The organism is Pseudomonas putida (genome assembly GCF_002906855.1).
GTDB lineage: Bacteria > Pseudomonadota > Gammaproteobacteria > Pseudomonadales > Pseudomonadaceae > Aquipseudomonas > Aquipseudomonas putida_N.
This window is the reverse complement of record NZ_MINI01000038.1, coordinates 1-226,143: the sequence shown is the minus strand read 5'-3', so window position 1 is coordinate 226,143 and position 226,143 is coordinate 1. Positions and strand designations below refer to the sequence as shown.

The window sequence follows — 226,143 nt, the reverse complement described above, 5'->3', positions numbered from 1 at the left end:
GCCGAACAGGAAAAAGTCGAACTGTTCGAGGAAGTTTCCGGACGTAACCCGGAAGACCATACCGGCCTTGGACTTGCCCTCGGGCACCGAGCGTGACGGCAGACTCATGGTGGATCTCCAGCGTTTCTTAATAATTGTAAGTGCTTATTTCTGGAATGATCGTCGAAAAAGGCGCTGGAGATAATCGTTCATTTTTCATTAATTGATGCGCCGATGAGATCAATCGGGCGCGGGCGGCAGGGAAAATTGTGCGCAACGGCGCTGAATCCATCGGCCGCCAGGTCTTCAACGTAGCCAAGATGCAGATCTGTTTTTTCAAGCAGGCTGTTTGCGGCTAACTGCTGCTATGCGGTTTCAAGCATCGGCCCAGAAGTATCAATGCAAAAAAGCCCAGCAGAGGCTGGGCTTCTTAACGCTAAGGGCGACACTCAATCGAATCTGTCAAATCACCGATCGTTCTTTGAAGAAGATACCGTGGCGTTGCTTAGACCTCTGGAATTGTGCTCGCCTGGAGTGGTTCGAGAGATGGCTGTGGATTTGGCCAAGCCGCGAGTATCTTTGGAGTGGGCGACACCCGAGGTGGTGGTTCCGTGACCTTTATCACTGTTGCGCGAGCTCCCGTAATGGTTGCCGCTTGCTCCATGATCGCGTGTTGCCTTGCCTTCGTGATCGCTTCCAGCGCTCATTCCATTTCCGTTGTGCCCTCCCATACCACCTGCATGACCACCCCCATGTCCGCCGCCGTTGCCACCGCCACCGCCGCCACCTTTGGCGTAGGCAGAACCCATCGGGGATAGGTCAGCGGGCACGAATGCCGTCAACCCGAGTACCAATGCACAAGCAAAGGCAGCAAGAAGGGGTTTTCTCATTTTTTATTCGCATCCAGAGGCGTGGGGGAAGCTAATGTGACTCTTTGACCAAGAGAGCGCGGTGAGGTTCTCGCATTCCGACAGAATGCTGCCCCCGTTAAGAGCATTGCCTTCGATAACAGGTTGACTACGCTCTGGTTAGATAAATGACCAAGGACTGTTCACGTGGGTAAGAAATTGAATTTTGCCGTAGTGCTGTCGCTGGTAATGGGTTTGAGCCCGATGTTGTTGGCAGATCCCGGAAAAGGGAAAGGTCACGACAAGGGAAATCAGCACGACAACCAAAGGCATCAAGGCAGTGCTAACGGCTGGCAGAGTGGACCTTCTGTCGATTTGGGCGGGGTGCGGGTCATCCTCAACGACAACCGCGATTACTGGAGTCCAGCCTCCTCTCTACCTCCAGGGATCCAGAAGAATCTGGCACGCGGCAAACCTCTCCCGCCCGGAATTGCCAAAAAACTGGACAGCAGGCTGATCAATCGACTTCCTCATTACGATGGCTATGAGTGGCAACAAGCCGGAGCTGACCTACTGCTTGTAGCTATTGCCTCGGGTGTAATCTATGAGGTACTGCACAACGTGCTGGATTGAAGTTCCCCAGGGTGCAGGAAGGGTGAAGGAGTTTAGAGCCAGCGAAGGGCCGGGAGCATCGCAGGAGGCGATGAGGTGAACCTCACCGGCTCCTGCGACAGTTTTAATTTTCTAAAGCCAACGTTTAGTTTTCCTCAATAAAGACTGTATTTTCAGTGCCTTACGGAACGCAGGCTGTGGACCTTTCTGACATTCTCGCCAACCTGTCTTAGCCTGCGACTCCTAGGTATCGAGTCAAACATACAGACAATAAAGTCCGTAAATGACCATAAATAACTGATTTTTATGTCTTTTCTCGATAGCTCGGCGATCTGCTTTTTATCTAAAGCTTGATGCCCTCAAACGCTCCGCGTTTTTTCGGATGTGCGCGCAGCCGGCACTTCTAGAGGACAATAGAGGTCCTTCCGTTTCGTCCCTCTAGGGCCTTCCACCACTATCCGGTACAACTCCTCGACATCTCTCCTGCTGCTGGAGTATTCCGTAGACCGGTATCCCTTATGAAAAACCCCGGCTACGTGGGCCGGGGTTCCTGGTACCGCCTGGGCTACTTACGAGCACCAGCCGCCGTTGTGGTGCGAACCGGTGCCGCCATGCGGATGGGTACCGCGCGGGCAGGCCGAAGCAGTGAACGAGGCAACGGACAGAAAGGCAACGAGGCCGGCAATAGCGATCTTTTTCATGGTTATCTCATGTATGTGTTAAGCAACTGTGGCGCAACCCTACAGACGCCCAGAATTTGAGTCAACGCTTAGATCATCTATGCGTTAGGCTAAAGGCTTTTCGGGAAAACGTGCAGCAGGTTTTCCTGCATCGCTTCCAGTCCTGGTCGGTGGTAATTGCCGATACTGCCTTCGATGGTCCAGCTCGCGTTCTTGAGGATCTGCTTCGGTGTCACTGGCTCTGTACCCGCTATGCCAAACGACGAGTAGTAGTCTTGAAACTTGAATTCCCAGTGCGGGTTGCGCTCCATGACCATCCACTTGTTCGGCACCCCGTAGGAGTCCGCGACGATCAGACCATGGAGGCTGGTCGACAAAATGAAGTCGCAAGATGCAATCTCAGCCAGCACCTGCTTCACCGGCGAGAAGACGTCAATGACCCGCGATCCTGATAGGCGTCGACGCAGATCCTGGATCACCGGGGACGTCCGGTCGTGGATGTGCGGGATGATCCCGATGCGGGCGCTCTTGCGGCTCGGTTTCTTGACGATTGCCGGCGACAGGAGGCCTGGGTCGCCCAATACGGGCGGGACGCGCGTGTCGTGAATGCGATCAGCGCAGAGCTGGCCACGGACAGCGTGGTAATGGTGCCGACCGGAGAACCGTTCTTCGGCCACACCGGTGCCTGTGCCCCAGATGTGTAGCTTGCGCGGGAAACAGAGGAATTTGGCTTTGCTCTCGCGTCCGAGGACGCTTCCGATAGCGATCATGTCGGCCGATTTTACCGGGGCCCACACAATTTTCTTCCCTGAGGCGAACTCCACCACCTCTGCCGACAGGTAATCGCCGAAATTCTGTTGATTCGGGTTTTTACGCCCGCTTCCGCGACACCAGTACAGCTTGATCTTGCTCACTTCTATACCCTTGTTAAGCAAAAAAACGCGCGGATCATAGACCATTTCGGTCGTGACGACGCAATCTTCACACCTCCGGAGAATTCCCGACATCACCGAGGCCCCATAAATGAAATCCGCCTTTTCTCTCTCCTACGACCGATCTGCGCCGGATTCTGGACGGCCCTGTGGGACCTGCGCTGGGGATCGTGATGCTCCTGGTGCTGCTCGCCATTCTGCAACTGCCGGTGCCGATGGCTGCTGGGCACTAGGCGAAAAAAAGCGCCCAGGAGGGCGCCTTGAAGGGCTGCCATCTTGTCAGTGGAGAACCTAAGGCAAATATGCGTTAGGTAGGAGGTCGACAAGCTGGTATTCCAGAGGGAGGGGTCCACACACCAAACGGGGGAAATCAAATGAGCAATCACAGGAACCGAATCAGTGCTCTCCCCTCCGGAACGGCGCGCACCTTACCCCTTTCGGAGTTTGTTGGCCACATCCGATACCACGGATTGTCGTGAAGAATTCTTCATGTACAGACCTGCTTGGCTGGCCTTCTCGCTTGTGCCGCCCATCCAAAACCTGACGATCTGACGCCGTGACAGCAGCGTGTGATGGCTGACTGGAGTGAGCGGCTTGGGCGCTGCTGTGGTTCGTTCTGGCGATGGGGTGCGATTGAGGCCCTACGCGATGGGTTGCAGCAATGCTCCGGCGTGACGTACCAGGTGGGCTGTCAGGTCGGCCAGCAGCTTGCCGCCCTGCCGCCAGTGGTGCCAATACATGGCCACGTCGACGCAGCCGTCCGGGTTGATGTCGACCAGGGTGCCGGCGGCGAGCTGTCCCTTCACTTGCATCTCGGGTATCAGCCCCCAGCTGATCCCCGCCTCAGCCATCTGGACGAAGCCCTGGGACGACGGGCATAGGTGGTGGAGGTAATCCTCGATCCCCTGCTCCGCCATGTAACGCTGCTGCAGCAGGTCATCTGGCCCGTAAACCAGAGCCGGCGCCCGAGCCAGACGCGCGATGTCGAACCCTTGCGGGAAGTGCCGCGCGACGAACGCTGGACTTGCGATCGGCCGGTAGCGCATATGCCCGAGCAGGACGCTTTTTGTCCCTGCGACGCTGCGCTCGCTGCTGCACAAGCACGCGGCTACGTCTCCCGATCGCATGCGGTTCAGTCCCACCTCCTGGTCAACCACCACCAGGTCCAGGAGCAAACCGCGCTCGACGCAGAATTCGCCGACGGCGGCTGCCCACCAGGTGGATAGGCTGTCCGCGCTCAGGGCGATGCGCAGCCGATCGGGGACGGTTTCCTCATCGAGCTGGGGCAGCTGGCCGTGGAGGTCGCGCTCGAGCAGGCGAACCTGCTGCACATGGTGGAGCAGACGCTGGCCGATCTCGCTCGGCACGGTCGGCGTACCACGGATCAGGACGGGTTGCCCGGTACGCGCCTCGAGCAGCTTGATCCGCTGTGAAACGGCGGACTGCGATAGGCCGAGAACCTGGGCGGCGCGGTCGAAACTTCCCTGTTCGGCCACCGCCGCCAGAGCCGAGAGCAATTTGTAGTCGAACATGGTTTTTCCTGGGTACAGAAACACGAAAACCCGCTCTTGACGGGTTTCGGTGGAATGATCGGGAGTTACCCATATCCTGTCAATGCGCGCGGAGATAGCTGAAAATATGGGTATATACATTGACATATCCACAACTTATGGCGAATACGGCATCTCACTCACGTATATCCCATGAGGTGTTTCGCCACTCCGTGTCCAGCTTTGTGCTGCGGCAGCTCAAGGCCGAGAGCGTGCCCTTGTAGGCGAGTGGAAAGCAATTTCAAAGATGCAGTGCCAGCCTACTGTTAAGACGTGACAAGCTCTGCCGTGGCGGCCTTTACTCGGTCCCGATAAATGTCCCGATGGCGCTCCCTGATTTCCTCCATCTTATCCATCAGCTCTACCACCTCACCGGCGAGACGCGCTTCCAGCTCGGCAAAGTCTTCAGCGGTGAGCGTCGACTTGTTCGCTGCTGTTCGACCTGGTGTCGCGAAGTGAGCAGACGCGGCACGGTCATCCATTCCCCGTCCGATCAGGCGTTCGAATACGTGGCCAGCGACAGTGGGCGTTATGTCCATGCCCGCTTCCTTTTCACGCTCCAAGGCAGCAATCACAAGCCCACGCTTGGCGCGCTTGTGGGCTGCACCGCATTCAGCCCCACAACGACCGCAGATTGCTTTCGGGTTGTCCCCGCCGCGCGACAGATAGCTCATAAACTCCATGAACTGCTTGTCGTAGGACGCTCCGATCTCTTTGTCATACTGCTGCAGCAGCAGATCTCGCATGCTTTTCTGGCTCGATTTGGCCATCCTGGCGGTCCTCCGTCGTATTGCCTATCACATACTTATATTAGGCATTAGCAAAATTGATAAAGCATAGCGTGCGCCCACCTCGACGTCATCACGATACCGACAGCAGAGCCGCCCTTCACATAGCCTTCTCAGTACCGACGTCGCCTTTGCCAAACCTTCAAGGTGCATCCCAGCGGCTACTACGCCTGGCTGGCCGAGCCTCGGTCTGCCCGAGCCTAAGAAGACCAACGGCTACTTGGCTTGATCAAGCAAGCTTGGCTGGAAAGTGGTGGTGTGTACGCCTGTCGCAAAATTCACGATGACCTGCGTGAACTGGGAGAAACCTGCGGGCGAAATCGGGTGGGGCGCTTGCTGCAGGCAGAGGGGCTGCGCTCGCAAACGGGCTATCGGCGGCGCCCAGGATTTTATGGCGGAAAGCCAACCGTAGCCTCGCCAAACCACCTTGCGCGCCAGTTCAAGGTCAGTGAGCCGAGCAAGGTCTGGGTGACAGACATCACATACATTTGCACCTATGAAGGATGGCTGTACCTGGCGGTAGTGCTAGATCTGTTTTCCCGCCAAGTGATTGGCTGGTCAATGAAGCCCAGGATGTGCCGCGACCTGGCGATTGACGCGATGTTGATGGCCGTGTGGCGCCGCAAGCCACAGCAGCAAGTGATGATTCATTCAGACCAAGGCAGTCAATTTAGTAGAGCGGGGCTCTGGGACTGAGCAGACGCTTTTTTTCGCCCGTATTCGTCAACTTGGCGATCACCAGCACTAAATACGAAGTCAGGACAGTCATAAGTCAATTCCGGCTTTGGCCATCTCACCCTGGCCGGAGGATCGGCACATGTACACCATGTTCCTGTTCCCAGGCGTACCTTATTTTGAAATTTACGGATGTCGTCGACAGCATGAGACTCCCAGCAGAGGAACAAAGAACGTTCCAGATACGAGCGAATTGACTCTTCAGGCTGAATTTGCAAACGCGGTATGGAGAGCATGCTGAGACTGCTTGGATAACGTAACTGTGTCGCGCCGACCCACGCGACCGCGGCCCCTATGGGAGGCCGCAGTCGCGCATGACAGCTTTTATTGTCGCGGTACCGCTTTTATTGTCGGAAACCAACGTGTTGCCGATTAATAAACTTTGTCACAAAGTCTCTTGCATTTCGCGGCCTAGCGAGGAGGCTGCTTCTAGGGAAGCAAAAATAAAGGTTGTCACAAAGCATAATTTTTCAAAATTTCTCGGGCTTTTTCGTTTAATAAAGGTTGTCACAACAATAAAGGTTGTCACAGCCAAGGTTCAGCCAGAGAAAAATTACAGGAAGGACCCCGTGCTAAAACCCCAAAAAAATTATGATGGTATCTTTTAGGGGCGTGGTAACCGGTGCGAGCGCACCTGGCTGGGAGGCCCCTACAAATCGTTGGGTTGGGCATGGATTTCTCTGAGCTACATCTGGAGGGGTTGCTGCTTTTCCGAGCGCAGACGCGCCAACCAGACTGACTGTTTTCCGCTACCAGGCAGGTTTAAAACCGTCCAAGGATACGCCTGTATCCTCACTCATGAAGTCGCTCAATCATGACGGGTCAACCCAGGGCTCGCCATCTTCCGGGCGCCGCAGGACTCAGTGAAGTTCGTGGAGGCGAGTTCCCTGAGGTGACACCGAGTTCATGTCGCCAAGCTCCTTCACCATATAAACCGCAGACGTCGGGCAGAGGCTGTTGAATTCCTCCGAACTGGAAATTTCCTTTGGGGCTTGGGATCGGTTTCTCTGCTCATATCCCCGAGCCTCGAAGAAGTCGGGTGCTGTGGTGGTCAGCAGATGAAGGCTTTGGGCTCCGTCAGCTCCCGCTATTCGCTCAAGTGCTCTGAGCAGCAGCGTACCGATCCCTGACTTTCGCTGGGCCGGTACGACAACCAGTGAGCGAATAAGACGAGTCCGACCGCTTCCTTCAATGCCCCCGTATCCCAGCTCCGTTTCTCCCCGGTGAAAGGAATAGAACATTCGACCGGGCTGCAAAAGGTCTTGGGTCGGCAAGCCCGCAGCAGTCAGATGCGCAGCTAGGCCTAGGATTTGATCGGTACCAAGCAATCGGACAGAGATATCAGACTGGTTCATTGGCGACTCTGGGGGTGGTATCGACGCCCAGTATAGGACCCAGAGCGCGGGCTTTTTCCAGTTTTATGACGTCCCGTAACGCGAGGCGATTGTAAATATCTGCTTTACCGCATATTCGAATAGTCATATATTCGTATTTCCAGATATTGGCCGTACACGCATTCCCCAGGAGGTCCCATGCGGGAAACACTAACTCCCCCCATCGTTTTCAAATGCCTGGCTGATGACACCCGGGCCCGTATGACCCTGCTGATCGCCCGTGAAGGCGAACTCTGTGTCTGCGAACTTACCCACGCGCTGGAGTTGAGCCAGCCGAAGATCTCCCGGCATCTGGCCCAGTTGCGCGAGGCTGGAATCCTGATGGATCGCCGCAAGGGTCAGTGGGTGTACTACCGACTGCACCCCGAACTGCCGCAGTGGGTTGACGCGATGCTGAAGGGAGTGGTCGATGCCAACCAGGAATGGTTGAGCCCCGATGCATTGCGCCTTGCCGAAATGGGCGAGCGGCCGCAGAGCCCTGTTGCTTGTGCTTGAGACTTCCCTTCACTGATTGAGTTGTAGTCATGCTGATCGCATTTTTGATTTTCCTGGTGACGATCGTTTTCGTCATCTGGCAGCCCAAAGGCCTGGGCGTGGGCTGGAGCGCCGCACTGGGGGCCGTCGTGGCGCTGCTGGCGGGCGTCGTGAGCCTGTCCGATATCCCCGTGGTCTGGCAGATCGTTTGGAACGCTACCGCCACTTTCATTGCCGTCATCATCATCAGCCTGCTGCTGGATGAGGCGGGGTTCTTCGAGTGGGCGGCATTGCACGTGGCCCGCTGGGGCAATGGCAGCAGCCGCAAGCTGTTCGCCTTCATCATCCTGCTGGGCGCCGCCGTCTCGGCGCTGTTCGCTAACGACGGTGCGGCACTGATCCTGACCCCGATCGTCATCGCCATGCTGCTGGCCCTGCGCTTCTCCCCGGCGGCGACGCTGGCATTCGTCATGGCGGCGGGCTTCATCGCCGATACCGCGAGCTTGCCGCTGGTGGTGTCCAACCTGGTGAACATCGTTTCCGCCGACTACTTTGGCATTGGCTTCAGCGAGTACGCCTCGGTCATGGTGCCGGTGAACCTGGTCAGCATCGCCGCCACTCTTGGAATGCTGCTGTGGTTCTTCCGCAAGGACCTGCCGCGTACCTATGAACTCGACCAACTGAAGGCTCCCGAGGCCGCTATCCGCGACAAGGCGACGTTCGTTGCCGGCTGGTGGGTGCTTGCGCTGTTGCTGGTCGGCTTCTTCGCCATCGAGCCGCTGGGCGTTCCGATCAGCGCCATCGCTGCTGCCTGTGCGCTGATCCTCTACCTGATCGCCGCGCGCGGGCACGTGATTTCTACCCGCAAGGTGCTCAAGGACGCGCCTTGGCAGGTCGTGGTGTTCTCGCTTGGCATGTACCTCGTGGTCTATGGCCTGCGTAACGCCGGCCTCACCGACTACCTGACGCAGATCCTCAATGTTTTCGCCGGCTACGGGATCTGGGGCGCATCCCTCGGGACGGGGCTGCTCGCCGCTGGCCTGTCGTCGGTCATGAACAACATGCCCACTGTGCTGGTAGGCGCCCTGTCGATCCATTCCGCCGAGGCCACCGGCATCGTGCGCGAGGCCATGATCTACGCCAACGTCATCGGCTGTGACCTTGGTCCGAAAATCACCCCAATCGGCAGCCTGGCCACCTTGCTGTGGCTGCACGTGCTGGCCCGCAAGAACATCGTCATCACCTGGGGTTACTACTTCCGCACCGGCATCGTTCTGACGCTGCCGATCCTGCTTGCCACCTTGGCCGCATTGGCCATCCGCCTGAGCTTTTGAACCGGAGATACCTGATGAAAGTCTTGTTCATGTGCACCCACAACAGCTGCCGCAGCATCCTGTCCGAGGCGCTGTTCAATCACCTGGCCCCCGAGGGTATGGAAGCTGTGAGTTCTGGCAGCTTCCCAAGCGGCAAGGTCAATGAGCGGGCACTGAAAACCTTGGAAGCCGCCGGTATCCCCACCGCTGGTCTTTCAAGCAAGGCCTCGGACGCCTTCGAAAGTTCTCCCCCCGACATCGTTGTCACCGTGTGCGACCGCGCTGCCGGCGAAGCTTGCCCGATCTTCTTCGGTCCATCGCTCAAAGCCCACTGGGGCTTGGCCGACCCTTCGGCGGTCACCGGGAGTGAGGCAGAAATCGAAGAAGCCTTCCAAACCACACTTGCGAAGATCGATGAGCGCGTGCGCGCCTTCATTGCGCTGCCTCTCTCGCAACTGAGCCAGGACCAACTGAAAGCCGAACTTGCCCGCATCGGCGCGCTGTAGGCCCTGGATCAATGGAGACCGAAATGAACGACCACCTGCCAAATGTCCAACCAGAACTGATTGATCTGCCGTCGCTGGAGCGGCTGGCGCCGAAGGATCCTTCCACACACAAACCGCGCATCCTGCTGCTGTACGGATCGACCCGCGAACGCTCATTCAGCCGCTTGATGGTTCAGGAAGCTGCGCGCCTGCTGGAAGAGTTCGGCGCCGAAACCCGTATTTTCGACCCTTCCGGCCTGCCACTGCCGGATGACGCTCCGGACACCCACGAGAAGGTGCTGGAACTCCGCGAGCTGATGCAGTGGTCCGAAGGCCAGGTGTGGTGCTCGCCCGAGCGTCACGGCTCAATGAGTGCTGTCTTCAAGGCGCAGATCGATTGGGTACCGCTGGCCATGGGCGCCGTTCGCCCAACCCAGGGCAAGACCCTCGCCGTGATGCAGGTGTGTGGAGGCTCGCAGTCTTTTAACGTGGTGAACCAATTGCGCGTGCTTGGCCGCTGGATGCGTATGTTTACCATCCCGAACCAGTCGTCGGTGCCGAAAGCCTTCCTGGAGTTCGATGAAGCCGGGCGCATGAAGCCGTCTTCTTTCTACGATCGACTGGTCGACGTGATGGAGGAACTGACCAAGTTCACGCTCCTGCTGCGTGATCGCCAGGATTATTTGGTAGACCGCTACTCCGAGCGCAAAGAGTCGGCGGAAGAACTATCCAAGCGAGTCAATATTCGGTCTATCTGAGGTCATGAGCATGTCGCATCCTTACTCATTGAAATCGTTGCCCCATGCTCCGGGTGTGCTGATTTTTACGCCTTGTCCGGGCACCCAGACCAGCGGTCTCGCTGAAAGCCTGGATACGCTCAAGAAGGCCGGTGCCGTGGCGCTGGTTACGCTGATGTCGGACGCAGAGCTTCAGGAAAACGGAGTTGCCCAGCTTGGCGTCGCGGCCAAGCAGCATGGGTTGGAGTGGTACCAACTGCCGATCAAGGATGATCATGCTCCGGATAAAAACTTCGAGGTCGGGCTGGGAGAGATCCGCCACCAGTTGAACGCTTTGCTCGCATCCAACAAGGCCCTGGCCATCCACTGCAAGGGCGGCTCCGGCCGCACCGGGCTGTTCGCTGCCCGTCTGCTGATCGAGTCCGGAATGCCGCGCCGCGTGGCGATTGCATGGGTGCAGGATCTTCGCCCACGGGCGATTCAGAAGCCTGCGCACATCAACTACATCAACCAGTTCGGCGAAGACTGAGCGCTCCAGCCAGAAAGGAGAAACCATGGTCACCGAAGGCGAACTACTCGATGTCATCGTGATTGGCGGCGGGCAGTCCGCGCTGACGGTGGCTTATTTTCTCAAGCGAGCCAAGCTGTCGTTCCTGTTGCTCGATGCCGAAGCGGCTGCGGGCGGGGCTTGGCGCCATGGCTGGGACTCGCTGACGCTGTTCTCGCCCTCCGCTTGGAGCTCCATCGCGGGCTGGCCGATGCCGCCAGTCACCGAAGGTAATCCTGATAGGGATCACGTGGTCAGCTACCTGGAGCAGTACGAGGCGCGCTACGGGTTTCCTATCGTTCGCCCCGTCAGCATCACGGCGGTGGAGCGGACCGCACGTGCTCTTCGTGTGCGCTCGAAGGACCGCGACTGGGAGGCTCGTGCCGTCATCAGCGCAACGGGGACCTGGAGCAACCCCTATGTTCCGGCCTATCCGGGGATAAAGCTGTTCCAGGGGCAGCAGATTCACTCCGCCCAGTACCAGTCACCAGAGGCTTTCCAAGGAAAACGCGTGCTGGTCGTTGGTGGTGGCAACTCGGGGGCGCAAATCTACGCGGAGCTGTCCGAGATCGCCGACGCAACGTGGGTAACCACGGAGGAACCGGCGTTTCTGCCTGATGACGTGGATGGCCGGGTGCTGTTCGAACGGGCTACCGAGCGCCTCAAGGCTCAACAGGAGGGCCGTGTTATCGACGCACAGGTCGGTGGGCTTGGTGATATCGTCATGGTGCCCTCAGTAGTCCGGGCTCGCGAGCGCGGGGCCCTTCGTGCTGTAAGGCCTTTCACCTCATTCACGTCGGATGGGGTCGTCTGGCCCAACGGTGAGAAAACCCAGGTCGATGCGGTGGTCTGGTGTACTGGATTCCGGCCGGCGCTGGATCACCTTAAGGCACTGGACGTGCTGGATGACTACGGAAAGGTCGAGGTTGATGGGGGGCGTTCTATTCGCGAGCCGCGCCTCTGGCTGGTCGGATATGGCGACTGGACCGGCCTGGCCTCGGCGACGTTGATCGGCGTCACCCGTACCGCGCGCAGCACGGTCAACGAAGTAGTTGAACATCTGAACAGCTTGGAGCAGCCGGATGCATAGCGGAATCGATATTCGTGTCGCCAGACCAGAGGATGCAGAAGAGATCCAGATCATCTACGCGCCCATCGTGCTCAACACGGCTATCTCATTCGAAGAGGCAGTGCCTAGCGTGGAGCAAATGCGTGAGCGGATCTCCACGACGCTGCGAACCTACCCGTATCTGGTGGCTGTGCGAGAAGGACGAGTAGTCGGCTATGCCTACGCCAGTCAGCACCGCGCGCGTGCGGCGTACCGGTGGGCGGTGGATGTGACGGTGTATGTCGCTGAAGGGCAACGCCGCAGCGGGATTGCTCGCCAACTCTATGACGTGCTGCTGCCGGTTCTGAAGCGTCTGGGATATCGCTCGGCGTATGCCGGCATCGCCTTGCCGAATGAAGGCAGCGTCGGGCTGCACGAGCGACTCGGCTTCCAGCACATCGGTACGTTTCCACAGGTCGGATTCAAGCTCGGTGCTTGGCATGATGTGGGGTATTGGCGGTTTGACTTCGGTTACGAAGGCCTTCCCCCTAAGGCTCCAGTAAGCTTCATAACCTATCGAAGCATCAAAGGTGCGCCATTCAACGAAAGATAGCGTAGCTGCGCTTGACCCTCTACCCGCTATAGGGTTTGTAATCGTCTATGAGAACCTCAAGTAGGATGCAAACCATGAGCGGTTGTACTTGCAGCTGTGGGCCCGACTCAGTCAACGCTGGAGCAGCAGCAGCGCCTTCGAACGACGAAACCTGGGTTAGCACTTTTTCAGTGCCTGAGATGGATTGCATTTCCGAAGAAGGGATCATTCGAATGGCACTGAGTGACCTACCTGGGCTCAACTCGTTGTCCTTTGATTTGATGAACAGGCGGGTGCACGTTTTCCATCACGGGTCGGTTGATCAGATTGCTGCAAAGCTGGGCTCGCTTGGAATGGCTGCACAACTGATTGATACACACCCGGCCAGCGAAGAGCCCGCTTCTGACATCTGTGCCACTGAGGAGCTAGACGCCAAGAGGGAGGCCAAGACCCTAAAGAGCTTATTGGCTATCAATGCCGCTATGTTTTTGACTGAAATGATCGCTGGCTTGGTAGCTCATTCAGCAGGGCTCATAGCCGACTCGCTAGACATGTTCGCCGATGCAGCCGTCTATGGCCTGGCTCTCTACGCCGTGGGCCACAGCGCTCGGTTGCAGGTGCGTGCTGCACACATGGCTGGTTTTTTTCAAATCGTACTCGCCCTAGGCGTTATTGGAGAGGTTGGTAGGCGGTTCCTTTACGGCAGTGAACCCGAGTCGATGTTGATGGTGGGGTTTGGCTTAGCTGCAATGGCTGCCAACGTCATTTGCCTCATTCTGATCCATCGTCACCGCGGAGGTGGCGCCCACATGAAAGCGAGTTGGATTTTTTCAGCGAATGATGTGCTCGCGAATATTGGCGTAATCGCAGCAGGGGCATTGGTTGCTTGGACAGGTTCTTCCTATCCAGATTTGGTCATTGGCACACTCGTAGGCCTCATCGTGCTAAACGGTGCACGCCGCATCCTGGCCTTGAGAGCTGACTAACCGGATCACGGCAGCTTGAAACTAAAATATTGCTCACTATGGTTTTATTATGAAATTTCGGACGACTCCTTGGCTTGCAGGTTTATTTGTTGCCCTGACCATGAGCTCCAGTTTTGCGGGCCCAAACCCACCCAAAATCTTTGGCTGGGTAGAGGAAGGGCTCATTCAGCCGGAAAATATCGCAGTCAAAATCAAGCTGGATACCGGTGCCTTGACGTCGTCTATGGACGCCAAGGACTTAGAACATTATGAAAAGGACGGAGATAAATGGGTGCGCTTCAATGTCGAGGTAAAAGACAGCAAATCCGGTAAGCTGACGAACTCTCCATTTGAACGCAAGATAATCCGTAGCGTTAAAGTACGTGGTGCAGGTGGTGCTGAAACTAGGCCGGTTGTGACGATGCGGATGTGTATTGGAACTCGAATGTACGAAGAGGAGTTTTCGCTTAAGGATCGCGGAAAAATGAACTATCCAGTTCTGATTGGTCGTCGCACGCTGCAAAATTTAGGTGCGGTAGATGCCTCGCGGACATTCACTATGGAACCGCGTTGTATTAAAAACTGAGGTGAGTGTGCGCACTGCTAAATCGAGTTTTCCAACACTATTATTTAATAAGTTTTCTATCATTTTAGTCTGCGTAGCATCACTTTCGGTGATTATTTTTAAAATATGCGATCCTGATGACCAGATAGATTGGCCTGTCGGCTGGAAGAGCTCTGTACTTTCGAGCCCGATAGATACACAGGGGAAGCCTATCGGCTCACGCCAGAGAGCTATTTTGGAAGACAAAGATGGAAAACAAGTCGCTGCGATGGAAATCACTCGTGTAACGCTTAACGAGCATATCGTGAACATCGAAAACGTCATCGTGATAATGCGTAAAGCGCTCCAACAACACTACTCGGGGCTGGGGCTTCTGGCGACTTGCAGCAGACCGACATCAGTGCAAGTCGGTGACCTGAGTGGGTTGCAGACAACCTGTCTCATGATGGCCAGCGGCAAAAAGGTCCTCAAACACACCTTGGTAACAGCTGTTGGGGGGCAGGCCAGCTATTCACTGGAGTACGCGGCCGTCCCTGAAGTTTTCTCTGATCATTTGGATGAATTTTCGAGTTTGCTTAGGTCACTGAATTCAGACTGATAAACGTGTGCGAGGTCTATGTACGTCGCTGTGTCGACCAGCTTCACAAGCGCTGTATAGCACCGGAGCAAAATGGCATGGATGTGTACACTGCTGATTAAGGTCGTGAGCGACATCATCAGCAGTGTACGCAACCTATTACCCCACATTCTGCGTAACGTCGCGTGCGATTACGTCCGATCCACCTCAGACGCTGGCCTCACAGGTCTCACTAAACTTACTACCACCATCAGCAGCGCACCCCCGACGATGGCGATGTCTGCCAAGTTGAACGCTGGCCAATGCCAGCCTTGGTAATGGAAATCGAGGTAATCCACAACATACCCACGGACAGATCTGTCGAGAAGATTTCCTATTGCCCCCCCCAAGATGAGGCTGTAACTCAACGCTTCCCACAACGGACGTGCTCGACGAAGCATCATGGTCAGTGTCACGGCAACACCCAGGGCAATGGCAATGAAGAAGTAACGTTGCCAACCGCCAGCATCCGCCAAAAAGCTAAATGCCGCCCCCGTATTGCGGGCGTGCACTAAGCTGAAAAATGGCGCTACGGTGATCGAGTTACCTAACACAAACAATTGTTCAATGGCGTACTTGAGCCCTTGATCGAGCATTGCCAAGGCGGCTGCGATTCCCCAAAACAACCAACACCTTGTAGTATTAGTATCCTTGCCAGTGCTCATTGTCTATTTCGTCCTGGAAGTTTCATCTTCTCTAAGATTGGCCGCAACAGAGAACCGCTATCTCGGCCCTGCTCAGCGCCCCACCGGAAATGTTGTAGCTTGATCTTCATCCGCCCTTACTTGCGCAGTAGACGCAGGCCGTTCAGGACAACCAACAGACTTACTCCCATGTCGGCGAACACTGCCATCCACATAGTGGCGTGCCCCAACAGCGTTACCACCAAAAAGATGGCTTTGATCCCAAGGGCAAGGCCGATGTTTTGAGTGAGCACAGCAGCAGTTTGGCGGGAAAGACGAATGAAGGCCGGTATTTTACGCAGATCATCATCCATGATCGCGACATCGGCCGTTTCGATTGCTGTATCAGTACCGGCAGCCCCCATAGCGAAGCCCACATTGGCTCGTGCGAGCGCCGGCGCATCATTGATGCCATCGCCGACCATCCCTACGGTCGCTTTTTTATTGATCAGGGCTTCGATTGCGTTCAGTTTATCAGACGGGAGCAGACTACCCTTGGCCTCATCAATACCAACCTGGGACGCAATGGCCTCGGCTGTATGCGGATTATCACCCGTCAACATCAAGGTTTTCACGCCCAACTCATGAAGTTCTTTGATCGCGGCTCGACTGGTGTCTTTCACTGTATCGGCTACCGCGAACAACGCCAGTGCCTGTGTCTCATCTGACAGAATGACGACGGTTTTGCCTTGGCGTTCTAGGTGGTCAAGCGTGGCTTCGATTGTCGGGGAGCAAAAACCCAGTTCTTCTAAAAGCCGATGATTGCCGAGGTGATAGCGGTGTCCATCAATAGCACCTCGCACGCCACGGCCCAGTAAGGCTTCAAAATCGTCAACGTTCAATATGGAAACGGATTGCTCAATCGCCTGTGTGGCTATGGCCTGCGATACCGGATGGTCAGAACGATCTGCAAGACTTGCAGCGAAAGTGCGAAAATCCTTAGATAGTCCATCGGTCAGAGGCATGTAGTCAGTTTGCACTGGCTTACCATGGGTGATTGTCCCAGTCTTGTCTAAGGCTAGGTGGGTGATCATGCGACCGCTTTCCAGATACACCCCTCCCTTAATCAGAATACCTTTGCGAGCAGCTGAGGCAAGGCCGCTAACGATGGAGACAGGAGTCGAGATGACCAGCGCACAGGGACAGGCCACTACCAGCAAAACCAGGGCACGATAGATCCACTCGAACCACTCACCTCCCATCAACAATGGGGGCAGAATCGCTACCGCTAATGAGAATGCGAACACGGCTGGCGTATAGATACGGGCGAATTGATCTACAAAACGCTGAGTCGGTGCACGTGCACCTTGTGCTTCTTCTACCGCATGGATGATTCTGGCCAGAGTGGAATGGCTGGCTTCTGCTGTGACCCGATACTCAAGTTCCCCGGCCTGATTGATAGTACCGGCGAACACGGGATCACCGATGGTTTTTTCCACAGGTAGACTTTCGCCAGTAATGGGTGCTTGGTTGATGGTCGAGTTCCCTCGGACAACCTCTCCATCAAGACTGATGCGTTCGCCTGGGCGCGCCCTGACCGTGCTGTCGATCGGCACATTAGCGACATCCGTCTCTATCCAACTGCCATCGGCTTGCTGGACAGTTGCCTTTTCAGGCGCCAAGTCCATTAAGCCGCGAATGGCATTGCGGGCTCGATCGAGAGACTTTGCTTCTATTAGCTCGGCGACTGCAAACAGGAACATAACCATGGCCGCTTCGGGCCACTGTCCGATCAAAATTGCGCCCGTAACCGCAATACTCATTAGGGCGTTGATATTGAGGTTACGGTTCTTGAGGGCGATCCAGCCTTTTTTGTAGATGGCCAGACCGCAAAGGAGCACCGCGGCAACGGAGATCAGGGCTACTACCCATTCTGGTACTGCTTGGCTGAAATGCAAAATCTCCGCCGACACCGCTGCTATACCAGACAGCCCAAGACGCCACCAATGACTCTTGACTGGTGGTTGGGCTTCAATCGAAGCTTTGGCTTCTACCTGGGATTGAGGAGTGAAGCCGAGTTCTCTGATTGCACTCAAAGCCGCCTCAAGCGCGTTAGGCTCATGACTAATAGTGAGAGTGCGCTGCAACAGATTGAAGTGTAGCGCTGCGATGCCTGGCATTCCCGATAGCTTGTCGGTTATCAACCGCTCCTCGGTGGGGCAGTCCATCTGAGCAATATTTACTCGCGTACTTACTGTGGCCTCGAAGCGAACCGCCCGCATGCCCACAGACGCGATAGCATCAACGATGGTCTGCGCCGATAGTGGTGCGTGCCACACACCGAGAGTGCGGCTCATCAGATTGAATTGCAGTTTCAGCACCTCCGGGATCTGCTCCAGCTTATTCCGGATGAGAGCTTCCTCAGTGGGACAGTCCATCTGCTCGATGCGGAAGGTGCTCAGTTGACCGGACGGTTCGGCAGGAGCTGAGCACGCGGCCTTGCAACAGCTCGTGGTAGACGTGCTGCTTGCGGGGCTCGCTTTGGGAGTATCGTCGCAACAATTTACCATTTGGATTCTCCTATGCAGGTGTATAGTCAACAACCTATAGCCACTATAGAGTCAAGCGTTTTTGGAGATTGCGATGAAAATTGGCCAGCTGGCTAAAATTTCGAACTGTCAGGTCGTTACGATTAGGTACTACGAACGCGAGGGGCTTCTGCCTGATCCTGCACGAAGCGGGGGAAATTATCGGCTTTACTCTCAGCAGCACGTAGATCGATTGGCTTTCATCAGAAACTGCAGAACGCTCGACATGACCCTGGAAGAAATACGTCGCTTGTTAAGCTACAGAGACCGCCCGTCCAGCAGTTGCGCCGGTGTCAACGAGCTCGTTGATAAGCATATCCAGCACGTCAGGGATCGCATTGCCTGCTTGCAGGTGTTGCAGTTGCAATTGGTGGAGCTGAGGCAAAGCTGTAACGACGGTCGCGAGGCTGCGGCTTGTCAGATCCTTCAGCAGCTCACAGTTAGCCAGTAATCAGGATGGTTACTCGGCATGCAGTCGTTGCCGAGCGTGACTGTTCCTACGGAAATGGCCCGTGAGCACTTAGACGACCCGTTACATTGTGTAGGCGGAGGATGATCGCCACCAGGGCCCTGCCCACTTGTGACAAGCTTTATTGTGCCCCCAGCAGCCTTTCCACCAGCTCGAATACCAGGACGCCGATGAGGGGTACTTGGCCTGAGACGCATCAGGCTGGGTAGGCGGCGACATTAATCGACTCTAGGTTCGTTCGGATAAAGGCGCACCAATGGGGCAACCGAAGACGCTGAGCTGCAATTGCTGTACGGGCGCTCAGTCAGTCCATGGTGGAATCTGGTCGCCGGGGTCCGTCAGGGTTTCAAAACGGAATCCTCACAGACCTAGGCAGCCTTTAGTATTCAGGGCGTTACTGAATCGTCCCAGTTTTGTAGATACCTCCAAACCTAATAACGATGCCCAAAGATTGGTGAAATGGTGCTTGCACTACAGGGGGTAGTTGAAAAGCGCCAAGAAACGGCTGAAATTGACAGCGGCAATGGCAAGGCCGCTCAGTACGATAACTGTCGTGTAGATCGGGTGGTCTTTGACGATTTCAATTAACACAACAGGATGCACCCCGTTCCGCTCGTACCATCTGGATTTAGTCTTCAAGGACTTTTCATGTGTACGCTCGAAGAAGTTCGCAAACATATCGAGCTTCCTGAGGGTCGATTGATGCATTTTTATGTACTCAGCGTTCACAAAGGCGGCAGCCTCATCAGCGCCGGGCAGTGCGTCTTGGTCGCTGGCATTATTGAGTTCAGCCAACGCCATGATCCTGCCTTTCCTTCCCCTGCTATCGGCATGCGGGGCATAGTTTCTTCCATATAACGCAACCAGCTCACGCGCAAGGTCAACCTTCTTGTCATCCGGCAGCTCTACGGGTTTGCCCCCGAGCACCCGAAAGCGATGCTCAAGCGCAAAGAACCCGAAATTTTCGTCTCGCATGTTCCAATGCAGGAACCGACAATCCTTGTGCTTATCAAGCCATTGGAAAAAGCCTTTCAGCATCGACTTTTCGAATTTATTGAGCTCTGCTTGCATGCTGGAGAGCTGTTTGCTGAGCTCTGCTTCTTTATGGATGGACCACGATTTGGTTTGGCCGGTTTTTAGGTTCCGTGTGGCGATGGATGTCACACGTTTCGACTCCCCCGTATCATTTTCATAAAACGATTCGCAGGAGTAGTGAATTACGTAAACTCGGTTCGCGTCGAGGTAGAGGTCTTCGATTAACGCTCTGCTCCTTTTGCGATCCTTTACCCGATCTAGCTCTGCTCCCACACCTTCCCCCTCAACCCAATGCACTGTAGGCGAAGCTGGAGATTTTGCCCTCAAATGTGGGTACCCGCTAGATTCACCCCTAGCTTTGCCTTTGACTCTTCCTGATCGTATACCGCTTGGGGATAATCAGCCGGCTTTGTCTTGGCGGATCGCCCTGCAAATCGACGTGGCCTTCACCAAGCCGCTTCCAATGCCGGCCGTCAGAACGTAGGACCACTCGCTTCCGCCGAAGCTGGCTGGTGGGCGTGAGCCAACAGGCGTATCCTACAAGTGCTTGCTCCGAGACTTGTTGGCCTACAGCCTCCCCTTGGAGACATCTGATAGCCCGCCGCTGAGGCGGGCTTCTTTGCTATCAGATCGCTGCGCCTCTGGTTTGCTAGCTGCCCAAGCTAGGCTCTGCCAGAGCGCATGTCCATCAGCGGTCTACCCGCCTCCCTAAGCACGACGATTATCGACGTACCCAAATCCTTAATCAGGCGCATGGAAAGCAGGCGGAGGCTTGGCGAAATTCGCTTACGCAGCCATTGCTTCGCAGGATTCTGCGCAGGTCATGCAGGCCTGGGCGCATTGCTGACAGTGGTCTGCCTTATGCTTACCGCACTCCTCCCCGCAGGCCCGGCAAATTTTGGCGCATAGGGCACAAAGCTCTTTGGCCAGCATGCTTTCTCGTGCCATCAAGGTAGCCGCAAGGTTGCACATATCTGCGCAATCTCTGTCCAGCTTGATGCAGTCAGCCATCATTTTTACATCTTGTTCTTGTAGGCAGGCTGACGCACAGCCTTCACAGGCCAGCGCACAGCGCAGGCATTCCGAGATGCATTCTTCAAAGCGACTGTTCATGGTCATATCTCCGGTATCGGGTCGATTTGATGCCAGTGCACCGTCTCATGACGGTACGTAGCGTTCGACCTGACGGGGTCCTGAAGATTGATTACATTTCTGTAAGCTTGTCCGAATCCTCTCGGTGTGAAGGCGTGCCCGATCATTTAAGGCTTGAACATCACTGCTTATGAATGCTCACGATCTTCGCGACGCTTCCTTCCATACGGAACCCAAATTTCACCTTGTCTCCTACGTTCAAGCCCTTCAGCTGTGCAGGCTCAGCATGGAAACCCATGGTCATCGCCGGCCATTTGAGCTCTGCTACCGGGCCGTGGGCCAATGTGATTTTTCCGCTTTGAGGATCCAGCGCCTTTATTGCCCCTTCAGCATGCGCGGTGGGTGCCGCCTGGGTGCCTTGGCCTCCTTCGGCGGAAGCTGGCATGTTCTTCATGTCCATACCATCCATGTCCTGGGCATGCACACTGGCGGCGAAAGCTGTGACCAGGGCTGCGATGACGATTAGCTTTTTCATTGGTTTTCTCCTGAGGGGTTGGGGGTAGTGACAGTAAGTTCGCGGCGACGGATCAGCCAGTACGCCGCAGGTATTACAAACAGGGAGAGCAACGGAGCGGTTAGCATGCCGCCGACCATGGGCACCGCGATGCGACTCATGACCTCGCTGCCGGTACCGCTGCTCCAGAGGATGGGCAGCAGGCCTGCAACGATGACTGCCACGGTCATTGCCTTGGGTCTGATGCGCTGCACCGCACCCTCACGGATTGCGCCGAGCAGCGCTGCTCGTGTGGTTTCGCCACTGGCCTGACGCTCAGCCCAAGCGTTATTCAGGTAAATGAGCATGATCACCCCAAACTCCGCAGCTACGCCGGCCAAGGCAATGAAACCAACGCCTGTGGCCACCGACAGGTTGTAGCCCAGCAGGTACAGCAGCCAAACGCCTCCGGTTAGCGCGAACGGTAGCGTGCCCATGATGAGTAGCGCCTCACCGAGGCGCCCAAAAGTCAGGTAGAGCAGCACGAAGATGATGGCCAGCGTCGCCGGCACCACCCAGGCCAGGCGTGCGTTAGCGCGCTCCAAGTATTCGAACTGCCCGGAGTAACTCAAGCTCATGCCCGGATCGAGCTTTACCTCGGTGTCGATCACCTGCCGCAGGTCTGCCACAACAGACGATAGGTCTCTGCCGCGCACATCGATGTACACCCAGCCCGAGGGGCGAGCATTCTCGCTCTTGAGCATGGGCGGGCCATCGGCAATATGTATGCGAGCCACGGTGCCAAGCGTCAGCTGGCCCCCCTGAGACGTGTAGATCGGCAGCTGACGCAACCCCTCCACGGAATCACGCCATTCTCGTGGATAGCGCACGCTAATGGGATAGCGAGCTAACCCTTCAACCGTTTCCCCAATGGTTTCGCCACCTATGGCACCGGCGACAATAGCCTGTACGTCGGTAATGTTCAGGCCATAACGCGCAGCGGCATGGCGGTCGATGTCCAAATCAATGTAGCGACCGCCAGTCAAACGCTCTGCCAGGGCCGAAGTCACTCCAGGCACCTTTTTCGCTGCCCGCTCCACAGCAAGGGTAGCCCGGTCTATCTGGTTCAGATCGCTGCCGGCAACCTTGACGCCGATCGGACTCTTGATGCCGGTTGCCAGCATGTCAATCCGATTGCGGATAGGCGGAATCCAGATATTGGTGAGCCCAGGCACACGCACGATACGGTCAAGCTCTTCGATTAGCTTCTCAGTGGTCATACCTGGACGCCATTCACTCTTGGGCTTGAGCCGCACGGTGGTCTCGAACATCTCCAGCGGTGCAGGGTCAGTGGCCGATTCGGCGCGGCCGGCCTTACCAAAGACGCTGGCTACCTCGGGGACTGTACGAATCAAGCGATCCGTTCGCTGCAACAGCTCTGAAGCTTTCTGCGCGGAGAGTCCAGGCAAGGCTGAAGGCATGTAGAGCAGATCACCTTCATCAAGTGGGGGAAGAAACTCGCCACCCAGATGGTTCAAGGGCCACAGACTGCTGAGCAGGATGAGCAATGCTCCAGCGAGGGTAAGCAAGGGCCGGCGCAGGACGACCTCCAATGCCGGACGGTACAGCCGGATGAGGCCCCGGTTGAGCGGGTTGCTCTGTTCCGCAGGCAGTGGCCCTCTGATCCAATACCCCATCAGCACCGGTATCAGGGTCACCGATAGCGCAGCCGCCGCTGCCATCGCGTAGGTCTTGGTAAAGGCCAGGGGGGCAAAGAGGCGGCCCTCCTGGGCTTGCAGCGTGAACACCGGGATGAACGAGAGCGTGATGATCATGAGGCTGAAGAACAGCGCTGGTCCAACCTCGACGGCCGCCTCCGTCATTACGTTCCAATGCGCTTCGCCCCGCAAAGGTTGACCAGGATGCTGGGCATGCCAGGCCTCTACACGTTTGTGGGCGTTCTCGATCATGACCACGGCAGCGTCCACCATTGCACCGATGGCAATAGCGATTCCGCCAAGGGACATGATGTTGGCGTTGATACCCTGATGACGCATGACGATCAGCGCAATCAGGATTCCCACGGGCAGCGACACGATGGCCACCAGCGACGAGCGCAGGTGCCAGAGAAACGCTGCGCATACCAACGCCACTACCACAAACTCCTCGACCAGTTTGTGACTGAGGTTCTCCACAGCACGGTCGATCAGCTGGCTGCGGTCGTAGACGGTGACAAGCTCCACCCCGGCAGGCAGGCCTTTCTTCAGGGTTTCGAGCTTGGCCTTGACGTGCGCGATGGCCTCACGAGCATTCTTGCCGCTGCGCAGGATAACCACTCCACCTACGGCTTCACCGAGGCCGTCCAGTTCACCTATGCCTCTGCGGGCTTCCGGACCTATCTGCACCGTAGCGACATCGCCTAAGTTCACCGGCACGCCCTTGGTAGCCAGTCGCAGAGGGATCGCTCTGAAATCGTCCAGCGATCCTAGGTAGCCGGCCGCACGAACCATGAATTCTGCTTCGCCTTGCTCCAGCACACCACCGCCGGTCTCTTGGTTGGCCTTACCTATAGCCTCTATCACCTCAGCTTGGGTGATACCGAGGCTGGCCATGCGAAGCGGATCGAGGAGGACTTGGTATTGCTTGACCATACCGCCGATGGTGGCCACCTCAGCGACATCCGGCAGGGTCTTGAGCTCATAGCGCAGGAACCAGTCCTGCAGGCTGCGCAGTTGCGACAGGTCATGGCCACCGTTGCGATCGACCAGCGCATACTGATAAATCCACCCGACTCCGGTGGCGTCCGGTCCGAGTACCGGCTTGGCTGCCGCAGGTAATCGCGATTGTGCCTGGCTCAGGTACTCAAGAACCCGAGAGCGCGCCCAATACAGATCGGTGCCGTCCTCGAACAGCACGTAGACGAAGCTGTCACCGAAGGCGGAGAAGCCGCGTACCGTTTTGGCCTCCGGAACCGAGAGCATTGTGGTGGTCAGCGGATAGGTCACCTGATTCTCAACGATCTGAGGAGCCTGACCTGGGTAGGACGTGCGGATGATCACCTGTACATCCGACAGGTCGGGCAAGGCGTCGATTGGCAGACTGCGCACCGAGACGAAGCCCCATGCCACCAGAAACAGCGTAGCAAGCAGCACCAGTACCCGGTTGCCTACCGACCAGCGGATCAGTTTGGCAATCATGGTTGGCCCTCCAACACTTTGATCTGCTCAACCACCATGCCCTCGTCGCGTTCGCGTATGCCAAAGCGAATCTGTGCACCGACCTTGAGGCCATCAAGGAGCGACTGATCAGCCACCGGGAAGGTCATGGTCATCCCAGGCATACCCAGGGTGAGGAAGGGACCATGGTCAACGGTGAGCTGGGCTCCATCTATCTGCACGATACGGCCGTTCGCTTCATGTAAGGCGGGCCCCGCTTTTGGCTGAACGTCTGGCGCCGTCGCCGCTTCGATGCCTTTCAAATTAGCTTCGGAGTCCAGTAGGAATTGCCCCGACGCGACGATGCGCTGACCTGCCTGAAGGCCCTGCAACACCGCAACTTGCCCCTTGCTCTCCTGACCCAACACAACTTCCACCGGTCGGAAGCGACCACCTTCTTCAGCCAGCATCACCAGATCCCGCTTGCCGGTGCGTATGACCGCCTCGGCAGGCACCAAGAGGCTCTGCTCGGAAGACACGCCGGGATTGAGAGCCACTTGAGCGGTCATCCCAGGACGAAGCCGTCCATCCGGGTTGGGCAACTCGATACGCAGGCGCAACGTGCGGCTTTGCAAATCGGCATCAGCCAACAGCGCGGTCAACTTGCCCGGTACCGGATCGCCTGGGAAAGCTGGCAATTGCGCTTGCACAGGCTGGCCTTCGCGCAGGCCTTGAGCCTGGGCTTCTGGCACAGCGGCTTCCAGCCAGACGTTGGCCACTCCGTTGATCCTTGCCAAGGTAGTCCCCGGCGTCAGCGTCATGCCGGGTCGCAGATCGAGAACCTGGATGACACCGGCAGTGGGCGCGGAAAGTGTGACCGAGAGCTGTACCTTTCCAGTGCTCGCGACCCGGTTGATCAGGTAGACCGGCATGCCGGAGAGCAGGAGCCGCTGTCGTGCCGCCGCCGTCAGCTGAGCGTCGCCGGAATGCCGCAACGCCAGATATTCCTCCTGCAAACCAGCCCACTCCGGGGTCAGCACATCGGCTAGGGGAGCCCCTTTAGCAACTATATCCCCCGCCGCCCGGCCATATACGCGTTCGACGTAACCGCCAGTACGGGCCTGCAACACGCTGAAGTCGCGTTCGTCGAACGCCAGAACGCCGCTCACGCTCAGGGATCGTTCAAGCCTGCCAGCCATCACCGTTGCCAATCGCATCCCGAGATTTTGCTGGAGCCCAGCCGAGACCTGAACCGCAGGCTGCCCCTTGTCATCCGTCTCGTCTGAATACTTGGGCACGAGCGGCATGTCCATGAACGGCGACTTTCCGGGTGCCGGGAAATGCTGCTGGGGATACATCGGGTCGTACCAGTACAGCGCTTTTTGCTCACCTACTGGCTGCGATGGGGTAACCGTGCCCCGTCCTCCTAGCCAGAAGCCCGCGCCTGCTCCAATAGCAAGGGCAGCAGCCACAACCAAACCAATCGACCTATTCCTCATGCCCGCACCTCTCCATATACGAAATGCAGACGCGCTGCTGTTGCAGCCAACTGTCCTTGCAGATCCACATCCTGTAACAGCGCTTCCACGCGTTGCCGACGTGCCGACAGCACTTCACTCAACGGCGACTTACCGGCGCGGTAGTCCGCCAGAGCGAGGCGTACCCGGTCCTCGGCCAGAGGTAGAAGCGTCTCGCGACTGCGCCGCACCGCCCGCTGCAAACGTTGGTACTCGGCAAGGTCTGTTTCAAGCTGGGCTTGATGCTCGCGCAGGGCTGCATCCTGCTCATCCTCCAACTGGCGAACTTGTGCGCGTCGCGCCGCAATCATCGGGTCTTGCCGGGAGCCGGTGAACAACGGCAACTGGAAGCTGACTTGCAGGCTGACCATGTTGCTGAAGTCCGGGCCACGACGCTGATAATCCACCCCCCAAGACCAATCCGACTTCTTTTCTGCCTGGGCCTGGTGTACCTGGGCTTGCGCCTCGCGTGTCATGGCGTTGTAGGTATTGAGCTCCGGATGGGCATGTACGGAGTGCAGGTATTCAGCTGCGTCTACAGGCCAGAGTGGGAACGTCGGCGCCCCTACTTCGGCGTCCTGCCCAATCCAGCGCTTCAGCGCGGATCGCGCTTGAGCTGCCTGACTCAATAAAACATCCTTCTGCTCGTCCAACTGCGCCAATTCCTGTTTCGGAGCCAGCGTATCGGCCGTCGAGCCTGCGCCTCCGGCCAGGCGCGCCCGCACCGTAGAAGCCAGCAGCTGGTTTTCTTTGTAGAAAGCGTCGAACTGTTCAAGTTTTCGCTGCACGGTGTACGCATTAACCCAAGCCTGCGCGGTTGCCGCTCGAATCTTCAGGCGCTCGAAGACCGCCTCAGCATCGGCTCGCTCGACCGTGGCCTGAGCTGTCTCTACGCGAGCTTTACGCTTGTCCCGGTTCGGTACGTCCTGGGACAGGCCAACCACCTGCATGGTCATGAAGTCTCTGTTCATGCTCCAGCGATCAGCGCCTTCAATCGGCAGGTTTTGTACCCCAAGATTCAAGCGCGGGTCGGGTAGTTCGCCCGCTGGAATGACTAAGTTGCGCGCAGCTGATGCCTGCTCCTGGCGGGCTTGTAGAGAGGGAGCGTTGCGTTCAGCCAGTTGCAGCGCTTCATCCAGCGACAGCGTTGCAGCCTGTGCTGAGACAGCCGGCAGCAGTATGAAAAGGACGGCAGTGGAAGTTCGTCCCTGAAAACGTTGGGGAGTCATGAGAATGATTCCTCGAAAGATCAGCGCCCAGGCGCGTGCCATCGGCCCGCTGCTAGGCAGAACGATGGTGTGAAATTAAGAGGGAGTCAGACGCGGGGAGGACGCCATGGATCGGGGGGAGAACCTGTTGCTATGCCTACAGCGTAGGTATCGGCAGGTCGTGGCTTGGCATAGGTCAGTCCAGGCGTCAGGAAGCTGAGCTGCACTGTGCTGGCAGTTCTGCACTCCTGGCCTACCTTGCAGGATTTGGCATGGTCACCAGTCTTGCCCGGCTCTTGGTCCTGGCAGCAGTCATGGTCCATGCCCGCCATCATTTCCATGCCCATGGTCTGCATTGGACAAGGTTCAGTCGCCGAATCGATGCCCGCCATCCCGTTAAGCGGAAGCGCCACGATAAGCATCAGGATGGTGAGCAGTCGAATGAAGCGTTTCATGATGGGCGAGTATAGGTTACCGGGATGAATTCAGCATTAAGAGGCTTCACCAATCAACCGCTTGGAGGCTGGAAGGCTGATGTAAAAGGTTGTGAATCCCTCCGCTGAAGTACACCAAATTCGTCCGCTGTGAGCCTCGATGATGGAGCGTGTTATCGACAGGCCCAGACCTGCATTGCTTGGTCCACCTTCGCGTCTGGCTGGATCAGCCCGATAGAACCGGTCGAAGATCTTGCCAATGTGCTGAGGATCGATGGTTACTCCGCTGTTACGTATGGACAACGTCACGTTTTCACGTGTTTGCTCGATCTGCACTGATATCTCGTTGCCTTCCGGGGTGTAGCGCAACGCGTTCGATAAAAGGTTGGAAAGCGCTCGGTCAATCATCAGGCGATCGCCACGAACCTTGCCACGACCTTGTAGGGTCATCTGAATGCTCCGGTCCTCGGCCAGGAACTGGTAGTACTCGAACAGCTTGGATACCAGTTCGGAGAGGTCCACATCGACCTGCTCGGGCACGATGAGACCGTTATCCGCCTTGGCAAGGAAAAGCATGTCATCGATCATGCGCGACATGCGCTTAAGGTCCTCCAGATTCGAATAGAGGTTTTCCTCATAGGCATCCAGGTCACGCTTCTTGGTGAGCACCACTTCGGTATGGGTCAGTAGGTTGCTGACCGGCGTTCTCAACTCGTGAGCGATATCGGCAGAAAAGTTGGACAACCGAACGAATGCATCCTCCAACCGTCCCAGCATCCCGTTGAAAGACAGGATGAGCTCCTGAAGCTCTAGCGGTACGGGCTCCAGCGGAATGCGCTCGCGGAGCGATCTTGCCGACATCCCGGTGGCCACTTTGGTGATTTGTCCAACAGGCCGAAGCCCACTCTTGGCAACGACCCAGCCCAAGCCTGCGCTCACAATCGCGCTGATCACCAAGCCGATGCCGAACCACCATTGCAGGGTGATAAAGAAATGCGCGTGAGTGGTGACATCGAGCATCAGCACGGCCGTCACCGGTTCCGGCTCACCCGCGATGATTAACTGGGCGGTGATACCCCGGAAGTTCTGCGCTTCATCCTGCCATTCCCAAACTGCGCCCCGGTGCGCCTGCTCGAACTGCTCAGGAATTTGTGAAGCCTTGGGTTCTGAAAAAAGGACCGTTCCGTCAGTTTTGGTGATTTTCGCCGAAAGATCCTGATGTGCGCCGAGCAACGCCCGCAGCTGCTGCTCCTGATCGTCGAGCCCGCCTCGCGCTGCTGAGATGGACAGGATATGACGCGTTGACTCCAGCTTTTCGGAGAGTGCCTGCTCATCCAGCATCCGGAAATGGTGTTGGCTGAGTCCGTAGAAAGCCACGCCGGCAACGACCAAGACAGCAGTCACCGCGAACATGAACATCAGGGTCAGTCGCTTGACGAGCGATGATTGTGGGCGCATTACTCGGGCACATCCATCATGTAGCCCATGCCTCGGGCGGTATGGATGAGCTTTGGCGCGAAGTCGTCATCAATCTTGGCCCGCAGTCGGCGAATCGCGACCTCGATCACGTTGGTGTCACTGTCGAAGTTCATGTCCCAGACCTGAGAAGCGATCAGCGACTTGGGGAGCACCTCGCCGCGTCGGCGCATGAGCAGCTCCAATAGGGAAAATTCCTTGGCGGTAAGGTCGATCCGCTTGCCGTTTCGCGTAGCCCGACGCTTGAGCAGGTCCACCTCAAGGTCTGCCATCTTCATGGTGGTTTGAGCAGAAGCACCGTTGCCTCTGCGCAGCAACGTGCGAACCCGAGCCAGCAGCTCCGAGAATGCGAAGGGCTTCACCAGGTAATCATCAGCGCCCAGCTCCAAACCTTTCACACGATCGTCTACGCCATCACGGGCCGTCAAGAAAAGGACCGGTACATCCTTAGCCGCTGCACGGATCTTGCGCAGGACCTCCCAGCCATCAAGCCCCGGCATCATCACGTCGAGAATTAGCAAGTCATACACTTCGCTCTGCGCCTGTTGCAGGGCGTCAGTGCCTGTCATCACCCGGTCAACGGTGAAGCCAGCTTCTGTCAAGCCTTGCTGGAGGTAGACACCGGTTTTCGGCTCATCTTCGGCTACGAGTAATTTCATCTGCTCTCATCCACGCGGGGTGCATCTCCAGTTTGCAGGAAAAAAGACGCCCAACCAGAAGCTGACGGAAAAGTAATGTCGAGCTCAGTTTTCTGACAGCACCGCGAGGCTAACTTGACCCTGTACCTGACGCCATGAGGCGCAGAAGCCACTGAGGATCTTCAGATGAACATGGTCAAAGCAATTGTGATGATCGTTACCTTCGGCATGGCAGGCATCGCCCTGGCAGAGGGCGGCGCGGACCGGACCTTTGCGCGGATGGAAGCGGCTCGCCAAAGCTCCATGCAAGCCTACCAGGTTGCGCAGGAGAAGAAAGAGCAGGCGCCAGTCGCCGCCCAGTCCGGCAAGCACGCGGGCCACGAGAGCTGCTGATCCGAGCTTACAGAAATGTAATCACCCCGGAATCTGAACTATGGCAGTTTCAGACTACGGCCTCTCATCAGCCTCGCGCAGTGGCAAAAGTCTACGAGACTGGTGAGAGCTCCAATGAACCCAAGGGCTGCGCCATCGAGCAGCCTGGATATCAGCGATCTACCTGACTGGACGCAACGGCATGCAAAGCAAAACCACGAGACGATCTTTCGTCAAAGGCCTGGCCGCTACCGGACTTCTGGGTGGGCTCGGCATGTGGCGCGCGCCGGTCTGGGCCGTGACCAGCCCTGGCCAACCGAACGTGCTCAGCGGCACGGACTTCGATCTGTATATCGGTGACCTGCCCGTCAACATCACGGGCTCAGCTCGTACGGCCATGGCCATCAACGGCTCCGTGCCAGGGCCAATCCTGCGATGGCGCGAAGGCGACACCGTGACGCTGCGCGTACGCAACCGGTTGAAACAGGACACCTCCATTCACTGGCACGGCATCATCCTGCCCGCCAACATGGACGGTGTGCCGGGCTTGAGCTTCCACGGCATCGCTCCCGATGGCATGTACGAATACAAGTTCAAGGTCCACCAAAACGGTACTTACTGGTATCACAGCCACTCTGGCTTCCAGGAACAGTCCGGCGTTTATGGTGCTCTGGTGATCGATGCCAAAGATCCCGAGCCGTTTGTGTATGACCGCGATTACGTCGTCATGCTCAGCGATTGGACGGATGAAGACCCGGCGCGGGTGCTCTCCAAACTCAAGCAGCAATCTGACTACTACAACTTCCACAAGCGCACAGTTGGCGACTTCGTTGACGATGTGAGCGAGAAAGGCTGGTCGGCCGCTGTAGCGGATCGGAAGATGTGGGCTGAAATGAAGATGAGCCCCACCGACCTCGCTGACGTGAGCGGGTATACCTACACCTACCTCATGAACGGCCAGGCTCCGAACGGCAACTGGACGGGAATCTTCAAGCCCGGCGAGAAAATCCGCCTGCGCTTTATCAACGGCTCGGCCATGACCTATTTCGATGTCCGGATTCCTGGGCTGAAGATGACGGTTGTGGCTGCCGACGGCCAGTACGTCAAACCCGTATCGGTCGATGAGTTCCGGATCGCCGTTGCGGAAACCTACGATGTCATCGTCGAACCTGAAACCGAGCAGGCCTATACGATCTTCGCGCAGTCCATGGACCGTACCGGGTACTCCCGAGGCACCCTGGCAGTTCGTGAAGGCTTGCAAGCGCCCGTGCCGGAGGTAGATCCGCGCCCGATCATCGCCATGAGCGACATGGGCATGGACCACGGCAGCATGGGCGGAATGGATCACGGCAGCATGGCCGGCATGGACCACAGCAAGATGGCTGGCATGGACCATGGCAGCATGGCCGGCATGGACCACAGCAAGATGGCTGGCATGGGTCATGAGGGCATGGCCGGCATGAGCGGTGCAATGCAGAGCCATCCAGCTTCCGAGACCAACAACCCGTTGGTCGATATGCAGACCATGTCGCCGACCCCGAAGCTGAACGATCCGGGAATTGGCCTGCGCAACAACGGACGCCGAGTGCTGACCTACGCCGATTTGCGGAGCACCTTCATCGATCCCGATGGTCGAGAGCCTGGACGGACAATCGAACTGCACCTTACCGGCCACATGGAGAAGTTCGCGTGGTCGTTCGACGGTATCAAATTCTCCGACGCTGAACCGCTGCGGTTGAAATATGGCGAGCGTCTTCGCATCACCTTGGTCAACGACACCATGATGACTCACCCCATCCATCTCCACGGTATGTGGAGTGATCTGGAGGACGAGAACGGCAACTTCATGGTTCGCAAGCACACCATCGACATGCCACCTGGCTCAAAACGAAGCTATCGCGTCACCGCAGATGCCTTGGGACGTTGGGCCTATCACTGTCACCTACTGTTCCACATGGAAATGGGCATGTTCCGAGAAGTCCGTGTGGACGAATGAACTGGAGATCTGAGATGAGCAAACCAATGAAACGAAGCGCCTTTTTCCTTTCTGCTGCGATGGTAGGCATGCTGGCTATTTATGCCCCGTCGTCGTGGTCCAGCGACAACCATGATCAGCACTCACAGAAATCCACCGAGGCAAGCAAAGCCAAAGGCTCGCAGAACAAGCAGGGCCAAGGGATGAACCATGAAGGCATGGACCATGGTTCCATGGAAGGTATGGATCACGGCTCGATGAAGGGGATGGACCATGGTTCGATGGAGGGCATGGACCACGACAAAATGATGGAATCGCATGGCAGCGACAAAGCTAAGGCAGGAAAAGATGGCCAATAGCTTTGGGCGGCCTTCGCTGCTGGCCTTGACAGTTTCAATCGGCATGCTGGGCGTAACGCCCAGCTTCGCCGCTGAAGTAATGGATCATTCGGGCATGGATCATTCGAATATGGGGCACGGTTCCATGCAAATGGATGCTGCTCCGTCCGAATCGATGCCGGCGATGGATCACAGCAAGATGGGGGTTAGCAAACAGCAGAAACAGACTGCCCCTGTTGATCACAGCCAGATGGGGCATGCTCAAAGCCAGAGCAAATCCAGCCCGGTGGACCATAGCAAGATGGACCATGGAAACATGAAGGGCATGGATCACGGTTCGATGAAGGGTATGGACCATTCACAGATGAACCATGATTCAGCGACTTCTCCAACCACAACAAGCCGCACGCCGATTCCAGTGCTCACCGAAGCCGACCGTGAGGCAGCCTTTCCGCCTTTGGGTGGACATCAGGTGCACGACAGCGGAATCAACAGTTTCTTCCTGTTGGACCAACTCGAATACCAGGACGCCGATGAGGGCAGCACCCTGGCCTGGGACGCTTCAGGCTGGGTAGGCGGTGACATTAATCGACTCTGGGTTCGTTCGGAAGGCGAGCGCACCAATGGGGTAACCGAAGACGCCGAGATGCAATTGCTTTACGGCCGCTCGGTCAGTCCATGGTGGGATGTGGTCGCCGGGGTCCGTCAGGATTTCAAACCGGAATCCCCACAGACCTGGGCAGCCTTTGGTATTCAGGGCATGGCCTTGTATGACTTCGAGGCCGAAGCCACGGCGTTCATAGGCGAGAACGGCCAGACTGCTGCGCGTCTTGAGGGCGAATACGACATCCTGCTGACCAATCGCTTGATTTTGCAGCCCACGGCCGAGGCGAACTTCTATGGCAAGAACGATCCTGAGCGCGGTGTTGGCTCGGGTCTGGCCAATACCGAAGTCGGGCTGCGTCTACGGTATGAAATTGTCCGCCAGTTTGCTCCATACATAGGCGTTACCTGGAGCCGCTCCTACGGCAACACCGCTGACTTCATCCGAGACGAGGGCGGAGATGTTAATGAGGCACGCTTCGTTGCCGGTATCAGGATGTGGTTCTGAGAATTCCAACATGAAAAGAACAATTACAACGCTGCTCGTGGCCGGTGCTGTCGGAAGTGCTGCTGTATTGGGCACGGCGTATTTCGGCTTGGTGAATGTCGGCGCCGATGATCCTCACTTTCCGGCTGTCCATTCGTTTCTCGCCATGGCTCGCGACCGGTCGATTGAGGTTCGAGCGCGAGACATTGAAGTGCCTGACCTAAAGAATGCCGCGTTGATCAAGGCAGGAGCAGGCAACTACAACGCCATGTGCATTGGGTGCCACCTCGCCCCAGGCGTTGGGAAGACTGAACTAAGCCAAGCGCTATATCCGTCGCCACCTGACCTCACCAAGGTCGGTGTCGGAGGCGATCCGGCCGCCGCATTCTGGACGATCAAACACGGTATCAAAGCCACCGGCATGCCCGCTTGGGGCAAGAGCATGGGTGACGAGTACATCTGGGGAATCGTCGCGTTCCTGGACCAACTGCCTCAAATGAATCCTGAGCAGTACAAGGCTCTAGTGGCCACGAGCGGTGGCCACCAGCACGGCGGCGGTGAAAGCGATATGCACAACCATGAGGGCCAGCACGGCGTAGGCGGTCGTGCCGAGCATGGTGATCACGACGAAGCGGCAGACGACGATCATGCCCAGGCAGCTCACGACCACGGAACTGCACCCGCAGGCTCCGCCCAAGCGGCAGATCATCACGGTGACCACAATGCGGTCGAGGCCCATTCGGATGGCCACCCGGCATCGTCGCCTAAGACGCATGTTCACAAAGACGGTAAGGAGCACACTCATGCCAACTAACCAGGTATTCGTTCGGCTAGCCGCTATCGCTGGGCTTCTGGTGACCTCTGCGGCCTACGCTGCCGAGCCATTGTCCATCGACGTTCACCGAGACGCGAACTGCGGTTGCTGCAAGAAGTGGATTGCGCACCTGGAAGCTAATGGTTTCAAAGTGATCGACCATGTTGAGACGGACATGAGCGCAGTGAAACAGAAGCTGGGCGTAGCGCCACGGTTAGCGTCCTGCCACACAGCTGTGATCGACGGAAAGTTTGTCGAAGGTCACGTGCCAGCTGAGCAGATTCGAGAACTCAGGGGGCGGTACGATCTGGCCGGGATCGCCGTACCAGGAATGCCAGCTGGATCCCCAGGCATGGAGGTTGATGGCGTAAGCCATGCCTACCAAGTCATTGGTTTAACCAAAAGCGGCGAGGACCAAGTAGTCGCCAACTATCCGGCCAAATAACTCATCGACCCGAAGGACGGCAGTAGGCTGACTGCCGTCCCATGTGCTCCGCTAGAAAGCTTCATCTGCTCAACACGACGATACAGTGGGCCTGCAAAAGGTAGCTAATCAGATTCACGGCACTCGCGTACTGGCTTGAGTACGATACCGCCGTTGATGAGCTCGATGGAGAGTATGTCGCCCGTCGTGAGCCCCAGCTCGCGCAGAAAATTGTCGGGTAATTCCACAATGACATCGCCGGAGCCGTCGCCAGGATCAAGGCACTTTACCGTGGTGCGCACTGATTCAGTCATTAGGCTCTCCTGTCTGAGCTACCAATCCTCATCGTACTCCCCGAGTCATGTAAGCCGGTCACCAGGCGATCAATCGCCGGAATTGACGCTTCAACCCGGCTTTTTATCAGCGTAAGCCCTGTCCGCTCGCTGAATGCTCAGTTCTGGCCCCGGCAACCGACTCCAGCGGTCCGGTATTCAAGGATTTTCACGTCTCCGTTGGAATCCTCGTAGTTCATCTGTGCCGGCATCACGTCGCAACTCGCCTTGGTCGATGTCATGCTGATTACCCTCGCCACGTCGAGCCGCATCCCGTAGTGATAATGGATCACCTCAGGTGGCTTCTTACCATTGGCGGCTGCATAAGCTCGCATAGCTTGCTCATTGGCCTGAATCATCTTCCCGTATAGACGGTCGGATCCTCCTTCGGCAAGCGCGGCTGAGGAGGCCACTATGGCCAGGATCGCGGTGATGCTTTTGATGACTTTCATTTCAATCACTCCACTAGACGTGACTGAAGATTAAGGTTTTGTCGCTGTCAATTGAGTGATACGGGGATTACAAGGTTGTAAGTCCCGCTTGTTGAAGACGGTAACGTTGCGTCTTCACCGCATACCAATTTCCACTCAGGCTAACTACTGGTAGACACCCACGCGTAGACGTTCAAGATAGTCCGCTACCACGCTGAACCCGAGCGCCGTGTCGAGCATTTCGAAGGGTACAAAACCCATCAAATGACCGCACGGTCTGCAAAGCCACTGCTCCGCGAGCATCTGAGAGCCAAATGCCTTCGATGCAAGCTCCAGTCCTTTTGCATATTGGAACGCCACCGCGCTCTGCTGGGTGTCCAGGCGATGGGCCTGATCGGGATGGCTCAGACGGTGAATGCTTCTGGTCGATCTTCCTGTGATTCTCCCAACGAGGTTCCGAGCCTTGAACAGGCTCGATGACTCGACCATGCACTTTACGTCGCTGAAAAAAAAACCTGCTTGGACTAGACGCAGGAGCTCCAGCTGGCTCAACTCGTCAGGGTGGGTATGAACCAGGTGGAATGTCGGTGGAAAGGCCTGCGATTCAACAGGTGGGCGCGTGCTTGTAGGATTCACTACATCGACCTCCTCTTGTGCGTGGCTGCCGGACTGGAGCCATTTTGATTCCTAAGCACGTCCGACGCCCTTTCACCTTCACACCTTAGCCCAACACGATCAATAATGTGGATGCAATACCGGTATCCTCTAACTAAAATAGCTTACCGCTCGTCTAGCAACGGGTATCAGAACCTTATTTCATGAAAATTTTTGCACCATTACCTGGAGAATATATCGCATCAGCGCTTAAGCGCGGCAATGAGCTTCTAGGTATTAAATCCTTAAAAACTGAAGATTTCTATATAAAACCGATACCTCGTGCTGGCTTCGGGATAAATAAAACCTTTGGCCCCCTGCAAACAGAGTGGCGGCCGCATCAAGAATTTCATTACCCAAAGCTACTGAACGAACACAAAATTTCGGAATTAGCTCTGAATAATCACACTTTGTATCCTATGATAGCCGCCCTCGGGCGTCATCGAGCGACCGCAATCGTTACACCGAAGACTTGGGCAAAAGTTTGTCCAGATTGTGTTCGCGAGGACCTGCATAATTGTGGAACCCCCTACATTCATTGCAGGCACGTGTTGGGCTCTGTACAGGTTTGCAGCACTCATGCCTGTACTCTAATCGAGACATGTCCGTCCTGCTCAATGCCACTAAAAAAGCACGATATTGGTCACCTAGCCAAGTGTAGCAAACACAACAAATGGCCAAGACGTCAAAAACGAAAATTCGGATCAACCCGCTATATGTACGCAAAATTTGTCGCAGATCTTTTGGACTATCGCGGCCCGATGATCAATGATGGAGTGGCAGGCTTTGTCGCATATGCAAGTCTCATGATAAGTCGCACTTATGCATTCGATAAAACCGAGCTAAATATTTCCAAACTTATCAAAAAGGAAATGGGAATAGATTCAAAACTTACTAACACAAATATTGCCACCAGCGACAAATATCCTATCTATGTGTTTTTAGGATGCAACACCGCTGAAAACTATTTCAATTTGCTAAATAACAAGAGCGAGCAAGAAGCTCTGCGAGAGAAGAAGAGATCTATATTCAATAAACTTTTGTACGAGGCCAATAGAACTAATCCCTATCGTCACGTATCTGCCTAAGAACTTCATGATCGGAGACGCGAGATATCCGTATTCCTGCATAACGGTAGAGAACACTCATCGCACAGTTTTCAGTCAGAGAATATTCTCGAATTGCCCACCGAATTTTACGTAGCTGGTGGTCATGAGTAGATTCAAGCAAATCCGCCATCAACCCTATGCTCATCGGAAAGTTTTGTGGCATTTTGAGGAGAGCTGAACCGTTTATGACACCCCTGCATAGAGCAGCACGGGTGACCTGCTGAGGCTTTCCGTCTACAGAAAGAATGATCGTCTTCGCTTTAGCGAGCTGCAACGCAAGGGCCGAGTCCCTGGATTGCCAATCGACCAAAATTCTTTGGTCTCTGTGGTAGGGGTTCGCAGCAACATAACGAGCCAACCATTCCCTGTCGTTGCGGTACAACCACTGATAACCCGGCTTGTCATGACATTTGAGGTTCGCACTTTTTGCAAAGGCTATTCGCCGGGCGTGAAGGTCATCGTCCTGCATGAGGTGCTGCGATTTATCACGCCGGACCCCAACACCGGCGCAAATATCGGCGTCCAGACGGTAGGGCTTCAGGTGTTCCAGCCCTAGATCAAGGAGCCAGCAGAGAAAATAGAACTTTAAGGGCTGCACGATTCGACCGTGTCGCCGCAACATCTGAAAGACCCAGTCAGCGGATCTGACTATTTCTTCAAACTCGGCGGCGCTAGGACTGCACCGAAGTCGTCTGGTTAAGAAATCTCTCAGCATCTGCTCTCTAATTCGTCCAGACCTGATAAAGCCCATCTCGTCCAAACGTTTCCTGAGCAAATTTCCAGCCTGAATCGTTTTCATCTCATCGGGATGGTCGAGCCCCCACAACTGCATGCGGGCAATGGCAACGGCCCCAGTGTGGTCACCGCAGTCCATAACCGGCGTTCCAGCAGATTCCCCCGGAAGCAACATACAACGCCAGTCCGACCCTCCGGGAAATGTCATTGCTTGTAGTACATCGCTGTGGCGTGGACAGACGCAAACGCCCGAAGCCTGGTGAATGCGGTGCCAATAGGCTAGGCCGCACTCCAGAATGTCCTCTCTCACACAGCTCTCGCAATACCTAAACGAGGCGTGTTGGAGGAAGCGCGATGCTGTAATGCCCAAGGCCATCTTGAGGCCTGTCCCTCGATTACCTCCCATCAGAATGGCGGCGTCGCGGCCTTTCTCGTCATTTAAAAAAGGCAAATAAAGCGGTAAAAGCGTGAAGCGCTCGATCAGCTGTCTTACAGAAATGGCACCTCCCAGACGCTCTGACAGAGCCCCTAAGCAGCACGGCAGGATAGAACCGCATGTACGCGAGTAGCTGCCGAAGAGCTCTTGGCTCGTCACGCGGTATCCCGGATTCGCCGCTAGCTTGTGATAGCGAACGGCCAGGCTATAGAGCGACTCATCCGGAAACGGCTTTGGAAAGCACAACAGAAGATCAGCCATTACCCTGAACTCCCTGCCTCATGTCACCAGGAAGAATCTCTATCCACCCAGCCGCGCTGTTCGAGCTGATCCTGGAGGTCTTCGTGCTTCGAAAAATGCACGTTATCTAACGCGCCATCAGCAACCGGTACGACCGTACGATTTGGAGCCTTCGGAACCGATTTATCTTCGGCTAGAGGTGGAGGAGTAATCGCGGCTTGTGTAAGTAGCGAAAGATGAGCCCTGTCCGCCCGGCGAGCCAAGTCGTAGCTCATCATTTGGGCGATTTGGTCTTTTGTAGGCATCATGTCCTCGAAATCAGCAATCTGAAGTGGATCACCGCTTCGTAGGGCCTCGATGGGCTTGTGCAAAAGCCTCATTTGACTGTCATACACCTGCTGAAGCACCAGTGGCGTAATGGTGTCGATGCCCTCCCAAATTACATGGCGCTGCGCAAGCATAAGCAGTTTTGCTAAGAAATCTGTATTGCCCTGAGTGAGATCATAGATCTTGGACAGGAGCTCATTCGTCAGGGGAGCGCAGGATGCCGTCCAGTCATAGGCCCAGAGCTGGGACACCAAGTGCTCCCAAAACGGATCGTCTTCGCTGAATCGGTCAAAAGCGATTGGCCCCATTCCCGCCGCTCTTCGGGCATTGCGCAGCACACCTGAAAATAGCGGAAGCATTGCGTTGGTCCCTACATAGACAAGCGGAACGCCCGCATCGTTGGATAAAGTTACGAAGAAATTCAGCAACTTTTCTCGATCCTGCCCACCCCGCGACGAGCAAAGATGCTGCATTTCATCAATTATTAAAGCACCGATGAAAAAGGTTTTGCACAGCTGACTGATGTGCTGGAGCATTACGCTAATGCTGTTGGCGGCGCCACCTCTTCGCGAGTATTTTTCGACTCCTAACGCAGCATCCAGGGCGGAGAAGAATGCTGCACAAAAACCGCGCAACGAGCCGTCATGCGGGCACTCAATCTTAAGCCATACAACCTGGGTTTCGATGAGAATCGCGTCTTTATATCGGCTGTGACTGATAACCTGCGGATAAAGCCTTGCTATGGAATTAAGCGCTGTGGTCTTGCCCATACCACTCAGGCCGATGAGGGTCATCGTCTCAGCGGTAGACATGAATCCATGGCCTTTGGCTTCCGCTGAGGAAGGCAACCGATGCCTAACGGAGGAGGCCAACAGAGGATTGCGGCCCGTATATCCGTAGCGAATCAACTGGCTGAAGAGGTCTTCAAGACGCAGGTGGATTTCAAATGGAACCACAACATCTTTCAGCCGGTTGATCCCATGGCCGCGAAGCTTCGGGGGCAACGCTCGTTCGGCCTCGTCGGGCTTTGGAGGAAGGTTCCCAACGCGCCTAACCACGTCAACATCCGAAAGAATTCTAGGCAAGCATTCGATCAGCGGGTTCCCATCGTACAGAGGCATGCCTGTAGGAATGTATTCTGCGGGGGAGAAGGTCAAATCGTTCATGTCTCAGCCTCGCTTCCCTCGCTGACCACTAGTTTCAGAAACGCCGCACTTCTCGCGGAACTGGGCCTGCCGGTGACTAGCTTAGAATTCTCTGCCACAGGAGACGTGTTATCCACAACGCGTAGCTGATTCAGATCAGCGGTATGGGAGTCGCGCTCGGTCTGAGCTTCGATAGCACGCTTGGCACGTTTGTCCCGCTTGAAATCTGCATTCGATTTCGGGTCACCCTGTGCGGCACGTTTGGATTTGGCCCGGTCAAGGATTTCCTCTTGTCGTCCCCTTACCAGCGCCGCAGTATTATCACTGTCGTAACGGGCATCAGGCGAAACCTGGTTCAAGACATGGATCATATCAAGAACCTCCTCCATACGGAGTCCACCATATTTCTGTCTTTGGTGCGGTACAATAGTTAAAGCCTCAAAACCTGCTTCGGACTTGATCCAACAGTTTTCAATAGAGTTAGGATCATAGAATACTCGAACATATTTCGTCCGCAGGTTATGCGAGCGCTCCAACCACTCCTCACGCAATGCTGTTTGACATGTATACTGTACTCCTTGGAAAACAATACCGCCTCGACTGATACGACACTCCTGAGATGGCAATAAGGCAATTTTTAACTCAGCCGGAGATACTACTTTTGAATTGATTGGGCTATTAGCCTTCGACCATTTCCAAACTGCAATAGGCGTGGCTTCTACACCGTCAGCAATCATCTCGCGATTTAAAAGGTGTGGTATTCGTAGGCTTTTATTGTGCGCCAAGACTCCTACAATAACCATTTCGGTGAACTCGTCGATATCCAAAACCGCATCGAGTTGGTAGTCCCTATCGCCACGCTCCATCTTGCGAGCATCCACACCGCCTGGAATAAATTTCAAGTCGAGGTGTTCATTGATGAGACGGAAGCGGCTCTCAATGATCCCTTTCCAATCAGGCCTGAAGGGAGGCAAAATTTCCACCGCTAGCCCCAAGCTTTGCGATAGCGTTGCCCCTGCCTCGCTTAGAAGCTCAGCCCGGTCAGCAACAATTTCGACTGGCAGGTGCGAGCATGGCCAGTCCGCCTCATCGATATCAACATTGTATCGCTTGCAAAATTCAACCTTTGGGGTGCAAGCGTTGTATATCGCGTGTCGAGCCCCGTTCCAGCTGGGTCCCTCAAGGCCCACGTGAATCCCTACAATCATTCTAGTATAGGTATCGACAACCACATAAAGTATGGGGCGCCCAATGAGCCATAGCCTGTTAACGCGATGCACTAAATAGACATCAGCGATGGTTGAATCTATCTCGTATCGGTGGGCTGCCCCCATCAGGCCTTGGGACGCTGAACCAACGATAGCACGATGATCCTTGTTGTATCGGACAGAACCGCCACGCACCTTAAGCTTATAAAGATCATCGAAAAACAGTTTACCGTGATATCTAAGCTGGGTAGTAGTCGGGTAACTGCCGCGTACAATATTTCCTTTCGAGCCATCTGGGAGAGTCTCTCTATAAAATTTGTTTAACATCCACTTATGGGCATCTTTAAGGGTGCCACATTTGCCGCTGGCGACCCGCCCGTAAGCCAAACGGATATGAGAGAGATGGCGCTGCTCAAGCGTGATGGCCCCATCATCATTGACAACAACACCAAGATACTTACGCGGCCTACCGGGGATAATGCCTGAGGATCGATCCTTTTTCTTCCCTCGACCACCGCAAGCGCTAGTGTTCCAAAGAAACGCGTTAGGCGTTTGACCCATGCTCCAGTAGCGGTATAGGAGCCGGTATATCTGCTTACGCTCTACTCCTGTCTCTAAGGCATGCCTAGCAACAAGCCCTCCGAATCCCGGCCCAAGAATTTCCAAGGCGGAGCGATCTTCTACTAAACCCCTTAGAAGGTTCCAATTTCGATTACGGCTAGCTTTTTCATTTTCACTAATTTCATCATCGCTTCTGAGCAGATGTAAAGGGACCATTTCTTGACTTAAGACTGCGCGCCCTGAATCAATATCGTCAATCAAAACGGACTTATCAATCGGCCACGGCTTGCTGGGATTCGTACTCAGCTCAATCACAACAACAGAATCATTATTTATACCCAATACCCTAACCGCTTTTTTTAGTAGGCTAGGTTCTACGCCAGGCGTAACAATGCTGTTTACCTTAAGATCAAGCATGATGGGAAATCTCGGTTGGCGGAGACAAAGCCGCTGACCTGTGGCTCGGCCATACGTGCAACGGCTGCGACAAGCTTATTACTTTCGAGGTAAGATCAGACTCTAAACGACCGATCCATAGCAGGTGATGGAAGAGACGCTTTATGCCCATATACTCAATGTATAGGTCACGAGACGCCTTCTCCAAAAGAACTTTTAGCGGTATTTGATCAGTCTTTGTTCCCTCGATGTATTCAAGCAAGTTGTCGATATTCTTCTCTGTCGGCAACGAGGGATGGATACTGGCGTACGTCCTGAGAATTCTGAGGTTTGCTATTTTTGTCTTCGGGAGGTTTTCGTGCAAAACCAGCTTCCAGTCAACGCCCCTTATTGACCAGTATTTTTTTTCAATGGCTAGCTTTTCAGCTATTCGATTCCGAGCATGAAGATCAGCCTGCTCTAATTCCTTTCGATATTTCACTGAGCGAGCGGCTAGCCGGGCTTCGCCAGAGGTATCCACAAAGGTAATGAGGAAGTCCGTCGTCATAACGACAGGTGTTTGCGTGCCAGGATATACAGGGTGTCGACAGTTAATGCTTGAGGCAATTGCTTGGGTCTCAGCCTGTGTCAACAGGGGATACTGCTCTCGGATATCGATGATCGAGGCATCATGCTCAAGAATGGTGAGGTAATCTCGCTCTGCATTGGACAGCAGGTGGTGAGTGCGATGAATTTTTACTCCCGCGATCATATGAGAGACACCCTTTGATTTGATATCCCACACCTGGATCCACGGTTTATAGGAATCTCTCACTCCATTTCCACGACCCGATTGAATTTTTTTATCTATTTTTGACTGGGTCATCAGCAAGCGATGCGCAGCCTTGACCGGAGCTATGGGCACAGATGCCATGTTCGAGACGCTCATGATTGGGCGATCCGCTCGACTAGGACGAGGACGAGGACGGCTGGCGTGCAATGAGGACACGCCAGAGAGCGGGCTCAGCCAGGACAACAGTCACAGCGATGCGTAGGGGATTGTCACCCGAATCTCCAGGGCTTGGCTCCGGTCCGATGTGCGGTCGAAGCCAGCCTTGTGACAACCTTTATTACGTTGTGACAACCTTTATTGTTTTGTGACAAACTTTATTATTCAAAAACACAACGTTCTTGCAGATAGAAAAACGCTTACTCCACCGTCACCGACTTCGCCAGGTTGCGCGGCTGGTCGACATCAGTACCCTTGAGCACGGCCACGTAGTACGACAGCAGCTGCAGCGGGATGGTGTAGAGGATCGGCGCCAGCTCGTCAGCAATATGCGGCACCTTGATCACGTGGGTGCCTTCGCCGTTGCTCATGCCGGCGTTCTCGTCGGCGAACACCACCAGCTCGCCACCACGGGCACGCACTTCCTGCAGGTTGGACTTGAGCTTCTCCAGCAGTTCGTTGTTCGGCGCCACGGTCACCACTGGCATGTCGCTGTCCACCAACGCCAGCGGGCCGTGCTTGAGCTCACCGGCCGGGTAGGCTTCGGCGTGGATATAGGAAATTTCCTTGAGCTTCAGCGCACCTTCCATGGCCACCGGGTACTGCGCACCACGGCCGAGGAACAGGGTGTGATGCTTGTCGGCGAACAGCTCGGCGGTTTTCTCCACGGTGCTGTCCATGGCCAGGGCCTCGCCCAGGCGCGCTGGCAGGCGGCGCAGCTCTTCCACCAACCCGGCTTCGACACCCGCTTCGAGGGTGCCACGCACCTGGCCCAGGGCCAGGGTCAGCAGCATCAGCGAAACCAGCTGAGTGGTGAAGGCCTTGGTCGAAGCCACGCCGATTTCCGGGCCAGCCAGGGTCAGCAGGGTCAGATCGGACTCACGTACCAACGAGCTGATGCCGACGTTGCAAATGGCCAGGCTACCGAGGAAACCCAGTTCCTTCGCATTGCGCAGGGCGGCAAGGGTGTCGGCGGTTTCGCCGGACTGGGAGATCGAGACGAACAGGGTGTCTGGCTGCACCACCACCTTGCGATAACGGAACTCGCTGGCCACTTCGACCTGGCAAGGAATGCCAGCCAGGCTTTCCAGCCAGTAACGGGCGACCATGCCGGCGTGGTAGCTGGTACCGCAGGCGACGATCTGCACGTTGCGCACTTTGGCGAACAGCTCGGCAGCCTGCGGGCCGAAAGCCTGGACCATCACGTGGTCCTTGCCCAAGCGGCCTTCCAGGGTGCGCTGGACCACGGTCGGCTGCTCATGGATCTCTTTGAGCATGAAGTGGCGATAGGCGCCTTTGTCGGCGGCTTCGGTGCCTTCGTGGTATCTCACGGTTTCACGCTGTACCGGCTTGCCAGCCTGGTCCCAGATCTTCACCTGGTCGCGGCGGATCTCGGCAATGTCGCCTTCTTCCAGGTACATGAAGCGGTCGGTGACCTGGCGCAGGGCCAATTGGTCGGAAGCCAGGAAGTTCTCGCCATGGCCCAGGCCGATCACCAGTGGGCTACCGCTGCGCGCGGCGACCAGGCGGTCAGGCTGTTTCACGCTGATCAGTGCCAGGCCATAGGCTCCGTGCAGGCGCTTAACTGCGGATTTCAGCGCATCGGCCAGGTCCGGAATGGTCTTCAGGGTGTGGTGGATCAGATGCACGATAACTTCGGTATCGGTCTGCGAGGTGAAGACATAACCCAAGCCTTTGAGTTCTTCACGCAGCTCTTCGTGGTTCTCGATGATGCCGTTGTGAACAACGGCCACTTCGCTACCGGAGAAATGCGGGTGAGCATTGCCTTCGGTCGGTGCACCATGGGTGGCCCAACGGGTATGGGCGATGCCCAGCTGACCGTTCAGCGGCTCGGCAGCAACAGCCGCCTCCAGTTCGGCGACCTTGCCGATGCGACGGCGGCGCTGCAGTTCGCCCTGCTGGGTGTAGACGGCCAGGCCGGCACTGTCGTACCCACGGTACTCAAGACGCTTGAGGCCTTCGATGAGAATGGCAGTGATGTTGCGCTCGGCTACGGCACCAACGATTCCACACATGGTTATTGCTCCTGGCTGATCGCGGCGCAGATCAGGTTGATGCCGCGGGCTTGAATCTGTTCGCGTGCCGCTGCGGGCAGGCGTTCGTCTGTAATAAGGGTGTGCACGCTGCCCCAGGGCAGCTCGAGATTGGGGATCTTGCGCCCGACCTTGTCGGACTCGACCATCACGATCACTTCCCGGGCCACCTCGGCCATCACTCGGCTCAAGCCAAGGAGCTCATTGAAGGTGGTGGTGCCGCGCTGCAGGTCGATGCCATCGGCACCAATGAACAGCTGGTCGAAATCGTAAGAGCGTAGTACCTGCTCGGCGACCTGGCCCTGGAACGACTCCGAATGCGGGTCCCATGTACCGCCGGTCATCAGCAGCACCGGTTCGTGCTCGATCTCGCTGATGGCGCGGGCCACATTCAACGAGTTGGTCATCACCACCAAGCCGGGCTGGCGGCCCAGTTCCGGGATCATGGCGGCGGTGGTGCTGCCGCTGTCGATGATGATCCGCGCATGCTCGCGGATACGGCCAACCGCTGCACGGGCGATAGCCTTCTTGTAGGCAGAGACCGGTTGCGCAGGTTCGCTGAGCATCTCCTGCGGGACTGGCACCGCACCGCCGTAGCGGCGCAGCAGCAGGCCGTTGGCCTCCAGCGCGGCAAGGTCCTTGCGAATAGTCACTTCCGACGTTTCGAAACGCTTGGCCAAGGCATCCACGCTCACTTCGCCTTGCTCGCTGAGCAGGGCCAGGATGTTGTGACGCCGCTGGGGGGTGTTACGTTTCGACATGGGCGGTTAAGTTTCGATTCGAAAGATAATGGTTGCAATCAAAACCTAAGATGACCGGTTCGTCAAGGTGTGGATAAATTTTCCTGACCACTCGCCGCCTGGGCCAATAAAAAAGCCGACTTATTCACATAGGTCGGCTTTCGATAGAAATGGCTGTGTATAACTCAGCTTTTCTTGATCTTCTCCGGCCGCTTCCAGCCCGAGATGTTGCGCTGACGCGCACGCGCCACGGCAAGGTCACCGGCTTCGACGGCCTGAGTGATGGTCGAACCGGCTGCCGTAGTTGCACCGGCCTTGATTTCCACAGGTGCCACGAGGGAGTTGTTTGAGCCGATGAACACGTCCTCCCCCATCACGGTCTTGAACTTGTTGGCACCATCGTAGTTACAGGTGATGGTACCGGCACCGATGTTGGTGCGTGCACCGATCTCGGCATCGCCCAGGTAGGTCAGGTGACCGGCCTTGGCCCCTTCACCCAGGTGGGCATTTTTCAGTTCGACGAAGTTACCCACATGGGCCTTGGCTTCCAGCACGCTGCCCGGACGCAGGCGGGCGAACGGGCCAGCATCGCTGCCCTCGCCCATCACCGCGCCGTCGAGGTGAGTGTTGGCCTTGATGATCGCGCCCTTGCGCAAAGTGCTGTCTTTAATCACGCAGTTAGGGCCGATCTGCACGTCGTCCTCGATGACCACCTTGCCTTCGAGGATCACGTTGATATCGATCAGCACGTCGCGACCAACGGTCACTTCGCCACGTACATCGAAGCGTGCAGGGTCGCGCAAGGTGACACCCTGGGCCATCAGCCGGCGGCCTTCGCGCAGCTGGTAATGGCGCTCGAGTTCCGACAGCTGGCGACGGTCATTGGCGCCCTGCACTTCCATCGGGTCGTGCGGCTGTTCGGTGGCAACCACCAGACCGTCGGCCACCGCCATGGCGATGATGTCAGTGAGGTAGTACTCGCCCTGAGCATTGTTGTTCGATAGGCGACCCATCCAGTCAGCCAGGCGCGCGGCCGGCATGGCCAGGATGCCAGTGTTGCCTTCCTTGATCGCCTTCTGTGCTTCGCTGGCGTCCTTGTGCTCGACGATAGCGGTCACCTGTCCTTCACCATTACGCACGATGCGGCCATAGCCGGTCGGGTCCTGCAGGGTCACGGTGAGCAGGCCAAGCTGCTTGTCGCTGACCTTGGCCAACAGGCGCTGCAGGGTTTCCAGTTCGATCAGCGGTACATCGCCATAAAGCACCAGCACCGTGTCGGCGGTGATCGCCGGCAATGCCTGCGCAACGGCATGGCCAGTGCCTAGCTGCTTGTCCTGCATGACGAAATTCAGGTCATCGGCTGCCAAGCGCTCACGTACCAGCTCAGCACCGTGGCCGATGACCACGTGGATGCCTTGGGGCTGAAGCTGGCGCGCGCTGTGGATAACGTGGCCGAGCATGGAATTGCCGGCTACCGGGTGCAGTACCTTGGGCAGCGCCGAACGCATGCGGGTGCCTTGGCCGGCGGCGAGAATAACGATATCAAGGGACATTGACTGGCTACCAATCCAGGCGGTCAGGGATGACCGAAGAGGGGAATTCAGAAAAAGAAAAAGGGTAGCCGAGGCTACCCTTTAACTCAATCGCAACGGAAGTATACGGCCTGAACCGGATTACTTGCCCTTGCGCATTTGCTGGACGGTACGCAGCTGAGCTGCAGCCTCGGCCAGGCGTGCGGCAGCAGCACCATAGTCGAAGTCCGCACTTTTCGCATTCAGGGCGTTCTCAGCAGCCTTGAGGGCTTCCTGAGCCTGAGCTTCGTCCAGGTCGGCAGCGCGCTGTACGGTGTCGGCAAGAACCTTGACCATGTTCGGCTGCACTTCGAGGAAGCCACCGGAGATGTAGAACACCTCACGATCGCCACCTTGCTTGGTCAGCGTGATCGGACCCGGCTTGAGATTGGTGATCAGCGGGGCGTGGCCTGGAGCGATACCAAGATCGCCCAGGTTGCCGTGCGCTACTACCATCTCGACCAGGCCGGAGAAGATTTCCCCTTCCGCGCTGACGATATCGCAATGGACTGTCATAGCCATCTGCTTGCCTCAACCTGATTAGCGCCCCTTGCGGGGCGCCGGGATTACAGTTTCTTGGCTTTCTCGATCGCTTCGTCGATGCTGCCGACCATGTAGAACGCTTGTTCTGGCAGGTGGTCGTAGTCACCTTTGAGGATGCCGCTGAAGCCAGCGATGGTGTCTTTCAGGGAAACGTACTTGCCTGGCGAACCGGTGAAGACTTCGGCCACGAAGAACGGCTGCGACAGGAAGCGCTGGATCTTACGAGCGCGGGCTACCAGTTGCTTGTCGCTTTCGGACAGTTCGTCCATACCCAGGATCGCGATGATGTCCTTCAGCTCTTTGTAGCGCTGCAGAACATACTGAACGCCACGAGCGGTGTCGTAGTGTTCGTTGCCGATCACGTTCGGGTCCAGCTGGCGCGAAGTCGAGTCCAGTGGGTCGACCGCTGGGTAGATACCCAGGGAGGCGATGTCACGGGACAGAACGACGGTGGCGTCCAAGTGGGCGAAGGTGGTCGCTGGCGACGGGTCGGTCAGGTCGTCCGCAGGTACGTATACGGCCTGTACGGAGGTGATCGAGCCTTCTTTGGTCGAAGTGATACGCTCTTGCAGAACGCCCATCTCTTCGGCCAGGGTCGGCTGGTAACCTACTGCCGAAGGCATACGGCCCAGCAGTGCGGATACTTCGGTACCGGCCAGGGTGTAACGATAGATGTTGTCGACGAACAGCAGTACGTCGTTACCTTCGTCACGGAACTTCTCAGCCATGGTCAGGCCGGTCAGCGCTACGCGCAGACGGTTTCCTGGTGGCTCGTTCATCTGACCGTAGACCAGCGCTACCTTGTCGAGAACGTTGGAGTCCTTCATCTCGTGGTAGAAGTCGTTACCCTCACGAGTACGCTCACCCACACCAGCGAACACGGAGTAACCGCTGTGTTCCATGGCGATGTTACGGATCAGTTCCATCATGTTTACGGTCTTGCCGACACCGGCACCACCGAACAGACCAACTTTACCACCCTTGGCGAACGGGCAAACCAGGTCGATAACCTTGATGCCGGTTTCCAGCAGGTCGTTGCCGCCTGCCTGGTCAGCGAACGAAGGCGCTGGCTGGTGGATACCGCGACGCTCTTCTTCGCCGATCGGGCCGGCTTCGTCGATCGGGTTGCCCAGTACGTCCATGATACGGCCCAGAGTGGCCTTACCAACTGGAACGGAAATGGCAGCACCGGTGTCAACGACATCCAGACCGCGCTTCAGGCCTTCGGTCGAGCCCATCGCAATGGTACGAACCACGCCGTCGCCCAGCTGCTGCTGAACTTCGAGGGTGGTTTCCGCGCCTTGTACTTTCAGCGCGTTGTAAACACTCGGTACGACGTCACGTGGGAATTCCACGTCGATGACGGCGCCGATGATTTGAACGATACGTCCGCTACTCATAGCTGGATCCTCTGAATTTTTGAACCGTTAAACCGCGGCAGCGCCGCCGACGATTTCCGAGATCTCCTGGGTGATCGCAGCCTGACGCGCCTTGTTGTAGATCAACTGAAGCTCTTTGATCAAATCACCGGCGTTGTCTGTGGCGTTCTTCATGGCGATCATCCGGGCTGCCTGTTCAGCAGCGTTGTTCTCGACCACCGCCTGGTATACCTGCGACTCCACGTAACGCACCATCAAGCCGTCCAGCAGCTCTTTTGCGTCGGGTTCGTACAGGTAATCCCAGTGATGCTTGAGATCCTGATCCGGGGTTGCCACCAACGGTACCAATTGCTCGACCGTCGGTTTTTGGGTCATGGTGTTGATGAACTTGTTCGAAACCACCGAGAGGCGATCGATACGGCCGTCCAGGTAGGCGTCCAGCATCACTTTGACGGAGCCGATCAGATCGTTGATCGATGGCTCTTCGCCCAGGTGGCTGATCGCAGCTACGACGTTGCCGCCAAAGATGCGGAAGAAAGTCGCACCCTTGCTGCCGATCACGCACAGGTCGATTTCAACGCCCTGTTCGCGGTTTTCGTTCATGTCCTTGACCAGGGCCTTGAACAGGTTGGTGTTCAAGCCACCGCACAGACCACGGTCACTGCTCACCACGATATAACCGGCGCGCTTTACAGGGCGCTCGATCATGAACGGGTGGCGGTATTCCGGGTTGGCGTTGGCCAGATGACCGATCACCTGGCGGATACGCTCCGCGTAAGGACGGCTAGCAGCCATGCGCATTTGTGCCTTGCGCATCTTGCTGACCGCCACTTTCTCCATGGCGCTGGTAATTTTTTGCGTGCTTTTGATGCTCGCAATCTTACTGCGAATCTCTTTTGCGCCTGCCATGTATCACCTATCAGGTTAGCAAGCGGGGGCCTGGGCCCCCGCTGCGGCTTACCAGGTCTGGGTGGCCTTGAACTTCTCGAGACCGGCTTTCATGCCAGCGTCGATTTCGTCGTTGAAGTCACCCTTCACGTTGATCTTCGCCATCAGTTCGGCGTGATCACGGTTGAAGTAGGCGATCAGTGCTTGCTCGAAGCTACCGACCTTGGAGACTTCTACGTCAGTCAGGAAACCACGCTCAGCGGCGTACAGCGACAGAGCCATGTCCGCGATGGACATTGGCGCGTACTGCTTCTGCTTCATCAGCTCGGTAACGCGCTGACCATGCTCCAGCTGCTTGCGGGTCGCTTCGTCCAGATCGGAAGCGAACTGGGCGAATGCAGCCAGTTCACGGTACTGAGCCAGAGCGGTACGAATACCACCGGACAGCTTCTTGATGATCTTGGTCTGAGCGGCACCACCTACGCGGGATACCGAAACACCGGCGTTCACTGCAGGGCGGATGCCCGAGTTGAACATGGCCGATTCCAGGAAGATCTGACCGTCGGTGATGGAAATCACGTTGGTCGGAACGAACGCAGAAACGTCGCCAGCCTGGGTTTCGATGATCGGCAGGGCGGTCAGGGAACCGGTCTTGCCAGTGACTGCGCCGTTGGTGAACTTCTCGACGTACTCTTCCGAAACGCGCGATGCACGCTCCAGCAGACGGGAGTGGAGATAGAACACGTCGCCTGGGTACGCTTCACGTCCTGGTGGACGGCGCAGCAGCAGGGAGATCTGACGGTAAGCAACGGCCTGCTTGGACAGGTCATCGTAAACGATCAGGGCGTCTTCACCGCGGTCACGGAAGAACTCGCCCATGGTGCAGCCGGCGTATGGCGCCAGGAACTGCAGTGCGGCGGATTCCGAAGCACTGGCAACGACCACGATGGTGTTGGCCAGGGCGCCGGCTTCTTCCAGCTTGCGAACGATGTTGGCAACGGTAGAACGCTTCTGGCCGACAGCTACATAAACACAGAAAATACCGGAGTCTTTCTGGTTGATGATGGCGTCGATGGCCATGGCGGTCTTGCCGATCTGACGGTCACCGATGATCAGCTCGCGCTGGCCACGGCCGACAGGGATCATGGCGTCGACGGACTTGTAACCAGTCTGTACAGGCTGGTCTACCGACTTACGCCAGATCACGCCTGGAGCGACTTTCTCGACCGCGTCGGTCTGAGTGTTGCCCAGAGGACCTTTGCCGTCGATCGGGTTGCCCAGTGCGTCAACGACGCGACCCAGCAGTTCCTTACCAACCGGAACTTCCAGGATGCGGCCGGTGCACTTGGCGCTCATGCCTTCGGCGAGGGTGTCATAGGCACCCAGGATCACTGCACCTACGGAGTCTTGCTCCAGGTTCAGGGCCATGCCGAATACGCTGCCAGGGAACTCGATCATTTCGCCGTACATGACGTCGGCCAGACCGTGGATCCGCACGATACCGTCGGATACCGAAACAACGGTACCTTCGTTACGGGCTTGGGAGCTCACATCGAGGTTGTCGATGCGGCCCTTGATGATTTCACTAATTTCGGAAGGATTGAGTTGCTGCATTGCTCTGCTGCCCCTTCAAACTCAAGATTTCAATGCTTCGGCCAGTTTCGCGATCTTGCCGCGAACAGAGCCATCGATTACCAGGTCACCAGCGCGGATGACGACGCCGCCAATCAGGCTGGCATCCTCCGACGCGTGCAGGCGAACTTCCTGGCCTAGCCGTGCACTGAGAACCTTGGCGAGTTTGTCTTGCTGTTCTTGGTTCAACGCGAAGGCACTGGTGACTTCCACGTCCACGGATTTCTCTTGCTCGGCCTTGTACAGGTCGAACAGGGCGGCAATCTCCGGCAGAAGCAGGAGACGGTCGTTTTCCGCGGCAACATGAATGAAATTCTGTGCCTGTGCATTGAACTTGTCACCGCACACGTCAATGAACGTGGCGGCCTTTTCTGCGCTCGTCAGTCGCGGGGCCTTGAGCAGGCGCTGCATGGTGTCGTCTTGCGACACCGCAGCAGCCAGGCCGAGCATGGCTGACCAATTGGCCAGTTGCTGATGGGCCTGGGCATGCTCAAAGGCAGCCTTAGCGTAAGGTCGGGCCAACGTGGTCAGTTCTGCCATGATCGCCCTCGCTTAAATTTCAGCGGCCAGTTTGTTAACCAGCTCCGCATGCGCGTTTTGATCGATTGTGGCGCCAAGGATCTTTTCAGCACCGCCAACAGCCAGGGCACCCACTTGGGCACGCAGGGCGTCTTTAGCGCTGTTCAGTTCCTGTTCGATCTCGGCCAGAGCCTGAGCCTTCACACGGTCAGCTTCGACGCGGGCCTGGTCACGGGCTTCCTCGACAAGCTGAGCAGCGCGTTTCTTGCTTTGCTCAATGATTTCGGCTGCCTGTGCTTTAGCTTCACGCAGTTGCTGACCCACTTTCTCTTGGGCCAGCTCCAGGTCGCGAGCTGCGCGGTTGGCAGCGTCCAAGCCGTCGGCAATCTTCTTTTGACGCTCTTGCAGAGCAGTGATGACCGGAGGCCATACGTACTTCATGCAGAAGAGTACAAAAATCAGGAAGGCAACGGATTGGCCAATCAGGGTTGCATTAATGTTCACGCCAACACCTCGCTCGGTCTTAATTCATCACAGCCATCAACTCGTGGTTACGAGTGATTAGCCGGCGATCTGACCAACGAACGGATTCGCGAAGGTGAAGAACAGAGCGATACCAACACCGATCATGGTTACGGCGTCGAGCAGACCGGCAACGATGAACATTTTCACCTGCAGCATCGGAACCATTTCTGGTTGACGAGCAGCGCCTTCCAGGAATTTGCCGCCCAGCAGGCCGAAACCAATGGCGGTACCCAGAGCACCCAGGCCGATCAGCAGAGCAACAGCGATAGCGGTCAGACCAACTACAGTTTCCATCTTTCCTCCCGACTTTTACGTCGTATTGGTTAGGTTTTTAAGTTGAAGCGGTAAAACAAATCGTTTGGTACAGCTGCCCTTGCGGACTTTTAAAGCCCTCCCCCCAAACGAGCGGGGAAGGCTACAAGACACGCCAGGCGGTCTTAATGGTTATCTTCATGAGCCATCGACAGGTAGACGATGGTCAGCATCATGAAGATGAAAGCTTGCAGCGTGATGATCAGGATGTGGAACACAGCCCACGCCCACTGCAGCACGATACCCAGGCCACTCAGCCAGAGGATGCCGGCGCCGAACATCACGGCGATCAGGATGAACACCAGCTCGCCGGCGTACATGTTGCCGAAAAGACGCAGTGCCAGGGAGATCGGCTTGGCGATCAGGGTGACGAATTCCAGCAGGAAGTTCACCGGGATCAGCAGGATCTGAACGAAGATGTTCTTGCTGCCGAACGGATGCAGGGTGAGCTCACCGATGAAGCCGCCCAGGCCCTTGACCTTGATGCTGTAGAAGATGATCAGGGCGAACACGCTGAAGGCCATGGCCAGGGTCGCGTTCGGGTCGGTGGTCGACACGGCGCGGAACGGAATGTGCGGATCACCGGAGATCAGCATGGCCAGCTGAGGAATCCAGTCGACCGGTACCAGGTCGATGGCGTTCATCAGGAACACCCAGACGAAGATGGTCAGTGCCAGCGGAGCGATGACCGGGCTACGGCCGTGGAAGGAGTCCTTCACGCTGCCGTGGACGAAGTCCACCATCACTTCAACGAAGTTCTGCAGGCCGCCAGGTTGGCCGGAAGTCGCCTTCTTGGCCGCCATGCGGAAGATGAACAGGAAGATCAGACCCAGCGCGACGGACCAACCCAGGGTGTCCAGGTGGAACGCCCAGAAGCCCATTGCCTTGGCTTCTGCAGCCGAATGGGCAAAGCCCCAGCTGCCGTCTGGTAGTTGACCGTAGGTCAGGTTCTGCAAGTGGTGCTGGATATAGCCCGAAGCGGTTTCTGCTGCCATGGTTGCCTCAAACGCCCTAAGGTCTCGAAAGTCTTTTATTCATCAGCAGGGGCGCGAACCAGCTGACCAAAAGGGTCAACACGAAGACGCCGAATACTGCTAACGGCGCCAGTGGCTTCACTCCTGCGAAGGTCAGTGCAAAAAGCACTGCCGTCAAAATCATCTTGCCTGCTTCGCCCGCGTAAAACGACTTGACGATAGCTTGTGCCGCCCGAGCTCCGCTGAAGCGAAAAGCCTTCCAGGCGAAATACACATTGGGCAGCCAGGCAATCAAACCTCCGCAAAGGCCTGAATATCCACTGACCGCCCCTTTCCACTGCCACAACACCAAAGTTGCCAGCAGTAGTACGACGAATTGAGCCAGCAGTACCGGAAAAACCGCCCAGCGATGGAAAGGCAGGCGGTTTGGCGTGCGGATTTCCATCACAACTGCTCCTCGGAAGTCGACCAACAAGTCAGCTATGACTTGGCATAATTTGTGCCGACAAAATGCGCGCAGAGTATAGGGGTGGATTAACCCCTATTCAACTCTTCGGTAGTGATTTCCGACTGCGCGCTACAACGGGAATTGTTTCAACGGATGTGAGCAAGCACGCCTTGCAACTCGTCAAGCGAGTTGTAGCGAATAACCAATTGGCCTTTGCCCTTGTTGCCGTGGCGTATCTGCACGGCAGAGCCCAAGCGCTCTGCGAGCCGCTGTTCAAGGCGCGCGATGTCCGGATCAGGCTTGCTCGGTTCGATCGGATCAGGCTTGCCATTGAGCCACTGACGGACCAGCGCCTCGGTTTGGCGCACGGTGAGGCCACGTGCGACAACATGACGCGCCCCCTCTTCCTGACGATCTTCCTCGAGGCCGAGCAAGGCACGGGCGTGGCCCATCTCCAGGTCGCCGTGGGCGAGCATGGTCTTGATCGCCTCGGGCAGCGAGATAAGGCGCAGCAGGTTGGCCACGGTTACCCGCGACTTGCCCACGGCATCGGCCACCTGTTGCTGGGTCAGCTCGAACTCCTGCTGCAGGCGCTGCAGGGCCAGGGCTTCTTCCAGCGGGTTGAGGTCTTCGCGCTGAATGTTCTCGATCAGCGCCATGGCGATGGCGGCTTCATCCGGCACTTCGCGCACCATCGCCGGGATGGTGTCGAGACCGGCCTGCTGGGTGGCGCGCCAGCGGCGCTCACCAGCAATGATCTCGTAGCGGCTACCGTCGATCGGACGAACCACGATCGGCTGCATCACACCGTGGTTGCGGATCGAGTGCGCGAGTTCTTCCAGTGCCTCGGGGTCCATGTCGCGGCGCGGCTGGTACTTGCCGCGCTGGATCAGTTCAACGGGCAGATGTTGCAGTTCTTTCTGGTCGATCTTCACAGCCTGCTCTTCGAGCGCGCTGACGGAAGGACCACTGAGCAGTGCATCCAACCCACGTCCGAGACCCCGTTTCTTAACGGCCATGCGGATTCCTTAAGTTGTTTGTGCAGTGCGAGATTGACGGCGTTGACGGCGTACCAGTTCCCCGGCCAGGGCCAGATAGGCCAGTGCGCCACGCGATTGCTTGTCGTACGCCAGCGCCGGCATGCCGAAGCTCGGGGCCTCGGCCAGGCGGATGTTGCGCGGAATGACCGTGTCGTACAGTTGCTCGCCGAAGTGTTCCTTGAGCTGCGCCGACACATCGTTGTTCAGGCTCAGGCGCGGATCGTACATGGTCCGCAGCAGGCCTTCGATCTTCAGCTGCGGGTTCAACCGCGCTGCGATGCGCTTGATGTTATCCACAAGGTCGCTGAGACCTTCCAGTGCGTAGTACTCGCACTGCATCGGGATAATTACGCCATCGGAAGCGACCAAGGCGTTGAGCGTCAGCATCGACAGCGACGGCGGGCAGTCGATGAGGATGAAATCGTAGTTTTCGCGGATCGGCGCCAGCGCGTTGCGCAGGCGGCTTTCCTTGACCTGCATTTCCAGCAGCACCACTTCCGCGGCGGTCAGGTCGCGGTTGGCCGGCAGCAGCTGGTAGGCGCCATGCTCGGAATAGTGCATGGCCTGGGCAAGGTCGCATTCCCCGATCAGCAGGTCATAGACCGAATGCTCGAGTTCGTGTTTGTCCACACCGCTGCCCATGGTCGCGTTGCCCTGCGGATCGAGGTCGATCAGCAGCACACGACGCTTGGTCGCGGCCAGCGATGCTGCGAGGTTGATACAGGTGGTGGTCTTGCCGACACCACCTTTCTGGTTCGCGATTGCGAATACCTTAGCCATTGTTGCGTGTGTTCCCAATCAAGCCTTGCGGCGCAGTATCAGCAGATGGCGCTGGCCCTGGCAACCTGGAACGGTCAGGGCCTGCTCGCTTTCTACTGTGAAGTCTGCGGGCAATGCTACCAGTTCATCGGCAGGATGCAGCCCCTTCATTGCAAGCCATTGCGTCCCGGTGTCGCCCAGATGGCGGGTCCAGTTGGTGAAGTTCTCCATGCTGCTGAAGGCGCGGGAGATGATGCCGCTGAACGGTAGCGACGGCTGGAAGGCTTCGACCCGGCTGTGGATAACCGTGAGGTTGTCCAGTTTCAGCTCCATCTTCACCTGGGTCAGGAAGCGCGTCTTCTTGCCGTTGGCGTCCAGCACCGTCACCTGCTTGTGCGGATGCAGGATAGCCAAAGGAATCCCAGGCATACCACCGCCGCTGCCAACATCCAGCCAGTTGTCACGCTCGCTGTGGATAAACGACATGACACTGAGGCTGTCGAGCAGATGGCGGGAAACCATCTCATCCGGGTCGCGCACGGCAGTGAGGTTGTAGGCTTTGTTCCATTTGATCAACAGGGCCAGGTAGCCCAGCAGCTTTTCGTGCTGCTCGGCGCTCAGCTCGACATCAAGCTGGCGCGCACCTGTGGACAACTCGTCGGCGTGTTGCGGGGTGACCAGGGAACTCAAGCGCTTTGCTCCAATTCGCGGCCAGCGCCGCGTTTTTTCAGATGAATCAGCAACAGGGAAATCGCCGCCGGAGTAACGCCGGGGATGCGCGAAGCCTGGCCCAGGGTCTCTGGACGGGTCTGGCCGAGCTTGCCCTGGATTTCCTTCGACAGCCCGGAAATCGTGGTGTAGTCGATATCCACAGGCAGGCGGGTGTCTTCACTGGCGCGCAGGCGGGCAATCTCGTCCTGCTGGCGGTCGATGTAACCGGCGTACTTGGTCTTGATCTCGACCTGTTCGGCAACCTGTGGATCGATTTCTGCACCGCCGGTCGCTTCGATCAGCCCGGCATAGTCGATCTCTGGACGGGCCAGCAGGTTGAGCAGGCTGTACTCGTGGGCCAGCGGGGTACCGAACTTATCCACAATGGCTTGGCCTTGCTCGGTGTTCGGGCGCACCCAGGTCGACTTCAGGCGCTGCTCTTCCCGCTCGATGCCGTCGCGCTTGGCACAGAACGCCGCCCAGCGATCGTCATCGATCAGGCCGAGCTCGCGACCTTTCTCGGTCAGGCGCAGGTCGGCGTTGTCTTCACGCAGGATCAGCCGGTATTCGGCGCGCGAAGTGAACATGCGATACGGCTCCTGGGTACCCAGGGTAATCAGGTCGTCGACCAGTACACCGATGTACGCCTCGTCGCGGCGCGGGCACCAACTTTCGCGGCCTTGCGCACGCAGCGCGGCGTTGGTCCCGGCCAGCAGGCCCTGGGCGCCGGCTTCTTCGTAGCCGGTGGTGCCGTTGATCTGGCCGGCGAAGAACAGGCCACCGATGACTTTGGTCTCGAGGCTGTACTTCAGGTCACGCGGGTCGAAATAGTCGTACTCGATGGCGTAGCCCGGGCGGACGATATGGGCGTTTTCCATGCCGCGGATCGAGCGCACCAGCTCCAGCTGCACATCGAATGGCAGCGAAGTGGAAATACCGTTGGGATACAGCTCGTGGGTGGTCAGGCCTTCCGGCTCGATGAACACCTGGTGGCTTTCCTTGTCGGCGAAGCGGTGGATCTTGTCTTCGATCGACGGGCAATAGCGCGGGCCGACACCTTCGATCACACCCGAGTACATCGGCGAACGGTCAAGATTCGAGGCAATGATCTCGTGGGTGCGGGCGTTGGTGTGAGTAATCCAGCAGCTCACCTGGCGCGGGTGCATCTCAGCATTGCCCATGAACGACATCACCGGGATCGGAGTGTCGCCTGGCTGCTCGGTCATGACCGAAAAGTCTACGGAACGCCCATCGATACGCGGTGGAGTACCGGTCTTCAGGCGGCCGACGCGCAGCGGCAGTTCACGCATGCGGTGAGCCAAAGCGATCGAAGGCGGATCACCGGCGCGACCACCGGAATGGTTCTCCAGACCGATGTGGATAAGGCCACCAAGGAACGTACCGGTGGTCAGCACCACGGATTCGGCGAAGAAGCGCAGACCCATCTGGGTCACCACACCTTTGACCTGGTCCTGTTCGACGATCAGGTCGTCGCAGGACTGCTGGAATATCCACAGGTTCGGCTGGTTTTCCAGGATCTCGCGTACCACCGCCTTGTAGATGGCGCGGTCGGCTTGCGCACGGGTGGCGCGTACGGCCGGGCCCTTGCGGTTGTTCAGGATGCGGAACTGGATGCCGCTCTTGTCGGTGGCCAGCGCCATGGCGCCGCCGAGTGCATCGATCTCTTTGACCAGATGGCTTTTGCCGATGCCACCAATGGCGGGGTTGCAGCTCATGTGACCGAGGGTTTCCACGTTATGGGTCAACAGCAGGGTTTTCACACCCATGCGTGCTGACGCAAGCGCAGCCTCGGTACCGGCATGGCCGCCGCCGATGACGATCACTTCAAAACGGGAAGGGAAATCCACCACGCACCTCGTGCCTGTTTTTGCGAATAGAGAAGGTAAGCCGACAAGTATAGGGACTTCACCCCCTCTAAAGGAACCGTCTGAGCAAATTTTGACCAGTCTGTGGATGAGTGGCAGACAACAGAATCAAAGAAGAGAAATTTAAAAAAGCTTTGTTTTTATGTTTATTCTTATGCACAGCCTTCTCTGTGGATAAGATTCTGTAGGCCAATATATACATGGTGTACAGAGAAATTGAACCCTGTGGCTTACCCACCATGAGGGTTATGGATAACGTCCTTTAGCCTGTGGATTAAATGCCTGTTTACCCACAGGAGGATTTGTCCTCAGAAAAAAAGCCTGCTTATCAACGGAGCTGAAGGCGGGTTTTCCACAGGGCTCCTGAGCAGGGTATTTGTATTTGTGGATAGATTTCCCTATGCCTGAACGGGCCTCTTCGCGGATAAGCCGCTCCGACAGAGGTGGGGTGGTATTTGAAAGATCCGACGAGTGGATAAATTGCAGGCAAAAAAAAGCCGCTCCCGGAGGAGCGGCCTAGGTTTTAGCTAGCTGTGGATTACTTGCCGATGCAGAAACTGGAGAAGATCCGCCCCAGCAGATCATCGGAACTGAACGCACCGGTGATCTCACCGAGCGCCTGCTGCGCCTGACGCAAGTCCTCGGCCAGCAGTTCACCCGCGCCAGCCAGGGTCAACTGTGCGCGACCATGCTCCAGGTGCGAACTGGCCTGGCGCAAGGCATCGAGGTGGCGCCGGCGGGCGCTGAAACCGCTCTCGGCGGTCTGTTCATAACCCATGCAGGCCTTGAGATGATCACGCAGCAGTTGCAGCCCCTGGTCGTCACCCTTGGCGCTCAGGGTGATGGTGACGTGACCGTCGTCGCATTGTTTCAGGTCTACCCGCTCACCGCTGAGATCGGCCTTGTTGCGAATCAGTGTGACCTTGCCCGGGTCTGGCCGCTGGTCGAGAAACTCAGGCCACAAGGCGAACGGATCACTGGCCTCGGGGGCGGTGGAGTCGACCACCAGCAGCACTCTATCGGCCTCGCCAATGGCCTTTAGCGCGCGTTCCACGCCGATCTTTTCCACATGGTCGTCGGTATCCCGCAGGCCGGCTGTATCAACCACATGCAGTGGCATGCCGTCGATGTGAATATGTTCGCGCAGGATGTCCCGGGTGGTGCCGGCGATATCAGTAACGATAGCTGCCTCACGCCCCGCCAGCTGGTTCAGCAGGCTCGATTTGCCGGCATTTGGCCGGCCGGCGATGACCACTGTCATGCCGTCACGCAGCAAGGCGCCCTGCCCGGCCTCGCGCTGCACGGTGGATAACTCGCTGCGCACCGCATCGAGCATCGACAACACATGGCCATCGGCAAGGAAGTCGATTTCCTCTTCAGGAAAGTCGATCGCAGCCTCGACGTAGATGCGCAGGGCAATCAACGCCTCTGTCAGGCTATGCACACGCTTGGAGAACTCACCCTGCAGTGAGCGCAAGGCATTGCGCGCAGCCTGGCTGGAGCTTGCTTCAATCAGGTCAGCAATGGCTTCGGCCTGGGCCAGGTCGAGCTTGTCGTTGAGGAAAGCACGCTCGCTGAACTCGCCCGGACGCGCCAGACGGCAGCCCAGTTGTACACACCGCTGCAGCAGCATATCCAGGACCACAGGGCCGCCATGCCCCTGCAGCTCGAGTACATCTTCACCCGTGAACGAGTTGGGACCTGGGAAGTACAGCGCGATGCCTTCATCCAGCACCAGGCCTTCCTCGTCGCGGAATGGCCCGTAGTGGGCGTGGCGTGGCGCCAGCGTTCGGCCGGTAATCAGCTGCCCCGCCTTGCTCGCCAATGGGCCGGACAACCTCACGATACCGACGCCTCCGCGGCCCTGGGCAGTGGCGATGGCGGCGATGGTTTCACGCACAGTGTTCATGCTCGAAAGCCTCTACGACAAAAACGACAGATAGCAAAAACGCCCCCGAGGGGGCGTTTTTATTCACAGGCTAGCGCAGTAGCCCGTCAAGCAGCAGCTTTTTTGGTGGCTGCTTCGATACGGCGGGTGATGTACCACTGCTGAGTGATCGACAGGCAGTTGTTCACAACCCAGTACAGCACGAGACCAGCCGGGAACCACAGGAAGAAGAAGGTGAAGATGATCGGCATCATTTTCATCACCTTGGCCTGCATCGGATCCGGAGGTGTCGGGTTCAGACGCTGCTGGATGAACATGGTGGCGCCCATGATGATCGGCAGGATGAAGAACGGATCCTTGATCGACAGGTCGGTGATCCACAGCATCCATGGGGCCTGGCGCATCTCGACGCTTTCCAGCAGTACCCAGTAGAGGGACAGGAACACTGGCATCTGCACCAGGATCGGCAAGCAGCCGCCCAGCGGGTTGATCTTCTCTTTCTTGTACAGCTCCATCATCGCCTGGGACATCTTCTGGCGATCGTCACCGAAGCGTTCCTTCAGTGCGGCGAGCTTCGGTGCCACGGCACGCATGCGCGCCATCGAGCGGTAGCTGGCAGCCGACAGTGGGAAGAACAGGCCCTTGATGAGCATGGTCAGCACGATGATCGACCAGCCCCAGTTACCCAGCAGACTGTGGATATGTTGCAGCAGCCAGAAGATAGGCTGGGCGATAAACCACAGGAAGCCGTAATCGACGGTCAGTTCCAGGCCTGGGGACAACTCTTTCAGCTTGGACTGGATCTTTGGACCGGCATACAGCATGGCGCTGGTTTCGACCTTGCCGCCAGCAGGAACACTGAGGGCCGGGCCGGTGTAGCCAATGATGTAGTTGCCCTGGCTGTCCTTGCGCGTCTGGACAACATTGTTGTCCGACTTCGCCGGAATCCAGGCTGTCACGAAGTAGTGCTGCAGCCAGGCAACCCAGCCGCCCGACACATTTTCTTTCAAACTACCTTTGTCGATATCCTTCATCGAGACCTTTTTGTAAGGCTCGGAAGCCGTCCACATAGCGGCGCCCAGGTAGGTCGCGGTGCCGGTGGCGGTGCTCGACGATGGATCGGAACTGGCGTCACGCTTGAGCTGGGCAAACATGTTGCCGTTCCAGGCCTGGCCGCTCTGGTTGTCGATCAGGTAGCTGACGGTCAGGTCGTATTCACCGCGCTTGAAGCTGAAGCGCTTGATGTAGTTGACGCCGTTGTCGCTGAACTTCAGGTCGACGACCAGTTGGTCCTGGCCATCAGCCAGCTGGTAGCTCTTCTGCTCGGCAGCGTACAGCGGACGACCCGACGAACGGGCATCCGGGCCGTTGGCGCCGGTCAGGCCGCTCTGTGCCAGGTAGATACGCTCGCCACCGTTGTCGAACAACTGGAACGGAATGTCCGGATGGTCCTGACGGCGTGGGTATTTCGGCAGGTTCAGCTGGACGATGTCACCACCGACCGGATCGATAGCCAGTTCCAGGACATCGGTCTTGATCCGGATCAGATCCTTGCTGACCGCGGCCGGAGCCAGTTCGGCAGGGCTGGATTCGGCATTGGCGCTCGGCACATCGGCGCTGGCGGTACCGGCCGGCACACCATCCGGCAAGGCCGGAGCGACAGTGCTGGCAGCAGTATTCTGAGTCGGCAGGGCAGCCTGGCCGTAGTCCTCGTTCCACTTGAGGACCATGACGTAGGACACGATTGCCAGGGCGACGATCAGGATCGTGCGTTTAATATCCATGATTACTCGGCTATCGAAGAAGTTCGGGAGGAAGGAGCGGGGGGAACGGGATCGAAACCGCCGTCGTTCCACGGATGACAACGCCCCAGGCGACGAACGGCTAGCCACCCGCCACGCAAGAGGCCATGGTTCTCAATGGCTTCAAGAGCGTAACAGGAGCAACTGGGGTAGAAACGACAGTGGTTGGCCATCAGGGGACTGATGGCGTAACGGTAAAACTGGATCGGAACGAGGGCCAGTTTACGCATTTTGACTGTCTACCCCTGCGGAATCGGCGTTTGCCGCTGGAGTTGGCCGGCTGCGCGCCAGGCGTTTCCAGAGCTTGCCAAAGTGTTGGTGCAATTCCGGGTTTTCTATCTCACCCAATCCCTTGCGCGCGACGATCACTATATCCAGGCCACCCAGCAATTGCTGGTTGAGCCGGAAGGAATCGCGCATCAAGCGCTTGAGGCGGTTGCGTTGAACGGCGAGCTTGACGCTCTTCTTGCCGATCACCAGGCCGAGGCGCGGGTGATCCAGGCCGTTCTCGCGAGCAAGGATCAGCAGGTTTTTCCCTGGAACCTTGCCGGTTGGGGAGTCGAAGACCGCTTTGAAGTGCCGGGGTGTAAGCAGTCGCTTTTCCCGACTGAAGTCCTGACTCACCACCTGTGCCGAAAAATCAAATGGCCAGACGCTTACGGCCTTTGGCACGACGACGCGACAGAACAGCGCGGCCGTTCTTGGTAGCCATACGGGCACGGAAGCCGTGGGTGCGAGCGCGCTTGATGGTGCTTGGTTGGAAAGTACGTTTCATGGCGTTGTTACCTGGTTTGTCGACTACGGGCCGGAATGGCCCCCTTTTTAAGAGATCGGCGATTCTAGAGAAAGCAAGCCCATAGGTCAATTTCCAACCAGCCTTTCCTTATAGAACGCGCCCTGACCGCTGGATGCCAGGGTGGGTTGATCAGGCAGGCAGGCGGACGACAAAATGATAAAAAAGAAGAGACATATAAAAAGCTTTTCTGAAGAACTTATAACTCTTAGGTGGATAACTTTCTGTGGATAACATCATGCAGCCTATGAATTTCGCGATGTACAGAGATTTAAAACCTTGTCGGTAACAGGTGCTGCGCTTGTGTCGGACGTGCGGAAAGCCTGTGGATAGAAAGGCTCTTTATCCACCGGTGAGTTATCAACAGGGTTGGGTCCAGGGTTGTGCATAGCCCTCATGGTCGGTTATCCACAGACCTTATTCACAGAGGTTGGAAGACGTTTTTGCCGCTAAATGGCTGTTTTGTCATGGCTCAGAATGTTTCCACATGTGGATAACTGATCGCTCGACCGGTACAATGGCGGTTTGTTTTTGCCTCATCCGGCTTTCAACTCAGGGGATATCCGTGTCAGTGGAACTTTGGCAGCAGTGCGTGGAGCTTCTGCGCGATGAACTGCCTGCCCAGCAATTCAACACCTGGATCCGTCCGCTACAGGTCGAAGCCGAAGGCGACGAGTTGCGCGTCTATGCGCCTAACCGTTTCGTGCTCGATTGGGTGAATGAAAAGTACCTTGGCCGTCTGCTCGAACTGTTGGGTGAAAACGGCAGCGGCATGGCGCCAGCCCTTTCCTTGTTAATAGGCAGCCGTCGCAGCTCTGCGCCACGTGCTGCACCCAATGCCCCAGTCAGTGCTGCAGTCGCGGCTTCGCTTGCACACAGCCAGACCCAACAGGCCACTGCGCCTGCGGCCGTTGCCGTTGCCGAGCCGGTTCAGGCGCCAGTAGCTGAACCGGCGCAGGTGAATGAAGCTGCTGAGCCGGCTTCGCGTGACAGCTTCGATGGCATGGGCGACAGCAGTTCGGCTCCGGTTGCTGGCAGCCGCACCGAGCAGCGCACGGTCCAGGTGGAAGGCGCGCTCAAGCACACCAGCTATCTGAACCGCACCTTTACCTTCGAGACCTTTGTCGAAGGTAAGTCGAACCAACTGGCCCGCGCTGCGGCCTGGCAGGTCGCCGACAACCCGAAGCATGGTTACAACCCGCTGTTCCTTTATGGTGGCGTGGGCCTGGGTAAGACCCACCTGATGCATGCTGTGGGTAACCACCTGCTGAAGAAGAACCCGAATGCCAAGGTCGTGTACCTGCATTCCGAGCGCTTCGTCGCGGACATGGTCAAGGCGCTGCAGCTCAACGCAATCAATGAATTCAAGCGCTTCTACCGCTCGGTCGATGCGCTGCTGATCGACGACATCCAGTTCTTCGCCCGTAAAGAGCGTTCACAGGAAGAGTTCTTCCACACCTTCAACGCCTTGCTCGAGGGCGGCCAGCAGGTGATTCTCACCAGCGACCGTTACCCGAAGGAGATCGAAGGCCTGGAAGAACGCCTGAAGTCGCGCTTCGGCTGGGGCCTGACGGTAGCTGTCGAGCCACCGGAACTGGAAACCCGCGTGGCGATCCTGATGAAGAAGGCCGACCAGGCCAAGGTCGAGCTGCCGCATGATGCTGCGTTTTTCATCGCCCAGCGCATTCGCTCCAACGTACGTGAACTCGAAGGCGCCCTGAAGCGGGTGATTGCTCACTCGCACTTCATGGGCCGTGACATCACCATCGAGCTGATTCGCGAGTCGTTGAAGGACCTGCTGGCGCTTCAGGACAAGCTGGTGAGTGTGGATAACATTCAGCGCACCGTGGCCGAGTACTACAAGATCAAGATCGCCGATCTGTTGTCCAAACGCCGTTCGCGCTCCGTTGCGCGCCCGCGTCAGGTAGCCATGGCACTGTCGAAGGAGCTGACCAACCACAGTCTGCCGGAAATCGGCGACATGTTTGGTGGTCGCGACCACACCACCGTGCTGCACGCCTGCCGCAAGATCAACGAATTGAAGGAATCCGACGCGGACATCCGCGAGGACTACAAGAACCTGCTGCGGACGTTGACGACTTGATGGTCGTCAGCGCAGCTAATTGAAGGCAAGGGACTAGACCATGCATTTCACCATTCAACGCGAAGCCCTGTTGAAACCCCTGCAACTGGTCGCCGGTGTCGTCGAGCGCCGCCAGACCTTGCCGGTGCTGTCCAACGTCCTGCTGGTCGTGCAAGGCCAGCAGCTGTCGTTGACCGGTACCGACCTGGAAGTCGAACTGGTTGGCCGCGTGCAACTGGAAGAGCCGGCCGAGCCAGGCGAGATCACTGTCCCTGCGCGCAAGCTGATGGACATCTGCAAGAGCCTGCCGAACGACGTTCTGATCGATATCAAGGTCGATGAGCAGAAGCTCCTGGTCAAAGCCGGCCGTAGTCGCTTCACCTTGTCGACCCTGCCAGCCAACGATTTCCCGACCGTTGAAGAAGGCCCGGGTTCGCTGACCTGCAACCTGGAGCAGAGCAAACTGCGCCGCCTGATCGAGCGCACCAGCTTCGCCATGGCTCAGCAGGACGTGCGTTACTACCTCAACGGTATGCTGCTGGAAGTGTCGCGCAACACCCTGCGTGCGGTTTCCACCGACGGTCACCGCCTTGCACTGTGCTCGATGAGCGCACCGATCGAGCAGGATGATCGCCATCAGGTCATCGTTCCACGTAAAGGTATTCTCGAGCTGGCGCGCCTGCTCACTGATCCGGAAGGCATGGTCAGCATCGTGCTCGGTCAGCACCACATCCGAGCGACCACTGGTGAGTTCACCTTCACCTCCAAACTGGTCGACGGCAAGTTCCCGGACTACGAACGCGTACTGCCGAAAGGGGGTGACAAGCTGGTCGTCGGTGACCGCCAGGCGCTGCGTGAAGCGTTCAGCCGTACCGCTATTCTTTCCAACGAGAAATACCGCGGTATTCGCCTGCAGTTGGCCGCCGGCCAGCTGAAAATCCAGGCCAACAACCCTGAGCAGGAAGAAGCTGAAGAAGAGATCAGCGTGGACTACGAAGGTAGCTCGCTGGAGATCGGCTTCAACGTCAGCTATCTGCTGGACGTGTTGGGCGTTATGACTACCGAGCAAGTTCGTCTGATTCTGTCTGACTCCAACAGCAGTGCGCTGCTGCAGGAAGCTGGCAATGACGATTCTTCCTACGTTGTCATGCCGATGCGCCTCTAATCCGTAGCAGGCGAAATGTCCCTTCGACGTATCATGGTCACCGCGGTGCGCAATCTGCACCCGGTGACTCTCTCACCTTCCCCCCGCATCAATATCCTCTACGGCGCCAACGGCAGCGGCAAGACCAGTGTGCTCGAAGCCGTGCACCTTCTCGGCCTCGCTCGGTCATTCCGCAGCACGCGGCTGAACCCGGTCATACAGTATGAGCAGCCTGCCTGCACCGTATTTGGCGAAGTTCAGTTGGCTGAAGGTGGTACGAGTAATCTGGGCGTCTCCAGGGAGCGGGCGGGCGAATTCACTATCCGCATCGACGGACAGAATGCCAAGAGCGCCGCTCAACTGGCTGAACTGTTGCCGCTGCAACTGATCAACCCGGACAGTTTTAGGTTGCTGGAAGGCGCACCGAAAATCCGCCGGCAGTTTCTCGATTGGGGTGTGTTTCACGTGGAACCTCGGTTCCTGCCAGCCTGGCAACGTCTGCAGAAGGCGCTGCGGCAGCGGAACTCATGGTTGCGGCATGGTACACTTGACCCAGCTTCGCAAGCCGCCTGGGACCGGGAGTTATGCCTGGCCAGCGCGGAAATAGATGAATACCGTCGCAACTACATCAAGGCCTTGAAGCCCGTCTTCGAGCAAACCCTGAGCGAGCTGGTCGAGCTGGACGGGTTGACCCTGAGCTACTACCGAGGCTGGGACAAGGACCGGGAACTGCAAGAAGTACTCGCCTCCTCTCTCCTTCGCGATCAGCAGATGGGCCATACCCAGGCCGGCCCGCAGCGTGCTGATCTACGTCTTCGTCTGGCTGCCAATAACGCTGCCGACATCTTGTCGCGTGGTCAGCAAAAGCTGGTGGTGTGCGCACTGCGCATTGCCCAGGGTCATCTCGTCAGCCAGGCTCGTCGCGGCCACTGTATTTATCTCGTTGACGACCTGCCGTCCGAGCTGGATGACCAGCATCGCCGCGCGCTGTGCCGCTTGCTTGAAGAATTACGCTGCCAGGTGTTCATCACCTGTGTAGATCACGAATTACTGAGGGAAGGCTGGCAAACGGAAACGCCAGTTGCCTTGTTCCACGTGGAACAAGGCCGTATCACCCAGACCCACGACCATCGGGAGTGAAGGCATGAGCGAAAATCAAACGTACGACTCCTCCAGCATCAAAGTGCTGAAAGGTTTGGATGCCGTACGCAAGCGTCCCGGCATGTACATTGGCGACACCGATGATGGTAGCGGCCTGCACCACATGGTCTTCGAGGTGGTCGACAACTCGATCGACGAAGCCCTCGCCGGTCACTGCGATGACATCACCGTCATCATCCACACGGACGAATCCATCAGCGTGCGCGACAACGGTCGCGGCATTCCGGTCGACGTGCATAAAGAAGAAGGCGTTTCCGCAGCCGAGGTCATCATGACCGTGCTGCACGCCGGCGGTAAATTCGACGACAACTCCTACAAGGTATCCGGCGGTCTGCACGGTGTAGGTGTTTCGGTAGTTAACGCCCTGTCCGAGAAGCTGGTGCTGACTGTTCGCCGCAGCGGCAAGATCTGGGAACAGACCTACGTTCACGGTGTTCCTCAGGCGCCGATGGCCGTCGTCGGTGACAGCGAAACCACCGGTACCCACATCCATTTCAAGCCTTCGGCTGAAACCTTCAAGAACATCCACTTTAGCTGGGACATCCTGGCAAAGCGGATTCGCGAGCTGTCGTTCCTCAACTCGGGTGTCGGCATCCTGCTGAAGGACGAGCGCTCGGGCAAGGAAGAGTTCTTCAAGTACGAAGGTGGTTTGAAGGCATTCGTTGAATACCTCAACACCAACAAGACCCCGGTCAACTCGCAGGTCTTCCACTTCAACATCCAGCGTGACGATGGCGTGGGTGTCGAGATTGCCCTTCAGTGGAACGACAGCTTCAACGAAAACCTGCTGTGCTTCACCAACAACATTCCACAGCGTGACGGCGGTACTCACCTGGTCGGTTTCCGCTCCTCGCTGACCCGTAGCCTGAACAGCTACATCGAGCAGGAAGGCCTGGCCAAGAAGAACAAGGTCGCCACCACCGGTGACGATGCCCGTGAAGGCCTGACCGCGATCATTTCGGTGAAGGTGCCGGATCCTAAGTTCAGCTCGCAGACCAAGGACAAGCTGGTCTCCTCGGAGGTGAAAACCGCCGTGGAACAAGAGATGAACAAGTACTTCGCGGACTTCCTGCTGGAAAACCCGAACGAAGCCAAGGCCGTGGTCGGCAAGATGATCGACGCTGCCCGTGCTCGTGAAGCGGCGCGTAAAGCCCGTGAAATGACTCGCCGCAAAGGCGCGCTGGATATCGCCGGCCTGCCGGGAAAACTGGCCGACTGCCAGGAGAAGGACCCTGCCCTCTCCGAACTGTACCTTGTGGAGGGTGACTCCGCAGGCGGCTCGGCCAAGCAAGGCCGTAACCGTCGTACCCAGGCGATCCTGCCACTGAAGGGTAAGATCCTCAACGTCGAGAAAGCGCGCTTCGACAAGATGATCTCCTCCCAGGAAGTGGGCACGCTCATCACTGCACTGGGCTGCGGTATCGGCCGCGAAGAGTACAACATCGACAAGCTGCGTTATCACAACATCATCATCATGACCGATGCTGACGTCGACGGTTCGCACATCCGTACCCTGCTGCTGACTTTCTTCTTCCGTCAGCTGCCGGAGCTGGTCGAGCGCGGCTACATCTACATCGCCCAGCCGCCGCTGTACAAGGTCAAGAAGGGCAAGCAGGAGCAGTACATCAAGGACGACGAGGCCATGGAAGAATACATGACCCAATCGGCCCTGGAAGATGCCAGCCTGCACCTGGACGAATCGGCGCCAGCCGTTTCCGGCGTACAGCTGGAAACCCTGGTGAATGAATTCCGCGCGGTGATGAAGACCCTCAAGCGCCTGTCGCGCTTGTACCCGGAAGACCTCACCGAACACTTCATCTACCTGCCGGAAGTCACTTTGGAGCAACTGGGCGACCACGCCGTGATGCAAGGCTGGCTGGTGAAGTTCCAGGAGCGTCTGAGCAACTGCCAGAAGTCGGGCCTGGTCTATCAGGCCAGCCTGCGCGAAGACAAGGAGCGCAATGTCTGGCTGCCGGAAGTGGAAGTTACCTCCCACGGTCTGGCCAGCTACGTCACCTTCAACCGTGACTTCTTTGGCAGCAACGACTACCGCTCGGTGGTGACCCTGGGTGCCAAGCTGTCTACCCTACTCGGCGAAGGTGCCTACGTGCAGCGCGGTGAACGTCGCAAGGCAATTACTGAGTTCAAGGAAGCCCTCGACTGGCTGATGAACGAAAGCACCAAGCGCCACACCATCCAGCGATACAAAGGTCTGGGTGAGATGAACCCGGAGCAGCTGTGGGAAACCACGATGGACCCAACCGTCCGCCGCATGCTCAAGGTCACCATCGAAGACGCGATTGCCGCCGACCAGATCTTCAATACCCTGATGGGCGACGCGGTGGAGCCACGCCGTGACTTCATCGAAAGCAATGCGCTGTCGGTATCGAACCTGGACTTCTGATTGGTGTAGGTTCACAGAAAAGCTGCACGCTTTCACAAATAGATGACCGGCCGGGCTTCAACCATGGCCCCTGTCGGTCACCATCAAGCCCGCCTTCGCGGGCTTTTTTTTGCCTGGAATTCCTGCCGGGGCGCCCTACTCCGCTCATTGGAAAATGATGCAGATGGGGGGATTTGAGGAAGTGATTTGATGGGGCGCTGGAAGTGCTGAGAGGGTCGGCGGGCGGATCTGAGCAGCAGAGAGATTGAGAGGACTTTAAAACTAATATTTGAACACCTTAATAGTTAATTAAGCGTACGTGTTAAGTATTAATTTGAACAATTTAGTATGGAAATGGAATTTGGTGGAAGTTGCCATTTTGGATTTTTTGTAGATTTCGAAGGGATGTTGGAATAAGATCTATGACCAACTTTTCCGCTTTGCACTGAAGATTTTCAGCCAAATCAGCTGTTTGAAGCGAGAGCTTCAGACCTGATCCAAATTGCTCCAGCGATCACGAAGTGGCCGTTTAGAAATAAAGAGAGCAAGCCGATTGCTTTAGATTCTGATCAGTCATGAGAGTCATGACCAATGAGAGAAAAGGAGACCTGAAAATGTAGAAAAACGCGATCAATCCCGAGAGGACTGACCGCGCTTAGCGAAGCAGACTTGCGTCCTCAGAACCCGCAATGTCTGCTTTTTCGAAGCGACTGTCAATCCTCTCCCATTTTTTCGACCTTAGCGAGGTTACTCGACGGCACAGTGTTGCCTGTCGAAAGGCCTCACTTCGCCCGCCCTGCGCCTTGATTTTTTGGCGCAGCGTCGGCGCTCGTTTCGAGATTTTCGGAGGTGTTTCATGACAGTACGAAAGGTGGTCACGCGGCGGTCCAACCATTACCGCGGCTACTTCCCATCGCTCAAAAATAAAAAGCCTGTGCCCTGGGAGTCCCAGCTCGAAGGCGCTCTTTTTCGGCTTCTTGAGCTGTCTCCTGCGGTCATCGGCTACGTCCCGCAGCCCAGTGAGGAACGTGTTCCATCGCTCCAGGGCTACTTCAAATATTACCCAGACGTACAGGTTTTCCTCGCGGATGGGCGCGAGTGGTGGTTTGAAGTGAAGCCTCACGACCGACTGAAGATTGCCAGCGTCAGGCAGCGACTGGATGCCGCTGAGCGCTACTTCAACGCCACTGCCCGTAACTTTTCGGTGATCACTGAAAAGTTAATTGAAGCTGAGCCCCTGGCTACCAATCTTAGAAGGCTGATGTATCACCGGCGCGGTCCAGAGCTTTCGCATCAGGCGTTGGAGGAGGTAATGGCGACCTTCAACGAATGGCCGCCTATGACCGTTGCAGATCTGCTCTACGTGGTTGGTGAGGGGAAAGCCTGGCGCTTGTTAGGCCTTGGGGTGGTGGGCATTGACCTTGATAGGTCAATTGACACTGACTCCCCGGTCTTCCTGCAAGGGGGGCACCGTCATGCAAACCTTTTCCCTTAGGGTGAAATTGGTCGTCATCGTTCGTGGCGTACTGATGGTGCTTGAGAAGAGGCTTATTGACCGGAAGCTGCTCTTTTTCGATGAGCTTGGTGAGCCCACGAAGCTATCCGAGAAGGAGTTCTATGAGGCCTACGAGAAGCGCGAGATCGAGATCTCCGCTGATCAGCCATACCTTGGGAAGGTTCCGTATGTGCGGAACGTCCCTCCAGATATTTCATGCTTCCCCAAAAAACATGGAGATGAGGCATTGCGTCGACGCAAGTATCTGGACGACCTAACTAAGCGCGGTAAATACAAGCTACCGGGTGACGAAGACATGATCAAGAAACTTAGAGATATCGCCAAAAAGATTGGGGATGCGTGCGCACCCTCGGTTTCCACTATTCGACGTTGGGCAGCCAAATACATTGGCCAGAACGTAGTAAAGCTTATCCCTCAGCATGCCAAAAAGGGTCGGGCTGCCGCGATACAGGGAGAGCTCGAAGTTATTCTTGAAGGGGTGATTAATAAAACCTACCTGCAGGATACGATTCCAGCGGTCAGCGTGGTCGTTTCAGAATTCGAAGATCAGATAAAAGAGAGGAACAAAAGTCGTTTGCCTTCGGATCAGCTCAAGATCCCAAGCGGAATGACTGTCCGAAGGTACATCGCCAAGCTGGATCCGTACCTTGTGGATAAGGAGAGGCTCGGAAAACACGCAGCAGACAAGAAGCACCGTGTTGCGGCGGGTGTCCTACGTGTCCATGAGATTTTGGAACGTTGGGAAATTGATCACACCTTGTTGGACGTCCAGCTTGTGGATGAAACCTCGGGGCTGTGCATTGGGCGCCCCTATCTGACGATCGTCCTCGACCGCTTCTCTCGAATGGTGATGGGATATTTGCTCCACCTGTCGGCGCCAAATACGGAAACCGTGCTTCGTGTGATCGAACGCTCAATCCGTCCAAAAGCCGAATTGCTGAAGCGCTTTCCGAAAGTGAGAAATGAATGGTGGGCACGTGGGCTGCCGGCTCGAATAGTCCCAGACAACGCAGCGGAATTTCACGCGGGCGATCTCATCATGGGATTCAACGAGTTGGGTATCGAGATCATGTATCCCGCTTCAAGGGCCCCTCAAAGGAAAGGTGCCGTCGAACGCTTTTTCAGCACACAGAACCTGGGGCTTATCCACAACCTCCCGGGTACCACCTTCTCGAATATCCAGCAGCGTGGCGATTACGACTCGGAGAAGAATGCATGTTTCACGCTCCCTCAATTGGAGGCGGTGGTAGTGAAATGGATCGTCGATGGTTACCACCAGACTCCTCATCGGGGGCTGGACAACAGAACACCGGCTCAAGTCTGGGGGACTAGCGAGGCGAACCATGTCATCAGCCTTCCCGTCGACCTGGACTCGTTGGAGTGCATTCTGGCCAAGCGGGCCTCGGTGAAGGTTCACCATTACGGCATCGAGGTTGCCAAAGTGGGCTACCACTCTACGGAACTTGCTGAGCTCCGTATGCGTTTGGCAGACGGAGAAAAGGTAAACGTCCGCTATCGAGACGAAGCCGGGCACGTTTGGGTTCACGACCGCTTCAGAAACTTGTTCTTCAAAGTGCCCGCCAAAGATGAGCGAATGGCCGGTAAGAGCAGGGAGGTGTGGAAGGCTGCCGAGAAAGCGCTGCGAGAAAAATATAATGAGCAGCCTAGCTTCGAGGCTACGCACAGGTGCTACCAGGAAATTATGGAAGATGCAGACGAGGCCCGCCGTTCGCAGACGCTCAGAAAACGACGCGCAGCTGCCATAGCGAAAATCGACAAGGAGGGTCGAGTGACCGAAAGCACGCCTCCACCCAAGGTACTCGCTGAAGTGGAATGGACCGGTGACTCTATTCCTAACATTCCGCCAGCAGCCTTCAAGGTCTCGGTTCGTCGCCCTGCTGGGAGTTCTAAGCCATGAACGCCATCAATCTGTACGAATGCTACGAGCATGGTGAATACAGCTTTACGCTCCGCGATCGTTTTATTCACAGCCCTCAAGTCGAGCGAGCGTTGACGCGACTAGGCGATATCCACGGCGATAGTCGGCGTACCAGAGCAAGTAAAGGGTTGCTGATCCAAGGTCCAAGCGGAGTGGGCAAGAGCACATTGGTCAAGGAGTACATTCGGTCATTGGAGGAATTGGAGAGCCATGACCCACAGAAGCGGACAGTTCTGTTCGTCGAGATGCCTTCGTCTCCAACCAAAAAGAACCTGGCAGCAGCCATTTTGGCAGAGCTGAAGGATCCCTTCGCAGAGGCACGAGGACATTCGGCAGAGGTTAAATTTGCGCGAGTAGTCCTGCTGCTGAAGAACCTTGGCGTGGAGATGTTGGTCCTCGATGAGGCGCAGCACCTGGTCGATTATCGTCGTAATGGTGCGTATGAGGCAGCAGACTGGATCAAGAGTCTGATGAATGAAACCAGTATCGCGTTTGTTCTGATTGGGCTGAAGCGCACCGAAAATCTCCTGCTAGCAAACGAGCAACTGCGACGCAGGTTTTCGGCCACGGTGGCATACGATCGCTTCACCTTCTCCGCTAATACGTCTCTTCATTTCGTGATGTTGTTGCAGGCAATCGAGGGCGAACTGCCTGTTCAAACCATCAGTTTTGTAGAGCCAGCGATGATTAAACGCTTCTACCTGGCTTCCTATGGATTGATCGACTACCTCATCAAGATTGTGGACAGGGCTGTTTGGCTGGTTCAAGTCCAGGACCTTGTCGGGATTGAACTTCCTGTGCTGGCCCAGGCTTTTGAAGACGAGGTTTGGAGCTACGCCACCGAGGATCGAAACCCCTTCAGTGCGAGCTTCAATTTCCAGCCTCTGTTCGGGAAGCGGGAGCCGTTTGAGACGTTCGAAGAGAGCAGTACCTGACGGCCAAGGGCCGGGCTTATCGGCCCGGCTCTACTCCCCTGATTTTTATGTCTTCGATTTCATGGATGTGTAGGAATGTTTGGTCTTTTAATCAACCCACGACCACACCAAGACGAAAGTCTTTTGGGGTACCTGCAGCGCCTGGCGAAAGCCAACGGATTACCCAGAAAGGAACTGCTCACCGCCTTTGCACGAGCCGACGAGACCGATGTTGCGGACTGGCTGCAGATGATGGAAGGACCACTGAGCTGGCCTGCGGTATCTGCTGAGTTTCGTGATCCAAGGCCCAAGGGGGTCAAGTTATGGACGACTCATCACGCTCGTTACTGTCCGATCTGTTTGGGCGAAGCCGGTTATTGGAGAGAAAGCTGGGGCTTGACCCTGGTTACGACGTGTTCTGTCCACGGCACTGAACTCCACGGGCGGTGCCCCAACTGTCTGAAGGAAACCGATCCAAGCGCAATGAGTGCGAATAGTTGCCAAGCGTGTGGCACCTCATTGAGTGGGACCAATTTTGAGATCGCGCCGGCGAGTGATACGGCCGCCTGGCTCACCTCTGGCTTTGAAGATAGGTTTTACGCCGACTCGTTGCCAGCTGACGCGGGATTGGCGGCCCTCACCTACGAACAGTTTCACGAGTTGTCATCGCGTCTCGCTGTCAGAAGTTTGCCTACGGAAAGAACCCAGCCGCTGAAGGTTGCTGATTCGGGTTCGCTAGAGATATCGCGGCTTATGGCAAACGCGGCGGGCGTGGTTCTCATGAACTGGCCTCTCGCATTCAGAGAACTGCTGAGTGGCCTCAAGGCAGTCCATTCCGATAACGAACATTGGACGCTCAGCAGATCGTTCGGCCCGATATACCACGACATCCACCGTGATCTGGATGACTCTTGTTTTGACTTTCTTCGTCGAGAGTTCGAATCATTTCTGCAGCATGCGTGGGAAGCACCGTTAGCGAAGCGAAATCGCAATTTGAGTGAGGAGACGATTGAGAGACATCGTTGGGTGTCGTTCGATTCTGCTGCTGAAGCTTGTGGTCTCGGGGTATCAGTCATAAAACGCCTTCATCAGGAGGGACAAATCGCCTATCGGGAGAAGGTCCATGAAGATCGAGTCTTTACGGTCGTGGACCTGGATCATTTGAAGGCAATCTCGCAGCATCTCCAGGGCGTGGCTGATATGAAAGAAACCTCGACTTTGCTAAGCCTCTGTCGCAATCGGGTTAGGCAGCTGCTAGCTGGTGGTACCCTCCAGTTCTTTGGTGGAGAACCGCGCCCAGGCGAAAGGTGGCTGATTGACTGCCGCTCGATCAACGAATTGATTGATGAGAAGCTGCCTACCAGCTCTGACCAGAGCCTGGTGTCGATCAACTACTTGGCCAAGCATTCTCTGCCCAAGGGGGGTGGGTTGGTCGAGTTGGTTCAGGCAATACGTGCAGGTGAACTTCGCGCTTACGGCCCAGCTGAGAATGGCTCGGTTGCGGTAGGGGCGTGGTTACTCAAGCCGCAAGATTTTGCAGCGTGGCAACAAGCCCGAGCTGAGAACAAGAGTCCGGTCTTTCCCGGCCTGTCGGTAGTCAAGGCTGCTGCGCTGTTAGGCGTCAAAGAACAATGCGCATACGCGTTCGTTCGACTGGGTCTGCTATGGAGCACTGCTGTCGAACGAGGCCGGCGTACGCAATTGATGGTTAAGCCTCAAGCCATCGACAGATTCAGGCGTGGCTATATCTTGGGACCGGAGATTGCGGTGTATTTGGGGAAGTCGACCAGGGAGGCGTTCAAGCACCTTTGGGAGGCCAGGTTTCGCCCCGTTGCGGGGCCATCCATTCCAAACGCGGCTTGCCGGCAGTACGTTTGGGTAAGAAGCAAAAAGCTGATCGATTACCTCGCAAGTGAAGCCGCCCAGATCGACGATCCTGAAGCCATCACGTTTTTATCCACACCGATCGCTCAGCCTCGTGATTGCCGATTCAGGCATGTGGGATCAAGATAGTTAGCACGCTTTCTTTCTTGATTGCTAAAATCATCGAACCCATTTTGGAGAATCTTATGTCCCGTCTCGCTGAATTCCGCCTGCTCGAACAACAGCTCGCAGCCCAACTGGCGGAGCTGGAAGCGCTGAAAAATGACTCTGCCCTGAAGCAGGAAATGGAATTTGAAACGAAGCTGCGCAGTTTGCTCAACGAGTATGGCTACGGCCTGCGCCAAGTGGTGCTGATCCTCGATCCGCAAGCGGTGGCTTCCACTGATATGGCCCCAAAAACCTCTCGGAAACCACGCGAAGTAAAGGTCTACAAGAATCCACACAGCGGAGAGGTTGTTGAGACCAAGGGTGGTAATCAGCGTACGCTTAAGGCCTGGAAAAACGAGTATGGCGCTGAGGTAGTCGAGTCTTGGCTCGCCAATTGATTGCACTGCAGGCGGCTTCTGGCACGAGATGAATCGTGGTGCGCCCCGAATGCAAATTCCCATTCTGGGGCGTGACGAAATTTTCTGCGGGTGGTGGTGACACACAGTTTATGCGCATTAAATAGAGGTCCACTTCAAAAAATGGACTCTCCAAAATGCGGAATGAATCGCCCCTGCTTTCCTAGACACTCTCCAAGCTCAGGAAATAGCGTTTCTCATACTCTACTGGAGACAGCTGCATAGCACTGCTGTGTCGACGCTTAGGGCTTCGATCTTGAATTCTTCGGGGTAACGCTGACGACTCATGGCACCTCCTATTTGGGCCTCATTATGAGGCTTGGAGGTGTCTACGAAACCAGGGGCGATTCACTGATTAAAAATTCGTGCTTCCTCAGAGGCTTAGCGATGGTGTCTGTAGAGGCTTTTCTGGAATGACGAGTAAGCTCCTGATGGAGGCGTTTTCTGCACTCCATCCCTCACGGGGACCGCTTGTCAAATCGAAAGGCCCTGCTATACAGTTCTTGTCAAAGGATTTGTCAAATGATGTAGAATCCGGTCCCTCGTTGGGCGCGGTGGAGGAGTTAACATGTCAGAACGCGAAGGGGTCTTAGCAAGGGCGCCGCTTATCTATGCGTTGAGCGTAATCAGATTTGCCCCGATTCTTAAGCTGCCAAAGCTGATCCCAGACATTCAGCACACGATCCGTCAGAGCCTCCCGGGCTTCTTCCAGATGGTCAAGGGCGTGCCGCCTGGAGTGATGCACAGCGGAGAACCGAATTCTTGGGCGTTCCTTAATCGGGATGCTGACTACGCGTGCGTGCTGGCCATGGATCACATGATCCTGCAAAGCACAAATTATCTTCATTTTGATAACCACTTAGCGCTTTTCCGTGAGTGCATTGAGGCGCTGGTAGGGCAAGCAGGTGCATTGGATATCACCGCTATCGGGATGCGGTACGTCGATAAAATTGAACCAGCTGAAGGTGAGACCCTAGCCGACTACCTTCCGGAAGCCATGCTCCCACTTAAATGCGATGAGCTAGCGGCGCATGGGAAAGTCCCCAAGGAGCAGCTTGGAATCTCTACTACCACCTACCATCTAGATCCGGAGTATCTGCACATCAGATGCTGGCGGCAGACTGGTATGTGGATACCGGAAGATTTGGTCGAGCCGGCCATGGTTTTCGAAATTGCTAAGCAATCGAGGAATTCATCCAAGCATGGTGCTCCTCTGCAAGGTGCATTTGTGCCTGTTAGCGAAAATGGTGCTCTTCTCGATACGGATGCGCATTGGCCGCTGCAGTTAGCCGAACGACTGGGAACCGAGGAGATCTGCACGAGACTCGACGGTTTGCATAAGACTGCTAACTTTGCTTTTAGGACAGTCGCGAAAGATCATGCCTTTGAGGTTTGGGGGAAGGCGAAATGACTACAGCAATGAATGGGCAATGGATTGATCCTACCGGGGCTGCTGTAAGCAGATCTTCTACTTGGGAAAACCCTGAAATTGCTCCGCGTGTAGGTAGCACGACAGCAAACCCTGTATTGGCGATTGCTTTCACAGCGATGCTGGCCGTTTCGGTAGTAGTCGCTCCTGGGACTGCCTCCCTGCCCTATCCACAACTTATCGGCTCAGCAGGCATGAGCTTTCATGGCGTGCATGCTGGTGCCTGGACCGAGGTGGACACCAGCCAGGATGCCAATGTTACCGAAGACGTAGCGCCGGCCTTAATCGAGGAGCTTAGGAGCGACTTCAAGTTGTCAGATAGCTCCATCGCGCAGATCTTCAACGTGTCTCGTCAGACCGTGTACAATTGGCGGACTGGAAAAACCGCCACTGGTTTTCCCGAGAGGCTTGCGGCTTTAACTGAGGCGTTGCGCCAAGTTAACGCCGAAGAAGCGCAGTATCTGCATCGGGTGCTTTTCTATCCAACCGCCGATGGCCGCCTGATTCAGGATGCGCTTTCGGATGAAGCGTGGAATCGAAATGGCGCTAAAGGTGTGTACGGAATGGTTGCGGAGTTGGCTGGCAAGGCGCAGCAGCTACGTGATAGGGACCTCAAAACCATCGCCAGGTTAGAAAAATCGGGCGGTTCGAATTTGGTTTGATTATGGCTGATACACCTGAGCAAGAGATCGTAAGTGCCATTAGCGCTGCTGGTTGGCTGCAAGGAGATACCGTCTCAGGTGACGCCTTGATTGAACACATATCCGAGGAGGTCCTGAAAGGCCAATTCGAGGGGGTGGCTCCAGCTTATTGGATGTTGGCCTCCCATTCCTGCACGGTGCATGCACGCAACCTTTGTGATGCGCCGTGGATAGAGTGGATTGCCGTTAAGGTAAAGAAAAAGGCCTTTGATAAGCAGCTGCACGCCCTCAATCCACGTACGCTGCACCTGCAGCACGCGGAAAAGCAGGTTTTGGAGCTCAAGATTCACAAGCGTGTGTGGACCAAGAGAGCCGTGCTTCCGACGCTCCACCGAAATCCGGTAATCACGCTGAGCGAAGAAAACGGTCAGTATTTCTCATACTGGATGTCCCACCATTACAACCGTATTGCGATGCCGGACGAGTTGGTCAACCGCCTGAAGGCAGACCAAGGTGACGACGGCATGAAGGGCATCGCCGTGCTTGTCGACGATTTCCTCCATCAGAACAACCAATTTTTCGCTAGTGCTTGGGTTTCCTTCAACCCCAAGGGCGAGATTCGCGACCCGGCTGAGCCCTACGAGGTGGTGTTCCGGTTTTTGACCAAACGAGAGCACGCCAGGCGCGCAAATGAGCTGCACGACCAGCTGAATGAATTGCTCGGGGTGGCCAGAAATCTCAACGATGGGCTGTACTTCGGTGGAGCAGACGTCACGGTGCTCCAAGACTTTACCATGCTCGATGCGGAAGACTTCGTGCGGTACAACCTTCACGACTGGCTCAGTGTTGGGGATACCGATGAAGATGAAGAAGGTGCCGATGATGCTGACTGAGCTGCTATCGGCCTCCCCTTTAGGATCTGGGTTTGACCTTAGCTGACCGGCTGCTCTACAAACCAATTGATTTTCTCCGGAGCCGGTGTCACTGTCGCTCCAAGAATAGCCCCCACGCCTCGGGCAGGTCCCAGACCTGTACTGCGCACCAGGGGGTTAGTTGTTTCTAGGGCCCGCCCAGGTCGATCAGGCATGCTTTGGGCGGGCCTCAAACCAGTGGGTGACCACCAAAAGGGTCAGTTAGGCCTACTGCTGCCTATCCTCGCTCGTTACCATCCAGAGACCCTCTATTGATACGGTTTCAGCAAAGATGGATGTCTATAAGGTCCGCATCGAAGACACAGAAAGCAAGATCATCGACAAGGAAGGTTTCGAGGCCGAGACCTTCCGCAGAGATCCATGGTACCAGCCTGGAAGTGCCGGCAAGCTAGCTCAGTTTGCTGTATGCCCGGCATGCGACAACCCTGTCCAGCTGGTTGGGCTGTATGAGCTACCGCCTAACGTGAAGAACCCATTCGGGAAACATGCTACTAAGAGCATTCGCGGCATCGCTCCATTTGATAGTGAGGCCCGTAACGATTGCCCGTACTTCCAGCCTCGCCAGCACAAGAAAACAGAACGAAAAACCAGGTTTGACGGCGTCCCACGGAAGATTCTCAAGCTATTGATCGAACAGTTCGATCGCGTGGTTTACATCCTGGAGAAAGAGACCCAACTGGTCCTTTCCGAGAACGCGTTGAGAGGCATGCTGCAGCGTTACAAGGGAGAGCGTGGCTACCTCTATACCGGCGCGACGCTTCGCAATGTGCCATGGATCTTTGCTTACATGTCGGACGCCACCCGCCTGTTTGGCCAGAAGGTCATTGGAAATGCTGAGCTGGTGAAAGCTATTGCCGCTGAGGTGCCAGGGGCGGAAATCAGCAGCACTGGTCGGCTGGAATCGAAGAAGGTGCCTGGTTCGAAGGCGGCATATTTTGATCTCAAAATGAGTTTCATCCGCCATCGAATCGTCAAAGACAGTGAAGCGTCCGGCTTGGTTGAAAGCATGGAGTTTGTAGTGTCACAGCCTCGCGGAGGTGAGCTTGAGCACATTCACAAGGAAGTCATCAAATTCGATTCGGCTTGGTTCGAATCCCTTATCCGGATGCCGGTTGATCATCCTTATCGCAGAATGGATAGAGTGAAGATGGCCCGGGAGGAACTGGGCGATCTGCTGGAGCTGACTCAGGCCTGAGGAGGCCTGTTGTAAACCACTTTTTTTCACTGTAACCACAGTGGTTTACAGTGAAAAAAAGTGGTTTACAACGTAGCTACGACACGCGCCCTGGCCACTCCCCAGGCCAGCGCGCTCCTCATTGATTCGTTCAGTCGGGCGTCGAACACCTATGCTGCTCGGGGCCTTGCCACGCCGCGGTGTCCTATAATTCATCTTCAGCTGAATGGAGCAAAATGTTGTGAAGCGCACATTCATTGGAATGGTCGAGGCTGGTGAGCCACTGATGAGGCAAGCGCTTGAAGCTATCCGACAGGCCCACGAAGCGGAGGCTGCTGGATTGCCAGACCTTGAGGTACAGCGTCTTCACCCATTGGCAGATTCGCTCTATCAGGCGGTCATTGATTTTCAGCTCCTCAAAGCAGGTAAACCACCGTCGACTATCCAGTGAGGACCTGCCGCTACATGACGAAAAAGATGCCAGCTCTTCTCCCCGACCACCCCATGTATACCGACGCAGTGGATGCGATGAAGCAATACCACGAGGCGCAGGCTTCTGGCTCATCTGCCGAAGAGGTTGAGCGCCTGCGTCAAATCGCAGAATCACAATTTCGGGCTGTCAGCGAGTATCAGCTCAACGCTCTGGGATATCAGTCTCGTCGTCCGCACTGAAGGGATAACCGATCCGGAGGTAGCTTCAGAATCCATCAAGCCAAGCGGAAGACTCACGACGCGGTCCGATTGATCAGCGAGACGGTCGGGAGGGTTTGCACACAGCCCCAAAAAAAAAGCAGCTCCCGAGAGCTGCTTTTTTCTTACTCCCCCTTTTTGTGCTTGTGGGGTTTCAGGTCCGGATGGTCCTTCTGCTTGTAAGCGAACGGGCATTACAGGTTGCGTAACGGCAGCCAGTTATGCGGCAACAACTCGGCGATCTCACTGGCGCGCTGCGTCGGCAGCCGCATCAGCACATCTGAAAGACCCTCTTAAAAGGCTAGAAGTGGTGTCCACTTAAATAGGTGGACACCATCGCCTTTGGCGGTGGGGTCAGAAAGGTGTGTTTGCTGGCCGGTTACTTCTGCTTTTCAGGGGTGACTCGCTGCCTTTTGTCCGGAGTGCCATCTTCATTGGTGCGCTTTGGGCCTGGCTTGATGCTCATGCAAAACTTCCTTTTCCGCTTGGGTTGTTGAATGCAGCTATGTAATTAGTCCAGCTTCTCTCAGCTGTCAAAGCAGGCTGGTGCAGAACCGCCTGGCCGATGATCCGGTCCACATCGAACATTCAGAGGCCAGAATAAGAGCCTCCGACAAAGGGCTTACAAGGGGCAGTGAAATCCAGCGCTGAGCGATACGAAGACGTCTGGACGTTCATCATGCCGAGCACGGTGTGGAACAGGTTGTCGTGGCTCAGCGGTGACGTGGTTTGAGCTTTCAAACAACCCACGTTGACCTTTTCGCTCTTCGCGAGCGAGTCAGACATCCAAAGTACCAACGGCACCTTTGTTTGCTCGTCAGGAGCCATCGCGTAAGGCAGCCCGTGTAGATAGAGCCCACCCTCCCCCAGCGATTCGCCGTGGTCCGAAACGTACATCAGCGCAGTGTCGAACTTGGTGTTGGCCGCCAGGATATCGATGAGATTTGCAGTCACATAATCGGTGTAGAGGATTGAGTTGTCGTAGGCATTGACCACCTCCTCCTGCTTACATTTGTCGAGCTCGTTGGTCTCGCACACCGGTGCGAATTTCTTGAATTGCGAGGGGTAGCGCTTGTAGTAGGCCGGGCCGTGACTGCCTTTGTAGTGGAGCACCAGGACAGCATCGCCTTCCTGGCGCTTGATGAAGTCTTGCATCTCCGTGAGCAGCACCCCGTCCTTACACTCCTCGCTGGTGCACAGTTGGGAATCCGCGTGAGAGGCAGCCTTGTGGTTGGGAACCCTGTCGCAGACCCCTTTGCACCCCGAGTTGTTGTCAGTCCACATGACACTGATGCCAGCGCGTTGAAGCACGTCGAGCAGCCCTTCTCGGCTCTTGGCCAAGCCATCTTTGTACTGGGCCTTACCCACGTCCAGGAACATGCATGGCAGCGAGACCGCGGTAGCGGTACCGCAGGAGCTCACGTTCGTGAAGCTAATGACATTTCGCTTTTCTAGTTCCGGATTCGTTTCACGGGAGTAGCCGTTGAGGGAGAAGTTGGCGGAGCGAGCGGTCTCTCCTACTGCCAGTACCAGCAGCCTGGGTTTACGAGCCGCACCCTGTCGATTAACTACCGCATCAGTACCAATGGCCGTCAGCGTTTTAGGTGAGGCCAGCTGACGCTTCAGGTACCCATGGCCAGCCGCAAACAAGTTGGTAGGTACCAGAATCAGCCGGATCTCCCGATTGTTGCGCAGCAAGGAGGCATACGACTGGTACTGACTCAACGCGATGCCAGATAAGGTCAACAGAGCGAGCGACAGAGCAATGAACCTGCTGACCAAAGCTTTGGCCCAAGGCTTGCGCCGGAGGGGAACCCGGGCAATCAGGTAGACGGGCAACACCCCAACCATTGCGACCCAAAGACCGAGCTTCCAATTCAGCAGCTCGGTTGCCTCAGCGACGTCGGTCTCCACAACGTTGGTGAACATTGTGTAATCGATCACGATGCCGTAGGCATTCATGAAGTAACTCGCAAAAGACGCGCTGATCAGTACCAGGCACAGTATGGGTTTGGCCAGCCGCCCCCATGACAGCAAGCTCAGAACGGTAAACACCCATGCGAATACTATGACTGGGAGGCTAGCCGCTAGCTGCCAGTTCACTTCATCGGTTTTGAATACCAGCTTCCAGAGCACGTTCCAGAGCTCAGCGTTCGCGAATAGCAGTAACCAAAAAGTCACCAGGCCGATTAGCAAATTAGTACTGATGCCTTTCTGCCGCGCATTGCGAATAGCAAAGATCCATTTGCTTAACAGGGTGTGAACAATGGATTTGGAAGGTGTCATTATCAAACTCTGGAAGCTGCTTATCCATGGCGGTAGCTATGGAGTTAGCGGGAGCTACAAGGCAAACCGTCGACAGATGCTGAGCGATTGCGCAATGTGCGGAGCGTCAGAGGCCTTAGGCCCCTAGGCGTTGGGGACGCTTAGTATGTGTGAGGCATAGGGATAAAAAGAGAAATGAATCTCGCTGAGCGCATTATTTCCGGGACCTGATAACGACACGATGACCTCGGGATTACAATGCTGACAGAAATCCAATTACTGCTGTTTTGATTGTCATTGATCACGCTATGATCAAAATTAGGGGAATACTACCCACCAAAAGCAATGCTCCGCTCAGCTAGATAAATTTAATTTCACAAACAAAACGGTTTCGTTTTGTCGTAGGCTAATTTTGAACTTTCAATTCAACTTACAAGTCTTTCTCGCGAGCAGAACATAATTTTCAACTTTTGCTCGTTAATATGTCACCCATCAATGAGGGGCGAATACCATGAGCTTTTTCAAAAACATCCTGGGCGGGCACCATGGCCGTGGAAACCACGGTGGAGGCAAGCACCACAGCGGGGGACATGGGGCCGAGCAATATGATCGCCATGGCCGGCAGCAGGGCTGCGACGGCGGTAATCAGGTGTATGACGGCGGGCGCCCTCCCACTCCTGCCCCCATCAAAGATCTGCAGGGCTGCAGGCAGTGCCGGACGGCCAACGATCCGTCAGCACGCTTTTGTCTAAACTGCGGAACACCGCTATCGAGTGGTTGCACCGCCTGCGGCTCGCTGCTGAGTGCAGGAGCAAGATTTTGCAGTCAGTGTGGCCAAGCGACGCTCTAAGGCTAGGTAGACAGGAAGGCCAACGAGACCACAACCCTGCGCAAGGAGAAATACGTGGGTTCAAATCATGACCATGGCAGCGCTGCAGTACGCGAGGGGCATCAGAAGAAGCTAATCATGGCGCTCGGCTTGACTGGCAGCTTCATGATTGCAGAAGTGATCGGTGCGTGGATTACCGGCAGCCTGGCGCTGCTGTCGGACGCATCTCACATGTTCACAGATACTGCCGCCTTGGCGATCTCACTGATTGCACTTCAGATAGCCAAGCGGCCGGCGGATCAGAAAAGAACCTTCGGCTATGCGCGCCTGGAAATTCTGGCTTCGACGTTCAACGCCGTGCTGCTCTTCCTGGTGGCGATGTACATCTTGTATGAGGCCTACCAGCGCTTCTTCATGCCGGCGGAGATCGCTACCGGAGCGATGATGTGGATCGCAATCGCCGGCCTGATCATCAACCTAATTTCGATGCGCCTTCTGGCATCTGCGAGCAACGAAAGCCTCAACGTCAAAGGAGCCTACCTCGAAGTTTGGAGCGACATGCTCGGCTCGCTTGGCGTAATCATCGCGGCACTTATCATCCGCTTCACCGGCTGGACCTGGGTCGACACGATTGTCGCTGTGGCGATCGGCCTTTGGGTTCTGCCGCGGACGTGGCAGTTGCTTCGCGAAAGCCTGGGGATCCTCATGGAGGGTGTCCCGAGGGGGCTCGACGTTACGGCAATCGAGGCCACCATCCTCGGAGTAGATGGCGTGACGGACGTTCATGACTTGCACGTGTGGGCTGTCAGCAGTGGCAGTAACGTGATGACGTCGCACGTAGTGGTTCGGGATTCTGCAGATGGGGATGCTGTGTTGGCGGCCGTCGTGGATGCTGTCAGCGATGCATTCGAAATCCATCACTGCACCATCCAGATCGAGCGGGCAGCTTTCCACGAGAGCGTTCCCTCACCCTCGCACTGACCGATCGGTAAACACCATGCAAACACATCACCCTCCTGGCTGAGGGTGATGTTGCAAAAAAAATGCGGTGAGGGATGCCGTAAACGGCAGGAGCGCTTCAAGGGGGTTGGTGAATGGCTTCGCCTGCCCTCGTCAACAACCTCCAGAAGGCTCAGCGATGGCCTGGATCATCACGAAGTACCTACTCACTGCCGGTATAGTGATTCTCGTGTCAGAGCTGGCGAAACGCAGCGACAAGCTGGGCGGCTTGGTCGCCGCCCTACCCTTGGTCACGGTCGTGACGTTGGTCTGGCTCTATTTAGAGAACCAGAGCATGGAGAAGATCTCCAACCATGCTTGGTACACGTTCTGGTACGTGCTTCCGACCCTGCCGATGTTTATTGCTTTTCCATTGCTGCTACCTAAGCTCGGCTTTTGGCCGACACTGATCAGCAGCATCCTCATCACAATGGCCAGCTTCGGAGGCTTCGCCATACTGCTGCGCCGGTTCGGCATTGAGCTTCTATGATCCGGTGGCCGCAGGGATCATCTTGATGAGTCTTAACGGCTATTAACACACTCGCCCTTCACCAGGTAGCGAACCATGTGCAGTTCGCCTTTCGAGTCTTCGTAGGTCATCATGCTTCTTACATTACCGCAGTACCGCACATTGGGTGATACATACACCAACTTACCAACGTCCAGGTCCATGCCATAGGCGTAGTCTTCTAGTTGAGGCATGGGCTTTTTTACGCGTTGAGCATAATCCGCTGTAGCCTCTCTAGCAGTACGCTCGATGTGTTTATTGATCTCCATACCGCTTTGGGCATTGGCTGTTAGTGATGTAAAGAGCATAAACACGGCGATCGCTGATACAGTAGTGTTCATAAGAAGTCCCTTAATAAAAAAGCGCCCGTAGGGGGGCGCTAAAATTCACCTACCAAAGGAGCGTATGGTTTACAGGTGAATGCACTGGCGCGAACAACTGCTCGGTGCTCTTGCCAAGCTGCTTTGAAATGAGACAATTTCCAAAGCAGCGATGCCTCTTCCGCTGCCCTTAAACTAGCAAAGGAGGCTAACACCAAGATGATCGTGCAATTACAATTTGGACATGTAATAGATTGTAAGATAATTATTCGAGAGAATATCGAGCCGCCACGTGAACTAATTTGCAGAAAGGCGCTGCGGTTTGCGGCCGTGCATGGGGTCTGCCTGCGTGGCGCCCTCGATCCAAGGCCAGTACCAGTCCTTGCAAGCTAACGACCGAAATGCTGCCTGTCCTGGCCGATTCCACCTGCCAGGCGAATCTGTCATACACCGCCGCAGGCCCCAGAATCCGCTATGCTTAGGGGTGGAGCCTGCATGACTGTCAGAAATCTTGCGGCTACATTACAAATTTGTAGGATTTCGCCGCGGCCAGCTTCTTCGCGTTAAGATTCAAGCGTCCTCAGGTGACCCGGCGTATGGACAGAGGTAGCGACTACCACATGCCATACCCTCAGCCAAACTTTCGAACAGCCTGCAACCATAATCTTGGCGGATTAGGCCAACTCCTTCCTCACACCTTGAGATAAGTTATGCGCGTTCTAGTTGTGGAAGACGAAATTAAAACTGCCGAATATCTTCAGCAGGGCCTATCCGAAAGCGGGTATGTCGTAGATATCGTGCACAACGGTGTAGATGCTCTGCACTTGTTCAACACTAATGTCTATTCGTTGGTCCTCCTGGACGTGAACCTCCCGGGTATCGACGGCTGGGACCTGCTGGAAACCATCCGTAAGACCAGCCGGGTCCGCATCATCATGCTGACCGCCCGCGGACGCATCAATGACAAGCTCAAGGGCTTGGACGGCGGCGCGGATGACTACCTTGTGAAGCCATTCGAATTCCCTGAGCTGCTTGCTCGCATCCGTTCGCTGCAACGCCGTGGTGATGAGTTAGTCGAGAAGAGCTCGCTGAAAATTGCCGATCTGGAACTCGACTCCGTCCGCCATCGCGTCTTCCGCGGTGGCACACGCATCGATCTCACCACCAAGGAATTTGCGCTTCTGCACCTGCTCATGAGCCGAACGGGCGAAGCGCTGACTCGCTCTCAGATCATCTCGTTGGTCTGGGATATGAATTTCGATTGCGACACCAATGTCATCGATGTAGCCATCCGGCGCTTGCGCTCGAAGATCGATGACCCGTTTGAAACCAAGCTCATTCACACGCTTCGTGGCGTTGGGTACGTTTTTGAGGAACGCGCATGAGGCCATTCAGCCTGGCTGCAAAGCTGGGGTTAAAAGTTGGGTTGATGAGCGCAGCGTTGCTGCTTCTGTTCGCCACCTTTGGCTATCTGATGGTAGGCAAGGCTCTGGAAAGAAATGCCAGAGCAGACCTGGAAGTAAAGATGGCGGGGATGGCTCACAACCTGTCCACCATCCCGGACATCTCCGGCGTCAACGCGGATGCGCATCAGCTTGTCGATTTGGTCATGGGCCACAACAACCTGTATGTGAGCATATTCGATACCTCACAGAATCAGACTCCCCTGCTCTCGATTGGCTCGAAACAGGTCAATCTGGAGGTGCACAAGTTTCAGCCGGCGGCCCAGCCCAAAGAGCACGAATGGCGTGATACGCAGGACCGTCCTCTGCTGAGTGCTTCTCGAATCATGCGTTTGGGCGATGGAACAGAGGTCAGCGTCTATATGACCATGGACCAGTCATCCAGTGAGGCGCTGCTCGATGCGTTGCTGACCTGGGCCTTGATGATGTCCCCCGTCATCCTCGCACTGATCTTGGCCATTGGCTGGTGGACTGTGCGCAGAGGCCTGCTACCACTGACCAAGTTCCTCAAGATCGCCTCGAAAATCTCAACCGAGAGCCTCGACCATCGCCTTCCAACTGATGGGATGCCGGCAGAACTCAAAATGCTCGCCGACGGCATCAACATCATGCTGGCTCGCCTGGATGATGGGGTTCAGCAGCTCTCGCAGTTTTCTGACGACCTTGCTCACGAACTTCGAGCACCGCTTTCCAACCTGATGGGCAAGGCCCAGGTTGCCTTGACCAGAGAACGATCGCTTTCCGAGTACCGGGAGGTTCTGGAGTCGTGCACAGAAGAGCTGGACCGCATGAGCCGCATGGTTTCCGACATGCTGTTCTTGGCCCAGGTCAGTCATCCAGCATCAATGGTGGAGTTCGAATCCGTCTCCTTGGTCGACGAGGTTCAGCGAGTGTGCGATCTCTTCAGCATTTCAGCAGAAGAAGGCGAGATTCAGCTGCAGATCTCCGGCAGTGATGACGTGGTGCGCGGGAATCGCCTGATGGTTCAACGTGCCGTCTCGAATCTGGTCTCGAACGCGATCCGTTACTGCCCTCGCGGCCGCACGGTCTACGTTAAGGTGCAGCATAGTGCGAGCGGTACGACGTTGAGTGTCGGCAACCCCGGCCGTGGTATTGCCAAGGAACACCACGCGCACTTGTTTGAGCGGTTCTACCGTGTGGACAAGAGCCGAGCACGGAGCGAAGGCGGTACCGGTCTTGGCTTGGCCATTGTGCAGTCGATCATGAGTCTGCACCAGGGATCGGCGAGCGTGGAGGTGACCGAAGAAAACTTCACCTGGTTCCACCTTCACTTTCCGGAAGCCCAGCAAATGCAGCCGGCAATGACCGCCGCTTAAATTGCGCAGACACGATTAGGCCCGTCAATCGACGGGCCTTTTGTTTGCCTCAATGCATCAGTGCCGAAGGACCACAGGGTCCATGGGCGACCGCAGAATCACCGACTTAATAATCTTCTGTTCGTCAGGATTGGCGTTTTTCCACAGGTGTGAGAAGTACTGAGCATTCACTTTCTCTTGAGCACTTACGCTGCCGGCGGCATCGATCAGGCGCATGGTCGAGTAGACACAGATCAGCGCCAGAATGAAGAACGCCGTGGCGACCACCATCACATAACGCTTGGCCAGCACCGGTGCCCGCTTGAGCTCCTGGATAGAGGCGTCCGCCGCCTTTGTCGCTGCTGTAAGCTCCGAGATCAGTGGCTGGATGGCGGTGTCGACTCCGCGGCATGCAGCTGAATACGCTGATGCAGCGGCGCGCAAGGCAACCTCCTCCGCGTTCGACCAAGCCTTCTCCGCCTTTCGCACCTCCTCCTGAATCTGCCGGCCGACAGCGTCCACCTGCTCCACCAGTTCGTTCGACCTCTCCAGAACAGCGCTGGAGGTGCGCGTCTGCGAGGTCAGCTCATCGAGCTGGACAGTGAGTTTTTCAGTGCAGCGGCGAAAGTCACCGATAGCAACTGCCCAGGGCTCTATGTCATTCATGGCTATCTCCTAGGGCGGCCAACAACGCCGCGCTGAATTAACGCGCTAGATATCAAAATTGTAATTTAAGAGAAAATTCGAAGTCGCCCTCGACAGTGCCGAGATAGACATGATCCTTCCAGATTTGAAGATTTAACGCATCCTATCTGCAGCCAAAATTACGGAATTGTAATTATTGACTCACCTTGTCGTTAGCTTCGCGTTCCTAAACTACAAACCAACAAAGGCCGCTAATCAGGTTGGCCTAGTATGAACCGAGGTTCACAATGAAATTTGTCAAATCTATCGCTATTGGCAGCCTGCTGCTGGGTCTCATGGGTACCGCTTACGCTGAAGGCGGCTTCGAGCGAACGAAACAGTTCAACGAGAACTTCCGAACCGAACAGGCTCGCCTATGGAGCGATGACTCTTCGGACCAGAACAAACAACAAGTCGCTCAAGAGCAAAAGAAAGAAAGCAAGGATGGTAAGGAACAAGCCGACAATTAATCGGCGGTTAAATAGGACTTCAAATGACGAAAGAAATCGACAAAAAAGCCAGGGTAAAACCTGGCTTTTTTGTGCTTGGAATTTAGCCTTCGTTCTTGCGAGGCGTTTCCGCATTGCTTTCTCCGGCCAGACCCTCGGCACCTTGTGCGGGGCGTTTCCAATGGCACAGCAGGAGCTGGCTGGCGTTCGCTTCGGTGATCGATGTGCAAGCTAGATCAGCGGGCAGACCATCCTTGCTGTCTCGCAAGCGCCTGGACAGATAGAACGAGCCATCCCGCGGCCACTTGGCAGGATCCTTGATGTTCTCGGACTTCCCGCTGCTGTAAAACTCCGACGAGTATGAGCGGCGGCCAGGATAGATCAGGGGAGCGGAATGAGCAGACTGCACATTGAGCCAGGCTTGAACCACATCCCGCTGATTCTGAGGGCGCTCCTCTAGTACCCCGGCGTAGATGATGCCCGCACCGATGATTGGCAACACCAATGCGCTCGCAGCGGCAGCCCAGGTGGTCTTCGGGCCAACTTCGCTGACCCGTGCAGACAGCAGCAATGCCCACGCTGGCAGCGCGGGTAGCAGGTAGGTCCACAGAATGTTGCCTGCAAATGTGAAGAAGACCGGTGTCGCCAAGGCCCACAGCCAGAGGTAGGCTTTGAAGCGCTGCATCGATCCACGCTTGCGGATCAACAGTGGTAGAAACAAGGCCCATGGCAGTAGCGACAATCCGAGCTGGATCCAGATGCTGCCGTACGGCTTGGCATGAGCACTACCATAGAGGTCCCCTGCCCAGTTACTGACGACGTAGCGGCTCCAGTGCTCACCAACGAAGAAGTACTCCATGAAGCCGGGCGTTTTCATCTCGGCCGCGACATACCATGGCACGGATATACCGAACATGAGTACAAGGCCGCTAATCCAGGGAAGCCTCAGTACCCGTCCCCATTCCTTGTAGATAACGAACCAGGCGAATGCCGGCGCCCCCATAAGCACCAGGGTCAGCGGCCCTTTGGCAAGCAAGCCCAGCCCGAGACCTGCGAACATCAGGTAGGCATCCGCCTTGCTGGCGCACTTCATCCAACGCCAGAAACCGTAGCTGGCCAGCAGAATCGAGAACGACAAAACAGGGTCAGTCAGCACAACACCGCTGGAGACCAGGCCAAGTGTGGTGCTGGAAAAAATAATGGCAGCCCAGATGCCGGCGTTACGAGAAATCTGCTGCGTGCCGAGTTTGATGATGATGAAACAGCTTGCCAGGTGGAGTAGCCACGCTGGGAAGCGCGCAGCGAACTCGTTAACGCCGAAGACCGTCATGCTCGCGGCCTGGGTCCAGAAGGACAACGGAGGCTTGCCCCAGAACGGTACCCCGTAGTCGAACATGGGCGTGATCCAGTCATTCAACTCGACCATCTTGCGAGCCATTTCAGCGTAACGGGCCTCAGATGTGTCCATCAGCGGGTAGATGCCCAGCCCCACCAAACGCAATAGCAAAATCGAACCCAGGACCCACCACAGCGTCCTCTCGTTCTTCAGGTTCAGCATTTCTTACCCTCGATCGAAGCCATCGAAGGGTGGAGTGACACGGGATCTGCCTTGTTGCTGTGCTTCAGGAAATAGAGAGGCCGGCGCTTCACTTCCGCGAGTGTCACGCCCAGGTACTCCCCCACCATGGCGACACCGACGCACATGAATGAAGCCATTCCGACGATCAGGTGATGGATGTCGAAACTGCCTGCCACAAGCGACGCAAGCATGTAGCAGATGCTGGAGACGAAAAGACCGAAACTGATGAGGCTGAAAATGCGCAGTGGTTTGCGAGAGAAGCTGACGATGCTCTCGATGGCCAGATTGAACAGGCCAGCTGCATTCCATTTGGTGCTCCCGGCATGGCGAACAGTGCGATTGTAGGGCAGTTCGATGGTACGAAAGCCTACCCAGCCGATCATGCCTTTGAGAATCCTGGAGCGTTCATCCAGGGCCCGCAGGGCTGCCAGCGGCGCAGGCCCAATCAATCGGAAATCGCTGACATCGGCCGGCATGTCCACCTTCTCCACCAGGCGCTGCATGACCCAGTAGTAAGCCCGGGCACTCATGCGCTTGAACCACGAATCACCGATTCTCAGGTTGCGCTGCATGTTCACCACGTCGTAGCCGCGTTGCCAGTAGTCCACCATGGCCGCGATGAGCTCTGGTGGATCCTGCAGGTCGACATCAATGAAGATCAGCGCACTGCCACGGGCATGGTCTATCCCGGCGCTCAGTGCAGCCTCTTTGCCGAAGTTGCGACTCAGGGACAGGCAACGTACAGATGACCCATCCTGATAGTGGCGAAGAATGTCGGCCGTCCGGTCATTACTGCCGTCGTCGACATAGAGGATTTCGCAGGAGACGGGTAAGCGCTTCACCACGCGGGTGATTCGCTGGTGGAACTCGGGGATGGTTTCCTCTTCCTGGAAGCAAGGGACCACGATGGTTAACAAGGGATCAGGGCGCTCGGGAAAGCGATGTAATGTCTGCATGATTGAATGTCCAAAAACGATGTGCAATGAATCCAAGTGCAGTGAGGCTTAAGGTCACTACGACTTGGGAGATGAGCGGTGACAGATTCGACTTGATGAGGAACCACATACCCACGCCATTGCCGAAGTTTGTGGTTAACGCGACCAGTGCAAACCTGACAGGCTGAAACTTACGAGAGCCATCTGCCACAAAACAGAGCGCCCTATTTCCAATGAAGCTCGCGATTGCGCCAACCATGCCGCCACAGATACTGGCCAGTAACGGAGTAACGAATTCTGTCGTAACCAGCAATAGGAACACCGCATAATGGACTCCCGTTGCTATGAAGCCGATCCCCAGATAACGAATCAGTAAGGTAGTAAGAGGTGGGGTTTGATTTTCCATGCCCAAAGCCTATGGAGGCAAAGGTGAAAAAATAGTGAACTAAATGTAAATGCGTAATTAGCCGAATCTATATATGGTAAGTAACAAGTCGGCGCACTAGGCTAGCACGCTACAATATCAGAGGGATTGCCTGAAAATTACGCTTTCGAAATAAAAGCCTTCCGATAACGCATGCATGACCCGTGGATTACAATGTTGACAAGATAAGGAAACACCGGGTGGCATTGAGATAGATTCCCCGAATTAAGGGGGACCTAATGGTTACACAAAATGAAACATATACAAGCACCGTTGTTCCTTACAGCCCTGACATATTGGATGATTTGCCAATTGATGATCAGCTGGCCGTAGAGTTTTTCGCAACAGCACGTTGTGCCAGTTTCAAACAGGCTGCCCGAGGGCTCAATGTGCCAGTGGTAGGCCTGCGGAAACGCTTGGAGAAACTGGAAGAGCACATTGGTGCTCCCGTGTTTGTCTACAAACACAACAAGCTTGCCCTGACCCGCACAGGCGAGAGGGTCAGCCATTACCTGTGCCAGCTCTTCGGCCCAGACGGCCTTGGCAAGTCCGGTGAAAAGGAAGTCCCCAGGCTTACCATCGCGATCACAGAGCCAGTGCTGAACGACATCGTAAACCGCGATCTAGTCGCCTACGTGCGTGATCATGCCGAAATGCAGCTGGAAATCCATTCAGAATGCACAACGCAGATGCTTTCTGAGTGTGAAGTCGATGTGGGTATCGCTTTGGTGAGCCCAGATGATAAAGGCGCGCTTGATCGCCATCCTACGTATAGGTTTGAACGGCTTGGCCGGATTGGGCACGCCCTGTTCATTTCCAGCCGCTATTCAAGAAGCGTCACCCTTCCAGTGGAGAGCTTGGATTTGCACAACTTCATGCTCGTTGTCCCTTGGGATGAAGAGATCTTGGCGGGCTCACGAAAGTGGGCATCGATAATGGCTGAGCATCAGGGCGGTACCACTCGGGTCAAGAGCTACAACCTATCACGAGGCCTTGTCGTTGGCGGTGCGTGTATTGGAGTGCTGCCCGACTACAGCCGAAAACTGGAGAGAAATATCCTACCCGTGCCGGGTTTCCTGGACGACCTGGAGGAGAAAGATGTCTATCTTGTTATCAAAACGAAGCTTGTCCGCAATCCGCAGGTTTTGGAAATTCGAAGATTGATCAAGAAGAGCTTCTTTGATAAGAAGGACTGGCTTGTTCGGTAACAGTTTTGTTAGGTTTGAAACTCCTCCGTTAACACTACAGAAACACAACTGTCATATTCGCTTGCAACCTAGTCAGAGTGCTTAGAACAAAGGCATCTTGTTACAGCAGGTGACAACCGTGGCCTGCTCCCATCTGCAAGATAAATTTAGGCCGGCGCAGGGCGAAATATAACGTCGGTAGCTAAGCACTTAACATACGAGAGGCAAGCAATGATCCGTTCTTCGAACATGCGGGAAAAGCTGTTGGCTGCCGCAATAATAGGCACATTTTCCTCGCAAGCATTCTCCGGAACAGTAACCACTGACGGAGCTGACATCGTTCTGAAGACCAAGGGCGGTCTTGAAGTATCGACTTCTGACAAGGAATTCAGTTTCAAACTGGGCGGCCGAGTTCAGGCCGACTACGGCCGTTTCGATGGTGTCTTCACCAAGAATGGCGATACCGCTGACGCAGGCTACTTCCGTCGCGCCTACCTTGAGCTCGGTGGCGTGCTGTACCGCGACTGGAAGTATCAGCTCAACTACGACCTTTCCCGCAACACGGGCAACGACTCCGACGGCTACTTCGACGAAGCCAGCCTGACCTACACGGGTTTCAAGCCGGTGCAACTGCGCTTTGGCCGTTTCTACACCGACTTCGGTCTTGAGAAAGCCACCAGTTCGAAGTGGACCACCGCCATGGAGCGGAACCTCTCGTACGACCTGGCGGACTGGATCAACGACAACGCCGGCATGGGTGTTCAAGCCACCAGCACCATCGCTGACATGGCTTATGTTTCCGGTAGCGTTTTCAGCGAAACCAATAACAACTCGGATGGCGACAGCACCAAGCGCTACAACGTACGTGGCGTGTTCGCACCGCTGCACAGTGATGGCAACGTCCTGCACGTCGGTGCTCAGTACGCTTACCGCGACCTCAAAAACAGTGCGGTCGATACCCGGATTCGTTCGCGTCTGGGCGTCCGCGGTGTAGATACCAATGGCGGCGGCGATGCCGGCACCAACGGCAACCGCATGCTGTTTGGCGGTGCTGCTGCACAAGATGGCCTGTGGAAGGACGACTCGGTCTGGGGTCTCGAAGGTGCCTGGGCCACCGGCCCGTTCTCGGTTCAAGCGGAATACCTTCGCCGCAAGCTGAAAGCTGACCAGGCCAACAACGACATGAAGGCCTCCGGTTACTACGCCCAGATGGCTTACACCCTGACCGGCGAGCCGCGTATCTACAAGCTCGATGGTGCCAAGTTCGACACTATCAAACCAGAGAACAAGGAACTGGGGGCCTGGGAAGTCTTCTACCGCTTTGACGATATCAAGGTCGAAGACGGCAACCTGGTCACCGCGGCGGACCAATCGAACGAGCGCAAGGCCAAGAGCCACACGGTGGGTGTGAACTGGTACGTCAACGAGGCGGTGAAAGTCAGTGCCAACTACATCAACGTGCGCACCGACAACAACGAGAACACCGTGGGCGACGACAGCGGCAATGCCATCGTGACCCGCCTGCAATACGTCTTCTGATCCCTCTCATCAGTCTGACGTGAGAAAGCCGGAAGCGCTCAACGTGCTTCCGGCTTTCCTGTTTCTGGAGGTGATCAAGCATGGAGCGCCCTCCTCCTACCTGCTTTCGCTTACCGATGACCGCTCTTGCCAAAGCTCGGCGAATCTGATGTGATTGCCGCGTCGGGCTTTGCATGGTGGCCGTGCAAGCAAATCAAACCTGACTCCTATTCATGATTGAACCTGATTCGACGTCCAGCTTCGCGTCTAACGGCCCTACAAGCGCAGCTACCCCAACGTCGCTCATTAGGGGATAGTCATGTCTGCAAAAAAGCTGCTTCAACCTCTCGCTGCTCAGCTGCACGCCTCGTTCTCGGCTTCTGGCCGCCCGTACTCTCATCTGCACCTCCACCAGCTGTTCCACGCGGCCATCGGCTCCGTTGCACCGCAAGTTGCCATCCAAGACAAGCTGCCAATTCAGGTCTGTCGTGACAACGAGACACGGCAGTACAACCTCTACGCGGCGGTCGAGCGGGCGAAAACGTGCTTAGGATTGACCGATCTTCAAGCAGTCGGTGTGGCTGAAGAAGTCATTGAGGTGCTACGAACTGCGGGAATCGGCGTGAACCAGGTTCGCCTGCTCCTTGACCCCTCCTTCAGCTCGAAGACTCGCAAAAAGGCCTTCAAGGCTCTCTGCAAGAACCTGGATCTGAACGAGCTAGGCGATCGCTTCGTCCCCAAGACTGCCACGTTGGCCATCGCTGCTGGTATTGCGCCGCCTCCCAAAATGTCGTGGAAGGATCGCTTCGCCCTGGCTGCAAATTCCCCCATGCGGGGGCCAAGCGAGCTCATCAGCATGGTCAACCGGGATGAGTGTTATCTGTGGGTATTCCCACCGACTGACCATCATGCGACGGCTCCAGCGACGCATGACCGTTTCTTTGGTGAAAAGACCCACCCGAGCGCAGAAATGGGCATGGGGTTCAGCATCATCGATTCCGGCTGGACCCGCCCCAAGTACCCGCTATCCAGGCAGTCACAAGAGACCTTCATCCAGTATTCGCTTTCTGCGCCGATGTGGTCCTGGCGCGCACAAAGTGACACCTGGCGCCTGGGAAACATCCTGCGTTCAAGAATCCTTGACGGGGCTCCTTGGCATAACGAGCCTCTGAGTGACGTGCTTCCGAGCGGCCTTAAATCCCTGCCCCGGATCTATGGGTGCGAAACCTGCCGAACGCTGTTCATTGAGAATCACAGCGACTACCCGGATGTACCCACTCAGTGCCAATGCGGTGAGGCGAGCAGCACGGGTGACCAAAACGAGTCATCTGCTCTCAATAGCTGATTTTCCTTACGGTGGCGGGCTGAGCCCCCCGTTAGGGATTGGCTATGGGAGCGGGATTCGCTCACCCCAAACCTGAAGGCGCCGCCACCTAACCGAGCGATATGAGCTGAATGCTCGCGGAGTAGATATGCAAAAGAGTAAAAACAAACAGGACACCCTGGCGGCGATCAATGCGCTTGTCGAGATTGCGTATGATCAGGGATTTGCGGACGGACACGGAGTCGGCAATCAAGTCGGTTTCGTAGCCGGTGTCATGAGCCTCAAAGCTGCATTGGCCTGCGGCTTACGGCATGGCTCACCTGAGTGCGGAAAGGCCCTTGAAAGCCTCAAGCGCATCGGGATCGACGAGTGAGAGAAAAGTACGGGTCGTGCGCTGATCGCGCACGACCCGTACTTCTACTTCAGGTCATTTCCCTGCTTAGCTTCATGATTGAAGCTCAGGGATCAGGTGCTTCTGCGGTAGGCCAACAGGCGCAAGGCGTTGAAGACGACCAACAGTGTGGAGCCCTCATGGATCGCAACAGCGGCACCAATGCTCAAGCCCATGATGGTGGACGGAACCAGGATGGCCACAATCCCCAAGCTGACGAACAGATTCTGGTGGATGATCGATCGCGTGTGACGGCTCAGCCCCACCGCAAATGGGAGTTGCCTGATGTCGTCAGCCATAAGCGCGATATCAGCCGTTTCCAGGGCAACATCAGATCCAGCAGCCCCCATTGCGATACCAACGCTCGAACTGGCCATGGCAGGGGCATCATTGACGCCGTCACCCACCATGGCCACCTTGGCGCTAAGGCGCAGGTTTTTGATGGCCTTGACCTTGTCTTCCGGCATCAGGTCTCCCCACGCTTCATCTAAGCCAACTTGTTTGGCTACAGCCTCTGCAACGCGGTTGTGGTCTCCAGAAATCATGACCATGCGTTCGATGCCCATCTCTCTAAGCTTCTGGAGTGCCTCTTTGGCCCCCTCCCGGGGTGTGTCCAATAGCCCGATAGCGCCCAGATCCTTGTCAGCACGCCGTACCACCATGGTGGTACGGCCTGACTGACGTAGACGCTCCGCAGCCTCCAGGGCTGCCTTGCTGAGTGCGGGAATACCATTGGTACCGAACATCTCGACCTTGCCAATCCAGACGAACTGCCCATCAAGCTCAGCACGCACGCCGCGGCCAATCATGTTGCTCATGTTCTTGGCTTGGAATCGGCGCCGTGTGCCAATCATCTCTTCACCGTCACGCACAATTGCCGCAGCCAGCGGATGGTCGCTCATCGACTCCACAGCGATGGCGACGTTTAGCAGATCCTCGATCTGCGTGCCGCCTATGGGTATTACATCGGTGATACGTGGGCGCCCTTCGGTCAGGGTACCGGTCTTGTCGAATGCCATGGCATTCAATGATCCAAGCTCTTCAAGTGGCGCACCGCCCTTGATCAGCACGCCACCTCGGGCTGCCCTGGCGATGCCAGAGAGAATGGCGCTTGGTGTAGCGATCGCGAGCGCGCAGGGGCTGGCTGCAACCAGTACGGCCATCGCCCGGTAGAACGAGTCACGGAACGGCTCGTCAAGGAAAATGCCGGCAAATAGCAGCCCGACTACCAGCAGTAAAACCAACGGGACGAATATGCGTTGGAAGCGGTCCGTGAATCGCTGGGTCGGTGACTTCCTGACTTCGGCTTCACTGACCATCTTGATGACCCGCGCCAAGGTACTCTCCGTAGAGCGCCGGGTTACCTCAACCTCGATGAGCGTTTCGCCATTGATGGTACCGGCGAAGACTTTCGAGGCTGCATCCACTGCATCTGGCTTGCTGCGTGCGAGTTCGGCATCAGGAACAGGTTGCTTGTCCACGGGGACGCTCTCACCGGTTACTGGCGCCTGGTTGATACTTGAGGAGCCTACGACTACAAAACCATCGGCCGGCAGGCGGTCATTGGGGCGCACGATGACAACGTCACCGGGAACCAGCAGCTCCACGGGCATCTCCACCGTGCCATTTGCTCTGCGTACGATCGCGGTGGCTGGTGCGAGCTTGGACAGTGCCTCAATCGCTTTCTTGGCCCGCCCCATCGCGTAGCTTTCAAGGGAATGCCCCAGACTGAACAGGAACAGCAGCAGAGCCCCCTCCGCCCAGGCGCTGATGCTCGCGGCACCGACTGCGGCGAGAAGCATCAGCGAGTCGATCTCGAAGCGTTTCTGACGGATGTTGGTAACCGCTTCCTTAGTGGTGAACCATCCACCGAACACGTAGGCCGACACGTACAGAATCAGAGGCAGACGATCAATCAGGCCAAGTTTTCCTGCGAGAGCTCCGGCACCCAGGAGAGCACCACAGATCAGCGCGAAAATCAGCTCTGTGTTCATTCCAAAAATGCCGCCATGCTCATGGCTATGACCTTCATGCCCGGCTTGGTCATCAGGGCGTTCAAGCAAACTCTTCATAACTCGTCCCTTCTGGGGTCAAGGCTTCCAATTGCCCTCTGCAGTTGGGGAGCCGTCTCTGTTGGTTGGCTAAGATCTATTGCACGGTTTGCCCGAGCCCAGGCGTTAACATTTCGAAGCTATGGGGTATCGGGCGTAATAAAAAATGCCAGGCACTGCCTGGCATTTATGAATTCTCTAATTGTTCTGTTCAAATCGTTTACTACTTGTTGTTGATGCATTGCGAATACATCGAGTAACGAACAGTCTTGAGCGTGCCCTGGGAGTCCTCGAAGGTCATCAACCGTGGATAGACCTGGCAGGTACGGGGGTCCTGCGACTGACGTACGAATTTCGCAACGTCTATCTTCATGCCATATTTGTAATCCTGAATCTCTGGCATTGGCTTGCCATTTTTCTCCGCGTACTTGGCCACTGCGGTCTGGTGTTCCTTGGTGTATTGAAGCTGCTTGCTCTCGGAGAAAGTGTTGGCCTGCGAAGCCACCGAGAAAACAACAAGTGCAGCAGCGATAATTAGCTTTTTCATAAAACCCTCTCAATTTCAAAACTTCTCGGGCGTAACCTTAGCAATGCATAGGCATCACCGGCATGACGAGAAACTTACAATTTTGAAAGGTAAGTGCATCTACTTCACTTTAAACAAAAAAGCCCACAACACGTGTTGTGGGCTTCTCTTTAGCGGAGGCTGTTAGCTAACCACTTCGGCCTCGTCGCCGTCTTCATCCTTGCGGTGTGCCCAGTGATACAGGGCAGGCAGTACCAGCAAGGTCAGTGCGGTGGAGGACAGGATCCCGCCAATCACCACCGTCGCCAATGGCCGCTGAACTTCGGCACCGGTGCCGGTGGCCAAAGCCATCGGGATGAAGCCCAGGGACGCTACCAAGGCTGTCATCAGAACAGGTCGCAGACGGGTCAATGCACCTTCATCGACTGCCTGTCTGAGCGTTCGTCCCTCCTCCCTTAGCCCGCGGATGAAGGCAATCATCACCAGGCCGTTCAGTACTGCAACGCCGGACAGTGCAATGAAGCCGACACCTGCCGAGATCGACAGTGGGATGTCCCGCAGCCACAACGCCACAACACCACCGGTGAGTGCGAATGGAATACCGGTGAAGACCAGCATGCCGTCCTTCAGGTTGTTGAACATCAGGAACAACAAGGTCATGACCAGCAGCAAGGCGACTGGAACAACGATCTGCAGGCGTTTGGCAGCCGACTGCAGCTGCTCGAACTGGCCCCCCCAAGTCGTCCAGTAGCCCGCAGGGATTTGCACCTTCTTGTCCAGCGATGCGGTCGCCTCCTCAACGAAGGACCCCAGATCGCGGCCTCGAACGTTGGCGCTGACGATAACCAGACGTTTGCCGTTCTCGCGGCTGATTTGGTTCGGGCCCAGTTGCAGGTCCAGATTGGCGACCTGGGACAGCGGGATGAAGCCGATCTGATTGGCACCCTGTGCCGCATTGGCAGGTACCGGGATCAGCAAGCTGGACATACCCGCTACGTCGGTGCGAACGGTCTCTGGTAGGCGTACTACCATGTCGAACCGACGGTCGCCCTCATACAGCGTGCCGGCCTGACGGCCACCCACGGCGATAGCGATCGAGTTCTGAACATCCGCGATGTTCAGGCCGTAGCGTGCTGCTTTTTCGCGGTCAATGTTGATGGTCAGCACCGGCAGGCCGGATGTCTGCTCAACTTTCACTTCCGATGAGCCCGGGACCGCTTTGAGCGCTGCCGCGATCTTGTTGGCGGTGTTGTTGAGCACGTCCATGTCATCGCCGAAGACTTTCACAGCGACGTCACTACGCACGCCCGAAATCAGCTCGTTGAAACGCAGTTGGATTGGCTGCGACAACTCGTAGTTGCTTCCTGGAACACCCGCTGCGGCCTTCTGCACTTCAGCAATCAGCTCATCACGAGGCTTCTTCGGGTTAGGCCACTGATCCTGAGGCTTGAGCATGATGTAGGCGTCAGAGGCGTTCGGCGGCATCGGGTCAGATGCAATTTCTGCGGTACCCGAGCGTGCGAACATCCGCTCAACTTCAGGCACCTGCGCAATCACCGCTTTCTCCAGACGCTGCTGCATCTCGACAGATTGAGTGAGGCTCGTTCCAGGCACACGCATGGCCTGCATCGCAAAGTCACCCTCACTGAGGCTTGGGATGAACTCGCTACCCATACGACTTGCCAGCAAACCACTGAGCACGACCAAGGCTACTGCGGCCGAGAAAGCGATGTTCCGATGTCCCAGCACCCATTGCAGAACCGGTTCATAGCGCAGTCGAGCTGTGCGCATGACCACGCCTTCCTCTTCCTTCACCTTGCCAGTGACGAACATGGCAATAGCTGCAGGAACAAAGGTAACGGACAGGACCATTGCACCCAGCAGCGCCATCACAACGGTGAAGGCCATCGGGTGGAACATTTTGCCTTCGACGCCGGTGAGGGCGAAGATCGGCAGGTACACCACCATGATGATCAGCTGACCGAAGATCAGCGGCCGGCGAGCTTCTCGCGCCGCGGCAAAGACCTCGTGGAAGCGTTCGGTTTTGGTGAGCATGCGGCCATGCTTATGTTGCGCATGAGCCAGTCGACGGATCGCGTTTTCTACAATAACCACGGCACCGTCGACGATGATGCCGAAGTCGAGTGCCCCCAAACTCATTAAGTTGGCACTGACCTTGTTGTTGAACATGCCTGTGAAGGTGAACAGCATGGACAGCGGAATCACCATCGCGGTGATCAGAGCCGCACGGATGTTGCCGAGGAACAGGAACAGAATGGCGATAACCAGGATCGCGCCTTCCACCAGGTTCTTCTTCACCGTCGCGATGGCTTTTTCAACCAGGTTGGTACGGTCGTAAACAGTCACAGCCACCACGCCCTTTGGCAGGGTGCGGTTGATGTCCGCCAATTTGGCGGCGACAGCTTGAGATACGGTGCGGCTGTTTTCACCAATCAGCATGAACACGGTACCGAGCACGACTTCGCGGCCGTTCTCAGTAGCAGCACCTGTACGGAGCTCTTTACCGATGCTGACGTCAGCAACGCTGCTGATGCGAATCGGTGCACCATCCACACTGGTGATCACGATGTTGGCGATGTCTTCGATATTGCCTACCTGACCCGGTGCACGGATGAGCAACTGTTCACCATTACGCTCGATGTAGCCGGCACCGACGTTGGCGTTGTTACTTTCCAACGCTGCGACCAGGTCATTGAGTGTCAGCTTGTAGGTAGCCAGGCGCTTTGGATCCGGCGCAACCAGGAACTGCTTGGCATAACCGCCGATGGTATTGATCTCGGCCACACCCGGGACGTTACGCAGCTGAGGCTTGATGATCCAGTCCTGGATCACGCGCAGGTCGGTCGGGGTGTACGGCGTACCGTCCTCTTTGACCGCGCCATCTTCGGCTTCAACAGTCCACAGGAAGATCTCGCCGAGGCCGGTAGATACCGGACCCATGACGGCCTCTACACCTTCTGGCAGCTGTTCCTTCGCAACCTGCAGCCGCTCGTTGATCAACTGGCGGGCAAAGAAGATGTCAGTGCCATCCTTGAAGATCACGGTGACCTGAGACAGGCCAGAGCGAGACAGGGAACGGGTCTGCTGAAGGCCCGGGAGACCGGCCATGGCCGTTTCAACTGGAAACGTGATCCGTTGTTCGGTTTCCAAGGGCGAGTAACCAGGCGCTGCAGTGTTGATCTGCACCTGGACGTTGGTGATATCGGGTACCGCATCGATGGGCAGCTTTTGATAGCTGTAGATACCGATACCCGCCATGATCAGAACGGCGATCATTACTACGATGCGCTGCTCGATGGCGAATCTGATGATACGTTCAAACATGAGAAATCATCCTGTCAGTTCGCATCAGTGACCGTGTTCGGCAGAAGCTTTGCCGAGCTCGGACTTGAGTGTGAAGCTGCCACTGGTTGCTACCTGGGCGCCGGCTTCAATACCGTCGATGATTTCCACGTACCCATTGTCGCGGCGACCCAGTTTTACCGGGCGGGTGTCAAAGCCATCTGGGGTGCGTACGAATACCGAAGGTTTGTCTTCAACGGTCTGCACAGCGTGCTCAGGGACCGCTACGGCAACTCGATCGGTCTGGGAGGTGACCGCAATGTTTACGAACAGGCCTGGACGCCAGGCGCCGTTGGGGTTGGTCAAGGTGACGCGGACAGTAGCTGCACGGTTTTGCTCGCCCAGCAGGCTGCCGACATAACCCACCTTCCCTTCGACCTCGACGTTCATGTCAGGCGAAGAGACTTTCACTGCACGGCCAGTCGTGACCTTGCCCAGATCTGTCGGCGGAACTGCGAAGGTCGCCCAGACCTGATTCAGGTCGGAAAGGATGAAGGCGTTGGTCGCCTCGCTGACGACTTCGCCGACGGTCAGGTGTTTCTCCACTACCACGGCGTCGAAGGGAGCGCGGAGCTCGTAACGATTACCGCCAACGGAGTTAACCGAGGCACCGATTGCGCCGACCTTCTGCTTGGCGTTGGCCAAGGAGATCTCCGCTTCTTGCAGCGCTTGGCGTGCTTGGAGGTAGTCTTGCTCTGCAGAGATCTTGTCCTGCCACAGTTGCTTCTCACGTTCGAAGGTCACACGCGCCAGTTCGACGCGACGCTGTGCGGCCTGTTGTTCGCTGCGCAGGTCAGAGATCTGCTGGCTGGCGATTACCGCGAGGACTTGCCCTTTCTTGACCGTCTCGCCCAGGTTGGCCTGGACAGCCTCAACAACGCCAGGAACACGAGGAACCACGTGGGCAGTACGATCTTCGTCGAAGCGAATTTCGCCAGGGAAGCTCACGACGGTACCGAGGTCACGAGGCGCTGCAGCTTCCAGGGCAACACCAGCGGCCTTGATCTGTTCAGCGCTGAGCGTCAGCTTGCCCTCTTCTTCACCGCCCTCTTCGCTGTGGCCTTCTTCACCATGGCCCTCATCACCTTCCTCTTTGGCGGCAGATGCGGCTTTCTTTTCGTCGCCATGGCCATCGTTAGCGCCATGCTCGGCAGTACTGGCGGCCTGCTGTCCGGAACTGTTGTTCCAGGCAAGGCTGCCAAATCCGAGGGCTGCCACAGCGGCTACCGCGAGGGCGATCTTGCGTTTGTTATCCATTGCTACTCCTGCTGATCGTAGGCACCGGCTTGTTCAAGGCTGTGTGCCGAAGAAAATGTTTGGCCCGTTCAGCGAGTGCCGGCGGTTGAGCCGACTTCGCCATAAACCCTTTCCACCTGCGCACGCGCATTGGTCGCCGCTGCCAACGATTCGAGGTATTGGCCACGAGCGACGATCAAGGTGCGCTGGGCATCCAGCACTTCGATGAAACCGAATTTGCCCATCTCGAAGCCGCGGGTTGCGGTCTCTACGGCTTGTTGGGCTGAAGGCAGAATGGTCTTGTCGTAGGACTCGACCTCCTGCATGGCGGTGGACCATTGGTTCAACGCGGTTTGGGTTTCGGTGCGCAGGCGCAGCTCAACAGCATTGCGCTGGTCCCGGGCCTGATCTGCACGACGAGAAGCGGAAAGAATGTTGCCCTGGTTACGATCGAACAGCGGCAAAGGCATAGACAGGCCCACAGTGTTGACCCGCTCGCGCACAGAGCGGTCGTACTGGCTACCTACACTGACAGTAAGGTTCGGGATACGCTGAGCTTTCTCTGAGCCGAGCGAGGCATCGCTCTTGTCTATCTGCACCACGGCCTGACGCATTTCTGCTGTTTGGTCGAGCTTAGCCAGCAGATCTTCAGTGCGAGGTGGCAAGCCCGGGGAGAGGGTTGGCGATTCGAGTCGATCAAACACGGTGACTGAGCTCCCGGTAATTTGAGCGAGCTGTTGGTAAGCGGTCGCTTTTTCCGTTTCTGCACGTCGAACTTGCAGCTGGGCTTCGGCCAGTTGCACTTGAGCGCGGGTCGCCTCCACTGGGGACGACTTACCTGCGCGAACACGGCCATCGACGATGCGAAGACCGCGCTCAGTCAGTTCGAGAGATTGCTTGGCCAGGTCGAGACCTGTCTGGGCCCGCAACGCGGCGTAAAAGGCTTGGACGACATCTGCACGCAGGCCGTTAACGCGACGGTCTAACTCAAGCTGTGCGGCGGTCTGCCCGTATGTGGCGACGTCAACACGAGCCCCCCGCTTACCGCCCAGCTCAAGGGTCTGGCTGAGAGAGACAGTCGTCTGGCTGGTGTTACGACGGGTGTCTTCCACGTCATACGAGATTGTGGGGTTGGGGATAAGCCCGGCCTGCTTGCGAGCACCATCAGCGATCCCAATTTCTTGCCTGGCCGCGGCCAGGTCTGGGTTGGCATCCATGGCCGTCGAAAGCGCCTGGGGCAAGCTGATGCTTTGGGCAAGGGCTGCAGGCGCCATCAACCCAGAGATGACTGCACAGAGTGCAGCGATCTTCCAGGGCGAGACGGGGGTCTTGGGTAAGACATTGCGGTTATACCGGGGCACTTTGATGGTCCTCGTGCACAAACTTCGATAAAGCTTGGCGAGAACGCCGAAACAGCTGCCAAGCCCCACTTGATTAGGTGATGGCACTCTAATGAGCGGTAGCTATCAGAGGGGTGGCTAGAAAATTACAATTTCGTAAGAAAGCTTTGTAATGCCCGTAAATACTGGGAAACCCAACCCGACACGATGATTTCGATACAAGCAACAGAGATGGCAAACACGCGGTGCGAAGGTGCCGAATAACAGGTAGATGACGAAATTGTAATTGTCCTATCACCCTCCCGTTATCTTCGGCCTGCAAATATGAGCTCGCGCTACGCTAGGCGCGCCGCCGGGTCAGAACAACTAACGACACCCGCGCCGGTAAACATAATAAAAACTGCCGTGAATCAAAGGAGCATCGGATGAAAATCAAAGTACCACTGTATTTGGCGGCAGTTTCTGCGCTGTCTGGAAGCTATGCTATTTCGGCACAAGCTGAAGACAAGCCAGAAGGCTTCATTGAAGGCAGCAGCCTTACAGTGTTGAACCGTAACTTCTACTTCAACCGTGATAACCGCGACAGCACCGCCCCCACTTACAACAGTGGCAAGGGCAATACGAACGGCTACTCCGAAGCCTGGGCGCACGCGATCATCAGCAAATTCAACTCCGGGTTTACCCAAGGTACCGTTGGCTTTGGCGTTGATGCCTTTGCCATGATCGGCCTCAAGCTCGACACCGGTGATGGGCGCAACGGCGGCCGTAGCTCCTTCGACGTGCTGCCCGTTGATAACAAGGGTGAAGCTCGCGACGAATACACCAAGGTCGGCGGCGCAGCCAAAGTCCGCTTGTTCGATACCATCGTGAAAGTGGGTGATGTCTTCCCATCGACCCCGGTCGTCGCATCGGGTGACTCTCGCCTGCTGCCAGAGAGTTTCCGCGGTGTGACCGTTGAGAACACCAGCATCCAGGGCCTTACCCTCCAGGGTGGTCGTCTGCATGCGATGAGCCAGCCGGTCTCAAGCAACCTGAACGACAACTTCGTGACGTTCTACGGCGGCCCGGTCAACTCGCCATGGATCGGTTACGGTGGCGGTGACTACTCGATCAACGACAACTGGACTGTGAGCGTCTACGCCAGCCAGCTGAAAGACGTCTGGAATCAGTACTACGCCGGCACAAGCGTGGTTTACCCGCTGAGCGACGATCTGGCGCTGATCGGTGGCTTCAACTACTACAAAGCCGTAGATGAAGGTAAGAAGCGCCTGGGTGAATTCGACAACAACATCTGGAGTGCCAAGGTCGGTGTGCGTTACGGTGCCCACACCCTGGCCCTGTCGCATCAGCGCAACAACGGCGACGACGATTTCGACTACCTGCGTCAGTCGGACTCGATTTTCGTCGACAACTCCATCCAGTACAGCGACTTCAACTCGCCGAAAGAGCGTTCCTGGATGCTGCGCTATGACCTGAACTTCACCAGCTACGGCATTCCAGGCCTGACGTTCATGACGCGCTACGCCAGAGGCTCGGGTGCGGATTACTCGAACGCTAACCAGTTCTACATGCGCACCGACGACAACGGCAACCCGCTCGACAATCAGAAGCGTTGGGAGCGTGACGTCGAAGTCAAATACGTTGTCCAAACCGGTCCGGCAAAAGATCTGTCCTTCCGGTTGCGCCAGGCAACCACGCGTGCCACTGCTTTCGAATCGGATCTGGATGAAACTCGTGTAATCATCGAGTACCCGCTTTCGATTCTGTAATTCGCTAACTGGGCCAGTTATCCATTGGCGGGTCCTGTTAGTAAAACGAGCATTACGCATTCACCTTGAGTGGCTTAAGTGCTCCTTTGGTAAAAGGTGGATATTTGGCGCCCATTGGGCGCCTTTTTTTTGCCTAAAATTCAAGTAGGCGTTCGATTGTACGCATCGCATGCCGGTGAAGTTCATGACTACACCAATGACCAGTCTCTTCAATGTGAGCGACCTCGCCGTCATCTGAGCGGAACGAAGCCAGCACAAAGAAGAAAATAACCCAATACTTCATAAGGTCAAATCACCTGCTGGAGAGAGGGCCCGCAACTGTCAAACCCAAACCGCGACAAGATATACCGCCAGACTATCAACTGTATTACCTAGAAATTACAAATCCGTCATTTGAGCCCCGGCACGCTCATTTTGATTTACCATCCCTTTCAATAATGCCGGCGCGCGTGCGCGGTTAATTGCTCAGTGATATCGAGACAAAATCCCATGCGAATTCTGGTAATTGAGGATGAAGTAAAAACTGCGGAGTATGTGCGTCAAGGTCTGACGGAATGTGGCTATGTCGTAGATTGCGTCCACACCGGGTCAGATGGATTATTCTTGGCTAAGCAGCACGAATATGAGCTGATTATCCTGGATATAAATCTGCCAGAGATGGACGGTTGGCAGGTCCTTGAGTTGTTGCGTCGTAAAAACTGCCCTTCCCGTATCATGATGCTGACGGCGAGAAGCCGGCTGGCGGATAAGGTCCGGGGGCTGGAGAACGGAGCAGATGACTACCTGATCAAGCCATTTGAGTTCCCTGAGCTGCTGGCCCGGGTTCGCGCCTTGATGCGCAGGTCAGATCACCCTGCATCCGTAGAGGTCATTCGCGTCGCTGACCTGGAGCTTGATCAGAGCCGGCACAGGGCATTCAGGGACGGTCAGCGCATTGACCTGACCACGAAAGAATTCGCGTTACTGCATTACCTGATGCGTAATACCGGTGTGGTGCTGAGCCGCACCCAAATTATTTCGCAGGTTTGGGATATGAATTTTGACTGCGACACAAACGTTGTAGAGGTGTCGATTCGAAGACTCAGAGCCAAGATAGATGACCCTTTCGAGACCAAACTGATACATACGCTTCGGGGCGTAGGGTATGTGCTTGAAAAACGATAGTTGCCAAGCTCTCTAGTACCGAAAATCCGCTACATGCTCCCGTCGCTTGCGAACTTGAGGTTTCTGTTTACGATCCGCGGCGCTGATTCCTCACTCAACAAATGAGGTAGGCTGTACATGAGGTATAGCATTGATTATCAGCAGGTTTCGCAAGGACAATCCGATGCCAGCATTGATGCCTGTCCAGCTGACATTGTCTTCAACAGCGACCATGGCCTAGCTCTTATCCCGTGCGTTGGCGATGTTATCAACCTCCCCTCTACGGCGGTCAAAGAAGGGGTTTGCGGCATCGTTAGATCAAGGATTTTCAATTATCTCAGAGGTCCTGAAGAGCTGTACTGTCACGTCAATATTCTCGTTGAGGAGGCGGACATCAATTTCGAAAGTCTCATCTCGGAATACATGCGCAATCAGTCACGTGCTCGCTCGCCTTCTTCATAAAGTCGAAGGCGGGCCAGTCCATTAATGGTTGTGTATGGGTGAGGGTTCAGCAGAGCGAGCGCCTACTGAGCACCAGAGATGAATAGTCACAGCCTAGTGGTTTAACGCGGTACTGCTGGTGTACGCAGGGCCGGACTCATTGTTTTTTGAATGGCGCATTGCAGCACATAGAAATATAAAACCCCGGAAGCAAATACGATTGCGGACAGATAAGCAAACTCAGAGTCTAAAACCCCGGAAACCATATACAATTTAATCGTGATAGAACCCATAATAATTCCGGTACAGTACATGACGCCTGTGAACTGATTGCCCAAAAAACTCAGTATGCCGCTGAAGGCATTGTTCGCACTCAACAGCATTGCTTTCAGTATCGTCCAGCCGAGAACTGGCAGAAAAGCCTTGATCATGAAGGCGAATAACATCGACGATGCAAACAGTTTTATCGGGGTTTCTGCCCACGGCTTGATGGTGCCGTCTACTTCAACGCCGGTATACAAGATGATATTCAGAATAATCGCCATAAGGGTGCATATGCCGAGGCGTATCATTTCCCGCTTAAGCGGGGCCATCATTATCACTGCGTGAATCTTGTTTCCAAAGTATCGTTTTAGTCCTTGGATCGACATTTTTCTTCCTATGCTCTCGGGTATGACGCTGTTGTAGCGTTGTATGACGGTCATGCTTTTACCCGAAGAGAGGTGACGCTTCAACGGTCCTGAATTGCGCAGGGGATCTCATGTCCTTCCCCTGGCTGGGTAGCTTGCTGAGAAATTCTCATCTACCTGCGTGGCAACGATGCGGCCACCCCGCCGCCGTCAGAGCTCTGGAGGACTGGCTGCTGTCAGCAACTCATCGAGTGACGGAACCTTAGCGTTTGCACTGAGGACGAGTGTTCTGGATCGGAGTATGGATACATCAAAGAAAGATTCGCACTCGACTCTTCCGTTTACTTCTCTCCAGTGGGTGACTTCTGGTATCAACTCATTAGGCACCGGGTATAGTGCCATAGGGTTATGGAATACCTCCACTTCAGCAGACCACGGCTCGTAGCCATATTGCGGCCAGAGCTGACCGTAGTCGCTGGACGCTACATCCAACAGAAATGGGATACCTCGTGATGCTCCCGGAGAACGGTCGAAAAACTCACCAAACCGCAAGTATCGGTACCCGTCTAGATGAGCTCCACCTGAGATCGGCACTCGGCTGAGCTTTGGCACTGTGCAGGCATTGGTGAAAATGACCGCTGAAAGATGGGCATTTTCCATTAGCGTAAATAGGCCGTTGGGGCGCCCTGATAGCAGAGATGTCTCTTCCTCCACAGTTATCAGGTGCGTACCACGATGCGCAGATGAGTGAACTGCAAAGCCATAGAGATAGCTGATGAGCGACTCCCTGCTCCACAGCATTGAACTGGGCGCATGGAAATCGGCTAAGGCCAGAATGAGCGGCTTACCCTCCACGTGCGGTAGGGATTCGTAACGCTTGTCCAATTTGTTTTGGATGGTCCTCGCAAACCTTTCTGCAGCCGCTCCTAAGAAACGCTCATGTCGGTCAGCGGGTGGGGGGACCGGCGAGGCGCCAAAATGCTCATACCGCTCTTCCGGGTTGGCTGTCACTGCTTCAACCCAGGCCTCATCTCCCAGCCTATTCTCGATGTGAAAATCGGGTGATTCTTTAGGCTGGGTGACCAAGAGTCCCTGTTCACGAAAAATCGCTAATAGGTGGGCTTCCCAGAGGCGGGTGTGAAAATTCTCAGTCTGGCAATCGGGAACCCAATTTCTGTCTGGGGATGGCAGTGCGAGATACAGTTGATTCAGCGCCCACGCCCCAATACGGCGGCTTGGATCAAATAGTGATTTGAACACCACGCTTGGTGTGCGCTTACCCATTCTGCTTAGAGGAGCACGTCGTCGTTCACCTGAAGGGAGTGGAAGCGGATGGGCTTGGGTATAGAGAAAATGGCTGATTGAGGCGCGGGCTTCGGACTCGCCAGTGGTGCACTCACCATGGCTGAGGAGCACCCACACGCTATCGACACGACGCCGCAAGGTGACAATTCCGAAGCTGCCGGAATTGATATTTCGGGTTAGAGCGGCACAAGAAATTCCGTCCTCACTAAGCCATGCCCCTACTGGCGGGCTGTCCCCAAACCCCAACCCTCGTGGAAGCGACAAAGCGATTAGATCGAACATCGGCGCAGCAATTTCTTTCATTCGCTGATCTCGGCAGTCGTCAAAATGCATTCCATCAATGCCTCGGAGCGTGCCCGCCGGCGATGGCATCGGTGGAGGTACCTATTGAAGAAGGGGGCTTTGCTCCACCAGGACGTCTCGGTTGGTGAAGATGGTCTCAATGGTTGCAGCCTCGGCAGCCACATGAGTCTTTCGCGTGATCTCTTCAAGGGCCAGTTCGAGCCGGTAGTCTTGGAAATACTCGTACAGCTTTTCAGAGCTCTCGGATATCTCCTCCCCACCATTTTTTGCGAACAAGATGTGGATGATCGCTGCGAGTGGGAGGGAGATGTCGAGATCCTTCTCTTCTGCATCTGACTCCGAGTTCAAACCGTCGAAATACCTCTCCAGATGATTCTGGAGCTCCTCAAGCCAGAACTGAGATAGGTTGCTAGGTAGGGAGCTTTCAGGCCCGGTCAGAAGGACTTCATCTCTGAATAGAGCCAGCAGATTGGGGTTTGCCATGGAGGACCTCACGATTAGATTTGAGAGCAACTGGTCAGCATAGTCCACCTCAAGATGACCACCTCCTTGACGCCCATCCTGGTGCTCCTGAGCATCAGACGAGTGAATCGCCCCGAAACCTGTAGATACAAAATGACCGCTTCTCGCCGTTAGCTGCCTTTCTTGAAGGACAGCTTTGGGTCGATAGCGGCCTTCGTGGAGGTTGGTGTCTACGGGGTCGGTTTAGTCATTCTGAATCTCCGGTTTCACCTCCGTGAGGCCGGCCATCGTCATGCATCAGATCTTGATTGACACGCGTGCCGCTTTGGATAGCCTTGCAATTGAGGGCTGCAACTGCGCATTTGTCGGGCCTGGGTACCAGCATGAGCCCCCGCAATTTTGGCAGCAGAGGAAGCTGGTTCCTCTGAAGTAGTGACGGCGGGCATTGCCAGTCGGATTCTGAACCCAAGGTCGCCAGACTAGGAGCTAAAGGATCGCTGCGACTACTCCTCATCCCTTACCGAAAAGTCACGCGTCGGTCGTAAACGGCCCTTTCCAGGCCAATCAACTTTTGTGATTGGTGAGTAGGGATTTCTCGGCTTTTCTGTGAAAAGCACCCCTTCATTTCACAAAAAAAATGGCGAAGATTCCAATTTCACGGGGTCTGGCCTATCACCTATTTTGTGAACCTACAATTGGGTTGCAGCAGCCGTTCAAGAACTAAGGCCCGCTCAAGCGGGCCTTTTTTTTAATTCGGGGCGCCATGTTCCACGTGAAACAAGAAAGCCCGCTGACGCGGGCTTTCTTGTGGCTGTCGGAATCAGTAACCGGAGAGCACGTTGACGACCACGCCAGTGGCAATTGCCACCAGCACATAGTCACCGTTCACGTACAACCAGCGATGATCATGTGGTGGTGCGTACAGATGGCGCGCGCGCCAGTCGGTTACCCAGTAGCGGTCGGCGCGGTAACGCGGTTCCACCACATAGCCTCGATGCCACTGCTGATGTGGCATCGGCATGCCCGCTTCAGGGCGGAAGTTCGGGTTGTGGTAGGCCGGGTAGCGCTCGCCGTCATGGCGGTCATGTCGCTCGGGTTTACCGTGTGACGGGTAGCCCTGATGAGATGGGCCGTCGTCGTAGCGGTCCGGGCCCGGTTGAGCGAAGCTGGCCAAGGGTGTGCTGAGCACAAGCGCGGCGCAGAGTACGGTTAGGGCTTTCTTCATTTGCGGATCCTCTGCCTGTTAACGCCCGGCAGGTAATACGTCTGCCTGGTGCGGTTAACTGATCAGACCACAAACTTTTCCACACAATGTAAGGGCAGAGGTAAAGGTCAGGTAAAGGTCAGCGGACTACAAACCCAGCGCTTTCAAGCGGCGATACAAGGTGCGCTCACTCAGGCCAAGATGGCGGGCCAGCTCGCTGCGTGATCCTTGGAATTGCTCCAGCGCCTGCGCCAGATCACCTAGGTCGTTTCGACCTCTGCTCATGCCGAGTGCCTGTTGTGGCCCAACCTCTTCCGGCAGATGCTCAGGCCGGATCAGCCCGTCATCGGCAAACAGCCGAGCCCTCTCCAGGATGTTGCGCAACTCGCGAATGTTCCCGGGGAACGCATGCAGCGTCAGTTGCTTCAGCGCTTCCTCGGTCAGACTGGGCGTCGGCTTGCCAGCCATGCGCTGAAGCAGGCTCTCGGCCAGCAATGGCAGATCCGCCACGCGCTCGCGCAAAGCCGGCAGACGGATCGGGAAGCCACTGATGCGGTAATACAGATCTTCTCGGAACGTCCCTTCTGCCACCATTTTCTTCAGTGGTTTATGGGTCGCCGAAACCAGGCGGAAATCCGAATGCACGGTGCGCAGGCTGCCAACCGGGCGGAAGCTCCCGGACTCGATCAGGCGCAGCAGCTTGACTTGCATCGCCAACGGCACTTCGCCGATTTCGTCGAGGAACAGCGTGCCGCCATGGGCAGCCTCGGCCAAGCCGATCTTGCGTTGGTTGGCGCCGGTGAAAGCACCTTTCTCGTAGCCGAACAGCTCGCTCTCGAACAGCGACTCGGTCAGGCCGGTGCAGTCGACGACGACCAGCGGGCCATTGGCCCGTGGGCTACCCATGTGAATAGCGCGGGCGAACAGTTCTTTGCCAGTACCCGATTCGCCCTGGAGTAGTACAGGAATTTGCGCGGGTGCCGCACGCTGCAGGCTGGCCAACGCGGTCTTGAAAGCAGGCGCTCGCCCGACCAGCCCTTGTTCTTGAGGTTGCGCGGAAGCCAGAGTAATGCTGGTAAGCCGCTCTACGAAGGCCACCACCCTGCCCTGCTCATCGAGGATCGGCCGCAGTTCGACATCCACATGCTCAGGGCCACGCGGCGTGTGATGAATATGCAGCACACGCTCCGGCACTTTGCTGTCCCACGCCTTGCGCATCGGGCAGTGCTCACCTGCCTGATCGCAGGGGACGGCGTAGTGATGTGACACTCGATGGCATTTCTCACCCAGAGGGGCCTGTTCGTCTCGACCGAACTGCCGGCGATATGCCGCATTGGCCGCGAGGATGTTGTAGTCGGTGTCCAGCACGATGGTAGGCAGGGCATCGTGCTCAAGGTAGGAAACCAGAGCTAGGATGAGTGAATGAGATTCAGGCATGACGACACCGTTTGGATAACCTGGCGCAGGGTAACAAGGACTGCCAAACACTGCCATTGGCTGACAGTCGACTGCCAAATCTACTGCCAATGTCGGAAATTGTTGGTATCAGGTGCTGCTTTTACTGCTCATGGCGTCTGAAAATGCCTGGCATGCATCTTGATAAATCTCCATCCACTGCCTACGCCTGTACAAGGCGAGGCAGACAATTTGGAGAACGTGATGATCATCGGCAACAACCTTCACGTGGACGCCTTCTACGACAAGGCGACCTCGACCATCAGCTACCTGGTCATGGACCGTGAAACTCTTCAGTGCGCATTGATCGACAGCGTGCTGGACTACGACCCCAAGTCCGGTCGCACCTGCACCGCGTCCGCGGATCGTCTGATCGAGCGCGTGACTGAGCTGCACGCCAAGGTGCAGTGGGTGCTGGAAACCCATGTGCACGCTGACCACCTCTCGGCAGCGGCCTACCTCAAGGCCAAGCTCGGTGGCCACACGGCCATCGGCGCGCACATTACGCAGGTCCAGAAAGTCTTCGGCAAGTTGTTCAATGCCGAGCCAGGCTTCGCCCGGGATGGCAGTCAGTTCGATGTGCTCTTCGAAGATGAAGAGGGTTTCAGCATCGGCAACCTGCATGCCCGTGCGTTGCATACACCGGGGCATACGCCCGCGTGTATCAGTTACATGGTCGTGGACGCTGGCGAGACGGCGGTGTTCGTCGGCGATACCCTGTTCATGCCTGATTACGGCACCGCTCGCTGCGACTTCCCCGGCGCCGATGCCCGAACGCTGTACCGCTCGATCCGCCGGCTGCTGGCATTCCCCGACCAGACCCAGTTGTTCATGTGCCACGACTACCTGCCAGGCGGGCGCGAGATGCAGTACGTCACCACGGTGGCCGAGCAGCGCGCCAGCAATATCCACATCCATCAAGGTATCGACGAGGACAGCTTCGTGGCCATGCGCGAAGCCCGCGACAAGACCCTCGACATGCCCGTGCTGATCCTGCCATCGGTGCAGGTGAACATGCGCAGCGGCCAGCTCCCCGAGCCTGAAGAAAACGGCGTGAGCTACCTGAAGATCCCGCTGAATAAACTTTGACTGCCCTGCCCCATTACCAGAAATTCCAGGATTGACTGCCATGCCTGCCAATAACGACCACCACAAGGTGGTCATCATCGGTGCCGGTGCCGCCGGTATCGCCACTGCTTCCAGCCTGATTGCCCGCGACCCTTCACTGGATATCGCCCTGATCGACCCTGCCGACGTGCACTACTACCAGCCAGGCTGGACCATGGTCGGCGCCGGCGTTTTCAAAGCGCCGAGCACCGCCCGCACTATGGCCTCCGCCATCCCGCGCGGCGTGCGTTGGATCAAGGCACGTGTCCACGGCTTCGACCCCGCTCCCCAGCTGGTCACCCTGGAGGGAGGTCGCGTCATCAGTTATGAACAGCTGGTGGTCTGCCCCGGCCTCAAGCTCGACTGGGACGCGATCGACGGGCTCAGCGAAACCCTTGGCCGCAACGGTGTCACCTCCAACTACCGCTACGACCTGGCACCTTACACCTGGGAGCTGGTGCAAACGCTCAAGCAAGGGCGTGCCCTGTTCACCCAGCCGCCGATGCCGATCAAGTGCGCTGGCGCGCCGCAAAAGGCACTGTACCTGTCCTGCGACCATTGGCTGCGCAGTGGTCGGCTGGGCGACGTGAAAGCCAGTTTCTTCAATGCCGGTGCCGTGCTGTTCGGCGTTCCCGACTACGTGCCAGCCTTGATGGCCTACATCGACAAGTACGGCGTGAACCTCAATTACAGCCATCGACTGGTGGCCGTGGATGGGCCCAACCAGCGTGCCACTTTCGTTCGTACGCTACCCGACGGCAGCAGTGAAACCCGTACCGAAGCCTTCGACATGCTGCACGTGGTGCCGCCACAGGTTGCCCCGGACTTCATCCGTCAGAGCCCTTTGGCCGATGCAGCCGGTTGGGTCGACGTCGATCCGCATACCTTGCGCCACCGTCAGTTCGGCAACGTCCACGCACTGGGCGATGTGGCCAACACCAGCAATGCCAAGACTGCTGCGGCTGCGCGCAAGCAGGCGCCAGTGGTCGCCAACAACGTGCTGGTAGCACTGGGCCGCCTCCCGACCCTGGCCCAATACGACGGCTATGGCTCCTGCCCACTGACCGTCGAGCGCGGCAAGATCGTCCTGGCCGAGTTCACCTATGGCGGTAAGGTCGCACCGAGCTTCCCTCGCTGGTTGCTCGATGGACGCCAGCCGACACGCCTGGCCTGGCTGCTCAAGGCACGGGTGTTGCCGCCGTTGTACTGGCAGGGGATGCTCAAAGGCCGTGAGTGGCTGGCGCGCCCGCAACCGTTGGACACCGAGGCCGCACAGTGATCGAACATCAACTGCTGGGCGCTGGCTTGGGCGCGATCATCGGTGCAGTGCTGGCGCTGACCGGCGCCGGTGGTGGCATCCTGGCGGTGCCGCTGCTGGTGTTCGGGTTGGGCCTGTCGATGGCCGAAGCGGCCCCCATCGGGCTTCTCGCCGTGGGGCTTGCTGCGGCGGTGGGTGCGGTACTCGGCTTGCGCGAGGGGCTGGTGCGTTATCGCGCCGCCCTCTTCATCGCCTTGATCGGTATCGCGGCGGCACCGTTCGGCCTGATGCTGGCTCACCGCTTGCCCAATACACCCTTGGCGCTGGTGTTCGCTGCGGTGCTGATCTATGCCTGCCTGCGCATCTGGCGCAAGGCGGTCAAAGAGCTGCGCGGCGAAGGCAGCGAAGCCCATCGCTACATCGAGCCCTGCGTGTTGAACCCATTGCAGGGGCGCTTGCGCTGGACGTTACCCTGCGCACGCGCCCTGGCATTTACCGGGGCCATGTCTGGCTTGCTCTCCGGCCTGCTGGGGGTTGGCGGCGGCTTTGTGATTATCCCCGCCTTGAACCGCTACACCAACCTGCGCATGAAGAGCATCGTCTCGACCTCACTGGCCGTGATCGCGCTGGTTTCCACGGGGAGCGTGGTCAGCGCCAGCCTTGCTGGTGTGATGCACTGGCGGATCGGCGCACCTTTTGCCATCGGTGCGGTGATCGGCCTGTTGCTGGCCCGACCACTGGCGGCAAAAATCGCCGGGCCTCGCCTGCAGCAGATGTTCGCTGTCGCCGGTTGGCTGGCGGCCGTGCTGCTGGTCGGCAAGGCGCTATTCGGCTAGCAGCTCGTCCTGTTCCGCCGCGCACAGCGCCAGCAGGTAGTCCCACACCACCCGCAGGCGCACCGACTTGTGCAACTCGCGACGGGTACAGATCCAGTAGCTGCGCTGGATGGTCTCGCTGGGCAGCACGCGCACCAGCGTTGGGTCATGGCGAGCCATGTAGTTCGGCAGCACGGCGATGCCCAGCCCTGCGCGTGCGGCGGTTTGCTGTGCAATCACACTGGTACTGCGGAAGGCCACGTTCGGCGCGCGGCAGAAGCTGTTGAGAAACAGCAGTTCCTGGCTGAACAGCAGGTCATCGACGTAGCCGATCCAGCTGTGCCGGGCCAGGTCCTCGCGGTTGCGCAGTGGGGGCGCCCGGTCCAGGTAGTCCTGGCTGGCGTACAGTGCCAGGCGGTAGTCGGTGAGCTTGCGGGTGATCAGCAGGTCGGCGTTTGGCCGCTCCAGATGAATGCTGATCTCCGCTTCGCGGTTGAGGATGCTGACGAAGCGCGGTACCGCCACCAGCTCCACCTCAAGCCCCGGATAGCGGGTGAACAGCTCGCTCATCCGCGGGGTGAAGAACATGATGCCGATGCCTTCGGTGACGCCCAGGCGAATCTTGCCCAGCGGGGTAATGGCCTGGGTGATTTCTTCCTGCGCCAGCAGGGCAACGTTCTCCATGGCTTCGGCGTGTTTGAGCAGCGCCTGGCCCGAGGGGGTCAGTTCATAGCCCTGGGCGTGCTGCACGAATAGTGGCGTGCCCAGGCTCTTCTCGATGCTCTCGATATGCCGGGCGACCGTGCTGTGGGTGGTATTGAGGCGCTTGGCTGCCGTGAGCAGACGGCCGCTGCGCTGCAACTCGAGGAAAAACCGCAGATCGTTCCAGTCGAACATGTTGATCCTTAGGGCTGTGCTAAAACGCACAACGGCTGCGTGAAATCTCGTGTTTCCTTGGCGAAATTACTCACTAAGATGGATCGGGACAAGAATAATAATCAGGCGCGAGGTTGCACATGCCATCAGCCGATTCTGTCTTCGACTACGTGGTCGTAGGCGCTGGTCCCGCCGGCTGCCTGCTGGCCAATCGTTTGTCCGCCGACCCTTCCTGCCGCGTCCTGCTGCTCGAAGCTGGCGGCCGCGACAACTATCCCTGGATTCACATTCCCGTCGGTTACCTGTACTGCATCGGTAACCCCCGCACCGACTGGTGCTTCAAGACCGAAGCACAGCCCGGCCTCCTCGGTCGCGCCTTGGGATATCCACGGGGCAAGGTGCTGGGTGGTTGTTCGTCCATCAACGGCATGATCTACATGCGTGGCCAGGCCGCCGACTACGACCATTGGGCCGAGCAAGGCAACGAGGGCTGGGCTTGGAAGGATGTACTGCCGCTGTTCAAGGCCAGCGAGAACCATTTTGCCGGCGCCAGCGAACACCATGGCGGTGAGGGTGAATGGCGGGTGGAGCGCCAGCGTTACAGCTGGCCGATCCTCGATGCCTTCCGTGACGCCGCCGAGCAGAGTGGCATCGGCAAGGTCGACGACTTCAATACCGGCGACAACCAGGGCTGTGGATACTTTCAGGTCAATCAGCGCAGCGGCGTGCGCTGGAACGCCTCCAAGGCTTTCCTGCGGCCAATCAAGGACCGTCCCAACCTCACCGTGCTGACCGGCGTGGAGGTTGACCAGGTGCTGTTGAACAACACCCGTGCCCGTGCGGTCAAGGCGCAGTGGCAAGGTGCCTGGCACGAGTTTGCTGCGCGTCGCGAGATCATCCTCTGTGCTGGCGCCGTGGGTTCGCCCGGCATCCTCCAGCGCTCGGGCATCGGCCCGCGCAAGCTGCTCGAAAGCCTGGGTATCGGTGTGCGCCACGACATGCCTGGCGTTGGCGGCAACCTGCAGGATCACCTGCAACTGCGGCTGATCTATCAGATTCGCAACACCCGCACCCTCAACCAGATGGCCAACAGCCTGTGGGGCAAGCTGGGCATGGGCCTGCGCTATCTTTACAACCGCAGTGGCCCGCTGGCAATGGCTCCGAGCCAGTTGGGCGCCTTCGTGCGGTCGAGCCCGGAGCAGGCCACAGCCAACCTGCAGTATCACGTGCAGCCATTGTCACTGGAGCGCTTCGGCGAGCCGCTGCACCCGTTCCCGGCCTTCACCGCCTCGGTGTGCAACCTGCGCCCGGCCAGCCGTGGGCGCATCGATATCCGCAGCGCGAACATGAACAGCACACCGCTGATCGATCCCAACTATTTGAGCGACCCCGAGGACCTGCGCGTTGCCGCCGATGCCATCCGTCTGACCCGGCGCATCGTCCAGGCCCCTGCCCTCGCCGCTTTCAATCCCCAAGAGTATCTGCCAGGCCCGTCCCTGCAAACCGAGGAAGAACTGTTCGACGCGGCCGGCAAGATCGGCACCACCATCTTCCACCCGGTCGGTACCTGCCGCATGGGCAACGGCGAGCTGGACGTTGTGGATAACCAGCTGCGCGTGCACGGCATCCCTGGCCTGCGTGTGGCCGATGCCTCGATCATGCCGCGGATCACCTCCGGCAATACCTGTTCCCCCACCCTGATGATCGCCGAGAAGGCGGCGCAACTGATCCTCAAAGGAGCCGCGACCCAGACCTACCTGAACGAAGACGCAGTACCGACCCCCTGACCCGGGAGCGTGCAACACCGGCAGCTCGCGGTCACAAGCTGCCGACAGTGGAACAACAAGAATAATCACTGTGGCCTGCGGGCCGAGGACAGCAACGATGTCGGATTACATCCAAGAGCAGGGTGCGACGGCGAGTACCTCCAGCCGTCGTGAAGAACGCAAGATCATTTTCGCGTCATCCCTCGGGACTGTGTTCGAGTGGTATGACTTTTTTCTCTATGGGGCGCTGGCTGCTGTCATCAGCAAGCAGTTCTTCGCCGGGGTGAATGACACCACGGCCTTCATCTTCGCCCTCATGGCCTTTGCCGCCGGCTTCCTGGTGCGGCCGTTCGGTGCGCTGGTGTTTGGCCGCCTGGGCGACATGATCGGGCGCAAGTACACCTTCCTGGTGACCATCGTGCTGATGGGCCTGTCGACATTCGCCGTCGGCCTGCTACCCACCTACGCCAGCATCGGCATCGCGGCACCGATCATTCTGGTGATTCTGCGCATGCTCCAGGGGCTGGCACTGGGTGGTGAATACGGCGGTGCTGCCACCTACGTGGCTGAGCACGCGCCACCCGGCAAGCGTGGCTTCCACACCGGTTTCATCCAGTCCACTGCGACCCTGGGCCTGCTGCTGTCATTGCTGGTGGTACTGGGCAGTCGCTACATCAGTGGTGATCAGTTCGAAACCTGGGGCTGGCGCCTGCCGTTCCTGCTGTCGATTTTCCTGTTGGCGATCTCCACTTGGATCCGCATGAGCATGCACGAGTCGCCGGCCTTTGTGAAAATGAAAGCCCAGGGCAAGGTCAGCAAGTCGCCAATCCGCGAATCGTTTACCTCCTGGCCCAACCTGAAGGTCGTGCTCACCGCGCTGTTCAGTATCAATGCCGGGCAAGCCGTGACCTTCTACACGGCGCAGTTCTACGTGCTGTTCTTCCTGACCCAGATGCTCAAGATGGACCCAGCGCAGGCCAACACCTTGCTGATCATCAGCGTGGTCATCGGTGCGCCGTTCTTCGTGTTCTTCGGGTGGCTGTCCGATCGCATTGGGCGCAAGCCGATCCTGATGCTCGGCCTGCTGCTGGCCACCGTGCTGTACTTCCCGATGTTCAAGGCCCTGAGCCACTACGCCAACCCGCAGATCGATGCGGCCAGCCGCCAGGCGCCAATCGTGGTCACCGCAGACCCGCAAGGCTGCACCTTCCAGTTCGACCCGGTTGGCAAGGCGCGTTTCGACAGCCCGTGCGACAAGGTCAAGACCTTCCTGGTCAAGCAGGGCTTGCCGTACAGCTCGGTGAACGTGGCCGGCAGTGATGTGGTGGTGAACATTGGCGACAAGACCATCAACGGCTTCGATGAAGCGGCCATGCGCACGGCGATCGATCAGGCGGGTTACCCGGCCAAGGCAGACCCGGGGCAGGTCAACCAGGTGATGGTGGTGGTGCTGATCGTGGCAATGATCCTGATCGCGACCATGACCTACGGGCCGCTGGCAGCGGTGATGGTCGAGCTGTTCCCGACCCGCATCCGCTACACCTCGATGTCGCTGCCCTACCACATTGGCAACGGCTGGTTCGGCGGTTTCCTGCCAACGGTGTCGTTCGCGCTGGTGGTGTATACCGGGGATATCTTCTACGGCCTGTGGTACCCGGTGCTGGTGACCGGCATCAGCCTGGTGGTGGGAATCTTCTGCCTGAAAGAAACCAAGGACGTGGATATCGACAAAGTCTGACGCCATCACCACGCCATAAAAAAACCGGCTGTAAAAGCCGGTTTTCTTATGCCTCCAAAAAACTTATGCACGTTTTTCAGAAAAATATCACACCGAGAAATAAACAGCTAATTCATACACTTAGCTTCGTATCCAGGCGCTTCATGAACAAACTGTTCACAAGTTATCCACAGATGATCAGGCCATCTGCTCCTGCGGTTTTTCGTCCACTGGCGGCAGCGAGCCCATGGCCCGCTGGGTCGCTTCGTTCCACGTCGCAGCACGGTCGTTGAGCTCGGCAATGGCCCGTGGCCCGCTGCCCTCAGCGTACATCGGCTTGCCGATCACAACCTCGATGGTGCCCGAGCGCTTGCCCCAACCCGTCTTGGGCCAGAACTTGCCAGCGTTGTGGGCAATTGGCAGCACTGGCAACCCGGCATTCACGGCCAGTGCGGTACCGCCCCGGGAGAATTTACCCATAGTACCGAACGGCACACGGGTGCCTTCCGGGAAGATCAGCACCCAGGTTTTCTGCTTGAGCAACTCGTCACCCTTGCTGGCCACCTGGCGCAGAGCTTCCTTGGGGTTGTCGCGGTTGATAGCGATCGGCCTCAGCATGGCCATGGCCCAACCAAAGAACGGCACATACAGCAGCTCACGCTTGAGCACCTGGCTCAGCGGCGAGAAGTACTGGGAAAGGAAGAAGGTTTCCCAGGTGCTCTGGTGGTTGGACAGGATCACGCAGGGCTCATCTGGCACGTTCTCGGCACCGGTGACCTTGTAGTTGATACCGAGGATGGTGCGCACCAGGAACAGTGCGCAACGGCACCAGTACACGTTGATGAACTTGTAGCGCTTGGGGAACGACAAGAACGGCGCGACGAAGAAGCTCAGCGAGCACCACAGCAGCGAGCTGGTGCCCAGCAGCAGGTAAAAAAGAAAGATTCTGATCGCCTGCAGGATCGACATAGTGGCAAGTACCGTTGCGGGGCGTGCCCGCCTGGGAGAAATGCGCCCGAGGGCGCATTGTTGTTTAAATAATTTCTCTGGCGATGGCTGCCAGATCGTCGAAAATCAGTGTAGTTTCCGGGACGCCTTTTTCCAGGGTCCGCTCACCCTTGCCGGTTTTCACCAACACGGGTTGTGCACCGACGGCCAGGGCGGCCTCCAGGTCACCTTTGCTGTCGCCGACAAACCAGACGCCTTCCAGGCCCACCTGGTAATGCTCGGCGATCGCCCGCAGCATGCCAGGCTTGGGCTTGCGGCATTCGCAGCCTTCGTCCGGCCCGTGCGGGCAATACACGATATGGCCCACCTCGCCGCCCTGCTCGGCCACCAGAGCGCGCAGGCGCGCGTGCATGGCCTCGAGGGTTGCCAGCGAGTAATAGCCACGGGCGATGCCGGACTGGTTGGTGGCAACTGCCACCGTCCAGCCCGCCTTGCTCAACTGCGCGATGGCCTCGACCGAGCCAGGGATCGGGATCCACTCTTCCAGCGTCTTGATGTAGGCGTCGGAGTCTTGGTTGATCACCCCGTCACGATCGAGAATCAGCAGTTTCAAGGCTTACCCCAGCAGCGAAATGTCGGCCACGCCCAGGAACAGGCCGCGCAGGCGGCTGAGCAGGGCATAACGGTTGGCACGGACCTTGGCGTCTTCGGCGTTGACCATCACCGCCTCGAAGAAGGCGTCGACCGGGTCACGCAGGGCCGCCAGGCGGGCCAGCGATTCGCTGTACTGACGAGCGGCTGCCATCGGTTGCACGGCCTGGTCGGCCTGCTGGATGGCCGAGTACAGAGAGAACTCGTTGGCGTTGTCGAAGTACTTCGGCTCGACCTGGTCGGCGATGGCGCCTTCGGCCTTGCTCAGCAGGTTCGACACACGCTTGTTCACCGCGGCCAGGGCTTCGGCTTCCGGCAGTTTGCGGAAGGCCTGCACTGCCTGCACGCGCTGGTCGAAGTCCAGGGCAGAAGCCGGCTTCAGGGCACGTACCGACAGGTAGGTGGCAACGTCGATGCCTTCGTCTTCGTAGCGTGCACGCAGGCGGTCGAAGATGAACTCCAGCACCTGCTCGGCCAGGCCTGCGGCCTTGACCTTGGCACCGAACTGCTTGACCGCGAACTCGACCGCAGCGCTCAAGTCCAGGTCCAGTTGCTTCTCGATCAGGATGCGCAGCACGCCCAGGGCGGCACGACGCAGGGCATACGGGTCCTTGCTGCCGGTGGGCAGCATGCCGATGCCAAAGATGCCGACCAAGGTGTCGAGCTTGTCTGCGATGGCCACGGCAGCACCGGTGAGGGTCTGCGGCAGCTCGGCGCCAGCACCGCGCGGCATGTACTGCTCGTTCAGGGCCAGGGCGACGTCTTCCGGCTCACCGTCGTTGAGCGCGTAGTAGTAGCCGGCAACACCCTGCATTTCAGGGAATTCGCCGACCATCTCGGTAGCCAGGTCGCACTTCGACAGCAGGCCGGCACGGCCAGCGCGTTGGGCGTTACCGCCGATCAGCGGGGCAATGAAGGCAGCCAGTTTGGAAACGCGCTCGGCCTTGTCGTAGACAGTGCCCAGCTGGGCCTGGAATACCACGTTCTTCAGGCGCTCGTTGAAGGTTTCCAGCGGCTGCTTCTTGTCCTGCTTGAAGAAGAACTCGGCGTCGGTCAGGCGCGGGCGCACGACCTTCTCGTTACCCTGCACGATTTGCTTGGGGTCACGGCTCTCGACGTTGGCCACTGTGATGAAGCGCGGCAGCAGCTTGCCTTCGCTGTCCAGCAGGCAGAAGTACTTCTGGTTGTCCTGCATGGTGGTGATCAGGGCTTCCTGAGGCACTTCGAGGAAACGCTCCTCGAACGAGCACACCAGCGGCACCGGCCATTCGACCAGCGCAGTCACTTCGTCCAGCAGTGCCGGCGGCACGATGGCGCTGCCTTCCTGCTGCATGGCCAGCTCGGCGGTACGCTTGCTGATCAGCTCGCGACGCTCGGCGAAGTCGGCCAGCACGTAGGCCTTGCGCAGGTCTTCCACATAGTTGGCCGGGGTGGTGATGACCACGTTCTCCGGGTGGTGGAAGCGGTGGCCACGGGATTCACGGCCGGCCTTCTGCGACAGGATGGTGCAGTCGACCACCTGGTCGCCAAGCAGCATCACCAGCCACTGGGTTGGGCGCACGAACTCTTCACGGCTGGCGGCCCAGCGCATGCGCTTGGGGATCGGCAGGTCGTTGAGCGAATCCTCGACGATGGTCGGCAACAGGCTGGCGGTGGCCTTGCCCGGGATGTGCTGGGAGAAGCGCAGCTTGGCGCCGCTCTGGTCGATTTCGGCCAGCTCTACGCCGCACTTCTTGGCAAAGCCCAGGGCAGCCTGGGTCGGCTCGCCGTCTTTGAAGGCCGCCTGCATGGGCGGGCCGTCGACGTTGATGCTGCGATCGGGCTGCTGCACGTCGAGCTGGCGGATCAGTACGGCCAAACGGCGTGGCGCTGCGTACACCTGTTTGCTGGTGTAGTTCAGGCCAGCGGCCTGCAGGCCCTTCTCGATGCCGGCCAGGAAGGCGTCGCCGAGGCTGGCCAGGGCTTTGGGTGGCAGCTCTTCGGTGCCCAGTTCTACCAGGAAATCTTGAGCACTCATTGTGCAGCCTCCAGCTTCGCCAACACTTCGTCACGCAGTTCAGGGGTGGCCATCGGGAAGCCCAGGCGTGCACGGGCTTGCAGATAGCTTTGCGCCACGTCCCGGGCCAGGGTACGTACGCGCAGGATGTAACGCTGGCGCTCGGTTACCGAGATGGCGCGGCGGGCGTCCAGCAGGTTGAAGGTGTGCGAGGCCTTCAGGACCATTTCATAGGTCGGCAGCGGCAGCTCCAGCTTGATCAGGCGGTTGGCTTCGCTTTCATAGAAGTCGAACAGTTCGAACAGCTTCTCGACGTTGGCGTGCTCGAAGTTGTAGGTCGACTGTTCCACCTCGTTCTGGTGGAACACGTCGCCGTAGGTGACCTTGCCGAACGGGCCGTCGGCCCACACCAGGTCGTAGACCGAGTCCACGCCCTGGATGTACATGGCCAGGCGCTCGAGGCCGTAGGTGATTTCACCGGTGACCGGGTAGCACTCGATGCCACCGACCTGCTGGAAGTAGGTGAACTGGGTGACTTCCATTCCGTTCAGCCAGATTTCCCAGCCCAGGCCCCAGGCGCCCAGGGTCGGCGACTCCCAGTTGTCTTCGACGAAGCGGATGTCGTGGACCAGCGGGTCCAGGCCGATGGCCTTCAGCGAGCCGAGGTACAGCTCCTGGAAGTTGGCCGGGTTCGGCTTCAGGACCACCTGGAACTGGTAGTAGTGCTGCAGGCGGTTGGGGTTTTCGCCATACCGCCCGTCGGCAGGGCGACGGCTAGGCTGCACATAGGCGGCGTTCCAGGTTTCTGGACCCACGGCGCGCAGGAATGTAGCGGTGTGGAAAGTGCCGGCGCCTACTTCCATATCGTAGGGCTGAAGTACCACACAACCTTGAGCTGCCCAGTAGTTTTGCAGGGCGAGGATCAGGTCTTGGAAGGTACGCACGGCTGGCGTAGGCTGGCTCACGAAATTCACCTGTATCTGGGGATGCGGATGTAAAGAGCGGGAGTATAACCTGATTCGCCTCGCCCTCTACTCATTGGAGCCTTATGCCACGCTGCTTTTGGTGTACCGACGATCCGTTGTACCAGGCCTACCACGACCAGGAATGGGGAACGCCACAGCGTGACCCGGCGTTGCTGTTCGAGATGCTTTTGCTCGAAGGGTTCCAGGCGGGGCTTTCGTGGATCACCGTTTTGCGCAAACGCGAGCGTTATCGCGAGGTGATGCATGGCTTCGACCCCGTGAAACTGGCGGCCATGAGCGACGAACGAATCGAGGAGCTTATGCTGGATGCGGGCATCATCCGCAACCGCCTCAAGCTCAAGGCTGCCCGGCGCAACGCGCAGGCCTGGCTGGCTGTGGATAACCCCGCCGATTGGCTCTGGTCGTTCGTGGGCGGCGAGCCGAAGATCAACCACTTCCAGGGCCGTGGCGACGTGCCGGCGGTCACCGACGAAGCCAAGGCCATGAGCAAGGCCCTGCAGAAAGCTGGCTTCACCTTCGTCGGCCCGACCATCTGCTACGCCTTCATGCAGGCGACCGGCATGGTCATGGACCACACCACCGATTGCGATCGCTACGCCGCCTTGTTGCGCTGAGGGGTTACAATGCGCGCCTTGCTGAAATAAGGAATTGCCTGTGGAAAAGTTCAAGGGCGCCCTGATGGTCGGGGTGCTGCGTCTGTTTGCCAAGCTGCCCTGGGGCGCTGTGCAGCGCGTCGGCGCCGGTATCGGCTGGCTGATGTGGAAAGTCCCCAACGGCTCGCGCAATGTCGTGCGCATCAACCTGGCCAAGTGCTTCCCGGAGATGGATCCGGTCGAACGCGAGCAACTGGTCGGCCGTGCACTGAAGGATATCGGTAAATCCTTCGTCGAAAGCGCCTGTGCCTGGATCTGGCCGCCGCAGCGTTCGCTGGAGCTGGTCAAGGAAGTGCACGGCCTGGAAGTGCTGGAGCAGGCCCTGGCTTCGGGCAAGGGCGTGGTTGGTATCACCAGCCACCTGGGCAACTGGGAAGTGCTCAACCACTTCTACTGCAACCAGTGCAAACCGATCATCTTCTACCGCCCGCCGAAGCTCAAGGCAGTGGACGACCTGCTGCGCGAGCAGCGAGTGCAAATGGGCAACCGCGTGGCGCCTTCGACCAAGGAAGGCATCCTTAGCGTGATCAAGGAAGTGCGCCGCGGCGGGCAGGTGGGTATTCCTGCCGACCCGGAGCCGGCGGAATCGGCGGGGGTGTTCGTGCCCTTTCTGGGCACGCAGGCGCTGACCAGCAAGTTCGTGCCGAACATGCTGGCCGGTGGCAAGGCGGTGGGGGTGTTCCTGCACGCGCTGCGGCTGCAGGACGGGTCGGGCTTCAAGGTGTTCCTGGAGGCGGCGCCGGAAGAGATGTACAGCACCGACGTGAACGTATCGGCAGCGGCCATGAGCAAGGTGGTCGAGCGCTATGTGCGCGAGTACCCGAGCCAATACATGTGGAGCATGAAGCGCTTCAAGAAGCGCCCGGCAGGCGAGCCGCGCTGGTATTGAGACCCTGGGGGCACTTTGTGCCCCATTCGCGGGACAAGCCCGCTCCTACAAGGAATCGCGGTCTCCTGTAGGAGCGGGCTTGCCCCGCGAATGGGCTGCAAAGCAGCCCCGGCGATCTCAGACCTTGTTCAATTTCTTCAGGAACACGGTCATCTCTTTCTCAGCCTGCTTGTCCCCATGGGCTTGAGCCGCAACAATCCCGTCTTCCCACGCCTTGCGCGCCGCCGCCAGGTCACCGACCAGCTGATACGCCTTCCCCAACAGCTTCCAGGCCGCCGAGTACTTCGGATCCTGCTCCACACACACCGCCAGGTGCACCGCCGCTTCTGCGCCATTGCCCTCGTCCAGCCAGGCCTTGCCCAGGCCAAACCTCAGCAGCGGGTTATCCACACCCTTGGCCAGCATTTTCTCCAGCGATTCACGCATGCCGTCTTCTCCTAGAAGAAACTCAAGCCGACGTGGAACAGCTTCTCCACATCGCGAATGTGCTTTTTATCCACAACGAACAGGATCACATGGTCGCCCGACTCGATCACCGTGTCGTCGTGGGCGATCAGAACTTCCTCGTCGCGGATGATCGCGCCGATGGTGGTGCCCGGTGGCAAGGCGATGTTTTCCACAGCCTTGCCGACCACCTTGCTCGACTTCGAATCGCCGTGCGCCACCGCCTCGATGGCCTCGGCCGCACCGCGGCGCAGCGAGTGCACGCTGACGATATCGCCGCGACGCACGTGCGCCAGCAAGGTGCCGATGGTGGCCAGCTGCGGGCTGATGGCGATGTCGATTTCGCCGCCCTGCACCAGGTCGACATAGGCCGGGTTGTTGATGATGGTCATGACCTTGCCCGCGCCAAGGCGCTTGGCCAGCAGCGACGACATGATGTTGGCTTCGTCGTCGTTGGTCAGGGCCAGGAAGATGTCGGCGTCGGCGATGTTCTCTTCGAGCATCAGGTCCTTGTCCGAGGCGCTGCCCTGCAGCACTACGGTGCTTTCCAGGGTATCGGAGAGGTGCCGGCAGCGTGCCGCGCTCATCTCGATGATCTTCACCTGGTAGCGGCTCTCGATGGCTTCGGCCAAGCGCTCGCCAATCTGCCCGCCCCCGGCGATGACAATGCGTTTGTTGGTCTCGTCGATGCGGCGCAGCTCGCCCATCACGGCGCGGATGTCCTTCTTCGCCGCGATGAAGAACACTTCGTCATCGGCTTCGATCACTGTGTCGCCGCGTGGGGTGATCGGCCGGTCGCGGCGGAAGATCGCTGCGACGCGGGTATCGACGTTGGGCATGTGCGCGCGGATCTGGCGCAGCTGCTGGCCCACCAGCGGGCCGCCGTAGTAGGCCTTCACCGCCACCAGCTGGGCCTTGCCCTCGGCAAAATCGATCACCTGCAGCGAGCCTGGGTGTTCGATCAGGCGCTTGATGTAGTTGGTCACCACCTGCTCGGGGCTGATCAGCACATCGACCGGGATGTGGTCGTTGTCGAACAGCTCTTCGCGGGTCAGGTAGGCCGATTCGCGCACCCGGGCGATCTTGGTCGGGGTGTGGAAAAGCGTATAGGCCACCTGGCAGGCGACCATGTTGGTTTCGTCGCTGTTGGTCACCGCCACCAGCATGTCGGCGTCGTCGGCACCGGCCTGGCGCAGCACCGTCGGCAGCGAGCCGCGGCCCTGCACGGTACGGATGTCCAGACGGTCGCCGAGGTCGCGCAGGCGGTCGCCATCGGTATCGACCACGGTGATGTCGTTGGCTTCACTGGCCAGGTGTTCCGCCAGCGTACCGCCTACCTGCCCTGCGCCGAGGATGATGATCTTCATCCGCTACTCCCTAACCGTTGTACTTACCCGCGCGAGGCGGCGATCTTGATCAGCTTGGCATAGTAGAACCCGTCGTGGCCGCCATCCTGGGCCAGCAGCTGGCGGCCGTGGGGCTGGCGCAGGCCGGCTTCGGTGGCCAGGTCCAGCTCACGGGCGCCTGGGGTGCGGGCGAGGAAGGCATCGATCACTTCGGTGTTCTCGGTGGGCAGGCTGGAGCAGGTGGCGTACAGCAGCATGCCTCCCACTTCCAGGGTCGGCCACAGGGCATCGAGCAGCTCGCCTTGCAGCGCGGCCAGGGCCGGAATGTCCTCGGCCTGGCGGGTCAGCTTGATGTCCGGGTGGCGACGGATCACACCAGTGGCCGAGCATGGCGCATCGAGCAGGATGCGCTGGAACGGCTTGCCGTCCCACCAGCTGGCGGTGTCACGAGCATCGCAGGCGATCAGCTCGGCATCGAGCTGCAGGCGGTCGAGGTTCTCGCGAACCCGGGTCAGGCGCTTGGCTTCAAGGTCGATGGCCGTCATGTGGGCCAGGTCCGGTTCGGCTTCGAGCAGGTGGCAGGTCTTGCCGCCGGGGGCGCAGCAGGCGTCCAGCACGCGCTGGCCGGGGGCCAGTTCGAGCAGGTCGGCGGACAGCTGCGCGGCTTCGTCCTGCACGCTGACCCAGCCTTCGGCGAAGCCTGGCAGGCCGCGCACGTCGCAGGCTTCGGCCAGCACGATGCCGTCACGGCTGTACTGGCAGGCGCTGGCGCCTACGCCGGCTTCAGCCAGCAACGCCAGGTAGGCGTCACGGCTGTGATGGCGGCGGTTGACCCGCAGGATCATCGGCGGGTGGGCGTTGTTGGCGGCGCAGATGGCCTCCCACTGCTCGGGCCAGAAGGCTTTCAGCGACTTCTGCAGCCAGCGCGGGTGGGCGGTGCGCACCACCGGGTCACGCTCCATGCCGGCGAGCAGTTCCTCGCCTTCGCGCTGGGCGCGTCGTAGCACGGCATTGAGCAGACCCTTGGCCCACGGCTTCTTCAGCTTGTCTGCGCAGCCGACAGTCTCACCGATGGCGGCGTGGGCCGGAATACGGGTGTAGAACAGCTGGTACAGGCCCACCAGCAGCAGTGCCTGCACATCGGCATCGGCAGCTTTGAACGGCTTCTGCAGCAGTTGCGCGGCCAGCAGATCAAGGCGTGGCTGCCAGCGGGCGGTACCGAACGCCAGATCCTGGGTCAGGCCCCGGTCGCGTTCTTCGACCTTGTCCAGCTGTGCTGGCAGCGAGCTGTTCAGCGAGGCCTTGCCGCTGAGCACAGCGGCAAGGGCACGGGCGGCGGCGAGGCGCGGGTTCATTGGCCCAGCACCTTGCCGGCAGCGAACTTCTCACGGCGGCTGTTGAACAGGTCGCTGAAGTTCAGCGCCTTGCCACCAGGCAACTGCAGGCGGGTCAGGCTCAGGGCCTGGTCACCGCAGGCGACGACGAGGCCGTCCTTGCTGGCAGAGAGGATCTCGCCTGGGGCACCTTTGCCTGTGGACAAGTTGGCAGCCAGCACCTTCACGCTTTCCCCGTCCAGGGTGCTGTGGCACACCGGCCAAGGGTTGAAGGCACGGATCAGGCGTTCCAGCTCGACGGCCGGGCGGCTCCAGTCGATGCGGGCTTCATCCTTGTTCAGCTTGTGTGCATAAGTAGCCAGGGCATCGTCCTGGACCTCACCCTGCAGTGAACCGTCTGCCAGGCCGGCGATGGCCTGGACCACAGCCGGCGGGCCCATTTCGGCGAGGCGGTCGTGCAGGCTGCCGCCAGTATCGTCGTCGCTGATCGGGGTAACCACCTTGAGCAGCATCGGCCCGGTATCCAGGCCGGCTTCCATGCGCATAACCGTCACGCCGCTCTCGGCATCGCCGGCTTCCACGGCGCGCTGGATCGGCGCCGCACCGCGCCAGCGTGGCAGCAAGGAGGCGTGGCTGTTGATGCAACCCAGGCGTGGGATGTCGAGGACCACTTGCGGCAGGATCAGGCCGTAGGCGACCACCACCATCAGGTCTGGCTTGAGCGCGGCCAGTTCGGCCTGTGCTTCGGCATTGCGCAGGGTTGGCGGCTGGAACACAGGGATGTCATGGGCCACGGCCAACTGCTTGACCGGGCTCGGCATGAGCTTCTGGCCACGGCCGGCAGGGCGGTCTGGCTGGGTGTAGACGGCCACGATCTCGTACGGGCTGTCGAGCAGGGCTTTGAGGTGTTCGGCGGCAAACTCTGGAGTGCCTGCAAAGACGATGCGCATGGAGTTCTCGCTTCCAAAAAGAAAAAGGCTTGCCGGAGCAAGCCTTCTGGGAGGTGGGGATCAGGCTTGCTGGCGGTGCTGCTTTTCCAGCTTCTTCTTGATCCGGTCGCGCTTGAGCTGCGACAGGTAGTCGACGAAAAGCTTGCCGTTGAGGTGGTCGAACTCGTGCTGCACGCACACTGCCAGCAGGCCTTCGCATTCCAGCTCGTACGGTTTGCCGTCGCGGTCCTGGGCCTTGACCCGCACACGCAGCGGGCGGTCGACGTTCTCGTAGAAGCCCGGGACCGACAGGCAGCCTTCCTGGTACTGGCCCATGTCGTGGGTCAGCTCTTCGACCGTCGGGTTGATGAAGACGCGCGGCTCGCTGCGGTCTTCGCTGAGGTCCATGACCACGACCTGCTGGTGCACATTGACCTGGGTGGCAGCCAGGCCGATGCCGGGGGCTTCGTACATGGTTTCAAACATGTCGTCGATCAGCTGACGCAGGGCGTCGTCGAACACCGTTACCGGTTTGGCAATGGTGCGCAGGCGCGGGTCCGGGAATTCGAGAATGTTCAAGATGGCCATAAGGTCAGGCAGTCACTGTGCGGTCGGTTGAAAACTGAGCACACATAATAAAGGGAAACGGGGATTTCAGCACCTGTGAAAGCTCGTCTAGGGTCTTTATAGGCCTGATAGTCGCCAAACGATGGACAGCTTTTCAAAGTGTTACCCACAAACTTATCCACAGGTTGTGCCACGTAGATGGCCCTGCTTTGATCAAGGATGATCCCCATGCCGAGTTACCATTCGTCGCCTTGTGCGCCTGCCGAACTGGAGGCGCGATTACGCTTGCATCGCCTGCCCGAGACGGGATTGCGACGCTTTCGCACTTTGCTGGAGGCCTTTGGCAGTGCTTCTTCCGCGCTCAGCGCACCCGGCCCCGCCTGGCGCGCGCTGGGTATTCCACAAGCCACCATCGATGCGCGGCGCAGTGCCGAAGTACGTGATGGTGCACTTGCTGCAATGGCCTGGCTAGAGCGCCCGGGCCAGCATTTACTGATGTGGGACGGCCCTGACTACCCTGCACTGCTTGGAGAAATCGACGATGCCCCACCGCTGCTTTTCGTGGCTGGCAATACAACACTGCTCGACCGGCCTCAGCTGGCCATTGTGGGCAGCAGGCGTGCCACACCCCCGGCACTCGACACGGCCAGGGCATTTTCCCGCTACCTGGCGCAGGCCGGTTTTACCATCACCAGCGGGCTGCCCTGGGCATCGATGGTGCCGCTCATCGGGCGGCGCTAGAGGTGGGCGGGAGCACCATTGGTGTACTGGGAACAGGCTTGCAAAAACTTTATCCACAACGCCACCGCGACCTTGCGCGGATGATGATCGACATGGGCGGGGCACTGGTATCCGAGTACCCGCTCGATGCCGGGCCGTTGCCGGGCAACTTCCCGCGGCGCAACCGCATCATCAGTGGCCTGTCGCTCGGCGTGCTGGTGGTCGAAGCCAGCCTTGCCAGCGGCTCGCTGATCACTGCCCGCCTGGCGGCTGAGCAAGGCCGCGAGGTGTACGCGATTCCAGGTTCCATCCACCATCCGGCGGCCAAGGGCTGCCACCAGCTGATCCGCGATGGCGCACTGCTGGTGGAAAGCGTGGAGCAGATTGTGGAAAGCCTGCGTGGCTGGCAGAACCTGCCGCCAGCGGTTGTGGATAAGCCGGCCCATCCGCTGCTTGCCCTGCTGCATGCCGCGCCACAGACTAGCGAGAACCTGGCCCATTTCAGTGGCCGGCCGCTGGCCGAGGTGCTGGCGCAGCTGACGGAACTGGAGCTTGAAGGCCGGGTCAGCAATGTCGCCGGGCGTTGGTTTGCCCGCGCCGGCTAAGTACACTGCGCGCAAGCAAGGTTAAAAGGCGGAGAGACGCAAATGGTGAGCAGTTTTCGTGTGCAACAAGCCGCACGTGAGATCCGGGCGGGCGCAGTGATCGCCTACCCGACGGAAGCGGTCTGGGGCCTGGGCTGCGACCCATGGAACGAGGACGCGGTGTATCGCCTGCTGGCGCTGAAGTCGCGGCCTGTGGATAAAGGGCTGATTCTGATCGCCGACAACATCCGCCAGTTCGACTTCCTGTTCGAGGACTTCCCTGAGGACTGGATTGACCGCATGGGCAGCACCTGGCCGGGGCCGAACACCTGGCTGGTACCGCACCAGGACCTGTTGCCCGAGTGGGTGACCGGGCAGCATGACACTGTGGCGCTGCGGGTCAGTGATCACCCGGTGGTGCGCGAGCTGTGTGCCTTGGTCGGGCCGTTGATTTCCACCTCCTGCAACCCGGGCGGGCGCCCGGCGGCCAAGACCCGCTTGCGGGTGGAGCAGTATTTCCATGGCCAGCTGGACCTGGTGCTTGGGGGAGCGCTGGGCGGACGGAAGAATCCGAGTGTGATTCGGAATCTGGCTACTGGTGAGGTCGTGCGGCCGGGCTGATACCGCTGGCGGTTGTACCTCAAGCGGCTCTGTAAGCTGAAAAAGAAAGTGTAAGGGCTGACAGGTGCCTGCCTTTGAATTTTCAGCGCCTGTGAGATCGAGCGCCGCCCGCGCGGCGCATCGCGAGCTGTTGCTCGCTCCTACGTTTGTTTCGTGCCAGTCAATTCTATGCGCTTTGCGCGCGAACGCCTTTGGTGCCTGGCTCGATATTGCGTCGTACCAACAAGGCGGTCGCGCACGACTGGCACAGGCGTAACTGGCCAGAAACAAACGTAGGAGCGAGCGACAGCTCGCGATGCGCCGCGTGGGCGGCGCTCGGTCTGATAGGCGAAGACGCTCCATCGGCGAGTGTCTACAGGCTCAAGTGCAGTGTTCGGCTCAAGGTAGCAGAACGGTAGAGCCGACAGTCCTGCGCGCCGACAACTCCTCTTGCGCCTTCGCCGCCTCACTCAACGGATACCGCTGCTGGATATCCACAACCAGCTTCCCACTGGCAATCATCGCAAACAGGTCATCAGCCATGGCCTGGGTGTTCTCGGCATTGTTGGCATAGGTCGCCAAGGTCGGCCGGGTCACATACAGCGAGCCCTTCTGCGACAGGATCCCCAGGTTCACCCCGCTCACCGCCCCCGAGGCATTGCCAAAGCTCACCATCAACCCGCGCGGCTGCAGGCAGTCCAGCGAGGTCAGCCAGGTGTCGGCACCGACGCCGTCATACACCACCGGGCACTTCTTGCCATCGGTCAGCTCCAGCACCCGCTTGGCCACGTCCTCGCGGCTGTAGTCGATGGTCGCCCACGCCCCCAGCGCCTTGGCCCGCTCGGCCTTTTCGGCGGAGCTGACGGTGCCGATCAGCTTGGCGCCCAGGGCCTTGGCCCACTGGCAGGCCAGCGAACCGACGCCACCCGCTGCGGCGTGGAACAGGATCACGTCGCCCGGCTTCACCTCATAGGTCTGCTTCAACAGGTACTGCACGGTCAGCCCCTTGAGCATCACCGCTGCCGCCTGCTCGAAGCTGATGTTGTCCGGCAGCTTGACCAGGTTGGCCTCCGGCAGCGTATGCACTTCGCTGTAGGCGCCCAGCGGGCCGCCGGCATGGGCCACACGGTCACCGACCTTCAACCGGGTCACGCCCTCGCCCACTGCCTCGACCACGCCTGCCGCCTCGGTACCCAGGCCAGAGGGCAAGGATGGCGGCGCGTACAGCCCGCTGCGGAAGTACGTGTCGATGAAGTTCAGGCCGATCGCATGGTTGCGCACACGCACCTGCTGCGGCCCGGGTGGGGCGGGTTCGAATTCCACAAGTTGCAGCACTTCCGGGCCGCCGTGCTGGCTGAACTGGATACGCTTGGCCATCTCGCACTCCTGTTGTCGGGATCGGGAAAAGGCCTTCTATCGGACGCCTTTGCTTGATCGCCGTCAACTGCGGCGCGCGCGCCGGCGGTGGTATGCTACGCGGCGAATTCTTCCCTGCCCGTTCCTGGTGACCCGATGACTAGCCGCACCGAGGCCGTGAAAGCCTACCTGCTCGACCTGCAAGACCGCATCTGCTCTGCCCTCGAAACCGAAGACGGCGGCGCCCGCTTCGTCGAGGACGCCTGGGTGCGCGAAGCCGGTGGCGGGGGCCGCACGCGGGTGATCGGGGATGGCAAGCTGATCGAGAAAGGCGGGGTCAACTTCTCCCACGTGTTCGGCGCCGGCCTGCCACCATCGGCCAGCGCCCACCGCCCCGAGCTGGCAGGCCGTGGCTTCGAAGCCCTGGGCGTGTCGCTGGTGATCCACCCGCACAACCCGCATGTGCCGACGTCCCATGCCAACGTGCGTTTCTTCATTGCCGAAAAGGAAGGTGAAGAAGCGGTGTGGTGGTTCGGCGGCGGCTTCGACCTGACCCCGTACTACGGCAACGAGGAAGACTGCATTCACTGGCACCGCGTCGCCGAGCAGGCCTGCGCACCGTTCGGTGCTGAGGTGTACCCGCGCTACAAGGCTTGGTGCGACCGCTACTTCCACCTCAAGCACCGCGGCGAGCCGCGTGGCATCGGCGGCCTGTTCTTCGATGACCTGAACGAGTGGGACTTCGACACCTGCTTTGCGTTCCTGCGTGCCATCGGTGATGCCTACGTCGAGGCCTACCTGCCGATCGTCCAGCGCCGCAAGAACACCCCCTTCACCCCGCAGCAGCGCGAATTCCAGGAATACCGCCGCGGCCGCTACGTAGAGTTCAACCTGGTCTACGACCGTGGCACCCTGTTCGGCCTGCAGTCTGGTGGCCGCACCGAGTCGATCCTCATGTCGCTGCCGCCACAAGTGCGCTGGGGTTACGATTGGAAGGCCGCGCCCGGCAGCGAGGAGGCACGCCTGACCGAATACTTCCTGCAGGACCGCGACTGGCTCGGCCAGTAAGCCTGTGGATAAACAAGGAATCGCCATGGACCAGTATGTTGTTTTCGGTAACCCCATCGGCCACAGCAAGTCGCCGCTGATCCACCGCCTGTTCGCCGAGCAGACCGGCCAGGACCTGGAATATGCCACCTTGCTGGCGCCGCTGGACGAGTTCAGCGATTGCGCGCGCGGCTTCTTCAAGCAAGGCAGCGGCGGCAACGTCACCGTACCGTTCAAGGAAGAGGCCTACCGTCTGTGCGACAGCCTCACTCCACGTGCCCAGCGCGCGGGAGCGGTGAACACGCTGAGCAAGCTGGCTGACGGCACATTGCAGGGCGACAACACCGACGGTGCCGGCCTGGTGCGCGACCTGACGGTGAACGCCGGAGTCGAACTGGCCGGCAAGCGCATCCTCATCCTCGGGGCCGGTGGCGCCGTGCGCGGCGTGCTGGAGCCGATCCTGGCACACCAGCCGCAGTCGCTGGTGATTGCCAACCGCACCGTGGAGAAGGCCGAGCAGCTGGCGCGGGAGTTCGATGAACTGGGGCCGGTGGTGGCCAGTGGGTTTGCCTGGTTGCAGGAGCCGGTGGACGTGATCATCAACGCCACCTCGGCGAGCCTGGCCGGTGAATTGCCGCCGATTGCCGACAGCCTGGTCGAGGCGGGGCGCACGGTGTGCTACGACATGATGTATGGCAAGGAACCGACGCCGTTCTGCCAGTGGGCTACCCAGCTGGGGGCGGCCAAGGTTCTGGATGGGTTGGGGATGTTGGCTGAGCAGGCGGCGGAAGCCTTCTTTATCTGGCGTGGGGTACGACCGGATACGGCGCCGGTGCTTGCTGAACTGCGCCGCCAGTTGGCTCGGGGCTGATATTTGCGAGCCTGCACATTACCCATGTAGGAGCGGGCTTGCCCCGCGAACACCGGCGAAGCCGGTGCCATGTACCGTGTTGCCTTCTTCGCGGGACAAGCCCGCTCCTACAGGGATCTATGCCGGAGCGAGTATTAGAGCTTGGTTTTGACGGCCTCCAAGGCATCGCCATCAGCCTTGGTGGTCACCCCCGCCAACCACCCTTCCAATAGCTCGGGGTGCTGTTTCACCCAAGCCTTGGCCGCCTCATCAAAGCTGATCTTCTTATCCACAACCTCCGCCATGATTGTGTTTTCCATGTCCAGGGTGAAACTCAGATTGCCCAGCAGCTTCGCCGCATTCGGGCAGGCTTGTGGATAACCCTTGCGGGTCAGTGTGAACACCTCGCCCTGGCTGCCGAACCACTTCTCCCCGCCCGTCAGGTAGTGCATCTTCAGCTTCACGTTCATCGGGTGCGGCGTCCAGCCGAGGAAGGTGATGAACTGCTGTTTCTTCACCGCCCTGTCCACCTGCGCCAGCATCGCCTGCTCGCTGGACTCCACCAGCTTCCACTGGCCCAGGTTGAATTCGTTCTTGTCAATGATTTCCTTCAGCGACAGGTTCGCTGGCGCACCGGAGCCGATGCCATACAGCTTCTTGTCGAACTGGTCAGCGTGCTTTTGCAGGTCGGCAAAATCCTTCACCCCGGCATTCCATACGTAATCCGGTACCGCCAGGGTGAACTGGGTGCCTTCCAGGTTGCGCGACAGCTGCTGCACATCGCCATTGGCGATGAACTTGTCATGGAAGCCCTGATGCGCCGGCATCCAGTTGCCGAGGAAGGCGTCGACCCGGCCGTCCTTGAGGCCGCCGTATATGATCGGTACCGCCAGGCTGTCGATCTTCACCTGGTAGCCGAGGCTTTCCAGCAGCAGCCGGGCGACGGCGTTGGTCGAGGCGATGTCGCTCCAGCCGGGGTCGGCCATCTTCACGGTGTTGCATTGTGCGTTGCTGTCGGCGGCGTGGGCCGTGGCGGTGGCGGTGGCTAGAGCCAGAGGCAGAGCCAGGGCGAATACGGCGGTGGAGAACTTGTGCATGGCGGCCTCTCTTCTCAATCCATGGGGGCGGGCTGTGGATAACGTGCCTTGCGCTCGAGGTCGTCGAGATCGATATGGTTGCGCATGTACTGTTGGCTGGCCTCCACCAGCGGTTGGTGGTCCCAGCTTTTCAGCTTGCCGATTGCCAGCGCCTCGGCCACCAGGCGGCGGCGGCGTTGGCTGGCCAGGACTTGCTGGCGCAGGCCGGGGATATCCCAGCGGTGCTGTGCTTCCTCGACAAATGCCTGCAGCAGCGCCTGGTGGTCCGGGCTGCCGGTGAGGTTCTCCCGCTCGTGCGGGTCGCGGTTCAGGTCATAGAGTAGGCAAGGGTCGTCTTCGCTGTACACGAATTTGTATGGCCCACGGCGAATCATCATCAGCGGGCCGACGGTACCTTCGGCCATGTATTCGCCGATCACTTCGTCGTGGCCGCCCTGCCCTTGCAGGTGGCCGAGCAGTGAGCGGCCGTCCAGGTGCAGATGGTTATCCACAGCGCCGCCGGCCAGTTCGACCAGGGTCGGCAGCACGTCGCAGGTCGACACCGAGGCGCTGATGCGGCTTGCGCAGAAGCGTTTGGGCGCGTGTACCAGCAGGGGGACGCGTGCCGACATCTCGAACCAGTGCATCTTGTACCAGAGGCCGCGCTCGCCCAGCATGTCGCCGTGGTCGCCGGAGAACACGATCAGGGTATCGTCGGCCAGGTTGCATTCCTCCAGGGTCTCCAGCAGTTGGCCGATGTTGTCATCGATGTAGCTGCAGGCGCCGAAGTAGGCGCGGCGGGCGTCGCGGATCTTGTCCACAGGCAGCGGCTTGTTCCACAGGTCGTAGACCTTGAGCAGGCGTTGTGAATGAGGGTCGAGCTCTGCCTGGCTGAATTCAGCGCGGGGCATGGGGATATCCACAGCCTCGTAGCGATCCCAGTAGCGTTTGGGGATAGTGTACGGGTCGTGCGGGTGCGTCATGGACACGGTCAGGCAGAACGGCCGGCCATCGTTTTCGCGCACGTGGTCGTAGAGGTACTGGCGCGCCTTGAACACGACCTCCTCGTCGAAGTCCAGCTGGTTGGTGCGCACGCAAGGACCGGCCTGCAGCACCGAGGACATGTTGTGGTACCAGCTCGGGCGCACGTCCGGCTCATCCCAGTTCACCGCCCAACCGTAATCAGCGGGGTAGATGTCGCTGGTCAGGCGCTCTTCATAGCCGTGCAGCTGGTCCGGCCCGCAGAAGTGCATCTTGCCCGACAGCGCGGTGCGGTAGCCCAGGCGGCGCAAGTAGTGTGCATAAGTCGGTACGTCGGCGGGGAAATCGGCTGCGTTGTCGTAGGCGCCGATACGGCTTGGCAGTTGTCCGCTGACCAGGGTGAAGCGTGACGGTGCACACAGTGGGCTGTTGCAGTAGGCCGAATCGAACACCACCGCTTGCTCGGCGAGGCGGCTCAGGTGGGGCATCTGGATAGGCGAAGGGCCATGGATTGGCAGCAAAGGCGCGGCCATCTGGTCGGCCATGATGAACAGGATATTCGGGCGCGTCATGGTGGCTTCCATCGTTGAGGGTTATGCGAACCGCTTGCCTACCAAGATGCGACTGTGAATAACATGGGTAAAGCCCATGGCGGGCAATGTCTGGGATTAGCTGAGCTTATGTTTGATCACCTTGCCGAGTTATCGCTGGATGCTTTGCGCGTATTCGAGTCTGCGGCCCGCTTGCGTGGCTTTACCGCAGCGGCGCTGGAGTTGGGCACTACGCAACCAGCGGTGAGCCAGCAGGTGAAGCGCCTGGAGGCGCAGCTAGGCACCCGCCTGTTCGACCGTATATACCGTGGCATCGAGCTGACCGAGGCGGGCCAGCTGCTGTTCGAGCAGGTGCACCAAGGCCTGCAGGCGATGGATGACGGCATTGCCCAGGCCAGTGGGCGCGGCCAGCGTGAAGTGCTGCAGGTGGCCACCGACTTTGCCTTCGCGGCGTTCTGGCTGATGCCACGGCTGCAGCGCTTTCACGAGACTTATCCACAGGTCGATGTGAGCCTGGTGACCGGTGAGCGCAGCCAGGGGATGCTGCGCCCGGATATCGATGTGGCAGTGCTGTTTGGTGATGGGCGCTTCCATCAGGGCGAGAGCCGTTGGCTGTTCGACGAGGAGGTTTTCCCGGTTTGCAGCCCGCGGCTGATTCATGGCAAACCCTTGTCAGCCGAGGCTTTGCAACGGTTGCCATTGCTCCATTTGCGCGGTGAGCAGGCCAGCCGCTGGTTTGATTGGGCGGGGGTGTTTCGTGGGTTTGGCGTGGCCAGCCCGCCGCCGCCCGGGCAGTTGCGGTTTGATAACTACACCTTGCTGATCCAGGCGGCGATTGCCGGTCAGGGGGTGGCGATCGGCTGGGGGCACCTGGTGGATGGGCTGGTGGAGCAAGGATTGCTGTGCCGGCCGCTGGAAGGGAGTTTGCGCTCGGCGCGGGGGTATTACGTGGTGCTGCCGCCGCGCAAACGGCGCGGGGCCTTGATTGAGCGGTTCGTCGATTGGCTGGAGCAAGAGCGCAGTCTGTGAGATCCCTGGGGCTGCGCAGCAGCCCCGGCAATCTAGAGCACGAAGTTCAAATGCTCGCCCCGGTGCAAGTCCAGCTCCAGCATGTCCACCATCCCCGCCGCTATACGTGCCAAGCCCTCTTCCGAAAGTGCTGCTGGCATGTTGATCAGCGTCCAGCGCAACGAACTGCGCTGTAGCCCATCGACCACCTGATCAACGCATACGCGCTCCGCCTCGCTGTACTTGACGGGCTCATCGAGCACTTCAAAATCGCCCACCAGCAGCAGCCGGCGTATAGTCGTGCGGGCCAGTCCGGCCAGCAGCGCTCCGCTCGCCCGTGCTTGCGTCGCCAGATCACCCGGCGCCAGCAGCGCAATCACCGCCGAGCCCCCTGCCGCGCCCTGCTCCACCTGGTCGGCATCGCCCAGCGCACCTATCTTGAAATGCAGTCCAGGGCGTGGCGTATGACGGTTGAGGTCGTCGACTACCGCAATGACCTCGTGCTGGCGCGCCAGCAGCTCGATCATCAGGGCATTGCCCAGGCTGCTTTCAGCCCCGAACAACACCAGTTTGAACACTGGGGTTTCGGCATTTTTCACCGCATCACTCCCTTTGCAGGTGGGGTGATCGTTGGACCGCAATCAGGAGTTATCGTGCAGAGGATCAAGGGTTACCACGCCCATGTGTACTACGACGCATCCACTATCGAGCAGGCCCGTGAGCTTTGCGAGGAAGCGGCGCGGCTGTTCCCCGTGACCATGGGGCGCATGCACCAGAAACCGGTCGGACCGCACCCGGACTGGAGCTGTCAGCTGGCTTTCGAGCCGGAGTTCGTGGGGGTGGTGTTGCCTTGGTTGGCGCTGTATCGGAAGGGCTTGGTGGTGTTTCTGCATCCTCTCACCGGGGATGAGCTGGCGGATCACCGGGATCATGCAATCTGGATGGGGGCCGTGAGGCCTCTGAATCTGTCGATCTTTGGTGGGTAGACCGTACTAGCCTGTGCTGGGCTCTTCGCGGGGCAAGCCCGCTCCTACAGGGGTAGCACAGGGCCCGAATGCAGCGCTGTACCTGTAGAAGCGGGCGACGCGGTTTAGCGACGAGCGCCGCGCACGCCTTCAGCCAGTGCCGAGCACAGGCTCAATACATCGCTCACCGCCTGACCGGCATCCTTGGCCTGGGCAATCTTGTCGACCAGCGCCGAACCCACTACCACACCATCGGCCAAGCGGGCGATCGCGGCGGCCTGCTCCGGTGTACGAATACCAAAACCAACACTGATCGGCAGGTCGGTATGCCGACGCAGGCGGGCAATTGCCTCGGTCACGTGTTCGGTAGTCGCGGAACCAGCACCGGTCACGCCCGCAACCGAGACGTAGTAGACGAACCCGGAACTGCGTTCCAGCACGCGTGGCAGGCGCGCATCGTCGGTGGTCGGGGTGGTCAGGCGGATGAAGTCGATGCCCGCGGCCTGGGCCGGGGTGGCCAGCTCGGCGTCGTGCTCTGGCGGCAGGTCGACGATGATCAGGCCATCGACGCCTGCTTGCTTGGCTTCGGCAACGAACTTATCCACACCGAAGCGGTGGATCGGGTTGTAGTAACCCATCAGCACGATTGGCGTGGTGTGGTTATCCACACGGAATTCGCGAACCATCTGCAGGGTCTTGGCCAGGGTCTGGCCGGCTTCCAGGGCGCGCAGGGTGGCGAGCTGGATGGCCACGCCATCGGCCATCGGGTCGGTGAACGGCATGCCCAGTTCGATCACATCGGCGCCAGCTGCCGGCAGGCCCTTGAGGATCTGCAGCGAAGCGTCATAGCCCGGGTCGCCAGCAGTGACGAAGGTGACCAGCGCGGAGCGGCCTTGGGCCTTCAGTTCGGCGAAGCGTTGTTCAAGACGGCTCATGCCTGTTTCTCCTGGGCTGCCATGTGGTTCATCACGGTTTGCATGTCTTTGTCGCCGCGGCCGGACAGGCAGATCACCATCAGGTGGTCCTTGGGCAGGTTCGGTGCGCGCTTGATCGCTTCGGCCAGGGCGTGGGAGCTTTCCAGGGCCGGAATGATGCCTTCCAGACGGCAGGTAGCATGGAACGCATCCAGTGCTTCGTCGTCGGTGATGCTGACGTACTCGACGCGCTTCACTTCATGCAGGTAGGCGTGTTCCGGGCCGATGCCCGGGTAGTCGAGGCCGGCAGAAATCGAGTGGGCGTCGGTAATCTGGCCGTCTTCGTCCTGCAGCAAGTAGGTGCGGTTGCCGTGCAGCACGCCCGGTACGCCGCCGTTCAGGCTGGCGGCGTGCTTGTCGGTGTGCACGCCGTGGCCGCCGGCTTCGACGCCGATGATCTGCACGCTCGGTTCTTCGAGGAACTCATGGAACAGGCCCATGGCATTGGAGCCACCGCCGACGCAGGCGATCAGGCTGTCCGGCAGGCGGCCTTCCTTCTCTTGCAACTGGGCGCGGGTTTCCTTGCCGATGATCGACTGGAAGTCGCGGACCATCGCCGGGTACGGGTGCGGGCCGGCCACGGTGCCGATCAGGTAGAAGGTGTCGTCGACATTGGTGACCCAGTCGCGCAGGGCTTCGTTCATGGCGTCTTTAAGGGTGCCGGTGCCAGCGGTGACCGGGACGATCTCGGCGCCCAGCAGCTTCATGCGGAACACGTTGGCCTGCTGGCGTTCGATGTCGGTGGCGCCCATATAGATCACGCAAGGCAGGCCGAAGCGCGCAGCGACAGTGGCGGTGGCCACGCCGTGCATGCCGGCGCCGGTTTCGGCAATCAGGCGCTTTTTGCCCATGCGCTTGGCCAGCAGCACCTGGCCGATGCAGTTATTCACCTTGTGCGCGCCGGTGTGGTTCAGCTCTTCACGCTTGAAGAAAATCTTCGCGCCGCCGCAGTGTTCGGTCAGGCGCTCGGCGAAGTACAGCGGGTTCGGGCGGCCGATGTAGTCGCGCTGGAAGTAGGCCAGTTCTTCGAGGAACTTGGGGTCGGCCTTGGCCGCTTCGTATTCGCGGGCCAGGTCCAGCACCAGCGGCATCAGGGTTTCGGCCACGTAGCGGCCGCCGAACGAGCCGAACAGGCCGTTGGCGTCGGGGCCGGGACGGTATTGGGACTGGGTCATGGGGCGCTCCAGGGCGTAATCGATGAGTGATGGGCTTTACTCTAACCACGGCAAGGCCGGCTGAAAACCGATAAGATTGCGCAAACTTGTCAGAAAAACTCACAGGTAAAATGGCTCACGACCTCCCTCCCCTCAATGCCCTGCGGGCCTTCGAGGCCACTGCCAGGCTCAACAGCGTCAGCCAGGCCGCCGAAGCGCTGCACGTCACCCATGGCGCCGTCAGCAGGCAGATCAAGGTGCTTGAAGAGCACTTGGGCGTGGCCCTGTTCGTCAAGGACGGGCGTGGCATCAAACTCACAGATGCCGGCATGCGCCTGCGTGACGCCAGCGGCGAGGCGTTCGACCGCCTGCGCAGCGTGTGCGCCGAGTTGAGCCGGGATGTGAGCGAGGCGCCGTTCGTGCTGGGTTGTTCGGGCAGCTTGCTGGCGCGTTGGTTCATCCCCCGGTTAGGGCGCTTGAAGGCTGACCTGCCGGAATTGCGCCTGCACCTGTCGGCGGGTGAAGGCGACCTCGACCCACGCCGGCCCGGGCTGGATGCGTTGCTGGTGTATGCCGAACCGCCATGGCCTGCGGACATGCAGGTCCACGTGCTGGCGCAAGAGCGTATCGGCCCGGTGCTGAGCCCGCATTTCGCCGGCTTCGACCGCTTGCAGGCGGCACCCGCCAAGGCTCTCCTGGAAGAAGCGCTGTTGCACACCACCTCACGCCCGCAGGCTTGGCCAACCTGGGCGACAGAACAAGGGTTGGAGGCAGGCTCATTGCAGTACGGCCAGGCGTTCGAGCATCTGTATTACTTGTTGGAGGCCGCAGTTGCCGGCCTGGGTGTCGCAATCGCGCCACAACCCCTGGTTGCCGACGACTTGCGAGCGGGGCGCCTGAGTGCGCCGTGGGGCTTTTCGCCGACCCCTGCAGCACTGGCGTTATGGGTGCCTCGGCGCGCCGCGGATGGGCGCGCCGAGCAGTTGGCGCAGTGGCTACGCGCCGAATTGGCCAGGCAAACTGCTTAGTTGCGCTTGCACAGCAGGTACGCCGCCAGAAGGCCCAGCGCGCCAATGGCAACGCCTGCGGTGGTATACGGGTGCTCCTGGGCGTAGTCGCGGGTGGCGATGCCGGTCTGGCGGGTGCGCTCTTTGACTTCCTCGTAGGCGTCGCTGATCAGGCTGCGCGAATGGCGCAGCGCGCTTTCGGCGTTGCTGCGCATCGCCTTCACTGACTTCTGGGTTTCCTCGGAGGCATCGTGCTTCAGGTTCTCCAGGCTTTTCAGGAGGCTTTCGATCTCCGCTTCCATGCTTTCCAGGGACGTTTTACGCAGCGAGTTGCGGGGCATGTTGACTCTCCTTTGCAGTATGGACTGTAAGGATTGCGACCCCCGGGCTGCGGGAAAGTGCGATCGAACTTTACCGAAGGGCGGCGGCTCGCAGGTAAACCGGGCTTGCGCTGCTAGGCTCAATCTCACTGTCATCCAAGGAGAGCGCTCATGACCGATCATCACACGTACAAGAAGATCGAGCTGGTGGGTTCGTCCCACACCAGTATCGAAGAGGCGATCAACAATGCCTTGGCCGAAGCCGGCAAGAGCATCAAGCACCTGGAGTGGTTCGAAGTGGTCGATACCCGTGGCCATATTCGCGACAACAAGGCGGCACATTTCCAGGTCACGCTGAAGGTTGGCTTCCGCATCGCCAACAGCTGAAACATTCCCAGGCTGGAATAGCCTGGCGTGATGGCGTTATAACACCGGAGGGCGCCTTGGCGGCGCCCTTCTGGTCTTTTCTCATCTGTACAAGGAATGCGATCGATGAAGAAACTGTTGCTGGCGGTGGGTTTGATGGTGGTGGCCGGTGGGGCGATGGCTGCCGGCAAACCCTGTGAAGAGCTCAAGGCCGAGATTGCCTCGAAGCTCGATGCCAAGGGCGTGAAGGGCTACAAGCTGGAAATCGTCAAGAAAGGCGAGCCAGCTGGCAAGGTGGTTGGCAGCTGTGAGGCGGGTCGCAAGGAGATTGTCTACCGCCGCGGCTAAGGTGCTGGATTCTTCGCGGGCAAGCCCGCGAAGAAGCTCACTCGGCCTTGAGGGCCTGCGCCATCAGCTCATAGGACCGAATCCGGTCCGCATGCTCATACAGGTCACAGGTAAAGATCAGCTCATCCGCCCCGGTCTGCTCCAGCAGCACTTCCACCTTGGCCCGTACCTTCTGCGGGCTGCCGATCATCGCCAAGCCCAGGAAACTCCCCACGGCATCGCGCTCATGGGGCAGCCATAGCCCGTCCATGCTTGGTACAGGCGGTTTCTGCATCAGGCTCTGGCCACGGATCAGCGCCAGAATGCGCTGGTATACCGAGGTCGCCAGGTATTCGGCCTTTTCGTCGGTTTCCGCTACCACCATCGGAATCCCCAGCATCACATAGGGCTTGTCCAGCGTGGTCGACGGCTTGAAATGGTCGCGATAGATGCGGATCGCCTCATGCATGTAGCGCGGGGCGAAGTGCGAGGCAAAGGCGTACGGCATGCCGCGCATGCCGGCCAGCTGAGCGCTGAACAAGCTGGAACCGAGCAGCCACAGGGGCACGTCGGTATCGTGACCGGGCACGGCGATCACTTTTTGATCATCAGTGCGTGGGCCAAGGTAACGCGACAACTCCTCGACATCATCCGGGAAGTCATCGGCGCTGCCAGCACGGTCACGGCGCAGGGCGTAGGCGGTCATCTGGTCGGAGCCTGGCGCACGGCCCAGGCCCAGGTCGATCCGCCCTGGGTAGAGACTGGCCAATGTGCCGAACTGCTCGGCGATCACCAGTGGCGCATGGTTGGGCAGCATGATGCCGCCGGAGCCGACGCGAATGGTCGAAGTGCCGCCGGCCAGGTAGCCGATCAGTACCGAAGTCGCCGAGCTGGCGATGCCGTCCATGTTGTGGTGTTCGGCCACCCAGAAGCGGTTGTAGCCAAACCGCTCGACATGCCGGGCCAGGTCCAGCGAGTTGTGCAGCGATTGCGCCGGGCCTTTGTCGGCGCGCACTGGCACCAGGTCGAGGGTGGATATCTTCAGGTCACGCAGCTGCGTCATCGGAGCCTCCGCAAGGGTGGTTGGCCCGGAGGCCTTTTGAACTTTGTATGGGCAGATTCGAAGGATTCAATGCTCACTGTGCGATTGCTCTGAACTTGCCGCAGAACGCTGACCTCGAAAATGTGAGTAAGTAACCCTACGACCAGGAGGCATCATGAAAAAGACAGCATCGGCGATCTGGCAAGGTGGCCTGAAGGACGGCAAAGGCCTGCTTTCCACCGAAAGCGGCGCACTCAAGCAGAACCCCTACGGTTTCAACACCCGTTTCGAGGGATCGCCCGGGACCAACCCGGAAGAGTTGATCGGGGCGGCCCATGCCGGCTGCTTCTCGATGGCGCTGTCGATGATGCTCGGTGAAGCTGGGTTCACCGCAGACCGTATCGATACCATTGCCGAAGTCACGCTGGACAAACAACCCGACGGCTTTGCCATCACCGCCGTGCACCTGATCCTCAAGGCCAAGGTGCCGGGGGCCAGCGAGGCGCAGTTCCTCGAAATCGCCAACAAGGCCAAGGCCGGTTGCCCGGTGTCGAAGGTGCTCAACGCGAAGATCAGTCTGGACGCCGCATTGGTGGGCTAGGCGGCGCAACGGTGCCGGTTTGCTGTAGTCTAAACAGCGTCGGCAGCACAGCTGCCTTGCCAGGAGCCGCTCCATGATTCGCGTAGCAATCGCCGTGCTGGCTTCGCTTGTGGCCACTTCTGCATTGGCGGCGGTGAAACCGTGCGAAGAACTCAAGGCTGAGATCGAAGCCAAGATCCAAGCCCAGGGTGTGACGTCCTACACCCTGGAAATCGTGCCTAACAGTGAGGTCAAGGATCAGAACATGATCGTCGGCACCTGTGATGGCGGGACTAAGAAGATCATTTACCAGAAGAACGACCGATAAGTGAATGGGGCCGCACTGCGGCCCCATTGCTTTACGGAATGCAGAACACGTCGCTCGGCTCGTTCACCAGCACCTTGCGGCTGGCGTCGTACAGCAGCACCTGCGGGTCCATCACCGGTGCCCGCGCCTCCAGGCGATAGCGCTCGCCGGCCTTGAAGTCGTCGAAGCGCACGGTCAGGTAGCAGGTCCGATCCTTGGGGCTGGTAAGCATGCCGCCGGCATAGATTTCATAGTCGAATCGCACCACCAGTTCATGCTTGCCAGGGGTCAGCTGGAAGTAACGGCCATCGTCCAGACGCTGGCCGTCAAGGCGATCGGCCATGAGCAGGCGGCCAGGGGTAACGGTGTAGAGATCGACCCAGGCCTTGGCGGGGTCGACGGGCGGCAAGGGGCTGGCGCAAGCCCCCAGTGCACTGAGGGCGATCAGCATCATGGGCTGGCGCATGGCAAAACTCCCACTCGCGATACACGAGTTACAAGCATAGCGCCGTTTGTGCGCTTCAGGTGCGCTGGCAACCTGCTGGCAGGCCCTGCCCGACCAGTTTCTGCTGGTGGTCGTACAGCTTGATCCATGGTCGGAAGCCGATACTGCCGGCCTGCAGCTGGTAGCGCTGCCCGGCGTTGAAGTCCTTGAAGGTCAGCTTGACCTGGCAATCGCGCCACAATGGCTCGTCGACCGGGCCGATATTGCTCGGCGTGACCGGGAATTGATAGCGCACGGTCAGCTCATGGCTGCCGGGAGGCACTTCGAAATAGCGCGTGTCAGCCCAGTCGCGCTCATCCACCTGCTTCGCGTCCAGCGACGCTTCGTCATAGGGAGTGAGGTCTACCCAGGCCAGATTCGGGTCCGGGTCGGGCAGGGTTGAACAGGCAGAAACCAGCACCAGTGTGCCGGTGACCAACAGTGCACGCATGGCGAAACTCCCCCTTGGCGAGATAGTCTTGGAGCGCATTGGCCATGAGCGAGTTGGATAGCCCCAGATGGATCTCATTGTTCTTTTCAAGCGCTCAGGCCCTGGGCCACTCGACTGCGTTTTCAGGCGTTTGGTTCCCCTGCTGGCTGTCTTTCTGCTGAACGGTTGCAGCACCGTGGGCTATTACGGCCAGTTGGCCGAGGGGCAATGGCAGCTGTTGCGGGCGCGCCAGCCGGTGGACAAGGTGATCGCCGACCCGGCCAGCAGCCCGCGCTTGCGCGCTCGCCTTGAACATGCCGAAGCGGCGCGGGTGTTTGCCAGCGAACAGCTCAAGCTGCCGGACAACCGAAGCTATCGGCTCTACGCCGATCTGCAGCGCCCCTACGTGGTGTGGAACGTGTTCGCCACACCTGAGCTGTCGTTGCAACCGGTCACGCACTGCTTCCCCATTGCCGGCTGCGTCGCCTACCGTGGGTATTACCGCCAGGGTGCCGCGCGTGGTGAGGCGGCGTTGATGCGTCAGCAAGGCCTGGATGTGTACGTGAGCGGCGTCGAAGCGTACTCGACGCTGGGCTGGTTCGATGATCCGATCCTGTCTTCCATGGTCGCTTGGGGGGATGAGCGGCTGGCCACGCTGATCTTCCATGAGCTGGCTCATCAGCGCTTTTATGTGCAGGACGACACCGAGTTCAACGAGTCGTTTGCCACCTTCGTCGAGCAGGAAGGCACGCGGCAATGGCGCGCCGCCCGTGGGCTTGCGGCGATAGGGGAGGATCAGTCGCAGCAGCGCGACCAGTTCACCCGGTTGGTCCTGGCCAGCCGTGAGCGGTTGCAGGCGATTTATGCGGGGCCCTTGGACGATGCGCACAAGCGGGCGGCGAAGCAGGCAGAGTTCGAGCGCTTGCGCAGTGAATACAAGCAGGTGCGAGACAGCCAGTGGAACGGGGACAAGCGCTATGACGCCTGGATCTATGCGCCGCTGAGCAATGCCAAGTTGTTGCCGTTCGGGCTTTATGACCAGTGGGTTCCGGCGTTTGCGGCTGTATTCCGAGAGGTGGGTGGGGATTGGGCGCGGTTTTATGAACGGGTCGAGCAGCTTGGGCGGTTGCCGGCTGTCGAGAGGAAAGCGGAGTTGCAGCGGTTGATGTGAGCCTGTGAGATTTTGGGGCTGCAAAGCAGCCCCATGGCCCTCAGCCCTGGATAAAGGCCTGATGCAAATCTGCCACACTCGCGAAATGGTAGGCCGGTGCCTCGGCCACCAGCTCTTCATGGCTACCAAACCCATACCCTACCGCCACCGCCTGCAAGCCATTGCTGCGAGCCCCGATCAGGTCATGCTTGCGGTCGCCAATCATCAGCGTCTGCGCTGGATCCAGCCCTTCCTCATCCAGCAGATGACGGATCAGCTCGACCTTGTTGGTCCGCGTTCCATCCAGCTCGCTCCCGTAGATCACCTTGAAGTGGTGATCGAACGCAAAATGCCGGGCAATTTCCCGGGCGAACTCCCACGGCTTGGACGTGGCGATATACAGCGTCCGGCCTTGGCCATTCAGGGCTTCGAGCAGCTCCGGCACGCCTTCGAACACCAGGTTCTCGTACAAGCCTGTGACACGGAAGCGTTCGCGGTAGAAGTTCACCGCTTCCCACGCCTTGGCTTCATCGAAGCTGTAGAACTGCATGAAGGCCTGCAGCAGCGGTGGGCCGATGAAGTGTTCGAGGCGGGTCAGGTCGGGCTCGTCGATGCCCAGCTTGGCCAGGGCATACTGGATCGAGCGGGTGATGCCCAGGCGCGGGTCGGTCAAGGTACCGTCGAGGTCGAAGAGGATGTTCTGCTGGTGCATGTTCGTCTCGGTAGTCGGGTTCATTCCGGTTGGTCGTAGCCTTCGGCCAGGTGCTGGTCCTTGAGCTTGACGTAGTTGCCGGCGCTGTAAGGGAAGAAGGCATGTTCCTGGTCGTTGAGCGGCCTGACCTGTTTCACTGGGCTGCCCATGTACAGGTAGCCACTGACCAGGCGCTTGCCGGGCGGCACCAGGCTGCCGGCACCGATGATCACTTCGTCTTCGACGATGGCGCCGTCCATGATGGTGCTGCCCATGCCGACCAGGATGCGGTTGCCCAGGGTGCAGCCATGCAGCATGACCTTGTGGCCGATGGTCACCTCGTCACCGATGATCAACGGATAACCGTCGGGGTTGAAGGGACCGGCGTGGGTGATGTGCAGCACGCTGGCGTCCTGCACGCTGGTGCGTGCGCCGATGCGGATGCGGTGCATGTCACCGCGGATCACCGTCAGCGGCCAGACAGAGCTGTCCTCGCCGATTTCCACATCGCCCAGGACCACCGCCGAACGGTCGACAAATGCCCTGAGTCCCACTTTCGGAGTGTGTTGCTGGAAGCTGCGGATGGCCATGATAGCGTCTCTCATCTTTGCCGATAGGCAGGCTGCCTGCTGCGGTCGGCGTCGATTGTAATTAAGATGGGGCAGTGTTTCTCCTGCCAAGGTATCCGAACCGTGAGTGCGAACAACCCACTTCTGCAGTCCTACGATCTGCCGCCCTTCTCGCAAATCCGTGCCGAACACGTGTTGCCGGCGATCGAAGCGATCCTGGCCGACAACCGTAAAGCCATTGCCGAGATCCTCGAACAGCAGGGCAAGACCCCAACCTGGGCCGGCCTGGTGCTGGCCATGGACGAACTGAACGACCGCCTGGGTGCTGCCTGGAGCCCGGTCAGCCACCTTAACGCGGTGTGCAACAGCCAGGAACTGCGCGAGGCTTATGAGTCCTGCCTGCCAGCGCTGAGTGCCTACTCTACCGAACTGGGCCAGAACCGCGCGCTGTTCGAAGCCTATGAGGCACTGGCCAACAGCCCGGAAGCCGCGGGCTTCGACGTGGCGCAGAAGACTATCCTCGACCACGCCCTGCGTGACTTCCGCCTGTCGGGCATCGACCTGCCGGCCGACCAGCAGCAGCGTTATGCCGAAGTGCAGAGCAAGCTGAGCGAGCTGGGCAGCCGCTTCTCCAACCAGCTGCTCGACGCCACTCAAGCCTGGACCAAGCACGTTACCGACGAAGCCGCACTGGCCGGCCTGACCGATTCGGCCAAGGCGCAGATGGCCGCTGCTGCACAGGCCAAGGGCCTGGACGGCTGGCTGATCACCCTGGAATTCCCCAGCTACTACGCGGTGATGACTTACGCCAGCGACCGCGCCCTGCGTGAAGAGCTGTATGCCGCCTACTGCACCCGTGCCTCGGACCAGGGCCCGAATGCCGGCCAGTTCGACAACGGCCCGGTGATGCAGCAGATCCTCGACCTGCGCCAGGAACTGGCCGGGCTGCTGGGCTACAAGAATTACGCCGAGCTGAGCCTGGCGACCAAGATGGCCGAGTCCAGCGATCAGGTGCTGAGCTTCCTGCGCGACCTGGCCAAGCGTTCCAAGCCGTTTGCCGCCCAGGACCTGGAGCAGCTCAAGGCCTACGCCGCCGAGCAGGGCTGCCCTGAGCTGGCCAGCTGGGATGCCGGTTACTTCGGCGAGAAGCTGCGCGAGCAGCGTTACAGCGTGTCGCAGGAAACCCTGCGCGCCTACTTCCCGATCGACAAGGTGCTCACCGGCCTGTTCAGCATCGTCCAGCGCCTGTACGGCATCGAGATCGCCGAACTCAAAGGCTTCGACAGCTGGCACCCGGACGTGCGCCTGTTCGAGATCAAGGAAAACGGCCAGCACGTCGGCCGCTTCTTCTTCGACCTCTACGCCCGTGCCAACAAGCGTGGCGGTGCCTGGATGGACGGCGCCCGCGACCGTCGTCGCACGGCTGGCGGCGAACTGCAGAGCCCGGTGGCCAACCTGGTGTGCAACTTCACCCCGGCCGCGCCTGGCAAGCCTGCGCTGCTGACCCACGATGAAGTCACTACCTTGTTCCACGAATTCGGCCACGGCCTGCACCACATGCTGACCCGCATCGAGCATGCCGGTGTGTCCGGCATCAATGGCGTGGCATGGGACGCGGTCGAGCTGCCGAGCCAGTTCATGGAAAACTGGTGCTGGGAGCCGGAAGGCCTGGCCTTGATCTCCAGCCACTACGAAACCGGCGCGGCCCTGCCCCAGGACCTGCTGGACAAGATGCTTGCAGCGAAAAACTTCCAGTCGGGCATGATGATGGTGCGCCAGCTGGAGTTCTCGTTGTTCGACTTCGAGCTGCACGCCAGCCACGGTGATGGCCGCAGCGTGCTGCAGGTACTCGAAGGCGTACGCGATGAGGTTTCGGTGATGCGCCCACCGGCGTACAACCGTTTCCCCAACAGCTTCGCGCACATTTTTGCTGGCGGATATGCGGCGGGCTACTACAGCTACAAGTGGGCTGAAGTGCTGTCGGCCGACGCCTTCTCGCGCTTCGAGGAAGAAGGCGTGCTGAATGCCGAGACCGGTCGCGCGTTCCGTGAAGCGATCCTGGCCCGCGGCGGCTCGCGCGAACCGATGGAGCTGTTCGTGGACTTCCGGGGGCGTGAGCCTTCCATCGATGCATTGCTGCGCCACAGTGGTCTCACCGAGGACGCTGCGGCATGAGCGAGGTTGCAGTGAACAAAACCAAGAAACGCTTTATCGCCGGGGCGGTCTGCCCGGCGTGCAGCGAGCCCGACAAGCTGATGATGTGGAGTGAAGACGACGTCCCGCACCGCGAGTGCGTGGCCTGCGGCTTCACGGACACCCTTAATGAACAGGGCCTGTCGGTGCCCAAGGAGCTCGGTACCCGGGTCAACCAGCTGGCGCCGAAAGCGGCACCGGCCAAGGTGCAGACCGTGCAGTTCTTCCCGAATCCGAAGCTGAAAAAGCCGAGCGAGTAATCCGGGTCGACGGGTGTTAGATAATGCCAGCCGCGGCAGCGGAGGGAGGGCGGATAGTTCTGCTCTTCTTCCGCATCCCGTCAGGTACTGTCATGGCACTGTTGCACGCTGCAAATTTACTGGATTACCGGCAGGTCACTCCCGATCAGGCCCTGCAGGCTATTGAAATCAGCATTGCCAACTATCGTCTGGGCATTGAAGCGGTTGTCGAGCATCAGGCCGCATTACCCACCTGGGACGATCTCGTCCTTGCCGTCGATGCGCTCGACGCCGATCTGCAAGGCACTTTCTATGACTTTGCGCCCATGGCCAACCATAGTGATGAGTGGCGGCAGGTGTTCCAGAAGACCTATCTCGAGGCCGATGGGTGCTTCAAAGAGAAGCTGCGAAATGTCGAGCTGTATCAACTGTATGTTCGTATGGCCAACAGCGCAGTGGGCCAGCATCTGGATTCGCGCAAGCAAGCGACGCTGGCGCTGATCCTTCAGGAATACAAGAACGGCGGCGTACACCTGGGCACGGAAGACAAAGCCCGCCTGCAACAACTGGAAAAGCGAATAGGCGAGCTTACGACACGATTCCTGACCAACGTCGACTCCACCGTTGCATCCCTTGCCGTGCACGTTACGGATGAAAACCGACTTGAAGGGATTGCCGGCCAACAACAGGGGCAGATGCGCTCGGTTGCGCAGGCCGCAAAGCTTTCCGGTTGGGTGATCGCCTGCGACGAAGCAAATTTCACCCACGTCCTCAAATTTGCAAAAGATCGGTCGCTGCGTGAACAGGTTTATCGTGCCTACCATTTACAGGGCGTCAGCGACGACCCTGCGCTCGACAACGGTGAAGTGATTCGGGAACTCGTTGAACTGAGAAATGAAAAGGCACGTTTGCTGGGGTTCGAGGACCATGTGCAGCTGAGTGTGCAGACCAAGAGCATCGGCACTGTTGCCCGGCTGGAGGCGTTTCTGCAAAGTCTGGAAGATCGGATGAAACCGGCCATGTCGGCTGCTAGAGGCACAATAGAGCCGCAAGCGGCAGCACATGGTATTGATACCCTCGAACCTTGGGATATCGAGTATCTGTACGCCAATGCCCTTAGCTCCGAGAGCCTGCTTTCGGAGGCAACCATGCAGGAATACTTCACGTTCGAAGTTGTGGTGGCGGCGCTGCGCGAGATGGCCAGGCGGCTCTTTGGCGTTGAGTTGCAGAAGTTGAATGACTCAAACGCCTGGCATCCCAGCGTAATCGTCTTTGAGGTGGTCAAGGATCATGCAACGATCGGTCATCTTTATCTGGATGCCCTGCAGCACGATGGCAAAGCACCTGACACGGTCAAGACCGTGACCCATTGGCATCGACGGGTAGATGCCGAGGGGCGTTATCACCGTGTCGTGGTTGCCGTGTACAGCGACATACCTCAGGGTATTGATGGTCGCCCTCCGTTGTTGGACCACCTGGCGCTCAGAAAGCTCTACCATGAGTTTGGTCACGCCCTGCACAGTCTGCTGGTCAGCACGAACAATCACCTGCTCTCCGACACGCGTCGGCTGGGTAGCGATGGGGTGGAAGTTCCATCGAAGCTCTTCGAGTGCTGGGTCTGGGATGCCGACTACCTGGCAAGTATCTCTGCTCACTACCAGGACGGTCGAAAGTTGAGCAGCGCTGAACTGAAGCCCGTGCTGGACAAACTGCAAGGCGACAATGCCCGGTCAAGCGCGACGCTCCTGGGCCGGGCGCTTCTCGATCTGGGCTTGCACCGATCGGCCACCAACGGAGTGGACCTTTCCCGTCTCGTGACTGACAGCCATCTGCGCACCGGGCTATGGCCGTTGAAAGGTTTCGAGAAACCGCTGCACGGTTTCACTCATCTGGTGACGGGTTACGATGCCGGCTTTTTCGGTTACCTCTGGGCGGATGTCCATGCGTGGGACCTGTTCAGTCGGTTCGAAGCGGCAGGCTTGCTGGATCAGCCAACCGGTCGAGCATTGCTGGATGAGGTTCTTGCACCGTCCGTATCTCGGCCGTTCTTGCAGGGTATCGAATCGTTCCTGGGCCGACCGGCGGATACGACACGATTCCTGAAGTGGACGGGGCTGGCCTGATGCCGTTGCGGTGACCGGCGGCGCTGGTGTGCGCCGCGCGAAAACTATACTGTATATAAATACAGTTTAGGTGGCGTCCATGATGATTCCCATGTCGCAGAAAGGGCGTGGCACTGTCCTGCAACCACACAACCGTTTCGCTTCGTCCCGCTCTGTGGTCGAGGACGATGGTTGGTATCAGGAAGTGCCACTCACCCAGGGCACCGAGGTGCGCGTCGAGATAGCCAAGTCCGTCATCAGTCGCAATACCTCCCCCGATCTGCCCTTCGACCGCTCGATCAATCCTTATCGTGGCTGCGAGCATGGCTGCATCTACTGTTATGCCCGTCCCTCACATGCATACTGGGACCTTTCCCCAGGGCTGGATTTCGAGACCAAGCTGATCGCCAAGGCTAATGCTGCCGAAGTGCTTGCGCAGCAGTTGAGCAAACCGGGCTATGTCTGCGCGCCGATCAACCTGGGCTCCAACACCGACCCTTACCAGCCAATCGAGCGCGAGCAGCAGCTGACGCGACGGTTGCTGGAAGTCCTTTTGCGCTTTCGCCATCCGGTGACCATCGTCACCAAGGGCGCGCTGGTACTGCGCGACCTGGACCTGCTGGCCGAGATGGCCAGCCAGCGTCTGGCGCGGGTGATGATCAGCCTCACAACCTTGGACAACGACCTCAAGCGGGTGCTCGAGCCTCGCGCGGCTTCACCCAATGCCAGGTTGCGGGCCATTCGTGTGTTGCGCGAAGCCGGGGTACCGGTGGGCGTGTTGTGTTCGCCGATGATTCCGATGATCAACGACAGTGAACTGGAACACCTGCTGGAGGCTGCAAAGGAAGCGGGTGCTCAGAGCGCTGCCTACATGATGCTGCGCCTGCCGTTGGAAGTGGCACCATTGTTCGAGCAGTGGCTTCAGGAACATTACCCGCAGCGGGCGGCCCATGTGCTCAGCCTGATTCGCCAGTGCCGTGGCGGCGAACTTTACGACAGCCGCTTCGGTGCGCGGATGCGTGGTGAGGGGGTGTTTGCCGAGCTTCTGGCGCAGCGCTTTGCCAGGGCGATGAAGCGGCTGAACTTCGAGGGGCGGGAAGCGCAGGCATTGGATTGCTCGGCCTTTTGCCCGCCCGGTGGTCAGATGGCGTTGTTCTGACTGCAAGTGGCGCCTGCCGGCATCCCCAGTGTCACTCATTCAAGCAAATAATCTGAGTAATGGCTCTTGGCAGCTGATGCTTTTTTGCTATTATTCAGCTCCCGCCTTTTCGATCTGGAACGCCTGTTCTAGAGCCTTCGAATTAAGTTTCAGTTAAGTTTTACCCGCTAGCGTAGGAATCCAGTCAGCGACGACTGTGATCTATCGCCTGTGCGCGTCATCTAAATCTGCGCATAGCCAGAATCTTTCACCGGTAAAATGGATTTACCTTCACACCGTCAAGAGGATGAATCATGCCCGTAAAGGACCCATCCAAGGTCGTTCCGCCAGCTCCAGCGGAGAGCGCCGATGCCGCTCTGAAGCACATCGTCGACGGCTTCCTGCGCTTTCACCATGACGTCTTCCCCGAGCAGCAGGAGCTGTTCAAGAAGCTCGCCACTGCGCAAACTCCGCGCGCCATGTTCATCACCTGTGCCGACTCACGCATCGTCCCCGAGCTGATTACCCAGAGCTCGCCGGGCGACCTGTTCGTGACCCGTAACGTCGGTAACGTAGTTCCGCCATATGGCCAGATGAACGGCGGCGTTTCCAGCGCGATCGAGTACGCGGTGCTGGCGCTGAAGGTGCACCACATCATTGTGTGCGGCCACTCCGACTGCGGTGCCATGCGTGCCGTGCTGAACCCGCAATCGCTGACCAAGATGCCGACCGTTTCCGCCTGGTTGCGTCACGCCGAAGTGGCCCGCACCGTGGTCGAGAACAATTGCTCGTGCGGCAGCGAGCACGAAACCATGCAGGTGTTGACCAAGGAAAACGTCATCGCCCAGCTGCATCACCTGCGCACCCACCCGTCGGTGGCTTCGCGCCTGGCAGCGGGTGAGCTGTTCATCCACGGTTGGATCTACGACATCGAGACCAGCAAGATCGAAGCCTACGACGCAGCCAGTGACAGCTTCATGCCACTGACCGCAGGCGAGCCCGTGCCCTGCGCCACTCCGAGAGGCCGCTACTAAGCGACCCGTCCACAGCTGAATCTTGAATAGCCGGCTGCACCCAACGCGGGTGCGGCGCGGCCTTCGGCTGCCTTGAAAATGCCCTGACTACCCTGCCGGCGATTCCCGCTGGCGGCCCGCGCCTGCGCGTTCGTCAGGGACCAAACGTGCCCACGGCCAGGGGAATGGCCGTGCGTCAGAGAAAGGAGAAACACGGTGAACATTACACAGTTGAAAGCGGCCCTGCCGCGTGAGTTGCTGGCGTCGGTGGTGGTCTTCCTGGTCGCCCTGCCGTTGTGCATGGGCATTGCGATCGCCTCGGGCATGCCGCCGGCCAAGGGCCTGATCACCGGTATCATCGGCGGTATCGTGGTCGGCTTCCTGGCGGGCTCGCCGTTGCAGGTGAGCGGCCCGGCGGCGGGCCTGGCGGTGCTGGTATTCGAATTGGTGCGTCAGCACGGCATGGCCATGCTTGGGCCCATCCTGCTGCTGGCGGGGATTCTGCAATTGCTGGCCGGGCGCTTGCGCCTGGGATGCTGGTTCCGTGTCACGGCGCCAGCAGTGGTGTACGGCATGCTCGCTGGCATCGGGGTGCTGATCGTATTGTCGCAGGTGCATGTAATGTTCGACACGGCGCCACAGCCGTCGGGTCTGCAGAACCTGCTGGAGTTTCCCGCTACCGTGAGTGCTGCCCTGCCGTTGGAAAATGCAGGTTCCGGCTGGATGGCCGGTGCGCTAGGGCTGGGTACCATTGCCATCATGTGGGCCTGGGAGCGGTTGCGGCCACAGCGGCTAAGGTTCGTTCCGGGCGCCTTGCTGGGCGTGGCGGCGATGACCGCTATCGCCATGTGGCTGGCGCTGCCGGTGAACCGTGTGCAGGTGCCAGCGGACTTGACCGAAGCCATCGACTGGATTCGCCCCGATGACCTCATGAAACTGGCTGACCCGACATTGCTGGTTGCCGCCTTTGCGCTAGCGTTCATCGCCAGTGCCGAAACCTTGTTGTCGGCCGCTGCGGTCGATCGCATGCACAGTGGCCAGCGCTCGGATTTTGATCGTGAGCTTTCGGCCCAGGGGATCGGCAATATGCTCTGCGGGCTCCTGGGAGCCTTGCCGATGACCGGCGTGATCGTTCGCAGCTCGGCCAATGTCCAGGCCGGGGCACAAACCCGGGCCTCGGCGATCCTGCATGGGTTGTGGTTACTGGCGTTCGTGGTGGTGCTGAGTACGGTACTGCAGCAGATTCCGGTGGCGAGCCTGGCAGGCGTGCTGGTCTACACCGGTATCAAACTGGTCGATTTCAAGGCGCTGCGAAATTTGGGCCGCTACGGTCGGATGCCGATGTTCACCTATGTGGCGACAGCCATGGCGATCATCTTCACTAACCTTTTGACCGGTGTACTGTTGGGTTTCGCGCTGACATTGCTGAAGTTGGCATTCAAGGCAGCGCGCCTGAAGATCTGCCTTGTCCAGCTGGAACCCCGTGGTCATATGGAGCTGCGCCTGAGCGGGGCGGCAACGTTCCTCAAGGTGCCAGCGTTGACTCAGGTGCTCGAAAGCGTACCTGCCGGTACCACCTTGCATGTGCCGCTGGCCAACTTGACCTACATCGACCATTCATGCCTGGAACTGCTGGAGGATTGGAGCAAGACCAGCGGCTCCAGCCTGCGTATCGAACAGCGAGGGCTCAAGCGCAGGGTGGAAGGCCGTTTGCGTAGCGTTGCTGGCGCCTGAGGTCAGTGCTTGAGCTCGGTCATCTCCGGTGCACCCGGCCATGTACCTGTCAGGTTCACGGTGCGGGTGCCGCCCAGCCACTCGCTGGCGGGCGTGTTCCACCGCATCGACTTGCGGGTGTTGGAGCCGATATTGATGAACTCTGCAGTCAACACCATCTCGGTGGCAGTGAGGGGAATTTCGCCGAAGCTGGTTGAGCTTCCACAGATTACGGTCCTGGAATCTTCGACCGGGCCGGCGGGTGTCTGGTAGGTCAGTGTGACCTTGGTGGTGTAGGTGGTGAAGGACGAAGCCTTGCTATCAATCAGCAGGTTCAAAACGCCGATCTTGCCGACCCAACTCGGAATCAGCACCCGGCTGCCTGCAAACGAGGCAAAGGTATAAGCGATTGGCAGGGGGTCAGTTGCCACTTCACCGCTTTTTGCCGGTAGGGTATGCGTCTCCACTTCACTGGAGTTGCTGGTGAATACGTAGCTCGCCTTGCCTTTGCCATTGATGCCTTCTTCACCGAGCAGGCGGTTGAGGCCGCTTGCGCTGCCTGAAACGGTGAAGCTGGCGTTGTTCTTCTTCGATACTGCATTCAGCCCGCTGCTGGCGTAGATGACCGAGGTCACCACGCCAAAACCTTCGGAGATGCCGGCTGCGGTCGCCATGTTCAACTTGTGCGCCTGGGAGAGCAGCCAATCGTACTGGTCGTCCAGCACGGAAAGGTTGCTGATGGCGTGCTCACCGGCGATCGCGAACTCCGAAGTAATGGAGTTCTCCTTGTCGAAAGTCCATTCCAGTGCGGCATCAGGTTTGACTTCGGCACCGGTGTTCGGGTCAAAGATCACCCCTCCGACATTAGCGCTGACGCTCCTGCACGCCACGCCAGTGGATTTGAAATCCCACTTCCGGCTTTGCTGGTTCTTGCTGATCTGGACGCCGGGCAGGCAATCGGCCACAAGCTTGAAGTCGCCGGAGTCGGAATCGATTATGCCGACTGCGCCGGGCTTGATGGAGGGATTGAGGCCCCAGTTGCCCCATATTGTGCGATAGGTACCCCGCAACAGGTCCGTGTAGATCCGGTTTCTTCTGATCGTCATTGTCATCACCTTTAAATGGAAAAGGCCGCCCAGAGGCGGCCGGATGACAGTAATGATCTGAGGTGGGGGGCAGCAGCGGGAGCGCTTTCCCTAGCCGGTTCGTAGAGTCAGGCGTTGGTCTTGCCAAACTCCACGTTCAACTGGCGCGACAGGCACGGCCAGCGCTTCCAGGCTTCACCCGTCTGCGGGCTGCGGAGGGTTTCGCGATAGGCTTCCACCGATTCTGCGGCAAAGCTGTCGTCATCGAGCATTTCTTCCAGCGAGTGGTGCACTACCTCATCCAGCTGATTGGCAAAGGTTTCGCCGATCAGCTGGTGGGCGATCAGGTTGGCCACCGTGGTGTCGACCGGAATCAGTGGTTGCTGAAAGTGGCGGATGTACAGGTCGTTGACCTCCTCCACCAGGCGGTGCGCCAGGTAGGCCTCATCCAGCAGGCAATCGAGCCCCACATGCCCCTGCATCACGCTCGGCGGCCGCAGGAAATAGGCTTCGGCAATCTTCAGTACGGGTTTTATCTGGGATTCGATCCCCGCTTCGCGGGCTACGTGGTAGGCGGCATCCAGCAGCTCCGGGACCTGATCGATGTAAGCGCTGACGAAGCGCGCCAAAGTACCCTGGGCGTCCTGCTCAGGCAGTTTGATCGAGGGGTGCAGGTGAGGCAGTTGCAGCTCGAGACGCTCTTTCAGTTGGCCGGTGCGGCCTTCGTGGTCGTGGGCTTGGCTAATCTGCTCGCGTACAGCAGCGATGTTCATGACAACTCCAGGGACAAGACGTTTCAAACGGAAGACACTAAATTAGCTCGGTATACAGAATACCTAAGACGCATTTGTTATAAACCTCGCAAACGTGTGCGCAGTTCGGCATATCGCATTGCCATTATTTTGCCATAGCCCCTCAAGCTCGGGCTTTTGCACGGCCTTTCGCATTTCTTGAAGTTCATTTCACCAGCGTCGTTGCGTGCCGTTGGTCGCTGTCTATACTCCCGTTGAACGTGATTCGTTGATGAGGCCCGACTGCTTTTGCAGGGGCTCGGTCGTCGAAGCCAGGCAGTCTTGACCGCCGTTCCCTCTTGCCGCAGGCCACGCCTCCGGGACTACAAGAACGAGAAGGGGAACCCGCAATGATGCGACATCCACATGTCTGGATGGGCCTCCTGTTGTGGTCGGTTTTTGGTCAGGCCAACGCTGCCTGGACCGTGAACATGCACCCGGGGGCGACGGAAGTCTCCAACGCTGTGTTCGACCTGCACATGACGATCTTCTGGATCTGCGTGATCATCGGCATCGTGGTTTTCGGTGCGATGTTCTGGTCCATGGTCATTCACCGCCGTTCCACCGGCCAGCAGCCAGCGCATTTTCACGAGCACACCTGGGTGGAAATCCTCTGGACCATCGTGCCCTTCCTGATTCTGGTGGCCATGGCCATTCCGGCCACCAAGACCCTGATCGACATCTACGACGCCAGCGAATCGGACATCGACATCCAGGTCACCGGCTACCAGTGGAAATGGCACTACAAATATCTGGGCCAGGACGTGGAGTTCTTCAGCAACCTGGCCACCCCCGCCGATCAGATCCACAACAAGGCGCCCAAGGACGAGCACTACCTGCTTGAAGTCGACCAGCCGCTGGTGCTGCCGGTCGGTGCCAAGGTGCGCTTCCTGGTGACCGCCGCCGACGTCATCCACTCCTGGTGGGTGCCGGCCTTCGCGGTCAAGCGCGACGCCATCCCAGGCTTCGTCAACGAAGCCTGGACCCGTATCGAGAAGCCCGGCATCTACCGCGGCCAGTGCACCGAGCTGTGCGGCAAGGACCACGGCTTCATGCCGGTGGTGGTCGAGGTCAAGTCCAAGGCCGATTACGACACCTGGCTCGGCGAACGCAAGGCCGAGGCGGCCAAGCTCAAGGAACTGACCAGCAAGGACTGGACGCTCGAAGAACTGGTCGAGCGTGGCGACAAGGTCTACCACACCACCTGTGTGGCCTGTCACCAGGCCGAGGGCCAGGGCCTGCCACCGATGTTCCCTGCGCTCAAGGGTTCGAAAGTGGCCACCGGGCCGAAGGACGAGCACCTGAGCACGGTGTACCACGGCCGCCCGGGCACGGCGATGGCCGCGTTCGGCAAGCAGCTCTCGGAAGTCGACATCGCCGCCGTGGTCACCTACGAGCGCAACGCCTGGGGCAACAACAAGGGCGACATGGTCACGCCGAAGGACGTGCTGGCGCTCAAGCAGGCAGAAGCCAAGTGAACCGGGTTTTGCGCGGCAATCAGCGGATTGCAGGAGACAGGACATGAGTGCAGTGATCGACGACCACGCCCAAGGCCATGACCACGCACACGGCCCGGCCAAGGGCCTGATGCGCTGGGTGCTGACCACCAACCACAAGGACATCGGCACGATGTACCTGTGGTTCGCCTTCATGATGTTCCTGCTTGGCGGCTCGTTCGCCATGGTGATACGCGCCGAGCTGTTCCAGCCCGGTCTGCAGATCGTCGAGCCGGCGTTCTTCAACCAGATGACCACAATGCACGGCCTGATCATGGTGTTCGGTGCGGTGATGCCGGCCTTCGTCGGCCTGGCCAACTGGATGATCCCGCTGATGATTGGCGCACCCGACATGGCCCTGCCGCGGATGAACAACTTCAGCTTCTGGCTGCTGCCAGCGGCGTTCCTGCTGCTGGTCTCGACCCTGTTCAGCCCCGGCGGCGGGCCGAACTTCGGCTGGACCTTCTATGCCCCACTGTCGACCACCTACGCCCCGGCCAGCGTCACCTTCTTCATCTTCGCCATCCACCTGATGGGTATCAGCTCGATCATGGGCGCGATCAACGTGATCGCCACCATCCTCAACCTGCGCGCCCCAGGCATGACCCTGATGAAGATGCCGCTGTTCGTCTGGACCTGGCTGATCACCGCGTTCCTGCTGATCGCGGTGATGCCGGTGCTGGCCGGCGTGGTGACCATGATGCTGATGGACATCCACTTCGGCACCAGCTTCTTCAGCGCCGCCGGTGGCGGTGACCCGGTGCTGTTCCAGCATGTGTTCTGGTTCTTCGGCCACCCCGAGGTGTACATCATGATCCTGCCGGCCTTCGGCGCGGTCAGCTCGATCATCCCGGCGTTCTCGCGCAAGCCGCTGTTCGGCTACACCTCGATGGTCTACGCCACCGGCGCGATTGCCTTCCTGTCGTTCATCGTCTGGGCCCACCACATGTTCGTGGTCGGTATCCCGGTGGTCGGCGAGCTGTTCTTCATGTACGCCACCATGCTCATCGCCGTACCCACCGGGGTGAAGGTGTTCAACTGGGTCAGCACCATGTGGGAAGGCTCGCTCAGCTTCGAGACGCCGATGCTGTTCGCCATCGCCTTCGTCATCCTGTTCACCATCGGTGGTTTCTCCGGGTTGATGCTGGCCATCGCCCCGGCGGACTTCCAGTACCACGACACCTACTTCGTGGTGGCGCACTTCCACTATGTGCTGGTGCCCGGGGCGATCTTTGGCATCTTTGCCTCGGCCTACTACTGGCTGCCGAAATGGACCGGCCACATGTATGACGAAACGCTCGGCAAGCTGCACTTCTGGCTGTCGTTCGTCGGCATGAACATGGCCTTCTTCCCCATGCACTTCGTGGGCCTGGCCGGGATGCCACGGCGTATTCCCGACTACAACCTGCAGTTCGCCGACTTCAACATGGTTTCGTCGATTGGCGCCTTCCTGTTCGGCACCACGCAGCTGTTCTTCCTGTTCATCGTCATCAAGTGCATTCGTGGCGGCGCGCCGGCACCGGCCAAGCCCTGGGATGGCGCCGAGGGCCTGGAATGGTCGATCCCCTCGCCGGCGCCGTATCACACCTTCCAGACTCCGCCGGAAGTGAAATAGGAGCCTCGCCATGAAAGGCTCGTCGCTCAAGCGCCTGGTCACCCGCCTGCTGCTGCTGACGGTGGTGATGTTCGGCTTCGGGTTTGCCCTGGTGCCGATGTATGACGTGATGTGCAAGGCCTTCGGCATCAACGGCAAGACCGGTGGGCAGTACGAGGGCAGCCAGGTCAGTGACCCGACGCGTTCGGTGCGGGTGCAGTTCATGTCGACCAACGCCGCCGACATGGTCTGGGACTTCTATTCCAAGGGCGACGAACTCGAGGTCAACCCGGGGTCTGTGAACCAGATGATCTTCGTCGCGCACAACCCGACCAACCGGCCGATGAGTGCGCAAGCGATACCCAGCATCACCCCGGCCGAGGCCGCGGCGTATTTCCACAAGACCGAGTGCTTTTGCTTTACCCAGCAGGTGCTGCAGCCCGGCGAACGCATCGAGATGCCGGTGCGCTTCATCGTCGACCGCGACCTGCCGGAAAGCGTGAAGCACCTGACACTGGCCTACACCTTGTTCGACATCACTGCACGTCATCCGCCGGTCGCCCATGCCGCGGTACAGGACGTCCAGGGCGCCCGCTGAGGGAAGGAGAACAGCAATGGCAAGTCATGAGCACTACTACGTTCCGGCGCAGAGCAAGTGGCCGATCATCGCCACCATTGGCATGTTCATCACGGTGTTCGGCCTGGGTACCTGGTTCAACGACATGAAGGCCGGCCACCCGTCATCACACGGGCCGCTGATCTTCTTCGTCGGCGCGTTGTTCCTGGCCTACATGCTGTTCGGCTGGTTCGGCTCGGTGGTCCGCGAGAGCCGTGCCGGGCTGTACAGCCCGCAGCTGGACCGATCGTTCCGCTGGGGCATGAGCTGGTTCATCTTCTCGGAAGTGATGTTCTTCATGGCCTTCTTCGGCGCGCTGTTCTACGTGCGTGTGCTGGCCGGGCCGTGGCTGGGCGGTGAAGGGGCCAAAGGTGTTGCGCACATGCTCTGGCCGACGTTCGAATTCACCTGGCCGCTGTTGCACACGCCCGACCCGAAACTGTTCCCGCCGCCCAAGGAAGTGATCGACCCGTGGCACCTGCCGCTGATCAACACCATCTTGCTGGTCAGCTCCAGCGTGACCATCACCATCGCTCACCACGCCCTGCGCCGTGACCATCGAGGCCCGCTGAAATTCTGGATGGCGCTGACCATCCTGCTGGGCATCAGCTTCATCACGCTGCAGGCCTACGAGTACCACGAGGCCTACACCAAGCTGGGGCTGACCCTGGGCTCGGGCATCTATGGCGCGACGTTCTTCATGCTCACGGGTTTCCACGGGGCCCACGTGACCTTGGGCACGATCATCCTGATCGTGATGTTCGTGCGCATCCTGCGCGGGCACTTCAACCCCGAAAAACACTTCGGGTTCGAGGCGGCAAGCTGGTATTGGCACTTCGTCGATGTGGTGTGGGTGGGGCTGTTCATCTTTGTGTATGTGCTGTGATCAGAACGGTGCGTGAGACACCAGCTGGCCACTGATGAAACCCCAGGCGACCAGGCCGATGGTCAGGGTGGCAAGGGCCACCCGCACGGTCAGGGCTTTAAGCAGGCGGGTCGAGTTTTCATCATCCTTGACCAGAAACACCAGGCCACTGAACAGGCTGGCAACCGTGGCCAACAGCATCAGGACAATCGCGGCCTTGAGCATGGCGATACTCCGGGGGGATGCGGTGATGTGGATAAGTATAGCGATTGGCCCGGCGAGGCTGCGATGAGGCGGTTTCGCCCAGGCTGGATACCGACCCTGGTAGTGCTTGCGCTGCTGCCGGGGCTGATTGCACTTGGCTGCTGGCAACTCGGCCGGGCCGAAGAGAAGCGCGTATTGCTGGAGACCTATGCCCAGCGTGAGGTCGAGGCCCCGCTGGCCACCACCCAGTTGCTGCAGACCCAGGACACTGCCTTCCGCCGTGTGCATCTCTATGGCCGCTTCGACGCCGAGCACAGCGTGTTGCTGGACAACCGCATGCGTGACGGCCAGGCCGGTGTCGAGCTGCTGCAAGCCTTCCATGACCAGGCCAGTGGCCTGTGGCTGCTGGTCAACCGCGGCTGGTTACCTTGGCCAGACCGCCGCGTGCCGGTGCATTTCGATACCCCCGACCAGGTACTGACGCTGAACGCGTCGGTGTATGTGGCACCGGGCAGCACCTTCCAGCTGCACCCCGACCCGGTCGGGGGGCAATGGCCGCACCTGCTCACCGCGGTCGACGCTGCGCAAGTGTGGCAGCAGCTCGGTCGTGAAGGCTTCGCCCATGAGTTACGCCTGGAGCCCGGCCCGGCTGTTTATCGGCTGGACTGGCCGGTAGTCGCCATGGGTCCGGAAAAACACCTGGGTTACGCCGTGCAGTGGTTCGCCCTGGCCACTGCGCTGGTGCTGCTCTACCTCTACTTCGGCTGGCACAACAACAAGGAGAAACAGCATGGCCACCGCCACTCGACTGGACGTGCCTGAACGTGGCAAGCCCACAGCCCGCGGGCGTTTGCAGTTGATTCTGATTTTGCTGGTAGTGCTTGGGCCGATGATCCTGGCGACCTGCATGTACAAGCTCCAGTTCTGGGTACCGGACGGCCGCAGCTACCACGGCGTGATGATCGGCAACGGCGAGAGCCGCGTCGATATCGGCATTGCCGGCGAGGACGAACGCTGGCAACTGCTGGTCAGCGCGCCCGAGGCCTGCACCGAGGAGTGCCAGCGCCTGGTGTACCTGGTGCGGCAGATTCAGGTCGGTCTGGGCCGCGACGCCAGCCGTGCCAGCCACGCCTTGGCTGCCGCCCAGCCGTTGGACAGCGACTATCAGGCGCTGCTGGGGCGTGAGTATCCACAGCTGCAACGCTATCCACTGGATGCACAGCGCTACCTGCAGAAGGTTGGCGAGACCGGTCCGCAATTGTGGATAGTCGACCCGCACGGCAACCTGGTGTTGCGCTACGACGGCAAGGTCAACGGCAAGCACGTGCTCGATGACCTGCGTCACCTGCTCAAGCTGTCCAACATCGGCTAGGAGCCTGCCATGGCCAGACCCGGATTCCGCATCGCTGTGTTCGCTACCTTGCTGGCACTGCTGGTCGTCCTGCTCGGTGCCTACACCCGCCTGACCCACGCCGGGCTCGGCTGCCCCGACTGGCCGGGTTGCTATGGTTTCATCAGCGTGCCCAGTAGCGAAGCGCAGCTGGCCCATGCCGGACTGCACTTCCCGGACCATCCGGTGGAAGAGGCCAAGGGCTGGGCCGAGATGGTCCACCGCTACTTTGCCGGTACCCTCGCCGTGGTGATCGCCCTGCTCGCCTTGCAGGCGCTGCGCCGACATGCCAGCGATGGCCAGCCCTATCGCCTGCCCCTGTTGTTGCTGGGCGTGGTGCTGGCGCAGGCAGCGTTCGGCATGTGGACCGTCACGCTCAAGCTGTGGCCGCAAGTGGTCACAGCGCACCTGCTGGGTGGCTTCACCACCTTGAGCCTGCTGTTCCTGCTGTCCCTGCGTCTATCCCGGGCCTTTGCGCCGTTGCCAAAGCTACCGCTCAGTCTACGGCGGATAGCCGCGTTGGCCTTGCTGGTGGTGATCGGCCAGATCGCCCTGGGCGGCTGGGTGAGTGCCAACTATGCGGCGGTCGCCTGCATCGATCTGCCCACCTGCCATGGCCAGTGGTGGCCGGCGGCCGATTTCAGCAACGGCTTCCACCTCAGCCAGCACGTCGGCCCCAACTACTTGGGTGGGCAGCTGGACAGCGATGCACGCACGGCCATCCACATCAGCCACCGTCTGGGCGCGCTTTTGGTGACCTGTGTGCTGCTGATGCTCAGCTGGAAGCTTTACCGCTGTGGCCTCACTGGGCTGTCGCGGCTGGTGCTGCTGGCGCTGGCCGTGCAGGTCGGCCTGGGGATCAGCAACGTGCTGTTCCACCTGCCGCTGGCCGTGGCCGTCGCGCATAACGCGGGCGGAGCGTTGCTGCTGCTGAGCATGGTACTGGTGAACTACCGCATCCGCGTGGTCGACAAGGTCCGCGTCGGCGTCGGGCAGGGCTGGCGCCTGCGGCCTGTGGCCGGAGTGAGCATCAACCATCACATGAGGAACGATTCGTGGCGACGCTTCTGAGCGCACGGCGTGCCGGCTGGCGCGATTACCTGGAGCTGACCAAGCCCAAGGTGGTGGTTTTGATGTTGATCACCTCGCTGGCGGGCATGTTCCTGGCGACCCGCGCTGGGGTCAGCTGGAGTGTGCTGCTGTTCGGCAACCTGGGTATCGCCCTGTGTGCGGGCAGCGCGGCAGTGGTCAACCATGTGGTGGACCGGCGCATCGACGCATTGATGGCGCGTACCCACAAGCGGCCATTGGCTCAAGGCCGGGTCGAACCTGTGCCGGCGTTGCTGTTCGCCCTGGCTCTGGCGCTGCTTGGCATGGCCCTGCTGCTGGTCTTTACCAACGCCCTCACCGCCTGGCTGACCCTGGCTTCCCTGCTCGGCTATGCGGTGCTCTACACCGGCTTTCTCAAGCGTGCCACGCCTCAGAACATCGTCATTGGCGGCCTGGCAGGCGCCGCGCCGCCGCTGCTGGGCTGGGTCGCAGTGAGCGGCCATGTCAGCGCCGAGCCCCTGTTGCTGGTGCTGATCATCTTCGCCTGGACGCCACCGCACTTCTGGGCGCTGGCCATCCACCGCAAGGAGGAATATGCCAAGGCCGATATCCCGATGCTGCCGGTTACCCACGGTGAGCGTTACACCAAACTGCATATCCTGCTGTACAGCCTGATATTGCTGGCAGTCAGCCTGCTGCCGTTTGCCATCCACATGAGCGGCCTGTTGTACCTGGCCTGCGCCCTGGTACTGGGCCTGCGCTTCCTGCAATGGGCATGGGTGTTGTACCGTGGCAGCCGGCCGCACGCGGCGATCGGCACCTTCAAGTACTCTATCGGCTACCTGTTCGCGCTGTTTATCGCGTTGCTCGTTGACCACTACCTGTTGCTGAATCTATGACCCGAACCCAGAAAACCGTCTTCATCCTCGTCGCCCTGGTCGCGCTGATCCTGGGCCTTACCGTCAACAAGGTGCTCAGTGAACGGGGCCAGCTCAACCCGACCGAGCTGATCGATGCCGGCATCATTCTGTTGCCGCAGAGCCGCGCGGTGGCCGACGTGACCATGACCAACCAGGATGGCCAGCCGGTGCAGCTGGACGACCTGAAGGGCAAATGGTCGCTGCTGTTCTTCGGCTACACCTACTGCCCGGACATCTGCCCGACCACCCTGGCCCAGCTGCGTCAGGTGAAGAGCGAGCTGCCCAAGGAGGCCGTGGACCGGCTGCAGGTGGTTTTGGTGAGCGTGGACCCGAACCGCGATACGCCGAACCAACTGAAGCAGTACCTGGGCTATTTCGACAAGGATTTCGTCGGGGTGGCGGGGTCGATCGAAGATACTCAGAAGCTGGCCAATGCCTTGAGCATTCCGTTCATCCCGGCCGATACCAGCAAGCCGGGGTATACCGTGGATCACAGCGGCAACCTGGCAGTCGTTGGGCCCGATGGGCGTCAGCGCGGGTTCATTCGTGCGCCGTTCAACAACCAGAAGCTGGTGGCGCAACTGCCAGGGCTTGTGAAGCGGGATTGACGGGGCTTTAAAAGCTTCGCGGGGCAAGCCCGCTCCTACAGGTACAGCGCTGGCTTATGGCCTTGTGCAGTCTTGTAGGAGCGGGCTTGCCCCGCAAAGAGTCCAGCGCGATTGTTTGGCTTAGAACGCCGGCACCACAGCGCCTTTGTACTTCTCGTTGATGAACTGCTTCACCTCAGGCGAATGCAGTGCAGCAGCCAGCTTCTTCATCGCGTCCGAGTCCTTGTTGTCCGGGCGGGCAACCAGGATGTTCACGTAAGGCGAGTCTTTGCCTTCGATGGCCAGAGCGTCTTTCTCCGGGTTCAGCTTGGCTTCCAGCGCGTAGTTGGTGTTGATCAGGGCGATATCGACCTGGGTCAGCACGCGCGGGATGGTGGCCGCTTCCAGCTCACGGAATTTCACGCTTTTCGGGTTTTCGGCAACGTCCTTCACAGTGGACAGGATGTTGGTGTTGTCCTTCAGCTTGATCACGCCGGCCTTGTCCAGCAGCAGCAGGGCGCGGCCGCCGTTGGTGGCGTCGTTGGGGATGACCACGGTGGCGCCGGAGGACAGTTCGTCGAGCTTCTTGATCTTGGTCGAGTACACGCCCAGCGGCTCGATGTGCACGCCGGCAACGCTGACCAGGTTGGTGCCCTTGGCCTTGTTGAACTCATCCAGGTATGGCTGGTGCTGGAAGAAGTTGGCGTCCAGGCGCTTCTCGGCCACCTGCACGTTCGGCTGGATGTAGTCGGTGAATTCCTTGACCTTCAGGTCTACGCCTTCTTTCGCCAGCTGAGGCTTGACGAAGTTGAGGATCTCGGCGTGCGGCACCGGGGTGGCGGCTACGGTGAGGCTTTGGGATTTGGCTTCGTCGGCGTTGGCCGAGAGGGCCGCCACAGCGGCGACAACAGCAAGCAGCTTCTTCATGAATCACTCCTTGTGAGGGCCGCGACGGCCCCCGAACGGGTCGGCCGGGCCGACCCCATTGGGGTTACTTACGGGAAAAATGCACGACCAGTTTGTCGCCCACGCTCTGCAGGACTTGAACCAGCACCAGCAACAGCACCACGGTCACCACCATCACGTCGGTCTGGAAGCGCTGGTAACCGAAGCGGATGGCCAGGTCGCCCAGGCCGCCAGCGCCGACCACACCGGCCATGGCGGTGTAAGACACCAGGGTGATGGCGGTGACGGTAATCGCCGCGAAGATGCCCGGGCGGGCCTCCGGCAGCAGCGCGCTGGTGATGATCTGGCGGGTGGTGGCGCCCATCGACTGGGTGGCCTCGATGATGCCGCGGTCCACTTCACGCAGGGCGGTTTCCACCAGGCGCGCGAAGAACGGCGTGGCACCCACCACCAGCGGCGGGATGGCACCAGCGACACCCAGCGAGGTGCCGGTGATCAGCACGGTGAACGGAATCATCACGATCAGCAGGATGATGAACGGCAGCGAGCGCAGAATGTTGACGATCAGCGACAGCAGCGCGTACACGCCCTTCTGCTCGAACATCTGCTTCGGCCCGCAGAGGAACAGCAGCACGCCCAGTGGCAGGCCCAGCAGCACGGTGAAGAACAGCGAGCCGAACAGCATGATCATGGTATCGACGGTGGCCAGCCAGATTTCGGCCCAGTCGACGTTGGCGAAGAAATTCAGGGCGTCCATCAACGCAGTACCTCCATATGTACGTCAGCTGCCTTGAAGCGGGCAAACGCCGCTTCCATGTCCCCGCCGATCAGGGCAAGGGTGAGCTGGCCATAGGGGACATCCTTGATGCGGTCGATGCGCCCGGCGAGGATGCTGTAGTCCACGCCGGTTTCGCGGGCCACGGTGCCCAGCAGCGGGGCGTAGGTGGAATCGCCCTGGAAGGTCAGGCGCACGATACGGCCTGGCACGTGGGCGAAGTCATCGCGCTGCTCGCCTTCGTCGACCTGTTCATCCTCCTGGACGAAACGCTTGGTGGTCGGATGTTGCGGGTGCAGGAACACATCGGCCACCGGGCCTTGCTCGACGATCTGACCGGCATCCATCACCGCCACGCGGTCGCAGACCCGGCGGATCACGTCCATTTCATGGGTGATCAGCACGATGGTCAGCTTCAGCTCACGGTTGATCTCGGCCAGCAGCTGCAGCACCGAAGCGGTGGTCTGCGGGTCGAGGGCGCTGGTGGCTTCGTCGCACAGCAGGATCTTCGGGTTGGTCGACAGAGCGCGGGCGATGCCGACGCGCTGCTTTTGGCCGCCGGAAAGCTGCGCCGGGTACTTCCTGGCGTGGTCCTGCAGGCCGACACGGGCCAGCAGCTCGGTGACACGCTTGTCGATCTCATTGCGCGACAGCTCGCCGGCCAGGGTCAGCGGCAGGGCGACGTTGTCGGCGACAGTCTTGGACGCCAGCAGGTTGAAGTGCTGGAAGATCATCCCGACCTGCTGGCGGAAGCCGCGCAGCTGGCTGGCGTTGAACGCGGTAACGTCTTCGCCGTCGACGATGATCGTGCCGCCGGAAGGCTCTTCGAGGCGGTTGATCAGGCGCAGCATGGTGCTCTTGCCGGCGCCGGAATGGCCGATCAGGCCGAACACCTGGCCATTTTCAATGGTCAGGCTGGTCGGATTCAGTGCGGGGATTTCCCTACCGGCAACGCGGTAGGTCTTGTGTACCTGTTGGAACTCGATCACGTAGCGAACCTTGTGGGGCGCATGGAATTTGGGGCAGCGGTTAGCTGGGGTCGCGCATTTTAGCCTTTTCCCATAGCTGTTCTTAGCATTTATTTCGTAATGCACCAATCCTTCGGGCATATCGCGACAACCGGTAATCCTGATTGAACGCTCGACAAAGTCCTCCAGTCACTACTTGCACAAGCCCGAGACGGGCACGCCTGAAGACTGATAAGGAGAGCCGTGATGCCCAGCAAGAAACCGGATTCGCCGAAACAGAGCCAGCTCGCCGGTACCGACACCCCCGACCGGGCCAATACCAACAGCAAACTGCAGGCCCTGGAGGCGGCGCGCAGCGATGCCACCGGCCAGGCCCTGCGGACCAACCAGGGCGTACGCATCGCCGACAACCAGAATACGCTCAAGGCCGGCCCGCGCGGACCGTCGCTGCTCGAAGACTTCATCATGCGCGAGAAGATCACCCATTTTGACCACGAGCGCATCCCTGAACGTATCGTGCATGCCCGTGGCACCGGCGCGCATGGCTTCTTCCAGAGCTACGGCAATCACGCCGAGCTGACCAAGGCGGGCTTCCTGCAAAACCCGGAAAAGATCACCCCGGTGTTCGTGCGTTTTTCCACCGTGCAAGGTCCGCGCGGGTCGGGCGACACGGTGCGCGACGTGCGCGGGTTCGCCGTGAAGTTCTATACCGATGAAGGCAATTTCGACCTGGTGGGTAACAACATGCCGGTCTTCTTCATCCAGGATGCCATCAAGTTCCCAGACTTCGTGCACGCGGTAAAACCGGAACCACACAATGAAATCCCCACCGGTGGATCGGCCCACGACACCTTCTGGGACTTCGTCTCGCTGGTGCCCGAATCCGCCCACATGGTTATCTGGGCCATGTCTGACCGCGCCATTCCGCGCAGCCTGCGGATGATGGAAGGCTTTGGCGTGCATACCTTCCGCCTTATCAATGCCCAAGGCGTGGCGAGTTTCGTCAAGTTCCACTGGAAGCCGCGCCAGGGCGTGCACTCGCTTTTGTGGGACGAGGCCCAAAAACTTGCAGGCAAAGACACCGACTTCCAGCGCCGGGACCTGTGGGAAGCCATCGAAACCGGCGATTATCCGGAATGGGAACTGGGCGTGCAGATCGTGCCGGAGGCGGATGAACACAAGTTCGACTTCGACCTGCTCGACCCGACCAAGATCATTCCCGAAGAGCTGGTGCCGGTTACGCCACTGGGTAAAATGGTGCTCAACCGCAATCCGGACAATTTCTTCGCCGAGGTTGAGCAGGTTGCTTTCTGCCCTGGCCATATCGTGCCGGGGATCGATTTCACCAATGATCCGTTGCTGCAGGGCCGGCTGTTCTCCTACACCGACACGCAGATCAGCCGCCTTGGCGGGCCGAATTTCCACCAGATCCCCATCAACCGGCCCGTTGCGCCAAACCACAACAATCAGCGCGATGCGCTGCACCAGCATGTGGTGCACAAGGGGCGAGCTTCCTATGAACCCAATTCGATCGACAGCGGCTGGCCGAAAGAAACGCCACCGGCTGCTCAGGATGGGGGCTTCGAGAGCTACCAGGAGCGCATCGACGCGCACAAGATCCGCCAGCGCAGCGAGTCGTTCGGTGATCACTTCTCGCAGGCGCGGCTGTTCTTCCAGAGCATGAGCCCGACCGAGCAACAGCACATCATCAAGGCCTACAGCTTTGAGCTGGGGAAGGTGGAGCGGGAGCACATTCGCGCGCGCCAGGTGAATGAGATTCTTGCCAACATCGACCTGAAGCTGGCCGCTGCTGTCGCTGCCAACCTTGGCTTGCCGGCGCCCAAGGCCGGTACGGTGCAGGTCAAGGGTAGCCAGCTGGCAAAATCGCCGGCCTTGAGCCAGATGAACCACCCTGGCGTGGTCGGCATCAAGGGACGCAAGATCGCGGTGCTGTTAGCCGATGGCGTAGACGGCGCAAGCGTCGACAAACTGGTCAAGGCGCTGGAAGCCGAAAGCGCCAGGCCGATGCTGCTGGGGCCGACTTCGGCGCCGGTGAAGGCGGCGGATGGCAAGGCATTGGCGGTGGATGCGTCGATGGAGGGGATGCCGTCGATCATGTTCGACGGGATTGTAGTGCCCAAGGGTGTGGACAAGGCCTTGGCTTCAAGTGGGTTGGCCAAGCACTTCCTGCTGGAGGGCTACAAGCATCTCAAGGCGATGGTGTTGACCAAGGACCTGTTGAATAGCCTTGGGCTCAAGGAAGACAAGGGATTGCTGCTCGGGGATGAGAAAAAGGCTGTGGATGCCTTTGTCAAAGCGGTCGAGGGGCATCGGGTTTGGGAGCGGGAAGCAGCTGCCGAGGCTGTCCCAGCCTAGGGGCTACTTTGTATAGGGGGCTGCAAAGCAGCCCCCGGCTTCTCAGCGCTGATGCGGGACGAGGACCACCTGCACCGGCATCGACCGCTGAATCTCATGCTTCTGATTCAGCTGGAATCCACTGTCGAGCTTGTGCACGCGCTTCTCCAGCAGGGTCTTCAGCCAAGGTGCATCCTGAGTACGCGGCACCTGGAACACCACGTCACACTGGTAATTGACCACGTCCTTGGCAATCTCATCGAGCTGGCGGCGCATCGCCCGGATGTCGGTGGTCTTCAGCGCAATCACCGTGCTCGGCGCCGTCGGATCGATTACCCGCGCCTGCGGCTTGGCCTCAGCCGCCTTCAAGGCCGCTTCGGCCTTCTCCAGCTCGGCCTTGCGCGCCTGGGTCACGGCGTCACCGCCGGTTACGGCCGGTGCTTGCGGCATCAGCGCCCGGGCCCTGGCCAGCGCGGTGGCGGCGGCATTGACGTCGCCCTTCTGCAATACGATCTGGCTGCGTTTCAGGTAGGCCTCGGCCAGCTGGCGCTGGTTTTGCTCCAGGCGTGCGTCATCCGGTGACTGCGCCTGCAGGGCAGCCAGCTGGTCTTCGGCGGTGGCCAGCTCGTTGCTGGCGATACTCTGTTGCAGCTGCTGCCAGGCATCGGCTTGGGCAGGTGCATTGGCCTGCTCGACCGGCGTGCTGGAACACGCAGCCAGAAACAGGGAAAACGCGGCAACAAGCAGATAACGGGATGCGAACGGCTTCATTCCTGCGACTCTCTATTTGCGCAAAAAGCGAGCAAGTCTACACCCAGGTGCGCACGCTCGAAAATAAGTCTTACAGACCCTTTACCGGTGAAAAGGTTGCAGGGTGCAACTCTGTGCACCCCGGTTTTCAGCGTTTTGGCAGGGCCAGGCTCAGCAAGAATAGCACTGCCGCGCAGACCACGATCGATGGCCCGGCCGGGGTGTCCTTGAACCAGGACATGGCCAGGCCGCCGCATACGGCGGTAATGCCCAGCAGGCTGGCGCCCAGTGCCATCTGCTCTGGCGAGCGGGCGTGGCGCTGTGCCGCGGCAGCGGGAATGATCAACAATGAGGTGATCAGCAGCACGCCGACGATCTTCATGGCCACGGCAATGACCACGGCAATCAGCAGCATCAGCGCCATGCGCAGGCCTGCTACCGGCAGGCCTTCGACCATGGCCAGTTCTTCGTGCACGGTGATGGCCAGCAACGGTCGCCACAGGGCGGCGAGCAGCAGTAGGACCAGCGCACTGCCGCCCAGAATCCACGCCAGGTCGGTGGTGCTGATGGCCAGCAGGTCGCCGAACAGGTAGGCCATCAGGTCGATGCGCACGTCATGCATGAAGCTCAGTACCACCAGGCCCAGCGAGAGGGTGCTGGGGGCCAGGATGCCGAGCAGGGTATCGGAGGCCAGCGGCTGGCGTTGCTGCAAGGTTACCAGCAGGATAGCCAGCAGCAGGCAGCCCACGGTTACCGCCAAGGCCGGGCTGACATCCAGCACGAAGCCCAGGGCAACGCCCAGCAGCGCGGCGTGGGACAGGGTGTCGCCGAAGTACGCCATGCGCCGCCACACCACGAACGAGCCGAGCGGGCCCGCTACCACTGCCAGGGAAAGTCCCGCAAGCAAGGCGTAAAGAAGAAAATCAGCCATGCTTGCAGTGCTCTCCGTGAACATGGGCGCCAGGGGCGACGACCGAGCCGTGCAGGTCGTGGCTGTGGTCGTGGTGGTGGTGGTAGACGGCCAGGCTCGGAGCGTTTTGGCCAAACAGCTCGACAAAGGCCGGGTCGTTGCTGACTTGCTCAGGGTGGCCCGAGCAGCACACGTGGCGGTTCAGGCAGACCACCTGGTCGGTGGCGCTCATCACCAGGTGCAGGTCGTGGGAGACCATCAGCACGCCGCAGCCGTGGCGGTCGCGCAGGCGAGTGATCAGGTTGTACAGCTCGGTCTGGCCGACCACGTCGACACCTTGAACCGGCTCGTCGAGCACCAGCAGCTGAGGCTCGCGCAGCAGTGCCCGGGCCAGCAGTACGCGCTGCATCTCACCGCCGGAAATGGTCTGGATCGGGCTGTCGATGACCTGTTCGGCGCCCACTTCCTGCAGTGCCGACAAGGCAGCCGCGCGGTCTACCCCGGGCACCAGGCGCAAGAAACGCAGCACCGACAGCGGCAGCGTGGCGTCCACTTGGATTTTTTGCGGCATGTAGCCGATGCGCAGCTTCGGTTTGCGCCAGACCTTGCCGCGGTGCGGCTTGAGCAGCCCGAGCACGGCGCGCACCAGGGTGGTCTTGCCGGCACCGTTGGGGCCGATCAGGGTAACGATCTGGCCGGGCGCCACCGACAGGTCGATGCTGTCGAGCACCGCTTCGCCACCAAAGCTGACGCCGACCTGCTCGAGGCGGATCAGGGCGTCGCTCATGCTGCGCTCCGGCAGTTGGCGCACAGGCCGACGATTTCCACTGTCTGGGTTTCGACGCTGAAGCCCACGCCCTTGGCGCTGTTGATGATGGCGTCGCTGATGCTGTCCTGCTCCAGCTCGATGGCAACGTGGCACTCGCGGCAGATCAGGAACTGGCCTTGGTGCGCGTGCTTCGGGTGGCTGCAGCCGATGAAGGCGTTGAGCGAGGCGATGCGGTGTACCAGGCCGTTTTCCAGCAGGAAGTCCAGGGCGCGGTACACCGTGGGGGGCGCGGCACGGCGGCCGTCCTGCTCGCTGAGCACGGCGAGAATGTCGTAGGCGCCCAGCGGCTTGTGGCTCTGCCACACCAACTCCAGCACACGTCGGCGCAGTGCAGTCAGGCGCAGGCCCTGGCGCGCGCACAAGGCATCTGCTTCGGACAAGGCGCTGTGCACGCAATGGGAATGATCGTGGGGACGGTGAGCCAGCGGCGTGATGGACATGGGCAGCGACGGTTCTGGATGGAGACGTTATTATGTTACCTGTTTCTGACGAGTCGAGTATTCATCGTGTCCCGATTCCTTGTGCTTTTTGTCGCTTTCATCGCCTGTTCGGCGCAGGCCGACGTGCGCGTGCTGACCAGCATCAAACCCCTGCAGCAGATTGCCGCCGCCGTGCAGGATGGCGTGGGCAAGCCGGACGTGCTGCTGCCGCCGGGCGCTTCGCCGCACCACTACGCCCTGCGCCCGTCCGACGTGCGCAAGGTCGGCGACGCCGACCTGCTGTACTGGATCGGCCCGGACATGGAGAACTTCCTGCCGCGGGTGCTGGGCAGCCGCAGCAAGCCGACAGTGGCCGTGCAGTCGCTTTCAGGCATGAAGCTGCGCCACTTTGGTGAGGACAGCCATTCCCATGAGGAGGCGGACCAGGACGACCATGACCATGATCACCGCCCAGGCAGCCTGGATGCGCACCTGTGGCTGTCGTCGGTCAACGCCCGGGTGATCGCGGCGAAGATGGCGGCTGACCTGGCGGCGGCGGACCCCGCCAATGCGGCGCGCTACCAGAGCAACCTGAAAGCCTTTACCGAGCGCCTGGATGGCATGGATGCGCGGATCAAGGCGCGGGTGGCCGGGATCGCCGGCAAGCCCTACTTCGTGTTCCATGAGGCGTTCGACTACTTCGAGTCGGCCTATGGCCTGGAGCACACAGGCGTGTTCAGTGTGGCGTCCGAGGTGCAGCCGGGCGCGCAGCATGTGGCTGCGATGCGCAAGCGCTTGCAGGAAGTGGGCAAGACCTGTGTGTTCAGCGAGCCACCGCTGCGCCCGCGCCTGGCCGAGACACTGACGGCCGGGCTGCCGGTGCGGTTGGCGGAGCTGGATGCCCTGGGTGGTACCGACCCAGTGGATGCCAAGGGCTATGAGCGCCTGCTTGAAAAGCTTGGTGGTGACCTTGCCGGCTGCCTGGAGCAGTTGTAAGCCTGTACCGGCTTCTTCGCGGGCAAGCCCGCGAAGAAGCAGATGCGGTCTAGAGGGCGAACGGCAGGTGCAAGGCCACCTGCTGGCGCTGCGCCAGACGCACCTCGAACTCGCTCGGGTCATGGATCATCACATCCATCCCGGCAAATGATTCTGCGGCAATCAGGCGCGACAGCCAGAAGCGCACGCAGCCTACCCGCAACATCTCCGGCCACAGCTCGGCTTCGGCAGCGGTGAACGGCCGCAGCGCCGCATAGGCCCCCAGCAGTGCCTGAGCACGCGGAACATCGATCGCGCCGTGGTCATCCAGGCACCAGTCGTTCACGGTGATGGCGATGTCATACAGCATTGGTCCGGAACAGGCATTGTAGAAGTCGATGACGCCGGTCAGGTGTGTGCCTTCGAACATCACGTTGTCGCGGAACAGGTCGGCATGCAGGTTGGCACGCGGCAAGGCCAGGATCTGCGCCTTGTGCGCGGTGATTTCGTCCAGCGCCGGTTGCAGCAGCGCAGCCTGCTCGGGGCTCAGGCGCGGCAGCAGTTCGGCACCCGATGCCAGCATCCAGTCCAGGCCACGGTCGGTACGGCGCTCGATGATGCGTTCGCGGGTGGCCAGGTGAATGTGCGCCAGCAACTCACCCACCTGGGCGCAGTGCTGGGGGTTTGGCGCCTTGATGTGCTTGCCCGACAGCCGCGGCTGCAGCAAGGCCGGCTTGCCGCACAGTTCGCGCAGGGCATTGCCGTCACGGTCGCGCAGGGCGTAGGGCACCGGCATGTCGGCATCGTGCAGCACGTCGAGCAGGTCGATGAAGAACGGCATGTCCTCGACCGGGCCGCGTTCGACCAGCGTCAGGACGAACTCACCCTGTTCGAGGCTGACGAAGAAATTGCTGTTTTCGGTACCGGCGGCAATGCCCTGAAAGTCGAGCAGACGGCCCAGCTCGTACGGCGCCAGAAAGGTTTCCAGCTCAGGCCGGGTCACGGGGGTGAAGACTGACATGATGAAAAAATGCCCATACGGGCACTTCCGCCGGGAAGTGCCGGGTTGATGTGAACGGTGCGCGCGTCAGATTACCACTCGAAGATCTTCCAGGACGGGATCAGCATGTCCGGTTGGTCGGAACGAATGAAATTGGCATCGGTGCCATCGGCGCGGACCAGGAAATACGGCTTGCCGTTTTTCGGCGTGATCTTGATCGCATACAGGAAGCCGTTCTGCCGGTATTCCTGGATGGTTTTATCGCCTTCCGTGCGAATGGTCACCTCGGGATCGGCCGAGGGGGCGTCTTCCGCCGCCAGGGTGACGACCGGCATGGTTGCCAACAGGCCGAGCAGTAACAGGCGATTGAGTGTACGCATGATAACCTAGTCCCTTTGTCGTCATTGATCCGGCTATTCTAGCTCCGGACCCGCCGAAAAGGTTGATTCTGCTCATGAGCCAAGCGCCCCTCGTCCTGGTGGACGGTTCCTCCTACCTCTACCGCGCCTTCCATGCGCTGCCGCCGCTGACCACGTCCAAGGGCATGCCGACCGGCGCGGTCAAGGGGGTGCTGAACATGCTCAAGAGCCTGCGCAAGCAATACCCTGACAGCCTGTTCGCCGTGGTCTTCGACGCCAAGGGCGGGACCTTCCGCGATGCCATGTTCGCCGAGTACAAGGCCAACCGCCCGAGCATGCCTGATGACCTGCGCGTGCAGGTCGAGCCGTTGCACGCCAGTGTCCGGGCCTTGGGCTACCCATTGCTGTGCGTCGAAGGCGTGGAAGCCGATGACGTGATCGGCACCCTCGCCCGTAGCAGTGCCACCCAGGGCCGCCCGGTGATCATCTCGACTGGCGACAAGGACATGGCGCAGCTGGTGGACGGCCACGTGACCCTGGTCAACACCATGACCGGCAGTGTGCTGGACGTGGCTGGCGTGCACGAGAAGTTCGGTGTCGGCCCGGAGCACATCATCGACTTCCTCGCCCTGATGGGTGACAAGGTCGACAACATCCCGGGCGTGCCCGGCGTCGGCGAGAAAACCGCTGTTGGCCTGCTGACCGGAATCGGCGGTGGCCTCAGCGACCTGTACGCCAACCTGGACAAGGTCCCGACCCTGGCCATCCGCGGGGCCAAGACCCTGCCGGCCAAGCTCGAAGAGCACCGCGACTCGGCGTTCCTGTCATACGAACTGGCCACCATCAAGTGCGACGTGCCGCTGGATGTCGAGGTCGAGGCGCTGGTTTGCGGCGAGCCTGACCGCGAGGCGCTGCTGGCGCTGTACACCGAAATGGAATTCAAGAGCTGGGTCGCCGATGTGCAGCGCGATGCGGCCAGGGCCGGCGATGTCGCCCCTGTGGTCGAAGCGCCGGTCGCCAACGTCGAGCCCAAGTACGAAACCATCCTCGACCAGGCCCGCTTCGACGCCTGGTTGGAGAAGCTGCGCCAGGCGCCGCTGTTTGCCTTCGACACCGAGACCACCAGCCTGGATGCCCAACAGGCTCAGCTGGTGGGCCTGTCGTTCGCCGTCGAGCCCCATGAAGCGGCCTATGTACCCCTGGCACATGACTACGAAGGCGCCCCGGCCCAGCTGGACCGCGAGGCCGTGCTGCTGGCGCTGAAGCCGCTGCTGGAAGACTCGGCCAAGGCCAAGGTCGGGCAGAACGCCAAGTACGACATCAACATCCTCGCCAACAACTCGCCAGCCATCGAGATGCGCGGCGTGGCCTACGACACCATGCTCGAGTCGTACGTGCTCAATTCCACCGCCACCCGTCATGATATGGACAGCCTGGCGCTGAAGTATCTCGACCACACCACCATCGCCTTCGAGGACATCGCTGGCAAGGGTGCCAAGCAGCTGACTTTCAACCAGATCAACCTGGACAAGGCAGGCCCTTACGCCGCCGAGGACGCCGACATCACTCTGCGCCTGCACCACGCGCTGCAGGCGCGCCTGGCACAGACGCCGAGCGTGCAGCCAGTACTGATGGACATCGAGATGCCGCTGGTGCCGGTGCTGGCCAAGATCGAACGTCAGGGTGCGCTGGTCGATGCCGCGTTGCTGCAGGTGCAAAGCGGCGAGCTGGGCGTGAAGATGGCCGAACTGGAGCAGCGTGCCTACGCGCTGGCCGGCGAGGAGTTCAACCTCGGTTCGCCCAAGCAGCTGGGGGCGATTCTCTATGACAAACTGGGCATGCCGGTACTCAGCAAGACCGCCAAGGGCCAGCCCTCCACCGCCGAAGCGGTGCTCGACGAACTGGCCGAGCAGGGCTACCCGCTGCCCGAGGTGCTGATGCAGTACCGCAGCCTGAGCAAGCTCAAGAGCACCTACACCGACAAGCTACCCGGGCAGATCAACCCGCGCACCGGGCGTATCCACACGTCCTACCAGCAGGCCGTGGCCGCCACCGGGCGCCTGTCGTCCAGCGACCCGAACCTGCAGAACATCCCGATCCGCACCGCCGAAGGTCGGCGCATTCGCCAGGCCTTCGTCGCCAGCCCCGGCTACAAGCTGCTGGCGGCGGACTATTCGCAGATCGAACTGCGCATCATGGCCCACCTGGCCAAGGACGAAGGCCTGCTGCATGCCTTCCGCAACGACCTGGACGTGCACCGCGCGACGGCGGCGGAGGTGTTCAGCGTGGCGCTGGAAGACGTCACCACCGACCAGCGCCGCAGCGCCAAGGCCATCAACTTCGGCCTGATCTACGGCATGAGTGCGTTCGGCCTGGCCAAGCAGATTGGCGTCGACCGCAAGCAGTCGCAGGATTACATCGACCGCTACTTCGCGCGCTACCCAGGCGTGCTGGCCTACATGGAGCGCACCCGCGCCCAGGCAGCTGAGCAAGGCTTCGTTGAAACCCTGTTCGGCCGCCGCCTGTACCTGCCGGATATCAACGCCAAGAACCCGGCCCTGCGCAAAGGCGCCGAGCGCACGGCGATCAACGCGCCGATGCAAGGCACCGCCGCCGACATCATCAAGCGCGCCATGGTCAACGTTGACAACTGGCTGAGCGAGAGCGGCCTGGATGCACGGGTGATCCTGCAGGTGCACGACGAACTGGTGCTGGAAGTACGTGAAGACCTGGTCGACCAGGTGAAAGATGAAATCCGCACGCACATGAGCAACGCCGCGCAACTGGATGTTCCGCTGGTGGTCGAAGCAGGTGTTGGTTCGAATTGGGACGAAGCTCACTGATTGAGCTGGGAAAGATGTGTAGGATCTGCGGCGTAGTGACGCGGATCCTGGCATGGCTCGATGCCATTGGTTCGGGAGTTTCATGAAACTATCGCAAATAGTTTTGAGGGCTCCGGAACTAAACCGGTGAAGTGGAACTCAGAGTAACTGAATGGCTGGTGAAGCCTTTCGATGCTCCTATGTTGTGTTAAGTGTTGGCAGATACCTGGACCCCGCCCTAGCGGTCCAGACTTGAACCCCGAACTTCCCCCTCCCCATACGAAGTCCGGGGTTTTTTTTGCCCGGAATTTGAGTCCCGGTCCCTGTGGGCACCCACAAGGACCGATACAGGTCAGGCTACTGGCTTGTCTTCCAGCTCCATCCAGTCCGCCAGCACCCGGTAGGCCTCTTCCAGGCCCAGGCGCTTGGGTGCCGAGAACAGCTGGATGGTCGCCGCGTCACCCCACCCCTTGCGAATCTCCGACTGCACCTTGAGCAAGGTGTTCTTGCCCGCGCCGTGGGTCAGCTTGTCGGCCTTGGTCAGCAGGATGTGCATCGGCATGCCGCTGGCCTTGGCCCAGTCGAGCATCATCTTGTCGAAGTCGGTCATCGGGTGACGCACATCCATCATCAAAATGATGCCTTTCAGGCAATCACGGCTTCCCAGATAGGCCTCCAGGTGCTTCTGCCAGTGTTGCTTGAGCGGAATCGGGACTTTTGCATATCCGTAGCCCGGCAGGTCGACCAAACGCCGTTCATCGTCCAGACTGAAGAAATTCAACAGCTGGGTGCGCCCTGGGGTTTTCGAGGTACGCGCCAGGCTGGCATGAGTCAGGGTATTGAGGGCGCTGGATTTGCCGGCGTTGGAACGGCCGGCAAAAGCCACCTCGTAACCCTGGTCGTCCGGGCATTGTTCGACCTTGGCAGCGCTGAGGGCGAATTTGGCTCTCTGGCAGAGGCCGAGGATGGGGTTATTGACTTGCATGGGATATCCGATGTGGGTGTTGCCAAAGCCTAGGCCGGCAAGCGGTGTCGTTTCCGTTTGGATGGCGGAAGTATATAATGCCCCAGTTTTTGTGTGCTCATTCTCCCAGCGAAGGGGAATGTGCATGGGGTGTCGAACAATAGCTCGCGCATCAGAACGCAGCGCGTCCCCCAACCCTGTCAGGTCGTTTCGCATGGCGAAATGGCTGCTAGCTGTCGGTATGTTCCTGCCGTTTTTCAGCGCACAGGCTACACAGGATCCCGAGGCGTTGTACAACCGCACGTGTGCGGCCTGTCACGCCGGGCAGTTGCCACAGGCTCCCAAGAAGGGTGACCCGGCAGCTTGGGAGCCAAGGCTGGCGCAAGGCATGGAGCAACTGGTGGTGCATGTTACCCAGGGTTTCAAGGCTATGCCGCCGCGTGGATTGTGCATGGACTGCAGTGCCGAGGACTACCGTTTGGTCATCCTTTGGATGAGCGGCAGTCCCGATACATAACATTTCACCCTTAGCCGTGTTGGATTAGCTGATGAACAAACTAGTCGTGAGTCTGCTGTTGACCCTGGGTGTCGCAAGTGCGGCCACTGCTGCGCAACCCATCAAAGGCGATGCCGCCGCTGGCCAGGCCAAGACTGCCGTGTGTGGTGCCTGCCACAACCCGGACGGCAACAGCCTGGCGCCGAACTTCCCGAAACTGGCCGGCCAGGGCCAGCGCTATCTGGAAAAGCAACTGCACGACATCAAGTCGGGCAAGCGCACCGTGCTGGAGATGACCGGCATGCTGGCCAACTTCAGTGACCAGGACCTGGCCGATATCGCCGCCTGGTTCTCCAGCCAGAAAGGCAGCGTTGGTGCCGCCGATCCCAAGCTGGTCGAGCGCGGCCGCGCGCTGTTCAATGGCGGCAATCTTGAGAAAGGCATGCCTGCCTGTACCGGTTGCCACTCGCCCAATGGCGCGGGTATCGCCCTCGCCGGCTTCCCGCACCTGGGCGGCCAGCATTCACAGTACGTGACCAAGCAGCTCACCGACTTCCGCGAAGGCAACCGCACCAACGACGGCGATGCGATGACCATGCGCACGATTGCCGGCAAGCTGAGCAACCATGAGATCGAAGCGCTGGCCAGCTACATCCAGGGCCTGCATTAACATTCGGTTAATGCTGTAACGCTAAAGATGAAAGGGCGGCGCAGACCGCCCTTTTTTCTGTCCGCAGCCGTTACACTACAGAACTCGGGCCCTTCGCCACCGGTCACAGCACAGGTCGCGTCGAGGCGACCAATGAATGCTCAGGAGTAAAGCATGCGTAAACTGATTCTCAGCGCCGCGCTGGTCGCTGCCAGCGTCTTCGGTATGACTGCCGTCCAGGCCGCAGAGCCTGCCACTGCCGGCAAGGAATACATCGAGCTGAGCAACCCTGTTCCGGTATCCCAGCCAGGCAAGATCGAAGTGGTCGAGCTGTTCTGGTATGGCTGCCCTCACTGCTACCACTTCGAGCCGACCATCAACCCATGGGTAGACAAGCTGCCCAAGGACGTCAACTTCAAGCGCGTACCGGCCATGTTCGGCGGCCCATGGGACGCCCACGGCCAGATGTTCCTGACCCTTGAAGCCATGGGCGTGGAGCAAAAAGTTCATGCCGCGGTCTTCGACGCCATCCAGAACCAGCGCAAGCGCCTGACCGACCCGAAGGACATGGCCGACTTCCTCGCCACCCAAGGCGTCGACAAGGACAAGTTCCTCGCCACCTTCAACTCGTTCGCCATCAAGGGCCAGGTCAACCAGGCCAAGGAACTGGCGAAGAAGTACGAGATTACCGGCGTACCGAGCATGGTGGTCAACGGCAAGTACCGCTTCGACCTGGGCACCGCTGGCGGGCCGGAAGGCGTGCTGAACGTTGCCGACCAATTGATCGCCAAGGAGCGCGCCGCTAAGTAAGCGGCGTACCCCATGCGCCGCTCCAGACCCGCGCGTGGCATTGGCCTGCACCAGCCGCAGGTCAACGAGCATCACCTGCAGGCCCCTGGCCTGCCAGAGGATGGTCGTCTGCGGCTGCTCAGCTTCAACATCCAGGTCGGTATCAGCACTGAGCGCTACCGGCACTACCTGACCCGCAGCTGGCAGCACCTGCTGCCGCACACCGGGCGGGCCGGCAACCTGCAGAAAATCGGTCAGTTGCTCAACGACTTCGACCTGGTGGCCCTGCAGGAAGCCGATGGCGGCAGTCTGCGCTCAGGCTACATCAACCAGGTGGAGCACCTGGCGCAGCTGGGCTCCTTCCCATACTGGTACCAGCAACTCAACCGCAACCTCGGGCGTTTTGCCCAGCACAGCAATGGCGTGCTCAGCCGTCTGAAGCCGCAACTCCTCGAAGATCACCCGCTGCCCGGCCCGGCCGGCCGTGGTGCGATTCTGGTGCGTTTTGGTGAGGGTGAGGATGCGCTGATCGTGGTCATGATGCACCTGGCCCTGGGCGCCAAGACTCGCGCCCTGCAACTGGGCTACATCCGTGAGCTGATTGGCGGCTACCGCCATCAGGTTCTCATGGGCGACATGAATACCCATGCCACCGACCTGCTCGAGCATTCTCCCCTGCGCGATCTGGGCCTGATCGCACCTCAGGTCGAAGCCACCTTCCCCAGCTGGCGCCCGCAGCGTTGCCTGGACCACATCCTGCTCAGCCCAAGCCTGACCCTGGAGCGGGTCGAGGTGCTGGCGCAGCCGATCTCCGACCATCTTCCCGTTGCGGTGGAGATCCGATTGCCTGATGCACTGACTGTGGATACGCTGCCGGTCTTGAGCTAGATCAGCTAAACCGCGGCAAGCCCTCAAGTGTTCGAGGTGCGCGCCGACAGCGTGTAATTACACAGCCCACAGATGCATTACCCGTCGCGGATCCAGGCATGACCGAAGAAGCCGAGCGCTGGAAAGAAAAATACCTTAAAAGCATCGAACAGCAGGAAAAGCTCGAACGCCGCTGGAACGCGCGCCTTGACCTGCTGCGCCGTGGCCTGGTGCGTAGCACCTTGGCGGCCGAAGGCAGCGACAAGGTCGTCGACCAGTACATGAAGGAAATGCGCGAGGTCATCCGCAGCGACAACATGGACGCCGGCCTGGCCGGGTTGATCCCGCGCCTGGAAAAGGCGGTGCTGGACTCCGAGCAGCGCCGGGAAACCCGCATGAACCAGGTCAGTGATGCCCTGAATGCACTGGTTACCCAGCTGCAAGGCTTGCCGCTGCCCGGTGAAGTTGCCCGGCCACTGAAAAAGCTGGCTAAGAAGCTCGATGGTGGAGTCGCCCAGTCACGTGAGTTGCCGCCGCTGCTGGGTGAACTCAGTGGCCTGCAAGGTCGAGCCCTTTCATCCCTGAACAAGCCGGATGACGAGGCCCGGCCAGGCTTTCTGCAGCGCCTGTTCGGTAACCGCGACAACGAGCCCCAGCCAGAAGCCGCTGAGCCTGCGCAACCTGCGCCTGAAATAGCGCCGGCCGAAGCCCAGCCGCAGCCGGATGGGCCTGTACTGGTGGACTTGCCGCCGCGAGATGCGGACGAGCTGCAACCTCTGGCTGCCGCCGCACCGGCCCCGGAGCCTGAGGAAGCTGCGCAACCGGAGTTGATTTCAGAGCCACATACCGTTGAACAACCGGTAGTGGTCCAGTCTGAAGCTGAGCCGCAGGCAGACGAAGCTCCCGACCTGCAGGAACAGCCTGAGCAGCCGGCAGTCCCGATGCCGGCGACACTCGAAGAAGTGTTCGGTGAGGATGGCCCCTACTCGCTTCCCGATGCGGTGGAGCCGCCGTACAGCCAGGTCGCAGCGCACATCGAACAGACCCTGATCGGCCTGCTGGACGACCTCAGTCTGCCGGAACGCCACAAGGCCCAGGCCCTGGCAATGCGTGAGCGGGTGGCACGCGGGCTGAATTGGTACGAACTGATCCCGGTCCTCGACGACCTGGCCGTGCTCATGCTGGCGATCACCGACAGCGGGCAACACGAATTCGAAACTTACCTGCAGCAGCTCAACGAACGCCTCGACAGCTTCCAGAGCCACCTGCACGAAGCCAGCGCCGGCCATGCCGACAACAGTTCCGCCGCGCGCGAGCTGGACAGCCAGTTGCGTGAACAGGTCGATGGCCTGCAAAGCAGCGTGCAGGGTGCCGTGGATGTGGACAGTCTCAAGCACATCCTGGAAAACCGCCTGGAAACACTGCTTGGCACCATGGACGAGCACCAGCATGAGCGTGACCGCCGCGAGCAGGAGCTTGCCGGGCGTCTGCAGGGCCTGGCCGAACGGGTCGCCAGCATGGAGCAGGAAGCGCTTGGCTATCGTGAACACTTGGAGGAACAGCGGCAGAAGGCGTTGATCGACCCGCTGACGGGCTTGCCCAATCGCGCGGCCTGGACCGAGCAGGTGGAGCGCGAAATGCTCGACTGGCAAGAAAGCGGCGGTCACCTGGCCATGGCCATCCTCGACCTGGACCATTTCAAGCGCATCAATGACAGCTATGGTCACCTGGCCGGCGACAAGGTGCTGAAGATCGTTGCCGACCAGCTGCGCAAGCGCCTGCGCGCACGTGATTTCATCGCCCGGTTCGGCGGCGAAGAGTTCGTGCTGCTGCTGCCGCAGACGTCTCCTGCAACCGCTGCCCAAGTCGCCGAAGCGCTACGCGCGGCGATCGAGGCCTGCCCGTTCCATTTCAAGGGTGAACGCGTGGTCATCACCACATCCATCGGCTTGAGCGCCTTCCGCTCCGGCGAACGTGGCGATCAGGTGCTCAAGCGCGCCGATGCTGCGTTGTACCGCGCGAAGGACCAAGGCCGCAATCGCGTACTGTCGGCGTAAATAGATACCCCATCCAATCCCTGCCTGATTCTGACAATGAGACCCCGCCTACCTGATTTTCAGGCCGGCAAAGTCGATCAGACCGGAGTAGAAAGATGAAGATGAGAAATGGTCTCGTGATGCTCGCCTTGGGCGCGGCTTTCCAGGGTGCCGCCTTCGCCAATGATGACCTGTTGACGGCCCATGTGTCGGCAGATGGCAAGGTGCTCAGGCAGTGGCCGCAGTGGATAACCGAAGTCGATCACCTGCCACAGGATAATTACTTCAGCCTGTACAAGCTGAAGCTGAACACGCGAATCGTGCAAAAGGACCCCGGCTTTTGCAGTGTTTCGCCAATCGATGCCAGCACTTATGAGCGGCAATTGCATGGGCAAGCGAAGGTGATTGGCAAGCCTCTGGCCGAGAAGGTCGATGTGATGACCCAGCTGGTCGACAAGCAGGGGGCGAGCGCTGACAACTCGCTGGAGTTCCTGGTGATGTGCAGCCTCTGACATTTCGCCGGCGGAAGCACGCAAACCGGAGGAGCACGTTATACTGTAGCACTGTCGTCAATGACCCTAACGATGTGCTCCTCTGCCATGAAAACGCTTTTTGCCGGGCTTCTGCTCCTAATTCTTGCCGGATGCTCTACCGGCCTGCGCATCGACCGCAGCCACCCTTCCGCCAATCAGGACAACCGTATCCAATTCGTCGTCCTGCATTACACCAATGCTTCGCTGGAGCGTTCGCTGGCATTGCTGACCCATGGCGAGGTCAGCGCCCACTATCTGATTGGCGACGGCCCGGGCACGGTCTACCAGCTGGTCGACGAGAACCGTCGCGCCTGGCATGCCGGTGACAGCCAGTGGCAGGGGCGGACCTGGCTGAACTCCAGCTCCATCGGCATCGAGATCGTCAACCCAGGGTTCGACGATACCGCCAATGGCCGCGTCTGGTACCCCTACAGCGAGGCGCAGATCCAGTCGTTGATCGCCTTGCTCAAGGACATCGTCAAGCGCAACAACATCGAGCCGCGGCACATCATCGGGCACAGCGACATCGCCCCCGCACGCAAGCTCGACCCTGGCCCGTTGTTCCCCTGGAAGCGTCTGGCGGATGCAGGCCTCGGCGTCTGGCCCGAAGCCAATGCCGTAGCGCGCCAGCAGGCCTATTTCAACCTCAACCCACCGACCATCGGCTGGTACCAGCAGGAACTGGCGCGCTTTGGCTATGCCATCGAGCAGACCGGGCAGCTCGATGTCGCCACGCGCAACGTCATCGCCGCCTTCCAGATGCACTTCCGTCCGCAGCGTTTCGACGGCATGCCGGACGCGCAGACCGCAGCCATGTTATCGGTGCTCAACCGCATGCGTTAAAGAGAGTTGCATTCGGGCGCCAAACGGCAAAGCCGATTCTCATTCCAGTTGCTATACCTTGTTAATCAACTGGATGCTGCCCATGTCTGCCCTGATTTCTGCATTGCGCCAATTTTTTTACCGCCCCTGGATGCTGGCCTCCCTGACAGCGTTGGCCAGCGCCGCAGTATTGCTGACCGCCAGCATCGGTATTGCGCTGCAGCAGATGAAGGAAAGCGAGAGCGCGCAGATGAACGCCCAGGGCGAGCGCTTTCTCGACCGCCTGGAGCAGGTGTTCGGCCAGTTGCGCGAGGGCGTCGACGAACTGCAGGCGCAGTCGCTGCGCGGCTGCAGCCCGGCGATGATCTCGGTGTTGCAGCAGGTCGGCCTGGGTTCGCGCTTCATTTATGAAGCAGCTTATGTGGATGCCAATGTCGCCTGCTCCAACCGGGGTGGGGCCAGGGCTTTCGTGCCAACGCGCGCGCCGGATATCCAGGGCCCGACCTATAGCTACTGGCTCAATACCACCACTGAACCCAACGAAAACCTTGCTGCCTTGATGCTGGCGCGGGGCAACTTCCTGGTTTCCACCTCACGTGGGCACCTGACTGATGTGGTCGATCTGCCACCGGGTGGCAGCTTGTTGGTGGTGCTGGATAATGGCACCCGTGCAATCCCTGTGCTGGGCCCGCCCCAGGCCTGGCCGCCGACCAGTGGCTGGCCACCGCCCAGCCAGAAGGCTTTGTTCGAACTGCGCGATCGGCTGGTTTATCGGATGCCGACCAAGTCGCCGGACTACCAACTGGTGCTGATTGCACCGCGGGCCAGCCTGCCTTTACGCATGAACGGCATGCTCTGGCTGCTGTTCCCGGGCAGTGTGCTGGCGGCCTGCTGCATCGGCTGGCTGGTGCTGCAGCTGATCCTGCAGCGGCGTTCGATGAGTTCGGAACTGCAGAATGCCTTGCGCCGGGGCGAGCTGCAGGTGCTGTATCAACCGATCATCGAGCTTGACAGCCGTCGCTGCGTTGGTGCCGAGGCCCTGGTGCGCTGGCGCCGCCCGGACGGTTCGCTGACCAGCCCGGATCTGTTCATTCCACTGGCGGAAAACACCGGGCAGATCCGCCAGATCACCGATTTCGTGCTGCAACGCGTGCTTGAGCAACTGGGTCAGCTGCTGCGCTCACATCGCAATCTTTACATCTCGGTGAACCTGGCGGCCTGCGATGTGATGGTGCCGCGCATTGGCCGGGTGGCAGCGCGACTGCTGGCATTGCACCGCGTCGCTGCCAGCCAGATTGCCTTTGAAGTCACCGAGCGCGGGCTGATCGACGTGGTGGTGGCGCGGGATAATCTGCAAGCCCTGCGTGCGGTCGGGCATCAAGTGCTGATCGACGACTTCGGCACGGGCTATTGCAGCCTGGCCTACCTGCAGACCTTGCCGGTGGACTGCCTGAAGATCGACAAAGCGTTCATCGATGCCCTGGGCCACGACGCCGCCAGCAGCGGTGTGGCGCCGCATATCATTCGCATGGCCCATGACCTGCACCTGCGGGTGATTGCCGAGGGCATCGAATGCGAGGCGCAGGCGGTGCTGCTCAACAGCGAGGGGGTGAATTACGGGCAGGGCTGGTTGTTTGCCCATCCGCTCAATGCCCGGCAGTTCGCCGAGCTGGTGACCCGCGGCCGGCAACCACGGCGGGCGCGGATCGATGATGAGCCTTGAGCACGGATAAAGTCAGACTGGCAGGGCCATGTAGAACTGCGTGCCCTGTCCTGGCCGGGAAAACACGCCCATGCGCCCGCCATGCAACTGCACGATCTCCTTGCACAGTGCCAGCCCCAACCCGGCGCCGCCTTTCTTGCGCCCCACCTGTACGAACGGTTCGAAGATCCGCCCCTGCTGCCCGTAGGCAATGCCTTCACCATTGTCCTCGACACTGATGATCACCCGCTCCGCGTGCCGCCGCGCATGCAGGCGGATCCGCCCGCCACTGGCGGTATGGCGGATGGCGTTGTGCAGCAGGTTGTCCAGCACCCGGTCGAGTTGCGCCACGTCGGCCTGGATACGCGGCAGTGGTGGTTCCAGGGCCTTGATCAGCTCGATCTGCTTGTTGGCGGCCAGTTCGCTGAAGCGCGTCTGCGCCCTGTCGAGCAGTTCGTCGATGGCGCATGGGGCAAGCTCGAGCTTCTGCAGGCCGCTCTGGTAGCGCGAGAAGTTGAGCAGGTCGTTGATCAGTTGGGTCAGGCGCTGCATTTCTTCGCCGATGGTCTCCAGCAGATCGCTTTCGCGAGCCTCGGGCGGGAATTTCAAGCGCTCGCGTAGCAGGCCGAATGCCATGTGCATGCCTGTGACCGGTGTGCGTAATTCATGGGAAGCACGCAGCACGAACTCACTGCGCACACGTTCGAAGGCGCGTTGCTCGGTGACATCGTGCAAGACCATTACCGCGCCCAGAATCGGCCCTTGCGGGTGACTGACGGGGGTCAGGCTGTAGGTCAGCAGGCGAGATTCTTCATCAACCTCGATGCTCAGGTCTGCCGGTGGCCGATCCAGGCTGCCACCGCGCAGTACCTGGCGCAGCTGTTGCTCCAGCTCCGGGCGCTGCAGGGCCTCGGCCAGGCCACTGCCGACCCGGCTGTCGCTCCAGCCCAGCTGCCGCTGGGCGACCGGGTTGAGGTGCTCCAGCTGCCCTTGGCGGTTGATGATCAGCAAACCATCGTCAATGCTGTCGAGCACAGCCTGCAGACGCTGCTGGCCAGCCAGCAGTTCATCGACATTGGTTGCCTGGTGCTTGCGCAGGGCGTCGGCCATCAGCCCGAAGCGGCGTGTCAGCTGGTTCAGCTCGATGGCCTGGGTGACCGGCAAGGTGATGTCGAAATCACCCTTGCCGAGCTGGTCGGCGGCCTTGGCCAAGGCTTCGATCGGCTGGCCGAAGCGGCGGGCGATGTTGTGCGCAGTGACGAAACCAAGCACCAGCACCACCAGCCCCACCAGGCTGAGTATCCCGCTGACCAGCAGGGCGCGGTCACGGGTGTGCTCTTCGCTGCGGGTCATGAAGTCGAGGGCTTGTTTGTGCGAGTCGATCAGGTCGGTACGCACCTGGTTGAATGCTGCGCCCAGTGGTTGTTCAACGCCCATGCTGCGGGCTGGCGCCGGGCTGTCGCGGTAAGCCTGGATGAAGGCCTGGTAGTTGCTGCTGGCCTTGCTGAAGCCGGTGCGCTCACCGCCTTGCGCCAGCCCCTGGTTGAGCAGCTCCTGGAAATTGTCCTGCAGGGGGCGCAGGTTGTCCCGAGCGGTGTTTTCGTCCAGTAGCAGGGTCAGTTGTTCGCCGAGGTTCTGCCGCAGCTTCAGGCCCACTTCCAGCGCGCTGGTGGTTTCGCGCACTGACTGCTGCTGCACCGTGGCCATCTGCAGCACGCTCACCAACCCCAGCAACAAGCCCAGCAGGGCCACGGTCACCAGGGCCGAGATACTGAGGAACAGCCGCGTGCGCAGCTTCATCGGCAGCCTCACAGGTTGTACTGCTTGCGCTTGCGGTAGAGCGTGGAGGCGTCGATACCGAGGGTCTTGGCAGCCTGATCGAGAGTGTCGCTGGTAGCCAGCACGGCGCCGATGTGCGCGCGTTCCAGCTCATCCAGGCTCAAGGCTGCGCCTACCCGAGGCGCATTGCCTGCCGGTTGTTCGCCCATTCCCAGGTGGCTGATTTCCACGCGCTCCTGGGGGCAGATGATGCTGGCGCGTTCAATCACGTTGCGCAGCTCGCGGATGTTGCCCGGCCAGCGGTAGTTGAGCAGCGCGCTGCGCGCCTCTTCGCTGAAGCCACGGGCCGGGCGTGAGTATTCCTTGACGAAGCGGGCCAGGAAGCGGTCTGCCAGGGTCAGGATGTCCTCGCTGCGCTCGCGCAGCGGCGGCAGGTGCAGGGTGATGACATTCAGGCGGTACAGCAGGTCTTCGCGAAAGCGGTTCTCGCGCACCATGTCGTCAAGGTTGAGGTTGGTCGCGGCGAGAATGCGCACGTCGGCTCGTCGGGTGACCGGGTCGCCTACCCGCTCGTATTCCTTGTCCTGGATGAAGCGCAGCAGCTTGGGCTGCAAGGTCAGGGGGAAATCGCCGATTTCATCGAGGAACAGCGTGCCGCCGTCCGCCTGGTTGACGCGACCCAAGGTGCTTTCGCTGGCGCCGGTGAATGCCCCGCGGGTATGGCCGAACAATTCACTCTCCATCAGTTCGGCGTTCAGCGACGGGCAGTTGATGGTCACGCAGGCCTTGCGGGCCCGCTTGCTCCAGCCGTGGATGGCGCGGGCCAGCTCGCCCTTGCCGGTACCCGACTCGCCGAGAATGAGGATGTTGGCATCGGTGGTGGCCACCTGGCGGGCGGTTTCCAGCACGGCCATCATCGCCGGGCTGTGCGAGTCGAGGCCGTCCTTGGGTTTGCGCACTTCGCCTTCAAGGGCCTCAAGACGCGCAGAGAGCTGACGGACTTCCAACTGCTTGGCGGTGGCCAGGCGAAGCTGGTCGGGGCTGCAGGGTTTGACCAGGTAATCGGCGGCACCGGCCTGGATGGCATCGACGGCAGTGTCGATCGCCGAATGGGCGGTGACGATCACCACGCGCATCCAGGGTGCCTGAATACGCATCTGCGCCAGCACATCGAGACCGTTGTCCTCGCCCAGGCGCAGGTCGAGGAAGCACAGGTCGAACACTTGGCGCTGCAGCAAGGCCTCGGCCTGCGCAGCACTGTTGGCCGTAGCCACGCTGTAGCCTTCGTCTTCAAGGCAGTAGCGGAAGGTGCGCAGGATCGCGGACTCGTCATCCACCAGCAGAATGCGGCCTTGGTTGTCCTGGGCTGATTCCATTTCCTGCGCTCCTTCGGATAGTTCTTCAATTAGTGTGGGAAAAATCGGGCAAGTTGCACGGTCAATTGTGAAGGAATCTGTCCTTTGCATGCTAGCTAATGGCCAAGCCGTACCGTAATGCCGGATATCTCGATGATTTTCTTAGAGCTGCGCGCTGGCACATTGGTTGCGACGATTTTCTGCTTTTGCCATTTAAAGGAGGTACTCCTGTGTCCCCTACCATCCGAATGGTCGTGTTGGCGGTCACCCTACTGTCCGTTTGCACGCCTGCGTCAGCCGACCCTGTTCAGGACGCTCGCCTGGAGGGCTCGCTGCAAACCGCGTTGGCCCTCAACCAGATGCTCAACCCGTTCCGCATCAAGGTCCAGGTCGATGGCCAGCGGGCTCGCCTTTCCGGTGAAGTCGAGAACGGCGTCGAGCGTGAGCTGGCCGAGCAGGTGGCCCTGGCCACACGGGGTATCGAGCAGGTCGATAACCAGTTGCGGGTCAACGCCGAACTGGTCGAGCACCCGCTGGAGCTGCGTGCCTACGCCCAGCGGTTGGAGGATGCGACCTTGGCGGCGGTGATCCGCGCCCGATTGCTGTGGAGCAAGGCCACGCAGAAATCACCTATCGAGGTGCAAAGCGAAAACGGCGTAGTGACATTGCGTGGAAAAGTCGACAGTGCCGAGGCCAAGGAGCTGGCGGGCGTGGTGGCGCGCACCACCGACGGCGTGCACCTGGTCAACAACCTCGTCAGCATGGACTCCGCAGCCATGGCGAAGGCAAGGGAAACCCCCGTTGACGCTTCGAGCGGGCCGCAGCCGAGCGACGGCTGGGTGGTCGACAAGATTCAGACCAGCTTGCGCTTCAGCCGCAATCTGGACGGCCTGAACATCAAGGTGGCCAGCGAACAAGGCATGGTCCGGCTGACCGGTGAGGTGGTCAGCAGCGAGCAGAAGACCATCGCAGTGGATATCGCCAGCCAGATCACCGGGGTGCGGGGCGTCGACGCCGATCTGCTGAAAGTGGCGATCAAGGTCGAGGGTTGAATCGTGCAATTCGCACGACCCCAGCAGGGGCATCGTGCAGGATACGTCCTCAACGGCATTGTGCAATACGGTTAAGTGATTGATTTATAAGCATTTTATTTGAATTGCCGGGCTGGCATGCAGGCTGCAAATACTTGTTCAGGTTTGAACAGAAAAATTACAGCAGGAGAAGCCGGCATGAACCGCCAATCCGTCAACCGCTCGCTGAATGCCGCACTGCCTGTGCGCCAGTTCTTGATCCTTGGCATGGCGTTGCTGCTGACCTTGGCCGCTGGCCTCTTCTATTACAGCTGGCAGACCGCGCGCCTGGCCGATCAGGTGGCAGCGCAAACCGCGCTGCTGACGCAGATTCAGGCAAGCCGCGCCAACACCTTGGTAAAAGCCGCCGAGCCTGTAGGGCAGCGGCCTGCCGCCAATAACTCTCCGGCCACTGTGGATAACGTCGCGCCCCAGCAGCGCTGGGTGTTCTGAGACGCTGGCCTGACCGATTTCAAAAAAGAAAGGAGAAGCATCATGCTTAGCTGGGCTGTCACTTTCCTCATCATCGCCATTGTTGCCGCTGTGCTCGGCTTCGGTGGTATCGCTGGCGCCGCTACGGGTATCGCGAAGATCCTGTTCATTGTCTTCCTGGTCCTGTTCGTAGCTTCCTTCTTCTTTGGACGTGGTCGAGGTTGAAAATGAGCAGGAAGCTATATGCAGCCCTGGCTGCCGCTGCCTTGATGTCGGGCGGTAGTGCAGCGGTGCTGGCGGCCAATGATGGCCAGGTCCGTGTCGAGCAGTTGCTCGGCTCGGACCCCGAATACCGGGAAACTTGGCAAGACACGATCAAGGGCGAGGAACGCTTGCCTGACTGGGTGATCAACCTGAGCGGCAGCGGCCAGGAGCAGATGTCCGCAGTGACCGAAGACGGCGACAAGTATCTGGTCGGCCCGTTGTGCGAGTCACCGCAGAACTGCACTTACAAGCGCCTGATCGTCGCGTTCAGTTGGGACAAGGACGACGCCTACGGGATGCTGGTGGAAGTGCCCGAAGGCTTGCCGAGTGACAAATCGCCAACCCGCCATGCGCAGTACCGCTGGCTGGGTGAGCCGGACGACGGCATGAAGGCGATGTTGCAGGAGCAACTCAAGCGTGACCCGAATTGGTACTGACCAGCGGTCGCGCGCTGTCATGTAATGGAAGCGGAACCTTTTTATCTTTCTCGCTTCTATGATGCGCCGCCCCGAGGAGGGGCAGCGCATGACCAGGGGGCCGGGCTGTTCTGATTGTTGCAGGATCGGAGTGGCCTAGGGGTACAGGGAGTACCTCCAGCATTGGGCCGGGTCAGGAAAAGGCAGAATCGGAAGCTTCAGGTCGGGTGTGTCTGACAAACACCGCAACCGGGCCTGGCTTCCGAGGCGCCATCTCCCCTTTTGCTGATTCCTTTCAGGTGCTCACCTCCAAGACACATTTTGTCTTGACCGTACATCATTTTTTTTTCGCCCGGTATGGCGGTCGCCCAAGTGGCATTTCGGCCATTCGGATTGTCGAACAGGCCGTCTTCATCCTCCCCTGCATACCGCCAAAACTGCCGAAATATGGCGGTTTGGTCTTGTTCGGATTTCCGAACGTTATAAATCAATGACTTACGTGCGGCGTATTTTGACTTGAATGCCTATGCCGAATCGGCATGGGGTATGCGTTTCCGGCATTAGATTTCAGCCTTCCCCATCGCAATAGTTGCCGCCTTTTTCGCTGGCCCGAGCGCCCTGTCGCTCGCTCGCGGTGTCCTTACACGAGGTCCCCGGACGGAAGCCAAAAGCTCCCCGTGACGTTGCCAACGGCTCTGTTACGCGCTTTTCCGGTCGGTACCCGTGACCACTAGAACAAAGGGTAAAGACATGAAGAAGGCAAAATTGAGCCTCGCCTGGCAGATCGTCATCGGTCTGCTCCTGGGCGTTGCAGTCGGCGCGCTGCTGAACCACTTCAGCGCGGAAAAGGCCTGGTGGATCAGCAACGTCCTCCAGCCCGCCGGTGACATCTTCATTCGCCTGATCAAGATGATCGTCGTCCCGATCGTGATTTCGTCGCTGATCGTGGGTATCGCCGGGGTTGGCGATGCGAAGAAACTGGGCAGCATCGGCCTGAAGACCATCCTCTACTTCGAGGTGGTGACCACCATCGCCATCGTCGTCGGCCTGGTGTTGGCCAACCTGTTCCACCCGGGCGCCGGCATCGACATGAGTACCCTGGGTACCGTCGACATCTCCAAGTACCAGGCCACCGCAGCCGAAGTGCAGCATGAGCACGCGTTCATCGAGACCCTGCTGAACCTGATCCCGTCGAATATCTTCGCAGCGCTGATGCGTGGCGAAATGCTGCCGATCATCTTCTTCTCGGTGATGTTCGGCCTCGGCCTGTCGAGCCTGCAGGCCGACCTGCGCGAGCCGCTGGTGCGGACCTTCCAGGCCGTGTCGGAAACCATGTTCAAGGTCACCCACATGATCATGAACTACGCCCCGATCGGCGTGTTCGCCCTGATCGCCGTGACCGTTGCCAACTTCGGCTTCAGCTCGCTGCTGCCGCTGGCCAAGCTGGTGCTGCTGGTGTACTTCGCCATCGCCTTCTTCGCCTTCATGGTGCTGGGCCTGGTAGCACGCCTGTTCGGCTTCTCGGTGATCAAGATCATGCGCATCATGAAAGATGAGCTGATCCTCGCCTACTCCACTTCCAGCTCCGAGACCGTGCTGCCGCGCGTAATCGAGAAGATGGAAAAGTACGGTGCGCCGAAGTCGATTTGCTCGTTCGTGGTGCCGACCGGTTACTCGTTCAACCTCGACGGTTCGACCCTGTACCAGAGCATCGCGGCCATCTTCATCGCCCAGCTCTACGGCATCGACCTGTCCTGGAGCCAGCAGCTGCTGCTGGTGCTGACCCTGATGGTCACCTCCAAAGGCATCGCCGGCGTGCCGGGCGTGTCCTTCGTGGTGCTGCTGGCGACCCTGGGCAGTGTGGGCATCCCGCTGGAAGGCCTGGCCTTCATCGCCGGTGTCGACCGCATCATGGACATGGCGCGTACTGCCCTGAACGTGATCGGCAACGCCCTGGCGGCCCTGGTGATCGCGCGTTGGGAAGGCATGTACGACGCCGCCAAGGGCGAGCAGTACTACGCCTCGCTGATGGCGGACAAGCAGGAAGCTGCCTTGGTTGGCGAAGCCGCCAAACGCTGAGCCTGAACGGCTGAACCAGAAAGCCCCGACTTGTCGGGGCTTTTTGTTGTTTGTGGGATGGCCCAGGCTTTTAGCGGCTTCTACAGGGATGTCGGTCGCCAGTGACGGGCCCCGATACGCTATCATTCGGGCATTTCTCAGGGGGAACACGCGGATGCTCAACGGCCTTTGGCTCGGCTTTTTCCTGGTGGCGGCCGTCTCCGCCCTGGCCCAATGGCTGATCGGTGGCAATGCCGGCATCTTCGCCGCGATGGTCGAGAGCATCTTCGCAATGGCCAAGCTGTCGGTGGAGGTCATGGTCCTGCTGTTCGGCACCCTGACCCTGTGGCTGGGGTTCCTCAAGATCGCCGAAAAAGCCGGCATCGTCGAATGGCTGGCCAAGGTGCTCGGGCCGCTGTTCGCCCGCCTGATGCCGGAAGTACCGCCCGGCCACCCGGCGCTGGGCCTGATCACCATGAACTTCGCCGCCAATGGCCTGGGCCTGGACAACGCCGCCACGCCGATCGGCCTCAAGGCCATGCGCGCGCTGCAGGAGCTCAACCCCAGCAGCACCACGGCCAGCAACGCGCAGATCCTGTTCCTGGTGCTCAACGCCTCGTCGCTGACGCTGTTGCCGGTGACCATCTTCATGTACCGCGCCCAGCAGGGCGCCACCGACCCCACCCTGGTGTTCCTGCCGATCCTGCTGGCGACCAGTGCCTCGACCCTGGTCGGCCTGCTGTCGGTGGCAGTGATGCAGCGCCTGCGCCTGTGGGACCCGGTGGTGCTCGCCTATCTGATCCCCGGTGCACTGCTGCTGGGCGGCTTCATGGCTTTCCTGGGCACCTTGTCGGCCGCAGCGTTGGCCAGCCTGTCGTCGATCCTTGGCAACCTGACGTTGTTCGGGGTGATCATCCTGTTTCTGGTGATTGGCGCTTTGAAGCGGGTGCAGGTGTACGAAACCTTCGTCGAAGGTGCCAAGGAAGGTTTCGATGTGGCCAAGAGCCTGCTGCCCTACCTGGTGGCAATGCTGGTCGCGGTGGGCGTGCTGCGCGCTTCTGGCGCACTCGAACTGGCTTTGGACGGAATCCGCCACATGGTCAACTGGATGGGCCTGGACACCCGCTTCGTCGAGGGCCTGCCCACCGCGTTGGTCAAGCCATTCTCTGGCAGCGCGGCGCGGGCCATGTTGATCGAAACCATGCAGACCCACGGCGTCGACAGCTTCCCTGCCTTGGTGGCCGCGACCATTCAGGGCAGCACCGAAACCACCTTCTACGTGGTGGCGGTGTATTTCGGCGCAGTCGGCATCCAGCGGGTGCGCCATGCTGTCGGCTGTGCCTTGCTGGCCGAGCTGTCCGGTGTAATCGCCGCCATCTGCGTCTGCTACTGGTTCTTCGCCTGAGCCTGGCCGCTTTGCGCCACGGTCCAGTTCACCACCTGCCCGACCAGCTGATCGCTGGCCGCGCCAAAGCCGGCGACCACGGCTGACACCTGGGTATCAGCCAGTGGCTGGCGCACTTCGAAGCGCTTGCTGCTGAGGATGCGCTGGCTGCGGCCTTGCACCAGGCGTGCGTCGTAGCGGATCACCACTTCCACCTTGCCCCCCGGCAGATACTCGCTCTGGAACGCCTGCAGCTCGCCGCTCAGTTCGTAGTCGGCCTGCAGGTTGCTGTCGTCAGCGCTCAGCCGCTGCACTCGGCCGTCCCGCTGGAAACCATCGAGCAGACGGTTACGCACCAGCAACGGCACAGGGTCGCTCCAACGGGCGCCCTTGTAGCTGCTGATCACATTGCCTTGGGGAATCACGGCGATACGTGGCCCGCTCAGCACTTCGCTGGCCAGCGGCTTGTTCAGGCGCAACGACCAGTCGATCGGGCTGGCGATATGGCTAGTTTGGTTGACTGGCAGGCGGTAGGTATCCACCGGCTCGCTCTTCGGCAGGATCGAGCAGGCGCTGGCCAGGCTCAGGGTGGCTGCCAGGGCCAGCAGGCGCAGCGATGGGGTCATGGCTGGAACTCCTTGTTGTTGTCACGGCCCAGCAGGTAGCCGCTCGGGTCGGCCTCCAGGCGCCGGGAAATGCCCTTGAGCGAGTTCAGGGTTTCGCGCAGCTCGCGGATGGCCGGGGTCAGCTGGTTGAGCCCCTGGGCGCCATCGTCGATGGACTGGCGGTTGTCCTGCAGCAGGCTGTTGAGGGTCGCGGCGCTTTCGGCCAGCGACTGCATGGCCTGCTCGGCGCTGCCGATGGCCTGTTTGCCCTGGGTGCCGAGCAGGCCGTTGGCGTTGCGTATCAGCGCTTGGGTTTCAGCCAGGGTGGCGTTGGCCTGCTTGCCGACCTGGGCCAGCTGGGCGATCGCCTGGCTGACACCGCCGTTCTGGTTGGCGAATGCGCCAGTGGTCTGGTCTAGGTTGGCCAGGGTATTGCTCAGGTGCTCGATGTTGCTGTCCGAGAACATCTGCGTGGCGTTGTGCAGCAGCAGGTTGATGTTGGTCACCAGATCGCTGCTGTCGTTGAGCAGGCGGGAGATCGGCGACGGCGAGGCGACTATCACTGGCAGCTTGCCGTCCTTGCCCTTGAGCTCCGGGCTCTGCGGCGTGCCGCCGGTGAGCTGGATGAACGAGTTGCCGGTGACCCCGGCCAGGGTCAGCTTGGCCTGGGTGTCTTCCTTGACTGGGGTGTCACCGCTCAGGCGCACACGGGCCAGTACCCGGCGCGGGTCCTTCGGGTCCAGGCGCAGGCTGGTGACATCGCCGACCTTGATGCCGTTGTATTGCACCGGGCTGCCACGGGACAGGCCCGAGACCGCTTCGTTGAAGATCACTTCGTAATCCTTGAACGCGTCGTCGACGCTGGACTTGGTCAGCCACAGGCCGAACAGCATGGCGCCGGTCACAACCAGGACGGTGACCAGGCCAATCAGGACGTGATGAGCTCGGGTTTCCATTGTTCAGCGCTCCTGCCCGGCGCTGGCGGCGGCGTGTTCGGCTGCGCGCCCGCGTGGGCCGTGAAAGTATTCGTGGATCCAGGGGTCGTTGGTCTGCTCGACCTCAGCCAGGGGGCCGGCGACCAGGACCTTCTTCTGTGACAACACGGCGACGCGATCGGTGATGGTGTAGAGGGTGTCGAGATCGTGAGTGATCAGGAACACGCTCAGGCCGAGGGCATCGCGCAGGGTCAGGATCAACTGGTCGAATGCGGCGGCACCGATCGGGTCGAGACCCGCAGTGGGTTCGTCGAGGAACAGGATGTCCGGGTCCAGCGCCAGGGCACGGGCCAGGGCTGCGCGCTTGATCATGCCGCCGGAGAGCGAGGCTGGGTACTTGTCGGCGGCGGAGATGGGCAGGCCGGCCAAGGCCAGCTTGACCCCGGCCAGGTGCTCGGCATCGGCGCGCGACAGGCCGGCATGCTCGATCAGCGGCAGGGCGACGTTTTCAGTGACGGTCAACGACGAGAACAGCGCGCCTTTCTGGAACAGTACGCCAAAGCGGCGCTCGACCAGCGAACGTTGTTCCTCACGCATCCCGGCCAGGTCTTCGCCGAATACCTTGACCTGCCCTTCGTTGGGGCGTCGCAGGCCGATGATGCTACGCAGCAGCACCGACTTGCCGCTCCCCGAGCCACCGACCACCGCGAGGATTTCGCCGCGGTACAAGGCCAGGTCGAGGCCTTGGTGTACCACCTGGCTGCCGAAGCGATTGCAGATACCCCGCGCCTCGATCACTGCTTCCCGGTCACTCACCAGCCCATCTCCATGCAGAACAGTGCCGCCACCGCATCCAGCACGATGACCACGAAAATCGATTGCACCACGCTGGAGGTGGTGTGGGCACCGACCGATTCGGCGCTGCCGCTGACCTTGAAGCCTTCGAGGCAGCCGATGGCTGCGATCAGGAAGGCGAAGACCGGTGCCTTGGCCAGGCCGACCAGGAAGTGCTGCACGCCGATGTCGCTTTGCAGCAGCGACAGGAACATGGCCGGCGAGATACCCAGTGACAGGGCGCAGACCACCGCACCCCCGACGATGCCGCAGATCATCGCGACGAAGGTCAGCAACGGCAGCGAGATCAGCAGCGCCAGTACTCGCGGCACCACCAGCAGTTCGATCGGGTTGAGGCCCAGGGTGCGGATGGCGTCGATCTCTTCATTGGCCTTCATCGAGCCGATCTGTGCGGTGAAGGCACTGGCTGTGCGCCCGGCCATGAGAATGGCGGTCAGCAGCACCGCGAATTCGCGCAGGAACGAGAAGGCTACCAGGTCGACGGTGAACACCGTTGCACCAAAATTGGCCAGCACCGTGGCACCGAGGAAGGCCACCACGGCGCCCACCAGGAAGGTCAGCAAGGCGATGATGGGGGCGGCATCCAGCCCGGTCTGCTCGATGTGCGCGATCACCGGGGTGACGCGCCAGCGGTGTGGCTGCAGCAAGCGGCGCAGCAGGGTCTCGATGATCAGGCCGAGGAAGCCGAGCAGCTGCATGGTGTCCTGCCACAGCGTGCCGACCGCACAACCGATGCGCTCCAGCAGCACCAGCAACACGTTGCGCTCGGGCCCCTTGATCGGGATGCAGTAGTCCTGCACCGAGCAGTAGACATTCTTGAGCAGCGCGCGGCTAGCTTCAGGCAGGCCGTTGGTGCAGTGCGAGAGGCGCTCGGAGCCGAGCAGCTCGGCCAACAGCGAGGCTCCGGCGGTGTCCAGGCGGCCCAGCTGGCTGAGGTCGACGGCGGTATCGGCGCCGTACTGCGTGCGCAGGCGTTCGCTGTCGCGCCTGAGGCTGGCGTAGTGGGCCAGGGTCCAGTCACCGGCAATCCGCAGGCAGGCCGGCTGGCAGCTGGTGTCCAGTGTGGCGCTGGGGGTGGTCATAGGCTCCATGCATCCGGCTGGGCTAGAGGCTGATCATAGCGCAGCGGGCATGGAGCGGTTTGTTGAATATGTGCTGTCCTTCGCCACTGTCACGGCGCGGGCGCGTCGTCCACCACCTTGAAGCGCAGCACACCGATCACTTGGCCATCCTCGGTCAGCACCCGGACTTGCCATTTGCCCACCGGGTTGGGCGGGAAGTTCTGCTTGTGGGTCCAGGCACGATAGCCTTCCTTGCGCCCGCCGTGGATGTCCAGGGCAATGCGATCGACCTCCTGGCCGTCTTTCTGCCACACGTGGTAGATGCGCTCGTCCAGGCCCCGTGGTGCATTGATCGCGGTGTAGGCGTACAGGCCATTGCTGCGAATGCGGCTCGCGGCAATCTCCTCCAGCGATTCGCCGGGCTGGCGATTCAGTACTTCGGTGCTCACCGCCACGTCTGTCATCCACAGCGTTGCCGGCGGCACCCACGAACGCAGCAACCAGCCACTACCGCCCACCGCCAGGGTCACCAGCACCAGTGCCACGCCGCGGCGCCAGGTGGTGACCGGGAAGCTGCTGAGCAGGCTCGGGAACGACAGCACCATGGCGGCAATCAACGCCAGCTTGAAACTTTGTGCGGTGGTCAGGTGCAGGATGATCGGCAGTGCAGTGAGCAGCGCGGCGAACAGGGTCAGGGTGTGCATCGCAAGGAACAGCCAGCGCCGTGGCGCCAGCCATTTGTAGTACAGCGGGTCGATGATCGAGATGAGCCCGGCGGCGCCAAGCAGGCCGGTGAACACCAGCTGACCGCTGTTCCAGGTGGTGGTGATGAAGAAGAACGGCAAGACGAAGAACAGGCTTTCCTGGTGGATCATCTGCGTCGCATAGCGCAGCAGCGGCTGCGGAATTTCGCGCTTGAAGGTGCGCGCGAACAGGCCGGTCAAGGTGTTTTCCAGCATCAGCCAGACCCAGCTGACCAGCATGATGATGGCGATCCAGCTGGCCAGGCTAGCCTGGCGGTCGACCAGGATGAAGCTGCCGATACCGGAGAGGAAACCACCGAGTGCGATGACGCCGGGGTAGCGTTTGAGCAGCTCGATGACGCGCTGGACGAAGTGGGGTATTGGGGGCATGGGTCTACAACGGAAGTATTGGGTGGCTGTGCCGGCCCTTTCGCGGGGCAAGCCCGCAACTACAGGAAATCACGTTTCCCTAGGAGCGGGCTTGCCCCGCGAAAGGGCCGGTACTGGCAAAAGGATACCGCCGATTCACTACTGCCGTGTAGCACCACTCGGTCGTTCCGGTTTGTGCCGTCGCCAGCGCAGCAGCCCCAGCGCCAGTATCAGCCCCAGCAGCAAGGCAACCAGGCCATAAAGCTCGTCAGACCCCAGGAACGGCTTTTCGATGCGCAGGTAACCCTGATCCTTGAGCAATTCCTTCAAGGCCGCGTTGGCCTCTTCCAGCGTCACCTGGCGCAACTTGCGCGCCGGGTCGGCAAAGCGGCCGTGGGTGTAGTCGTTCAGCGCCCCCCAGTAATAATCGGCCAGCGCACTGTTGCCTTGGGTGCTCCAGCTTTCCTTGGCCACGGCGGCATCCTTGATGCGGGCGAAGGTATCCGGGTCGAGGCCGTCCTTGCGCAAATGATCGAACAGTTGCTGCATCAGCTTTACGGCTTGGTCGATATCATCGCGCTCAAGGTCGGCATTGAGGGTGAGCATGCCGCTGTCGCCAAAGCTTTCGCGCTGTACCGATGGTCCATACGACAGGCCGTTGCGCAGGCGCAGCTGGTCGTATACGGCCCAGTCGAGGTAGCGCGACAGCAGGTCCAGGGTCTGCTGATGGTCACTGTCCAGCACCGGCTCGATGAACAGCCAGTGCAACTTGACGCTGTCGCCCAGCAGGCCGCGGGTCAGGTCGCGGCGCTGTTCTGCTTGTTGGCTGATACTTTCGAGGGTGCGCCGCTCTTCTGGCTCGGTAGCAGGCAATTCGCCGAAGGTGCGCTCCAGATAGGCCGGCAAAAGGCGATCCAGGCCGCCCACCACGATCAGGGTCATGTTATTGGCGGCGTACCAGTGATCCCGCAGGGTTTTCACCTGCTCCAGGGTCATGTCCGCGACGTTGGAGCGCTCAGGGCATTTCAGGCCCAGTTCGGTTGCCAGCTGGTCGCTGGCCGGGTGGCCGATGTCCTGGCGGTCGAGCCAGCGCTGCAGGTGGCCATAGTGGCCGCCATCCTCGCGCTCGATGATGCGCTTGGCCGTGGCCAAGGCCTTGGCGTCGATGCGTGTGTCGCGGACGATTGCCAGCAACAGGTCGAGCACCTTGCGCTGGTTGCGTGCCGGCGCCTCGATGACGAAGGTGGTGTCGGCGCTGCTGGTGAAGGCGTTCCACTCGCCCCCGAGGCTCTGCAGGCGTTCTTCCAGGCCGCCTTCGCCGGTCTCGTCGATCCCGGTGAACAGCAGGTGTTCGAGCAGGTGCGGCAACTCCTTCTGCTCGCAGTCGAAGTCATCCAGGCCAACGCCCACCACCAGGCGGATGGCCACATGGTCGCGCTCATAACCGGACTTCAGGATCACCTGCAGCCCGTTGGGCAACAGGTAACCTTCGACCCGCGAGCGATCGAGGGCAAATGAGGGCAGGCTGCAGATCAGCAGGCAAACGAACATCAGGCAACGCATGGGCGAGCGACGGTCTCCAGGTGTGCGAGATCAGGACAGGTGGGCATCTTCCGGGACGCTGTCGAGCAGCAGCCCGCCAGTGTCCGAGCCACCCAGTACCACATAGGCACTGCTGCAGAACAAAGAGTTCAACCGCTTCATGTCGGCGATCAGCTCCAAGTGTAGCGAACTCGTCTCGATACTTTGCACCACCTTACGCTGCAAACGGCTGACATGGGCATGCGCCAGGCGCCGTTCCTGGGCGCGGAAGCGACGCTTTTCGCGCAGCAGCAGGCGCGCGCTTTCCGGATCGGCGCTGAGGAACACCGACAACCCCAGGCGCAGGTTGGCCAGCAGCTGCTCCTGCAGCCCGGTGAGTTCTTCCAGGCCGACCTGGGAAAACTCCCGGCGTTGGCTGGTTTTCTGCTGTTGTACCTTGCGCAGCATGCGTTCGATGAGGTCGCAGGCCAGCTTCAGGTTGATCGCCAGCTCGATGATTTCAGCCCAGCGCCGGTTGTCCTGGTCGCTGAGGTCTTCCCGTGGGATCTGCGCCAGGTACAGCTTGATCGCGCTGTACAACGCTTCGGCATCCTCGCTCAAGGCCCGCACTTGCTGGGGCATGGCGGTGTGGGTACCACGCAGGGCGCCGAGCATGGCCTCCAGCAGGCTGTCGACGATATCGCCCAGGCGCAGGGTTTCGCGGGCGGCATTGGCCAGGGCCAGGCTGGGCGTGGCCAATGCCGAGGCATCGAGATGGCGCGGGCGTATCTGGCCATTGCTGGTCTCGCGTTCGGGCAACAGCGCATTGCACAGGCGGCCCATGGGTTTGACTGTCGGCAACATGATCAGGCAGCGCAGGGTGTTGTAGAGCAGATGGAAGCCGATCACCAGCTCCTGCGGGCTGAAGCTCAGGCTGTCCATCCACTCCACCAGTGGGTGCAGCACAGGGATGATCAGCACCAGGCCGATCAGCTTGTACAGCAGGCTGCCCAGGGCCACGCGGCGACCTGCGGCGTTCTGCATGCTGGTGCTGATGAAGGCCAGCAGGCCGCTACCGATGTTGGCGCCAACCACCAGGCCGATGGCCACCGGCAGGCTGATCACTTCGGCGCCGGCCAGGGTAGCGGTGAGCAGCACGGCTGCCAGGCTGGAATACGAAACCATGGCGAACAGCGCACCGACCAGAGCATCGAGCATGATGTCGCCGGTCAAGGACGCGAACAGCACCTTCACGCCTTGTGCGTGGGTGATTGGCGCTGCCGCCTGCACGATCAGCTGCAGGGCCAGGATGATCAGGCCGAGGCCGATCCCCACGCGGCCCAACTGGCCGGCACGGGTCTGTTTGCGCGAGAGGAAGAAGATAACCCCGAGGAACACCAGCAGTGGCGATAGCCACGACAGGTCGAAGGTCAGCACCCTGGCCATCAGCGCAGTACCCACGTCGGCACCGAGCATGATCGCCAGCGCCGGGGTCATGGCCATCAGGCCCTGGCCGACGAAGGAGGTGACCAGCATGGCGGTGGCGTTGCTGCTTTGCACCACGGCAGTCACTACGATGCCGGCGATGAACGCCAGTGGCCGGCGGTTCATGTTCTGGCTGAGCACGCGGCGCAAGTTGGAACCGAATACCCTGAGGATGCCGGTACGGACAATATGTGTGCCCCACACCAGCAAGGCCACGGCGGAAAGCAGGTCGAGCAGGGTCAGCATGGTCGAGCCCCCCTTTGTTCTAGGGCTCCAGCAGCGGAGCCAAATTGTGTGAAGCCGTAAGCCTGGCCCGGGGGTGGGTATTTTGATCCAGTGCTTACTCAAGCTTTAGTTGTTTTGCGGACCTCGCGCCAGCTTGGCACGCTCTGCAAGCATTTGAAATATTTGTGTCATGAAAACCGGTGCATGAAAAAGGGCCCCGAAGGGCCCTTTTTGCTGCGCGTCCTGATCTTACCGACCTGGAATGTCCTTGCGCAGTTTCACCGGGTCGTGCTCCTTGCCCTGCTTGCGCGCCATGGCGGTGCGCATGCGGATGTTGATTGCCTCCACGGCCAGCGAGAAGGCCATGGCGAAGTACACGTAGCCCTTAGGTACGTGCACGTCGAAAGATTCGGCGATCAGCACGGTACCGACGACGATCAGGAAGGAAAGTGCAAGCATCTTCAGCGATGGATGCTTGTCGATGAAGTCGCTGATGGCACCGGCGCAGGCCATCATCACCAGCACTGCGACGACGATGGCGGCAATCATCACCGGCACGTGCGAGACCATGCCGACGGCAGTGATCACCGAGTCCAGCGAGAACACGATGTCGATGATGGCGATCTGGATGATGGTGTAGAGGAACTTGCCGCCAGCGCCCTTGGGCTCGTCGGCGCTCTCTTCCTCGCCTTCCAGGCCGTGGTAGATCTCTTGCGAGCTTTTCCATAACAGGAACAGGCCGCCGCAGAACAGGATCAGGTCACGACCGGAGATACCCTGGCCGAATACCACGATCAGGTCGGCGGTCAGGCGCATGACCCAGGTGATCGACAGCAGCAGCATGATGCGGGTGACCATGGCCAGGGCCAGACCGAAAATCCGGGTGCGTGGCTGCATGTGCTTGGGCATGCGGCTGACCAGGATCGAGATCATGATGATGTTGTCGATCCCGAGGACGATCTCAAGCGCTGTGAGGGTAAAAAAGGCAACCCAGATTTCCGGGCTGGTCAGCCATTCCATGTGTATTCCTTCAAACGATATAGGCGATGCGTGTTAATTAAAGACTACTGAACAGCGGGAAAATGCCCATCAGCAGCGCGGCGAACATTATGCATAGGCATACCAGCACTGCCCACTTGAGCGTGAAACGCTGGTGATCGCCGAACTCGATACCTGCCAGGGCAACCAGCAGGTAGGTCGAAGGCACCAGTGGGCTGAGCAGGTGTACCGGCTGCCCGACGATCGAGGCGCGGGCCATTTCCACGGGGCTGATGCCGTAATGGCTGGCCGCTTCCGATAGCACCGGTAGCACGCCGTAGTAGAAGGCATCGTTGGACATGAAGAAGGTGAACGGCATGCTCACGATCGCGGTGATCACCGCCAGGTACGGGCCCAATGCTTCAGGGATGACCGCCAGCAAGCTCTTGGACATGGCCTCGACCATGCCGGTACCGGACAGGATGCCGGTGAAGATGCCCGCAGCGAAGATCAGCCCGGTCACGGCCAGCACGCTGCCGGCGTGGGCGGCGATTCGGTCTTTCTGCTGCTGGAGGCAGGGGTAGTTGACGATCATGGCGATGCTGAAGGCAATCATGAACAGTACCGGCAGCGGCAGCACACCGGCAATCAGCGCGACCATCAGGCCGGCGGTCAGGGCACCGTTGAAGTAGATCAGCTTGGGGCGGCGTGCTTCTGGGAACTGCGACACGCTGATTTCGCTGTGGTCGATGTCGTCGGTGGGCAGGTGCAGTTCACCCAGGCGGGCACGTTCGCGCTTGCCGTACAGGTAAGCGATGGCGAGGATCGCCAGCACGCCGAAGGCCATGGCCGGGATCATCGGTACGAAGATGTCCGATGGATCCACGTGCAGGGCGCTGGCGGCGCGGGCGGTCGGGCCACCCCACGGGGTCATGTTCATCACCCCACCGGCGAGGATGATCAGGCCGGCCATGATTCGCGGGCTCATGCCCAGGCGGCTGTACAGCGGCAGCATGGCGGCACAGCAGATCATGTAGGTGGTGGCGCCGTCACCGTCGAGCGAGACCACCAGGGCCAGCACCGCAGTACCGACCGAGACTTTCAGCGGGTCGCCCTTGACCAGCTTGAGGATCTTGCGCACCGCCGGGTCGAACAGGCCGGAATCGATCATCAGGGCGAAGTAGAGGATGGCGAACATCAGCATCACGCCGGTGGGCGCGAGCTTGCTGATGCCTTCGAGCATCATCGGGCCGATCTTGGCGGAAAAACCGCCGAACAGGGCGAACAGGATCGGTACCAGGATCAGCGCTATCAAGGCCGACAGGCGCTTGGTCATGATCAGGTACATGAAGGTGATGACCATGGCAAAGCCGAGGAAGGTCAGCATGGCGATACTCCAGGTGTGGCGCAGCGAAAGGAATGGCTATTCGGGCGGATCAGCGCGCGTGGCGCTGCACGGGGAGCATGGGTCGGGGGGCAACATGAAGGCGGGCGCAGGAATACATCAGAATCACCATTGTTGTTGTTGATGGGCCGGGCGCGGAGATTTCCGGGTGCCCTGGCTTACCGGTCTTGTGCCGGTAGTGGCGGCTATCCTAGGGGGGCAAGCTTTCAGCCAGCTTTCGCCGGAAAAACGGCGACGGGAGGTAGGTAATGCAGGATGTAACCGAGGGTGGCTGCCATTGCGGCGCCTTGCGCTATCGGCTGCAGGGTGACCTGACGGATGTCGCCCATTGCCATTGTTCGATCTGCCGGCGGGTCAGCGGCGGGCTGGTGGTGACCTGGGTCACCCTGCCCCGCTCGGGTTTCCGCTGGATGGCGGGAAGGCCTCAATGCTATGTGGCGCCGGCCAGTTGCAAGCGGTATTTCTGCGGGGAATGTGGGGCGCATGTGGCACTGGTGACCGAACATAGCCCTGGATCCATCGATGTGACGGTGGCGACGCTGGATCACCCGGAGCGAGTGCCGGCCAAGCGACATATCTGGACGACAAGCCGCTTGCCCTGGATGCACCTGGATGAAGGGCTGCCAGAAGAATCTGAGGAAAAACTCTAGGTATTGTGCTGGTCTTGCCGGCCTGTTCGCGGCTAAAGCCGCGAACAGGCCGGTACAGGTTATCAAGGCAACTGCAGGCCGCCAGCCGCCTTGTGCAGCGCCCGCAAATGCTCGCCAATCTGCTTCACATTGGCTTCGACTGCAGCAATCTCCCTGGCCCGCGACGGATCCAGCAGTGCCCTCACCTCCTTGTCCAGGTCGCTACTCAAGCGCAGCAGCTTGGCCTGCCGCTCGCTACTGACCTGCTCCAGCTGCTTGCGCTCTTGCGGCTGCGGCAACCCGTAACCCTTGGCATCCAGCAACTCGGCCGGGCGGCTGAGGAAGCCGCTGTTGGCGAGCATCTGCTTCAGGGTCTGGTCAGCTTTATTGATACTGCCGTCCTTCAGCGCTGCTGCATTCAGGTAACGCTGTTTCACTTCGTCCTGAGCCAGCAGCAACTGCCGGCGCAGGCTGGCCTGCTCGAGCAACAGCAAAGCTGCGCTGGTGCGCAGGTCGGCCTTGTCGAACCAGGGGCGCCTCTGCTCGGCATCCAGCGCCAGCCAGTCTTCGACCTCGGTCTGCTTGATCGGCAGTTGCTTCCTCAGCACATCGAACATGGCCTGGTAACGGTCGCGATAGGAGTCGAAGCGATAACCCAGGCGCAGGGCCTCTCGCGGGTCATCGAGCACACTGGTATCAGCCAGTCCCCTGCCCTTGAGCACGGCCAGCAAGCCATTGGGCATGATGCTGTCGAGGTCATTGAGGCGTGGGTTGGCAGTGCCGCTGCGTAGCAGTTTCAACGATTCCACCGCGCAGTTGTTGGACAGGAACCAATAGTTGCCGTCGTAGCTCCAGTGCATCTCGGCGGCCTGGCGCACCAGGTTTTCAATCTCGTCGCGGTTGAGCTTGAGCGGTACCGAGGCCAGGCTGCGCAGTTCGGTCTTGGTGTATTCATCGATCACCTGGCCCAGCGGCAGTACGAACAACCGTGAGGGGTAGGCGCCGACCAGGCCGTCCCAGCTGGACAGCTGCACGTCGTTGACGAACGCCCGGTAAGACAGCACCAGGCTCTGGTCGAGGTCCAGGCGGCAATCCGGGCCGCGTGGGCGGCCGGGTTTGCAGATCACCAGGCGCAGCATGCTGTGGCCCCAGCGGCTGACCAGGTTCTGGTTGGCTTCAGCCAGCAGGAAGTCGACCTCGTAGACCCGTTCTGGGTCGATCTCGCCCAGGGGCTGGCGGGCGAAGTCGCTGCCGGCATTGATGAACGGCAGGCCTTTGGCGCAGGTGTTCTGCTGTGGCGCCCAGCCGAAGTGGTCACGCAGGTATTGGTTGAGCGCCGGTCGACGGCAGCCGTAGCTCGGGTCTAGGAGGAAATACTCCATGTTGACCGCGATGTATTCCTTGGGGCTGCTCAGCTCGTAACTGTCGGGGCTGCGCATGAACTGGGCGTTGTGCTGCTCACGTTCGCCGCGGCGGCCGACATATTGCGGCCACCCAGCCAGGTCGAGCAGGCGCGGGTCGTCGCTGAGGGTAAAGCGGCGTTCGGCTTGACCGCGGCATTCTTCCGCCTGGCCGATCTTGCCCAGCGTGCCTTGCTGGCGCGCGCAGCGGGCGATCAGCGAACGCTCGGCGCTGGGCCACAGGCGGGCACGATCATAAATATGGGTGAGCTCATGCAGGACGGTGGCCAGCAGCTCTTCACGCACCGTGCCATGGGGGCGGTTGGTACGCTCGGTGGCGGCACTGCCGTCAGTCAGGCTGGGCAGCAGGCGGCGGTTGAGTTCGAGGGTCGAGACCAGCGACGCCTGGCCATAGGCATCGGCCGGCATGCTGTCGCTCCAGCTGACCGTTACGCGCCGGTCCAGCCGTTGCTTGAACAGTGGCGGCAACTTGGCCATGGCCTCATCGAGCAAGGCCTGGCTGGCTTGGGTCTGTTGCGGGTCGAGGCCTGTCTCCTGCAGTTCGAGCTGCAGGTCGGCCAGGGCGGGCGTGCCCAGCAGCGTCAGGGCGCAGCCGAGCAGCCAGGCACGCACGCGATTCACAGCGCGAGGATGGCTTCGGCCAGTACTTGGTCGCTGGCGTCGCGCGCTTCAGGTACGCGCTCGCGCAGGGTGCTGAACGCGGCCTCCAGTTGCGCGCCACGGATATCGCCATTGCTGGCGACGAAGCTGGCAGCGTCGTCATGGGCTTCGCGCACCACTTTGGCGTCGCGGATCGAAGTGGTGGTGTCAGAGGTGAAATCGATCGAGCGACCAAAGGCGCGCACGATGATGTTGCTGGTGGCCACCAGGGTCTGTGCATGGGCCAGGTCGGCCAGCAGCAACATGCCGAGGGAAGCGGCAATCAGCGGTTTACGCATGGAGCATCTCCGAAAAATACAGGGAGTCAGGTGTAGTTATTGGACGAGAATTGCTTCTGCCAGTTCAAGGTCGCCGACGGAGTGCCGAGCGCAGTTGTGGCGCAGCGAATCGAGTGCCGCTTCCAGGCGGGCACCGCGGATCAGGCCATCGCTGGCAACGTATGCCGCAGCATCGTCACGGGCCTGCCTGACCAGTTTGCGGTCGAAAGGGGCGGCGGTGACCTGGCTGGTGACGTAGCCCGTGATGACCAGGCCTTGTGTGGTGGTGTCCATGGCGTGGGCACTGGCCATGGCAGTGGCACTGAAGAGCAATGGCAACAGATAACGCATGAGCATTCTTGACGTCAGGAGAAGTGAACGGCGAAGGCTACCCCAGGTGCGAGGCCGCTAGCCAACGCACCTGCTTTGCATAGCCTTGATCAGATCGCGAGGATGGCCTTGGCCAGCTGTGCATCACTGGCTTGCAGCTGCGGCATGGTCGAACGGATGTGCAGGAAGGCACTTTCCAGCCGCGCACCACGAATGGCGCCTTCGGTACCGACGAAGCTGGCGGCGTCGTCACGGGCGGCCTGCACGATCTTGTCATCGCGGAACGATGAGGTCAGGTCGGAGGTGGCGTCGGTGGAGGCGGCGAAAGCGCGTACCACGGCATCGGTGGTAACAACGAAACTGCTGGCTTGGGCGGTGCTGGCCAGGCCGAGCAGCAGGGCGGCACCAATCAGGTATTTACGGGACATGTTCTTGGACTCCTGGATAGGGTTCTGCTTTATCGGACGCTGGTACAGCTCGTTACGGTACGTGTTTGACAACGGGTTCTACCAGACTGCTGAGCGAAGCGTATCACGCGGTGCTGTTTCTGGATGTTAATGAGAGCGGAAGTGGACAACTGTTATGGTTAATTTCGAATAATTCATAACTGTACAGGTTTCGCGCGGGACTGCTCTGGGACGCGCCTGGCGGGCAATAAAAAACCCGCTGCAGTCGCCTGCAACGGGTTGGGGAATTCGCGGTGCCGGCCGAAGCCGGCGAACCGGAGCTTAGCGCCAGAACGGCTTGCTCAGCTCTTCGTAACGCTGCGACTCGCTGATACCGGCATCGGCCAGCAGGCGGGCATCCAGGCGAGCCAGTTGACGGCGGCTGGCCATACGACGCTGCCACAGCAGCAGAGTGGAGATAGCGCGCAGTGGCAGGGAAGCCTGGGACTGCTGGGCGTTGCTTTCAAAAACCAGACCGGAACTGAGGGTACGTTCCATGATGTTTCATCCTTCCGCTTATGGCGGGATTAGGTAGTGATTTAACTGATGCCAATGATCCTCCTCTGCTGTCCATAACAGTAGATACAGTTCAACAGCAATGCGATGGGCCAGTTAACTGTTTAACCCTACTGTTGCACTCGAAATAGGCGTAACTGTACTGGTCTGCACTGATGTGGTGCGTTTCTGCATGGGTAGGAGGATTTGCAAGCCAGGAAAGCCTGAAGATAGCAGTACAGTAGTACAGTTTTAATCAGGAAAGTGAGCGAAGTGTTCAGGCGGGGTGGTTTGACTGTTGTGGTCCTGTCGTCGGCGTGGCGACGACAGGGCCAAAACAGTTGAGGCAGCTGGATCAGCTGGCGAGCATGCGCCCGGTTTCTTCCAGGTTTTCGTGCCAGCTCAGTGCTTCACGCAGGATGTGCGGGGTGTGGCCACCACGCTGGCAGGCGCGATCGAAGTAATCGTTCAGCGCTGCGCGGTAGTCCGGGTGCACACAGTTGTCGATGATCGCCCGGGCCCGCTCACGCGGTGCCAGGCCACGCAGGTCGGCCAGGCCTTGCTCGGTGACCAGGATGTCGACATCGTGCTCGGTATGGTCAACGTGGCTGACCATCGGTACCACGCTGGAAATCGCCCCGCCCTTGGCGATCGACTTGGTGACGAACACCGCCAGGTGGGCGTTGCGGGCGAAGTCACCCGAACCGCCGATGCCGTTCATCATTCTGGTGCCACAGACGTGGGTCGAGTTGACGTTACCGTAGATGTCGAACTCCAGCGCCGTGTTGATGCCGATGATGCCCAGGCGGCGGACCACTTCAGGGTGGTTGGAGATTTCCTGTGGGCGCAGGACCAACTTGTCTTTGTAGCGCTCCAGGTTTCCGAACACGTCAGCATTACGACGGGTCGACAGGGTGATCGAGCTGCCCGAGGCAAAGCTCAGCTTGCCGGCGTCGATCAGGTCGAAGGTCGAGTCCTGCAGCACTTCGGAGTACATGGTCAGGTCTTCGAACGGCGACTCGATCAGGCCACACATCACCGCGTTGGCGATGCTGCCGATACCTGCCTGCAGCGGGCCGAGCTTGTTGGTCATGCGGCCAGCCTCCACTTCCTGCTTAAGGAAGTTGATCAGGTGGTCGGCGATGCCCTGAGTTTCGTCATCCGGTGGCAGCACGGTGGATGGCGAATCCGGCTGGTCGCTGATGACGATGCCGACGATCTTGGCCGGGTCGATCGGGATTGCAGTGCTGCCAATGCGGTCGTCGACCTTGACCAGCGGGATTGGCGTGCGGGTCGGGCGATAGGTCGGGATATAGATGTCGTGCAGGCCTTCGAGGTTGGCGTTGTGCGACAGGTTGATCTCGACGATCACTTGTTTGGCAAAGATCGCGAAGCTGGCCGAGTTGCCCACCGAGGTGGTTGGCACGATGTGGCCCTGCTCGGTGATGGCCACGGCTTCGATGACCGCGATATCCGGCAGCTTGAGCTGCTGGTTGCGCAGCTGCTCGACGGTTTCCGACAGGTGCTGGTCGATGAACATCACCTGGCCATCATTGATGGCCTTGCGAAGGGTGCTGTCGACCTGGAAAGGCATGCGACGAGCCAGTACACCAGCTTCGGTCAGCTGCTTGTCGAGGTCGTTGCCCAGGCTGGCGCCGGTCATCAGGCTGATTTTCAGTGGCGACTGCTTGGCGCGTTCGGCCAGGGCATGCGGCACAGCCTTGGCTTCGCCGGCGCGGGTGAAGCCGCTCATGCCGACGGTCATGCCGTCCTCGATCAGGCCAGCGGCATCTGCCGCACTCATTACCTTGCTGTGCAGGGAGGACAAGCGGATACGATCACGGTACATGGATTGTTATCTCGGGCTACTGAAACTACTGCAGCGCAGTCTAGAGATTTCGCCCATTGCCGTCCCACGACCATGGTCGTATGAGAAGCATTGAAATAGAGCCGTTGATCTGGATCATCAAAAGAAAAGCCCCGGCAGATTCTGACCGGGGCTTCCTTTATATCAGCGGGTTTGCAGCGACCGTTATCACTCCACCGCTTTTACCATGTCTTCAATGACTTTCTTCGCGTCGCCGAACACCATCATGGTCTTGTCCAGGTAGAACAGTTCGTTGTCCAGGCCGGCGTAGCCGCTGGCCATCGAGCGCTTGTTGACGATGATGGTCTTGGCCTTGAAGGCCTCGAGGATCGGCATGCCGGCGATGGGCGACTTCGGATCGTTCTTCGCCGCCGGGTTGACCACGTCGTTGGCACCCAGCACCAGCACCACGTCGGCCTGGCCGAACTCGGCGTTGATGTCTTCCATCTCGAACACCTGGTCGTATGGCACTTCGGCTTCGGCCAGCAGTACGTTCATGTGCCCAGGCATGCGCCCTGCCACCGGGTGGATCGCGTACTTCACGGTCACGCCGTTATGGCTCAGCTTCTCGGTCAGTTCCTTCAGTGCGTGCTGGGCACGGGCCACCGCCAGGCCGTAACCCGGGACGATGATTACGCTGTCAGCGTTGCTCAGCAGGAAGGTGGCATCGTCGGCAGAGCCGGACTTCACCGGGCGCTGTTCCTTCGAACCTTGCGCCGCGCCGGCATCGGTATCGCCACCAAAGCCGCCGAGGATGACGTTGAAGAATGAACGGTTCATCGCCTTGCACATGATGTACGAGAGGATGGCACCGGACGAACCGACCAGGGAGCCCGCGATGATCAGCATCGAGTTGTTCAGCGAGAAGCCGATACCGGCCGCGGCCCAACCCGAGTAGCTGTTGAGCATCGACACCACTACCGGCATGTCGGCACCCCCGATCGGAATAATGATCAGCACGCCCATGATGAAGGCCAGGACCAGCATCAGGGTGAAGGCACTGTAGTGTCCAGTGAAGGTAAACAGCAGGCCCAGGGCGATGGTGGTCAGGCCGAGGATCAGGTTCAGCTTGTGCTGGCCGGCAAACTGTACCGGTGCGCCCTGAAACAGGCGAAACTTGTACTTGCCCGACAGCTTGCCGAAGGCGATCACCGAACCGGAGAAGGTGATGGCGCCGATGGCTGCACCCAGGAACAGTTCCAGGCGGTTGCCGGTGGGGATCGGGTCGCTGATGGCGGCGACGATGCCCATCGACTGCGGCTCAAGCACGGCCGCAATGGCGATGAATACCGCAGCCAGGCCGATCATGCTGTGCATGAAGGCGACCAGCTCGGGCATCTTGGTCATCTCGACGCGCTTGGCCATGATCGAACCGGCGGTACCGCCGACCAGCAGGCCGACGATGACGTAGCCGATACCGGCGGTCGCAAGCTCGGCCCCGAGTTTATAGATGAGGCCAACCGTGGTGAGGATGGCGATCCCCATGCCGATCATGCCGAACAGGTTGCCGCGCCGCGAAGTGGTCGGGTGCGACAGGCCCTTGAGCGCCTGGATGAAGCACACCGAGGCGACGAGGTAGAGGAGCGTTACCAGATTCATGCTCATGCTTACTTCTGCGCCTCGTTCTTGGTTTTCTTCTTGAACATCTCAAGCATGCGGCGGGTGACCAGGAAGCCACCGAACACGTTGACTGCAGCCAGGGCTACCGCCAGGGTGCCCATCAGTTTGCCGGCCGGTGTCACGGTCAGGGCCGCCGCCAGCATGGCGCCAACGATGACGATCGCCGAAATGGCGTTGGTAACCGCCATCAGCGGCGTGTGCAGCGCCGGGGTGACGTTCCACACCACGTGGTAGCCCACATAGATGGCTAGCACGAAGATGATCAGGTTGTAGATGCCATGGGAAATCAGCATGTCTTCCATTGTCGTGCTCCTTAGCCGTTCTTGCGGACGACCTGGCCATCGCGGCACATCAGGCAGGCCGCGACGATGTCGTCTTCGAGGTTGATGACCAGCGCGCCGTCCTTGTCGAACAGCAGCTTCATGAAGTCCAGCAGGTTGCGTGCATAAAGCGCCGAGGCATCGGCGCCCACCTGGGCCGGCAGGTTGGTCGGGCCGACGATGATCACGCCGTTTTCCTGCACCACCTGGTCAGCAACGGTCAGTGGGCAGTTGCCGCCCTGAGCTGCTGCCAGGTCGATCACCACCGAGCCGGGCTTCATTTGCGCGACGGTTTCGGCGCTGAGCAGCGTCGGTGCCTTACGGCCGGGGATCAGTGCGGTGGTGATGACGATATCGGCCTGCTTGGCGCGTTCGTGTACGGCCTGGGCCTGGCGTTGCATCCAGCTGGCCGGCATTGGCCGGGCATAGCCGCCAACACCTTCGGCGCATTCACGCTCTTCGTCAGTCTCGTAGGGCACGTCGATGAACTTGGCGCCCAGCGACTCGATCTGCTCCTTCACCGCCGGCCGTACGTCGGATGCCTCGATCACCGCACCCAGGCGTTTGGCCGTGGCAATGGCCTGCAGGCCGGCAACGCCTGCCCCCAGGATCAGCACGCGGGCGGCCTTAACAGTACCGGCGGCGGTCATCAGCATGGGCATGAAACGAGGGTAATGGTGAGCCGCCAGCAGCACGGCCTTGTAACCGGCGATGTTGGCCTGCGATGACAGCACATCCAGGCTCTGGGCCCGCGAGGTGCGTGGCGCGGCTTCCAGGGCGAAAGCGTTGACACCGCGTTCGGCCATCTTGCCGATCAGCTCGCTGTTGAAGGGGTTGAGCATGCCTACCAGGAGGCTGCCGCTGTTGATCAGGGCCAGCTCCTGGTCGTTGGGAGCGACCACCTTGAGCACCAATTGGGCGCCGTAGGCATCGGCTGCGCTTCCCAGGGAAGCTCCCACGGCCTCATAGGCACTGTCCGGAATGCTGGCGTTGAGCCCTGCCCCCCGTTGGACGGTGACCTGATGGCCTTGGCCAATCAGTTTCTTGATGGTTTCGGGGGTCGCAGCGACCCTTGTCTCACCGGTCTGCGTCTCGAGAGGAACACCAATGTGCACGACTATTTCTCCTGCGGTGACCTTTGTCTTTGTAAAAGCCAGCACACTGCGTATGGCGCGCTGGGGCGGCTGTTGAGCGCCGGACCCGCCGAATCCAGGGCGGGCGAAGCATTTTGCAGACGAACCCAGAGGCCATCAACCGGTTCTGGAGCGAAACGAAGTCAAAACTACAAGTCACCCTGTGACCGTATGTCGCAAGTGATAGGCTACAGCCCGTCAACCATGGGGTATTGGCAGATTAGGGGAAAAATCGAAATTTTTTGCGATGATTTCGCGGATGGGCTCATGGATGTCGTAAAACCCTCTGAAAGCCGCGTGTTTAGAGGCCTAGATGGGGTTTTTCGATTCACCTGAACAGTTTTCGCTGATGCGACAAAAACGTATATCTGTAGGTGTTTAAAATAATTGACTACAAAGGTAGGTCAGGCGCTTTCATCTTTGTGCGAGGCGGTATAGAGCTGTGCCTGTCCCACCAGCCAGTCACGGAAGGCCCGGAGCGATGCCGACTCCACCTTGCGTTCGGGAATCATCAGATAGTAGGCCTTGTCGCTGGACAGCGCGTACCTGTTAGCGACTACCAGCCTGCCCTCCTCCAGCTCGCGCTGGATCAGGAACGGCGGGATCAGTGCGATGCCCATCTCGTGCATGGCCGCCTGGGCCAGCATGGAGAATAGTTCATAGCGCGGGCCTGTCATGTCACCCGCGATATTCAGGCCCAGGCCATTGAACCACTGGCGCCAGGCATAAGGCCGGGTGGTCTGCTGCAGCAATGGCAGGCTGGCGATGTGCTGGGGGTCGAGCATGCCCTGCCCGTCCAGCATGGCCGGACTGCACACCGGCACGGGGTTCTCGCCCATCAAGCGATGGGACTGGGTGCCGGACCAGTCGGCATCGCCAAAGTAGATGGCGGCATCGAACGGGGTGTCGGCGAACAGGAATGGGCGGGTACGGTTGGTCAGGTTGACGGTGACCTCGGGGTGACGTTGCTGGAAGTCCTTGAGCCGTGGCAGCAGCCATTGGGTGCCGAAGGTGGGCACTACGGCCAGTTCGATCACGTTGGCGCCCTGCTGGCGCATCACCGACAGCGTGTCGCGCTCAACCGCATCCAGCTGTGCGGCAACCTGCCGGCTATAGGAAAGCCCGGCTTCGGTGAGTTTCACGCCCCGGCGTGAGCGCCTGAACAGCTCGACATTGAGGAACTCCTCCAATCCGCCGATCTGTCGACAGACGGCGCCCTGAGTCAGGGCCAGTTCCTGGGCCGCCTTGGTAAAGCTCTCGTGGCGTGCGGCCGCTTCGAAGCAGACCAGTGCGGTGGTGCTGGGGATCTTGCGGCGCATGTACGTCAACCTCACTCATGGAGACTTGAATATGGCGTTTTCGAGTATCTCGAAGTGACAAAATATCACTGATGCGTGCGCAATCCTCGTTTGTCGTGGTGCCTGATCAGGCCTAGGATCAATGGCACAAGAAACCGCTCCCCTATTTCGAGGATTTCGCTCATGGCCGGTAAAGCAAGCTTCAACTGGATCGACCCGCTGCTGCTGGATCAGCAGCTCACTGAAGAAGAGCGCATGGTGCGTGACAGCGCTTATCAGTTCGCCCAGGACAAGCTGGCCCCGCGCGTGCTGGAAGCCTTCCGTCACGAACAGACCGACCCGGCGATCTTCCGCGAGATGGGTGAAGTCGGCCTGCTCGGTGCAACCATTCCCGAGCAATACGGCGGCAGCGGCCTGAACTATGTGTGCTACGGCCTGATTGCCCGTGAAGTGGAGCGTATCGACTCCGGCTACCGTTCGATGATGAGCGTGCAGTCTTCGCTGGTGATGGTGCCGATCAACGAATTCGGTAGCGAAGCGCAGAAGCAGAAATATCTGCCCAAGCTGGCCTCTGGTGAGTGGATTGGCTGCTTTGGTCTGACCGAGCCTAACCATGGCTCCGACCCTGGGTCGATGATCACCCGTGCCAGGAAGGTCGATGGCGGCTATCGCCTGAGCGGTAGCAAGATGTGGATCACCAACAGCCCGATCGCCGATGTGTTCGTGGTCTGGGCCAAGGACGATGCCGGCGATATCCGCGGCTTTGTCCTGGAAAAAGGCTGGCAAGGCCTTAGCGCCCCGGCGATACACGGCAAGGTTGGCCTGCGGGCATCTATCACCGGTGAAATCGTCATGGACAACGTGTTCGTCCCGGAAGAGAACATCTTCCCGGATGTGCGTGGCCTGAAGGGGCCGTTCACCTGCCTGAACTCAGCGCGTTATGGCATTTCGTGGGGCGCGCTGGGTGCGGCCGAAGCCTGCTGGCACACAGCTCGCCAGTACACTCTGGATCGTCAGCAGTTCGGTCGCCCACTGGCTGCCAACCAGCTGATCCAGAAGAAACTGGCCGACATGCAGACTGAAATCACCCTGGCCCTGCAAGGCTGCCTGCGCTTGGGTCGCATGAAGGACGAAGGTACTGCGGCGGTAGAAATCACCTCGATCATGAAGCGCAACTCCTGCGGCAAGGCCCTGGACATCGCCCGCATGGCTCGCGACATGCTTGGCGGCAACGGCATCTCCGACGAGTTCGGCGTGGCGCGCCACTTGGTCAACCTTGAGGTGGTCAACACCTATGAGGGTACCCATGACGTGCATGCGCTGATCCTCGGGCGTGCGCAGACCGGCATCCAGGCCTTCTACTGATAAGGAGCCAGTCCATGGGCGCGCTATCTCATCTGCGGGTGCTGGACCTCTCCCGCGTGCTGGCGGGGCCTTGGTCTGGCCAGATCCTGGCGGACCTGGGTGCTGACGTGATCAAGGTCGAACGCCCTGGCAGCGGCGACGACACCCGCTCCTGGGGGCCGCCCTTCCTCAAGGATGCCGTAGGTGAGAACACCAGCGAAGCGGCTTATTACCTGTCGGCAAACCGCAACAAGCGCTCGGTGACCATCGACTTCACCCAGCCGGAAGGCCAGCGCCTGGTGCGCGAGCTGGCGGCCAAGTCGGATATCGTCATTGAGAACTTCAAGGTAGGTGGGCTGGCTGCTTACGGGCTGGATTACCCGAGCCTGAAGGCAATCAACCCCAAGCTTATCTATTGCTCTATCACCGGCTTCGGCCAAACGGGGCCGTACGCCAAGCGTGCGGGGTATGACTTCATGATCCAGGGGTTGGGTGGGCTGATGAGCCTGACCGGCCGCCCGGATGGGGAGGAAGGTGCCGGGCCGGTAAAGGTCGGTGTTGCCCTGACCGACATTCTTACCGGGTTGTACTCGACCGTGGCGATTCTGGCTGCCCTCGCCTACCGCGATCAGCATGGCGTTGGTCAGCACATCGATATGGCACTGCTCGATGTGCAGGTGGCTTGCCTGGCCAACCAGGCGATGAACTACCTGACTACCGGCAATCCACCGCGGCGGCTGGGTAATGCTCACCCCAATATCGTGCCTTACCAGGACTTTCCGACGGCGGATGGCGATTTCATCCTTACCGTGGGTAACGATGGCCAGTTCCGCAAGTTTGCCGAGGTGGCTGGGCAGCCGCAGTGGGCGGATGACCCACGCTTCGCTACTAACAAGCAGCGGGTGGCGAACCGGGCCGAGTTGATTCCATTGATTCGCCAGGCAACGGTATTCAAGACTACTGCCGAATGGGTGAGCCAACTGGAGGCTGCGGGGGTGCCATGTGGGCCGATCAACGATCTGGCGCAGATGTTCCAGGATCCACAGGTACTGGCCCGGGGGTTGGCGGTAACCATGCCCCATGGGCTGGCGGGGAGCGTGCCGCAGGTGGCCAGCCCGATCCGGTTGTCGGAAACGCCTGTGGAGTATCGGCGGGCGCCGCCACTGTTAGGTGAGCATACCGAGGCGGTGCTGGGCGATGTGCTGGGGCTGGATGCCGATGCTATAGTGCGGTTGCGCAGCGCTGGCGTTCTTTGATGCTATATAGAGCAGTTGAAAGCGGGGAGGCCGACAGGCCTCCCCGCTTTGCTTTTCAGCGATATTGAAGTTTCTTGAAATTAAAGGTTGACGCGCTTTCGAATCCCCTTATAATGCGCCCCACTTCCAGCGACATCGGAACAACAAACTCCTTGAGATTCAATGAGTTAGGTAGTTAAGGTGGTGTTGGGGTGCTTCGATCGAAAGATCGATAGCGGTTGAGGTGAAGGTTGACAGCGGTTTTAAACGCTGTATTATTCGCCTCCCGCTAGCGAGTGATCGCAGC

Annotated in this window: 218 protein-coding genes and 4 pseudogenes (1 of these 222 only partly in view); 103 read left to right on the top strand and 119 right to left on the bottom strand. The window is 59.3% G+C overall.

Going from position 1 to position 226,143, the window contains the following annotated elements; all coding sequences use genetic code 11:
- The 3 genes and pseudogenes from BGP85_RS13515 to BGP85_RS29280 all read right to left on the bottom strand — a co-directional run.
- Positions 1–108, bottom strand: partial view of an MFS transporter gene (locus tag BGP85_RS13515; protein WP_103448405.1) — the 5' end (the start) only. Its footprint begins 1,191 nt before the window's first position; 108 of the gene's 1,299 nt are visible here — the first part of the coding sequence; its start codon is at positions 106–108; the stop codon falls past the left edge of the window.
- A 161-nt stretch (positions 109–269) separates the two neighbouring features.
- Positions 270–380 (bottom strand): annotated as a pseudogene (locus tag BGP85_RS29285) (SAM-dependent methyltransferase); the annotation flags it as partial.
- A 66-nt stretch (positions 381–446) separates the two neighbouring features.
- Positions 447–869, bottom strand: a complete 423-nt coding sequence (locus tag BGP85_RS29280; protein ID WP_103448404.1) for a hypothetical protein — start codon at positions 867–869, stop codon at positions 447–449.
- Positions 870–1,034: 165 nt separating this feature from the next.
- Here BGP85_RS29280 and BGP85_RS13500 point away from each other — a divergent pair, with 165 nt between their 5' ends.
- Positions 1,035–1,460 carry an anti-virulence regulator CigR family protein gene (locus BGP85_RS13500; protein WP_258035891.1) on the top strand — a complete coding sequence of 142 codons (426 nt, stop codon included), beginning with the start codon at positions 1,035–1,037 and terminating at the stop codon, positions 1,458–1,460.
- 548 nt (positions 1,461–2,008) lie between these two features.
- Here the strand turns inward: BGP85_RS13500 and BGP85_RS29275 are convergent.
- The 4 genes from BGP85_RS29275 to BGP85_RS13480 all read right to left on the bottom strand — a co-directional run bounded on the left by BGP85_RS29275 (position 2,009) and on the right by BGP85_RS13480 (position 5,371).
- Positions 2,009–2,140, bottom strand: a complete 132-nt coding sequence (locus tag BGP85_RS29275; protein ID WP_258035890.1) for a hypothetical protein — start codon at positions 2,138–2,140, stop codon at positions 2,009–2,011.
- 89 nt (positions 2,141–2,229) lie between these two features.
- Positions 2,230–3,078 (bottom strand): polysaccharide pyruvyl transferase family protein, encoded by an 849-nt coding sequence (locus BGP85_RS13495; protein WP_258035906.1) that lies wholly within the window; start codon positions 3,076–3,078, stop codon positions 2,230–2,232.
- Positions 3,079–3,692: 614 nt separating this feature from the next.
- On the bottom strand, positions 3,693–4,583 hold the full coding sequence (locus BGP85_RS13485) for a LysR family transcriptional regulator ArgP (RefSeq protein ID WP_103448401.1): 891 nt from the start codon (positions 4,581–4,583) through the stop codon (positions 3,693–3,695).
- 284 nt (positions 4,584–4,867) lie between these two features.
- Complete coding sequence (locus BGP85_RS13480; protein ID WP_103448400.1) at positions 4,868–5,371, bottom strand: hypothetical protein; 504 nt, start codon at positions 5,369–5,371, stop codon at positions 4,868–4,870.
- A 141-nt stretch (positions 5,372–5,512) separates the two neighbouring features.
- Between BGP85_RS13480 and BGP85_RS13475 the strand changes: the two are divergent.
- Positions 5,513–6,064, top strand: a pseudogene (locus tag BGP85_RS13475) (IS3 family transposase); the annotation flags it as partial.
- A 920-nt stretch (positions 6,065–6,984) separates the two neighbouring features.
- On the opposite strand, the gene arsN2 reads toward BGP85_RS13475, so the two are convergent.
- A complete protein-coding gene (arsN2, locus tag BGP85_RS29585) occupies positions 6,985–7,479 on the bottom strand; it encodes an arsenic resistance N-acetyltransferase ArsN2 (RefSeq protein WP_054884811.1) in 495 nt (164 codons plus the stop codon).
- 177 nt (positions 7,480–7,656) lie between these two features.
- Between arsN2 and BGP85_RS13465 the strand changes: the two genes are divergently transcribed.
- From BGP85_RS13465 to BGP85_RS28715, 10 genes are all read left to right on the top strand, one after another.
- The gene (locus BGP85_RS13465) at positions 7,657–8,013 is read left to right on the top strand and encodes a metalloregulator ArsR/SmtB family transcription factor (protein ID WP_049695271.1); all 357 of its coding nucleotides are present in this window, start codon (positions 7,657–7,659) and stop codon (positions 8,011–8,013) included.
- Between the two features lie 29 nt (positions 8,014–8,042).
- Positions 8,043–9,326 (top strand): arsenic transporter, encoded by a 1,284-nt coding sequence (locus BGP85_RS13460; protein WP_054884812.1) that lies wholly within the window; start codon positions 8,043–8,045, stop codon positions 9,324–9,326.
- Positions 9,327–9,340: 14 nt separating this feature from the next.
- Positions 9,341–9,811 carry an arsenate reductase ArsC gene (locus tag BGP85_RS13455; protein WP_054884813.1) on the top strand — a complete coding sequence of 157 codons (471 nt, stop codon included), beginning with the start codon at positions 9,341–9,343 and terminating at the stop codon, positions 9,809–9,811.
- A gap of 23 nt (positions 9,812–9,834) precedes the next feature.
- On the top strand, positions 9,835–10,548 hold the full coding sequence (gene arsH / locus BGP85_RS13450) for an arsenical resistance protein ArsH (protein ID WP_054884814.1): 714 nt from the start codon (positions 9,835–9,837) through the stop codon (positions 10,546–10,548).
- A gap of 4 nt (positions 10,549–10,552) precedes the next feature.
- Complete coding sequence (locus BGP85_RS13445; protein ID WP_082433511.1) at positions 10,553–11,056, top strand: phosphatase domain-containing putative toxin; 504 nt, start codon at positions 10,553–10,555, stop codon at positions 11,054–11,056.
- Positions 11,057–11,081: 25 nt separating this feature from the next.
- On the top strand, positions 11,082–12,164 hold the full coding sequence (locus BGP85_RS13440; protein ID WP_054884815.1) for an ArsO family NAD(P)H-dependent flavin-containing monooxygenase: 1,083 nt from the start codon (positions 11,082–11,084) through the stop codon (positions 12,162–12,164).
- Complete coding sequence (locus tag BGP85_RS13435) at positions 12,157–12,735, top strand: arsinothricin resistance N-acetyltransferase ArsN1 family B (protein WP_054884816.1); 579 nt, start codon at positions 12,157–12,159, stop codon at positions 12,733–12,735. Before BGP85_RS13440 ends, BGP85_RS13435 begins: the two co-directional genes overlap by 8 nt.
- A gap of 74 nt (positions 12,736–12,809) precedes the next feature.
- Positions 12,810–13,700, top strand: a complete 891-nt coding sequence (locus BGP85_RS13430; protein ID WP_082433513.1) for a cation transporter — start codon at positions 12,810–12,812, stop codon at positions 13,698–13,700.
- 49 nt (positions 13,701–13,749) lie between these two features.
- A complete protein-coding gene (gene rloA3 / locus BGP85_RS13425) occupies positions 13,750–14,265 on the top strand; it encodes a retropepsin-like aspartic peptidase RloA3 (RefSeq protein WP_082433515.1) in 516 nt (171 codons plus the stop codon).
- 7 nt (positions 14,266–14,272) lie between these two features.
- Entirely contained in the window at positions 14,273–14,842 is a 570-nt protein-coding gene (locus tag BGP85_RS28715) for a DUF4946 domain-containing protein (RefSeq protein WP_158238191.1), read from the top strand.
- A 170-nt stretch (positions 14,843–15,012) separates the two neighbouring features.
- On the opposite strand, the gene lspA is transcribed toward BGP85_RS28715, so the two are convergent.
- Complete coding sequence (lspA, locus tag BGP85_RS13415; protein ID WP_054884818.1) at positions 15,013–15,525, bottom strand: signal peptidase II; 513 nt, start codon at positions 15,523–15,525, stop codon at positions 15,013–15,015.
- A gap of 116 nt (positions 15,526–15,641) precedes the next feature.
- Positions 15,642–17,765: a heavy metal translocating P-type ATPase gene (locus BGP85_RS13410; RefSeq protein ID WP_431061553.1), complete on the bottom strand. Its 2,124-nt coding sequence runs from the start codon at positions 17,763–17,765 to the stop codon at positions 15,642–15,644.
- 361 nt (positions 17,766–18,126) lie between these two features.
- Between BGP85_RS13410 and cadR the strand changes: the two genes are divergently transcribed.
- Both cadR and BGP85_RS13400 read left to right on the top strand, forming a co-directional pair.
- Complete coding sequence (cadR, locus tag BGP85_RS13405; RefSeq protein WP_054884819.1) at positions 18,127–18,522, top strand: Cd(II)/Pb(II)-responsive transcriptional regulator; 396 nt, start codon at positions 18,127–18,129, stop codon at positions 18,520–18,522.
- A 166-nt stretch (positions 18,523–18,688) separates the two neighbouring features.
- A pseudogene (locus tag BGP85_RS13400) lies at positions 18,689–18,909 on the top strand (copper resistance protein B); the annotation flags it as partial.
- Between the two features lie 102 nt (positions 18,910–19,011).
- Here the strand turns inward: BGP85_RS13400 and BGP85_RS13395 are convergent.
- From BGP85_RS13395 to BGP85_RS13355, 9 genes are all read right to left on the bottom strand, one after another.
- Entirely contained in the window at positions 19,012–19,704 is a 693-nt protein-coding gene (locus tag BGP85_RS13395; RefSeq protein ID WP_177332370.1) for a hypothetical protein, read from the bottom strand.
- Between the two features lie 657 nt (positions 19,705–20,361).
- Positions 20,362–20,688, bottom strand: coding sequence for a four-helix bundle copper-binding protein (locus tag BGP85_RS13390; RefSeq protein ID WP_371263243.1), 327 nt, complete (start codon positions 20,686–20,688; stop codon positions 20,362–20,364).
- A gap of 160 nt (positions 20,689–20,848) precedes the next feature.
- Entirely contained in the window at positions 20,849–21,202 is a 354-nt protein-coding gene (locus BGP85_RS13385; protein ID WP_023048565.1) for a copper-binding protein, read from the bottom strand.
- Positions 21,199–24,357, bottom strand: a complete 3,159-nt coding sequence (locus tag BGP85_RS13380) for an efflux RND transporter permease subunit (RefSeq protein ID WP_054884820.1) — start codon at positions 24,355–24,357, stop codon at positions 21,199–21,201. The genes BGP85_RS13385 and BGP85_RS13380 overlap by 4 nt, the downstream gene beginning before the upstream one ends.
- Positions 24,354–25,814, bottom strand: coding sequence for an efflux RND transporter periplasmic adaptor subunit (locus BGP85_RS13375; RefSeq protein ID WP_054884821.1), 1,461 nt, complete (start codon positions 25,812–25,814; stop codon positions 24,354–24,356). The genes BGP85_RS13380 and BGP85_RS13375 overlap by 4 nt, the downstream gene beginning before the upstream one ends.
- Positions 25,811–27,061, bottom strand: a complete 1,251-nt coding sequence (locus BGP85_RS13370) for a TolC family protein (RefSeq protein WP_054884822.1) — start codon at positions 27,059–27,061, stop codon at positions 25,811–25,813. Before BGP85_RS13370 ends, BGP85_RS13375 begins: the two co-directional genes overlap by 4 nt.
- A gap of 86 nt (positions 27,062–27,147) precedes the next feature.
- Positions 27,148–27,495 (bottom strand): hypothetical protein, encoded by a 348-nt coding sequence (locus tag BGP85_RS13365; protein WP_023048569.1) that lies wholly within the window; start codon positions 27,493–27,495, stop codon positions 27,148–27,150.
- A 36-nt stretch (positions 27,496–27,531) separates the two neighbouring features.
- Positions 27,532–28,932, bottom strand: a complete 1,401-nt coding sequence (locus BGP85_RS13360) for a heavy metal sensor histidine kinase (RefSeq protein WP_054884823.1) — start codon at positions 28,930–28,932, stop codon at positions 27,532–27,534.
- Positions 28,932–29,609 (bottom strand): heavy metal response regulator transcription factor, encoded by a 678-nt coding sequence (locus BGP85_RS13355; RefSeq protein WP_054884824.1) that lies wholly within the window; start codon positions 29,607–29,609, stop codon positions 28,932–28,934. The genes BGP85_RS13360 and BGP85_RS13355 overlap by 1 nt, the downstream gene beginning before the upstream one ends.
- Positions 29,610–29,774: 165 nt before the next feature.
- On the opposite strand from BGP85_RS13355, the gene BGP85_RS13350 reads away from it, so the two are divergent.
- The 6 genes from BGP85_RS13350 (at position 29,775) to BGP85_RS13325 (ending at position 34,622) form a co-directional block, all read left to right on the top strand.
- A complete protein-coding gene (locus BGP85_RS13350; protein ID WP_054884825.1) occupies positions 29,775–29,981 on the top strand; it encodes a co-regulatory protein PtrA N-terminal domain-containing protein in 207 nt (68 codons plus the stop codon).
- Positions 29,982–30,162: 181 nt separating this feature from the next.
- Positions 30,163–31,956 (top strand): copper resistance system multicopper oxidase, encoded by a 1,794-nt coding sequence (locus tag BGP85_RS13345; RefSeq protein WP_054884826.1) that lies wholly within the window; start codon positions 30,163–30,165, stop codon positions 31,954–31,956.
- Positions 31,957–31,970: 14 nt separating this feature from the next.
- Positions 31,971–32,294, top strand: a complete 324-nt coding sequence (locus BGP85_RS13340; RefSeq protein WP_082433519.1) for a hypothetical protein — start codon at positions 31,971–31,973, stop codon at positions 32,292–32,294.
- Positions 32,284–33,384, top strand: coding sequence for a copper resistance protein B (locus BGP85_RS13335; protein ID WP_054884828.1), 1,101 nt, complete (start codon positions 32,284–32,286; stop codon positions 33,382–33,384). Before BGP85_RS13340 ends, BGP85_RS13335 begins: the two co-directional genes overlap by 11 nt.
- A gap of 10 nt (positions 33,385–33,394) precedes the next feature.
- The gene (locus tag BGP85_RS13330; protein ID WP_082433520.1) at positions 33,395–34,177 is read left to right on the top strand and encodes a c-type cytochrome; all 783 of its coding nucleotides are present in this window, start codon (positions 33,395–33,397) and stop codon (positions 34,175–34,177) included.
- Positions 34,167–34,622, top strand: coding sequence for a DUF411 domain-containing protein (locus BGP85_RS13325; protein WP_054884830.1), 456 nt, complete (start codon positions 34,167–34,169; stop codon positions 34,620–34,622). Before BGP85_RS13330 ends, BGP85_RS13325 begins: the two co-directional genes overlap by 11 nt.
- Before the next feature lie 104 nt (positions 34,623–34,726).
- Here the strand turns inward: BGP85_RS13325 and BGP85_RS13320 are convergent, their stop codons facing one another.
- From BGP85_RS13320 to BGP85_RS29580, 3 genes are all read right to left on the bottom strand, one after another.
- The gene (locus BGP85_RS13320; protein ID WP_054884831.1) at positions 34,727–34,915 is read right to left on the bottom strand and encodes an AbrB/MazE/SpoVT family DNA-binding domain-containing protein; all 189 of its coding nucleotides are present in this window, start codon (positions 34,913–34,915) and stop codon (positions 34,727–34,729) included.
- 137 nt (positions 34,916–35,052) lie between these two features.
- Positions 35,053–35,385 (bottom strand): DUF2790 domain-containing protein, encoded by a 333-nt coding sequence (locus BGP85_RS13315; protein WP_054884832.1) that lies wholly within the window; start codon positions 35,383–35,385, stop codon positions 35,053–35,055.
- Between the two features lie 144 nt (positions 35,386–35,529).
- On the bottom strand, positions 35,530–35,667 hold the full coding sequence (locus tag BGP85_RS29580; protein ID WP_374755326.1) for an MbcA/ParS/Xre antitoxin family protein: 138 nt from the start codon (positions 35,665–35,667) through the stop codon (positions 35,530–35,532).
- Positions 35,668–36,182: 515 nt separating this feature from the next.
- On the opposite strand from BGP85_RS29580, the gene BGP85_RS28710 reads away from it, so the two are divergent.
- Positions 36,183–37,106 carry a TniQ family protein gene (locus tag BGP85_RS28710; RefSeq protein ID WP_146048984.1) on the top strand — a complete coding sequence of 308 codons (924 nt, stop codon included), beginning with the start codon at positions 36,183–36,185 and terminating at the stop codon, positions 37,104–37,106.
- Here the strand turns inward: BGP85_RS28710 and BGP85_RS13305 are convergent.
- From BGP85_RS13305 to rpmH, 25 genes are all read right to left on the bottom strand, one after another.
- Entirely contained in the window at positions 37,078–38,559 is a 1,482-nt protein-coding gene (locus BGP85_RS13305) for a TnsD family Tn7-like transposition protein (protein WP_054884833.1), read from the bottom strand. The genes BGP85_RS28710 and BGP85_RS13305 overlap by 29 nt on opposite strands.
- A 23-nt stretch (positions 38,560–38,582) precedes the next feature.
- The gene (locus BGP85_RS13300; protein ID WP_054884834.1) at positions 38,583–40,031 is read right to left on the bottom strand and encodes an ATP-binding protein; all 1,449 of its coding nucleotides are present in this window, start codon (positions 40,029–40,031) and stop codon (positions 38,583–38,585) included.
- Complete coding sequence (locus BGP85_RS13295; protein ID WP_082433521.1) at positions 40,028–42,196, bottom strand: Mu transposase C-terminal domain-containing protein; 2,169 nt, start codon at positions 42,194–42,196, stop codon at positions 40,028–40,030. Before BGP85_RS13295 ends, BGP85_RS13300 begins: the two co-directional genes overlap by 4 nt.
- Positions 42,189–43,088, bottom strand: a complete 900-nt coding sequence (locus BGP85_RS13290) for a TnsA endonuclease N-terminal domain-containing protein (RefSeq protein WP_054884837.1) — start codon at positions 43,086–43,088, stop codon at positions 42,189–42,191. The genes BGP85_RS13295 and BGP85_RS13290 overlap by 8 nt, the downstream gene beginning before the upstream one ends.
- Positions 43,089–43,363: 275 nt before the next feature.
- Entirely contained in the window at positions 43,364–45,199 is a 1,836-nt protein-coding gene (glmS, locus tag BGP85_RS13285; protein WP_103448398.1) for a glutamine--fructose-6-phosphate transaminase (isomerizing), read from the bottom strand.
- Positions 45,200–45,201: 2 nt separating this feature from the next.
- Positions 45,202–45,978, bottom strand: coding sequence for a DeoR/GlpR family DNA-binding transcription regulator (locus BGP85_RS13280; RefSeq protein ID WP_054884856.1), 777 nt, complete (start codon positions 45,976–45,978; stop codon positions 45,202–45,204).
- Positions 45,979–46,142: 164 nt separating this feature from the next.
- Positions 46,143–47,510: a bifunctional UDP-N-acetylglucosamine diphosphorylase/glucosamine-1-phosphate N-acetyltransferase GlmU gene (glmU, locus tag BGP85_RS13275; RefSeq protein WP_103448397.1), complete on the bottom strand. Its 1,368-nt coding sequence runs from the start codon at positions 47,508–47,510 to the stop codon at positions 46,143–46,145.
- Positions 47,511–47,630: 120 nt separating this feature from the next.
- A complete protein-coding gene (locus tag BGP85_RS13270) occupies positions 47,631–48,050 on the bottom strand; it encodes a F0F1 ATP synthase subunit epsilon (protein WP_103448396.1) in 420 nt (139 codons plus the stop codon).
- 44 nt (positions 48,051–48,094) lie between these two features.
- Positions 48,095–49,471 (bottom strand): F0F1 ATP synthase subunit beta, encoded by a 1,377-nt coding sequence (atpD, locus tag BGP85_RS13265; protein ID WP_008092236.1) that lies wholly within the window; start codon positions 49,469–49,471, stop codon positions 48,095–48,097.
- A gap of 27 nt (positions 49,472–49,498) precedes the next feature.
- A complete protein-coding gene (atpG, locus tag BGP85_RS13260; RefSeq protein ID WP_013974905.1) occupies positions 49,499–50,359 on the bottom strand; it encodes a F0F1 ATP synthase subunit gamma in 861 nt (286 codons plus the stop codon).
- Positions 50,360–50,407: 48 nt separating this feature from the next.
- A complete protein-coding gene (gene atpA, locus BGP85_RS13255; protein ID WP_060507759.1) occupies positions 50,408–51,952 on the bottom strand; it encodes a F0F1 ATP synthase subunit alpha in 1,545 nt (514 codons plus the stop codon).
- Between the two features lie 21 nt (positions 51,953–51,973).
- On the bottom strand, positions 51,974–52,510 hold the full coding sequence (locus BGP85_RS13250) for a F0F1 ATP synthase subunit delta (RefSeq protein ID WP_003253191.1): 537 nt from the start codon (positions 52,508–52,510) through the stop codon (positions 51,974–51,976).
- A 12-nt stretch (positions 52,511–52,522) separates the two neighbouring features.
- Positions 52,523–52,993, bottom strand: a complete 471-nt coding sequence (locus BGP85_RS13245) for a F0F1 ATP synthase subunit B (RefSeq protein ID WP_027917106.1) — start codon at positions 52,991–52,993, stop codon at positions 52,523–52,525.
- A 57-nt stretch (positions 52,994–53,050) separates the two neighbouring features.
- Positions 53,051–53,308, bottom strand: coding sequence for a F0F1 ATP synthase subunit C (atpE, locus tag BGP85_RS13240; protein ID WP_003097235.1), 258 nt, complete (start codon positions 53,306–53,308; stop codon positions 53,051–53,053).
- Positions 53,309–53,451: 143 nt separating this feature from the next.
- On the bottom strand, positions 53,452–54,321 hold the full coding sequence (atpB, locus tag BGP85_RS13235) for a F0F1 ATP synthase subunit A (RefSeq protein WP_103448395.1): 870 nt from the start codon (positions 54,319–54,321) through the stop codon (positions 53,452–53,454).
- Positions 54,322–54,337: 16 nt separating this feature from the next.
- Positions 54,338–54,745, bottom strand: coding sequence for a F0F1 ATP synthase subunit I (locus tag BGP85_RS13230; RefSeq protein ID WP_008092225.1), 408 nt, complete (start codon positions 54,743–54,745; stop codon positions 54,338–54,340).
- A 149-nt stretch (positions 54,746–54,894) separates the two neighbouring features.
- Positions 54,895–55,767: a ParB/RepB/Spo0J family partition protein gene (locus BGP85_RS13225; RefSeq protein ID WP_103448394.1), complete on the bottom strand. Its 873-nt coding sequence runs from the start codon at positions 55,765–55,767 to the stop codon at positions 54,895–54,897.
- A gap of 9 nt (positions 55,768–55,776) precedes the next feature.
- Complete coding sequence (locus BGP85_RS13220; protein ID WP_060507762.1) at positions 55,777–56,568, bottom strand: ParA family protein; 792 nt, start codon at positions 56,566–56,568, stop codon at positions 55,777–55,779.
- 18 nt (positions 56,569–56,586) lie between these two features.
- Entirely contained in the window at positions 56,587–57,237 is a 651-nt protein-coding gene (gene rsmG / locus BGP85_RS13215) for a 16S rRNA (guanine(527)-N(7))-methyltransferase RsmG (protein ID WP_103448393.1), read from the bottom strand.
- A complete protein-coding gene (gene mnmG, locus BGP85_RS13210) occupies positions 57,234–59,126 on the bottom strand; it encodes a tRNA uridine-5-carboxymethylaminomethyl(34) synthesis enzyme MnmG (RefSeq protein ID WP_103448392.1) in 1,893 nt (630 codons plus the stop codon). Before mnmG ends, rsmG begins: the two co-directional genes overlap by 4 nt.
- Before the next feature lie 556 nt (positions 59,127–59,682).
- The gene (gene mnmE / locus BGP85_RS13205) at positions 59,683–61,053 is read right to left on the bottom strand and encodes a tRNA uridine-5-carboxymethylaminomethyl(34) synthesis GTPase MnmE (protein WP_103448391.1); all 1,371 of its coding nucleotides are present in this window, start codon (positions 61,051–61,053) and stop codon (positions 59,683–59,685) included.
- Between the two features lie 86 nt (positions 61,054–61,139).
- A complete protein-coding gene (gene yidC / locus BGP85_RS13200) occupies positions 61,140–62,816 on the bottom strand; it encodes a membrane protein insertase YidC (RefSeq protein WP_103448390.1) in 1,677 nt (558 codons plus the stop codon).
- Between the two features lie 2 nt (positions 62,817–62,818).
- Positions 62,819–63,064, bottom strand: a complete 246-nt coding sequence (gene yidD / locus BGP85_RS13195; RefSeq protein WP_079230263.1) for a membrane protein insertion efficiency factor YidD — start codon at positions 63,062–63,064, stop codon at positions 62,819–62,821.
- Positions 63,057–63,461, bottom strand: coding sequence for a ribonuclease P protein component (rnpA, locus tag BGP85_RS13190; protein ID WP_082433472.1), 405 nt, complete (start codon positions 63,459–63,461; stop codon positions 63,057–63,059). Before rnpA ends, yidD begins: the two co-directional genes overlap by 8 nt.
- A 13-nt stretch (positions 63,462–63,474) precedes the next feature.
- Positions 63,475–63,609: a 50S ribosomal protein L34 gene (gene rpmH, locus BGP85_RS13185; protein WP_003253163.1), complete on the bottom strand. Its 135-nt coding sequence runs from the start codon at positions 63,607–63,609 to the stop codon at positions 63,475–63,477.
- A 583-nt stretch (positions 63,610–64,192) separates the two neighbouring features.
- Between rpmH and dnaA the strand changes: the two genes are divergently transcribed.
- The 15 genes from dnaA (at position 64,193) to BGP85_RS13110 (ending at position 82,062) form a co-directional block, all read left to right on the top strand.
- Entirely contained in the window at positions 64,193–65,731 is a 1,539-nt protein-coding gene (dnaA, locus tag BGP85_RS13180; protein ID WP_103448389.1) for a chromosomal replication initiator protein DnaA, read from the top strand.
- A 40-nt stretch (positions 65,732–65,771) separates the two neighbouring features.
- Complete coding sequence (gene dnaN / locus BGP85_RS13175) at positions 65,772–66,875, top strand: DNA polymerase III subunit beta (RefSeq protein ID WP_015268408.1); 1,104 nt, start codon at positions 65,772–65,774, stop codon at positions 66,873–66,875.
- 15 nt (positions 66,876–66,890) lie between these two features.
- Entirely contained in the window at positions 66,891–67,994 is a 1,104-nt protein-coding gene (gene recF, locus BGP85_RS13170) for a DNA replication/repair protein RecF (protein WP_103448388.1), read from the top strand.
- A 4-nt stretch (positions 67,995–67,998) separates the two neighbouring features.
- Positions 67,999–70,419 (top strand): DNA topoisomerase (ATP-hydrolyzing) subunit B, encoded by a 2,421-nt coding sequence (gene gyrB, locus BGP85_RS13165; protein WP_103448387.1) that lies wholly within the window; start codon positions 67,999–68,001, stop codon positions 70,417–70,419.
- Positions 70,420–71,254: 835 nt separating this feature from the next.
- Positions 71,255–71,893, top strand: coding sequence for a TnsA endonuclease N-terminal domain-containing protein (locus BGP85_RS13160; RefSeq protein WP_011953077.1), 639 nt, complete (start codon positions 71,255–71,257; stop codon positions 71,891–71,893).
- The gene (locus BGP85_RS13155) at positions 71,874–73,832 is read left to right on the top strand and encodes a DDE-type integrase/transposase/recombinase (protein ID WP_016497347.1); all 1,959 of its coding nucleotides are present in this window, start codon (positions 71,874–71,876) and stop codon (positions 73,830–73,832) included. The genes BGP85_RS13160 and BGP85_RS13155 overlap by 20 nt, the downstream gene beginning before the upstream one ends.
- Positions 73,829–74,788: a TniB family NTP-binding protein gene (locus BGP85_RS13150; RefSeq protein WP_010951429.1), complete on the top strand. Its 960-nt coding sequence runs from the start codon at positions 73,829–73,831 to the stop codon at positions 74,786–74,788. Before BGP85_RS13155 ends, BGP85_RS13150 begins: the two co-directional genes overlap by 4 nt.
- 75 nt (positions 74,789–74,863) lie before the next feature.
- Positions 74,864–76,780: a TniQ family protein gene (locus BGP85_RS13145; protein WP_010951430.1), complete on the top strand. Its 1,917-nt coding sequence runs from the start codon at positions 74,864–74,866 to the stop codon at positions 76,778–76,780.
- Between the two features lie 56 nt (positions 76,781–76,836).
- Complete coding sequence (locus BGP85_RS13140) at positions 76,837–77,196, top strand: histone-like nucleoid-structuring protein, MvaT/MvaU family (protein ID WP_010951431.1); 360 nt, start codon at positions 76,837–76,839, stop codon at positions 77,194–77,196.
- Positions 77,197–77,782: 586 nt separating this feature from the next.
- Positions 77,783–78,625, top strand: a complete 843-nt coding sequence (locus BGP85_RS13135) for a TIGR04255 family protein (RefSeq protein WP_010951432.1) — start codon at positions 77,783–77,785, stop codon at positions 78,623–78,625.
- Positions 78,622–79,305, top strand: a complete 684-nt coding sequence (locus BGP85_RS13130; RefSeq protein WP_126404318.1) for a transcriptional regulator — start codon at positions 78,622–78,624, stop codon at positions 79,303–79,305. The genes BGP85_RS13135 and BGP85_RS13130 overlap by 4 nt, the downstream gene beginning before the upstream one ends.
- Before the next feature lie 2 nt (positions 79,306–79,307).
- Positions 79,308–80,177, top strand: coding sequence for a hypothetical protein (locus BGP85_RS28910; RefSeq protein WP_016497350.1), 870 nt, complete (start codon positions 79,308–79,310; stop codon positions 80,175–80,177).
- Positions 80,178–80,487: 310 nt separating this feature from the next.
- Entirely contained in the window at positions 80,488–81,411 is a 924-nt protein-coding gene (locus BGP85_RS13120) for a hypothetical protein (protein WP_010951435.1), read from the top strand.
- Positions 81,412–81,631: 220 nt separating this feature from the next.
- The gene (locus BGP85_RS13115; protein WP_003298409.1) at positions 81,632–81,841 is read left to right on the top strand and encodes a hypothetical protein; all 210 of its coding nucleotides are present in this window, start codon (positions 81,632–81,634) and stop codon (positions 81,839–81,841) included.
- 14 nt (positions 81,842–81,855) lie between these two features.
- A complete protein-coding gene (locus BGP85_RS13110; RefSeq protein WP_003298411.1) occupies positions 81,856–82,062 on the top strand; it encodes a hypothetical protein in 207 nt (68 codons plus the stop codon).
- A gap of 606 nt (positions 82,063–82,668) precedes the next feature.
- Here the strand turns inward: BGP85_RS13110 and BGP85_RS13105 are convergent.
- The gene (locus tag BGP85_RS13105; RefSeq protein WP_003298414.1) at positions 82,669–84,366 is read right to left on the bottom strand and encodes a phosphoethanolamine transferase; all 1,698 of its coding nucleotides are present in this window, start codon (positions 84,364–84,366) and stop codon (positions 82,669–82,671) included.
- Positions 84,367–84,856: 490 nt separating this feature from the next.
- On the opposite strand from BGP85_RS13105, the gene BGP85_RS13100 reads away from it, so the two are divergent.
- The 3 genes from BGP85_RS13100 to BGP85_RS13090 all read left to right on the top strand — a co-directional run bounded on the left by BGP85_RS13100 (position 84,857) and on the right by BGP85_RS13090 (position 86,663).
- Positions 84,857–85,195, top strand: a complete 339-nt coding sequence (locus BGP85_RS13100) for a zinc ribbon domain-containing protein (RefSeq protein WP_079732563.1) — start codon at positions 84,857–84,859, stop codon at positions 85,193–85,195.
- 54 nt (positions 85,196–85,249) lie between these two features.
- Positions 85,250–86,155 carry a cation diffusion facilitator family transporter gene (locus BGP85_RS13095; RefSeq protein WP_010951438.1) on the top strand — a complete coding sequence of 302 codons (906 nt, stop codon included), beginning with the start codon at positions 85,250–85,252 and terminating at the stop codon, positions 86,153–86,155.
- Positions 86,156–86,312: 157 nt separating this feature from the next.
- Entirely contained in the window at positions 86,313–86,663 is a 351-nt protein-coding gene (locus tag BGP85_RS13090) for a DUF3147 family protein (protein ID WP_011953105.1), read from the top strand.
- A gap of 32 nt (positions 86,664–86,695) precedes the next feature.
- Here BGP85_RS13090 and BGP85_RS13085 read toward each other — a convergent pair whose 3' ends face one another.
- The gene (locus BGP85_RS13085) at positions 86,696–87,022 is read right to left on the bottom strand and encodes a DUF2790 domain-containing protein (protein WP_010951440.1); all 327 of its coding nucleotides are present in this window, start codon (positions 87,020–87,022) and stop codon (positions 86,696–86,698) included.
- Between the two features lie 689 nt (positions 87,023–87,711).
- On the opposite strand from BGP85_RS13085, the gene BGP85_RS13080 reads away from it, so the two are divergent.
- Positions 87,712–88,386, top strand: coding sequence for a heavy metal response regulator transcription factor (locus BGP85_RS13080; RefSeq protein ID WP_003253457.1), 675 nt, complete (start codon positions 87,712–87,714; stop codon positions 88,384–88,386).
- Complete coding sequence (locus BGP85_RS13075) at positions 88,383–89,801, top strand: heavy metal sensor histidine kinase (RefSeq protein WP_010951441.1); 1,419 nt, start codon at positions 88,383–88,385, stop codon at positions 89,799–89,801. Before BGP85_RS13080 ends, BGP85_RS13075 begins: the two co-directional genes overlap by 4 nt.
- Before the next feature lie 57 nt (positions 89,802–89,858).
- Here BGP85_RS13075 and BGP85_RS13070 read toward each other — a convergent pair whose 3' ends face one another.
- Positions 89,859–90,446, bottom strand: coding sequence for a hypothetical protein (locus BGP85_RS13070; protein ID WP_010951442.1), 588 nt, complete (start codon positions 90,444–90,446; stop codon positions 89,859–89,861).
- 266 nt (positions 90,447–90,712) lie between these two features.
- Here BGP85_RS13070 and BGP85_RS13065 point away from each other — a divergent pair, with 266 nt between their 5' ends.
- Positions 90,713–90,934 (top strand): hypothetical protein, encoded by a 222-nt coding sequence (locus tag BGP85_RS13065; protein ID WP_010951443.1) that lies wholly within the window; start codon positions 90,713–90,715, stop codon positions 90,932–90,934.
- 82 nt (positions 90,935–91,016) lie between these two features.
- Here BGP85_RS13065 and BGP85_RS13060 read toward each other — a convergent pair whose 3' ends face one another.
- The 3 genes from BGP85_RS13060 to BGP85_RS13050 are packed head-to-tail and all read right to left on the bottom strand — an operon-like array spanning position 91,017 to position 93,833.
- The gene (locus BGP85_RS13060) at positions 91,017–92,471 is read right to left on the bottom strand and encodes a phospholipid carrier-dependent glycosyltransferase (protein WP_010951444.1); all 1,455 of its coding nucleotides are present in this window, start codon (positions 92,469–92,471) and stop codon (positions 91,017–91,019) included.
- On the bottom strand, positions 92,465–93,448 hold the full coding sequence (locus BGP85_RS13055) for a glycosyltransferase family 2 protein (protein WP_010951445.1): 984 nt from the start codon (positions 93,446–93,448) through the stop codon (positions 92,465–92,467). Before BGP85_RS13055 ends, BGP85_RS13060 begins: the two co-directional genes overlap by 7 nt.
- A complete protein-coding gene (locus tag BGP85_RS13050; protein ID WP_010951446.1) occupies positions 93,414–93,833 on the bottom strand; it encodes a GtrA family protein in 420 nt (139 codons plus the stop codon). Before BGP85_RS13050 ends, BGP85_RS13055 begins: the two co-directional genes overlap by 35 nt.
- Before the next feature lie 257 nt (positions 93,834–94,090).
- Between BGP85_RS13050 and BGP85_RS13045 the strand changes: the two genes are divergently transcribed.
- The 4 genes from BGP85_RS13045 (at position 94,091) to BGP85_RS13030 (ending at position 98,253) form a co-directional block, all read left to right on the top strand.
- Complete coding sequence (locus BGP85_RS13045) at positions 94,091–95,059, top strand: LysR family transcriptional regulator (RefSeq protein ID WP_010951447.1); 969 nt, start codon at positions 94,091–94,093, stop codon at positions 95,057–95,059.
- A 210-nt stretch (positions 95,060–95,269) separates the two neighbouring features.
- Positions 95,270–96,577 (top strand): OprO/OprP family phosphate-selective porin, encoded by a 1,308-nt coding sequence (locus BGP85_RS13040; protein WP_009395904.1) that lies wholly within the window; start codon positions 95,270–95,272, stop codon positions 96,575–96,577.
- Positions 96,578–96,875: 298 nt separating this feature from the next.
- Entirely contained in the window at positions 96,876–97,901 is a 1,026-nt protein-coding gene (locus BGP85_RS13035) for a hypothetical protein (protein ID WP_011953109.1), read from the top strand.
- A 127-nt stretch (positions 97,902–98,028) separates the two neighbouring features.
- On the top strand, positions 98,029–98,253 hold the full coding sequence (locus BGP85_RS13030) for a hypothetical protein (RefSeq protein ID WP_010951451.1): 225 nt from the start codon (positions 98,029–98,031) through the stop codon (positions 98,251–98,253).
- A 92-nt stretch (positions 98,254–98,345) separates the two neighbouring features.
- Here the strand turns inward: BGP85_RS13030 and BGP85_RS13025 are convergent, their stop codons facing one another.
- The 5 genes from BGP85_RS13025 to BGP85_RS13005 all read right to left on the bottom strand — a co-directional run bounded on the left by BGP85_RS13025 (position 98,346) and on the right by BGP85_RS13005 (position 106,808).
- Complete coding sequence (locus BGP85_RS13025) at positions 98,346–100,343, bottom strand: heavy metal translocating P-type ATPase (RefSeq protein ID WP_016497351.1); 1,998 nt, start codon at positions 100,341–100,343, stop codon at positions 98,346–98,348.
- 202 nt (positions 100,344–100,545) lie between these two features.
- Positions 100,546–100,869 (bottom strand): DUF2790 domain-containing protein, encoded by a 324-nt coding sequence (locus BGP85_RS13020; RefSeq protein ID WP_003253432.1) that lies wholly within the window; start codon positions 100,867–100,869, stop codon positions 100,546–100,548.
- A 162-nt stretch (positions 100,870–101,031) separates the two neighbouring features.
- Entirely contained in the window at positions 101,032–104,193 is a 3,162-nt protein-coding gene (locus BGP85_RS13015) for a CusA/CzcA family heavy metal efflux RND transporter (protein ID WP_010951454.1), read from the bottom strand.
- A gap of 24 nt (positions 104,194–104,217) precedes the next feature.
- The gene (locus BGP85_RS13010; protein ID WP_010951455.1) at positions 104,218–105,468 is read right to left on the bottom strand and encodes an efflux RND transporter periplasmic adaptor subunit; all 1,251 of its coding nucleotides are present in this window, start codon (positions 105,466–105,468) and stop codon (positions 104,218–104,220) included.
- Between the two features lie 68 nt (positions 105,469–105,536).
- Positions 105,537–106,808 (bottom strand): TolC family protein, encoded by a 1,272-nt coding sequence (locus BGP85_RS13005; protein WP_010951456.1) that lies wholly within the window; start codon positions 106,806–106,808, stop codon positions 105,537–105,539.
- A 404-nt stretch (positions 106,809–107,212) separates the two neighbouring features.
- Here BGP85_RS13005 and BGP85_RS13000 point away from each other — a divergent pair, with 404 nt between their 5' ends.
- The 3 genes from BGP85_RS13000 (at position 107,213) to BGP85_RS12990 (ending at position 110,161) form a co-directional block, all read left to right on the top strand.
- Positions 107,213–108,556 carry an OprD family porin gene (locus tag BGP85_RS13000; protein WP_003253422.1) on the top strand — a complete coding sequence of 448 codons (1,344 nt, stop codon included), beginning with the start codon at positions 107,213–107,215 and terminating at the stop codon, positions 108,554–108,556.
- Between the two features lie 489 nt (positions 108,557–109,045).
- The gene (locus tag BGP85_RS12995; protein WP_003253420.1) at positions 109,046–109,720 is read left to right on the top strand and encodes a heavy metal response regulator transcription factor; all 675 of its coding nucleotides are present in this window, start codon (positions 109,046–109,048) and stop codon (positions 109,718–109,720) included.
- A gap of 117 nt (positions 109,721–109,837) precedes the next feature.
- A complete protein-coding gene (locus tag BGP85_RS12990; RefSeq protein ID WP_010951457.1) occupies positions 109,838–110,161 on the top strand; it encodes a hypothetical protein in 324 nt (107 codons plus the stop codon).
- 101 nt (positions 110,162–110,262) lie between these two features.
- Here BGP85_RS12990 and BGP85_RS12985 read toward each other — a convergent pair whose 3' ends face one another.
- The 5 genes from BGP85_RS12985 to BGP85_RS12965 form a co-directional block, all read right to left on the bottom strand.
- Positions 110,263–110,790, bottom strand: a complete 528-nt coding sequence (locus BGP85_RS12985; protein ID WP_012269855.1) for a hypothetical protein — start codon at positions 110,788–110,790, stop codon at positions 110,263–110,265.
- Positions 110,791–110,979: 189 nt separating this feature from the next.
- Entirely contained in the window at positions 110,980–112,407 is a 1,428-nt protein-coding gene (locus tag BGP85_RS12980) for a hypothetical protein (RefSeq protein WP_196997244.1), read from the bottom strand.
- A gap of 51 nt (positions 112,408–112,458) precedes the next feature.
- Positions 112,459–112,860: a hypothetical protein gene (locus BGP85_RS12975; protein WP_153428583.1), complete on the bottom strand. Its 402-nt coding sequence runs from the start codon at positions 112,858–112,860 to the stop codon at positions 112,459–112,461.
- A 799-nt stretch (positions 112,861–113,659) separates the two neighbouring features.
- The gene (locus BGP85_RS12970; RefSeq protein ID WP_103448386.1) at positions 113,660–114,064 is read right to left on the bottom strand and encodes an RcnB family protein; all 405 of its coding nucleotides are present in this window, start codon (positions 114,062–114,064) and stop codon (positions 113,660–113,662) included.
- Between the two features lie 126 nt (positions 114,065–114,190).
- Entirely contained in the window at positions 114,191–115,480 is a 1,290-nt protein-coding gene (locus BGP85_RS12965; protein ID WP_103448385.1) for a sigma-54 interaction domain-containing protein, read from the bottom strand.
- 222 nt (positions 115,481–115,702) lie between these two features.
- Here BGP85_RS12965 and BGP85_RS12960 point away from each other — a divergent pair, with 222 nt between their 5' ends.
- From BGP85_RS12960 to BGP85_RS12950, 3 genes are read left to right on the top strand one after another with little or no spacing between them, the layout of a single operon-like run.
- Positions 115,703–116,587, top strand: coding sequence for an MBL fold metallo-hydrolase (locus BGP85_RS12960; RefSeq protein ID WP_103448384.1), 885 nt, complete (start codon positions 115,703–115,705; stop codon positions 116,585–116,587).
- Between the two features lie 40 nt (positions 116,588–116,627).
- Entirely contained in the window at positions 116,628–117,884 is a 1,257-nt protein-coding gene (locus BGP85_RS12955) for an NAD(P)/FAD-dependent oxidoreductase (protein ID WP_374755316.1), read from the top strand.
- A complete protein-coding gene (locus BGP85_RS12950; protein WP_103448382.1) occupies positions 117,881–118,699 on the top strand; it encodes a sulfite exporter TauE/SafE family protein in 819 nt (272 codons plus the stop codon). The genes BGP85_RS12955 and BGP85_RS12950 overlap by 4 nt, the downstream gene beginning before the upstream one ends.
- Here the strand turns inward: BGP85_RS12950 and BGP85_RS12945 are convergent.
- Positions 118,688–119,575: a LysR family transcriptional regulator gene (locus tag BGP85_RS12945; protein WP_103448381.1), complete on the bottom strand. Its 888-nt coding sequence runs from the start codon at positions 119,573–119,575 to the stop codon at positions 118,688–118,690. The two genes, BGP85_RS12950 and BGP85_RS12945, sit on opposite strands and share 12 nt — an antisense overlap.
- 119 nt (positions 119,576–119,694) lie before the next feature.
- Here BGP85_RS12945 and BGP85_RS12940 point away from each other — a divergent pair, with 119 nt between their 5' ends.
- Together BGP85_RS12940 and BGP85_RS12935 are read left to right on the top strand one after the other, a co-directional pair.
- The gene (locus BGP85_RS12940) at positions 119,695–121,341 is read left to right on the top strand and encodes a GMC family oxidoreductase (RefSeq protein ID WP_103448380.1); all 1,647 of its coding nucleotides are present in this window, start codon (positions 119,695–119,697) and stop codon (positions 121,339–121,341) included.
- Between the two features lie 97 nt (positions 121,342–121,438).
- Complete coding sequence (locus BGP85_RS12935) at positions 121,439–123,058, top strand: MFS transporter (protein WP_103448379.1); 1,620 nt, start codon at positions 121,439–121,441, stop codon at positions 123,056–123,058.
- Between the two features lie 177 nt (positions 123,059–123,235).
- Here BGP85_RS12935 and BGP85_RS12930 read toward each other — a convergent pair whose 3' ends face one another.
- The 4 genes from BGP85_RS12930 to glyQ form a co-directional block, all read right to left on the bottom strand.
- On the bottom strand, positions 123,236–124,006 hold the full coding sequence (locus BGP85_RS12930) for a lysophospholipid acyltransferase family protein (RefSeq protein WP_103448378.1): 771 nt from the start codon (positions 124,004–124,006) through the stop codon (positions 123,236–123,238).
- A gap of 64 nt (positions 124,007–124,070) precedes the next feature.
- The gene (gmhB, locus tag BGP85_RS12925) at positions 124,071–124,598 is read right to left on the bottom strand and encodes a D-glycero-beta-D-manno-heptose 1,7-bisphosphate 7-phosphatase (protein WP_103448377.1); all 528 of its coding nucleotides are present in this window, start codon (positions 124,596–124,598) and stop codon (positions 124,071–124,073) included.
- Between the two features lie 3 nt (positions 124,599–124,601).
- The gene (gene glyS / locus BGP85_RS12920; RefSeq protein WP_103448376.1) at positions 124,602–126,653 is read right to left on the bottom strand and encodes a glycine--tRNA ligase subunit beta; all 2,052 of its coding nucleotides are present in this window, start codon (positions 126,651–126,653) and stop codon (positions 124,602–124,604) included.
- Positions 126,650–127,597 (bottom strand): glycine--tRNA ligase subunit alpha, encoded by a 948-nt coding sequence (gene glyQ, locus BGP85_RS12915; protein WP_027592054.1) that lies wholly within the window; start codon positions 127,595–127,597, stop codon positions 126,650–126,652. Before glyQ ends, glyS begins: the two co-directional genes overlap by 4 nt.
- Positions 127,598–127,680: 83 nt before the next feature.
- On the opposite strand from glyQ, the gene BGP85_RS12910 reads away from it, so the two are divergent.
- Positions 127,681–128,232, top strand: a complete 552-nt coding sequence (locus BGP85_RS12910) for a DNA-3-methyladenine glycosylase I (protein ID WP_103448375.1) — start codon at positions 127,681–127,683, stop codon at positions 128,230–128,232.
- A 40-nt stretch (positions 128,233–128,272) separates the two neighbouring features.
- Complete coding sequence (locus BGP85_RS12905) at positions 128,273–129,160, top strand: lysophospholipid acyltransferase (RefSeq protein ID WP_103448374.1); 888 nt, start codon at positions 128,273–128,275, stop codon at positions 129,158–129,160.
- 117 nt (positions 129,161–129,277) lie between these two features.
- On the opposite strand, the gene BGP85_RS12895 is transcribed toward BGP85_RS12905, so the two are convergent.
- From BGP85_RS12895 to def, 5 genes are read right to left on the bottom strand one after another with little or no spacing between them, the layout of a single operon-like run.
- Complete coding sequence (locus BGP85_RS12895; RefSeq protein ID WP_103448372.1) at positions 129,278–129,586, bottom strand: tetratricopeptide repeat protein; 309 nt, start codon at positions 129,584–129,586, stop codon at positions 129,278–129,280.
- A gap of 11 nt (positions 129,587–129,597) precedes the next feature.
- Positions 129,598–130,971 carry a Trk system potassium transporter TrkA gene (gene trkA / locus BGP85_RS12890; protein WP_099816075.1) on the bottom strand — a complete coding sequence of 458 codons (1,374 nt, stop codon included), beginning with the start codon at positions 130,969–130,971 and terminating at the stop codon, positions 129,598–129,600.
- A 23-nt stretch (positions 130,972–130,994) separates the two neighbouring features.
- On the bottom strand, positions 130,995–132,305 hold the full coding sequence (rsmB, locus tag BGP85_RS12885) for a 16S rRNA (cytosine(967)-C(5))-methyltransferase RsmB (protein WP_103448371.1): 1,311 nt from the start codon (positions 132,303–132,305) through the stop codon (positions 130,995–130,997).
- Positions 132,302–133,234 carry a methionyl-tRNA formyltransferase gene (gene fmt / locus BGP85_RS12880; protein ID WP_103448370.1) on the bottom strand — a complete coding sequence of 311 codons (933 nt, stop codon included), beginning with the start codon at positions 133,232–133,234 and terminating at the stop codon, positions 132,302–132,304. The genes rsmB and fmt overlap by 4 nt, the downstream gene beginning before the upstream one ends.
- 60 nt (positions 133,235–133,294) lie before the next feature.
- Complete coding sequence (gene def / locus BGP85_RS12875; protein ID WP_003260000.1) at positions 133,295–133,801, bottom strand: peptide deformylase; 507 nt, start codon at positions 133,799–133,801, stop codon at positions 133,295–133,297.
- 207 nt (positions 133,802–134,008) lie between these two features.
- Between def and dprA the strand changes: the two are divergent.
- Both dprA and BGP85_RS12865 read left to right on the top strand, forming a co-directional pair.
- Positions 134,009–135,105: pseudogene (gene dprA, locus BGP85_RS12870) on the top strand (DNA-processing protein DprA).
- 42 nt (positions 135,106–135,147) lie between these two features.
- Complete coding sequence (locus BGP85_RS12865) at positions 135,148–135,705, top strand: L-threonylcarbamoyladenylate synthase (RefSeq protein WP_011953122.1); 558 nt, start codon at positions 135,148–135,150, stop codon at positions 135,703–135,705.
- 378 nt (positions 135,706–136,083) lie between these two features.
- On the opposite strand, the gene BGP85_RS12860 is transcribed toward BGP85_RS12865, so the two are convergent.
- On the bottom strand, positions 136,084–137,061 hold the full coding sequence (locus tag BGP85_RS12860; RefSeq protein WP_103448369.1) for an NADPH:quinone reductase: 978 nt from the start codon (positions 137,059–137,061) through the stop codon (positions 136,084–136,086).
- A 135-nt stretch (positions 137,062–137,196) separates the two neighbouring features.
- Here BGP85_RS12860 and hemF point away from each other — a divergent pair, with 135 nt between their 5' ends.
- Positions 137,197–138,108, top strand: coding sequence for an oxygen-dependent coproporphyrinogen oxidase (gene hemF / locus BGP85_RS12855; protein WP_103448368.1), 912 nt, complete (start codon positions 137,197–137,199; stop codon positions 138,106–138,108).
- A gap of 25 nt (positions 138,109–138,133) precedes the next feature.
- Positions 138,134–138,958, top strand: coding sequence for a shikimate dehydrogenase (gene aroE, locus BGP85_RS12850; RefSeq protein ID WP_103448367.1), 825 nt, complete (start codon positions 138,134–138,136; stop codon positions 138,956–138,958).
- Positions 138,959–139,092: 134 nt separating this feature from the next.
- On the opposite strand, the gene choX is transcribed toward aroE, so the two are convergent.
- Together choX and betC are read right to left on the bottom strand one after the other, a co-directional pair.
- Entirely contained in the window at positions 139,093–140,034 is a 942-nt protein-coding gene (gene choX, locus BGP85_RS12845) for a choline ABC transporter substrate-binding protein (RefSeq protein ID WP_103448366.1), read from the bottom strand.
- A 14-nt stretch (positions 140,035–140,048) separates the two neighbouring features.
- Positions 140,049–141,566: a choline-sulfatase gene (betC, locus tag BGP85_RS12840; protein WP_103448365.1), complete on the bottom strand. Its 1,518-nt coding sequence runs from the start codon at positions 141,564–141,566 to the stop codon at positions 140,049–140,051.
- A 108-nt stretch (positions 141,567–141,674) separates the two neighbouring features.
- Between betC and BGP85_RS12835 the strand changes: the two genes are divergently transcribed.
- Positions 141,675–142,574 (top strand): choline sulfate utilization transcriptional regulator, encoded by a 900-nt coding sequence (locus BGP85_RS12835; RefSeq protein ID WP_103448364.1) that lies wholly within the window; start codon positions 141,675–141,677, stop codon positions 142,572–142,574.
- Between the two features lie 32 nt (positions 142,575–142,606).
- On the opposite strand, the gene BGP85_RS12830 is transcribed toward BGP85_RS12835, so the two are convergent.
- Positions 142,607–143,152: an NAD(P)H-binding protein gene (locus BGP85_RS12830; protein ID WP_103448363.1), complete on the bottom strand. Its 546-nt coding sequence runs from the start codon at positions 143,150–143,152 to the stop codon at positions 142,607–142,609.
- A gap of 54 nt (positions 143,153–143,206) precedes the next feature.
- On the opposite strand from BGP85_RS12830, the gene BGP85_RS12825 reads away from it, so the two are divergent.
- Positions 143,207–143,539 (top strand): DOPA 4,5-dioxygenase family protein, encoded by a 333-nt coding sequence (locus BGP85_RS12825; protein WP_103448362.1) that lies wholly within the window; start codon positions 143,207–143,209, stop codon positions 143,537–143,539.
- 104 nt (positions 143,540–143,643) lie between these two features.
- On the opposite strand, the gene trpA is transcribed toward BGP85_RS12825, so the two are convergent.
- Both trpA and trpB read right to left on the bottom strand, forming a co-directional pair.
- On the bottom strand, positions 143,644–144,453 hold the full coding sequence (gene trpA, locus BGP85_RS12820) for a tryptophan synthase subunit alpha (RefSeq protein ID WP_103448361.1): 810 nt from the start codon (positions 144,451–144,453) through the stop codon (positions 143,644–143,646).
- Positions 144,450–145,667: a tryptophan synthase subunit beta gene (trpB, locus tag BGP85_RS12815; RefSeq protein ID WP_085676592.1), complete on the bottom strand. Its 1,218-nt coding sequence runs from the start codon at positions 145,665–145,667 to the stop codon at positions 144,450–144,452. The genes trpA and trpB overlap by 4 nt, the downstream gene beginning before the upstream one ends.
- A gap of 110 nt (positions 145,668–145,777) precedes the next feature.
- Here trpB and BGP85_RS12810 point away from each other — a divergent pair, with 110 nt between their 5' ends.
- Complete coding sequence (locus BGP85_RS12810) at positions 145,778–146,674, top strand: LysR family transcriptional regulator (RefSeq protein WP_103448360.1); 897 nt, start codon at positions 145,778–145,780, stop codon at positions 146,672–146,674.
- On the opposite strand, the gene BGP85_RS12805 is transcribed toward BGP85_RS12810, so the two are convergent.
- Entirely contained in the window at positions 146,671–146,994 is a 324-nt protein-coding gene (locus tag BGP85_RS12805; protein WP_054884402.1) for a DUF883 family protein, read from the bottom strand. The genes BGP85_RS12810 and BGP85_RS12805 overlap by 4 nt on opposite strands.
- 150 nt (positions 146,995–147,144) lie before the next feature.
- Here BGP85_RS12805 and BGP85_RS12800 point away from each other — a divergent pair, with 150 nt between their 5' ends.
- Positions 147,145–147,360: a dodecin gene (locus BGP85_RS12800; RefSeq protein ID WP_103448359.1), complete on the top strand. Its 216-nt coding sequence runs from the start codon at positions 147,145–147,147 to the stop codon at positions 147,358–147,360.
- 105 nt (positions 147,361–147,465) lie between these two features.
- Positions 147,466–147,687: a DUF1161 domain-containing protein gene (locus BGP85_RS12795; protein WP_103448358.1), complete on the top strand. Its 222-nt coding sequence runs from the start codon at positions 147,466–147,468 to the stop codon at positions 147,685–147,687.
- A gap of 37 nt (positions 147,688–147,724) precedes the next feature.
- Here BGP85_RS12795 and BGP85_RS12790 read toward each other — a convergent pair whose 3' ends face one another.
- Entirely contained in the window at positions 147,725–148,729 is a 1,005-nt protein-coding gene (locus BGP85_RS12790; RefSeq protein ID WP_103448357.1) for an LLM class flavin-dependent oxidoreductase, read from the bottom strand.
- A gap of 154 nt (positions 148,730–148,883) precedes the next feature.
- Between BGP85_RS12790 and BGP85_RS12785 the strand changes: the two genes are divergently transcribed.
- Both BGP85_RS12785 and BGP85_RS12780 read left to right on the top strand, forming a co-directional pair.
- On the top strand, positions 148,884–149,309 hold the full coding sequence (locus tag BGP85_RS12785; protein WP_103448356.1) for an OsmC family protein: 426 nt from the start codon (positions 148,884–148,886) through the stop codon (positions 149,307–149,309).
- 73 nt (positions 149,310–149,382) lie between these two features.
- Complete coding sequence (locus BGP85_RS12780) at positions 149,383–149,616, top strand: DUF1161 domain-containing protein (protein WP_027917153.1); 234 nt, start codon at positions 149,383–149,385, stop codon at positions 149,614–149,616.
- A gap of 31 nt (positions 149,617–149,647) precedes the next feature.
- Here BGP85_RS12780 and BGP85_RS12775 read toward each other — a convergent pair whose 3' ends face one another.
- A complete protein-coding gene (locus BGP85_RS12775) occupies positions 149,648–150,061 on the bottom strand; it encodes a PA0061/PA0062 family lipoprotein (protein WP_103448355.1) in 414 nt (137 codons plus the stop codon).
- 55 nt (positions 150,062–150,116) lie between these two features.
- The gene (locus BGP85_RS12770; protein WP_103448354.1) at positions 150,117–150,530 is read right to left on the bottom strand and encodes a PA0061/PA0062 family lipoprotein; all 414 of its coding nucleotides are present in this window, start codon (positions 150,528–150,530) and stop codon (positions 150,117–150,119) included.
- Between the two features lie 67 nt (positions 150,531–150,597).
- Between BGP85_RS12770 and BGP85_RS12765 the strand changes: the two genes are divergently transcribed.
- Entirely contained in the window at positions 150,598–151,680 is a 1,083-nt protein-coding gene (locus BGP85_RS12765) for an aminopeptidase (protein WP_103448353.1), read from the top strand.
- Positions 151,681–151,720: 40 nt separating this feature from the next.
- Here the strand turns inward: BGP85_RS12765 and BGP85_RS12760 are convergent, their stop codons facing one another.
- Positions 151,721–152,371, bottom strand: a complete 651-nt coding sequence (locus BGP85_RS12760; RefSeq protein WP_103449857.1) for an HAD family hydrolase — start codon at positions 152,369–152,371, stop codon at positions 151,721–151,723.
- A 20-nt stretch (positions 152,372–152,391) separates the two neighbouring features.
- Positions 152,392–152,940, bottom strand: coding sequence for a gamma carbonic anhydrase family protein (locus tag BGP85_RS12755; RefSeq protein WP_103448352.1), 549 nt, complete (start codon positions 152,938–152,940; stop codon positions 152,392–152,394).
- Positions 152,941–153,042: 102 nt separating this feature from the next.
- On the opposite strand from BGP85_RS12755, the gene prlC reads away from it, so the two are divergent.
- The 6 genes from prlC (at position 153,043) to BGP85_RS12725 (ending at position 161,338) form a co-directional block, all read left to right on the top strand.
- Positions 153,043–155,094 (top strand): oligopeptidase A, encoded by a 2,052-nt coding sequence (gene prlC, locus BGP85_RS12750; RefSeq protein WP_258035889.1) that lies wholly within the window; start codon positions 153,043–153,045, stop codon positions 155,092–155,094.
- Positions 155,091–155,372: a YheV family putative zinc ribbon protein gene (locus BGP85_RS12745; RefSeq protein ID WP_103448350.1), complete on the top strand. Its 282-nt coding sequence runs from the start codon at positions 155,091–155,093 to the stop codon at positions 155,370–155,372. The genes prlC and BGP85_RS12745 overlap by 4 nt, the downstream gene beginning before the upstream one ends.
- Before the next feature lie 92 nt (positions 155,373–155,464).
- Positions 155,465–157,474 (top strand): M3 family metallopeptidase, encoded by a 2,010-nt coding sequence (locus BGP85_RS12740; RefSeq protein WP_181004524.1) that lies wholly within the window; start codon positions 155,465–155,467, stop codon positions 157,472–157,474.
- Between the two features lie 79 nt (positions 157,475–157,553).
- Positions 157,554–158,612 (top strand): PA0069 family radical SAM protein, encoded by a 1,059-nt coding sequence (locus BGP85_RS12735; protein WP_103448348.1) that lies wholly within the window; start codon positions 157,554–157,556, stop codon positions 158,610–158,612.
- A 293-nt stretch (positions 158,613–158,905) separates the two neighbouring features.
- Positions 158,906–159,625 carry a carbonic anhydrase gene (locus BGP85_RS12730; protein ID WP_103448347.1) on the top strand — a complete coding sequence of 240 codons (720 nt, stop codon included), beginning with the start codon at positions 158,906–158,908 and terminating at the stop codon, positions 159,623–159,625.
- Between the two features lie 195 nt (positions 159,626–159,820).
- On the top strand, positions 159,821–161,338 hold the full coding sequence (locus tag BGP85_RS12725) for a SulP family inorganic anion transporter (RefSeq protein WP_103448346.1): 1,518 nt from the start codon (positions 159,821–159,823) through the stop codon (positions 161,336–161,338).
- Positions 161,339–161,340: 2 nt separating this feature from the next.
- Here BGP85_RS12725 and BGP85_RS12720 read toward each other — a convergent pair whose 3' ends face one another.
- Complete coding sequence (locus BGP85_RS12720) at positions 161,341–162,423, bottom strand: hypothetical protein (protein WP_103448345.1); 1,083 nt, start codon at positions 162,421–162,423, stop codon at positions 161,341–161,343.
- A gap of 107 nt (positions 162,424–162,530) precedes the next feature.
- Positions 162,531–163,175 carry a hypothetical protein gene (locus BGP85_RS12715; protein ID WP_103448344.1) on the bottom strand — a complete coding sequence of 215 codons (645 nt, stop codon included), beginning with the start codon at positions 163,173–163,175 and terminating at the stop codon, positions 162,531–162,533.
- Between the two features lie 368 nt (positions 163,176–163,543).
- Here BGP85_RS12715 and coxB point away from each other — a divergent pair, with 368 nt between their 5' ends.
- From coxB to BGP85_RS12695, 4 genes are read left to right on the top strand one after another with little or no spacing between them, the layout of a single operon-like run.
- Entirely contained in the window at positions 163,544–164,671 is a 1,128-nt protein-coding gene (coxB, locus tag BGP85_RS12710) for a cytochrome c oxidase subunit II (RefSeq protein WP_103448343.1), read from the top strand.
- Between the two features lie 43 nt (positions 164,672–164,714).
- Entirely contained in the window at positions 164,715–166,304 is a 1,590-nt protein-coding gene (gene ctaD / locus BGP85_RS12705; RefSeq protein ID WP_060483857.1) for a cytochrome c oxidase subunit I, read from the top strand.
- Between the two features lie 10 nt (positions 166,305–166,314).
- Positions 166,315–166,881 (top strand): cytochrome c oxidase assembly protein, encoded by a 567-nt coding sequence (locus tag BGP85_RS12700; protein WP_103448342.1) that lies wholly within the window; start codon positions 166,315–166,317, stop codon positions 166,879–166,881.
- Positions 166,882–166,897: 16 nt separating this feature from the next.
- On the top strand, positions 166,898–167,785 hold the full coding sequence (locus BGP85_RS12695) for a cytochrome c oxidase subunit 3 (protein WP_103448341.1): 888 nt from the start codon (positions 166,898–166,900) through the stop codon (positions 167,783–167,785).
- Here BGP85_RS12695 and BGP85_RS12690 read toward each other — a convergent pair whose 3' ends face one another.
- Complete coding sequence (locus BGP85_RS12690; RefSeq protein ID WP_060507818.1) at positions 167,786–167,989, bottom strand: twin transmembrane helix small protein; 204 nt, start codon at positions 167,987–167,989, stop codon at positions 167,786–167,788. It lies immediately after the preceding gene.
- A 63-nt stretch (positions 167,990–168,052) separates the two neighbouring features.
- On the opposite strand from BGP85_RS12690, the gene BGP85_RS12685 reads away from it, so the two are divergent.
- Genes BGP85_RS12685 through BGP85_RS12665 form a run of 5 tightly spaced genes read left to right on the top strand, consistent with a single transcriptional unit; the run spans position 168,053 to position 171,936 of the window.
- Entirely contained in the window at positions 168,053–168,790 is a 738-nt protein-coding gene (locus BGP85_RS12685) for an SURF1 family protein (protein WP_103448340.1), read from the top strand.
- Positions 168,759–169,340, top strand: coding sequence for a hypothetical protein (locus BGP85_RS12680; protein WP_103448339.1), 582 nt, complete (start codon positions 168,759–168,761; stop codon positions 169,338–169,340). Before BGP85_RS12685 ends, BGP85_RS12680 begins: the two co-directional genes overlap by 32 nt.
- Before the next feature lie 9 nt (positions 169,341–169,349).
- The gene (locus BGP85_RS12675; RefSeq protein WP_103448338.1) at positions 169,350–170,429 is read left to right on the top strand and encodes a COX15/CtaA family protein; all 1,080 of its coding nucleotides are present in this window, start codon (positions 169,350–169,352) and stop codon (positions 170,427–170,429) included.
- Positions 170,414–171,307, top strand: a complete 894-nt coding sequence (gene cyoE, locus BGP85_RS12670; RefSeq protein WP_103448337.1) for a heme o synthase — start codon at positions 170,414–170,416, stop codon at positions 171,305–171,307. The genes BGP85_RS12675 and cyoE overlap by 16 nt, the downstream gene beginning before the upstream one ends.
- Positions 171,304–171,936 carry an SCO family protein gene (locus BGP85_RS12665; protein WP_103448336.1) on the top strand — a complete coding sequence of 211 codons (633 nt, stop codon included), beginning with the start codon at positions 171,304–171,306 and terminating at the stop codon, positions 171,934–171,936. The genes cyoE and BGP85_RS12665 overlap by 4 nt, the downstream gene beginning before the upstream one ends.
- A 120-nt stretch (positions 171,937–172,056) precedes the next feature.
- Here BGP85_RS12665 and BGP85_RS12660 read toward each other — a convergent pair whose 3' ends face one another.
- The 3 genes from BGP85_RS12660 to BGP85_RS12650 form a co-directional block, all read right to left on the bottom strand.
- Positions 172,057–172,842: a MetQ/NlpA family ABC transporter substrate-binding protein gene (locus BGP85_RS12660; protein WP_103448335.1), complete on the bottom strand. Its 786-nt coding sequence runs from the start codon at positions 172,840–172,842 to the stop codon at positions 172,057–172,059.
- Positions 172,843–172,906: 64 nt separating this feature from the next.
- Positions 172,907–173,578 carry a methionine ABC transporter permease gene (locus tag BGP85_RS12655; protein WP_103448334.1) on the bottom strand — a complete coding sequence of 224 codons (672 nt, stop codon included), beginning with the start codon at positions 173,576–173,578 and terminating at the stop codon, positions 172,907–172,909.
- Positions 173,578–174,585, bottom strand: coding sequence for a methionine ABC transporter ATP-binding protein (locus BGP85_RS12650; protein WP_103448333.1), 1,008 nt, complete (start codon positions 174,583–174,585; stop codon positions 173,578–173,580). The genes BGP85_RS12655 and BGP85_RS12650 overlap by 1 nt, the downstream gene beginning before the upstream one ends.
- 225 nt (positions 174,586–174,810) lie before the next feature.
- Between BGP85_RS12650 and katE the strand changes: the two genes are divergently transcribed.
- Positions 174,811–176,940: a catalase HPII gene (gene katE, locus BGP85_RS12645; protein WP_103448332.1), complete on the top strand. Its 2,130-nt coding sequence runs from the start codon at positions 174,811–174,813 to the stop codon at positions 176,938–176,940.
- A 42-nt stretch (positions 176,941–176,982) separates the two neighbouring features.
- Here the strand turns inward: katE and BGP85_RS12640 are convergent, their stop codons facing one another.
- The 4 genes from BGP85_RS12640 to zur all read right to left on the bottom strand — a co-directional run bounded on the left by BGP85_RS12640 (position 176,983) and on the right by zur (position 179,848).
- A complete protein-coding gene (locus tag BGP85_RS12640; RefSeq protein WP_103448331.1) occupies positions 176,983–177,690 on the bottom strand; it encodes a PA5502 family lipoprotein in 708 nt (235 codons plus the stop codon).
- 127 nt (positions 177,691–177,817) lie between these two features.
- Positions 177,818–178,600, bottom strand: a complete 783-nt coding sequence (znuB, locus tag BGP85_RS12635) for a zinc ABC transporter permease subunit ZnuB (protein WP_103448330.1) — start codon at positions 178,598–178,600, stop codon at positions 177,818–177,820.
- Positions 178,593–179,366, bottom strand: coding sequence for a zinc ABC transporter ATP-binding protein ZnuC (gene znuC / locus BGP85_RS12630; RefSeq protein WP_060483860.1), 774 nt, complete (start codon positions 179,364–179,366; stop codon positions 178,593–178,595). Before znuC ends, znuB begins: the two co-directional genes overlap by 8 nt.
- Positions 179,363–179,848 (bottom strand): zinc uptake transcriptional repressor Zur, encoded by a 486-nt coding sequence (zur, locus tag BGP85_RS12625; RefSeq protein ID WP_103448329.1) that lies wholly within the window; start codon positions 179,846–179,848, stop codon positions 179,363–179,365. Before zur ends, znuC begins: the two co-directional genes overlap by 4 nt.
- Positions 179,849–179,866: 18 nt before the next feature.
- On the opposite strand from zur, the gene BGP85_RS12620 reads away from it, so the two are divergent.
- Positions 179,867–180,823 (top strand): zinc ABC transporter substrate-binding protein, encoded by a 957-nt coding sequence (locus tag BGP85_RS12620; protein ID WP_103448328.1) that lies wholly within the window; start codon positions 179,867–179,869, stop codon positions 180,821–180,823.
- A gap of 49 nt (positions 180,824–180,872) precedes the next feature.
- Here the strand turns inward: BGP85_RS12620 and BGP85_RS12615 are convergent, their stop codons facing one another.
- Complete coding sequence (locus tag BGP85_RS12615; RefSeq protein WP_103448327.1) at positions 180,873–181,823, bottom strand: homoserine kinase; 951 nt, start codon at positions 181,821–181,823, stop codon at positions 180,873–180,875.
- A 71-nt stretch (positions 181,824–181,894) separates the two neighbouring features.
- Positions 181,895–182,182, bottom strand: a complete 288-nt coding sequence (locus BGP85_RS12610) for a DUF2782 domain-containing protein (RefSeq protein WP_027917186.1) — start codon at positions 182,180–182,182, stop codon at positions 181,895–181,897.
- 74 nt (positions 182,183–182,256) lie between these two features.
- Between BGP85_RS12610 and polA the strand changes: the two genes are divergently transcribed.
- Positions 182,257–185,004: a DNA polymerase I gene (gene polA, locus BGP85_RS12605; RefSeq protein WP_103448326.1), complete on the top strand. Its 2,748-nt coding sequence runs from the start codon at positions 182,257–182,259 to the stop codon at positions 185,002–185,004.
- A gap of 331 nt (positions 185,005–185,335) precedes the next feature.
- On the opposite strand, the gene yihA is transcribed toward polA, so the two are convergent.
- Positions 185,336–185,968, bottom strand: coding sequence for a ribosome biogenesis GTP-binding protein YihA/YsxC (gene yihA / locus BGP85_RS12600; protein ID WP_103448325.1), 633 nt, complete (start codon positions 185,966–185,968; stop codon positions 185,336–185,338).
- 193 nt (positions 185,969–186,161) lie between these two features.
- On the opposite strand from yihA, the gene BGP85_RS12595 reads away from it, so the two are divergent.
- The 8 genes from BGP85_RS12595 to BGP85_RS12560 all read left to right on the top strand — a co-directional run bounded on the left by BGP85_RS12595 (position 186,162) and on the right by BGP85_RS12560 (position 193,862).
- Positions 186,162–186,464, top strand: a complete 303-nt coding sequence (locus BGP85_RS12595) for a c-type cytochrome (RefSeq protein WP_027917189.1) — start codon at positions 186,162–186,164, stop codon at positions 186,462–186,464.
- A gap of 31 nt (positions 186,465–186,495) precedes the next feature.
- Positions 186,496–187,113, top strand: coding sequence for a c-type cytochrome (locus BGP85_RS12590; protein WP_103448324.1), 618 nt, complete (start codon positions 186,496–186,498; stop codon positions 187,111–187,113).
- A 153-nt stretch (positions 187,114–187,266) separates the two neighbouring features.
- Positions 187,267–187,902, top strand: coding sequence for a thiol:disulfide interchange protein DsbA (gene dsbA, locus BGP85_RS12585; protein ID WP_027917191.1), 636 nt, complete (start codon positions 187,267–187,269; stop codon positions 187,900–187,902).
- A 12-nt stretch (positions 187,903–187,914) separates the two neighbouring features.
- The gene (locus tag BGP85_RS12580; RefSeq protein WP_103448323.1) at positions 187,915–188,769 is read left to right on the top strand and encodes an endonuclease/exonuclease/phosphatase family protein; all 855 of its coding nucleotides are present in this window, start codon (positions 187,915–187,917) and stop codon (positions 188,767–188,769) included.
- Between the two features lie 98 nt (positions 188,770–188,867).
- Entirely contained in the window at positions 188,868–190,805 is a 1,938-nt protein-coding gene (locus tag BGP85_RS12575; RefSeq protein WP_103448322.1) for a GGDEF domain-containing protein, read from the top strand.
- A gap of 95 nt (positions 190,806–190,900) precedes the next feature.
- Positions 190,901–191,296, top strand: a complete 396-nt coding sequence (locus BGP85_RS12570) for a hypothetical protein (protein ID WP_103448321.1) — start codon at positions 190,901–190,903, stop codon at positions 191,294–191,296.
- Positions 191,297–191,368: 72 nt separating this feature from the next.
- On the top strand, positions 191,369–192,160 hold the full coding sequence (locus BGP85_RS12565; RefSeq protein WP_374755325.1) for an N-acetylmuramoyl-L-alanine amidase: 792 nt from the start codon (positions 191,369–191,371) through the stop codon (positions 192,158–192,160).
- Positions 192,161–192,242: 82 nt separating this feature from the next.
- A complete protein-coding gene (locus BGP85_RS12560; RefSeq protein WP_103448320.1) occupies positions 192,243–193,862 on the top strand; it encodes an EAL domain-containing protein in 1,620 nt (539 codons plus the stop codon).
- 12 nt (positions 193,863–193,874) lie between these two features.
- Here BGP85_RS12560 and BGP85_RS12555 read toward each other — a convergent pair whose 3' ends face one another.
- Both BGP85_RS12555 and algB read right to left on the bottom strand, forming a co-directional pair.
- Positions 193,875–195,641, bottom strand: coding sequence for a KinB sensor domain-containing domain (locus BGP85_RS12555; RefSeq protein WP_103448319.1), 1,767 nt, complete (start codon positions 195,639–195,641; stop codon positions 193,875–193,877).
- Between the two features lie 8 nt (positions 195,642–195,649).
- Positions 195,650–196,996 carry a sigma-54-dependent response regulator transcription factor AlgB gene (gene algB, locus BGP85_RS12550; RefSeq protein WP_103448318.1) on the bottom strand — a complete coding sequence of 449 codons (1,347 nt, stop codon included), beginning with the start codon at positions 196,994–196,996 and terminating at the stop codon, positions 195,650–195,652.
- Positions 196,997–197,223: 227 nt separating this feature from the next.
- On the opposite strand from algB, the gene BGP85_RS12545 reads away from it, so the two are divergent.
- From BGP85_RS12545 to BGP85_RS12520, 6 genes are all read left to right on the top strand, one after another.
- Positions 197,224–198,027, top strand: a complete 804-nt coding sequence (locus tag BGP85_RS12545) for a BON domain-containing protein (protein ID WP_103448317.1) — start codon at positions 197,224–197,226, stop codon at positions 198,025–198,027.
- A 177-nt stretch (positions 198,028–198,204) separates the two neighbouring features.
- Positions 198,205–198,498, top strand: a complete 294-nt coding sequence (locus tag BGP85_RS12540; RefSeq protein WP_103448316.1) for a hypothetical protein — start codon at positions 198,205–198,207, stop codon at positions 198,496–198,498.
- 42 nt (positions 198,499–198,540) lie between these two features.
- Positions 198,541–198,702, top strand: coding sequence for a DUF1328 domain-containing protein (locus BGP85_RS12535; RefSeq protein WP_103448315.1), 162 nt, complete (start codon positions 198,541–198,543; stop codon positions 198,700–198,702).
- A gap of 2 nt (positions 198,703–198,704) precedes the next feature.
- Positions 198,705–199,178 carry an inhibitor of vertebrate lysozyme family protein gene (locus tag BGP85_RS12530; RefSeq protein WP_103448314.1) on the top strand — a complete coding sequence of 158 codons (474 nt, stop codon included), beginning with the start codon at positions 198,705–198,707 and terminating at the stop codon, positions 199,176–199,178.
- A 729-nt stretch (positions 199,179–199,907) separates the two neighbouring features.
- Positions 199,908–201,236 (top strand): glutamate/aspartate:proton symporter GltP, encoded by a 1,329-nt coding sequence (gltP, locus tag BGP85_RS12525; protein WP_103448313.1) that lies wholly within the window; start codon positions 199,908–199,910, stop codon positions 201,234–201,236.
- 154 nt (positions 201,237–201,390) lie between these two features.
- Positions 201,391–202,620 carry a nucleoside recognition domain-containing protein gene (locus tag BGP85_RS12520; protein ID WP_103448312.1) on the top strand — a complete coding sequence of 410 codons (1,230 nt, stop codon included), beginning with the start codon at positions 201,391–201,393 and terminating at the stop codon, positions 202,618–202,620.
- Here BGP85_RS12520 and BGP85_RS12515 read toward each other — a convergent pair.
- From BGP85_RS12515 to BGP85_RS12475, 9 genes are all read right to left on the bottom strand, one after another.
- Entirely contained in the window at positions 202,602–203,225 is a 624-nt protein-coding gene (locus tag BGP85_RS12515; protein ID WP_103448311.1) for an ABC-type transport auxiliary lipoprotein family protein, read from the bottom strand. The genes BGP85_RS12520 and BGP85_RS12515 overlap by 19 nt on opposite strands.
- Positions 203,222–204,160: an MlaD family protein gene (locus tag BGP85_RS12510; protein ID WP_103448310.1), complete on the bottom strand. Its 939-nt coding sequence runs from the start codon at positions 204,158–204,160 to the stop codon at positions 203,222–203,224. Before BGP85_RS12510 ends, BGP85_RS12515 begins: the two co-directional genes overlap by 4 nt.
- 3 nt (positions 204,161–204,163) lie before the next feature.
- The gene (locus BGP85_RS12505) at positions 204,164–204,955 is read right to left on the bottom strand and encodes an ABC transporter ATP-binding protein (RefSeq protein ID WP_103448309.1); all 792 of its coding nucleotides are present in this window, start codon (positions 204,953–204,955) and stop codon (positions 204,164–204,166) included.
- Positions 204,952–206,085, bottom strand: coding sequence for an ABC transporter permease (locus BGP85_RS12500; RefSeq protein WP_103448308.1), 1,134 nt, complete (start codon positions 206,083–206,085; stop codon positions 204,952–204,954). The genes BGP85_RS12505 and BGP85_RS12500 overlap by 4 nt, the downstream gene beginning before the upstream one ends.
- Positions 206,086–206,165: 80 nt before the next feature.
- Complete coding sequence (locus tag BGP85_RS12495; protein WP_103448307.1) at positions 206,166–207,188, bottom strand: DUF5924 family protein; 1,023 nt, start codon at positions 207,186–207,188, stop codon at positions 206,166–206,168.
- A 138-nt stretch (positions 207,189–207,326) separates the two neighbouring features.
- Positions 207,327–208,730, bottom strand: coding sequence for a M16 family metallopeptidase (locus tag BGP85_RS12490; protein WP_103448306.1), 1,404 nt, complete (start codon positions 208,728–208,730; stop codon positions 207,327–207,329).
- 30 nt (positions 208,731–208,760) lie between these two features.
- Positions 208,761–210,419 (bottom strand): Na/Pi cotransporter family protein, encoded by a 1,659-nt coding sequence (locus BGP85_RS12485; RefSeq protein ID WP_103448305.1) that lies wholly within the window; start codon positions 210,417–210,419, stop codon positions 208,761–208,763.
- Positions 210,420–210,647: 228 nt separating this feature from the next.
- Positions 210,648–211,418 carry a TerC family protein gene (locus tag BGP85_RS12480; protein WP_103448304.1) on the bottom strand — a complete coding sequence of 257 codons (771 nt, stop codon included), beginning with the start codon at positions 211,416–211,418 and terminating at the stop codon, positions 210,648–210,650.
- 37 nt (positions 211,419–211,455) lie between these two features.
- Complete coding sequence (locus tag BGP85_RS12475; protein WP_103448303.1) at positions 211,456–212,763, bottom strand: CitMHS family transporter; 1,308 nt, start codon at positions 212,761–212,763, stop codon at positions 211,456–211,458.
- A gap of 266 nt (positions 212,764–213,029) precedes the next feature.
- Here BGP85_RS12475 and BGP85_RS12470 point away from each other — a divergent pair, with 266 nt between their 5' ends.
- Positions 213,030–213,431, top strand: a complete 402-nt coding sequence (locus BGP85_RS12470) for a GFA family protein (RefSeq protein ID WP_103448302.1) — start codon at positions 213,030–213,032, stop codon at positions 213,429–213,431.
- Positions 213,432–213,493: 62 nt separating this feature from the next.
- Here BGP85_RS12470 and BGP85_RS12465 read toward each other — a convergent pair whose 3' ends face one another.
- From BGP85_RS12465 to BGP85_RS12420, 10 genes are all read right to left on the bottom strand, one after another.
- Positions 213,494–215,452 (bottom strand): DUF7844 domain-containing protein, encoded by a 1,959-nt coding sequence (locus tag BGP85_RS12465; protein ID WP_103448301.1) that lies wholly within the window; start codon positions 215,450–215,452, stop codon positions 213,494–213,496.
- Positions 215,449–215,769, bottom strand: coding sequence for a DUF2388 domain-containing protein (locus BGP85_RS12460; RefSeq protein ID WP_103448300.1), 321 nt, complete (start codon positions 215,767–215,769; stop codon positions 215,449–215,451). The genes BGP85_RS12465 and BGP85_RS12460 overlap by 4 nt, the downstream gene beginning before the upstream one ends.
- Before the next feature lie 36 nt (positions 215,770–215,805).
- Positions 215,806–216,099, bottom strand: coding sequence for a DUF2388 domain-containing protein (locus BGP85_RS12455; protein WP_103448299.1), 294 nt, complete (start codon positions 216,097–216,099; stop codon positions 215,806–215,808).
- Between the two features lie 89 nt (positions 216,100–216,188).
- Positions 216,189–216,506, bottom strand: a complete 318-nt coding sequence (locus BGP85_RS12450) for a DUF2388 domain-containing protein (RefSeq protein WP_103448298.1) — start codon at positions 216,504–216,506, stop codon at positions 216,189–216,191.
- A gap of 300 nt (positions 216,507–216,806) precedes the next feature.
- Positions 216,807–217,022, bottom strand: coding sequence for a DUF1127 domain-containing protein (locus BGP85_RS12445; RefSeq protein WP_054884336.1), 216 nt, complete (start codon positions 217,020–217,022; stop codon positions 216,807–216,809).
- Positions 217,023–217,374: 352 nt separating this feature from the next.
- Entirely contained in the window at positions 217,375–218,868 is a 1,494-nt protein-coding gene (locus BGP85_RS12440) for an acetyl-CoA hydrolase/transferase family protein (RefSeq protein ID WP_103448297.1), read from the bottom strand.
- 186 nt (positions 218,869–219,054) lie between these two features.
- Complete coding sequence (locus BGP85_RS12435) at positions 219,055–220,491, bottom strand: NAD(P)(+) transhydrogenase (Re/Si-specific) subunit beta (RefSeq protein WP_103448296.1); 1,437 nt, start codon at positions 220,489–220,491, stop codon at positions 219,055–219,057.
- A gap of 2 nt (positions 220,492–220,493) precedes the next feature.
- The gene (locus BGP85_RS12430) at positions 220,494–220,808 is read right to left on the bottom strand and encodes an NAD(P) transhydrogenase subunit alpha (RefSeq protein ID WP_003256966.1); all 315 of its coding nucleotides are present in this window, start codon (positions 220,806–220,808) and stop codon (positions 220,494–220,496) included.
- An 11-nt stretch (positions 220,809–220,819) separates the two neighbouring features.
- Positions 220,820–221,941, bottom strand: a complete 1,122-nt coding sequence (locus BGP85_RS12425) for a Re/Si-specific NAD(P)(+) transhydrogenase subunit alpha (RefSeq protein ID WP_103448295.1) — start codon at positions 221,939–221,941, stop codon at positions 220,820–220,822.
- 422 nt (positions 221,942–222,363) lie between these two features.
- Positions 222,364–223,278 carry a LysR family transcriptional regulator gene (locus tag BGP85_RS12420; RefSeq protein ID WP_103448294.1) on the bottom strand — a complete coding sequence of 305 codons (915 nt, stop codon included), beginning with the start codon at positions 223,276–223,278 and terminating at the stop codon, positions 222,364–222,366.
- Between the two features lie 162 nt (positions 223,279–223,440).
- Between BGP85_RS12420 and BGP85_RS12415 the strand changes: the two genes are divergently transcribed.
- Complete coding sequence (locus BGP85_RS12415) at positions 223,441–224,622, top strand: acyl-CoA dehydrogenase (protein WP_103448293.1); 1,182 nt, start codon at positions 223,441–223,443, stop codon at positions 224,620–224,622.
- A gap of 14 nt (positions 224,623–224,636) precedes the next feature.
- Positions 224,637–225,857: a CaiB/BaiF CoA transferase family protein gene (locus tag BGP85_RS12410; RefSeq protein ID WP_103448292.1), complete on the top strand. Its 1,221-nt coding sequence runs from the start codon at positions 224,637–224,639 to the stop codon at positions 225,855–225,857.
- Positions 225,858–226,143: the final 286 nt, after the last annotated feature.

Excerpts from the sequence above, each read along its gene's own strand:
- BGP85_RS29280 (WP_103448404.1), bottom strand. The coding sequence starts at position 869 with ATGAGAAAACCCCTTCTTGCTGCCTTTGCTTGTGCATTGGTACTCGGG.
- BGP85_RS29275 (WP_258035890.1), bottom strand. The coding sequence starts at position 2,140 with ATGAAAAAGATCGCTATTGCCGGCCTCGTTGCCTTTCTGTCCGTTGCC.
- BGP85_RS13495 (WP_258035906.1), bottom strand. The coding sequence starts at position 3,078 with ATGGTCTATGATCCGCGCGTTTTTTTGCTTAACAAGGGTATAGAAGTG.
- BGP85_RS13485 (WP_103448401.1), bottom strand. The coding sequence starts at position 4,583 with ATGTTCGACTACAAATTGCTCTCGGCTCTGGCGGCGGTGGCCGAACAG.
- BGP85_RS13480 (WP_103448400.1), bottom strand. The coding sequence starts at position 5,371 with ATGGCCAAATCGAGCCAGAAAAGCATGCGAGATCTGCTGCTGCAGCAG.
- arsN2 (WP_054884811.1), bottom strand. The coding sequence starts at position 7,479 with ATGAACCAGTCTGATATCTCTGTCCGATTGCTTGGTACCGATCAAATC.
- BGP85_RS13465 (WP_049695271.1), top strand. The coding sequence starts at position 7,657 with ATGCGGGAAACACTAACTCCCCCCATCGTTTTCAAATGCCTGGCTGAT.
- BGP85_RS13460 (WP_054884812.1), top strand. The coding sequence starts at position 8,043 with ATGCTGATCGCATTTTTGATTTTCCTGGTGACGATCGTTTTCGTCATC.
- BGP85_RS13455 (WP_054884813.1), top strand. The coding sequence starts at position 9,341 with ATGAAAGTCTTGTTCATGTGCACCCACAACAGCTGCCGCAGCATCCTG.
- arsH (WP_054884814.1), top strand. The coding sequence starts at position 9,835 with ATGAACGACCACCTGCCAAATGTCCAACCAGAACTGATTGATCTGCCG.
- BGP85_RS13445 (WP_082433511.1), top strand. The coding sequence starts at position 10,553 with ATGAGCATGTCGCATCCTTACTCATTGAAATCGTTGCCCCATGCTCCG.
- BGP85_RS13440 (WP_054884815.1), top strand. The coding sequence starts at position 11,082 with ATGGTCACCGAAGGCGAACTACTCGATGTCATCGTGATTGGCGGCGGG.
- BGP85_RS13435 (WP_054884816.1), top strand. The coding sequence starts at position 12,157 with ATGCATAGCGGAATCGATATTCGTGTCGCCAGACCAGAGGATGCAGAA.
- BGP85_RS13430 (WP_082433513.1), top strand. The coding sequence starts at position 12,810 with ATGAGCGGTTGTACTTGCAGCTGTGGGCCCGACTCAGTCAACGCTGGA.
- rloA3 (WP_082433515.1), top strand. The coding sequence starts at position 13,750 with ATGAAATTTCGGACGACTCCTTGGCTTGCAGGTTTATTTGTTGCCCTG.
- lspA (WP_054884818.1), bottom strand. The coding sequence starts at position 15,525 with ATGAGCACTGGCAAGGATACTAATACTACAAGGTGTTGGTTGTTTTGG.
- BGP85_RS13410 (WP_431061553.1), bottom strand. The coding sequence starts at position 17,765 with ATGCGGGCGGTTCGCTTCGAGGCCACAGTAAGTACGCGAGTAAATATT.
- cadR (WP_054884819.1), top strand. The coding sequence starts at position 18,127 with ATGAAAATTGGCCAGCTGGCTAAAATTTCGAACTGTCAGGTCGTTACG.
- BGP85_RS13390 (WP_371263243.1), bottom strand. The coding sequence starts at position 20,688 with ATGAACAGTCGCTTTGAAGAATGCATCTCGGAATGCCTGCGCTGTGCG.
- BGP85_RS13385 (WP_023048565.1), bottom strand. The coding sequence starts at position 21,202 with ATGAAAAAGCTAATCGTCATCGCAGCCCTGGTCACAGCTTTCGCCGCC.
- BGP85_RS13380 (WP_054884820.1), bottom strand. The coding sequence starts at position 24,357 with ATGATTGCCAAACTGATCCGCTGGTCGGTAGGCAACCGGGTACTGGTG.
- BGP85_RS13375 (WP_054884821.1), bottom strand. The coding sequence starts at position 25,814 with ATGAGGAATAGGTCGATTGGTTTGGTTGTGGCTGCTGCCCTTGCTATT.
- BGP85_RS13370 (WP_054884822.1), bottom strand. The coding sequence starts at position 27,061 with ATGACTCCCCAACGTTTTCAGGGACGAACTTCCACTGCCGTCCTTTTC.
- BGP85_RS13365 (WP_023048569.1), bottom strand. The coding sequence starts at position 27,495 with ATGAAACGCTTCATTCGACTGCTCACCATCCTGATGCTTATCGTGGCG.
- BGP85_RS13360 (WP_054884823.1), bottom strand. The coding sequence starts at position 28,932 with ATGCGCCCACAATCATCGCTCGTCAAGCGACTGACCCTGATGTTCATG.
- BGP85_RS13355 (WP_054884824.1), bottom strand. The coding sequence starts at position 29,609 with ATGAAATTACTCGTAGCCGAAGATGAGCCGAAAACCGGTGTCTACCTC.
- BGP85_RS13350 (WP_054884825.1), top strand. The coding sequence starts at position 29,775 with ATGAACATGGTCAAAGCAATTGTGATGATCGTTACCTTCGGCATGGCA.
- BGP85_RS13345 (WP_054884826.1), top strand. The coding sequence starts at position 30,163 with ATGCAAAGCAAAACCACGAGACGATCTTTCGTCAAAGGCCTGGCCGCT.
- BGP85_RS13340 (WP_082433519.1), top strand. The coding sequence starts at position 31,971 with ATGAGCAAACCAATGAAACGAAGCGCCTTTTTCCTTTCTGCTGCGATG.
- BGP85_RS13335 (WP_054884828.1), top strand. The coding sequence starts at position 32,284 with ATGGCCAATAGCTTTGGGCGGCCTTCGCTGCTGGCCTTGACAGTTTCA.
- BGP85_RS13330 (WP_082433520.1), top strand. The coding sequence starts at position 33,395 with ATGAAAAGAACAATTACAACGCTGCTCGTGGCCGGTGCTGTCGGAAGT.
- BGP85_RS13325 (WP_054884830.1), top strand. The coding sequence starts at position 34,167 with ATGCCAACTAACCAGGTATTCGTTCGGCTAGCCGCTATCGCTGGGCTT.
- BGP85_RS13320 (WP_054884831.1), bottom strand. The coding sequence starts at position 34,915 with ATGACTGAATCAGTGCGCACCACGGTAAAGTGCCTTGATCCTGGCGAC.
- BGP85_RS13315 (WP_054884832.1), bottom strand. The coding sequence starts at position 35,385 with ATGAAAGTCATCAAAAGCATCACCGCGATCCTGGCCATAGTGGCCTCC.
- BGP85_RS29580 (WP_374755326.1), bottom strand. The coding sequence starts at position 35,667 with ATGCTCGCGGAGCAGTGGCTTTGCAGACCGTGCGGTCATTTGATGGGT.
- BGP85_RS28710 (WP_146048984.1), top strand. The coding sequence starts at position 36,183 with ATGAAAATTTTTGCACCATTACCTGGAGAATATATCGCATCAGCGCTT.
- BGP85_RS13305 (WP_054884833.1), bottom strand. The coding sequence starts at position 38,559 with ATGGCTGATCTTCTGTTGTGCTTTCCAAAGCCGTTTCCGGATGAGTCG.
- BGP85_RS13300 (WP_054884834.1), bottom strand. The coding sequence starts at position 40,031 with ATGAACGATTTGACCTTCTCCCCCGCAGAATACATTCCTACAGGCATG.
- BGP85_RS13295 (WP_082433521.1), bottom strand. The coding sequence starts at position 42,196 with ATGCTTGATCTTAAGGTAAACAGCATTGTTACGCCTGGCGTAGAACCT.
- BGP85_RS13290 (WP_054884837.1), bottom strand. The coding sequence starts at position 43,088 with ATGGCATCTGTGCCCATAGCTCCGGTCAAGGCTGCGCATCGCTTGCTG.
- glmS (WP_103448398.1), bottom strand. The coding sequence starts at position 45,199 with ATGTGTGGAATCGTTGGTGCCGTAGCCGAGCGCAACATCACTGCCATT.
- BGP85_RS13280 (WP_054884856.1), bottom strand. The coding sequence starts at position 45,978 with ATGTCGAAACGTAACACCCCCCAGCGGCGTCACAACATCCTGGCCCTG.
- glmU (WP_103448397.1), bottom strand. The coding sequence starts at position 47,510 with ATGTCCCTTGATATCGTTATTCTCGCCGCCGGCCAAGGCACCCGCATG.
- BGP85_RS13270 (WP_103448396.1), bottom strand. The coding sequence starts at position 48,050 with ATGGCTATGACAGTCCATTGCGATATCGTCAGCGCGGAAGGGGAAATC.
- atpD (WP_008092236.1), bottom strand. The coding sequence starts at position 49,471 with ATGAGTAGCGGACGTATCGTTCAAATCATCGGCGCCGTCATCGACGTG.
- atpG (WP_013974905.1), bottom strand. The coding sequence starts at position 50,359 with ATGGCAGGCGCAAAAGAGATTCGCAGTAAGATTGCGAGCATCAAAAGC.
- atpA (WP_060507759.1), bottom strand. The coding sequence starts at position 51,952 with ATGCAGCAACTCAATCCTTCCGAAATTAGTGAAATCATCAAGGGCCGC.
- BGP85_RS13250 (WP_003253191.1), bottom strand. The coding sequence starts at position 52,510 with ATGGCAGAACTGACCACGTTGGCCCGACCTTACGCTAAGGCTGCCTTT.
- atpE (WP_003097235.1), bottom strand. The coding sequence starts at position 53,308 with ATGGAAACTGTAGTTGGTCTGACCGCTATCGCTGTTGCTCTGCTGATC.
- atpB (WP_103448395.1), bottom strand. The coding sequence starts at position 54,321 with ATGGCAGCAGAAACCGCTTCGGGCTATATCCAGCACCACTTGCAGAAC.
- BGP85_RS13230 (WP_008092225.1), bottom strand. The coding sequence starts at position 54,745 with ATGGAAATCCGCACGCCAAACCGCCTGCCTTTCCATCGCTGGGCGGTT.
- BGP85_RS13225 (WP_103448394.1), bottom strand. The coding sequence starts at position 55,767 with ATGGCCGTTAAGAAACGGGGTCTCGGACGTGGGTTGGATGCACTGCTC.
- BGP85_RS13220 (WP_060507762.1), bottom strand. The coding sequence starts at position 56,568 with ATGGCTAAGGTATTCGCAATCGCGAACCAGAAAGGTGGTGTCGGCAAG.
- mnmE (WP_103448391.1), bottom strand. The coding sequence starts at position 61,053 with ATGAACACTGTGCGTGAAACCATCGCCGCCATCGCCACTGCCCAGGGC.
- yidC (WP_103448390.1), bottom strand. The coding sequence starts at position 62,816 with ATGGATATTAAACGCACGATCCTGATCGTCGCCCTGGCAATCGTGTCC.
- yidD (WP_079230263.1), bottom strand. The coding sequence starts at position 63,064 with ATGCGTAAACTGGCCCTCGTTCCGATCCAGTTTTACCGTTACGCCATC.
- rpmH (WP_003253163.1), bottom strand. The coding sequence starts at position 63,609 with ATGAAACGTACTTTCCAACCAAGCACCATCAAGCGCGCTCGCACCCAC.
- dnaN (WP_015268408.1), top strand. The coding sequence starts at position 65,772 with ATGCATTTCACCATTCAACGCGAAGCCCTGTTGAAACCCCTGCAACTG.
- recF (WP_103448388.1), top strand. The coding sequence starts at position 66,891 with ATGTCCCTTCGACGTATCATGGTCACCGCGGTGCGCAATCTGCACCCG.
- gyrB (WP_103448387.1), top strand. The coding sequence starts at position 67,999 with ATGAGCGAAAATCAAACGTACGACTCCTCCAGCATCAAAGTGCTGAAA.
- BGP85_RS13160 (WP_011953077.1), top strand. The coding sequence starts at position 71,255 with ATGACAGTACGAAAGGTGGTCACGCGGCGGTCCAACCATTACCGCGGC.
- BGP85_RS13155 (WP_016497347.1), top strand. The coding sequence starts at position 71,874 with ATGCAAACCTTTTCCCTTAGGGTGAAATTGGTCGTCATCGTTCGTGGC.
- BGP85_RS13150 (WP_010951429.1), top strand. The coding sequence starts at position 73,829 with ATGAACGCCATCAATCTGTACGAATGCTACGAGCATGGTGAATACAGC.
- BGP85_RS13145 (WP_010951430.1), top strand. The coding sequence starts at position 74,864 with ATGTTTGGTCTTTTAATCAACCCACGACCACACCAAGACGAAAGTCTT.
- BGP85_RS13140 (WP_010951431.1), top strand. The coding sequence starts at position 76,837 with ATGTCCCGTCTCGCTGAATTCCGCCTGCTCGAACAACAGCTCGCAGCC.
- BGP85_RS13135 (WP_010951432.1), top strand. The coding sequence starts at position 77,783 with ATGTCAGAACGCGAAGGGGTCTTAGCAAGGGCGCCGCTTATCTATGCG.
- BGP85_RS13130 (WP_126404318.1), top strand. The coding sequence starts at position 78,622 with ATGACTACAGCAATGAATGGGCAATGGATTGATCCTACCGGGGCTGCT.
- BGP85_RS28910 (WP_016497350.1), top strand. The coding sequence starts at position 79,308 with ATGGCTGATACACCTGAGCAAGAGATCGTAAGTGCCATTAGCGCTGCT.
- BGP85_RS13120 (WP_010951435.1), top strand. The coding sequence starts at position 80,488 with ATGGATGTCTATAAGGTCCGCATCGAAGACACAGAAAGCAAGATCATC.
- BGP85_RS13110 (WP_003298411.1), top strand. The coding sequence starts at position 81,856 with ATGACGAAAAAGATGCCAGCTCTTCTCCCCGACCACCCCATGTATACC.
- BGP85_RS13105 (WP_003298414.1), bottom strand. The coding sequence starts at position 84,366 with ATGACACCTTCCAAATCCATTGTTCACACCCTGTTAAGCAAATGGATC.
- BGP85_RS13100 (WP_079732563.1), top strand. The coding sequence starts at position 84,857 with ATGAGCTTTTTCAAAAACATCCTGGGCGGGCACCATGGCCGTGGAAAC.
- BGP85_RS13090 (WP_011953105.1), top strand. The coding sequence starts at position 86,313 with ATGGCCTGGATCATCACGAAGTACCTACTCACTGCCGGTATAGTGATT.
- BGP85_RS13085 (WP_010951440.1), bottom strand. The coding sequence starts at position 87,022 with ATGAACACTACTGTATCAGCGATCGCCGTGTTTATGCTCTTTACATCA.
- BGP85_RS13080 (WP_003253457.1), top strand. The coding sequence starts at position 87,712 with ATGCGCGTTCTAGTTGTGGAAGACGAAATTAAAACTGCCGAATATCTT.
- BGP85_RS13075 (WP_010951441.1), top strand. The coding sequence starts at position 88,383 with ATGAGGCCATTCAGCCTGGCTGCAAAGCTGGGGTTAAAAGTTGGGTTG.
- BGP85_RS13070 (WP_010951442.1), bottom strand. The coding sequence starts at position 90,446 with ATGAATGACATAGAGCCCTGGGCAGTTGCTATCGGTGACTTTCGCCGC.
- BGP85_RS13065 (WP_010951443.1), top strand. The coding sequence starts at position 90,713 with ATGAAATTTGTCAAATCTATCGCTATTGGCAGCCTGCTGCTGGGTCTC.
- BGP85_RS13060 (WP_010951444.1), bottom strand. The coding sequence starts at position 92,471 with ATGCTGAACCTGAAGAACGAGAGGACGCTGTGGTGGGTCCTGGGTTCG.
- BGP85_RS13055 (WP_010951445.1), bottom strand. The coding sequence starts at position 93,448 with ATGCAGACATTACATCGCTTTCCCGAGCGCCCTGATCCCTTGTTAACC.
- BGP85_RS13050 (WP_010951446.1), bottom strand. The coding sequence starts at position 93,833 with ATGGAAAATCAAACCCCACCTCTTACTACCTTACTGATTCGTTATCTG.
- BGP85_RS13045 (WP_010951447.1), top strand. The coding sequence starts at position 94,091 with ATGGTTACACAAAATGAAACATATACAAGCACCGTTGTTCCTTACAGC.
- BGP85_RS13040 (WP_009395904.1), top strand. The coding sequence starts at position 95,270 with ATGATCCGTTCTTCGAACATGCGGGAAAAGCTGTTGGCTGCCGCAATA.
- BGP85_RS13035 (WP_011953109.1), top strand. The coding sequence starts at position 96,876 with ATGTCTGCAAAAAAGCTGCTTCAACCTCTCGCTGCTCAGCTGCACGCC.
- BGP85_RS13030 (WP_010951451.1), top strand. The coding sequence starts at position 98,029 with ATGCAAAAGAGTAAAAACAAACAGGACACCCTGGCGGCGATCAATGCG.
- BGP85_RS13025 (WP_016497351.1), bottom strand. The coding sequence starts at position 100,343 with ATGAAGAGTTTGCTTGAACGCCCTGATGACCAAGCCGGGCATGAAGGT.
- BGP85_RS13020 (WP_003253432.1), bottom strand. The coding sequence starts at position 100,869 with ATGAAAAAGCTAATTATCGCTGCTGCACTTGTTGTTTTCTCGGTGGCT.
- BGP85_RS13015 (WP_010951454.1), bottom strand. The coding sequence starts at position 104,193 with ATGTTTGAACGTATCATCAGATTCGCCATCGAGCAGCGCATCGTAGTA.
- BGP85_RS13010 (WP_010951455.1), bottom strand. The coding sequence starts at position 105,468 with ATGGATAACAAACGCAAGATCGCCCTCGCGGTAGCCGCTGTGGCAGCC.
- BGP85_RS13000 (WP_003253422.1), top strand. The coding sequence starts at position 107,213 with ATGAAAATCAAAGTACCACTGTATTTGGCGGCAGTTTCTGCGCTGTCT.
- BGP85_RS12995 (WP_003253420.1), top strand. The coding sequence starts at position 109,046 with ATGCGAATTCTGGTAATTGAGGATGAAGTAAAAACTGCGGAGTATGTG.
- BGP85_RS12990 (WP_010951457.1), top strand. The coding sequence starts at position 109,838 with ATGAGGTATAGCATTGATTATCAGCAGGTTTCGCAAGGACAATCCGAT.
- BGP85_RS12985 (WP_012269855.1), bottom strand. The coding sequence starts at position 110,790 with ATGTCGATCCAAGGACTAAAACGATACTTTGGAAACAAGATTCACGCA.
- BGP85_RS12980 (WP_196997244.1), bottom strand. The coding sequence starts at position 112,407 with ATGCATTTTGACGACTGCCGAGATCAGCGAATGAAAGAAATTGCTGCG.
- BGP85_RS12975 (WP_153428583.1), bottom strand. The coding sequence starts at position 112,860 with ATGGCAAACCCCAATCTGCTGGCTCTATTCAGAGATGAAGTCCTTCTG.
- BGP85_RS12970 (WP_103448386.1), bottom strand. The coding sequence starts at position 114,064 with ATGAAGAAAGCCCTAACCGTACTCTGCGCCGCGCTTGTGCTCAGCACA.
- BGP85_RS12965 (WP_103448385.1), bottom strand. The coding sequence starts at position 115,480 with ATGCCTGAATCTCATTCACTCATCCTAGCTCTGGTTTCCTACCTTGAG.
- BGP85_RS12960 (WP_103448384.1), top strand. The coding sequence starts at position 115,703 with ATGATCATCGGCAACAACCTTCACGTGGACGCCTTCTACGACAAGGCG.
- BGP85_RS12955 (WP_374755316.1), top strand. The coding sequence starts at position 116,628 with ATGCCTGCCAATAACGACCACCACAAGGTGGTCATCATCGGTGCCGGT.
- BGP85_RS12945 (WP_103448381.1), bottom strand. The coding sequence starts at position 119,575 with ATGTTCGACTGGAACGATCTGCGGTTTTTCCTCGAGTTGCAGCGCAGC.
- BGP85_RS12940 (WP_103448380.1), top strand. The coding sequence starts at position 119,695 with ATGCCATCAGCCGATTCTGTCTTCGACTACGTGGTCGTAGGCGCTGGT.
- BGP85_RS12935 (WP_103448379.1), top strand. The coding sequence starts at position 121,439 with ATGTCGGATTACATCCAAGAGCAGGGTGCGACGGCGAGTACCTCCAGC.
- BGP85_RS12930 (WP_103448378.1), bottom strand. The coding sequence starts at position 124,006 with ATGTCGATCCTGCAGGCGATCAGAATCTTTCTTTTTTACCTGCTGCTG.
- glyS (WP_103448376.1), bottom strand. The coding sequence starts at position 126,653 with ATGAGTGCTCAAGATTTCCTGGTAGAACTGGGCACCGAAGAGCTGCCA.
- BGP85_RS12910 (WP_103448375.1), top strand. The coding sequence starts at position 127,681 with ATGCCACGCTGCTTTTGGTGTACCGACGATCCGTTGTACCAGGCCTAC.
- BGP85_RS12895 (WP_103448372.1), bottom strand. The coding sequence starts at position 129,586 with ATGCGTGAATCGCTGGAGAAAATGCTGGCCAAGGGTGTGGATAACCCG.
- trkA (WP_099816075.1), bottom strand. The coding sequence starts at position 130,971 with ATGAAGATCATCATCCTCGGCGCAGGGCAGGTAGGCGGTACGCTGGCG.
- rsmB (WP_103448371.1), bottom strand. The coding sequence starts at position 132,305 with ATGAACCCGCGCCTCGCCGCCGCCCGTGCCCTTGCCGCTGTGCTCAGC.
- fmt (WP_103448370.1), bottom strand. The coding sequence starts at position 133,234 with ATGCGCATCGTCTTTGCAGGCACTCCAGAGTTTGCCGCCGAACACCTC.
- def (WP_003260000.1), bottom strand. The coding sequence starts at position 133,801 with ATGGCCATCTTGAACATTCTCGAATTCCCGGACCCGCGCCTGCGCACC.
- BGP85_RS12865 (WP_011953122.1), top strand. The coding sequence starts at position 135,148 with ATGGTGAGCAGTTTTCGTGTGCAACAAGCCGCACGTGAGATCCGGGCG.
- BGP85_RS12860 (WP_103448369.1), bottom strand. The coding sequence starts at position 137,061 with ATGGCCAAGCGTATCCAGTTCAGCCAGCACGGCGGCCCGGAAGTGCTG.
- hemF (WP_103448368.1), top strand. The coding sequence starts at position 137,197 with ATGACTAGCCGCACCGAGGCCGTGAAAGCCTACCTGCTCGACCTGCAA.
- aroE (WP_103448367.1), top strand. The coding sequence starts at position 138,134 with ATGGACCAGTATGTTGTTTTCGGTAACCCCATCGGCCACAGCAAGTCG.
- choX (WP_103448366.1), bottom strand. The coding sequence starts at position 140,034 with ATGCACAAGTTCTCCACCGCCGTATTCGCCCTGGCTCTGCCTCTGGCT.
- betC (WP_103448365.1), bottom strand. The coding sequence starts at position 141,566 with ATGACGCGCCCGAATATCCTGTTCATCATGGCCGACCAGATGGCCGCG.
- BGP85_RS12835 (WP_103448364.1), top strand. The coding sequence starts at position 141,675 with ATGTTTGATCACCTTGCCGAGTTATCGCTGGATGCTTTGCGCGTATTC.
- trpA (WP_103448361.1), bottom strand. The coding sequence starts at position 144,453 with ATGAGCCGTCTTGAACAACGCTTCGCCGAACTGAAGGCCCAAGGCCGC.
- trpB (WP_085676592.1), bottom strand. The coding sequence starts at position 145,667 with ATGACCCAGTCCCAATACCGTCCCGGCCCCGACGCCAACGGCCTGTTC.
- BGP85_RS12810 (WP_103448360.1), top strand. The coding sequence starts at position 145,778 with ATGGCTCACGACCTCCCTCCCCTCAATGCCCTGCGGGCCTTCGAGGCC.
- BGP85_RS12805 (WP_054884402.1), bottom strand. The coding sequence starts at position 146,994 with ATGCCCCGCAACTCGCTGCGTAAAACGTCCCTGGAAAGCATGGAAGCG.
- BGP85_RS12800 (WP_103448359.1), top strand. The coding sequence starts at position 147,145 with ATGACCGATCATCACACGTACAAGAAGATCGAGCTGGTGGGTTCGTCC.
- BGP85_RS12795 (WP_103448358.1), top strand. The coding sequence starts at position 147,466 with ATGAAGAAACTGTTGCTGGCGGTGGGTTTGATGGTGGTGGCCGGTGGG.
- BGP85_RS12790 (WP_103448357.1), bottom strand. The coding sequence starts at position 148,729 with ATGACGCAGCTGCGTGACCTGAAGATATCCACCCTCGACCTGGTGCCA.
- BGP85_RS12785 (WP_103448356.1), top strand. The coding sequence starts at position 148,884 with ATGAAAAAGACAGCATCGGCGATCTGGCAAGGTGGCCTGAAGGACGGC.
- BGP85_RS12780 (WP_027917153.1), top strand. The coding sequence starts at position 149,383 with ATGATTCGCGTAGCAATCGCCGTGCTGGCTTCGCTTGTGGCCACTTCT.
- BGP85_RS12775 (WP_103448355.1), bottom strand. The coding sequence starts at position 150,061 with ATGCGCCAGCCCATGATGCTGATCGCCCTCAGTGCACTGGGGGCTTGC.
- BGP85_RS12770 (WP_103448354.1), bottom strand. The coding sequence starts at position 150,530 with ATGCGTGCACTGTTGGTCACCGGCACACTGGTGCTGGTTTCTGCCTGT.
- BGP85_RS12765 (WP_103448353.1), top strand. The coding sequence starts at position 150,598 with ATGGATCTCATTGTTCTTTTCAAGCGCTCAGGCCCTGGGCCACTCGAC.
- BGP85_RS12760 (WP_103449857.1), bottom strand. The coding sequence starts at position 152,371 with ATGCACCAGCAGAACATCCTCTTCGACCTCGACGGTACCTTGACCGAC.
- BGP85_RS12755 (WP_103448352.1), bottom strand. The coding sequence starts at position 152,940 with ATGGCCATCCGCAGCTTCCAGCAACACACTCCGAAAGTGGGACTCAGG.
- BGP85_RS12745 (WP_103448350.1), top strand. The coding sequence starts at position 155,091 with ATGAGCGAGGTTGCAGTGAACAAAACCAAGAAACGCTTTATCGCCGGG.
- BGP85_RS12740 (WP_181004524.1), top strand. The coding sequence starts at position 155,465 with ATGGCACTGTTGCACGCTGCAAATTTACTGGATTACCGGCAGGTCACT.
- BGP85_RS12735 (WP_103448348.1), top strand. The coding sequence starts at position 157,554 with ATGATGATTCCCATGTCGCAGAAAGGGCGTGGCACTGTCCTGCAACCA.
- BGP85_RS12730 (WP_103448347.1), top strand. The coding sequence starts at position 158,906 with ATGCCCGTAAAGGACCCATCCAAGGTCGTTCCGCCAGCTCCAGCGGAG.
- BGP85_RS12720 (WP_103448345.1), bottom strand. The coding sequence starts at position 162,423 with ATGACGATCAGAAGAAACCGGATCTACACGGACCTGTTGCGGGGTACC.
- BGP85_RS12715 (WP_103448344.1), bottom strand. The coding sequence starts at position 163,175 with ATGAACATCGCTGCTGTACGCGAGCAGATTAGCCAAGCCCACGACCAC.
- coxB (WP_103448343.1), top strand. The coding sequence starts at position 163,544 with ATGATGCGACATCCACATGTCTGGATGGGCCTCCTGTTGTGGTCGGTT.
- ctaD (WP_060483857.1), top strand. The coding sequence starts at position 164,715 with ATGAGTGCAGTGATCGACGACCACGCCCAAGGCCATGACCACGCACAC.
- BGP85_RS12700 (WP_103448342.1), top strand. The coding sequence starts at position 166,315 with ATGAAAGGCTCGTCGCTCAAGCGCCTGGTCACCCGCCTGCTGCTGCTG.
- BGP85_RS12695 (WP_103448341.1), top strand. The coding sequence starts at position 166,898 with ATGGCAAGTCATGAGCACTACTACGTTCCGGCGCAGAGCAAGTGGCCG.
- BGP85_RS12690 (WP_060507818.1), bottom strand. The coding sequence starts at position 167,989 with ATGCTCAAGGCCGCGATTGTCCTGATGCTGTTGGCCACGGTTGCCAGC.
- BGP85_RS12685 (WP_103448340.1), top strand. The coding sequence starts at position 168,053 with ATGAGGCGGTTTCGCCCAGGCTGGATACCGACCCTGGTAGTGCTTGCG.
- BGP85_RS12680 (WP_103448339.1), top strand. The coding sequence starts at position 168,759 with ATGGCCACCGCCACTCGACTGGACGTGCCTGAACGTGGCAAGCCCACA.
- BGP85_RS12675 (WP_103448338.1), top strand. The coding sequence starts at position 169,350 with ATGGCCAGACCCGGATTCCGCATCGCTGTGTTCGCTACCTTGCTGGCA.
- BGP85_RS12665 (WP_103448336.1), top strand. The coding sequence starts at position 171,304 with ATGACCCGAACCCAGAAAACCGTCTTCATCCTCGTCGCCCTGGTCGCG.
- BGP85_RS12660 (WP_103448335.1), bottom strand. The coding sequence starts at position 172,842 with ATGAAGAAGCTGCTTGCTGTTGTCGCCGCTGTGGCGGCCCTCTCGGCC.
- BGP85_RS12655 (WP_103448334.1), bottom strand. The coding sequence starts at position 173,578 with ATGGACGCCCTGAATTTCTTCGCCAACGTCGACTGGGCCGAAATCTGG.
- katE (WP_103448332.1), top strand. The coding sequence starts at position 174,811 with ATGCCCAGCAAGAAACCGGATTCGCCGAAACAGAGCCAGCTCGCCGGT.
- BGP85_RS12640 (WP_103448331.1), bottom strand. The coding sequence starts at position 177,690 with ATGAAGCCGTTCGCATCCCGTTATCTGCTTGTTGCCGCGTTTTCCCTG.
- znuB (WP_103448330.1), bottom strand. The coding sequence starts at position 178,600 with ATGGCTGATTTTCTTCTTTACGCCTTGCTTGCGGGACTTTCCCTGGCA.
- znuC (WP_060483860.1), bottom strand. The coding sequence starts at position 179,366 with ATGAGCGACGCCCTGATCCGCCTCGAGCAGGTCGGCGTCAGCTTTGGT.
- zur (WP_103448329.1), bottom strand. The coding sequence starts at position 179,848 with ATGTCCATCACGCCGCTGGCTCACCGTCCCCACGATCATTCCCATTGC.
- BGP85_RS12620 (WP_103448328.1), top strand. The coding sequence starts at position 179,867 with ATGGAGACGTTATTATGTTACCTGTTTCTGACGAGTCGAGTATTCATC.
- BGP85_RS12615 (WP_103448327.1), bottom strand. The coding sequence starts at position 181,823 with ATGTCAGTCTTCACCCCCGTGACCCGGCCTGAGCTGGAAACCTTTCTG.
- BGP85_RS12610 (WP_027917186.1), bottom strand. The coding sequence starts at position 182,182 with ATGCGTACACTCAATCGCCTGTTACTGCTCGGCCTGTTGGCAACCATG.
- polA (WP_103448326.1), top strand. The coding sequence starts at position 182,257 with ATGAGCCAAGCGCCCCTCGTCCTGGTGGACGGTTCCTCCTACCTCTAC.
- yihA (WP_103448325.1), bottom strand. The coding sequence starts at position 185,968 with ATGCAAGTCAATAACCCCATCCTCGGCCTCTGCCAGAGAGCCAAATTC.
- BGP85_RS12595 (WP_027917189.1), top strand. The coding sequence starts at position 186,162 with ATGGCGAAATGGCTGCTAGCTGTCGGTATGTTCCTGCCGTTTTTCAGC.
- BGP85_RS12590 (WP_103448324.1), top strand. The coding sequence starts at position 186,496 with ATGAACAAACTAGTCGTGAGTCTGCTGTTGACCCTGGGTGTCGCAAGT.
- dsbA (WP_027917191.1), top strand. The coding sequence starts at position 187,267 with ATGCGTAAACTGATTCTCAGCGCCGCGCTGGTCGCTGCCAGCGTCTTC.
- BGP85_RS12580 (WP_103448323.1), top strand. The coding sequence starts at position 187,915 with ATGCGCCGCTCCAGACCCGCGCGTGGCATTGGCCTGCACCAGCCGCAG.
- BGP85_RS12575 (WP_103448322.1), top strand. The coding sequence starts at position 188,868 with ATGACCGAAGAAGCCGAGCGCTGGAAAGAAAAATACCTTAAAAGCATC.
- BGP85_RS12570 (WP_103448321.1), top strand. The coding sequence starts at position 190,901 with ATGAAGATGAGAAATGGTCTCGTGATGCTCGCCTTGGGCGCGGCTTTC.
- BGP85_RS12565 (WP_374755325.1), top strand. The coding sequence starts at position 191,369 with ATGTGCTCCTCTGCCATGAAAACGCTTTTTGCCGGGCTTCTGCTCCTA.
- BGP85_RS12560 (WP_103448320.1), top strand. The coding sequence starts at position 192,243 with ATGTCTGCCCTGATTTCTGCATTGCGCCAATTTTTTTACCGCCCCTGG.
- BGP85_RS12555 (WP_103448319.1), bottom strand. The coding sequence starts at position 195,641 with ATGAAGCTGCGCACGCGGCTGTTCCTCAGTATCTCGGCCCTGGTGACC.
- algB (WP_103448318.1), bottom strand. The coding sequence starts at position 196,996 with ATGGAATCAGCCCAGGACAACCAAGGCCGCATTCTGCTGGTGGATGAC.
- BGP85_RS12545 (WP_103448317.1), top strand. The coding sequence starts at position 197,224 with ATGGTCGTGTTGGCGGTCACCCTACTGTCCGTTTGCACGCCTGCGTCA.
- BGP85_RS12540 (WP_103448316.1), top strand. The coding sequence starts at position 198,205 with ATGAACCGCCAATCCGTCAACCGCTCGCTGAATGCCGCACTGCCTGTG.
- BGP85_RS12535 (WP_103448315.1), top strand. The coding sequence starts at position 198,541 with ATGCTTAGCTGGGCTGTCACTTTCCTCATCATCGCCATTGTTGCCGCT.
- BGP85_RS12530 (WP_103448314.1), top strand. The coding sequence starts at position 198,705 with ATGAGCAGGAAGCTATATGCAGCCCTGGCTGCCGCTGCCTTGATGTCG.
- gltP (WP_103448313.1), top strand. The coding sequence starts at position 199,908 with ATGAAGAAGGCAAAATTGAGCCTCGCCTGGCAGATCGTCATCGGTCTG.
- BGP85_RS12520 (WP_103448312.1), top strand. The coding sequence starts at position 201,391 with ATGCTCAACGGCCTTTGGCTCGGCTTTTTCCTGGTGGCGGCCGTCTCC.
- BGP85_RS12515 (WP_103448311.1), bottom strand. The coding sequence starts at position 203,225 with ATGACCCCATCGCTGCGCCTGCTGGCCCTGGCAGCCACCCTGAGCCTG.
- BGP85_RS12510 (WP_103448310.1), bottom strand. The coding sequence starts at position 204,160 with ATGGAAACCCGAGCTCATCACGTCCTGATTGGCCTGGTCACCGTCCTG.
- BGP85_RS12500 (WP_103448308.1), bottom strand. The coding sequence starts at position 206,085 with ATGGAGCCTATGACCACCCCCAGCGCCACACTGGACACCAGCTGCCAG.
- BGP85_RS12495 (WP_103448307.1), bottom strand. The coding sequence starts at position 207,188 with ATGCCCCCAATACCCCACTTCGTCCAGCGCGTCATCGAGCTGCTCAAA.
- BGP85_RS12490 (WP_103448306.1), bottom strand. The coding sequence starts at position 208,730 with ATGCGTTGCCTGATGTTCGTTTGCCTGCTGATCTGCAGCCTGCCCTCA.
- BGP85_RS12485 (WP_103448305.1), bottom strand. The coding sequence starts at position 210,419 with ATGCTGACCCTGCTCGACCTGCTTTCCGCCGTGGCCTTGCTGGTGTGG.
- BGP85_RS12480 (WP_103448304.1), bottom strand. The coding sequence starts at position 211,418 with ATGGAATGGCTGACCAGCCCGGAAATCTGGGTTGCCTTTTTTACCCTC.
- BGP85_RS12475 (WP_103448303.1), bottom strand. The coding sequence starts at position 212,763 with ATGCTGACCTTCCTCGGCTTTGCCATGGTCATCACCTTCATGTACCTG.
- BGP85_RS12470 (WP_103448302.1), top strand. The coding sequence starts at position 213,030 with ATGCAGGATGTAACCGAGGGTGGCTGCCATTGCGGCGCCTTGCGCTAT.
- BGP85_RS12460 (WP_103448300.1), bottom strand. The coding sequence starts at position 215,769 with ATGCGTAAACCGCTGATTGCCGCTTCCCTCGGCATGTTGCTGCTGGCC.
- BGP85_RS12455 (WP_103448299.1), bottom strand. The coding sequence starts at position 216,099 with ATGCGTTATCTGTTGCCATTGCTCTTCAGTGCCACTGCCATGGCCAGT.
- BGP85_RS12450 (WP_103448298.1), bottom strand. The coding sequence starts at position 216,506 with ATGTCCCGTAAATACCTGATTGGTGCCGCCCTGCTGCTCGGCCTGGCC.
- BGP85_RS12445 (WP_054884336.1), bottom strand. The coding sequence starts at position 217,022 with ATGGAACGTACCCTCAGTTCCGGTCTGGTTTTTGAAAGCAACGCCCAG.
- BGP85_RS12440 (WP_103448297.1), bottom strand. The coding sequence starts at position 218,868 with ATGTACCGTGATCGTATCCGCTTGTCCTCCCTGCACAGCAAGGTAATG.
- BGP85_RS12435 (WP_103448296.1), bottom strand. The coding sequence starts at position 220,491 with ATGAGCATGAATCTGGTAACGCTCCTCTACCTCGTCGCCTCGGTGTGC.
- BGP85_RS12430 (WP_003256966.1), bottom strand. The coding sequence starts at position 220,808 with ATGGAAGACATGCTGATTTCCCATGGCATCTACAACCTGATCATCTTC.
- BGP85_RS12420 (WP_103448294.1), bottom strand. The coding sequence starts at position 223,278 with ATGCGCCGCAAGATCCCCAGCACCACCGCACTGGTCTGCTTCGAAGCG.
- BGP85_RS12415 (WP_103448293.1), top strand. The coding sequence starts at position 223,441 with ATGGCCGGTAAAGCAAGCTTCAACTGGATCGACCCGCTGCTGCTGGAT.
- BGP85_RS12410 (WP_103448292.1), top strand. The coding sequence starts at position 224,637 with ATGGGCGCGCTATCTCATCTGCGGGTGCTGGACCTCTCCCGCGTGCTG.